202 protein-coding genes, 1 other RNA gene, 2 pseudogenes and 1 riboswitch are annotated in these 230,686 nt (G+C 66.1%); of the genes and pseudogenes, 83 read left to right on the forward strand and 122 right to left on the reverse strand.

Annotated features, from left to right (window positions below):
* Nucleotides 1-824: 824 nt before the first annotated feature.
* Complete coding sequence (locus tag AC3IRM_RS07740) at nt 825-1,178, forward strand: H-NS histone family protein (protein WP_489205616.1); 354 nt, start codon at nt 825-827, stop codon at nt 1,176-1,178.
* 262 nt (nt 1,179-1,440) lie between these two features.
* Here the strand turns inward: AC3IRM_RS07740 and AC3IRM_RS07745 are convergent, their stop codons facing one another.
* From AC3IRM_RS07745 to AC3IRM_RS07755, 3 genes are read right to left on the reverse strand one after another with little or no spacing between them, the layout of a single operon-like run.
* Nucleotides 1,441-1,716 carry a hypothetical protein gene (locus AC3IRM_RS07745; protein WP_489205617.1) on the reverse strand — a complete coding sequence of 92 codons (276 nt, stop codon included), beginning with the start codon at nt 1,714-1,716 and terminating at the stop codon, nt 1,441-1,443.
* 56 nt (nt 1,717-1,772) lie between these two features.
* Entirely contained in the window at nt 1,773-2,093 is a 321-nt protein-coding gene (locus AC3IRM_RS07750) for a hypothetical protein (protein WP_489205618.1), read from the reverse strand.
* Between the two features lie 36 nt (nt 2,094-2,129).
* Nucleotides 2,130-2,897: a hypothetical protein gene (locus AC3IRM_RS07755; RefSeq protein ID WP_489205619.1), complete on the reverse strand. Its 768-nt coding sequence runs from the start codon at nt 2,895-2,897 to the stop codon at nt 2,130-2,132.
* 3 nt (nt 2,898-2,900) lie between these two features.
* Between AC3IRM_RS07755 and AC3IRM_RS07760 the strand changes: the two genes are divergently transcribed.
* From AC3IRM_RS07760 to AC3IRM_RS07770, 3 genes are all read left to right on the forward strand, one after another.
* A complete protein-coding gene (locus AC3IRM_RS07760) occupies nt 2,901-3,347 on the forward strand; it encodes a helix-turn-helix domain-containing protein (protein WP_489205620.1) in 447 nt (148 codons plus the stop codon).
* A gap of 131 nt (nt 3,348-3,478) precedes the next feature.
* Nucleotides 3,479-4,597: a dsDNA nuclease domain-containing protein gene (locus AC3IRM_RS07765; protein WP_489205621.1), complete on the forward strand. Its 1,119-nt coding sequence runs from the start codon at nt 3,479-3,481 to the stop codon at nt 4,595-4,597.
* 38 nt (nt 4,598-4,635) lie between these two features.
* Complete coding sequence (locus tag AC3IRM_RS07770; protein ID WP_489205622.1) at nt 4,636-6,333, forward strand: hypothetical protein; 1,698 nt, start codon at nt 4,636-4,638, stop codon at nt 6,331-6,333.
* Here the strand turns inward: AC3IRM_RS07770 and AC3IRM_RS07775 are convergent.
* Together AC3IRM_RS07775 and AC3IRM_RS07780 are read right to left on the reverse strand one after the other, a co-directional pair.
* Nucleotides 6,330-7,721 carry a site-specific integrase gene (locus AC3IRM_RS07775; protein WP_489205623.1) on the reverse strand — a complete coding sequence of 464 codons (1,392 nt, stop codon included), beginning with the start codon at nt 7,719-7,721 and terminating at the stop codon, nt 6,330-6,332. The genes AC3IRM_RS07770 and AC3IRM_RS07775 overlap by 4 nt on opposite strands.
* A gap of 378 nt (nt 7,722-8,099) precedes the next feature.
* Nucleotides 8,100-9,155, reverse strand: coding sequence for a hypothetical protein (locus tag AC3IRM_RS07780; RefSeq protein ID WP_489205624.1), 1,056 nt, complete (start codon nt 9,153-9,155; stop codon nt 8,100-8,102).
* Nucleotides 9,156-9,272: 117 nt separating this feature from the next.
* Between AC3IRM_RS07780 and AC3IRM_RS07785 the strand changes: the two genes are divergently transcribed.
* Both AC3IRM_RS07785 and AC3IRM_RS07790 read left to right on the forward strand, forming a co-directional pair.
* Nucleotides 9,273-10,814 (forward strand): PIN domain-containing protein, encoded by a 1,542-nt coding sequence (locus AC3IRM_RS07785; protein WP_489205625.1) that lies wholly within the window; start codon nt 9,273-9,275, stop codon nt 10,812-10,814.
* Between the two features lie 218 nt (nt 10,815-11,032).
* Nucleotides 11,033-11,512, forward strand: coding sequence for a JAB domain-containing protein (locus AC3IRM_RS07790; protein WP_489205626.1), 480 nt, complete (start codon nt 11,033-11,035; stop codon nt 11,510-11,512).
* A gap of 103 nt (nt 11,513-11,615) precedes the next feature.
* On the opposite strand, the gene AC3IRM_RS07795 is transcribed toward AC3IRM_RS07790, so the two are convergent.
* From AC3IRM_RS07795 to AC3IRM_RS07810, 4 genes are all read right to left on the reverse strand, one after another.
* Nucleotides 11,616-13,259, reverse strand: a complete 1,644-nt coding sequence (locus tag AC3IRM_RS07795; RefSeq protein WP_489205627.1) for a protein kinase family protein — start codon at nt 13,257-13,259, stop codon at nt 11,616-11,618.
* A gap of 2 nt (nt 13,260-13,261) precedes the next feature.
* Nucleotides 13,262-13,996, reverse strand: a complete 735-nt coding sequence (locus tag AC3IRM_RS07800; RefSeq protein ID WP_489205628.1) for a hypothetical protein — start codon at nt 13,994-13,996, stop codon at nt 13,262-13,264.
* A 1-nt stretch (nt 13,997) separates the two neighbouring features.
* Nucleotides 13,998-14,831, reverse strand: a complete 834-nt coding sequence (locus AC3IRM_RS07805; protein WP_489205629.1) for a VWA domain-containing protein — start codon at nt 14,829-14,831, stop codon at nt 13,998-14,000.
* 342 nt (nt 14,832-15,173) lie between these two features.
* Entirely contained in the window at nt 15,174-15,497 is a 324-nt protein-coding gene (locus AC3IRM_RS07810; RefSeq protein WP_489205630.1) for a hypothetical protein, read from the reverse strand.
* A gap of 262 nt (nt 15,498-15,759) precedes the next feature.
* Here AC3IRM_RS07810 and AC3IRM_RS07815 point away from each other — a divergent pair, with 262 nt between their 5' ends.
* Entirely contained in the window at nt 15,760-17,325 is a 1,566-nt protein-coding gene (locus AC3IRM_RS07815; protein WP_489205631.1) for a MobA/MobL family protein, read from the forward strand.
* Nucleotides 17,326-18,174: 849 nt separating this feature from the next.
* Nucleotides 18,175-18,696, forward strand: a complete 522-nt coding sequence (locus AC3IRM_RS07820; RefSeq protein ID WP_489205632.1) for a hypothetical protein — start codon at nt 18,175-18,177, stop codon at nt 18,694-18,696.
* Nucleotides 18,697-18,734: 38 nt separating this feature from the next.
* Here AC3IRM_RS07820 and AC3IRM_RS07825 read toward each other — a convergent pair whose 3' ends face one another.
* Entirely contained in the window at nt 18,735-19,232 is a 498-nt protein-coding gene (locus tag AC3IRM_RS07825; protein ID WP_489205633.1) for a hypothetical protein, read from the reverse strand.
* A 74-nt stretch (nt 19,233-19,306) separates the two neighbouring features.
* The gene (gene mntP / locus AC3IRM_RS07830; protein WP_489205634.1) at nt 19,307-19,900 is read right to left on the reverse strand and encodes a manganese efflux pump MntP; all 594 of its coding nucleotides are present in this window, start codon (nt 19,898-19,900) and stop codon (nt 19,307-19,309) included.
* Nucleotides 19,901-19,917: 17 nt separating this feature from the next.
* Nucleotides 19,918-20,083: riboswitch (yybP-ykoY riboswitch) on the reverse strand.
* A 207-nt stretch (nt 20,084-20,290) separates the two neighbouring features.
* On the opposite strand from mntP, the gene ssrA reads away from it, so the two are divergent.
* From ssrA to AC3IRM_RS07865, 7 genes are all read left to right on the forward strand, one after another.
* Nucleotides 20,291-20,644: a transfer-messenger RNA gene (ssrA, locus tag AC3IRM_RS07835) on the forward strand.
* A 173-nt stretch (nt 20,645-20,817) separates the two neighbouring features.
* Nucleotides 20,818-22,044: a tyrosine-type recombinase/integrase gene (locus AC3IRM_RS07840; RefSeq protein WP_489205635.1), complete on the forward strand. Its 1,227-nt coding sequence runs from the start codon at nt 20,818-20,820 to the stop codon at nt 22,042-22,044.
* Entirely contained in the window at nt 22,041-22,508 is a 468-nt protein-coding gene (locus AC3IRM_RS07845; RefSeq protein ID WP_489205636.1) for a hypothetical protein, read from the forward strand. The genes AC3IRM_RS07840 and AC3IRM_RS07845 overlap by 4 nt, the downstream gene beginning before the upstream one ends.
* A gap of 92 nt (nt 22,509-22,600) precedes the next feature.
* On the forward strand, nt 22,601-22,801 hold the full coding sequence (locus AC3IRM_RS07850; protein WP_489205637.1) for a helix-turn-helix domain-containing protein: 201 nt from the start codon (nt 22,601-22,603) through the stop codon (nt 22,799-22,801).
* Nucleotides 22,802-23,012: 211 nt separating this feature from the next.
* The gene (locus AC3IRM_RS07855; protein ID WP_489205638.1) at nt 23,013-23,987 is read left to right on the forward strand and encodes an AAA family ATPase; all 975 of its coding nucleotides are present in this window, start codon (nt 23,013-23,015) and stop codon (nt 23,985-23,987) included.
* Nucleotides 23,988-25,331: 1,344 nt separating this feature from the next.
* On the forward strand, nt 25,332-25,994 hold the full coding sequence (locus AC3IRM_RS07860; RefSeq protein WP_489205639.1) for a hypothetical protein: 663 nt from the start codon (nt 25,332-25,334) through the stop codon (nt 25,992-25,994).
* A 13-nt stretch (nt 25,995-26,007) separates the two neighbouring features.
* Entirely contained in the window at nt 26,008-26,448 is a 441-nt protein-coding gene (locus AC3IRM_RS07865; protein ID WP_489205640.1) for a type II toxin-antitoxin system YafO family toxin, read from the forward strand.
* Between the two features lie 531 nt (nt 26,449-26,979).
* Here AC3IRM_RS07865 and AC3IRM_RS07870 read toward each other — a convergent pair.
* Nucleotides 26,980-27,498, reverse strand: a complete 519-nt coding sequence (locus AC3IRM_RS07870; protein WP_489205641.1) for a hypothetical protein — start codon at nt 27,496-27,498, stop codon at nt 26,980-26,982.
* Nucleotides 27,499-27,565: 67 nt separating this feature from the next.
* Nucleotides 27,566-27,910, reverse strand: coding sequence for a hypothetical protein (locus tag AC3IRM_RS07875; RefSeq protein ID WP_489205642.1), 345 nt, complete (start codon nt 27,908-27,910; stop codon nt 27,566-27,568).
* Between the two features lie 203 nt (nt 27,911-28,113).
* Here AC3IRM_RS07875 and AC3IRM_RS07880 point away from each other — a divergent pair, with 203 nt between their 5' ends.
* Nucleotides 28,114-28,719: a hypothetical protein gene (locus AC3IRM_RS07880; protein WP_489205643.1), complete on the forward strand. Its 606-nt coding sequence runs from the start codon at nt 28,114-28,116 to the stop codon at nt 28,717-28,719.
* A gap of 214 nt (nt 28,720-28,933) precedes the next feature.
* A complete protein-coding gene (locus AC3IRM_RS07885) occupies nt 28,934-31,093 on the forward strand; it encodes a CHASE domain-containing protein (protein ID WP_489205644.1) in 2,160 nt (719 codons plus the stop codon).
* Between the two features lie 30 nt (nt 31,094-31,123).
* On the opposite strand, the gene smpB is transcribed toward AC3IRM_RS07885, so the two are convergent.
* Nucleotides 31,124-31,624 (reverse strand): SsrA-binding protein SmpB, encoded by a 501-nt coding sequence (smpB, locus tag AC3IRM_RS07890; protein ID WP_232135454.1) that lies wholly within the window; start codon nt 31,622-31,624, stop codon nt 31,124-31,126.
* 38 nt (nt 31,625-31,662) lie between these two features.
* Between smpB and AC3IRM_RS07895 the strand changes: the two genes are divergently transcribed.
* A complete protein-coding gene (locus AC3IRM_RS07895; protein WP_489205645.1) occupies nt 31,663-32,097 on the forward strand; it encodes a type II toxin-antitoxin system RatA family toxin in 435 nt (144 codons plus the stop codon).
* Nucleotides 32,094-32,372, forward strand: a complete 279-nt coding sequence (locus AC3IRM_RS07900; protein ID WP_489205646.1) for an RnfH family protein — start codon at nt 32,094-32,096, stop codon at nt 32,370-32,372. The genes AC3IRM_RS07895 and AC3IRM_RS07900 overlap by 4 nt, the downstream gene beginning before the upstream one ends.
* 19 nt (nt 32,373-32,391) lie before the next feature.
* Here the strand turns inward: AC3IRM_RS07900 and AC3IRM_RS07905 are convergent, their stop codons facing one another.
* A complete protein-coding gene (locus AC3IRM_RS07905) occupies nt 32,392-32,778 on the reverse strand; it encodes an outer membrane protein assembly factor BamE (RefSeq protein WP_489205647.1) in 387 nt (128 codons plus the stop codon).
* 119 nt (nt 32,779-32,897) lie between these two features.
* Between AC3IRM_RS07905 and fur the strand changes: the two genes are divergently transcribed.
* Nucleotides 32,898-33,302: a ferric iron uptake transcriptional regulator gene (gene fur / locus AC3IRM_RS07910; protein ID WP_489205648.1), complete on the forward strand. Its 405-nt coding sequence runs from the start codon at nt 32,898-32,900 to the stop codon at nt 33,300-33,302.
* 127 nt (nt 33,303-33,429) lie between these two features.
* On the opposite strand, the gene recN is transcribed toward fur, so the two are convergent.
* Nucleotides 33,430-35,097, reverse strand: coding sequence for a DNA repair protein RecN (gene recN / locus AC3IRM_RS07915; protein ID WP_489205649.1), 1,668 nt, complete (start codon nt 35,095-35,097; stop codon nt 33,430-33,432).
* Nucleotides 35,098-35,243: 146 nt separating this feature from the next.
* On the opposite strand from recN, the gene hrcA reads away from it, so the two are divergent.
* The 4 genes from hrcA (at nt 35,244) to dnaJ (ending at nt 40,207) form a co-directional block, all read left to right on the forward strand.
* Nucleotides 35,244-36,284, forward strand: coding sequence for a heat-inducible transcriptional repressor HrcA (hrcA, locus tag AC3IRM_RS07920; RefSeq protein WP_489205650.1), 1,041 nt, complete (start codon nt 35,244-35,246; stop codon nt 36,282-36,284).
* Nucleotides 36,285-36,348: 64 nt separating this feature from the next.
* Complete coding sequence (grpE, locus tag AC3IRM_RS07925) at nt 36,349-36,879, forward strand: nucleotide exchange factor GrpE (RefSeq protein ID WP_489205651.1); 531 nt, start codon at nt 36,349-36,351, stop codon at nt 36,877-36,879.
* A gap of 135 nt (nt 36,880-37,014) precedes the next feature.
* Nucleotides 37,015-38,931 carry a molecular chaperone DnaK gene (gene dnaK, locus AC3IRM_RS07930; RefSeq protein WP_489205652.1) on the forward strand — a complete coding sequence of 639 codons (1,917 nt, stop codon included), beginning with the start codon at nt 37,015-37,017 and terminating at the stop codon, nt 38,929-38,931.
* A 139-nt stretch (nt 38,932-39,070) separates the two neighbouring features.
* Nucleotides 39,071-40,207, forward strand: a complete 1,137-nt coding sequence (gene dnaJ, locus AC3IRM_RS07935; RefSeq protein WP_489205653.1) for a molecular chaperone DnaJ — start codon at nt 39,071-39,073, stop codon at nt 40,205-40,207.
* Nucleotides 40,208-41,325: 1,118 nt separating this feature from the next.
* Here dnaJ and AC3IRM_RS07940 read toward each other — a convergent pair.
* On the reverse strand, nt 41,326-41,487 hold the full coding sequence (locus AC3IRM_RS07940) for a hypothetical protein (RefSeq protein ID WP_489205654.1): 162 nt from the start codon (nt 41,485-41,487) through the stop codon (nt 41,326-41,328).
* A gap of 204 nt (nt 41,488-41,691) precedes the next feature.
* Between AC3IRM_RS07940 and dapB the strand changes: the two genes are divergently transcribed.
* The 7 genes from dapB to AC3IRM_RS07975 all read left to right on the forward strand — a co-directional run bounded on the left by dapB (nt 41,692) and on the right by AC3IRM_RS07975 (nt 51,619).
* Nucleotides 41,692-42,417, forward strand: coding sequence for a 4-hydroxy-tetrahydrodipicolinate reductase (gene dapB, locus AC3IRM_RS07945; RefSeq protein WP_489205655.1), 726 nt, complete (start codon nt 41,692-41,694; stop codon nt 42,415-42,417).
* A gap of 150 nt (nt 42,418-42,567) precedes the next feature.
* A complete protein-coding gene (gene carA, locus AC3IRM_RS07950; RefSeq protein ID WP_489205656.1) occupies nt 42,568-43,707 on the forward strand; it encodes a glutamine-hydrolyzing carbamoyl-phosphate synthase small subunit in 1,140 nt (379 codons plus the stop codon).
* A gap of 1 nt (nt 43,708) precedes the next feature.
* Nucleotides 43,709-46,978, forward strand: coding sequence for a carbamoyl-phosphate synthase large subunit (gene carB / locus AC3IRM_RS07955; RefSeq protein WP_489205657.1), 3,270 nt, complete (start codon nt 43,709-43,711; stop codon nt 46,976-46,978).
* 25 nt (nt 46,979-47,003) lie between these two features.
* Nucleotides 47,004-47,468, forward strand: coding sequence for a transcription elongation factor GreA (gene greA / locus AC3IRM_RS07960; protein WP_310233895.1), 465 nt, complete (start codon nt 47,004-47,006; stop codon nt 47,466-47,468).
* Nucleotides 47,469-47,472: 4 nt separating this feature from the next.
* Complete coding sequence (locus tag AC3IRM_RS07965; protein WP_489205658.1) at nt 47,473-48,432, forward strand: phosphoglycerate mutase; 960 nt, start codon at nt 47,473-47,475, stop codon at nt 48,430-48,432.
* The gene (recJ, locus tag AC3IRM_RS07970) at nt 48,429-50,159 is read left to right on the forward strand and encodes a single-stranded-DNA-specific exonuclease RecJ (protein ID WP_489205659.1); all 1,731 of its coding nucleotides are present in this window, start codon (nt 48,429-48,431) and stop codon (nt 50,157-50,159) included. Before AC3IRM_RS07965 ends, recJ begins: the two co-directional genes overlap by 4 nt.
* Before the next feature lie 119 nt (nt 50,160-50,278).
* The gene (locus AC3IRM_RS07975; protein ID WP_489205660.1) at nt 50,279-51,619 is read left to right on the forward strand and encodes an ABC transporter substrate-binding protein; all 1,341 of its coding nucleotides are present in this window, start codon (nt 50,279-50,281) and stop codon (nt 51,617-51,619) included.
* Nucleotides 51,620-51,706: 87 nt separating this feature from the next.
* Here the strand turns inward: AC3IRM_RS07975 and AC3IRM_RS07980 are convergent, their stop codons facing one another.
* Nucleotides 51,707-53,650, reverse strand: a complete 1,944-nt coding sequence (locus AC3IRM_RS07980; RefSeq protein ID WP_489205661.1) for a tetratricopeptide repeat-containing diguanylate cyclase — start codon at nt 53,648-53,650, stop codon at nt 51,707-51,709.
* Between the two features lie 137 nt (nt 53,651-53,787).
* Here AC3IRM_RS07980 and prfB point away from each other — a divergent pair.
* From prfB to AC3IRM_RS08000, 4 genes are all read left to right on the forward strand, one after another.
* Nucleotides 53,788-54,916, forward strand: a protein-coding gene (gene prfB / locus AC3IRM_RS07985; RefSeq protein WP_489205662.1) for a peptide chain release factor 2 whose coding sequence is annotated in 2 segments (ribosomal slippage) — nt 53,788-53,862 and nt 53,864-54,916 — 1,128 coding nt in all. Because the reading frame shifts where the segments join, the coding sequence is not laid out codon by codon here.
* 96 nt (nt 54,917-55,012) lie between these two features.
* The gene (gene lysS, locus AC3IRM_RS07990) at nt 55,013-56,533 is read left to right on the forward strand and encodes a lysine--tRNA ligase (protein WP_489205663.1); all 1,521 of its coding nucleotides are present in this window, start codon (nt 55,013-55,015) and stop codon (nt 56,531-56,533) included.
* Nucleotides 56,534-56,696: 163 nt separating this feature from the next.
* Nucleotides 56,697-57,752, forward strand: coding sequence for an HD domain-containing phosphohydrolase (locus tag AC3IRM_RS07995; RefSeq protein WP_489205664.1), 1,056 nt, complete (start codon nt 56,697-56,699; stop codon nt 57,750-57,752).
* A 10-nt stretch (nt 57,753-57,762) separates the two neighbouring features.
* A complete protein-coding gene (locus AC3IRM_RS08000) occupies nt 57,763-59,922 on the forward strand; it encodes an ATP-binding protein (RefSeq protein WP_489205665.1) in 2,160 nt (719 codons plus the stop codon).
* A 21-nt stretch (nt 59,923-59,943) separates the two neighbouring features.
* On the opposite strand, the gene AC3IRM_RS08005 is transcribed toward AC3IRM_RS08000, so the two are convergent.
* Entirely contained in the window at nt 59,944-60,858 is a 915-nt protein-coding gene (locus AC3IRM_RS08005) for a crotonase/enoyl-CoA hydratase family protein (RefSeq protein ID WP_489205872.1), read from the reverse strand.
* A 168-nt stretch (nt 60,859-61,026) separates the two neighbouring features.
* Complete coding sequence (locus AC3IRM_RS08010) at nt 61,027-62,706, reverse strand: long-chain fatty acid--CoA ligase (protein WP_489205666.1); 1,680 nt, start codon at nt 62,704-62,706, stop codon at nt 61,027-61,029.
* 159 nt (nt 62,707-62,865) lie between these two features.
* On the opposite strand from AC3IRM_RS08010, the gene AC3IRM_RS08015 reads away from it, so the two are divergent.
* On the forward strand, nt 62,866-63,333 hold the full coding sequence (locus tag AC3IRM_RS08015; RefSeq protein WP_489205667.1) for a nuclear transport factor 2 family protein: 468 nt from the start codon (nt 62,866-62,868) through the stop codon (nt 63,331-63,333).
* Between the two features lie 30 nt (nt 63,334-63,363).
* Here AC3IRM_RS08015 and AC3IRM_RS08020 read toward each other — a convergent pair whose 3' ends face one another.
* Together AC3IRM_RS08020 and epmB are read right to left on the reverse strand one after the other, a co-directional pair.
* Entirely contained in the window at nt 63,364-65,445 is a 2,082-nt protein-coding gene (locus tag AC3IRM_RS08020; RefSeq protein ID WP_489205668.1) for a GGDEF/EAL domain-containing response regulator, read from the reverse strand.
* Between the two features lie 23 nt (nt 65,446-65,468).
* Nucleotides 65,469-66,512: an EF-P beta-lysylation protein EpmB gene (gene epmB / locus AC3IRM_RS08025; RefSeq protein WP_489205669.1), complete on the reverse strand. Its 1,044-nt coding sequence runs from the start codon at nt 66,510-66,512 to the stop codon at nt 65,469-65,471.
* 93 nt (nt 66,513-66,605) lie between these two features.
* On the opposite strand from epmB, the gene efp reads away from it, so the two are divergent.
* From efp to folE2, 7 genes are all read left to right on the forward strand, one after another.
* Nucleotides 66,606-67,172, forward strand: a complete 567-nt coding sequence (gene efp, locus AC3IRM_RS08030; protein WP_489205670.1) for an elongation factor P — start codon at nt 66,606-66,608, stop codon at nt 67,170-67,172.
* Nucleotides 67,173-67,355: 183 nt separating this feature from the next.
* Nucleotides 67,356-68,105, forward strand: coding sequence for a PA3715 family protein (locus AC3IRM_RS08035; protein WP_489205671.1), 750 nt, complete (start codon nt 67,356-67,358; stop codon nt 68,103-68,105).
* Between the two features lie 2 nt (nt 68,106-68,107).
* Entirely contained in the window at nt 68,108-69,451 is a 1,344-nt protein-coding gene (locus AC3IRM_RS08040) for a TRZ/ATZ family hydrolase (protein ID WP_489205672.1), read from the forward strand.
* A gap of 10 nt (nt 69,452-69,461) precedes the next feature.
* The gene (gene ubiG, locus AC3IRM_RS08045; RefSeq protein ID WP_489205673.1) at nt 69,462-70,172 is read left to right on the forward strand and encodes a bifunctional 2-polyprenyl-6-hydroxyphenol methylase/3-demethylubiquinol 3-O-methyltransferase UbiG; all 711 of its coding nucleotides are present in this window, start codon (nt 69,462-69,464) and stop codon (nt 70,170-70,172) included.
* Complete coding sequence (locus AC3IRM_RS08050) at nt 70,169-70,855, forward strand: phosphoglycolate phosphatase (RefSeq protein ID WP_489205674.1); 687 nt, start codon at nt 70,169-70,171, stop codon at nt 70,853-70,855. The genes ubiG and AC3IRM_RS08050 overlap by 4 nt, the downstream gene beginning before the upstream one ends.
* On the forward strand, nt 70,852-71,526 hold the full coding sequence (locus AC3IRM_RS08055) for a phytoene/squalene synthase family protein (RefSeq protein WP_489205675.1): 675 nt from the start codon (nt 70,852-70,854) through the stop codon (nt 71,524-71,526). The genes AC3IRM_RS08050 and AC3IRM_RS08055 overlap by 4 nt, the downstream gene beginning before the upstream one ends.
* A 138-nt stretch (nt 71,527-71,664) precedes the next feature.
* Complete coding sequence (gene folE2, locus AC3IRM_RS08060) at nt 71,665-72,579, forward strand: GTP cyclohydrolase FolE2 (protein WP_489205676.1); 915 nt, start codon at nt 71,665-71,667, stop codon at nt 72,577-72,579.
* A 40-nt stretch (nt 72,580-72,619) separates the two neighbouring features.
* Here the strand turns inward: folE2 and AC3IRM_RS08065 are convergent, their stop codons facing one another.
* From AC3IRM_RS08065 to yidD, 3 genes are all read right to left on the reverse strand, one after another.
* The gene (locus AC3IRM_RS08065) at nt 72,620-73,456 is read right to left on the reverse strand and encodes a M23 family metallopeptidase (RefSeq protein ID WP_489205677.1); all 837 of its coding nucleotides are present in this window, start codon (nt 73,454-73,456) and stop codon (nt 72,620-72,622) included.
* A gap of 77 nt (nt 73,457-73,533) precedes the next feature.
* Complete coding sequence (locus AC3IRM_RS08070) at nt 73,534-74,883, reverse strand: dihydroorotase (RefSeq protein WP_489205678.1); 1,350 nt, start codon at nt 74,881-74,883, stop codon at nt 73,534-73,536.
* Nucleotides 74,880-75,116, reverse strand: a complete 237-nt coding sequence (gene yidD / locus AC3IRM_RS08075) for a membrane protein insertion efficiency factor YidD (RefSeq protein ID WP_310233627.1) — start codon at nt 75,114-75,116, stop codon at nt 74,880-74,882. Before yidD ends, AC3IRM_RS08070 begins: the two co-directional genes overlap by 4 nt.
* Before the next feature lie 112 nt (nt 75,117-75,228).
* On the opposite strand from yidD, the gene dksA reads away from it, so the two are divergent.
* Complete coding sequence (gene dksA / locus AC3IRM_RS08080) at nt 75,229-76,260, forward strand: RNA polymerase-binding protein DksA (protein WP_489205679.1); 1,032 nt, start codon at nt 75,229-75,231, stop codon at nt 76,258-76,260.
* Nucleotides 76,261-76,336: 76 nt separating this feature from the next.
* Here dksA and AC3IRM_RS08085 read toward each other — a convergent pair whose 3' ends face one another.
* Together AC3IRM_RS08085 and AC3IRM_RS08090 are read right to left on the reverse strand one after the other, a co-directional pair.
* The gene (locus tag AC3IRM_RS08085) at nt 76,337-77,605 is read right to left on the reverse strand and encodes an MFS transporter (protein ID WP_489205680.1); all 1,269 of its coding nucleotides are present in this window, start codon (nt 77,603-77,605) and stop codon (nt 76,337-76,339) included.
* Complete coding sequence (locus AC3IRM_RS08090; protein WP_489205681.1) at nt 77,602-78,042, reverse strand: SufE family protein; 441 nt, start codon at nt 78,040-78,042, stop codon at nt 77,602-77,604. Before AC3IRM_RS08090 ends, AC3IRM_RS08085 begins: the two co-directional genes overlap by 4 nt.
* Before the next feature lie 198 nt (nt 78,043-78,240).
* Here AC3IRM_RS08090 and AC3IRM_RS08095 point away from each other — a divergent pair, with 198 nt between their 5' ends.
* From AC3IRM_RS08095 to AC3IRM_RS08105, 3 genes are all read left to right on the forward strand, one after another.
* Nucleotides 78,241-79,656, forward strand: a complete 1,416-nt coding sequence (locus AC3IRM_RS08095; protein WP_489205682.1) for a cryptochrome/photolyase family protein — start codon at nt 78,241-78,243, stop codon at nt 79,654-79,656.
* Nucleotides 79,657-79,851: 195 nt separating this feature from the next.
* Entirely contained in the window at nt 79,852-81,330 is a 1,479-nt protein-coding gene (locus tag AC3IRM_RS08100) for a WS/DGAT/MGAT family O-acyltransferase (protein ID WP_489205683.1), read from the forward strand.
* 148 nt (nt 81,331-81,478) lie between these two features.
* Complete coding sequence (locus AC3IRM_RS08105) at nt 81,479-82,156, forward strand: YiaD family glycine zipper/OmpA-like lipoprotein (protein WP_489205684.1); 678 nt, start codon at nt 81,479-81,481, stop codon at nt 82,154-82,156.
* A gap of 132 nt (nt 82,157-82,288) precedes the next feature.
* On the opposite strand, the gene AC3IRM_RS08110 is transcribed toward AC3IRM_RS08105, so the two are convergent.
* The 3 genes from AC3IRM_RS08110 to AC3IRM_RS08120 all read right to left on the reverse strand — a co-directional run bounded on the left by AC3IRM_RS08110 (nt 82,289) and on the right by AC3IRM_RS08120 (nt 86,630).
* Entirely contained in the window at nt 82,289-83,494 is a 1,206-nt protein-coding gene (locus tag AC3IRM_RS08110) for an acetyl-CoA C-acyltransferase (RefSeq protein WP_489205685.1), read from the reverse strand.
* Between the two features lie 91 nt (nt 83,495-83,585).
* Nucleotides 83,586-85,958, reverse strand: a complete 2,373-nt coding sequence (locus tag AC3IRM_RS08115; RefSeq protein ID WP_489205686.1) for a 3-hydroxyacyl-CoA dehydrogenase/enoyl-CoA hydratase family protein — start codon at nt 85,956-85,958, stop codon at nt 83,586-83,588.
* Between the two features lie 51 nt (nt 85,959-86,009).
* Nucleotides 86,010-86,630, reverse strand: coding sequence for a TetR/AcrR family transcriptional regulator (locus AC3IRM_RS08120; RefSeq protein WP_489205687.1), 621 nt, complete (start codon nt 86,628-86,630; stop codon nt 86,010-86,012).
* Between the two features lie 217 nt (nt 86,631-86,847).
* Between AC3IRM_RS08120 and ndk the strand changes: the two genes are divergently transcribed.
* From ndk to AC3IRM_RS08175, 11 genes are all read left to right on the forward strand, one after another.
* Entirely contained in the window at nt 86,848-87,273 is a 426-nt protein-coding gene (gene ndk / locus AC3IRM_RS08125) for a nucleoside-diphosphate kinase (protein WP_133392641.1), read from the forward strand.
* An 8-nt stretch (nt 87,274-87,281) separates the two neighbouring features.
* The gene (gene rlmN / locus AC3IRM_RS08130; RefSeq protein ID WP_489205873.1) at nt 87,282-88,457 is read left to right on the forward strand and encodes a dual-specificity RNA methyltransferase RlmN; all 1,176 of its coding nucleotides are present in this window, start codon (nt 87,282-87,284) and stop codon (nt 88,455-88,457) included.
* Entirely contained in the window at nt 88,444-89,256 is an 813-nt protein-coding gene (pilW, locus tag AC3IRM_RS08135; RefSeq protein WP_489205874.1) for a type IV pilus biogenesis/stability protein PilW, read from the forward strand. The genes rlmN and pilW overlap by 14 nt, the downstream gene beginning before the upstream one ends.
* Complete coding sequence (locus tag AC3IRM_RS08140; RefSeq protein ID WP_489205688.1) at nt 89,253-90,086, forward strand: helix-turn-helix domain-containing protein; 834 nt, start codon at nt 89,253-89,255, stop codon at nt 90,084-90,086. The genes pilW and AC3IRM_RS08140 overlap by 4 nt, the downstream gene beginning before the upstream one ends.
* Before the next feature lie 104 nt (nt 90,087-90,190).
* Entirely contained in the window at nt 90,191-90,823 is a 633-nt protein-coding gene (locus AC3IRM_RS08145) for a YfgM family protein (RefSeq protein WP_489205689.1), read from the forward strand.
* Entirely contained in the window at nt 90,823-92,043 is a 1,221-nt protein-coding gene (gene bamB / locus AC3IRM_RS08150) for an outer membrane protein assembly factor BamB (protein WP_489205690.1), read from the forward strand. The genes AC3IRM_RS08145 and bamB overlap by 1 nt, the downstream gene beginning before the upstream one ends.
* 111 nt (nt 92,044-92,154) lie before the next feature.
* Complete coding sequence (gene der, locus AC3IRM_RS08155) at nt 92,155-93,567, forward strand: ribosome biogenesis GTPase Der (RefSeq protein ID WP_489205691.1); 1,413 nt, start codon at nt 92,155-92,157, stop codon at nt 93,565-93,567.
* Entirely contained in the window at nt 93,564-94,151 is a 588-nt protein-coding gene (gene mobA, locus AC3IRM_RS08160; protein ID WP_489205692.1) for a molybdenum cofactor guanylyltransferase, read from the forward strand. The genes der and mobA overlap by 4 nt, the downstream gene beginning before the upstream one ends.
* Nucleotides 94,144-95,376, forward strand: coding sequence for a molybdopterin molybdotransferase MoeA (locus tag AC3IRM_RS08165; protein WP_489205693.1), 1,233 nt, complete (start codon nt 94,144-94,146; stop codon nt 95,374-95,376). Before mobA ends, AC3IRM_RS08165 begins: the two co-directional genes overlap by 8 nt.
* Nucleotides 95,377-95,637: 261 nt before the next feature.
* Entirely contained in the window at nt 95,638-96,768 is a 1,131-nt protein-coding gene (gene moeB, locus AC3IRM_RS08170) for a molybdopterin-synthase adenylyltransferase MoeB (RefSeq protein ID WP_489205694.1), read from the forward strand.
* Nucleotides 96,769-96,850: 82 nt separating this feature from the next.
* Entirely contained in the window at nt 96,851-97,888 is a 1,038-nt protein-coding gene (locus AC3IRM_RS08175) for a DUF2272 domain-containing protein (protein WP_489205695.1), read from the forward strand.
* 137 nt (nt 97,889-98,025) lie between these two features.
* Here AC3IRM_RS08175 and acnA read toward each other — a convergent pair whose 3' ends face one another.
* Nucleotides 98,026-100,791 carry an aconitate hydratase AcnA gene (gene acnA / locus AC3IRM_RS08180; RefSeq protein ID WP_489205696.1) on the reverse strand — a complete coding sequence of 922 codons (2,766 nt, stop codon included), beginning with the start codon at nt 100,789-100,791 and terminating at the stop codon, nt 98,026-98,028.
* 321 nt (nt 100,792-101,112) lie between these two features.
* Between acnA and AC3IRM_RS08185 the strand changes: the two genes are divergently transcribed.
* Genes AC3IRM_RS08185 through acnB form a run of 3 tightly spaced genes read left to right on the forward strand, consistent with a single transcriptional unit; the run spans nt 101,113 to nt 104,415 of the window.
* The gene (locus AC3IRM_RS08185) at nt 101,113-101,385 is read left to right on the forward strand and encodes an AbrB/MazE/SpoVT family DNA-binding domain-containing protein (protein ID WP_489205697.1); all 273 of its coding nucleotides are present in this window, start codon (nt 101,113-101,115) and stop codon (nt 101,383-101,385) included.
* Entirely contained in the window at nt 101,382-101,783 is a 402-nt protein-coding gene (locus AC3IRM_RS08190) for a type II toxin-antitoxin system VapC family toxin (protein WP_489205698.1), read from the forward strand. Before AC3IRM_RS08185 ends, AC3IRM_RS08190 begins: the two co-directional genes overlap by 4 nt.
* A 40-nt stretch (nt 101,784-101,823) precedes the next feature.
* Entirely contained in the window at nt 101,824-104,415 is a 2,592-nt protein-coding gene (gene acnB / locus AC3IRM_RS08195; RefSeq protein ID WP_489205699.1) for a bifunctional aconitate hydratase 2/2-methylisocitrate dehydratase, read from the forward strand.
* Between the two features lie 196 nt (nt 104,416-104,611).
* Here acnB and AC3IRM_RS08200 read toward each other — a convergent pair whose 3' ends face one another.
* The 66 genes and pseudogenes from AC3IRM_RS08200 to AC3IRM_RS08525 form a co-directional block, all read right to left on the reverse strand.
* Nucleotides 104,612-105,673, reverse strand: a complete 1,062-nt coding sequence (locus AC3IRM_RS08200; protein ID WP_489205700.1) for a protein-glutamate methylesterase/protein-glutamine glutaminase — start codon at nt 105,671-105,673, stop codon at nt 104,612-104,614.
* Complete coding sequence (gene cheD, locus AC3IRM_RS08205; protein WP_310233669.1) at nt 105,670-106,269, reverse strand: chemoreceptor glutamine deamidase CheD; 600 nt, start codon at nt 106,267-106,269, stop codon at nt 105,670-105,672. The genes AC3IRM_RS08200 and cheD overlap by 4 nt, the downstream gene beginning before the upstream one ends.
* Nucleotides 106,266-107,138: a CheR family methyltransferase gene (locus AC3IRM_RS08210; protein ID WP_489205701.1), complete on the reverse strand. Its 873-nt coding sequence runs from the start codon at nt 107,136-107,138 to the stop codon at nt 106,266-106,268. Before AC3IRM_RS08210 ends, cheD begins: the two co-directional genes overlap by 4 nt.
* Before the next feature lie 90 nt (nt 107,139-107,228).
* Entirely contained in the window at nt 107,229-109,478 is a 2,250-nt protein-coding gene (locus AC3IRM_RS08215; protein ID WP_489205702.1) for a methyl-accepting chemotaxis protein, read from the reverse strand.
* Between the two features lie 410 nt (nt 109,479-109,888).
* Nucleotides 109,889-112,012: a methyl-accepting chemotaxis protein gene (locus tag AC3IRM_RS08220; protein WP_489205703.1), complete on the reverse strand. Its 2,124-nt coding sequence runs from the start codon at nt 112,010-112,012 to the stop codon at nt 109,889-109,891.
* A 420-nt stretch (nt 112,013-112,432) separates the two neighbouring features.
* The gene (locus AC3IRM_RS08225; RefSeq protein WP_489205704.1) at nt 112,433-115,123 is read right to left on the reverse strand and encodes a methyl-accepting chemotaxis protein; all 2,691 of its coding nucleotides are present in this window, start codon (nt 115,121-115,123) and stop codon (nt 112,433-112,435) included.
* Nucleotides 115,124-115,278: 155 nt separating this feature from the next.
* The gene (locus tag AC3IRM_RS08230; RefSeq protein WP_489205875.1) at nt 115,279-117,651 is read right to left on the reverse strand and encodes a methyl-accepting chemotaxis protein; all 2,373 of its coding nucleotides are present in this window, start codon (nt 117,649-117,651) and stop codon (nt 115,279-115,281) included.
* A gap of 66 nt (nt 117,652-117,717) precedes the next feature.
* Nucleotides 117,718-118,101, reverse strand: coding sequence for a hypothetical protein (locus AC3IRM_RS08235; protein ID WP_489205705.1), 384 nt, complete (start codon nt 118,099-118,101; stop codon nt 117,718-117,720).
* A 101-nt stretch (nt 118,102-118,202) separates the two neighbouring features.
* The gene (locus AC3IRM_RS08240; RefSeq protein ID WP_489205706.1) at nt 118,203-118,682 is read right to left on the reverse strand and encodes a chemotaxis protein CheW; all 480 of its coding nucleotides are present in this window, start codon (nt 118,680-118,682) and stop codon (nt 118,203-118,205) included.
* Nucleotides 118,683-118,773: 91 nt separating this feature from the next.
* Nucleotides 118,774-119,547, reverse strand: coding sequence for a flagellar brake protein (locus AC3IRM_RS08245; protein WP_489205707.1), 774 nt, complete (start codon nt 119,545-119,547; stop codon nt 118,774-118,776).
* Nucleotides 119,548-119,629: 82 nt separating this feature from the next.
* A complete protein-coding gene (locus AC3IRM_RS08250) occupies nt 119,630-121,792 on the reverse strand; it encodes a methyl-accepting chemotaxis protein (protein WP_489205708.1) in 2,163 nt (720 codons plus the stop codon).
* Nucleotides 121,793-122,178: 386 nt separating this feature from the next.
* A pseudogene (locus AC3IRM_RS08255) lies at nt 122,179-123,351 on the reverse strand (chemotaxis protein CheA); the annotation flags it as partial.
* 122 nt (nt 123,352-123,473) lie between these two features.
* Nucleotides 123,474-124,170, reverse strand: a pseudogene (locus tag AC3IRM_RS08260) (Hpt domain-containing protein); the annotation flags it as partial.
* A gap of 44 nt (nt 124,171-124,214) precedes the next feature.
* Nucleotides 124,215-124,580, reverse strand: coding sequence for a response regulator (locus AC3IRM_RS08265; protein ID WP_489205709.1), 366 nt, complete (start codon nt 124,578-124,580; stop codon nt 124,215-124,217).
* Complete coding sequence (locus AC3IRM_RS08270) at nt 124,577-124,903, reverse strand: STAS domain-containing protein (protein WP_489205710.1); 327 nt, start codon at nt 124,901-124,903, stop codon at nt 124,577-124,579. Before AC3IRM_RS08270 ends, AC3IRM_RS08265 begins: the two co-directional genes overlap by 4 nt.
* Before the next feature lie 85 nt (nt 124,904-124,988).
* Entirely contained in the window at nt 124,989-125,768 is a 780-nt protein-coding gene (locus tag AC3IRM_RS08275; protein WP_489205711.1) for a chemotaxis protein CheW, read from the reverse strand.
* Nucleotides 125,765-126,544 (reverse strand): ParA family protein, encoded by a 780-nt coding sequence (locus tag AC3IRM_RS08280; protein ID WP_489205712.1) that lies wholly within the window; start codon nt 126,542-126,544, stop codon nt 125,765-125,767. The genes AC3IRM_RS08275 and AC3IRM_RS08280 overlap by 4 nt, the downstream gene beginning before the upstream one ends.
* Nucleotides 126,544-127,536, reverse strand: a complete 993-nt coding sequence (gene motD / locus AC3IRM_RS08285) for a flagellar motor protein MotD (protein ID WP_489205713.1) — start codon at nt 127,534-127,536, stop codon at nt 126,544-126,546. Before motD ends, AC3IRM_RS08280 begins: the two co-directional genes overlap by 1 nt.
* 9 nt (nt 127,537-127,545) lie before the next feature.
* Complete coding sequence (locus AC3IRM_RS08290) at nt 127,546-128,286, reverse strand: flagellar motor protein (RefSeq protein WP_489205714.1); 741 nt, start codon at nt 128,284-128,286, stop codon at nt 127,546-127,548.
* 66 nt (nt 128,287-128,352) lie between these two features.
* Entirely contained in the window at nt 128,353-130,326 is a 1,974-nt protein-coding gene (locus AC3IRM_RS08295; protein WP_489205715.1) for a chemotaxis protein CheA, read from the reverse strand.
* A gap of 3 nt (nt 130,327-130,329) precedes the next feature.
* A complete protein-coding gene (locus AC3IRM_RS08300) occupies nt 130,330-130,935 on the reverse strand; it encodes a protein phosphatase CheZ (RefSeq protein ID WP_489205716.1) in 606 nt (201 codons plus the stop codon).
* Nucleotides 130,932-131,324, reverse strand: coding sequence for a chemotaxis response regulator CheY (gene cheY / locus AC3IRM_RS08305; RefSeq protein WP_489205717.1), 393 nt, complete (start codon nt 131,322-131,324; stop codon nt 130,932-130,934). The genes AC3IRM_RS08300 and cheY overlap by 4 nt, the downstream gene beginning before the upstream one ends.
* Nucleotides 131,325-131,349: 25 nt before the next feature.
* Nucleotides 131,350-132,114: an RNA polymerase sigma factor FliA gene (locus AC3IRM_RS08310; protein WP_489205718.1), complete on the reverse strand. Its 765-nt coding sequence runs from the start codon at nt 132,112-132,114 to the stop codon at nt 131,350-131,352.
* A complete protein-coding gene (locus AC3IRM_RS08315; protein WP_310233701.1) occupies nt 132,111-132,968 on the reverse strand; it encodes a P-loop NTPase in 858 nt (285 codons plus the stop codon). Before AC3IRM_RS08315 ends, AC3IRM_RS08310 begins: the two co-directional genes overlap by 4 nt.
* Nucleotides 132,955-134,535 (reverse strand): flagellar biosynthesis GTPase FlhF, encoded by a 1,581-nt coding sequence (gene flhF, locus AC3IRM_RS08320; protein WP_489205719.1) that lies wholly within the window; start codon nt 134,533-134,535, stop codon nt 132,955-132,957. The genes AC3IRM_RS08315 and flhF overlap by 14 nt, the downstream gene beginning before the upstream one ends.
* Nucleotides 134,536-134,782: 247 nt before the next feature.
* Nucleotides 134,783-136,867, reverse strand: a complete 2,085-nt coding sequence (gene flhA, locus AC3IRM_RS08325) for a flagellar biosynthesis protein FlhA (RefSeq protein ID WP_489205720.1) — start codon at nt 136,865-136,867, stop codon at nt 134,783-134,785.
* Nucleotides 136,864-138,000 carry a flagellar biosynthesis protein FlhB gene (gene flhB, locus AC3IRM_RS08330; RefSeq protein WP_489205721.1) on the reverse strand — a complete coding sequence of 379 codons (1,137 nt, stop codon included), beginning with the start codon at nt 137,998-138,000 and terminating at the stop codon, nt 136,864-136,866. Before flhB ends, flhA begins: the two co-directional genes overlap by 4 nt.
* A gap of 116 nt (nt 138,001-138,116) precedes the next feature.
* Entirely contained in the window at nt 138,117-138,917 is an 801-nt protein-coding gene (gene fliR, locus AC3IRM_RS08335) for a flagellar biosynthetic protein FliR (RefSeq protein WP_489205722.1), read from the reverse strand.
* 28 nt (nt 138,918-138,945) lie between these two features.
* On the reverse strand, nt 138,946-139,215 hold the full coding sequence (locus tag AC3IRM_RS08340) for a flagellar biosynthetic protein FliQ (RefSeq protein ID WP_489205723.1): 270 nt from the start codon (nt 139,213-139,215) through the stop codon (nt 138,946-138,948).
* Nucleotides 139,216-139,225: 10 nt separating this feature from the next.
* Entirely contained in the window at nt 139,226-139,996 is a 771-nt protein-coding gene (gene fliP / locus AC3IRM_RS08345; RefSeq protein WP_310233712.1) for a flagellar type III secretion system pore protein FliP, read from the reverse strand.
* 1 nt (nt 139,997) lies between these two features.
* Nucleotides 139,998-140,390 (reverse strand): flagellar biosynthetic protein FliO, encoded by a 393-nt coding sequence (gene fliO / locus AC3IRM_RS08350; RefSeq protein ID WP_489205876.1) that lies wholly within the window; start codon nt 140,388-140,390, stop codon nt 139,998-140,000.
* Between the two features lie 233 nt (nt 140,391-140,623).
* A complete protein-coding gene (gene fliN / locus AC3IRM_RS08355) occupies nt 140,624-140,974 on the reverse strand; it encodes a flagellar motor switch protein FliN (protein ID WP_489205724.1) in 351 nt (116 codons plus the stop codon).
* Nucleotides 140,971-141,981 carry a flagellar motor switch protein FliM gene (gene fliM / locus AC3IRM_RS08360; RefSeq protein ID WP_489205725.1) on the reverse strand — a complete coding sequence of 337 codons (1,011 nt, stop codon included), beginning with the start codon at nt 141,979-141,981 and terminating at the stop codon, nt 140,971-140,973. The genes fliN and fliM overlap by 4 nt, the downstream gene beginning before the upstream one ends.
* 10 nt (nt 141,982-141,991) lie before the next feature.
* Entirely contained in the window at nt 141,992-142,474 is a 483-nt protein-coding gene (locus tag AC3IRM_RS08365) for a flagellar basal body-associated FliL family protein (RefSeq protein ID WP_489205726.1), read from the reverse strand.
* Between the two features lie 300 nt (nt 142,475-142,774).
* Complete coding sequence (locus AC3IRM_RS08370; RefSeq protein ID WP_489205727.1) at nt 142,775-143,860, reverse strand: flagellar hook-length control protein FliK; 1,086 nt, start codon at nt 143,858-143,860, stop codon at nt 142,775-142,777.
* Complete coding sequence (fliJ, locus tag AC3IRM_RS08375; protein WP_489205728.1) at nt 143,857-144,312, reverse strand: flagellar export protein FliJ; 456 nt, start codon at nt 144,310-144,312, stop codon at nt 143,857-143,859. Before fliJ ends, AC3IRM_RS08370 begins: the two co-directional genes overlap by 4 nt.
* Nucleotides 144,309-145,700, reverse strand: coding sequence for a FliI/YscN family ATPase (locus AC3IRM_RS08380; RefSeq protein ID WP_489205729.1), 1,392 nt, complete (start codon nt 145,698-145,700; stop codon nt 144,309-144,311). The genes fliJ and AC3IRM_RS08380 overlap by 4 nt, the downstream gene beginning before the upstream one ends.
* Nucleotides 145,697-146,311: a FliH/SctL family protein gene (locus tag AC3IRM_RS08385; RefSeq protein WP_489205730.1), complete on the reverse strand. Its 615-nt coding sequence runs from the start codon at nt 146,309-146,311 to the stop codon at nt 145,697-145,699. The genes AC3IRM_RS08380 and AC3IRM_RS08385 overlap by 4 nt, the downstream gene beginning before the upstream one ends.
* Complete coding sequence (gene fliG / locus AC3IRM_RS08390) at nt 146,308-147,297, reverse strand: flagellar motor switch protein FliG (protein WP_489205877.1); 990 nt, start codon at nt 147,295-147,297, stop codon at nt 146,308-146,310. The genes AC3IRM_RS08385 and fliG overlap by 4 nt, the downstream gene beginning before the upstream one ends.
* 10 nt (nt 147,298-147,307) lie before the next feature.
* On the reverse strand, nt 147,308-149,008 hold the full coding sequence (fliF, locus tag AC3IRM_RS08395) for a flagellar basal-body MS-ring/collar protein FliF (protein WP_489205731.1): 1,701 nt from the start codon (nt 149,006-149,008) through the stop codon (nt 147,308-147,310).
* A 29-nt stretch (nt 149,009-149,037) separates the two neighbouring features.
* Nucleotides 149,038-149,421, reverse strand: coding sequence for a flagellar hook-basal body complex protein FliE (gene fliE / locus AC3IRM_RS08400; RefSeq protein ID WP_489205732.1), 384 nt, complete (start codon nt 149,419-149,421; stop codon nt 149,038-149,040).
* A gap of 223 nt (nt 149,422-149,644) precedes the next feature.
* On the reverse strand, nt 149,645-151,105 hold the full coding sequence (locus AC3IRM_RS08405; RefSeq protein WP_489205733.1) for a sigma-54 dependent transcriptional regulator: 1,461 nt from the start codon (nt 151,103-151,105) through the stop codon (nt 149,645-149,647).
* The gene (locus AC3IRM_RS08410; RefSeq protein WP_489205734.1) at nt 151,102-151,497 is read right to left on the reverse strand and encodes a response regulator; all 396 of its coding nucleotides are present in this window, start codon (nt 151,495-151,497) and stop codon (nt 151,102-151,104) included. Before AC3IRM_RS08410 ends, AC3IRM_RS08405 begins: the two co-directional genes overlap by 4 nt.
* Before the next feature lie 10 nt (nt 151,498-151,507).
* Nucleotides 151,508-152,914 (reverse strand): RNA polymerase factor sigma-54, encoded by a 1,407-nt coding sequence (gene rpoN / locus AC3IRM_RS08415; protein ID WP_489205735.1) that lies wholly within the window; start codon nt 152,912-152,914, stop codon nt 151,508-151,510.
* A 175-nt stretch (nt 152,915-153,089) separates the two neighbouring features.
* Complete coding sequence (locus AC3IRM_RS08420) at nt 153,090-153,722, reverse strand: response regulator (RefSeq protein WP_489205878.1); 633 nt, start codon at nt 153,720-153,722, stop codon at nt 153,090-153,092.
* Between the two features lie 61 nt (nt 153,723-153,783).
* A complete protein-coding gene (locus tag AC3IRM_RS08425) occupies nt 153,784-154,356 on the reverse strand; it encodes a PilZ domain-containing protein (protein ID WP_489205736.1) in 573 nt (190 codons plus the stop codon).
* Nucleotides 154,353-154,646 (reverse strand): hypothetical protein, encoded by a 294-nt coding sequence (locus AC3IRM_RS08430; protein ID WP_489205737.1) that lies wholly within the window; start codon nt 154,644-154,646, stop codon nt 154,353-154,355. The genes AC3IRM_RS08425 and AC3IRM_RS08430 overlap by 4 nt, the downstream gene beginning before the upstream one ends.
* Entirely contained in the window at nt 154,643-155,062 is a 420-nt protein-coding gene (fliS, locus tag AC3IRM_RS08435; protein WP_489205738.1) for a flagellar export chaperone FliS, read from the reverse strand. Before fliS ends, AC3IRM_RS08430 begins: the two co-directional genes overlap by 4 nt.
* Nucleotides 155,063-155,135: 73 nt before the next feature.
* A complete protein-coding gene (gene fliD, locus AC3IRM_RS08440; RefSeq protein ID WP_489205739.1) occupies nt 155,136-156,467 on the reverse strand; it encodes a flagellar filament capping protein FliD in 1,332 nt (443 codons plus the stop codon).
* 150 nt (nt 156,468-156,617) lie between these two features.
* On the reverse strand, nt 156,618-160,223 hold the full coding sequence (locus tag AC3IRM_RS08445; RefSeq protein ID WP_489205740.1) for a glycosyltransferase: 3,606 nt from the start codon (nt 160,221-160,223) through the stop codon (nt 156,618-156,620).
* A 37-nt stretch (nt 160,224-160,260) separates the two neighbouring features.
* Nucleotides 160,261-161,025 (reverse strand): class I SAM-dependent methyltransferase, encoded by a 765-nt coding sequence (locus AC3IRM_RS08450; protein ID WP_489205741.1) that lies wholly within the window; start codon nt 161,023-161,025, stop codon nt 160,261-160,263.
* 14 nt (nt 161,026-161,039) lie between these two features.
* The gene (locus AC3IRM_RS08455) at nt 161,040-162,164 is read right to left on the reverse strand and encodes a hypothetical protein (RefSeq protein ID WP_489205742.1); all 1,125 of its coding nucleotides are present in this window, start codon (nt 162,162-162,164) and stop codon (nt 161,040-161,042) included.
* Between the two features lie 45 nt (nt 162,165-162,209).
* Nucleotides 162,210-163,472, reverse strand: a complete 1,263-nt coding sequence (locus tag AC3IRM_RS08460; RefSeq protein WP_489205743.1) for a DegT/DnrJ/EryC1/StrS family aminotransferase — start codon at nt 163,470-163,472, stop codon at nt 162,210-162,212.
* A 298-nt stretch (nt 163,473-163,770) separates the two neighbouring features.
* Entirely contained in the window at nt 163,771-164,604 is an 834-nt protein-coding gene (locus AC3IRM_RS08465; RefSeq protein WP_489205879.1) for a flagellin N-terminal helical domain-containing protein, read from the reverse strand.
* Between the two features lie 382 nt (nt 164,605-164,986).
* Nucleotides 164,987-166,186 carry a flagellar hook-associated protein FlgL gene (gene flgL / locus AC3IRM_RS08470; RefSeq protein WP_489205744.1) on the reverse strand — a complete coding sequence of 400 codons (1,200 nt, stop codon included), beginning with the start codon at nt 166,184-166,186 and terminating at the stop codon, nt 164,987-164,989.
* Complete coding sequence (gene flgK, locus AC3IRM_RS08475; protein WP_489205745.1) at nt 166,183-168,060, reverse strand: flagellar hook-associated protein FlgK; 1,878 nt, start codon at nt 168,058-168,060, stop codon at nt 166,183-166,185. The genes flgL and flgK overlap by 4 nt, the downstream gene beginning before the upstream one ends.
* Before the next feature lie 8 nt (nt 168,061-168,068).
* Entirely contained in the window at nt 168,069-169,259 is a 1,191-nt protein-coding gene (gene flgJ, locus AC3IRM_RS08480) for a flagellar assembly peptidoglycan hydrolase FlgJ (RefSeq protein ID WP_489205746.1), read from the reverse strand.
* A 1-nt stretch (nt 169,260) separates the two neighbouring features.
* Complete coding sequence (locus tag AC3IRM_RS08485; protein WP_489205880.1) at nt 169,261-170,355, reverse strand: flagellar basal body P-ring protein FlgI; 1,095 nt, start codon at nt 170,353-170,355, stop codon at nt 169,261-169,263.
* Nucleotides 170,356-170,402: 47 nt separating this feature from the next.
* Nucleotides 170,403-171,104: a flagellar basal body L-ring protein FlgH gene (gene flgH, locus AC3IRM_RS08490; RefSeq protein ID WP_489205747.1), complete on the reverse strand. Its 702-nt coding sequence runs from the start codon at nt 171,102-171,104 to the stop codon at nt 170,403-170,405.
* An 8-nt stretch (nt 171,105-171,112) separates the two neighbouring features.
* On the reverse strand, nt 171,113-171,898 hold the full coding sequence (gene flgG / locus AC3IRM_RS08495) for a flagellar basal-body rod protein FlgG (protein ID WP_310233761.1): 786 nt from the start codon (nt 171,896-171,898) through the stop codon (nt 171,113-171,115).
* Nucleotides 171,899-172,268: 370 nt separating this feature from the next.
* Entirely contained in the window at nt 172,269-173,018 is a 750-nt protein-coding gene (locus tag AC3IRM_RS08500; RefSeq protein WP_489205748.1) for a flagellar basal body rod protein FlgF, read from the reverse strand.
* Nucleotides 173,019-173,151: 133 nt separating this feature from the next.
* Complete coding sequence (flgE, locus tag AC3IRM_RS08505) at nt 173,152-174,375, reverse strand: flagellar hook protein FlgE (RefSeq protein ID WP_489205749.1); 1,224 nt, start codon at nt 174,373-174,375, stop codon at nt 173,152-173,154.
* Nucleotides 174,376-174,425: 50 nt separating this feature from the next.
* On the reverse strand, nt 174,426-175,094 hold the full coding sequence (locus AC3IRM_RS08510; protein ID WP_310233767.1) for a flagellar hook capping FlgD N-terminal domain-containing protein: 669 nt from the start codon (nt 175,092-175,094) through the stop codon (nt 174,426-174,428).
* 35 nt (nt 175,095-175,129) lie between these two features.
* Nucleotides 175,130-175,537 carry a flagellar basal body rod protein FlgC gene (gene flgC, locus AC3IRM_RS08515; RefSeq protein ID WP_489205750.1) on the reverse strand — a complete coding sequence of 136 codons (408 nt, stop codon included), beginning with the start codon at nt 175,535-175,537 and terminating at the stop codon, nt 175,130-175,132.
* A 3-nt stretch (nt 175,538-175,540) separates the two neighbouring features.
* Nucleotides 175,541-175,945 carry a flagellar basal body rod protein FlgB gene (gene flgB, locus AC3IRM_RS08520; protein WP_489205751.1) on the reverse strand — a complete coding sequence of 135 codons (405 nt, stop codon included), beginning with the start codon at nt 175,943-175,945 and terminating at the stop codon, nt 175,541-175,543.
* A gap of 349 nt (nt 175,946-176,294) precedes the next feature.
* Entirely contained in the window at nt 176,295-177,257 is a 963-nt protein-coding gene (locus AC3IRM_RS08525; RefSeq protein ID WP_489205881.1) for a chemotaxis protein, read from the reverse strand.
* 190 nt (nt 177,258-177,447) lie between these two features.
* Between AC3IRM_RS08525 and flgA the strand changes: the two genes are divergently transcribed.
* From flgA to AC3IRM_RS08545, 4 genes are all read left to right on the forward strand, one after another.
* On the forward strand, nt 177,448-178,077 hold the full coding sequence (gene flgA / locus AC3IRM_RS08530) for a flagellar basal body P-ring formation chaperone FlgA (protein ID WP_489205882.1): 630 nt from the start codon (nt 177,448-177,450) through the stop codon (nt 178,075-178,077).
* Nucleotides 178,078-178,170: 93 nt separating this feature from the next.
* A complete protein-coding gene (flgM, locus tag AC3IRM_RS08535) occupies nt 178,171-178,485 on the forward strand; it encodes a flagellar biosynthesis anti-sigma factor FlgM (RefSeq protein WP_489205752.1) in 315 nt (104 codons plus the stop codon).
* Complete coding sequence (locus AC3IRM_RS08540; protein WP_489205753.1) at nt 178,485-178,820, forward strand: flagellar protein FlgN; 336 nt, start codon at nt 178,485-178,487, stop codon at nt 178,818-178,820. The genes flgM and AC3IRM_RS08540 overlap by 1 nt, the downstream gene beginning before the upstream one ends.
* A gap of 73 nt (nt 178,821-178,893) precedes the next feature.
* Nucleotides 178,894-180,102, forward strand: coding sequence for an ATP-binding protein (locus tag AC3IRM_RS08545; RefSeq protein ID WP_489205883.1), 1,209 nt, complete (start codon nt 178,894-178,896; stop codon nt 180,100-180,102).
* On the opposite strand, the gene AC3IRM_RS08550 is transcribed toward AC3IRM_RS08545, so the two are convergent.
* Complete coding sequence (locus AC3IRM_RS08550) at nt 180,103-181,824, reverse strand: EAL domain-containing protein (protein ID WP_489205754.1); 1,722 nt, start codon at nt 181,822-181,824, stop codon at nt 180,103-180,105.
* A gap of 24 nt (nt 181,825-181,848) precedes the next feature.
* Nucleotides 181,849-183,165: a sensor histidine kinase gene (locus tag AC3IRM_RS08555; RefSeq protein ID WP_489205755.1), complete on the reverse strand. Its 1,317-nt coding sequence runs from the start codon at nt 183,163-183,165 to the stop codon at nt 181,849-181,851.
* A gap of 151 nt (nt 183,166-183,316) precedes the next feature.
* Between AC3IRM_RS08555 and AC3IRM_RS08560 the strand changes: the two genes are divergently transcribed.
* Nucleotides 183,317-186,076, forward strand: coding sequence for an EAL domain-containing protein (locus AC3IRM_RS08560; protein WP_489205756.1), 2,760 nt, complete (start codon nt 183,317-183,319; stop codon nt 186,074-186,076).
* An 860-nt stretch (nt 186,077-186,936) separates the two neighbouring features.
* Here AC3IRM_RS08560 and AC3IRM_RS08565 read toward each other — a convergent pair.
* From AC3IRM_RS08565 to AC3IRM_RS08590, 6 genes are all read right to left on the reverse strand, one after another.
* On the reverse strand, nt 186,937-187,119 hold the full coding sequence (locus AC3IRM_RS08565) for a hypothetical protein (RefSeq protein ID WP_489205757.1): 183 nt from the start codon (nt 187,117-187,119) through the stop codon (nt 186,937-186,939).
* 78 nt (nt 187,120-187,197) lie between these two features.
* Nucleotides 187,198-188,391, reverse strand: coding sequence for a methyl-accepting chemotaxis protein (locus tag AC3IRM_RS08570; RefSeq protein WP_489205884.1), 1,194 nt, complete (start codon nt 188,389-188,391; stop codon nt 187,198-187,200).
* Between the two features lie 536 nt (nt 188,392-188,927).
* Nucleotides 188,928-189,512 (reverse strand): high frequency lysogenization protein HflD, encoded by a 585-nt coding sequence (hflD, locus tag AC3IRM_RS08575; protein WP_489205758.1) that lies wholly within the window; start codon nt 189,510-189,512, stop codon nt 188,928-188,930.
* Entirely contained in the window at nt 189,512-190,633 is a 1,122-nt protein-coding gene (gene mnmA, locus AC3IRM_RS08580; protein ID WP_489205759.1) for a tRNA 2-thiouridine(34) synthase MnmA, read from the reverse strand. The genes hflD and mnmA overlap by 1 nt, the downstream gene beginning before the upstream one ends.
* Nucleotides 190,630-191,112 (reverse strand): NUDIX hydrolase, encoded by a 483-nt coding sequence (locus AC3IRM_RS08585; protein WP_489205760.1) that lies wholly within the window; start codon nt 191,110-191,112, stop codon nt 190,630-190,632. The genes mnmA and AC3IRM_RS08585 overlap by 4 nt, the downstream gene beginning before the upstream one ends.
* Nucleotides 191,112-191,633, reverse strand: coding sequence for a hypothetical protein (locus AC3IRM_RS08590; protein WP_489205761.1), 522 nt, complete (start codon nt 191,631-191,633; stop codon nt 191,112-191,114). Before AC3IRM_RS08590 ends, AC3IRM_RS08585 begins: the two co-directional genes overlap by 1 nt.
* A gap of 103 nt (nt 191,634-191,736) precedes the next feature.
* On the opposite strand from AC3IRM_RS08590, the gene clpS reads away from it, so the two are divergent.
* Complete coding sequence (clpS, locus tag AC3IRM_RS08595; protein ID WP_489205762.1) at nt 191,737-192,069, forward strand: ATP-dependent Clp protease adapter ClpS; 333 nt, start codon at nt 191,737-191,739, stop codon at nt 192,067-192,069.
* Nucleotides 192,070-192,149: 80 nt separating this feature from the next.
* A complete protein-coding gene (gene clpA, locus AC3IRM_RS08600) occupies nt 192,150-194,435 on the forward strand; it encodes an ATP-dependent Clp protease ATP-binding subunit ClpA (RefSeq protein WP_489205763.1) in 2,286 nt (761 codons plus the stop codon).
* A 150-nt stretch (nt 194,436-194,585) separates the two neighbouring features.
* Here clpA and AC3IRM_RS08605 read toward each other — a convergent pair whose 3' ends face one another.
* The 6 genes from AC3IRM_RS08605 to trxB form a co-directional block, all read right to left on the reverse strand.
* The gene (locus AC3IRM_RS08605; RefSeq protein ID WP_489205764.1) at nt 194,586-196,448 is read right to left on the reverse strand and encodes a DUF885 domain-containing protein; all 1,863 of its coding nucleotides are present in this window, start codon (nt 196,446-196,448) and stop codon (nt 194,586-194,588) included.
* 199 nt (nt 196,449-196,647) lie between these two features.
* Nucleotides 196,648-196,866, reverse strand: coding sequence for a translation initiation factor IF-1 (infA, locus tag AC3IRM_RS08610; RefSeq protein ID WP_055248081.1), 219 nt, complete (start codon nt 196,864-196,866; stop codon nt 196,648-196,650).
* Nucleotides 196,867-196,974: 108 nt separating this feature from the next.
* A complete protein-coding gene (gene aat / locus AC3IRM_RS08615; protein ID WP_489205765.1) occupies nt 196,975-197,718 on the reverse strand; it encodes a leucyl/phenylalanyl-tRNA--protein transferase in 744 nt (247 codons plus the stop codon).
* Nucleotides 197,715-198,839 carry a GNAT family N-acetyltransferase gene (locus tag AC3IRM_RS08620; RefSeq protein ID WP_489205766.1) on the reverse strand — a complete coding sequence of 375 codons (1,125 nt, stop codon included), beginning with the start codon at nt 198,837-198,839 and terminating at the stop codon, nt 197,715-197,717. The genes aat and AC3IRM_RS08620 overlap by 4 nt, the downstream gene beginning before the upstream one ends.
* Entirely contained in the window at nt 198,836-200,146 is a 1,311-nt protein-coding gene (locus AC3IRM_RS08625) for a DUF2254 domain-containing protein (protein WP_489205767.1), read from the reverse strand. Before AC3IRM_RS08625 ends, AC3IRM_RS08620 begins: the two co-directional genes overlap by 4 nt.
* Nucleotides 200,147-200,163: 17 nt before the next feature.
* The gene (gene trxB / locus AC3IRM_RS08630) at nt 200,164-201,129 is read right to left on the reverse strand and encodes a thioredoxin-disulfide reductase (RefSeq protein ID WP_489205768.1); all 966 of its coding nucleotides are present in this window, start codon (nt 201,127-201,129) and stop codon (nt 200,164-200,166) included.
* Nucleotides 201,130-201,283: 154 nt separating this feature from the next.
* Between trxB and AC3IRM_RS08635 the strand changes: the two genes are divergently transcribed.
* The 3 genes from AC3IRM_RS08635 (at nt 201,284) to lolA (ending at nt 205,561) form a co-directional block, all read left to right on the forward strand.
* The gene (locus tag AC3IRM_RS08635) at nt 201,284-202,351 is read left to right on the forward strand and encodes an alanine dehydrogenase (protein WP_489205769.1); all 1,068 of its coding nucleotides are present in this window, start codon (nt 201,284-201,286) and stop codon (nt 202,349-202,351) included.
* A gap of 46 nt (nt 202,352-202,397) precedes the next feature.
* Entirely contained in the window at nt 202,398-204,785 is a 2,388-nt protein-coding gene (locus tag AC3IRM_RS08640) for a DNA translocase FtsK (RefSeq protein ID WP_310233802.1), read from the forward strand.
* A 134-nt stretch (nt 204,786-204,919) separates the two neighbouring features.
* Entirely contained in the window at nt 204,920-205,561 is a 642-nt protein-coding gene (gene lolA, locus AC3IRM_RS08645; RefSeq protein ID WP_489205770.1) for an outer membrane lipoprotein periplasmic chaperone LolA, read from the forward strand.
* A gap of 111 nt (nt 205,562-205,672) precedes the next feature.
* Here the strand turns inward: lolA and AC3IRM_RS08650 are convergent, their stop codons facing one another.
* The gene (locus AC3IRM_RS08650) at nt 205,673-206,509 is read right to left on the reverse strand and encodes a calcium-binding protein (protein ID WP_489205771.1); all 837 of its coding nucleotides are present in this window, start codon (nt 206,507-206,509) and stop codon (nt 205,673-205,675) included.
* A gap of 127 nt (nt 206,510-206,636) precedes the next feature.
* Between AC3IRM_RS08650 and AC3IRM_RS08655 the strand changes: the two genes are divergently transcribed.
* Both AC3IRM_RS08655 and AC3IRM_RS08660 read left to right on the forward strand, forming a co-directional pair.
* Entirely contained in the window at nt 206,637-207,944 is a 1,308-nt protein-coding gene (locus AC3IRM_RS08655; protein ID WP_489205885.1) for a replication-associated recombination protein A, read from the forward strand.
* A 124-nt stretch (nt 207,945-208,068) separates the two neighbouring features.
* Nucleotides 208,069-208,467, forward strand: coding sequence for a hypothetical protein (locus tag AC3IRM_RS08660; protein ID WP_489205772.1), 399 nt, complete (start codon nt 208,069-208,071; stop codon nt 208,465-208,467).
* A gap of 12 nt (nt 208,468-208,479) precedes the next feature.
* Here AC3IRM_RS08660 and AC3IRM_RS08665 read toward each other — a convergent pair whose 3' ends face one another.
* Nucleotides 208,480-208,830 carry a hypothetical protein gene (locus tag AC3IRM_RS08665; RefSeq protein ID WP_489205773.1) on the reverse strand — a complete coding sequence of 117 codons (351 nt, stop codon included), beginning with the start codon at nt 208,828-208,830 and terminating at the stop codon, nt 208,480-208,482.
* Nucleotides 208,831-209,078: 248 nt separating this feature from the next.
* On the opposite strand from AC3IRM_RS08665, the gene lexA reads away from it, so the two are divergent.
* The 5 genes from lexA to AC3IRM_RS08690 all read left to right on the forward strand — a co-directional run bounded on the left by lexA (nt 209,079) and on the right by AC3IRM_RS08690 (nt 215,816).
* On the forward strand, nt 209,079-209,678 hold the full coding sequence (gene lexA / locus AC3IRM_RS08670; protein WP_489205774.1) for a transcriptional repressor LexA: 600 nt from the start codon (nt 209,079-209,081) through the stop codon (nt 209,676-209,678).
* A 1-nt stretch (nt 209,679) separates the two neighbouring features.
* Nucleotides 209,680-210,297 carry a translesion DNA synthesis-associated protein ImuA gene (imuA, locus tag AC3IRM_RS08675; RefSeq protein ID WP_489205775.1) on the forward strand — a complete coding sequence of 206 codons (618 nt, stop codon included), beginning with the start codon at nt 209,680-209,682 and terminating at the stop codon, nt 210,295-210,297.
* Nucleotides 210,298-210,308: 11 nt separating this feature from the next.
* Nucleotides 210,309-211,730, forward strand: coding sequence for a Y-family DNA polymerase (locus tag AC3IRM_RS08680; RefSeq protein WP_489205776.1), 1,422 nt, complete (start codon nt 210,309-210,311; stop codon nt 211,728-211,730).
* On the forward strand, nt 211,727-214,975 hold the full coding sequence (locus AC3IRM_RS08685; RefSeq protein WP_489205777.1) for an error-prone DNA polymerase: 3,249 nt from the start codon (nt 211,727-211,729) through the stop codon (nt 214,973-214,975). The genes AC3IRM_RS08680 and AC3IRM_RS08685 overlap by 4 nt, the downstream gene beginning before the upstream one ends.
* A 79-nt stretch (nt 214,976-215,054) precedes the next feature.
* On the forward strand, nt 215,055-215,816 hold the full coding sequence (locus AC3IRM_RS08690) for a class I SAM-dependent methyltransferase (RefSeq protein WP_489205778.1): 762 nt from the start codon (nt 215,055-215,057) through the stop codon (nt 215,814-215,816).
* Between the two features lie 111 nt (nt 215,817-215,927).
* Here the strand turns inward: AC3IRM_RS08690 and AC3IRM_RS08695 are convergent, their stop codons facing one another.
* Nucleotides 215,928-217,292, reverse strand: coding sequence for an MFS transporter (locus AC3IRM_RS08695; protein WP_489205779.1), 1,365 nt, complete (start codon nt 217,290-217,292; stop codon nt 215,928-215,930).
* A gap of 1,202 nt (nt 217,293-218,494) precedes the next feature.
* The gene (locus AC3IRM_RS08700) at nt 218,495-219,484 is read right to left on the reverse strand and encodes a DNA-binding protein (protein WP_489205780.1); all 990 of its coding nucleotides are present in this window, start codon (nt 219,482-219,484) and stop codon (nt 218,495-218,497) included.
* Nucleotides 219,485-219,588: 104 nt separating this feature from the next.
* On the opposite strand from AC3IRM_RS08700, the gene AC3IRM_RS08705 reads away from it, so the two are divergent.
* Nucleotides 219,589-220,674, forward strand: coding sequence for a site-specific integrase (locus tag AC3IRM_RS08705; protein WP_489205781.1), 1,086 nt, complete (start codon nt 219,589-219,591; stop codon nt 220,672-220,674).
* A 99-nt stretch (nt 220,675-220,773) separates the two neighbouring features.
* Here the strand turns inward: AC3IRM_RS08705 and AC3IRM_RS08710 are convergent, their stop codons facing one another.
* Genes AC3IRM_RS08710 through AC3IRM_RS08725 form a run of 4 tightly spaced genes read right to left on the reverse strand, consistent with a single transcriptional unit; the run spans nt 220,774 to nt 225,087 of the window.
* The gene (locus AC3IRM_RS08710; RefSeq protein ID WP_489205782.1) at nt 220,774-221,256 is read right to left on the reverse strand and encodes a Mov34/MPN/PAD-1 family protein; all 483 of its coding nucleotides are present in this window, start codon (nt 221,254-221,256) and stop codon (nt 220,774-220,776) included.
* Nucleotides 221,253-222,953 carry a ThiF family adenylyltransferase gene (locus tag AC3IRM_RS08715; RefSeq protein WP_489205783.1) on the reverse strand — a complete coding sequence of 567 codons (1,701 nt, stop codon included), beginning with the start codon at nt 222,951-222,953 and terminating at the stop codon, nt 221,253-221,255. Before AC3IRM_RS08715 ends, AC3IRM_RS08710 begins: the two co-directional genes overlap by 4 nt.
* Nucleotides 222,954-222,961: 8 nt before the next feature.
* Nucleotides 222,962-224,005 carry a cyclic GMP-AMP synthase DncV-like nucleotidyltransferase gene (locus AC3IRM_RS08720; RefSeq protein ID WP_489205784.1) on the reverse strand — a complete coding sequence of 348 codons (1,044 nt, stop codon included), beginning with the start codon at nt 224,003-224,005 and terminating at the stop codon, nt 222,962-222,964.
* A complete protein-coding gene (locus AC3IRM_RS08725; RefSeq protein WP_489205785.1) occupies nt 224,002-225,087 on the reverse strand; it encodes a patatin-like phospholipase family protein in 1,086 nt (361 codons plus the stop codon). The genes AC3IRM_RS08720 and AC3IRM_RS08725 overlap by 4 nt, the downstream gene beginning before the upstream one ends.
* A gap of 140 nt (nt 225,088-225,227) precedes the next feature.
* Between AC3IRM_RS08725 and AC3IRM_RS08730 the strand changes: the two genes are divergently transcribed.
* From AC3IRM_RS08730 to AC3IRM_RS08740, 3 genes are read left to right on the forward strand one after another with little or no spacing between them, the layout of a single operon-like run.
* A complete protein-coding gene (locus AC3IRM_RS08730) occupies nt 225,228-226,127 on the forward strand; it encodes a BrxR family helix-turn-helix transcriptional regulator (protein ID WP_489205786.1) in 900 nt (299 codons plus the stop codon).
* Nucleotides 226,124-226,636 (forward strand): hypothetical protein, encoded by a 513-nt coding sequence (locus AC3IRM_RS08735; protein ID WP_489205787.1) that lies wholly within the window; start codon nt 226,124-226,126, stop codon nt 226,634-226,636. The genes AC3IRM_RS08730 and AC3IRM_RS08735 overlap by 4 nt, the downstream gene beginning before the upstream one ends.
* The gene (locus tag AC3IRM_RS08740) at nt 226,633-226,953 is read left to right on the forward strand and encodes a hypothetical protein (RefSeq protein WP_489205788.1); all 321 of its coding nucleotides are present in this window, start codon (nt 226,633-226,635) and stop codon (nt 226,951-226,953) included. Before AC3IRM_RS08735 ends, AC3IRM_RS08740 begins: the two co-directional genes overlap by 4 nt.
* A 282-nt stretch (nt 226,954-227,235) precedes the next feature.
* Here the strand turns inward: AC3IRM_RS08740 and AC3IRM_RS08745 are convergent, their stop codons facing one another.
* From AC3IRM_RS08745 to AC3IRM_RS08755, 3 genes are all read right to left on the reverse strand, one after another.
* On the reverse strand, nt 227,236-228,090 hold the full coding sequence (locus AC3IRM_RS08745; RefSeq protein WP_489205789.1) for a hypothetical protein: 855 nt from the start codon (nt 228,088-228,090) through the stop codon (nt 227,236-227,238).
* A gap of 59 nt (nt 228,091-228,149) precedes the next feature.
* Nucleotides 228,150-228,425, reverse strand: coding sequence for a hypothetical protein (locus tag AC3IRM_RS08750; protein WP_489205790.1), 276 nt, complete (start codon nt 228,423-228,425; stop codon nt 228,150-228,152).
* A 521-nt stretch (nt 228,426-228,946) separates the two neighbouring features.
* Nucleotides 228,947-229,240 carry a hypothetical protein gene (locus AC3IRM_RS08755; RefSeq protein WP_489205791.1) on the reverse strand — a complete coding sequence of 98 codons (294 nt, stop codon included), beginning with the start codon at nt 229,238-229,240 and terminating at the stop codon, nt 228,947-228,949.
* 380 nt (nt 229,241-229,620) lie between these two features.
* Here AC3IRM_RS08755 and AC3IRM_RS08760 point away from each other — a divergent pair, with 380 nt between their 5' ends.
* On the forward strand, nt 229,621-230,619 hold the full coding sequence (locus tag AC3IRM_RS08760) for a hypothetical protein (RefSeq protein ID WP_489205792.1): 999 nt from the start codon (nt 229,621-229,623) through the stop codon (nt 230,617-230,619).
* Nucleotides 230,620-230,686: the final 67 nt, after the last annotated feature.

A 230,686-nucleotide genomic window follows, 5' to 3' on the forward strand; every position in this document is an offset into this window, starting at 1 on the left:
CTGGATCCATGTGCGTCAGCGCATATGTGTAAGAAGTCAGCCAAATTCTTTTGGTGATAGATCGCTGGTCGGGCGTGGATGGAGTTTTGGTGTCCATTGCTGCTAGCTACTGAGGTGTGACGTAACCTATCCCACGGCGGGCTTATGTCAAGAGAGGATGTTTTCGGCGTTAACTAGAGCCTCAGCAGATTGGAATCCAGCGCCAGTCCGGTGGGCGATCTGAGGTGAACAGCCAAACAGCACGGTTAGATTTTTTCTGTCTTGGCGCGGCAGTGCTCTGAAAGTGCACGGCGGAAGTTTCAGCCGTCGAGGCTCCCAGAAGATAAAAGCCACGTCTGCAGCGGAGTCAAAAATCCCGCGAGACCCTCACGGCAGCGGTCGCGAAGAGCCTTATCTGCCGCCTATCCGAACCGGGATCCCGGACCACAGCTTGCCCGATCTCATTGGTTGCAGCCCCGGTGCGCAAGCAACACGCTTTCTTAAGGAGGGCTGCAGTCCTCGGGCTCGTCCTTTTCCTACACCCGTTAATAGACGAGTCTGATTGCCAAGGAATGCGCGGCAGTGAAGTATGTGGTTATTGCAGCAACGCACGTCTTGCAAGCGCGGGATCCGATCGACCACGGCCTCCCCAAGGATCGTCCCCGATCGCCGCAAAGCGAGCTTCTCTCCTGTGCGGGCCCGGTTCCCCTTTTGCCGGGCTGCTGCTCTCTGATGAGATGTCGCCATATTTGGCCTCCTTGGGTGGAGGGGCAGTTGGTCCTGCCGTGTTAGACGTTAAGTATCGCGGGCGCTAAGCTGCGAAACCCACCACTTGGCGCTCAGATATGGCAGTTTTGCTTACGGACCTTTCCCCCTCGCAGCTCACCGAGCTCATTACGCAGGCTTCTAAGCGAAAGCAGTTCCTGAAGAAGCGTAAGCCGGTCGCAGTGGTGCGCAAGAAGCTTGAGGCGGCTGCAGCGACGCATGGCTACAGCATTGCAGAACTGTTCGGAGCGTCGGCTCCTGCTACTCCGTCTTCTAAGGCGCCCGCCAAGTCGCGTTCTGGCGCTAAGGTCGCACGGAAATACCGCAATCCTGATGCCCCCGATCAGACATGGTCAGGGCGGGGGCTCCAGCCTGTCTGGCTGAGAAACGCCTTAACTGAGCGTGGCGCAAAGCTTGAGGAATTTCTAATCTGAGCAGACCTTCTTCGGAAGGAGGGCTGCTCCTGCTCGGTGCGGACTCCTGCTCGAGCATGTTTACGCAGCTCTGATCTGCAACTGGAGCGTGCCAGCCCAAGCCATGACGCTTCGTGCTTTCAGCACGTGGATGGCAGCTTCAGGAGAACAAAGAAGCCCCGCAAGCGGGGCTTCTTGAGTGCGGCCGAGGTTCTACTTTCCGGAATCCCTCCGCCCTGAGCGGCCGTGTAGTGACGGGGTCGAGGAACCCTTAAGAGAGGACTCAGCCTCCAAGGCTTCCAAGAATGAGGAAGGCCAATGTGGGCAGCAACACCATGGCCCCCACCAAGCCCATCACGCCAGCTGCGGCGATGAGCATCATCTGGCCCCAACTGAAGCCGAGGTCGGCGCGCTGAGCGAGCCCAGCCTCCGCTGGGTAAAGCCTCTCGGCTCGGCGACGGAGATAGCGAGACAGGAGCGGGCCGACCACGAGACCGAAGGGACCCAGCATCAGCACGGACAGGCAGAAGCACAGGGTGAAGCGGGTGGTGGGGGTCATGACCCGCTTCGTGGAAGCGGGGTTTGCGGCATATGACATGAGATAGATTCCTTGGATTAGCGGTGGGCGATCCACTCGCCCGATGCCTTGCTGAAGCGCACGGCTCCACTGAGCGGCAGGCTTTGCTCTGTGCCGGAAATACGCAGGATTACTTGGCCCGACACATCGCACCGGTAACCATCGGAAGTCTGGTCCTCCCTGCAACCTGCGATGCCGAAGTCATCGAACCGTTGCACCACGCCCTTCTCTCCGAGCGCCGTTTCGACGTGACGCACCAAAGCCGCCTGGGCGTTTGACTCAGAAGGCGGGCCACCGCCGCAGGCGGACAGAGCGAGGGGCAAGGCAGCGGCAAGCAGAGCGGGGCGAAGCAGGGTCATGGGTCGTCCTTGGGCAGTGGAGGCAAGAGGGGGCGATCACCGGTCGCGGTTTCCGTTTCCGTCTCCGTCGAAGCCCGCGATCCACATGCGGGTATCCCGGAACGGGGTGAGGATGCCGCCAGGACCCGGATTGAGGTCTTCTGCGCGGAGGAAGCCGGAGACCCATGCGGTGCTCAGCGCGACCTTCCGGGCCTGCAGCGCCACATCAGCGCGGGATACGCGCACGTTGAACGGTTCGCGAGGTGGGGTCGGGCCGGTGGTCCGTTGGTCACCCGAGTTCGGCTTGTTCGGTCGGACCCGCAGGCCGACCATCAGATCGGTCGTGGCTTTGATCCGTGCGGCGTGGGAGAGCTCGGCCGTATCGCCGAGGTCATCCGTGATGGTCAAAGGCGCATCGGCGCACGCCTGGAACGTCTCTGTGGTCGACGCGGTGGCGTTCGTCCAAATGCGCGCCTCGACGGTCCAACACTGCAAGTTCGGGCCCCATTCCTTGAACGTCAGCGCGACTCGGGGCCATTCCAGTCGGCCCATCTGCGCTTGCTGGTGGTCTTCGGCCTTGAAAAGGCCGTTGATACGACCGGCACCGGTCAAAGGGTTGTAGAGCGCGATGCTGCCGGTGGCGCTCGAGGTGTTCCCTGCCGCGTTCGCCGGGAGACCGACCATCTGCTTGCCGGCGTCCTTAAGGCTGTTGCCCAGCTGACGGAGGAACCCGGGCTTCTGTTCCGCGTCCTGGGCGAAGGCGGACGAGGTGGCGAGTGCCAAGACCATGAGCGCGACCGGCGCTCCATGCGTTGCGTGCTTCATGCGATGCCCCTGTGGACCACCGGCGTGGTGGCGTTTACGATAATCGCAGATGCAGTGACAGAGTCCAACCGTCAGACTCCAAGGGAATTCAGCTTTGGTGCAATTTCAGCAATGCCTCAGCCCAAGACCCCTTCGACGGTCTATGGCAAACGCCTGCGCAGTGCTCGGCTGGCCAGCGGTTGGACGCAGGCGCAGTTGGCTGCGGGCATGGGCATGGTCGATTCGGTTTCGGGAGCCACGCGAGTGAGCCGCTACGAGACCGGGCAGCACGATCCAGATCCTGCAACAGCAGAAGCGTTGGCCAAGGCCCTTGGCTTGCCCGTGGCGTATTTTTATGCCACCTCAGACACGCTAGCTGAAGTCATCTTGGTCGTGTCTAGATTGCCAGCCCCCAGGCAAAAAGAGGCTTTGAAGCGTCTGCGCGAGATGGCTAATTTGGACAAGCCCTAAGCCGTAGATCCGCTTCAGCTTTAGCTTTCAAGGTGCTGCTTTGCTTCTGACAATTCTTGACAGAAGTAGTGAACCTACCTCTAATCCAAGCAGGGGGCCGGATGGAGACTTCTGGCGAATAGGGACTAGGGATGAGTTCGAACGCAATTGCAGACTTCATTTCCTCTGCGCCGTTGGCAGAAGAAGGCGGTGCGATTGCGTCCGATCGTTTTGACTATCAGAAGAACTGGGCTTTAGCTCGGCTTCTGAGTCTCCATCAAGGCCTCGGAAACTACGTGCTGCTCTGTGAGCTGCACGAGGACATTGCCGTCCTCGACTGTGCCGATGAACCCTCAAAAGCTGTCTTTTATCAGATTAAGACTAGCAAAGAAAAATCGTGGACCCTCAGGAAACTGATCACGAGGAAGAAGGGCAGCGAGGATTCCCTACTGCCATCCATCTTGGGTCGGTTGTGTGCCAAGGCTGCTCAGCTTAAAGGACAGCAAGTCAACTTTCAGTTCGTCACAAACCACGGAAGTGGTTACAGCTTTAAGTCGCCGCCGGCAGGTATTGTCAACGAAGAGGTTGGTTTGCGTCTTTTCGATGCCTTGAGCAACGACGAATGGGAGGGCGTCAGAGCGTGCTTGAAAGATGAGTTGGGAGAGGACTTCGGCGACATCTTGCAAGAGGGATTGTCTGTTGCTATCGCCCCCATCCCATTAAGCATGCACGACCAAGCCACTTTGGGACTTGTTACGGAATTTCTGGAGAAGAGCGGGGTAGGCGCCAACGTCGGACCCAAGATTTTCTATCGAACACTTTTTGACGAGTTGCGAAGGAGGACGGTTGCGAAGAGACCGTCTGGAACGATCTCCGATGTGTGCAGGTCGAAGGGGATTGACCGAGAAGGGTTCGATTTGATGCTAAACAGCGCCTGCTTGGTCGCCCCTTCTGCGGGCGCTTGGGGGCATGTTCTGGCAGAACTCCACAGAGACGGAGTATCGCTGGCCACACGGGCGAGGCTGCGATCAGCTTACCCAGACTACTTCTCACGAATGCAAAGTCCGTTGGACGCAGCCTTCCGGAAGGATTACCGCATCTTGGTCTCAGCCCTTGCGAACGTCACCCTTGAGAATCAAAACCTCTTGGGGCTCGCAGAAGAGGCGGTAGAAAAAGCTAGACAGGAGACAGGCTATGGCATTGCCGGTCTGTCGCTCGAACAGGAACTAATCATTACGATGATGGCCTTTTATGAAGCCAACACCAATTAATTTCCGAATGTTGGTTCGCAGTCTCAGGACCAGGACACATGAAAAGCTTAGTCTTTCAAAGGCTTCATCTCGTATCCCATCGGGAACGAAAAGCGAGGTCAGTCGAGTTTCACCGCAGCGTGACGGTGGTCAAAGGTCTAAATGATGTAGGCAAGTCCTCCTTGGCTAAATCAATTTATGGAACTCTGGGCGCTGCTGCTGCTGAAGTCCATCCCGACTGGAAAGCGGCAGGCGTGATCTCTGCTCTTGAGTTCACAGCGGACGGCGATCCTTACGTCATGCTAAAGGAAGGCAAGACATTTACCTTGATACGGGGGAGTGCGGTTGTAGGGTGCTTTACATCAATTACGGAAGGATTAGCGCCCGCGATTTACGAAATTTTGGGTGCAAAGCTGAGGCTGAAGAATCGCGAAGACAAAGTTATTGTGCCGCCTCCAGCATATTTGTTCATCCCGTTCTATGTGGATCAGGACGCTGGTTGGAGTCAGCCATGGACATCCTTCGATAGGCTGGATCAGTTTTCTCGATGGCGAGAAGATGTGATGAATTTTCATGTGGGAGTGACTGGGGCTGAGTATTTTGACGCATTAGAGTCACAGGCAGTTGCCACCGCGGCAAAAGTCGAGCCCGCGAAACAGCTGGAGGGTTTGAAATCTCTTCAGAAGCGGGCGAAGGAGACCATGATCGAGGACATCGACATGGAGATTGATCCTGATGTTTTTGCCGAAGAAATTTCACGTGTAGTAAAGCTTCTTGAATCGCTCGTGGCGGTTCGCGAAGAGGAGCGTGGAAAGTTGTCGGCGCTGACTGAAAAGCGTCTCCAGCTTGAGGCTCAGAGAGAGATTCTGGATCGAGTGCGTCGCGAACTACATGCGGATTACGTATTTGCGGTGAAGCATGCCGACAATGAGCTAGAGTGTCCAACCTGCGGTCAGCTCCACGAAAATTCATTCGCTCAACGATTTGCCTTAGCGCAGGACGAGGGTAGGGCAGATGAAGTATTGGTGGAAGTCATGGATGGCCTCGCCTTGGTTTCCGGACAGATAGCCATCACTCGTCAGCGCCTTAGGGATGCAAATGAGGACGAACTTAAATTCAATGATCTGCTGAATCGCCGCAAAGGTCAGGTGACGTTTGCGAGAATGTTAGAGCGAGCCGGGCAGAAGAATTTTGCTTCGCAGCTTGAGGCTCAAATGCATGATCTGGTTCGCGAGGTGTCAGAGCTAGACTATCGGATCAAGCAAACCACGGAAAGGCTGCGTAACGTGCGCTCTACCGATAGGAGAAAGGAGGCTATTGAGGTCTACTCCAAACTTCTAACTGAATTTTCCAAGAAGCTCAGCGTGTCGTTTCCTGACGCCTTCCTTCAATCCCTGAATTCGAAATTGCAAGAAACCGGTAGTGATCGCCCTCGGGCTATCCTGGCTTACCTATATGCAATTCTTCATCTTGTCTGGAATGCCCGGGACACGGTCAAGTGTCCGATCGTCTTAGACTCTCCGAAGCAGCAGGATCAGGATGACATTAATCACCTTAACCTGCTTCACTTCATTCGCGACAATCGCCCGCCAGGGTCACAGCTTATTCTATTTCTTGTGGATGATGCTGGTGTGGATTTCGGATGCAAACCTTTGGTCCTAGATAGAAAGTATTCACTCCTCTTAGAGGGCGAATACGAAGACACATCCGAGATTATTCGCAGGCTTCAGGATCTGCGAGAAATCTCTATGCATTAAGGGTAGAACTTGCTGGGGTCCTTGAGCTGCTGGTGGAACTGCCCCCGCTTGTAGACTGGTAGCTCCACCGCCGGCCGATACTGTTCCAGTGCCTTGATCTGCTTCTCACGCGCGAGCGCCGGCTTCTTGTGGAAGTAGGCCTCATGCAGGACTGGCACCTTCTTGCTGACCGAGTGGCCGGTCACCAGGGCGATGTCCTCTTCCTGCACTCCCAGGTGATGGAGCTCGGTGGCGAGGGTATGGCGGAAGGCGTGGAAGCCGACTCCCTTGGGCACGCCCAGGGTCTTGAGGTAACTGCCGAACTGGCTAACGGCCGCCTGGCTGTAGCGTGCATTGGTCTCTCCCGTCTTTTGGTTCACGCCGGCAGATAGGTGCGGAAAAAGCCGCGGGTGACCACAAGCCTTGATGTCGTCCAGGAAGTCGAGGAAGCCGGCATCCAGGAGAGGTTGGGCGATGGGCAGCGTGCGCACCGCGGACTTGCCTTTTAGGCTCTGGCGACTGCGCCCGCGCGTCTTGTGCGCCAAGTCCGGGTCCACCGTCTTCTGAATTCGGATACACCATTGGCCTCCCTCCTGGGCGATGTCAGCGACCTTCAGCTGGCACACCTCGTTGATACGGGCGCCGGTGTAGAGCCCGATCAGGGGCACCCACCATCGATGGGGATATTTGATGGCCCACGGAATGAAGGTCCCGGGCGCGAAGATGCGCTGCAGGTCAGCCTCGTCGAAGAGGCGCTCGGCCCTGTTTGGATCCATCACCAGGTCCTTCTTGGTGTCCGCGAAGGCTTCAACCGGGGAGCCGGGAATGGCCTTCTTCTTCACCAACTGGTTGAAGAAGGCCGACAGGAGGCTCCGGTGCTTGGCAAGGGTGCTTTCGGCAGGTGGCGCAACCTGCTGTTTATGTCCAAGGTCGATGACGACCTCGGGAGTCATCTGGCTGAACCCCGGGAACGTGGTGACGCCACTGGGTGCCCATCGCAGGACGTCCCAAAGCAAGTAGATGTGCTTGTAGTCGATGCGGTGGACGGGGATGTCGCCGCAGACAAAGCGGAGCCATCCCAAGGTGCGACCGCAATCGCAGATCGTGCCGGCGGCGAGCCCTCGGCGATCCATGTCCTTGAGGTAGTCGTCGATCTCGACGGACAACAGGCGGGCAGGGTGGGCGACGGGAAGCGGCTCGGGGTAGCGCGTGCCATCTTTCGCATTTCGAAGGCGCTTCGTCTTGTCGCATGCCGCGTTGAGGATCTCCTGGAAGTGGATGGCCGCTTCTCGGCCTGCCACCGATACCTCGTCGATGCTGATGCGGCCAATGCGGAGGCCTTTCATCTGCATCACGCCAAAGGGGTTGGCGATGTAGTTTTGGATCTCGTCTTCCGGGGTGTTTGCCATGTCTCTACTTCCATCGTTTCGATGGAAGCAAGTTCAATCAGCTTCGAAATTCGTCAACCCACGATCGGCATTTTTCTTCGCCGTTCGCTTTCACCTTAGGCATTGGAATTCGGCGGCAACGAACGGAATAGCCGGGCTCAATAATTCTCCGGTTTATCGGGTCCCGATCCAATCTAAATCAATAACTTAACGGCGAAGGGGATTGCGGCTTCCGGAGTCATTGGTATACTGTTTGATGATTCAAGCTAACAATTGCAATGAAAATTAGTTAGTAAATATCTGCACGGAAGATAAACGAGGTGAAACGAGGGGGCGCAACTTCCACCTGCTGCCTCGCGAAAACTCACTGAGCTGGATCATTCCCGACGATTTTCGTGCTCAGTCTAAGCCGAGCTGCTTTCTAAGGCGGACGATGGCCATATCTGCTTCACCATTAGGCATGGTCTCGGCGGTGAATGGCACGTCGACATAGTAGCCTTCGCCGTCGCCAAGGGGGACGAAATTGATTCCGGCGGCTGAGTAGGCCTTGATCATCAGCGCCTTCAGCTGCTCGAATACTCCGATGCCCTTTCCTGCATCACGTTCATTCCAAACGGTTCGCAGCGCCTCTCTAAGCTCGGACATCAGCGCTACGAGGTGGGAATTAGCGTAGACGGGGCACAGGTCCTCAAGAAGGTCCGGCGCGTCGATAGCGTCCAAGTGTCCTAAGAGGTAGCCGGCCATCTTAAAGGGCATGGCGATGGGCTCACCAGCGTTAATCAGAAGGCGGTTGACATCTCCGTGAGTTCGATATTGCTTGATCTGCTCTTGGGCGCGGGCCAACGAGTAGCCCGCTGCCCTATCGAACTCTGCCGCGTAGCGAAGCTTCAATGCTTGACGGTCGCCAATTGTCCCTGTCATCCGGCAGGCGGCGTATTCCTCCCAGGCCGTCAAGATGGTCTGCAAGAGCGTTACGTCTACCCATTCGCCCTCTGGCCTGGTCAGCATCAAGCCAGGCATGGCTTCGTCCCTCCACTTCAGTTCTGCCACATGTCCGAACTCGTGGGCGATGATATGCAGGGCGTCCAAGTGATACTCGTTGGTTGGATCCACGAGCGCACCGATGACGTTTGCGTTGTAGACCACGTGCGACATGACCTTGCCATCCCGCAGCACGTTCATTGCCTTCGCCACCGCGACCACGTCGCCGTTGTTCGTGTATTGCGTTGCAATCGTCGACTCGTAACCCAGGTCAACAGACGCTAGGGCAGCGTCGAAGTCATATCCGACGGTGACGCCGGCAAGGCGTTCGAGGTCAAGGAAGCGGCCGCACTCGACTATCGCGACTGACATCTCGTCACTGAAGTTCTGGATGAACTCCCGGTCGTCCGGGAAGTTCATGAGGGCCAAACTCAAGTTCATCGGAACGGTCGAAACGGGCAGTTGATCGGTCATGATGCTCGGATGCTGGAAGGTCGGCTTATGGGCGTAGGGCGCGGTCTGTCAGCGGTTCTCGGTGTGCTTTGGAATCTACCGCCTTACGATTAACCGACCAATGGAAGGAAAGATCAAGTGTCCAGAAATATTTATCTTGTTCCTGACACCAATGTGCTGATGCAATGCCGTCAGCTCAACGAACTTCCTTGGAAGGATGAGTTTCCAGGCATTGATTCAATCACGTTGGTTCTGATCGCTCCGGTGCTTCGTGAAGTCGACAGGCACAAAGGGGGGCAAGGCCGCCTAGCGAAGCGCGCCCGCATCATCAACCGTCTGATTGGCCGACTTCTTGAGACGCCAGTAGTTGACCTGTCCGAAGGACGAGTCCCGTCAGTGACTATGGTTTCGGGCGACGAGTTCCGGCCGGACGCTGGCCTTAACGGCGAACTCGATTACACGCAAGCTGACGATGCGATCGTCGGAACAGTGTCAGCGCTGAAGCAGGCTGTGGATTTCGCTGACCAGCAAGTGAAGCTTCTGTCCAATGACAATGGTGTTCTACTGAGTGCGCGCCGGGTAGGTGTGGCGTTCCATCGTGTTCCGCCCGACTGGCTGCTGCCGGCTGAGGCTGATGAAGACCGGAAGAAGTTAAAAGCGCTCGAGGGTGAGATCGAGCAGCTCAAGAAAAGCGAACCCGCATGCGTCATTGAGGCTGAAGCCACGCCTTGGCGCTTTCACTGTGAGAGCTTTGAACCCTTAAGCGATTCAGAGTCCGATGCGCTTCTGGAATTGCTTAAGCGACGCTGCCCTATGGAAACTGACTTTGGACCCCGCGAAATTTCTACTCGCAGTGCTGTCCCAGGAATGATGGGCCTAGCGGCATACGTCGGGCATGAGGAGTTTGTTCCCGCGTCGGAAAACGAGATCCTGTCGTATCAGGAGGAAGCGTATTCGCAATGGCTGTCGACCTGTGAGAAATATTTCAAAGAGCTTCATCAAAAGCTTGAGCGTCGCCAGCCTGCGCCGAGAATCATCTTGAGATTGCGCAACGACGGAGCGCGCCCAGCGGAGGATGTGCGCGTTACGTTTTCGATGCGCGGCGGCGGTTTGCTGATCAAGCTTCCCAAGGAGGAAGAGGAGCCCGTGCCACTGGAGTTAGAGGGTGGAGTCAAGGTGACGGTTGACATTCGCAGCCCAGATTTGGAGTTGCCGCGCCCTCCGGCTGCCCCGAAGGGTTTTTGGAAGAAGGTTAAAGCCTTTAGTTCATTGGACCACTTCGCATCTTTAGCTGGAAGTATCCAGAGGCACGAGCCTCTCTTCTCTCCCCATCTGAATAAGCTGCCTATGATGCCGGCAGCCCGGGAGATCGATTCGTTCTATTGGCGAGTCGGCGAGCGACCAGATTACCCTCGGCCTTCCACTGAGTTGACGTGCCAGCAGTGGCGGCATCGCTCATCACCTGAATCCTTTGAGTTCGAGGTCGTGTGGTTCGGTAGCAACCAACCAAGGAAAGGAGCGCTCCATGTAGAGATCCATGCGGCGAATCTGACCAGCCCGGTGGTTGCTGTGCTTCCAATGGAGGTTGCGGTTGAGGCGGGCGACACTTTGATGGAAGCAAAGGCATTGCTCGAAGGCTTGAGCAAACCCAGCGGCCTCACTCGTCCGCTTCGAAGGTAGACACCTAGCGCGTTCACTTAGGTCGCCCCACCATCGCTGGGCCTCTTGAAGGGAATCCTGGCTTCGCTGCCCCGAACGCAAGGGCAAGCCTCCTCCACTGCGCTGCGTTGCGGCCCTTCGCTGCGCGCCTGTCGGTGCTCGCTCTCGGGTGCGATCGGGCCCGACGCTTCGCCGGCCGGTTCCCACGAGGCGCACAACGCGCCGGTGGAGAAGAACCGATGAAGCGCACCCGCGACCTGAAGGTGCAATACCAGCTCCAGATGGACGAAGAAGGCATCTTGCTTGCCGCCGCGAGCATCTTGGAGCAGCGCCTCCGGCGCCAAGGCGCCATCGCAGACCCCCGCCAAGCCGGCGACTACCTCGTCGCCCAATGCGCCCATCTGCCACACGAAGTCTTCGGTGCCGTCTTTCTCGACACGCGCCACCACATCTTGGCGACAGAGCACCTGTTCTTCGGAACCATCGACGGCGCGGAAGTCCATCCGCGGGTCGTCGCCAAGCGAGCGCTCGAGCTCAACGCGGCGGCCGTGGTCTTCTTCCACAACCACCCCTCGGGCAATCCTGAGCCGTCCTCGGCAGACCGGGCCATCACTGCCCAGCTGAAGCAGGCCCTGAGCCTCTTCGACATCCGAGTCCTTGACCACCTGGTCATCGGTGGCAACGGTCATGTGTCGCTGGCGGCAAGGGGGTGGGTCTAGGTCCTTCCTTGTTCCCAAGCGCAAGAGCTGCCGCTGGTGATCCAGCGGCAGGCACTGCAACGCCGGCAAGTGGACTCCGCAGCGCTCCGAAGTCTTGTTCCCGTCAGCCGGCGCATGCTCGGAGAACAAGAAGTCCGACCACCACCGCGAACACCCAGGTGCCCCATCCTGGCTGCGACTTTGGTGGGGTGCTCTTGTGAGTCGGCGTGGGGGCGGCGGGCGGCCGAGAAGGTGTCTGCTGGGGCCCGTTCGGAGCTTGGGATCGCATCTGATTAAGAAGCTGCTGGTTTGAGCTGCTCTGTTTTGTAGGGGCTGAGCCGGGTGGCGGCGCGGGGCTGGGGCGAGTCGAAGCGCCTCCCATGCCCTGAAGAATGTCCGCGTTGCGGCTATGGGGCGCGCCGACTGTAGGCGTGCCCGGACCTCGCATGCGGAAGCGCGCGTCGCTCTCTGTCAGTTGCTGGATCTGCCCAGGCGTGCTGATGGTGATGGAAAGATGGGTGTAGCTCGTTGAGCGCACGGTGTTGCTGTAGGGGGGGTCGACAAGTCCGGTTGCCGAAATCCACCGGCCGACCCAAGACTCATCAGGGACGTGTGGTTTTAGGGCGTCCATGCCATCCACCCAGATCGCCAGCTTGACGGCCTTTCCGCGCCAGTCCGAAAAGTTCACGAAGATGTAGGGCTTCCGATTCTGAGCCCAGCCCTTCTTCACAGACTCAATCCGCCCGATGAGTTCGATTCGACTACCTACCTGAGCAAGCACCTGAGCGTAATTAGTCGCATGGCATACCGTGTAAGGCCCTTGATAGCCTGGGATCTGCGTCGTTTTTGGTTTGAAAACGATCGGGCCAGCACTGACGCCTTTTCCTTGAAGAAATTCTGCGAGGGTTGGAACTGCGGCGAAGCTGTCGGAGGCAACCTTTGCGAGGTTCTCAACGTGGGCTTTGAGTCCCGGAAGCTTGATGGCCTCCTGAAACACCCCCGAGGTTCCGGGGTCCATGAAGTCGTTGCGACGAAAAACGACCGCGCTTGGTTCCGAGCGCGACGACTTCCAAATGGTAGGGGAGGCGATCAGTGCTTGCAGAGCGACATCGAGTGTCAGGAATGAGAAGCGATCCAAGTGAGCATCAAAGACGTCGGCGGAGCGTTGCGGGTGCTGAAAATTGACCTGCCCAATTTCGGTCGCTCTAGACCCCGCCAAGGAACTCACGAACATTCCGTCGTAGTCGATGAGCTGGACAGCGCTGCCGTCGCTGTTCACCATGACGTTTTCCGGCTGGATGTCTCCGTGAGAGATGCCGTTTGATTCGAGAAAAGCTGCGAGCCTTTCGAGCGACTGACGCAGCCGCTGCAGTGCTTGCCTGTTCTGATGCTCGCGTTCTAGGAACTCCGCAAGCGTCTTGCCCTGGGCCCATTCCATCTTGACGATGGGGTAGGTGCCGCCATCGACGCGGATTCCGTTCGGGATGAACTCGAAGGGGAGGAAATAGGGACTTGCCAGCTGTTTGAGACGCGCCGAGATGGCTTGATAGCGCCGCTCAAGCTCGCTGGACTTCTTGTGGAAGCATCGAAGTGCGTATTTCTTGGCACCTACGTCGACCGTGTAGGTCAACGCGAAGCCACCGCACAGGGCCAGCGGGAGGCCCATGCCGTTGACCTTCACTTGGCCAGCCTTAAGCCCCGGATCCTGCAGGGTGAGCTGGGAAGACTGGAGCGCAATGTTGTATTGCTCAAGCGACGGATACGACATGGCTAGGAAGATTTGGTAAGTGAAGCGATGACGAGCGTGGAGTCGTCGCGTCGGAGGCGTCCAGCCGTCCGCTCGGCTTCCACGAGGTCGTGAAGTTCCTGCGGCTCGCGGATAGCCAAGAGTCGTTCAAGGGCGGATGAGTCGCCTTGCTCTTCATGCCCCAATAGCCAGGCTCCTAGGGCATCGGTCATGCAAAGCAGCGTCCGATATCCGTCAGCCTCATAGCCCCATTCCGTGCTTGGCCATTCAGGCGCTTCATCAGAGCCGCCGCCGTTCAGGGCCAGTCGAGTCGCTAGCAAGGTGGGCTTCTCTTCGAACTCCTCTGCACGGGTGTAGGGGAACGAGCTCAGAAGCTGGTCACCATCGCTCCATACCGCCAAGGAATCCCCAGCCGCAGTGATGCTTACTGCAAGGCGCTCTGGGAGATCCTGAGCGATCACTACAGTCGCAAAACTGCCGCGCTCGTAAGCCGCAGCCTTCGACCATGAAAGCGTGGTGGGGTCATGACATCCCTCGTATGCCTGCGCACAGGAACTCAAGACCTCGTGCGAAAGATCTTGGTCAACGAGCTGGTCAACCAGCAGCTGAGCCCACGTGCGCGCGTCGAACGACTCAGACGCGCCGTCCGAGAGCACCACGCGGCCCGATTCGAGGGCCACGCGGTAAACGTCTTCGTTTTCGTCAGGCGATTCGGCGTGCTTGGCGACCGTTCCTTCAAAGAGGACTCGGAGTGCCATGTCAACGAAGCTGAGCTGCTCGGGTGCCGATGTCGAAGAAATCGACAATCTCGCCGATCTCGCCGTTGAAGACGAAGCCACGCGATTCCATGGTGGCCTTGATGCCCTTTTCCTCGGCTACCTTCTGGAGGTGAGGGGGGAGGGCGCTGGACATGCGGTAGAGCAGCTTGGCGTAGCTGTCGCTCAGTCCGGCGTCGGAAACCGGGAACTTCACCGGGTCGCCGCCGCTCGTGCTGACGTGAAGGTTGAAGAGCAGCACATTGCCGTCGTTCGTGCTGATCTGCTGGAGCTGCTGAGCAAGGGCTTCAGGGTCGCCATCGGTCGACTCACCGTCGGTCACGTGCAGAACCGTTGGCGGGTAGCTGTCTGGATGCGCATCACACCAAGCCACGAGTTGCTCGGCCGCACTGGTGATGGCGTTGCACATCGGTGTTCCGCCCGAAGCTTTGGGTTCGAACCAAACGGGGAACTTGATGGACTGATCCACCAGGCCGCCCGCGCCATCGTCGACACGCTTGGTGCGATCCTCGACGCGGAGCGGATTGGCTTCGATCTGCGAGATCGGATGAAGAACGTTCGACGAGAGCGCGCCTGCCAAGCCGTTCTCCGCCGTTGAGCCCGAGTAGCCCAACACCCCCACCTCGAAGTAGTCGCGAGTGCCTTCCGATTTGGTGCAACGAGTGATAAGGGTCGCGAGCGTTCGGTTCAGAACGTCGGCCACGAATTGGGCTTTCGACTTGCCGTTCTGCATCGTGTCCTGCATGGACCCAGACTGGTCCACCAGAAAGAGGAACGCGGTCGGACTGGTTCGGCTGATCTCGGCGCTGTAGCTCATGTGACCCCCTGTGGTCGAAAGCAATCAGCAAATCATAGAGCAACAGCGCTGACCCGCGCGGCCGTCGTAGTTCAAGATTTTCTTGCGAATCTTCGTTTGAGCTGTCGGCCGCCACCGGGAGGCTCGCGTCACCATCGTTGCGAAGGAACAGGCCTACAGAGGGTTCGGATATCTCCTACAGACGCTCCGGCGTTACCTGATCTTTTCGGCCTCAAGGGGAGCTTAGTCTGAGCTCGTCGTCCGGCCAATTCACCCAACGCGGTCGGGGGAAGAGGGCCAGAATCCTCACTAAAGCGCCGACGTCCAATGCCCCGCTCTCGGGGCATTGTTGTGCTGGGTTGGTCAGTGCACCCGAGAAGAGGCAGCGCTGGTGTGGGCTAGGAAAGCCTCACCGAGCTGGCGAGCGCTGTCGCGGGCATCAGGATGGGTTCTTTCGTCCAGGAAACGAAGTAGCGCCCCGGCCAGCTCTGCATCGTCGAGGTTGTGGCAGTCCACAGCGAAGACGATCTCGGCGATTCGTTTGCGGCGCCGAGCATCTTCCCGGCGCTGCTTCTGCTTGGCTTTGATGGCCTGTCTCTGGCTCACCAACAGTCCCCTTGCCTGAAGTTGGGCAAGCCGTTCCGTAGCTCGTGCGATGCGCTCGCGGTAGTGATCTTCTGCTGCCATGGCAGGCTCCTCGATGTGGTGATTCCCTCATTCAAGCAAAGAAGCCGTCCCCGTCAAGACGAGTGGTTGCCTGAATTTCTTCGTCTGCTGGAAACGTAGAATCCTGAAACACAGGAGCTTTCAAGCACGAGCAAGAGCGCACTTAGGCATTACTACGTAATGCGTGCGCAAGGGGCTGGCGCCCCTTGAACCCCAAGCGCTGCGCGCTTGCGCAAATCAAAAGCCGAGGCATAAAGGACAGAGCACACACACGAGCTCTTCCATGGCGATCTACCACGCACGCGTCAAAACCTTTAGCCGAGCGAAGGGCCACTCGTCCCTCGCAGCTGCAGCCTATCGGGCTGGACTTCTCCTCCTCGACGAGATCACCGGCACTCGTCACGACTACCGGCGGCGGGGTGGTGTCGTCGAGACACGCTGCGTCGTGCCGGACGACGCGCCCAGTTGGGCGCTGACCCCGGCTGAGCTTTGGCCGGCAGCGGAACGTGCCGAGCGTCGAAAGGACGCTACTGTCGCGCGCGAGTTCGAAGTGGCCTTGCCTCACGAACTCACCGATGAGCAACGCTCGGACCTGGCCGCAGAGATCACTCGGACGTTGGTCGAGCGTTACCGCTTCGCCGCGCAGGTATCGATTCACTCGCCTGACGCAAAGGACGGCCTCAACTGGCACGCTCACATCCTGGCGACGACGAGGCGCGTTGCGACGGACGGGTTTGCAGACAAGACCCGCGAGCTCGACGGAGGGCCAGCGGGACGAGCCGAGATCGAGTGGGTTCGGGAGATGGTGGCCCGCGTGACAAATGCGCACCTCGCTGCTGCCAAGGTGGATGCGACCGTGGACCACCGCAGCTTGGATGCCCAAGCGCAGGCCGCCTTGGACCGCGGCGACTTCGGCGCCGCACTCGCGCTGACGCGCCAGCCCACTAAGCACATTGGCAAGGATGCGAATGCGCTGTATCGCCGGGGCATGGACTCTGACCGAGCCGATTTCACCGCCGACATCGAACGGGCGAACGCGGAGCAATTCGAAGCGCTGCTGCAGGAAGCCGTTGCCCAGGGACGAGCCATGCCGTCATCTAAGGGACATGGCGAGGCACAAGCCAAGCATGATCGAGAGCAGAGGCTGCTTAAGGGCGTGGTTGACCTGTCCCAGGACCACGGGGGAGGGCAGCTGCGTGGAGTGCGTGGCCTGCGGCTCACAGGCATTGGTTCCTACGCGCTGCCGCCTCGCAGCGAGGGCCCCGATGCCCAAACGCTGTTCGGAGAGGCGAGGCGGCTTTGGCTGGACGAGGCACTGGCTGGCGTGGTGGACCGCCTTAGGGCCACTCGGCAATTGTTGGAAGACCACGCATCGCGCCTGGCGAACCATGCCGCAGCCAAGGGGCTGCGCGCCGACCTCCGAGAACTGGTGAAGCGCTTGAAGGCTGTTCGGCGATGGGCGGTCGAATGGCGCCGTCGCTTGGGCGTGGAAAGCCGCGCACTGGCAAACCTTGGGCGCGCAGAGCGGGCGCTAGAAGAGTTCTCCGAGCACCACCCCACGCCCGGAGAGTGGTCATCCAAGGAGTGGGCGACGCGCCGTGGGCGACGGTTCGCCGCTCTGGAGCAACGTCAGGACACTTTGAAGCGTGCAAGGGAGGCGATATCGCCCGAAGCGGAAGCCGAGTGCCATGGTCGATTGGAGACGGCCATCGTCGATGTCGAGGCTTGGAGTCAGGATCTCGTGGAACGTTACCCGGTGACCGAAGACAAAATGGCGCCCGCTTTCGGTCCCATCAAACGGCTCGAGGTCAAAACGCCGTCGCCGTCCAAGGCGCCTCGGCTCCACTGAAAAGGCGCCCAACTGGGCGCCTTCGTTGTTGCGTCGAGCAGAGCGCGCTCAGTGCAACGTTGGGCTCCGTGGCGGTGAGCGCGGCTGGTCTTGGGCTGGCGAGGACGACGTGCGTCGGTTCGCGCGCCACTCTTCCAGAGGCGGTGGATCGCGAACCACCAGCTGACTCTTCGTCCTGACTGCCGGAGACGCAGCCCCGGGAGGCGAGTGATCAAGCTGAGGCGGTTGAGCGGCGCGATGCCGAAGCAGTTCGCCGGCAAGCTGCCATGCAAGCTCTATGTCCGCGGAGCGCTCTGAGGGCGGGAGGCGTCGGGCGTTCTCGATGTGGCCGGCCAAGATGCGGCTGGCGATTTGAAGCTGTGGGTCGTGCGGCATGGGGATCCAAAAAAGTGAAGACCCGCTCAGCGAAACACGTCACGCCACTTTGGCAAGCGCTCAAAACGGTCCCAATTCACACTTATGAAAATTAGTCAATCACACTGAGCGGTCGGGCATCAACTGCGCATGACTGCATGCCAACCGGATGTGCAGGGCGTCGGCCACAGGCCTCGTGCCCCGTTATGATCCCAGGACACAAAACAGGACACATCCTGATTTGAGTTCTGCAATGAGATCAGTGGCTTAGGTCGGAGTTGATCCGATCCCACTCTCTCCGCCAGTTCGGATCGTCGATTTCAGCCCCGCCGTGTCGCCTGGCATCTGTGAAGTGCAGCGCGTGTCTCACCGATTGAGCCCTGCACAGGTGGTAAAAGACATCGCCGGTCCTGTGTCGACTGCGCTCACTTCGCGCCGCAATGGAACCAAGACGATCGCCAGCACAGGCGGCGGGCAATGAGTTGCGCGAAACAGATGCGCACCTTGCTTGTCCTCATGCTCGCAGCGTGTTTCAGCATGGCCTGCAGCGATATGCGTCATGGGCATGCGGGTGCCCGGTCCACCGGTGATGCACCGGCAGAAGACGCGCAGTCTCGAGCAGTCATCGAGTCACCCGCGCCTGTGCTCGAATCGGCTTCCGAGCCAGCGCCGGCGCCGGTATCGCCGCTCGTGCAGACTCCGGTGGTGCGCCGCACGCGCGGCGAACGGATCGATCCGCATGCGTCAGCGGAGTCCGGGACGCCCAGCGCTGAGGTTCTGCGCGCGCGTGCCCTTGTGCTCGATCATCTGGGCGATCCCGCAACCGCGCGGTTCCGCTATGAGCGCGAATTGCAGGGCGGGGAAATCATCTGCATGGAAATCAAGTGGAAAGATGGATCCGCTGGTGAGATCGGCTTCACCCAGGCGGTGGTGATTTCACGGCCTGGAGTCGCACCTGTCGTCTGGTTCGTTGACGTGCGTCAACACGTCGCGCGCGCAGCATGCGAGATGGCATAGCCAGTCAACATGATGTCAGCGCGTATGGAACGGGCACTTCAACTCAGCGCTGCAGGGTCGTCGTAGGGCAGGTGGGTAGCGCCCGCGTCGCGCAGGGCCGCCTCGGCAGATGCCAGCGCGTCTCCCTCGCCATCGATGACGAGCAGTACGCGTCCGGACTCGATCTCGCTCTCGAACTTCTGCCTGATCGGGTCGGGAAGCGATGCGCCGACCAGTGACGAGGCCCATGTTCCGACGGCCGCGCCCCCGAGTGTCGTGAGCGCGACACCGGCCAGCGTGAGTCCCAGGGGCGGCACCGCAACTGCAACGAGTCCGGCCAACAGCCCCGTGGCGCCACCGATGCCGGCGCCGCGCACCGCGGCGTGCTTGAAGTCGGTCGGCGCTTCCTTCTGGTGTTCGGGCACCTTGTCGAGTTCGATGTCACCGCGTGCGACGAGCGAAATATCGTCCTCTGCGATACCCGCCTCACGTACGACACGCACGGCCGTCTCGGCGGCGGGCAGGGACGGCGTGCTGTAGACGCGACGGACTTTCATGGGCTGCTCGATGCTGAACGGGTGCAACGAGCATCCATCGGCGCTCGTCAGGCGCCCGTGAACCTTCGGTGCAGTCAGCCGAGTCCGATGCCGCCGGCCTTGCCGGACAGGTGTTCGTACAGGATCACGCTGCCGATCGTGATCAGGATCAGGCCGCCGATGATTTCCGCGCGCTTGCCCACGATGGCGCCGAGGGCGCGTCCGAGCATGATGCCGGTCGTCACCATGACCAGTGTGCACAGCCCGATGACGGTGGCGACCAGCAGGATATTGACGTCGAGAAACGCCAGCCCGACGCCCACTGCCATCGCATCGATGCTGGTCGCGAAGCCGGTCGCGGCGAGGCTCCAGAATCCGTGCGGGCGCAAGCTGGTGTCGTCGTTCCCGGGCGGATCTTTCCGGAAGCCGGCCACCATCATCCGGGCGCCGAGCACGCCCAGCAGGACGAATGCGATCCAGTGGTCCCAGGCGGTGACGTAGGCAGCGGCGGCGAGGCCGAGCGCCCAGCCGATGACCGGCGTCACACCTTCGATCACGCCGAAAATCGCGCCCGCACGCAACGCTTCCGCAAACCGCGGGCGCTGCATCGCCGCGCCCTTTCCGATGGCGGCGGCGAAGGCATCGGTGGACATGGCGAAGCCGATCAGAACGATCGAGAGCAGAGACATACGACATACCGCTTCGGGTCGGGCATGGACCATGCACAGCACGCAGGCGCGCCCAACCACCGTTGCGCCGGCATACCGCTGGTCTCGCCAACCTGGACTGGTTGCCTGCACCACGATCGCAACGGATCGAGTGTGTTGATGCAGGCGCTTCCGCGACACGGAAGCCGGCTACTCCCCAAGGGGACGCGCATGCTATCAGCGCGTTCCGGACAACGCACACGTATAGCCGATGACATGATCGAGGTGCGTGTCGGCAAACTTTCCATGCATCCAACGCATGAGAGCCGTCGCGACATGGCTTGTGAATGCAAGGCGCGCATCCGATCCGGATTGCTTGAGATACGCGGCGGCGGCCCTATACTGCGAGGGTCAGAGCGACTTCTGACTCCCGGGGGTGCCCAGGCTTCGACGGGGGTTGCGAAATTGCCTGGTGCATGCCGAGGGGGCGACTTTCCTCGTTAATCCAGTAGCAAACTTTTAGTTGCCAACGACGACAACTACGCTCTCGCCGCTTAAGGCGTAAGCCCCGAACCTACTTGTGCCCGTGCTCGTAGATGTAGGGTCATTATCACGGAACCGGCTGTGATGGCTGCCTGTCAGTCACGGCTTAACCAAAGCAGGCTGGTCCTGGGGTGCGCTTCGCACACCGTGCTGCCACAGGGCGAGATCCAACGGTGAGCTAAGCATGTAGTACCGGGGATGGAGTGCCTTCGGACGCGGGTTCGATTCCCGCCACCTCCACCATTTAATAGTCCGCAGTTGACCGCAGACGTTCGATAAGGGCTTGATTTTAGGGGGAAACCCCGAAAATCAGGCCCTTTTTCGTTCGCCAGCGTTCGCAGGTGGTTGTTGCAATCCGGGAGCGAGTGGGGGCAGATTCGGGGGCATAGGCCGCGACGGCTGACTGGATGCCCCCAATGCCCCTCACCGATACCGCCCTCCGAAAAGCCAAGCCGGCCCAGAAGGTGCAGCGCCTTTTCGACGGCGGCGGCCTGTATCTGGAGGTCACCCCGGCTGGCGGGAGGCTCTGGCGCCAGAAATACCGTTTCGGGGGCAAGGAGAAGCGGCTCGCCCACGGCACCTATCCCGAGGTCAGCCTCGCTGATGCCCGGGAGCGCCGCGACAGCGCGCGCAAGCTGCTGGCTGCCGGTGTCGATCCGGGTGAGCATAAGAAGGCTATGCGCGCCGCCAGCGAGGAGCGAGACGCCAATAGCTTCGAGGTCGTGGCGCGGGAGTGGTTCGCCCGGCAGCGGTCAGCATGGGTGCCGTCACACGCGGACAAGATCATCGCTCGATTGGAGGCCGACCTGTTTCCATGGATCGGGAAACGGCCGGTCGCCGAGCTCACCGCCAAGGAGCTCCTGAGCACGCTCAACCGTATCGTGGATCGTGGGGCAGTCGAGACTGCTCACAGGGCGCTGCAGAACTGCGGGCAGGTGTTCCGGTACGCCATCGTCACGGATCGCGCGGAGCGCAATCCTGCAGGCGACCTGCGTGGCGCCCTGCCACCCGTCAAGCCGACGCACCGCGCGGCGATCACTCAGCCCAAGGAGATCGGGGCGCTGCTGCGGGCGATTGACGGTTACGTCGGGTCCAACGTTACTCGCGCGGCCCTGCAGTTCGCGCCGCTGGTGTTCGTGCGTCCCGGCGAGCTTCGCCATGCCGAGTGGTCGGAGATAGACCTCGAGGCGGCGGAATGGAACATCCCGGCCGAGAAGATGAAGATGCGCGAGCCGCACTTGGTCCCGTTGGCCCGCCAGGCAGTCGAGATCCTGACGGAGCTGCACCCTCTCACCAAGCACAATCAGTACGTGTTCCCAGGCGGAACCTCGCCGCGCCGCCCCATGAGCAACAACGCCATCCTGGCCGCCTTGAGGCGTATGGGATTTGCGAAGGAGGAGATGAGCGGACACGGTTTCCGCGCGATGGCGAGGACGATCCTCGACGAAACGCTTCATTTCCGGCCCGACTATATTGAGCATCAACTTGCGCACGCAGTCCGTGATCCGAACGGCCGCGCCTATAACCGAACTGCTCACCTCACCGAGCGTCGGAAGATGATGCAGGCTTGGGCCGACTACTTAGACGCGCTGAGATCGGAAGTAGGCCCTGTCATCGCATTGCCCAGTGCATCCGGCTCATGAGCGATCGTCGATACATCGACGATCCCTCTCCGCTACGCGATTTCATAGCCAATGAAGGGCTGAAATCAATGGTCGATAGTGCGCGAAAGGGAGATACGGATGCCGCACAGGAGATCTGTAGAACGCTGGCCGAGGATCTGCGCTCAGACAACTTGACCGAATTTCAGGCAGAACTATTGGCATCGATTCTCGATGAAATCGCCAAGGGGAGAGATGCCCGTGAGGCGACGATGACGGCCTCTCCGTCGCACCGCCCTCCACGAATTCTCCGCGACAGGGAGATTTTTATACAAGTCAATTCTTGGCTCATGAACTGCGACGTCGAAGGTCGTGCAGTGGTGATGGGCGATGCCTACGCCAGCGTGGGTCGAACGTTCACAGATCGAGACGGTAAAGCACTCAGTGCAAAGACGGTAAAAAACATCTATTTGCGCGAGCTGCAGCTCTTCCGCTGCGAATTCTGAAGCCTGAAAAGCCCCCTCTGTTTTCGGGCTTTGGCAATCGTCCATCTTCCATCCGTCGGACGCAATCGCGTCCGTCCGAACGAGGACAGACAATGCCGAGCAACAACGACCACAGTGCGCCCCTTGCCCACAAGATTCCCGATGCATGCCGTCGAATCGGCATTGGACGCACCGCCCTCTACGAGCTGATAAAAGCAGGCGAGATACGCGCCATCAAGATCGGAAGCCGGACACTGATTCCGGAAGCTGAACTACAGAGGGTGATCGCGTTCCGTCTTCAGAACGTGGCATGAGCGCCGTAGAAGACGCTGTGCTGTACCACCGCAGCGAGGACCATTTGATCAGCACGCCTTTTTTGTCGAGCGATCTGAGTGGGCCTGAAGCGGTGACGTTCTGTAATCGAGCGGTGCGCCGGAACTCTGAGCTGAGGATCTATCGCGTACGCGCTCGCGCTTGCCTGTCGGAGCAGAGCTCTATGTGCCAGAGCTTCTGGGTGCGCTAAGGGTGAACGTCCTCGCGCGCCAACCATTGCAGGTCGTGCCGGCAGGTGATGCGCAGTGTCGCAGCGGCGTCACCTTCACCCGAGCAGATCAGATCGAGCCCAAACCGGTCGACTGGTTGATCGAGAACTGGATCGCCCGGGACTCGCTCGTCGGCATCGTGGGTCAGCCTGGAACCTGCAAGTCATTCCTCGCATTGGACCTCGCCTGCCGAGTGGCCACAGGAACTCCGTGGCACGGCTGCAGCGTCAGGCGCGGGCAAGTCTTCCTCCTCGCGGGAGAAGGCATCGGCGGCCTGCGAAAGCGGATTCGCGCGTGGGAAATCTTTAACCGCATCAAGATTGCTGGCGCGCCGCTCTACATCGCCAGCAGCCTCCCAGGGCTCACGGACCCCAGCAACGTAATAGCGGTAGCGGATGCGATCACCGAGGAAGCGGACAAAGCTTTCTTTGCCGACGGGGCCATCGATCCCGCGTTGATCGTAGTGGATACGCTTGCGCGCGCGATGCACGGAGCAAACGAGAACGACTCAGGGGACATGGGCCGATTCATTGCTGCGATGGACCTGCTGCGCAGCAGGTGGGGTGCGACAGTGATAGCGATCCACCACAGCGGGCACGGCGAGGGTTCTCAAGAGCGCGCACGAGGGAGTAGCGCGTTTCGCGCTGCGCTCGACAGCGAGTTCGTTATGAAGTCGGGACGTGACGGCATCACTGTCCGAACGACCAAGGCGAAGGATTGGGAACCCCCGGACCCGCTTACCCTCAAGAAGGTCACGGTCCCACTTGTGACAACCGTGGGACACGTTGTGGGTCAACCCGAAACCAGTCTGGTGCTAGCTGATGGGACAGTCGGTGGGACAGACAAAGAGCGGCGCGGGGAGGTGTCTAAGCTGCATCACGAAGGCCTAAGTCTCCGCAAGATTGCCGATCAGACAGGGATTCCTCGATCTACCGTCGCGCGGTGGATCAGTGGATAGATTCTCCAGCGTGTCTCAGGTGTCCCGCACTGTCCCGTCCCGCTTTGTGTGAGTGGGTGTCCCACGATCCCCCCCCTCTATAAGAGGGGGGATCGGAACACTCGCGCGAACCAACGCAGCGGCCGAGGTCAGCTTCTTGGTCATGACCAAGAGACGACAGGCCAGACAGGCTCAAGTCGAGTAAGGCACGGCTCGCATCCCGGGCGACCGACTCGCTGCTCGATGATTGGCCAGAACCACATTTCTGCTGGCCCACTGGAGTTGCTGGATGAGCAGACGCTGGGGTTGCGTAGACGCGATCCGGATCTCAGGGGCTCAGTCGCGTCGGCTCCTTGGTCATGACCAAGGAAATACCAGAGCAATTTGCTATTGCAGGATACGGGTCTGCCGTCGTTGTGTAGACACTATCTGCGTCGCATGGACAGAGTTCGCGTCGAACCCTTGGTCATGACCAAAGAAATCTGCGAGCGATTGCTATTGCAGGATAGGCGCCTGGCGTCGTTGTGTAGTGCACTACGGCCCCGAAGCAGCTCCAACCCTCTCCCAAGCCCTGTCCCTGACCGACCATATGCGCCGAGGTCAGGGGGAGCCTTGGTCATGACCAAGGAATTCTGAAAGCAAAGCACTAGTGCAGGATAGGCAGTTGCCGTCGTTGTGTTTACACAACGGTCCTGCGAAGGCCCGACGAGTGCCAGTGGCAGGGGGATGCTTCACGGATTCTGGGAGTCGGGTTGCTGGCACGCCGCCTACCCGATTTCCGCGATTCCACAATTGGCGGGACGACCCGACCGGTGGGATTACGTCGGCGCTCAGGTGCGCACGCGAGAGGAGCAGGCTCCGCAGACGGATGGAACGGTGCTGCGCCGGCCGGTGCTCGATATCGTCACCGACGACCTCGCCAACAACGGGCGATCCATGTCAGCGATCAAGAGTCGCCAGAATTCCGAGAGAGGGTTTTACCCGCTAGGCTAGAAGCCCAGTCTCACTGGTCGCATAGATTTCAGAGACTGGAAGTGGCGGTTTCGCGCAAACTGCTCGCTGCTTGGTCGCGTCATGTTGTGGGGGAGGTCGCGAGCATGGCCGATTCCATTATCACAACATGTTGCGAAACCTCACCGGTTTTCGGTTGCCAAACACTAGATGTAGTGGTCTGAGTTCGATAGGCGCTTGCGGCGACACAATGCGATGTAGTTGTGTTGACGAAATTTCATGCTTGACGGAATCGTTAGGCATAGAATTTCGCTACCGAAAAGTTGGCCACGTGATGCAGGTACAAGTTCGGATCCGATGTCAAGTCGGTTTCAGAAGCCCTAGATGCTTCGGGTATTGTCAGGAGACGCCGGCGTGAACGCTGTCGCAAACTTCCACAAGGACGGGGTAGATGTTGTGAGCGCGCTTCAAGGAATGGTCCTTGGTTTCGCGAACGCTCTTCGATCCCCTCACTCAATCGAAGACCACCCGATCACGCGCGGGACTGCTAAGGATCTGCAGCCGCGAGTGACTGCTGTGCTTGGATTTCTTGATCGGCAAATCGAGATGTTTGACGCTCTCTCCGATGTGGGCGACAACTTGGCGAAGACGCTAAGGGCTTGTGAGCACGCGCCCGGCAGGTTCATCGACCCGAGCCTGATGGTGACCGACGTGTCGCATCGCGCCGCTGCAGCTTTGCGGCAGGAGATTGACCGCATCGCAACTGCAAGGACTAGTGCGTTCGGTGACAGGAGACTCGGGACATTCGACCGTGACCGCTTGGTTGGCAGCTTTTACGATTGTCGTAAATCCGCTGAAAGAGCGGTAGCTGTAGTTGAGAGCGTGGTTGCCGCGATCCAGTTCCATGATGAAGCTTGCATGGATGAGGACGAGCGTGGGATCTCGAGCTTGGAAGAAATGGCCCATTTCCTACATGGAGAAGAGGGGCGCGATCTTGCGCTTTCTTTGAAGCGTGCGGAGGGCCACGAGTTGTTCTCTTTTGCAGGCGCAAAGAGAGAACTATTGTCTCGCTCGTAGTAGGCGGCCAAGGATGGCGATCTTTGTTTCTGACATCTTTGCTGATTCTGCAAAAGCGTGTTCGGTGAACTTGGCCCAGTTGGTCAAAATGTTCGACTGGTGGAAAGCCGATCCGGATAGGATCAATCAAAGCATGTGGTTCGGTCGGGATACGGCCTATGACGAGCCACAGTTGCAAGGTCGGGGTCGGTTGTTACGCCACTGTCACCTTCTTCCTATGTTCGATGAGGAAGCACGTGAGCGGTGGCTTCGCGTCTTCAAAATGAAGGGCGAAAAGACCAGTGATAAGGCGCTGGTGTACGCGGAGCATGAGGGTAACTATATTCTGCTTTGCATTTTTGACGAGCCAGGCGCTCACGAGAGGGCCAGAAAGGAGACAAGAACAATGGCGGCTCTTTATCGCCGCGCCATCTCCTTCTGCGATGGCGATCTCGCGCTATGTGAAGCAGCATAGAAAAAGCCCCGCGATGCGGGGCTTTTTTGTGGGCAACGTTTGAAGCGATCTACTCAAACCTCCGGGTTCGATCGATTGCAGCTCAAGCACTTCCGATGGTCAGAGAGCTGCCGACCGAAGAACACCTTCCCATCTCGTTTGAAGCCTGTTGGACCGTCGCACCACTGGCATCGGTGCCCTTTGCCGGACATCCAACGGAGCAGTCTCCAAGATCCCAGCAGATCCAGGCGAGGCCGATGGTTGCCACGATTTGGGCAGCGAACCCGAACGGCTCGGCCATTTGCGCCGTGTAGGGTAAGGCTTGAAGCCGCGTTGCAGCGGTAAGGATCACCGCTAACCACCATCGTGATCGCGCCAGGCGCGTACAGCCGAACCATCGTCATTCCCAGGCGCACTGATCTTCTCACCTAAGAGTCGACATGGTGGAGCAAGCCGGTCTCACACTTCGAGACAGCAAGTTGGAATCCTTAAGTGCGCGGGCTTGCCAGATGGTGCAAGCGAGCGAAGGACCGCATGATTTACTCGGAGCCTCTACGGAGCAGGTCGCTCGCCTGTCCGAAGCCAGATTTCGCATGCTTTGAGTCGATTACCAATGGTATTAAGGCGCGCGACAGATGCAGCAATGAAGTTCGCGTCGTGAGTCGGGTTGTTGCAGATCGCTTCCCATATAACACCTGCATGGATGAGCTCGCCGATTGCAGAGTTGATCTCTTGACCAACGTCACCGAGCAGATGGAGGTTAGGCCGGAATTGATCAAACTCAGGGGGACGCAGAAAGAGATCAGGTGGACGAACGGAGATGTTGTTTGCCTGAAAACGTTTTGCGAGCGAAATGCATCGGAGAGCCATTGTGTCGAGCGGTTGCTGAAGTGCTACACGCATTACTGCAATCTGTGCATCTCGATCGCGGCGGGCGTCTTGAATTTGATGCCTGCGCTGCAGGTATGGAACCAAAACTGCGGCCGCGACAGCCATCAAGCCAGCGAAGAACTGCGCCCAAGCTGCCCAGTCTGTCGGCGCAGCCATTTCGGTCAGGATTTTGACAGTCATGTCATTGGACCCCTTCAGGGAGCCAGATCATGAAGCGCGGCCGCCCCACCGGCAATCCCAAGATGGGCTAGCTCGACAACCTTGCCATCGCCCAGCCGGCCGCCAGCTCAAAGGCGGCCTGTGTGTCGACCACTTTAGCGAACGCGTCGGCGCTGCTGACCTCGAACGTGCCGTCATCGAGCAGCCGAACGGTGGCCAATGCAGGCGCTGAGTCAGCGCGGATCTTGTACGCTTCCCACAGCTTCCGATCGAAGTAGTCGCCGCGCAGCGGGTTCCGCCAGCCGCGATCCTTGACGATCGAGTGCCCCAGGAAAGGCATCTCTGCGAGGCCGGCTGGAGGGATCACGCTCGGCTCCTGAGAGCGACGCAGCGCGGCTTTGGTGGCTGATCGGGAAGGCATGCCGGCGATCATCCGGAAGCGGGTCGCAGAGACCGAGACGAGACAGCAGCGTGCGCTGGCCCGAGGGCCGGCGATAGCGGTGCATCCTTGGGGTGGTACAGCCCGCGGCGCACGCACGTGCTGTACGACGATTTTGCTTAGAGTCTGGACCCAGCACACCAGTGCGTTCCCGACCTCGTGGTCAGGAAAATCCGCGGCAGCGAGGAGAGTGGTGCATGGAGGAAATTGCATTCGACCAAAATTCGGGCGTGATGCACCCAGCGCACGATCTGCTTTCGGAAGGCCTAATAGCTCGTCAGGACTCCATCATCGAGCTAGCTAAGCGTGTTCGAGAGGAGGAGCGTCGAATGTTGAAACCGCACGACGATTGGATGGGTGTTCCGTGCCCATATCCGTTCATCTATGGCGCCTTCAGCTGGTACGCAGGCAGCTTGATCGCTTATTTGCGCCTCGTTTGCCTCGTGGAGGAGCTGCGGCAGGTGCCGGACGCGATCGATCGAGTGACGAAGGATCGTGAGCGGATCAAGCGGGCAGGCAACAGATACCTAGAGGAGGTTTGCCCGACCATCAAGCTGTGGAGGGATAAGGTAGGGGCTCATGCTGCGCTCTCCGATCCTCGGGAGGACGACAACTTGGCCGTCCTCTACGGTTCGGTGTCCTACCCGGTGAGAGCGAAGGAAGGGAGGTTCTTCGTTGGCGATCATACGATCACAGTGCGGCGGCACGGGATCGTGCGTGCGACTCACGAGTCTGACCGTTGGTCCATTACTGAATCCTTTGAAGCTCTTGCTCCTCGGTTCTGGCCAAATGTAGCGCTCTAGGCGAGTTTGGGGGCACTTTTGGGGGCATGGTCACTTCTCGAGCCGCGTAAATCCGCGCAAATCAGGCGCTTCCGCGTCCGTTTCGAGTGTCGCCACCCACCATTTGTAGAAGACCGGGCCTTGCGGCCCGGTTTTTTTTGGTCGATTCCGGCGCCCTCGTTATGCTGTCGTGATGGCCGCGTCCTCGCCGCACCCACCAGCCCCGTCCAATCCAGTGCAATCCGTCTGGCGGCTGCGCCGCAGCCACGTGCTGGCCGGTCTCGTCCTGCTGGGATCACTGCTGATGGTCGCCCTGTATGCGCGCGGCGCGAGCGAGCGCGAACGCCGTCTTGCGGAGGCGAGCTTCGTGGCCGATGCCGATCAACTTGCCGAAGCCGTGCGCCAGCGTCTGCTGCAGTACGAGCTCAGTCTTCGCGGCGGCGTCGCCTTGCACAGCGCTGCCGTGGAGACGCCCACCGCCAGGCAATGGCGTGGCTATGTGGAAGGGCTCGATATCCGCCGCCAGCTGCCCGGCATGATGGGTATCGGCTACGTCGCCTATCTCGATCCGCAGTCCCTGGCGGAGCTGCAGTTGCGTCAGCGGGCGGCCGGCGAAGGATTGTTTACGCTGACGCCGCGCGGCGTGCGCCCCCATTACGGCGCGATCCTCTATTTCGAACCCGAGATCGACTCCAGCCGGCTGGCCATCGGCTACGACCAGTACAGCGATCCCGCGCGTCGTGCAGCCATGGACGCGGCACGCGACAGCGGCGAAGTCAGGTTGAGCGCGCCCGTGCGCCTTCGGCAGTTCGGCAGCGAGGGGCAAGCCGGCGTGCTGCTGTTTGCAGCGGTCTATCGCACCGCACGTCTGCCGGTGTCGCGGTCGGGGCGCGAGAACGCCCTGGTCGGCTGGGTCTATGCCCCGTTCCGCACTGCGGAGTTCGTCGACCGTTCGATGATTCCGGTCGACCACGCGCTGGCGTTCCGGATCGTCGATGTCAGTGGTGGAGTGGAAACGCCGCTGCTCGCATCCGATAGCTGGATCGAGGGCGACGGTGCAGATACGCAGGTGCTCCATACCGTGACCCAGCAGCTCTATGGACGCAGCTGGCGCTACGACTTCCAGCACGTCGGTCCGCTGGCGTCGGCAGGAATGCGCGAGCTGCAGGCCACGCTCATCACCGGTGTCGTGGCCTCGCTGTTGCTTTTCGCCATGGTGATGACGCTGGCGCAAACCCAGTCGCGTGCAGAAACGCTTGCGCATCGGCTGAGTGACTCCTACCGCCGGAGCGAGCAGCGCTTCCGCAACGCGATGCAGTACTCGGCGATCGGCATGGTGCTGCTCGATCGCAACGGCGCCATTCTCGAGAGCAATCCCGCGATGGCCGAGATCGCCGGTGTGAGTCAGGCGACGTTGAGCGGCACGCTGCTCAGCGGCTACTTCGCGGACGGCAACGACAACGCGTCGCGCACGCGGGAGATGGAGGCACTGCGCGAAGGGGTGCACCGCAGTACACGCCGTCTGCGACGTCACGATGGCGACATCCGCGAAGTGCATCTGGCTTCGACCCTGATGCCGGGCGACAACGGCAGCGACGTCGCGCGACTGGTGCAGGTGGACGACGTGACCGAGCGCCTGCGCGCAGAGGCCCAGGTGCATGCGCTCAACCGCACACTCGAGTCACGCGTCGAGCAGCGCACGCGCGAGCTCACCCAGGCCAATCAGGAACTCGAGTCATTCGCCTACATCGTCTCCCACGATCTGCGTGCGCCGCTTCGCAGCATCGACGGATTCGGCCGCATCCTCGCCGAGCGCTATGGTGCGGTCATCGATGCGCAGGGTCAGGACTACCTGGCGCGCGTGCGCAACGCGGCGGCGCGGATGGACGAGTTGATCGACGCGCTGTTGAAAATGTCCCGGATCAGCCGCGGCGAGTTCAAGCGCGTGCCGCTCGACCTCAGCCGCATGGCGGGCGAGGTGCTGTCCGAATTGCGGCAGACCGAACCCGGGCGCGAGGTCGCGGTACGCATCGCACCAGGCCTGCAGGCGGAAGGTGATCCTGCGCTGGTGCGCAATCTGATCGAAAATCTGCTCGGAAACGCCTGGAAGTTCACCGCCAATACGGCGCGCGCGACGATCGAATTCGGGGTCGAGCCGGGCAGCGTGTTCTACGTCGCAGACAACGGGGCAGGGTTCAATACCGACTATGCGGGCAAGCTGTTCCGTCCGTTCCAGAGACTCCACCGCGACGACGAGTTCAAGGGGCACGGCGTGGGTCTTGCGTCGGTGCGGCGCATCGTCGAACGCCACGGCGGTACGATCGCTGCCACAGGACGTCCCGACGGCGGTGCGACGTTCCGGTTCACGCTGGCCTCGTCCGCGCAACGCCTCTGAACGCGCCGCCCCGTCGCGTCCGGAACGCGATCAGGCGTTCTTGTTGTGGGCGCGCATCGCACGCTGCTTGTCGCGGGCCCAGTCGCGATCCCGCGCAACGTCGCGCTTGTCGTGACTCTGCTTGCCCTTCGCCAGCACGACCTCGGCTTTCACCTTGTTGCCCTTCCAGTACAGCGAGGTGGGCACCACGGTGTAGCCGTCGCGCTGTACCCGGCCGATCAGCGTATCGATCTCGCGTCGGTGCAACAGCAGCTTGCGCGTGCGATGGGGGTCGGCGATCACGTGCGACGACGCCTGGCTGAGCGGCGTGATCTGCGCACCGATCAGGAACAGTTCGTTGTTGAGGACCATCGCATAGCTTTCGCCGATGATCGCGCGGCCCGCGCGGATCGCCTTCAGCTCCCAGCCCTGCAGCGCGAGGCCTGCTTCGAAGCGATCTTCGAAGTAGTACTCGTGGCGCGCGCGCTTGTTCAGCGCGATGGTGCCCGTGCTGTTTGCTTTATCCTTGTCCTTGCCGCTTTTCTTGCTCATCCGTCCATTGTCCCTGAAGCAGGTCCCCCAGGCGAGTCATGCCCAAGATCGAACGTAGTGCCCTCGTCGGGCAGCCCGCCGAGCGCATGTACGCGCTGGTCAACGATGTCGCCGCCTATCCCCGCCGCTTCGCCTGGTGCGATGCCGCGGAGATACAGGAGGCGACCGAATCACGCATGGTCGCGCGTCTGGATCTCGGTCTCGGTGCCCTGCGGACGTGGTTCACGACCGAAAACACCCTGTCACCACCCGATACCATTGACATGCAGTTGCGCGACGGTCCATTCAAGTCGCTGCACGGCCGCTGGACGTTCCGCACACTCGGCGATGGTGCCTGCAAGGTCACGCTGCTGTTGGAATTCGAACCCAAGAGCCGCCTGATGCTGCCGGCGCTCACGATCGGTTTCAAAGGACTGGCCGATCGCATGGTCGACGATTTCGTACGGGTCGCCGAACACGAGCCGGTTGCATGAAAACGGTGCGCGTGGTGCGGGCCCGGCCCGGGCGCCACGACGACTGGACGCTGCAGCTGGATGACCCAGCGACTGTCGCCGACGCGGTCGAAACCATGCGAGGGACCGCGCCGTCCGCGCTCGAGGCGGTCGCTGGATATGCGGTATTCGGTGTGCGGGTGCAGCCCGCAACATTGTTGCGCGACGGCGATCGGCTGGAACTGCTGGAAGCGCTGAAGATCGACCCGAAGGATGCGCGCCGCCGCCGCGCGGCTGCGAGCCGCGGCGGAAGCTGAGCCGGCAATCAGCGCACGATCAACGGCGCCGGTTGCCCTTCTCGCGCGGCAGGTTGCCGAACTTGCGCATCTCTGCAGCCAGCTCCTGGTCGCGCTTGGGGAAGTACTCGCCTTCCCAGCGTGCGAGCTGGTCGTTCTCGAAGAACACGGTGAAGTTCTTCACTTCGGTGCGGCCGCGACGGTCCACACGCTGCGACGCGGTGTAGTCCCAGCGCTGGTGGTGGAAGGGGTCGGCGATCGACGGCGTGCCAAGCAGCGCCTCGACCTGCGCCTTGCCCATGCCGACCTGCAACTGCTCGACCGAGGAACCATCGATCAGGTTGCCCTGGTAGATCGGCTGCTTGTACAGCAGGCCGCAACCGCTGGTGGCGAGGGCGAGAACCGGAACGAGAAGGAGCTTGTGCATGTCGTGGGTGACGGCCTGGAATGACCGCCCGATGATACACTGCGCGCCACGCCGCAACCGCGATCCAGGCAGCTGGCGTTCAACCCCCAGTGGCATGCCTGCCTGTATTCGGAGACACCATGGAATCGCTCGACCTGCGCAAGGCCGGACTGAAAGTCACCCATCCGCGGATGCGGATCCTGCAGTTGCTCGAGCAGCGCACGCCGCGCCAGCACCTGACGGCCGAGGACATCTACCGCCAGTTGCTCGAGCAGGGCGATGAGATCGGCCTGGCCACGGTGTACCGCGTTTTGACCCAGTTTGAGGCCGCCGGTCTCGTACTCAAGCACAACTTCGAGGGCGGGCACGCCGTTTATGAGCTCGATCGCGGCGGCCATCACGACCACATGGTCGACGTGGATACCGGCAAGATCATCGAGTTCGAAAGCGATGAGATCGAAGCCCTGCAGCGGCAGATCGCAGAACAGTACGGCTACATCCTCGAAGAACATTCGCTGGTGCTGTACGTCCGCAAGAAGCGCTGACGCGCCGCGAATCGGATCACGCGCCGCGCACGGTGCTTGGTGACAGACGGACGCGCGCATCGGCGCGTCCTGTATCCGGATTCCAGATCGACTGCAGGCGCAGAAGGCCGTCTAGCGGCCCATTCCCTCAGACCATGCCCTGCAGCAGTTTGCGGGCGGCAGCGCGCGCCTCCTTGCTGACGTCGACACCGCCGAGCATGCGCGCGAGTTCCTCGGTGCGCTCGCCGGTATCGAGCAGGCTGACCTGGCTCTCGGTCGCACCGTCGGCGCTGGACTTGTGCACGCGGTAATGCGTGTGGCCCTTCGAGGCCACCTGCGGCAGATGGGTCACGCACAGCACCTGCCTGCTTTCGCCCAGTGCGCGCAGCTTGCGGCCGACGATATCGGCGACCGCGCCGCCGATGCCGGAATCCACTTCGTCGAACACCATCGTCGGCACCGCGTCGTGGCCAAGCGCAGCGACTTCGATCGCCAGCGAGATGCGGGACAGCTCGCCGCCCGAGGCCACCTTGCGGAGCGCACGCGGCGGTTGCCCGGCGTTGGCCGACACCATGAATTCCACGCGCTCCGCGCCCTGTGGATCGGGCCGCGAGGTCTCGACCGGTTCGATCGCCACCTCGAACACGCCGCCGCCCATGCCGAGCTCGTGGATCAGCGCGGTGGTCGCCTTCGACAGCGCCTTGGCCGCCTTGCGGCGTGCCGCGCCGAGACGATCGGCGGCGGTGCGCCAGCGGCCCATCGCGGCTTCGATCTCGCCGTCGAGCTGCTTGAGGCGTTCCCCGGCGCCGTCGAGCTGGTCGAGCTCGCCTGCGAGGCGCGTCTGCACATCGACGAGTTCTTCCGGCGTCACGCGATGCTTGCGCGCGAGTTCGTGGAGCCGGCCGAGGCGCTGTTCCAGTGTTTCGAGTTGTTCGGGATCAATATCCAGATCGTCGCGGACCTGCCCAAGCAGCAGTGTGGCTTCGTCGAGCTGGATCGCGGCGGCGTCGAGCATCGCGTCCACCTCGCCCAGCCGCGGCTCATGCGCGCGCATCCGCGCCAGCTCGTGGCGCAGCGTCTGCAGCGCCTGCGGCAGTCCGAGATCGTCGTCGCCGCGCATACGCTCGAGCGCGGTGTCGCAGGTCTGGATCAGGCCGGCGGCGTTCGCGTGCCGGCGATGGCTCGCGAACAGATCGGCCACCGCGTCGGCGGCGAGCGCTTCGCCATCGAGCTCGTCGAGCTGGTGGCGCAGCCAGTCGCGGCGCTCGGCGACGTCGCCGATGCCGACCAGCGCGTCGCGTTCCTCGTGCAGTGCGCGCCAGGCCTGCGCGGTCGCGCGGACTTCGGCCAGCAGCGCGCCGTTGCCGGCCTGCGCATCGAGCAGCGCGAGCTGGCTGCCGCGGGCGAGTAGGGCCTGGTGCTCGTGCTGTCCGTGGATCTCGACCAGATGCCCGGCCAGTTCACCGAGCTGGGTGATCGTCGCCGGCCGGCCGTTGATCCAGGCGCGCGAGCCGCCATCGGCGCGCAAGGTGCGTCGCAGCTGGCAGGTGTCACCGTCGTCGAGTTCGTGTTCGCGCAGCCAGCGCAGTCCTGGCGCGGCATCGTCGAGGGCGAATTCGGCATGCAGTTCGGCGCGCTCTGCACCATGTCGCACGATACCGCTGTCGGCGCGCTGGCCCGACAGGAAGCCCAGCGCATCGACCAGCAGCGACTTGCCGGCGCCGGTTTCACCGGAAATGACGGTCAGGCCGGCGCCGAACTCCAGATCCGACTGGCTGGCGACGGCGAAATTGCGGATGGCGAGATGGGTCAGCATGGGTGCGGATTGTGCCTTGGCGCGCTGCGGGCGAGTAGATCGTCGTGTGGATCGGCGTGCGTGGATGCGCTGGATAACGTGCGTCCGTCTCACGGTTAGAGACACCGGCGCTTGCATCGCAGGTAGGCGCACCGTATACCGCCCGCATGTCATCCGATCCCCGCCATCCGCTCGATCCGCGCGCCAGGCACCTGCTGCGCACGTTGATCGCGAGGCATATCCAGGATGGGGGGCCGGTCGGATCGCAGACCCTGGCCCGGCATGCGGGCCTCGATGTCAGTGCCGCGACGATCCGCAACATCCTCTCCGACCTGGAGGAAGCCGGCCTGCTGGCCTCGCCGCACACCTCGGCCGGCCGCGTGCCGACGGCGCAGGGCTACCGCGTGTTCGTCGACTCGCTGCTGCAGGTCAAGCCGTTGCGCGCACAGGAAATGGAGCGGCTGCGCGGCGAGCTGGGCGGCGGCGGTCAGCAGTCGTTGCTGGGCAGCGCGTCGGAACTGATGTCGGCGATGACGCATTTCGTCGGCGTGGTGTCGGTGCCGCGGCGTGAACAGCTGGCGTTCCGGCATATCGACTTCGTGCCGCTGGACGGACAGCGGGTCATGGCGATCATCGTCTTCGCCGACCATGAAGTGCAGAACCGCATCATCCAGACACGGCGCAGCTTCGAGACCTCCGAACTGGAGCGCGTGGCCAACTATCTCAACCAGCAGTTCGCCGGTCGCCCGCTGGGCGACATCCGCGCGGCACTGGTCGAGGAACTGCGCCACGCCCGCGACGAGATGGAAGCCTTGCTCTCGCATACGATGGAACTCGCCGAGCAGGCGCTGGTGCCGGGCGACGACGACATGTTGCTGGCAGGGCAGAACCGTCTGATCGGTGTGCAGGACCTGTCGGATCTCGACCGACTGCGCGAACTTTTCGATGCGTTTTCCCGCAAGCGCGAGATCCTGCAGCTGCTCGAACGCACCATCCGGGCCCCGGGCGTGCGCATCTTTATCGGCGAGGAAACCGGGCTGGCGCCGCTGGAAGGCATGTCCCTGGTGACCGCGCCCTACGGCGCCGGTGGCCGCACGCTCGGGGTGCTGGGCGTGATCGGGCCGACGCGCATGGCCTACGAGCGGGTCATCCCGGTGGTGCAGGCGACGGCGAGCGTGCTGGGCGCAGCGCTCCATCCCGAGCCTTGAATCGCGGGGACGCGGCCCCATAGCTGGTGCCGTCGGCGGCCAGACGCCCGCCCCGGAACCGGACATGACCCAGCCCCAACACGATGCCCAGACCCCGAATCTCCCTGAAGACGAGGCCGCCGAGGTTTCGGTCGAGCAGCAGCTCGCCGAGCAGGTGGAACTTCTGAGCGCCGAGCTCGAGCAGCTTCGCGCGCAGGTCCTGCTGGAGCGCGCCGATCTCGAGAACCAGCGCAAGCGCCTGGCCCGCGAGGTCGAAAGCGCGCGCCGCTTCGCCAACGAGCGCCTGCTGTCCGCGCTGGTGCCGGTGTTCGATGCGCTGGAAGCGGGCCTCGCCAACGCGACCGACGCCGATCCGCTGCGCAGCGGCGTCGAACTGACCCTGCGCGAGCTGACCAAGGCGACCGAGTCGGCCGGTCTGACCACGCTGGCGCCGGCGCCGGGCGACCCCTTCAACCCCGAGCAGCACCAGGCGATGAGCATCGTCGAGGTGCCGGGCGTGCCGCCGGGCGCAGTGGCCCAGGTGTTCCAGAAGGGCTATCTGCTCAACGAGCGCCTGCTGCGCCCGGCCATGGTCGTCGTCGCCAAGGCTGACTGAACGCCACGGGCTCCGGCCCGATCGCGAATTCCGATACGTCACACCGCTTGAACGCTGTGTTGCGTGTCCCCAGATCACGGTCATCGACGGCACCGGCCGTCACCCAGACACAAATCTCTTAGAGGAAGCACCGCAATGGCAAAGATCATCGGCATCGACCTCGGCACGACGAACTCGTGCGTGGCGATCATGGACGGCGGCAAGGCCAAGGTCATCGAGAACAGCGAGGGCGATCGCACGACGCCGTCGGTCGTCGCCTACACCAAGGACGGCGAGGTGCTGGTCGGCGCGTCGGCCAAGCGCCAGGCTGTGACCAATCCGCACAACACCTTCTTCGCGGTGAAGCGCCTGATCGGCCGCAAGTTCACCGACGGCGAAGTCCAGAAGGACATCGGCCTGGTGCCGTACAAGATCCTCGAGCACGACAACGGCGACGCCTGGGTGTCCACCAGTGACGGCAAGCGCCTGTCCGCGCAGGAAGTCTCCGCGCGCATCCTCGAGAAGATGAAGAAGACCGCCGAGGATTACCTGGGCGAGAAGGTGACCGAAGCCGTGATCACGGTGCCGGCCTACTTCAATGACAGCCAGCGCCAGGCGACCAAGGACGCCGGCCGCATCGCCGGTCTCGACGTGAAGCGCATCATCAACGAGCCGACCGCGGCCGCGCTGGCCTACGGCCTCGACAAGTCCGGCGGCGACCGCAAGATCGCCGTGTACGACCTCGGCGGCGGTACGTTCGACGTGTCGATCATCGAGATCGCGGAAGTCGACGGCGAGAAGCAGTTCGAAGTGCTGGCCACCAACGGCGACACCTTCCTCGGCGGCGAAGACTTCGACGCCCGCGTCATCGATTACCTCGTCGACGAGTTCAACAAGGACCAGGGCATCGACCTGCGCAAGGATCCGCTGGCGCTGCAGCGCCTGAAGGATGCGGCCGAGCGCGCCAAGATCGAGCTGTCCAGCTCGCAGCAGACCGAGGTCAACCTGCCGTACGTGACTGCCGATGCCTCGGGTCCGAAGCACCTCAACATCAAGCTGACCCGCGCCAAGCTCGAGTCGCTGGTCGAGGAACTGGTGCGCAAGACGATCGAGCCGTGCCGCACCGCGCTCAACGACGCCGGCCTGCGCGCATCCGACATCAACGAGGTGATCCTCGTCGGTGGCCAGACCCGCATGCCCAAGGTGCAGGCGGCGGTCGCCGAGTTCTTCGGCAAGGAACCGCGCAAGGACGTGAACCCCGACGAGGCCGTGGCGATCGGCGCGGCGGTGCAGGGCGGCGTGCTGGCCGGTGACGTCAAGGACGTGCTGCTGCTCGACGTGACCCCGCTGAGCCTCGGCATCGAGACGCTGGGCGGCGTGTTTACCAAGATCATCGAGAAGAACACCACGATCCCGACCAAGGCCTCGCAGACGTTCTCCACCGCCGACGACAACCAGTCGGCCGTGACCGTGCACGTGCTGCAGGGCGAGCGCGAACAGGCCCGCTTCAACAAGTCGCTGGCCCGCTTCGACCTGACCGGCATCGACGCCGCGCCGCGCGGCATGCCGCAGGTCGAGGTGTCGTTCGACATCGACGCCAACGGCATCCTGCACGTGTCGGCCAAGGACAAGAAGACCAACAAGGAACAGAAGGTCGAGATCAAGGCCGGCTCGGGCCTGTCGGACGACGAGATCGCCCGGATGGTCGCCGACGCCGAAGCGCATCGCGAAGACGACAAGAAGTTCCAGGAGCTCGTCGGCGCGCGCAACCAGGCCGATGCGCTGGTGCACGCCACGCGCACCGCGATCAAGGACAACGGCGACAAGGTGCCGGGCGACGTGATCGGCAATGCGGAGTCGGCGATCGCCGAAGTCGAGACCGCGATGAAGGGCGACGACAAGGCGCAGATCGAAGCCAAGTCCAAGCACCTCGAGGAAGTCGCCCAGCAGCTGTTCGCAGCCGCCGGCGCGGCGGGCCAGGGCGACGCAGGTGCGGCTTCGGGCGATGCGCCGAAGTCCGACGACGTCGTCGATGCCGAGTTCACCGAGGTCAAGGACGACGAGAAGAAGTAAGTCGGTACCGCCGCGGCCCTGCCGCGGCGTTTCGGCCGGAACCCCGGCATCGCGTGCGCCTTCTGCGTCGCGGGGTCGGGCGACCGGTTTCCGTTTTTAACGAGACCGTCGCCACGACGGTCCCTGCGACCGGTTTTCCATGAGCAAACGCGATTACTACGAAGTGCTGGGCGTCACCCGCAGCGCGACCGAGGACGAACTGAAGAAGGCCTATCGCCGTTGCGCGATGAAGCACCACCCTGACCGCAACCCCGGCGACGCGAGTGCCGAGGCTGCGTTCAAGGAGTGCAAGGAGGCCTACGAGGTCCTGTCGGACGGCGGCAAGCGGCGCATGTACGACCAGCACGGGCATGCCGCGTTCGAACACGGCATGGGCGGCGGCAACGCCGGGCCGGGCTTCGGCGGTGGCGCCGACATGGGCGACATCTTCGGCGACATCTTCGGCAACATCTTCGGAGGTGGCGGTGGTCGCGGCGGTCCGCGTCGTGGCGCCGACATCGGCTACGTCATGGAGCTCGATCTCGAAGAGGCGGTCGGCGGCGTGGAGAAACGCGTCGAACTGCCGACGCTCGCTGGTTGCGATGATTGCGACGGCAGTGGTTCGGAAGACGGCAAGCGCGAAACCTGTTCGACCTGCGCCGGCCGCGGCCAGGTGCGCATGCAGCGCGGCATTTTCACGATGCAGCAGGCGTGCCCGCATTGCGGTGGCCAGGGCCAGATCATCGCCAACCCCTGCAAGACCTGCCACGGTGCGGGTCGCGTCGAGGAAGAGAAGGTGCTGTCGGTGAAGGTGCCTGCGGGCGTCGACACGGGTGACCGCATCCGTCTCGCCGGCGAAGGCGAGGCCGGTCCGTCCGGTTCGCCGCCGGGCGACCTGTATGTCGAAGTCCGGGTACGTCCGCATGCGATCTTCCAGCGTGACGGCGACGACCTGCATTGCGAAGTGCCGGTGCGGATCTCGCAGGCCGCGCTGGGCGACATCGTGCGCGTGCCCACGCTCGGCGGCGAAGCGGAGATCCGCGTGCCGGCCGAGACGCAGACCGGCAAGGTGTTCCGTCTGCGCGACAAGGGCGTCAAGTCGGTGCGCAGCCGCAGCCCGGGCGACCTGTACTGCAAGGTCGTCGTCGAGACGCCGGTCAATCTGACGAAGGAGCAGCGCGAGCTGCTGGCCCAGTTCGAGACCACCTTCACCGGTGAGAACGCGCACCGGCACTCGCCCAAGTCCAGCACGTTCATCGACGGCGTGAAGGGCTTCTGGGACCGCATGACCTCCTGAATCTCCGCGACCGTTCGACCGACACGCCCGGCCCAGTGCCGGGCGTCGTCGTGTGTGGGGTTGAATCCCGCTTGTAGAGGGTGGAGGCAGCGTTCGCGCGATGCCGCGCATCCGCCCCGGTGATCCACAGAAGGTGTGGATCAACTGTCCACAAAGCTGTGGATAAGCAGGTTAAGTGCGCGTTTGCACTGGGCCGATGCGCGCTGGTCATTGAGTCGCCACTGTGACGTCGGGCACGCGGGACCGGCCGGATGTCCGTTCTGCACGATGCCCGCCGTGGCGGGCTTTGTGCCGCATTGCTGCGGAAAAACGCTTGACGTCCGCCCTGGATGCGCCTAGCCGGCGCGCTGTCCACATGGGGTGTGGATGGACTGTGGGTCAAGGTGTGGATAAGCGTGTGGAACGGCGCCGTATAGGGGCGCGAAAATCGTGGTGATTTTCTGGTCAGGCGCGGGCCGAGGGGCCGTTTGCGTGCTTGACCTGCGCACGTGTCGGTGCAGTGGCGTGTCTCCTGGATGCTGGCGATCGCGTCGTCGATCCGGGTACTCCGCGAATGGGTGGCGCTGGCACTTCGAGCCGAATGACATCGGAGGCGGTCGGGAATCACTGCCGGGTGCAGGCCCTTCGAGGCGATTGACCCGCGCGCATCCGAGGCACCGCGACGCGGTTTTCCACAGCGCATGTGGATCGCCTGACGACGGAGTTGTGGACGAGCACCGCGCGCCGCGCTGCGATGGCCCTCGAAGCGAAAGGGGATTGTGTCGCCCCCTCCCCGCAGATGCGCGGAGTCGATGCCTGATCCGCGCACGCGTCACCGCATCGCGATGCCCGGGACCGGCATGCAGTCAGCACTCGAGCGGTCGCGGAGTGCAGTCGGGCTTGACCGACCCGCGACGACCGGCTAGCCCGCCGGTCATCCACAGCGCTTGTGGATCATTCGATGACAAGTCTGTGGGTAAGCGACGCGATGCGGCCTGCGAAGCGGCGCGCAAAACGCTGGTCATCTTTTGATCAGCGCGCCGAAGTCGCCTCGGTATGCCGCTTGACCCGCGCAGCGCGATCCGTATCCGCTGGGGCGCGCGCCAGGATCCGGGTCGACAGTGGTGCGGATGGAACACTCAGTCGCGTACGCGCCCGCCGTCGACGATGGGGGTCTGTCCGGTGACCACGCGCGGCCTGGGCCAGGCGAAGCCCAGCACCGCGTCCGCGTCTGCGAAGTCGGGCGGTGTGGTCACGCTGCGCAGTGGCGTGTTCGCGGCGATGTCGTCGAACACGGCCACCGGCGGCGCCAGCGTCGACGTTACGCAGCAGACCGTCGGAGCGCGCCTTGAGGGCGATGGCGTCCGCGCCGGAATCCTGCACGCGCCTCCTTTCCGTCGACGGACGCGCCGCTAGAATGCGGGCATGAACATCCTTCGCCCGCTTTGCGCCTCTTCCGTCGCCCCCCATTCCGCGTGTCGCATCCGTTCGATGGCGCTGCAGCCATGAGTGCTCGGCCGCGGATCCTCGTGCATGGCGCGTCCGGTCGAATGGGCCAGGCGCTGTTGCGGCTGGCGGCGGGGCGCGAGGATGTTCACATCGTTGCGGCGGTCTCGGGGCGTGCACCGAAGCAGCGAGTGATCGACGGCGTGCCGTACTTCGGTGCGTCGGAGCTCGGCGGTGCGCCCACCTTCGATGTCGCCATCGATTTCAGCCTGCCGGGCGGTTTCGATCCGCTGCTCGCGCTGTGCATCAAGCGCGGCGCGGGGCTGGTGTCGGGTACGACCGGCCTCGACGACATGCAGCGCGGCGCACTCGAGGCAGCCTCGGCGACGATTCCGGTGCTCTGGGCGTCGAACTTCAGTCTCGGCGTCGCAGTGCTGCAGGATCTCGTTGCACGCGCGGCGGCGGTGCTGCCGGGCTGGGACTGCGACATCGTCGAATCGCACCACACACGCAAGCTCGATGCGCCATCCGGCACCGCGCTGACGCTGGGCGAAGCCGCGGCCGGGCAGGGTGCGACACCGCATTACGCATCGATCCGCGCCGGCGACATCGTCGGCGAGCATCTGGTGCAGTTCACCAGCCATGGCGAGCGCATCGAACTGGTGCATCGGGCGACGAACCGCGACATCTTCGCCAGCGGCGCGCTGCACGTGGCGGCGCGCCTGGCCGGCCGATCGCCGCGTCGATACGCCATCGCAGACCTGTTGGGCGCTGCTGTCGCCTGATCCGAGCGGTGCATCGATGAACGCACCCGTCACATCGCTGGCGCGGGGCGGGGTGCATCGGTACAATTCCCGCTCGCCTGAACCCCAAACCTCCGGACCGGTTTCCACCGCTCTGGCGGTTTCCTGCAACCTGACGTAGGCGAAGACCTCGTGACAGATTCCGCAATCCTCGTCCTTGAAGACGGCACCGTATTCGAGGGCGTTTCCGTGGGCGCCCCCGGGCTTTCCGTCGGCGAAGTGGTGTTCAACACCGCGATGACCGGCTACCAGGAAGTGCTGAGCGATCCCTCGTACGCGCGCCAGCTGGTGACGCTGACCTATCCGCATATCGGCAACACCGGATGCACCGACCAGGACGACGAAGCGTCGAAGATCTGGTCCGCTGGCCTGATCGTGCGCAACGTGCCACGCCGCCCGAGCAGCTGGCGCAGCCAGGTGTCGCTGCCCGAATGGCTGCGCGCGCGCGGCATCGTCGCGATTTCCGAGATCGACACCCGCAAGCTGACGCGTCTGCTGCGCGACCGCGGGTCGATGAACGGTGCGGTGATGGCGGGCGAGGTGGATGTCGAACAGGCATTGGAGGCCGCGCGCAAGTTCCCGGGCCTCAAGGGCATGGATCTGGCGAAGGTGGTCAGTACGACCGAGCGCTATGGCTGGACCGATGGTCAGCTCGATCTCGACAGCAATGCCTTCGTTACCGCGCCTGCCAGGTTCAAGGTCGTGGCCTACGACTACGGCGTGAAGACCAACATCCTGCGCATGCTGGCCGAGCGCGGTTGCGAGTTGACGGTGGTGCCGGCGCAGACGCCTGTCGCCGATGTGCTCGCGCTCGAGCCCGACGGCGTATTCCTGTCCAACGGCCCCGGCGATCCGGAACCCTGCGATTACGCGATCGAGGCGATCCGGGTGTTGATCGAGAAGCAGATGCCGACCTTCGGCATCTGCCTCGGCCACCAGCTGCTGGCGCTCGCCGCCGGCGCGAAGACGCTGAAGATGCCGCACGGCCACCACGGTGCGAACCATCCGGTGCAGGACCTGGATTCGGGCAAGGTGCTGATCACCTCGCAGAATCACGGCTTCGCCGTCGACGAGGCCTCGCTGCCGGCCAACGTGCGCGTGACGCATCGTTCGCTGTTCGATGGCACCAACCAGGGTATCGAGCTCACCGACGCGCCTGCCTTCAGCTTCCAGGGCCACCCGGAAGCCTCGCCCGGTCCCCACGATGTCGCGCCGCTGTTCGATCGGTTCGTCGCGTCCATGCAGCACAACAAGAACGCCGGGAGCCGCTGACATGCCGAAGCGCACTGATATCCAGACCATCCTCATCATCGGCGCCGGCCCGATCGTCATCGGCCAGGCCTGCGAGTTCGACTACTCCGGCGCGCAGGCATGCAAGGCGCTGCGTGACGAGGGCTATCGCGTGGTGCTGGTCAACAGCAATCCCGCGACGATCATGACCGACCCGGACATGGCCGACGCGGTCTACATCGAGCCGATCAACTGGCAGACGGTCGAGAAGATCATCGCTAAGGAAAAGCCCGACGCGCTGCTGCCGACGATGGGCGGCCAGACCGCGCTCAACTGCGCGCTCGATCTCGCCGATCACGGCGTGCTCGAGAAGTACAACGTCGAGCTGATCGGCGCCAAGCGCGAAGCGATCCGCATGGCCGAAGACCGCGAACTGTTCCGCGTGGCGATGGGCGAGATCGATCTCGAATGCCCGCGCGCCGAAGTGGCGCACACGCTCGAGGAAGCGATCGACATCCAGACGCGCGTCGGCTATCCGACGATCATCCGCCCGAGCTTTACCCTCGGCGGTTCGGGCGGCGGCATCGCCTACAACCGCGAAGAGCTGGTCGACATCGTGACCCGCGGTCTCGAGCTGTCGCCGACGACCGAAGTGCTGGTCGAGGAATCGGTGCTGGGCTGGAAGGAATTCGAGATGGAAGTGGTCCGCGACACCGCGGATAACTGCATCATCGTCTGCTCGATCGAGAACCTCGATCCGATGGGTGTACATACCGGTGACTCGATCACCGTCGCGCCGGCGCAGACGCTGACCGACAAGGAATACCAGCGCCTGCGCAATGCATCGGTCGCGGTGCTGCGCAAGATCGGCGTCGACACCGGCGGCTCGAACGTGCAGTTCGGCATCAATCCGAAGGACGGCCGCGTGGTCGTCATCGAGATGAATCCGCGCGTGTCGCGCTCCTCCGCGCTGGCATCGAAGGCGACCGGTTTCCCGATCGCCAAGGTCGCGGCCAAGCTCGCGGTCGGCTACACGCTCGACGAACTCAAGAACGAGATCACCGGCGGCAAGACGCCGGCTTCTTTCGAGCCGGCGATCGACTACGTGGTCACCAAGATTCCGCGCTTCGCATTCGAGAAGTTCCCGCAGGCCGATGCGCGCCTGACCACGCAGATGAAGTCGGTCGGCGAGGTCATGGCGATGGGTCGCACGTTCCAGGAATCGATGCAGAAGGCGCTGCGCGGCCTGGAAACCGGCAAGGTCGGCTTCGACCCCACCGGTCTGGACCTGACCGACGAAGACGATATGGCGACCCTGCGCCGCGAAGTGCGTGAGCCGGGCCCCGAACGTCTGTTCTATCTGGCCGATGCGTTCCGCGCCGGCCTCTCGGTCGAGGACGTCTACGCGCTGTCGTATGTCGATCACTGGTTCCTCGACCAGATCGAAGAACTGATCACGACCGAGGCGGAAGTCGCCGCTGCCGGCATCGATGCGCTCGACAAGGCCCGCGTGCGTGCGCTCAAGCGCATGGGCTTCTCGGATGCGCGTTTGTCGCAGCTGCTGGGCACCGACGAGCAGGCGATCCGTGCACTGCGCCGTGCATTCGGTGTGCGTCCGGTCTACAAGCGTGTGGACTCCTGCGCGGCCGAATTCTCGACCGACACCGCGTACCTGTACTCGACCTACGAGGACGAGTGCGAGGCGCAGCCGACGGGCCGCGACAAGATCATGATCCTCGGCGGCGGTCCCAACCGCATCGGCCAGGGCATCGAGTTCGATTACTGCTGCGTGCACGCCGCGCTCGCGCTGCGCGACGACGGCTACGAGACCATCATGGTCAACTGCAACCCGGAAACCGTGTCCACCGATTACGACACCTCCGACCGTCTGTACTTCGAGCCGCTGACGCTCGAGGACGTGCTGGAGATCGTCGAGGTCGAAAAGCCCAAGGGCGTGATTGTGCAGTACGGCGGCCAGACCCCACTCAAGCTCGCACGTGCGCTCGAAGCCAACGGCGTGCCGATCATCGGCACCTCGCCGGACTCGATCGATCTGGCCGAAGACCGCGAGCGCTTCCAGAAGCTGGTCGACGAGCTGGGCCTCAAGCAGCCGCCGAACCGCACTGCGCGCAACCCTGAGGAAGCGCTGGTGCTGGCGCGCGAGATCGGCTATCCGCTGGTCGTGCGTCCGAGCTACGTGCTCGGCGGCCGTGCGATGGAAGTGGTGCATGCCGACAACGACCTCGCGCGCTACATGCGCGACGCGGTCAAGGTGTCGAACGATTCGCCGGTGCTGCTCGACCGCTTCCTCGACAACGCGGTCGAGGTCGACATCGACGTGATCGCCGACAAGGACGGCAACGTGCTGATCGGCGGCGTCATGGAACACATCGAGGAAGCCGGCGTGCATTCGGGCGATTCGTCCTGCTCGCTGCCGCCGTATTCGCTGTCGGCGGATGTGCAGGCACGCCTGCGTGAGCAGGTCGTCGCATTGGCGCGCAAGCTCAAAGTGATCGGCCTGATGAACACCCAGTTCGCGGTGCAGACCGACGACGACGGCGTGGATACGATCTTCCTGCTGGAAGTGAACCCGCGTGCCTCGCGCACGGTGCCATTCGTGTCCAAGGCGATCGGCATTCCGTTGGCCAAGATCGCGGCGCGCTGCATGGCCGGCAAGACGCTGGCCGAGCAGGGCGCGACCAGCGAAATCGTGCCCGAGTACTACTCGGTCAAGGAAGCGATCTTCCCGTTCGCCAAGTTCCAGGGCGTCGATCCGATCCTCGGGCCGGAGATGCGCTCCACCGGTGAGGTCATGGGTGTCGGCGAGAGTTTCGGCGCAGCATTCGCGCGTGCGCAGGAGGCGGCGAGCATCAAGACGCCGCCGACCAGCGGCAAGGTGTTCGTGTCCGTGCGCGATCCCGACAAGAAGCGCGTGCTGCCCGTCGCCCGCGACATCATCGCGCGCGGCTACACCATCGTCGCCACCGCCGGCACGTCCAAATGGCTGCGCGAGCACGACATCGCGTGCGAACAGATCAACAAGGTCGTCGAAGGCCGACCGCATGTCGTCGATCTGATCAAGAACGGCGAGATCGCGTACATCGTCAACACGACCGAGGGCAAGCAGGCGATCGCCGACTCGTTCTCGATCCGTCGCGAAGCCCTGCAGCACCGGGTGACGTACTCGACCACCGTTGCCGGTGCCAAGGCCCTGCTGCATTCTCTGGAATTCCGCGGCACCGGCCCGGTCTGGGCATTGCAGGAACTGCACGCGCGGCTCAAGGGCAGCGCGGCAGCCACCACCACACACTGACGGAGGCACGCCCATGCGCGCACCCATGACCATGCGCGGCGCCCAGCGCCTGCGCGAAGAGCTCGAAGAACTGAAGTCGGTCAAGCGTCCGGCGGTGATCGAGGCGATCTCCGAAGCGCGTGCACACGGCGATCTCAAGGAGAACGCCGAGTACCACGCCGCGCGCGAGCAGCAGAGCTTCATCGAAGGCCGTATCAAGCAGCTCGAAGGTGAGCTGTCGCATGCCGACCTGATCGACGTCGCCAAGCTCAATGCCGGCGACAAGGTGGTGTTCGGCGCGACGGTCGTCATCGCCGATACCGAGACCGACGAAGAGAAGCGCTACCAGATCGTTGGCGACCTCGAAGCGGACATCAAGAAAGGTCTGATCGCGATCTCATCGCCCGTGGCCCGCGCGATGATCGGCAAGCACGAGGGCGACAGCGTCAGCATCGACGCGCCCGGCGGCTCGCGCGAGTACGACATCATCAGCGTCGAGTACCTCGGCTGAGCCGATGACCTCGGCCACCTTCCTGTTGCCCGCGGCCGCACGCTTCGGTGCGCAGCGCTGGCAACAAGACGTATCCCGCGCGCTCGGGCGCGCGGATGTGGCGTTACTGGCATCCGGTCGTCGCGCGCAGCTGGCCCGGCAGATCGAATTGCCGGGCGGCACCTGGCCGCTCGCGGCCCTGTCGCGCCAGCTCGACGTGGGCGATGCCGACACGCCGGACAGCGCCTGGCTGCGCGCCGATCCGGCGTGGCTGCGGCCCGACATCAACGGCGTGCGCCTGATGGCGCATGGCGACACGCTCGGCCTGACCCGCGAAGACTGCGATGCGTTGCTGCCGGCGCTGCAGCCGGTGTTCGGCGATGCCGGCTTCGCGCTCGACGCGCCCGATCCGGCGCGCTGGTATCTGCGCGTGCCGCGCGCGAGTCCCGTGCCCGAGTTCCTGGACCCGTCCGAGGCTCTGGGCACCGATCTCGCCGATCACGACGACGACAGCGCGGCGGCGCGTCGCTGGCGTGCGCTGGCGACCGAGGCGCAGATCATCCTGCACAACCATCCCTGGAACGCACGCCGCGTCGCGGCCGGCAGGACGCCGGTCAATGCGCTGTGGTTCTGGGGTGGCGGCCCGCTGCCCGATGCGCGCGTGCACACGCGTAGCGCGTATGCGCAGGTCCACACCGACGATCCCACCCTGCGTGCATTGGCCGCGAGCGCGACGAAGGCTGCGCCGTTGCCGCAGGCCTTCTCTGCGTCGGGCGACGCGATGCTGTTCGATCTGGTCGGCGAGCGTGACCTGCGCCGGTTGCAGACCGATTGGCTGCAGCCCGCGCTCGCCGCATTGGCCCGCGGCCAATTGCGCACGCTGCGCATCGATGACGAGGACGGGAACGTGCTGACGCTGCGTCGCTGGCATCGCCTGCGTGTCTGGCGTCGCCCGCGCATTGCATCGCCGGTGGCGACACCATGAGCGCGCAGGCGCCGACGATCCGCCGACGCGAGGCCACGGTCGGCGAGGGCTGGCCGGCGACCGTGCCATCCCTGCTGCGGCGGATCTACGCCGCGCGTGGCGCGCATGACCTCGACGCTGCGCAGCCGAAACTCGCCGGCCTGCTGCCGCCCGACGCGCTGTCGAACATCGATGCCGCGACAGCCTTGCTCGCCGATGCCATCGCCAGCGGCGAACGCATTCTCGTGGTCGGCGATTTCGACTGCGACGGCGCGACGGCCTGCGCAGTCGCCGTGCGCGGGCTGCGCATGCTCGGTGCGCGCGACATCGTGCATGCGGTGCCCAACCGCATCACGCACGGCTACGGCCTGTCACCGGCGCTGGTCGAATCGCTCGCGCCGCTGGCGCCGTCGCTGCTGGTGACCGTCGATCACGGGATCGCCTGCCATGCCGGCATCCGGGCGGCGAAAGCGCTGGGTTGGCGCGTGCTGGTGACCGATCACCATCTGCCGGGCACCGAGCTGCCGCCGGCCGATGCGATCGTCAATCCGAACCTGCCGGGCGACACGTTTCCGAGCAAGATGCTGGCCGGCGTCGGGGTGATTTTCTACGTGCTGATGGCGCTGCGCGCGCGGCTGCGCGGGCAGGGCGATACACGCGCCGCGGATGCGGATCTGGGCAGCCTGCTCGATCTCGTCGCGGTCGGCACCGTCGCCGATCTGGTGCCGCTCGACGCGAACAACCGTGCGCTCGTCTCCGCGGGTCTGCGACGCCTGCGCGCGCGTCGCGGCTGCGCCGGGCTCAACGCGCTGATCGAGATCGCCGGCCGCGATGCCGCGCGCCTGACCGCGGCGGACATCGGGTTCGCGATCGGCCCGCGGATCAATGCGGCCGGCCGGCTCGAAGACATGGCGATCGGCATCGAATGCCTGCTCAGCGACGACGGCGCGCATGCGCGCGATCTCGCCGACACGCTGCACCAGATCAATGCCGAACGTCGCGCCGTGCAGCAGTCGATGCTCGACGACGCGGAGAACGCCGTCGCCGGTCAGCCGCCGGTCGATCCGGCCAGCGCCGGCGTGTGCCTGTTCGACGCGCAGTGGCATCCGGGCGTCGTCGGGCTGGTCGCATCGAAGATGAAAGATGCGTTGCATCGTCCGGTGATCGCGTTCGCGCCCGCCGAACCCGAAAGCGAGCAGCTGCGCGGCTCGGCGCGTTCGATCCCCGGCCTGCACATCCGCGACGTGCTCGCCGCGGTCGACGTGTCGTACCCCGGCTTGATCGAGCGCTTCGGCGGGCATGCGATGGCGGCGGGACTCACGTTGCAGCGCGATCGCCTCGATGCGTTCACCGAAGCCTTCCGCGCGGCGGTCGAACGGATGCTCGATCCCGCGCTGCTGCGCGCGGAGATCCTGACCGACGGCGCCTTGCGCGGCGAGGAATTCGACATCGTGCATGCCGCGCATCTGCGCGATGCGGGGCCGTGGGGGCAGGGCTTTCCCGAGCCGCAGTTCGATGGCGAGTTCGCGGTCGTCGACTGGCGCGTGGTCGGCACCCGGCACCTGAAGCTGACGCTGCGCGTTGACGGACATCCGAAGCCGCTGTCGGCCATCCATTTCGGCGGCTGGCGCGACATTGCGCCGGCCGCGCGCGAACGCATCGTCTATCGCCTGGCACCGGACGATTACCGCGGCGGGGATGCGGTGCAGCTGGTCGTCGAACATCGCGAGCCGCTGGGCGGCATCTGACGCCAAGCCGTCCCGCGTGCGGAAACGTGAATGCGGGTGCAGAATGGGCCGCCGCGCACGCGGCATGCTTGCGGCCGTTGCCCCCGCACCGCCGCCCACTTCTGTACAGGGAGACGTTCTTGAAGACTGTCCATACGCTGGCCCTCGCCGTGGCGCTGGCCCTGGCACCGACGCTCGTCGCATATGCCGCGCCGGATGATGCCGCCGAATCCGTGACCCTGGGCGCCGAGCGCCGGGGCGAGATCACCAGCCGCTCCAGCCTCAACCACCAGGACGGCTCGCGCAGCCAGCTCTATCGCATCGACCTGCGCGAAGGCCAGGTAGCCTCGTTCAAGCTCGAAGGTCCACTGCGCGGCAGGCTCACCGCATTCCATGGCGGTGATCTGGTCGCCGCCTCGAACCCGAACACCGAATCCGCCTCGCTGGTCGTCCGCGCCAAGCGCGCCGGCAGTTACACGATCGCCGTCAGCGGCGCCGACGCCAGTGCGTATGGTCCGTTCACGCTGCAGGCCACGGCGATCGAGGCCTACAACGGCGAGACCTTGCGCGTGGGTGCGGCGATCAGCGACTGGACCGATGCAAAGCGCCAGTTGCCGCTGCAGATCGACGAAGCCGGTTTCTACACGATCGACATGATGTCCGACGATTTCGACCCGGTGCTCAAGCTCGACGGTCCTGGCGTTGCGCTGAGCAACGACGACGGCGGCGACGGCAGCAACGCGCGCATCAGCGCACGACTCGCGCCGGGCACCTACACGCTGACGGCCGAAGGCTATGGCAGCGATCGCATCAACGGCATGTACCAGCTCCGCGTCGCCGCGCGTCCGCTGCCTGAAGGCGGCTTGCGGGAAGGTGGCGCACTGGACGTCGGCAGCACGGTGACCGGCCTGTACGAAGGCACCGCGCATGCGTACACGTTCTCGCTGCCGGCGCGCCGCGTCGTCCGCATCGACATGCGCAGTGACGAGGTCGATTCGTTGATGCACCTGGCCGGCAACGGCGTGGAAAAGACCGACGACGACGGCGGCGGCGGCCTTAACTCTCGTATCTCGATGCTGCTGGAACCGGGCGACTACACGCTGCGTGCCGACGCTGCATCCGCGGGCGCCGGGCTGTACACGCTGGCCTTCGCCGCGTCGGAAGCGCCGGACAATGTCGGCGGCGGCACGCTGGCAACAGGCCGTCCGATCGAGGCCACGTTGCTGCCTGGCATGACCGACCGCTGGACGTTCAACGTCCGCAGCGCCGGTGAGTACGCGATCGCGATGCATTCCGACGATGTCGACAGCTATCTGCGCCTGAGCCGCGACGGCCAGGAAGTGGCGACCGATGACGATGGCGGCGGCGCATTGAATGCACGCATCGCCCAGCGGCTCGAGTCGGGCAGCTATGTCGTCGAAGCTTCGTCGGTCGACGGCGACACCGGCGGCAATTACCGCATCTCGCTCGAGCGTCGCTGAGTCCGGCGACCGGTTCCGCGCAGGGCAGGGCGGGTCTGTCTGCAGCTCGAGCGGACCGCACGATGCATCGACGGGTAACGGCCGTGATTACGCCGCGGTGGGCTCCGCGTCCACCTCGGCTTCTCCGGCGCCCCAGTGAATCTGCGCCCGGCTGCTGCACGCAGTCGCGGCGCCCGACGCCATCGCGGTTTCCGGGTCGCGCAAGATGTCTGCGATCGTCGTGTCCGTGACGGCATCGCCTCCCCACAGACCGGTCCATGCTGCTCGTCCACCGCGCTTGGACGCGTAGAGCGCGCGGTCGGCCAGGTCGACTGCATCCTGCCAGCCACCGCGGCTGGCCCCAACGCCCGGAAGAAACGGCCAGCAGGCGAATCCGAGCGAGATCGACAACGGCACTGCGCCCACCTCGTCGATCTCGAAAGGTGCGTTGCCGATCGAGTTCCTGAGGCGCTTGGCGATCTCGGTGGCGGCCCGCAATTCGATGCCAGGGCAGGCGACTACAAACTCTTCTCCACCCCAGCGCGCCACCAGATCGCCTGGGCGGCAGCATTCGGCCAGCCGCGCGGCGATCTGCACCAGGATGGCGTCACCGGTCGCATGCCCATAGCGGTCGTTGCACTGCTTGAAGTGGTCGACATCGATCAGGAACACCGCGTTGCGCAGCGCAGGCCGCGCCGGCAGCGGGGTGGCGCCCAGGCGACGCATCGCGGCACCGCGGTTTTCAAGTCCGGTGAGTCCATCGGTCGAGCCGAGGTGATGCAGGCGCCGATTGACCCGACGCTGGTACCACCAGAACGCGAGCATCAGCACCGCCAGCACCATGGCGCAGATCAAGGCCGCATTGCGCAGCCAACGTGTGTGCATCAGGTTCAAGGCTTCGACCTGCCGCGCCTCGCGCAAGGCGACGATTTCGCGCTCGCGCACCTGGTCCAGCAGTTTCGCCTGCAGCCCGGCCAGGCTGTCGAGGTTCTGCGAGCGCAGGTTGCGCACCTCCGACCGCAGCAGGGTGTCCTGCACGTCCAGCGCTTCTTCGAACCTGCGCGCCGCGCGCAAGGCCGCGATCTTCGCCCGGACCGCATCGCTGTATTCCCGGCTCAGCCGTGTCGTGCCGACCAGCGCCATCGCATGTTCTGCATGCGCGCGCGCCACATCAGGCGCGCCGTCATCGAGCGCGAGGCGGGACATGCGCAAGCGGGTGATGGCGGCGCCCGACCGGTCACCGGACGCGGCCTGGAGGTCGACGATACGCTGCAGCTCGGCCATGGCGGACGCGGTTCCGCCCCCTGCGAGCCGGGCCTGCACGGCGACGCGCTCGGCGCGCGCCCGGCGCACGGTGTAATCGTCGTCATCTCCCAACTGCGCAGCGGCGTCGAAGTGGACCAGGGCGTCGCGGTCCCGGCCGGCACGCAGGTGGTTCATGCCGCGGTTCAAGTGCAGCAGGAGCGTCTGCTTTTCGGGGAGATCTGAGCCGGCGATGATCTCGTCGGCCTGCTCGAAGAATTGCTCGGCGGCGTCGTAGGATTCGAGTTCTTCGCTGTAGATGCTGCCGACGTTGATCAGCATCACGGTCTGGGCGATGGCGGATTCGTCGAGTTGCGCCGCCTCGTACGCGCGGACGTAGAGATCCAGCGCGCGCGGGATCAAGCCGATGCTATGCAGGGTCGATCCGGCATTGGACAGCGCGCGTAGCAGGAACTCGGGCGGCATGGGATGCGCCAGCAGCAGTGATTCGACGCGATCGACCGACGCGGTCGCGCGATCGCTGTCACCGAGCAACGCCGCGGCGCGGCCGAGGCAACTCTGCAGCTTGATCTCCTCGTCGTGCGCCATCGGTCCGCGCGCGAGGACCGCATCGGCAAGTTGCAGCGCGGCCGCCGGATCGCGCTGTCGCAGCTCGAAGCAGCGGTCGATGTCGGCAGCGGCCGACACCGTGGTCGGCGGCGTCAACGCCGAAACCGGTGCGACCCAGGCCAGCGTCGCGGCCGCCAGCGCGGCGGCCAGGCAGAACATCCCTCTTGCGCGTGTGTTCATGTGGTCGCGTGGTCCTGCCAGGGCCCCCGATGGCAAGCAGCGAGTCTAACCAGATTCGCCATTCAGCAGACCCGGTGCGGCGCGCGGCATGGCCGGGGACTTGTTAGAATCCCCGGTTTTCCGCGGTTCCCAATCCCATGCTTGAACTCAATCCTGTTCGCCAGCGCATCGTCGACCTCCGGGGTCGGCTGGATGCGCTCAGGGGGTTTCTTTGACTACGACGCCCGTCGCGAGCGTCTGGAAGAAGTCGAGCGCGAGCTCGAAGACCCGAACATCTGGAACGATCCCGAACGCGCGCAGGCGCTGGGACGCGAGCGGTCGACGCTCGACAAGACCGTCAATGGCATCCGCAGTCTGACCGAAGGCCTGGAAGGCGCGAACGAACTGCTGGAACTGGCCGAGTCCGAACAGGACGCGGATACCGCGCAGGCAGTCGTCGACGACGTCGAAGGCTTCGCCGTCGAGGTGGACAAGCTGGAATTCCAGCGCATGTTCTCGGGTGAGTTCGATTCGGCGAACTGCTTCGTCGACATCCAGGCCGGCGCGGGCGGTACCGAAGCCCAGGACTGGGCAGAAATGATGTTGCGCATGTATCTGCGGTGGGCGGAGAACCGCGGCTGGAAGACCGAACTGATGGAAGTGTCCGGCGGCGAAGTCGCGGGCATCAAGTCGGCGACGGTGCGCGTGGAGGGCGAGTTCGCCTACGGCTGGCTGAAGACCGAGATCGGCGTGCACCGGCTGGTGCGCAAGTCGCCGTTCGATTCCGACAACCGCCGGCATACCAGCTTCACTTCGGTGTTCGTGTCGCCGGAAGTCGACGACAACATCGAGATCGACATCAATCCGGCCGACCTGCGCACCGACGTGTACCGCTCGTCCGGCGCCGGTGGTCAGCACGTCAACAAGACCGAGTCTGCGGTGCGCATCACGCACATCCCGACCAATACCGTGGTCGCCTGCCAGAACGGCCGCAGCCAGCACCAGAACCGCGACACCGCGATGAAGATGCTGGCCGCCAAGCTCTACGAGCTGGAAGTGCAGAAGCGCAATGTCGAAAAGGACGCGCTGGAAGCGACCAAATCCGACATCGGCTGGGGCAGCCAGATCCGCAACTATGTGCTCGACCAGAGCCGCATCAAGGATCTGCGCACGGGTGTCGAGCGCAGCGATACGCAGAAGGTGCTCGACGGCGATCTCGACGAGTTCGTCGAGGCCAGCCTGAAATCGGGGCTTGCGGCGGGCTCCAAACGTACCGACGCCGTCTGATCGACCCCTCTCGCCGACGCGCCGCGTCGGCACGTCGCGCGACCGGCACGCCGGTTGCGTGTGACTCCTCTTCGCACACACACGAACCGCACCCCCATGACCGACGCCCCCGCACCGCAGACGCCCGCCGACGAGAACGCCCTGATCGCCGAGCGTCGCGCCAAACTGACCGCGCTGCGCGGGCAGGGCGTCGCGTTTCCGAACGACTTCCGTCGCCGCGACGAGGCCGGCGCGCTGCAGGCCTCGCACGGAGATGCCGAGCGCTGGACCGGTGAGGCGCTGGAGGCCGAAGGTGTGCAGGTCGCGGTCGCCGGCCGTCTGATGGCCAAGCGGATCATGGGCAAGGCCGCGTTCGCGACGGTCCAGGACGTCAGTGGTCGCATCCAGCTGTTCCTGCAGTCGGCGACGCTCGGCGAGCGCTACGACGCGTTCAAGGGCTGGGATGTCGGCGACATCGTCGCCGCCGAAGGCACGCTGATGCGGACGAAGACCGGCGAGCTGTCGGTCAAGGCGTCTTCATTGCGCCTTCTGACGAAGTCGCTGCGCCCGCTGCCGGACAAGTGGCACGGCCTGAGCGATGTGGAGCAGCGCTACCGCCAACGCTACGTCGATCTGATCGTCTCGCCCGACGCGCGCGCGGTGTTCGTCAAGCGCTCGCGCATCATTGGCGCGATCCGCCAGTGGCTCGACACCCGCGACTTCCTCGAAGTCGAGACGCCGATGATGCATTACATCGCCGGCGGCGCGGCGGCCAAGCCGTTCACCACGCACCACAACGCGCTGGACCTCGACCTGTTCCTGCGCGTCGCGCCAGAGCTTTATCTCAAGCGCCTGGTCGTCGGCGGTTTCGAGCGCGTGTACGAGATCAACCGCAACTTCCGCAACGAGGGCGTGTCGACCCGGCACAACCCCGAATTCACGATGCTCGAGCTCTACGAGGCCTACGTGGCCTATGAAGAGGTCATGAATCTGACCGAGACCCTGATTCGCGATGTCGCGGTGCAGGCGGTCGGCACCACCGCACTGGAATGGGACGGCAACGCGATCGATGTCGGCCCGGCGTTCCGGCGCTGGAAGCTCGAAGAAGCGGTGCGCGAACTCAACCCCGAGATCAGCGTCGCCGACTGCCGTGACCGCGAGGCGCTGGCCGCGCACTGCGCGCGTCTGGGCGTGCACGTGAAGGCCGGCTACGGCTGGGGCAAGCTGCTGCTGGAAATCTTCGAGAAGACGGTCGAGACCGGCCTGATCCAGCCGACCTTCATCACCCATTACCCGGTCGAGGTCTCGCCGCTGGCGCGCGAATCCGACAGCGAGGCAGGCATCACCGACCGCTTCGAACTGTTCATCGGCGGCAAGGAGATCGCCAACGGCTTCTCCGAGCTCAACGATCCCGAAGACCAGGCGGCGCGATTCCGCGCCCAGGTCGACGCGCGCGATGGCGGCGACGACGAGGCGATGCACTACGACGCCGATTACATCCGCGCGCTCGAGGTCGGCCTGCCGCCGACGGGCGGGTTGGGCATCGGCATCGACCGCCTGGTCATGCTGCTGACCGGTTCCTCGTCGATCCGTGACGTGCTGCTGTTCCCTTACATGCGCCCACAGGTCGACGCCTGAGGGCAGTTGCTGCCGTCCGGTGGCATTCGCTGTGGCCGTTGTCACCATCAGGCGCAGTCCGGCTGGCGTGTAGGGGTTTCCCGAATGCTGGCGCGGGACTTGCTTCGGATGGAGGTCGCCCGCGATGATGCGGATCCGGGAAGCCTAAAGGGAGGCCAGCCGCATGAACATCGTCATCGTCGACGATCAGACGTCCGCAAGGACGATGCTGCGCCACATCCTCGAGGACATCAGTCCCGAGCTCGAGGTCTTCGACTTCGGCGATCCCGAGAACGCGCTGCGCTGGTGCGACGATCACCGCCCCGACCTGCTGCTGCTCGACTACCGCATGCCGGTCGTCGACGGTCTCGAGTTCGCGCGCCGCTTCCGTCGGCCGCTGATGCACCGTGACGTGCCGATCGTGCTGGTCACCGTGGTCGGCGACGAGCCGATCCGCCAGGCCGCGCTGGAAGCGGGCGTCATCGATTTCCTGGTCAAGCCGGTGCGCCCGCGCGAGCTGCGCGCGCGTTGCCGCAACCTGTTGCAGTTGCGCCAGCAGTCGGAGTCGGTCAAGCAGCGGGCGTTGTCGCTGGAGCAGCGCCTGCTCAAGAGCATGCACGAGGTCGAGGAGCGCGAACGCGAGACCCTGACCCGGCTGGCGCGCGCGATCGCATATCGCGACGCCAGCACCAGCGCCAATCTGGAGCGTGTGGCTGCTGTGGCCGGCATGGTCGCCGAGGCGATGGGCCTGTTCGAAGACGAAGTGCGGATGATTGAACTGGCCGCGCCGCTGCACGACATCGGCAAGATCGCGATTCCCGACGCCATCCTGATGAAGCCGGGCCCGCTGACGGCCGAGGAAACTGCCGAGATGCGCCGGCATCCGCAGATCGGCTACGAATTGCTGAGCAACAGCCAGAACCGTTTCATCCAGCTCAGCGCGCTGATCGCGCTGCGCCACCAGGAGCGCTACGACGGCAGCGGGTATCCGGACGGTCTGGCCGGCGAACAGATTCCGCTCGAGGCACGCATTGTCGCGATCGCAGATGTGTTCGACGCGCTGATGTCCAAGCGTCCGTACAAGCGCGCTTGGTCCATCGAGGAGGCGCTGGCCTACATCGGCGAGAACAGCGGGCGCCATTTCGATCCGCGCTGCGTCGAGGCGATGCTGTCGAACGTGCCGCGCCTGCAGCACATCTGCGCCCAGTTCGGCGGACGGCCCGTCGGGCCGTTGCAGTAAGTCGCCTGCGATGAACGCCGCCTTCGGCTGGCTGCGCGCGCGTCTGTCCGACCGGAACGACAGCGAGCACGGGCAGGCCACCGTGCGATTGGTGATGCTGGTCGTCATCTATGCCTACCTCCAGTTGTTCGTCGCCGGCAAGCCCGAAGTCGCACGCGAGCTGTGGCTGTCGGAGGCGTATCTCGCCATCGAGTATGCGGTCGCGCTGGGCATCTTCGTCTGGCTGCTGTGGCGCCCGGGCGTATCGCACCCGCGGCGTGTGCTGGGCATGGTGGCCGATTACAGCCTGATGGGTGTGGGCCTGTTCCTGCTCGGGGACCTGCTGGCCTGGCTGTACGTGGTGATCATGTGGGTCACGGTGGGCAACGGCCTGCGCTTCGGTCCACGTTATCTCTATGCCGCAATCGGGTTCGCCGTGGTGACATTCGGCACCGCGGTCGCTCTCACCCCGTACTGGCAGCAGAACCTGTCGCTCGCGATCGGCCTGCTGGTCGGCCTCGTCGCGGTGCCGCTGTATCTGAGCTCGCTGCTGCGCGCCCTCACAGAAGCGACGCGCGCGGCGAAAGCGGCCAGCGAAGCGAAGAGCCGGTTCCTGGCCAACATGAGCCATGAATTCCGCACGCCGCTCAACGGCATCATCGGCATGTCCGACCTGCTGGTGACAACGCCTCTGACCGCCGAGCAGCGCGACAGCGCACACGTCATCCAGACCTCGGCGAAGGCGCTTCAGGTGCTGGTCGACGATGTGCTCGACATCTTCAAGATCGAGGCCGGCAAATTCCGCAGCACCCATGCCGATTTCTCTCTGCCCGAGCTGGTACGCGGCATCCAGGTGATGCTGATGCCGAGCGCGCTGGCCAAGGGGCTGCAGTTCGAGGCCAGCGTGGCGAGCGGGGTGCCGACCCTGCTGCACGGCGACAGCAACCAGTTGCGCCAGGTGCTGGTGAACCTGCTCTCGAACGCGATCAAATTCACCGATCAGGGCAAGGTCACGCTGGCGATCGAGACGGTCGCCAGCGAACAGTCGCCGTCCCGGGTGCAGTTGCGTTTCTCGGTGCGCGACACCGGCATCGGCATGCCGCCCGAAGCGCTGACCAGTATCTTCGATGCGTTCGAGCAGGTCGAAACCGGCCTCGGCAGGCGCTTCGGTGGCACCGGCCTCGGCACGACGATCGCCAAGGGCCTGACCGAACAGATGGGCGGTCAGATCCAGGTCGAGAGCCGGCTGGGCGAAGGCTCGCATTTCTGGATCGAGATCCCGCTGGGCGTGGTCGAACGCGACGACGCGGCGCCTGCATCGGCCAGCAATGTCATTCCGTTCGACGACCCGTTCGTGCGTCACCGCGCGCGTGTCGAGCCGATGCGCATCCTGGTCGCCGACGACCAGCCGGCGAACCGTATGGTGCTCAGACGCCTGCTCGAGAAGGCGGGGCATCGGCCGCACATCGTCAACGACGGCGATGATGTGCTGTTGGCCCTCGAGACCCAGAGCTTCGATGCGGTGATCACCGATCTGCACATGCCGGGCGCGGACGGTCTGGACATCATTCGGCAGACGCGTTTCATGGAGGCCGGGAGCGGTCGCCGTACACCGTTCATCGTGCTGACCGCCGATGCGACCGCCGAGGCGCGGGAAGCCTGTATCCGCGCGGGCGCGATCGCCTACCTCACCAAGCCGATCGTCATCGAGCGGATGCTCGAGAAGCTTGCCGAGATCGCGCTGGGTGGCGCGGCCGTCGCGTCAGCCCACGCCTTGCCGGTTGCGCCGACGCGCGATGCGCGTATGTCCGACACCAGCGTCATTTCGCAGGACATTCTCGACGAACTGCGCGAGATGGGGTTGGGTGAACCGTTCGTCCAGCGGTTTCTGGGCGAATGCACGCGCGATGCCCGCAAGTGCCTGGTCGATTTCGAAGAGTCCGCCCGGGTCGGCAACTGGGATGCCGCACGCGATGCCTGCCACGCGCTCAAGGGCGCGGCCGGCAACATGGGCGCGGTCCGGTTGGCCGACAGCGCATCGACCGGAATGGGCATGCGTTCCGATCAGCTGCAAAGGGAGTGGAGCGGTCTGCTGCTGACCCTGGGCCAGCAGCTCGAGGAGGCACTCGTCGCATTACGCGACCGCGGCGATCTGCCACGGGCCGGCATGCCCGGGTCCGAGAAAGGCTGACCCGGGCTTTGCGTCTGGCGATCAGCCGACGTCGGCGGCCTTGTCGTCGTCCACCGCATCCGGCCTGCGCAGTTGCGCGCGGACCAGACGCTCCATCGTGCGCAACTGGCGATCGCCCAGCTGCAACGCGGTGTCGACCCAGATCCGGGTGATGCGCATCAGCTCTTCGTGCGTCACTGGGTGTGCACCCTCACGGACCTCGTGCAGGGCCAGGCGCGCGGCGGCGATCCGGCGGTTCTGACGGATCACCTCGTGCACCGCGCGCGTGCCTTCGCCCTTGGGGACGAGCACGTCGACGATCCCCATCTTGTGGAGTTCGTCGCTGCTGTACATCACACCGTTGAGCATCATCTCCTCGGCGACCTTCGGACTGACCTTCTGCGCGAGCAGAGAGTACGCGCCCATGCCCGGGAAGAGGCCGAACAGGACTTCGGGAAACCCCATCTGCACACCGCTCTCGGCGACGATGGTCTGACAGGCCAGCGCGAGCTCGAAACCGCCTCCGAGCGCGTCGCCTTCGACCAGCGCCACCGTATGCGCATTGCGGTGCAGGCGCGTGTGCAGCAGATGGATGTTGTCCACGCACTCGGTCGCATAGCGCAGCAGGCCGTCCCGGTTGCGGTCGCGGATCAACGATGCGAAGAGCTTGAGATCACCGCCGAGGTTGAACACGTGGCTGTCCGCGCCGAGCACGATGTGCGACACGTGTGCCGGTTCGGCCTCGGCGCGGCTGGCGATGCGATCGATCGTCTGCTGCGCGAAGAGGCGCAGTTCGCGCAGCAGGGCGGGAGAAAAGCAGGCCCGATAGGTGGGATCGGAGAACGCCTGCTGCGTATGCATGAAGCACCAGTGCGAGTCATTGGACGCGTCATGTTCGATACGGATGATGGAGAGTGCGGCGGTTGCGTCACCGTGCAGCAGCTCGACGTTGGTCATTGAAAATCCCCTGAAACGGACTTCCCACCGGTCGGGCGCCCGGTAGGCGGTCCCGATAAAATTTTTCGCCCGATGCGGGCTTCTATGCGCGCATCGGGCGAAAAGGGCAAGGATTTCAATGGTCTGAAAGCTGAATGCCAAATCCGTCACCTGGATTTGGGAACCTCGTCACACTTTTGGCAATTCGTCACGCAGCTCGCGGCGCAGGATCTTGCCGACATTTGTCTTCGGCAGTTCCGTACGGAACTCCACGATGCGCGGATGCTTGTAGCCGGTCAGGTTTTCCCGCGCGTGCGCCTTGACCTGCTCGGCCGTCAGCGACGGATCCTTGCGCACGATCACGACCTTGACCGCCTCTCCGGACTTGTCGTCGGGCACGCCGATCGCGGCGACTTCGAGCACGCCCGGCATCATCGCGATGACGTCCTCGACTTCGTTCGGATACACGTTGAAGCCGGAGACCAGGATCATGTCCTTCTTGCGGTCGACGATATAGAAGAATCCCTTCTCGTCCATCTTCGCCATGTCGCCGGTATGCAGCCAGCCGTCGGCGTCGATCGCCTCGGCGGTGTCTTCGGCGCGCTGCCAGTAGCCCTTCATCACCTGCGGGCCGCGGATGCACAGCTCGCCGACTTCGCCGACCGGCAACTGTGCGCCGTCCTCACCCTTGACGCAGGCTTCCGTCGATGGGACAGGCAGCCCGATCGCGCCGTTGTACTCGGCCAGGTCCATCGGATTGATGCAGGCGGCAGGCGAGGTTTCGGTCAGGCCATACGCCTCGACCAGTGTGACGCCGGTGGTCTGCTTCCAGCGCTCGGCGACCGAGCGCTGCACGGCCATGCCGCCACCGAGGGTGAGCCGCAGCGGGCTGAAATCGATGTCGGCAAACCCCGGCGTGTTGAGCAGACCGTTGAACAGCGTGTTGACGCCGGTGATCGCGGTGAACGGCTCGCGCTTGAGCTCCTTGACGAAGCCGGGCATGTCGCGCGGGTTCGTGATCAGGATGTTCTTCGCACCCAGACGCATGAAGACCAGCCCGTTCGCCGTCAACGCGAAGATGTGATACAGCGGCAGCGCCGTGATGATCGTTTCCTGGCCTTCGCGCGCCAGCGGTCCGATCCAGGCCGAGGCCTGCTGCATGTTGGCGACGAGGTTGCGGTGGGTGAGCATGGCGCCCTTGGCCACGCCCGTCGTGCCGCCGGTGTACTGCAGGAACGCAATGTCCTCGTGCGTGATCGACACTTTGGGCAGCTCGTGCTTCGCACCGGCTGCGATCGCGTCGCGGAACCGGACGGCGCCGCGGATCGCGTAGTCCGGCACCATCTTCTTGACGTGCTTGAGCACGAAATTGACGATCGCGCCCTTGGGGAAACCGAGCAGATCGCCGAGTCCCGTGGTGATGACCTGCTTGACCTGGGTGTCGGCCAGCACGTCCTGGACGGTCTTGCCGAAGTTGTCCATCACCAGTACCGCAGCGGCGCCGGAGTCGACGAGCTGATGGCGCAGCTCGCGCGGCGTGTACATCGGGTTGGTGTTCACCACCGTCAGGCCCGCGCGCAGGATGCCGAACGTCGCGATCGGGTACTGCAGGCAGTTGGGCATCATGATCGCGACGCGATCGCCCTTCTTGAGCTTGAGTTCGCCGAGCAGGTAAGCCGCGAAGTCGCGGCTGCGCGCGTCGAGTTCGCCGTAGGTGATCGTCTGTCCCATGTTCGAGAACGCGGGCCTGTCGCGAAACTTCGCGATGGCTTCGTCCAGAACCGCCGGCACCGAGCTGTACTGCCCGGGATCGATTTCCGCAGGCACGCCTGCAGGGTAGTTCGCCAGCCACGGACGTTGATCGGTCATGCAATCCTCTCCCTGATTGAAGGCCGTCACTCGAACTGGTGACCGTACCTGTGCAATTCGCTCGATTGGAGCATAGGCTCTAGGGGGAGGCAAGGCGCGATGCGGCGTAGATCGCGCGGGTTGCGCGCTTTTCTTCGGGGCTGACGGGAGAGTGGAACGATGCGGGAAACAGGCGACCACGCACGACGCATCTGCGGTGCTGTCGCGATCTTGCTGACGTGCGTGCTGGCCATTGCGGCCTGTCGCCGCCCGGGTCCGGAAGACGCGATCCGCGCACAGGTCGCAGCCTTGCAGGCTGCCATCGAGCAACGCAGTGCGTCGGATGTGGCGGACTTGCTCGACGAGGATTTCATCGGCCCCCAGAACATGGATCGTCGCGCAGCACGGCAGATGGCAGCGGTGTTGATGCTGCGGCATCAGCGCATCGGCGTGCACATGGGGCCGGTCGAGGTCGCGTTGCAGGGGGGCGATCGCGCGACGGTGCGCACGCGCGCGGCGTTGACCGGGGGGGAGGGCAGTGCGCTGCTGCCCGACAGTGCGCAGGCGTGGCGGATCGAAAGCGGCTGGCGGTTGCGCGACGGGGTATGGCGGATCACCAGTCTGGACTGGACGCCGGTTCTGGATTGAAACGCGGCGCTGTGCGCCGCCGCGTATCCGTCACTCGAAGTCGTAATGCATGCCGGGACTGGCCGCCGCCAGGAAGTTGCCCTGCACGTAGTCGATATCGGCGCCGAACAGGATCGACATGCTGGCCGCATCCTGCACGAATTCGGCGATCGTGCGGATGCCGACTTCGCGCGCGCGGCGTGCAATTTCGCCGATCCGCGCCTGGTTCTCGGTATTGCCGGGCAGATCGTCGGTGAAGCTGCGGTCGAGCTTGAGCAGGTGCGGTTGCAGATGGCTGAGGAGCTGGAACGAATCGAGACCGACGCCGAACTGCTCGAGCGCGAAGCGCCCGTCGAAGCGTGCCAGGCGCGCAGCGAATGCCTGGGTCGCCTTGAGGTGCGTGAACACCTTGGCTTCCGGGAGCTGCAGTACGAGGTACTCGCCGGGCACCTGATGCTCGGCCAGTTGCTCTCCGACGAAATCCGCGAACGCATCCCCGTCGAGAGACGCCTGGCTGACCTTGACCAGTAGCGTCGTCGGATGACCCGCGCGCAGGCGCTGACCGATCGCGGCGATCGCGCGGGCAGCGACGTGGCGGTCGATCTCGCCGAGCATGCCGTTGTCTTCGGCGATTTGCAGGAACGTTCCGGGCGCGATGAGCTCGCCGTCGCCGCCGTCAAGTCGCAGCAGCACGTCGTAGACCGCGGCATTGTCGCCTTGCAGGTTGATCACAGGCTGGTAATGCAGCGCGAAGCCATCGTTGTCGAGCGCGTTGCGCAGGCGGGCGATCCAGGCCTGGATGCGCTCTTCCTCGACACGGTCCACCGCGCTCGGGTCGAACACCTCGCAGCGGTTGCCGCCGGTGCCGGATGCAGAGGCGAGGGCCGTCGTCGCACGGGCGAGCACCTGCGCGACATTGGCGATCTTCTCGCCGACCTGCACACCGCCGATGCTGACGGTGATGACGCTCGAACGCTCGCCCACGTCGAACACGTGATCTGCGAATCCTGCACGGATGCGTTCGGCCGTCGCGGCAGTGGCGTGGTAATCGTGGCCGCGCAGCAGGATCGCGAGCGTATGTCCGGCGTAACGAGCGACGGTGGCGTCGCCGTCGACCAGCGTCTGCAGGCGCCCGGCAACGGCGGCCAACAGATCGTCGGCATGATCCAGGCCGATATCGGCCAGCAGTTGCTGGTGATGGTCGGGCTCAAGCATCAGGAAACCGTACTGGCCGTCCGATTGCGCTGCCTCGTCGACGGCATCCTCGATCGCGCGCAGGAAGGTCGGGCGGTTCAGCAGGCCGGTGACCTGGTCGCGGTGGCGCAGTTCCTCGAGCTCGAGCACGAGGTCGGCATCGAGCTCCTCGCGGCGACGGAACACCACCTGCAGGCAGGGCTCGCCCTCGTACTGTGCGGTGGTGAACTCCATCGAGGCCGGAAACGCATTGCCGCCGATATCGCGCGCTTCGATTTCGTGGCGCGGCGGTGGCGGCTCGCCCTTGCTCAGGGATTTCAGCAGCGCCTTGAACGATTCCACGTGCTGGGGCGCGACCATGTCCAGCAGCGAGATGCCTTCGATGTCCTCGAAGCTGTCATAGCCGAACATTTCCAGATAGGCCGCATTCGCGCGGATGTGCATGCCTTCGTGGATGTAGGCGATCGGGTCGCGCGACGAGTCGATCAGCGCATCGCACCGGCGCTCGGTTTCGCGCACGCGGGCTTCCAGACGACGCAGGCCGCGACGGGCGTCGCGATCGGCCCAGGCCTCGCGCACGCAGGCGAGCAGCTGCTGGGGCGCATGGCGCAAGGCGACGGCGCGGGCACCGGACTGGATCGCATCGATGTAGTCCGTCTCGATCAGCGTGTCGACCAGTGCGATGACCGGCAGATCGCGGCCGCTGTCGGCGACACGCTGCATGACCTGTGCGAACGGGAGCAGGGTCGAGTTGCGCGCAGTGATCACGACGTCGGGAGACTGGCTGCCGATCATGCGGCCCAGCTCGTCGTCGGATTCCGGCCGCAGCGGGCGGACCGCGATGCCGGCATTGCGCAAGCCACTGGCAAGGGCCTCGGCATCCTCGACGCGGTCGTCAATGATCAGAAGGCGCAGGGCAGTGTCGGCTCGTGTCGACATTCGGGTCTCCAGGGCAGACCGCGTTATGCCACGGAGGGGGTGATCCGTCCATCGCCGTGACCGGTCATGGCACGCTTGGACGCGTCACCTGCGACCTCGCGCACAAGACGCGGGACGAGATAGCCCGACTGGCGGGCGACGAGCGCCGCGTGCAGGGTGAGCGCGGTGGCGTCGTCGACCTCGAAATGCGCCGCTCCCGCCACACGATCGAGCTGGTGCAGGTAGTAGGGCAGCACGCCGGCAGCGAATCCACGCTCGGCGAGTGCGGCCAGCGTATCGACAGTGTCGTTGACGCCCCGCAGTAATACCGCCTGGTTCAACAGCACCGCACCGGTCTCTCGCAGGGCGCGCATCGCCGCATCGACATCGGCATCGAACTCGTTGGCATGGTTGGCGTGCACCACGATCGCGATCGGCCATGGCAACGAAGCCAGCCAGTCGCGCAGTTCGGCATCCACCCGCTCGGGCAGCACGATCGGCAGGCGGGTGTGGATGCGCAGGCGGCGCACGTGCGGGATAGCGCGCAGGGCGTCGGTGAGTTCGGCGAGCTTGGCCGTGGCCAGCGACAGCGGATCGCCGCCCGACAGCAGCACCTCTTCGATGCTCGGGTCGGCCCGGAGCGCCGCGATCGCCTCGCGCCAGCCGTCCGCGGCCGCGGTTTCCTCGGCATAGGGAAAATGCCGGCGGAAGCAGTAACGGCAATGCACGGCGCAGCTGCCGGTCGTCACCAGCAATGCACGGCCCTCGTACTTGTGGATCACGCCGTGGCCTGCCTTGGCGGCGCCGTCGCCAACCGCGTCCAGGCCGAAGCCGGGCACGGGCCGCATCTCAGCGTCGAGCGGCAGCACCTGGCGCAGCAGCGGGTCGCGCGGATCGCCGTGGCGCATGCGGGCGACGAAGCTGCGCGGCACCCGCAGCGGGAACTGCGCGGCCGCGGCGTCTGACACACCCAGCGCGGCCCCGCGCAGTCCGACCAGGTCGAGCAGTTCGCGTGGGTCGCGGACGGCCTCGCGCCAGGCCTGCTGCCAGCGGCGCGGCTGCATCGTGAGGGGGGCTGCGGGTATCATGTGGGATTGAATCCGTAGAGCCGTCCGCGCGAGTCGCGGCCGGGAAACCCCATATTGTAGACGCCGGCGCAACCGGCCCAGCAGGAGTGAACGATGGCCAGTTATGGCTTGAACGACGTCAAGAACGGATTGAAGATCCTGGTCAACAACGAACCCTGCGTCATCACCGAGACGGAATACGTCAAGCCGGGCAAGGGCCAGGCGTTCACCCGCATCAAGTACCGTTTCATCAAGTCGGGCCGCGTCGTCGAACTGACGATGAAGGCCACCGACTCGCTGGAAGCGGCCGATGTCGTCGATACCGACATGCAGTACCTCTACAGCGACGGCGAGTCCTGGCACTTCATGGACCCCGAGTCCTTCGAGCAGTTCCAGGCCGACAAGGCCGGCATGGGCGGCGCTGAGAAGTGGCTCAAGGGCGAGGAGCAGTGCGTCGTCACGCTGTGGAACGGCACGCCGATCCAGGTGGTGCCGCCGAATTTCGTCGAACTGCAGATCACCGAGACCGATCCGGGCGTGCGCGGCGACACCTCCGGCGGCGGCGGCAAGCCGGCGACGCTGGAAACCGGTGCCGTGGTCCGCGTGCCGCTGTTCGTCGGCCAGGACGAAGTCATCAAGGTCGACACCCGTTCGGGCGAGTACGTCAGCCGGGTGAAGTGATTGATCCGCAGCGAAATCGCGAGGCGATTCGCGTCGCGGGTCCATCATCCCCGCGGTCTTCAGCAGACCTATGTCTGTTCAGGCGGGGACCCAGTGCCTATGCGCGTGATTGACGTCACCGCGAAACGATTGTGCCGGCTGCTCGCAGGCGTATTGCTGCTCGGGGCAGCAGGCGCGTCGGGCATGGCGTCCGCCAAAGACGCCTGTCCGCTGCAGACTCTGTATGCATTGACGCAGGCGTCGCTGCTGCCGACGGGCGACGACGTGCCACTGGTGGCCGAAGCCTGCAAGGTCTGGCCGTACGACGAGTCGCTCGCACTCGCGGCGGTGGCCTATCCATTGCCGGAATCCGACGATGACGGGCGCGTGCTGCGTCTGGTCATTGCAGTGCTCGGTGCGCAGGAGGCCAACATCCTCGCCGTGCACGAGACCGACCTCACCGAGGATGCGGCGTTCGCGTTGCTCAATGACGGACTCAAGCTCGACACCGCGCGCTACGACCTCGCGAAAGGCGTACGCGCGTTCGGTGTCGTGGTCCGCAGTTCCGCACCCGGACCGCGTTGTCCGGACGGCCGCTTCAATGACGAACTCACGCTGTACGTGCGCGAAGGTGACGCACTCCGGCCGGTGTTCAATTCGTACACCGACTTCTGGGCTCGGGTGGTTGGCGAGCCCTGTAGCTGGGATCGTAACCAGCGTCTGGTGACCGAGGAAGCGGCATTCACCATCGGCGTGGAGCGGAGCGCGCACAACGGGTTCGCCGATCTACGCGTGACCGCCAACGTAGCGCGTATCGAAAGTGCCGCGACCAGCGATGCGGAGCAGACTGTGCGCCGTCGCGACAGCCGGGTTGTGCGTTACGACGGCACGCGCTACGACACGAGCGCCCTGGAAAACGGGTTCTTCTGGACCCAGGCCCCCGAGGACAACTGAACATGCATGACCCGATCCCGCAATCCATCGACCTGCTGATCGAGGCCGCGCACGTGGTGCCGGTCGAACCGCATGCGGTGGTACTCGACGATCACGCGGTCGCGGTGCATCGCGGCGTCATCGTGGCGGTATTGCCGATTGCCGAAGCGCGGCAGCGTTTCGCCCCGACGGAAACGGTTTCGCGTCCGCAGTCGGCGCTGCTGCCCGGTCTGGTCAACGCACACACCCATAACCCGATGACGCTGCTGCGCGGCATTGCCGACGACCTGCCGCTCAAGGTCTGGCTGCAGGAACACATCTGGCCGATCGAAGGCGCGGTGATCGGTCCGGAGTTCGTCGCCGACGGCGTGACCCTGGCGCTGGCCGAAATGATTCGCGGCGGCACCACCTGCGTCAACGAGAACTACTTCTTTCCCGACGTGCAGGCCGCGGTCTACAAGCGGCACGGCTTCCGGGCGCGCGTCGGCTTGCCGGTCATCGATTTTCCGACCGCCTGGGCATCCAGTGACGACGAATACTTCGAGCGCGCCGGCGAGGTCCACGACCAGTGGCGCGACGATCCGCTGATCGCGATGGCGTTCGCGCCGCATGCGCCGTACACGGTCAACGACGCGAACTTCGAGCGCGTGCGCATGCTCGCCGACCAGCTGGATCTGCCGGTGCACCTGCATCTGCACGAGACCGCGCAGGAAGTGCAGCAGTCGATCGACGAACACGGCCAGCGGCCGATCGCACGCCTCGATCGGCTCGGTCTGGTCAACGACCGTCTGATCGCCGTGCACATGACCCAGCTGACCGAGAGCGAGATCCACCTGTGCGCCGAACGCGGCGTCAGCGTGGTGCATTGCCCCGAATCCAATCTCAAGCTGGCGTCGGGCTTCTGCCCGGCGTGCGCGCTGGAGCGCGCCGGGGTCAATATCGCGATCGGCACCGACGGCGTGGCCAGCAACAACGATCTCGACATGTTCGGCGAGACCCGCACCGCGGCGATCCTGGCCAAGGCGGTCGCGAACGATGCTGCCGGCTTCGATGCGTTCACGGCATTGCGCGCGGCGACGCTCGGCGGCGCGAAGGCGGTGGGCTTCGGTGATCGCATCGGCTCGATCGAGCCGGGCAAGCAGGCCGATCTGATCTGCGTCGACCTGTCGCCGATCGAAACCCAGCCGCTGCATCACGTGGTCTCGCAGCTGGTCTACGCGACCGGTCGCCACCAGGTCGGCGATGTGTGGATCGCCGGCCAGCCCAAGCTGCAGTCGCGCACCCTGATCGGTTTCGATCTCGACGCCATCACCGCGAACGCGCGTCAATGGCGTGCGCGCATCGCCACCCTGCGCAACGGCGCATGAGGACACCGCAATGACCGCAGCACGCGACAACTTCCACCAGGCCGAACTCGACAAGTTCGGCGCGCTCGCCAACCGCTGGTGGGATGCCGACGGCCCGCAGAAGGCGCTGCATGCGCTCAACCCGGTGCGACTGGACTATGTGCGCGAGCGCGCCCGGCTCGACGATGCGCGCATTCTCGATGTCGGCTGCGGTGGCGGCCTGCTGAGCGAGGCCATGGCGCAGCGCAGTGCGCGCGTCACCGCGATCGATCTGGCCGAGGATCTGGTCAAGGTCGCGAAGCTCCACGGGCTGGAAAGCGGCGTGCAGGTCGATTACCGCGTGCAGTCGGTCGAGGCGCTCGCCGTCGAACAGCCGGGCAGCTTCGATGCGGTGACCTGCATGGAAATGCTCGAGCATGTACCAGACCCGGCCGCGATCCTGAAAGCCTGCGCCACCCTGCTCAAGCCCGGCGGCTCGCTGTTCGTGTCCACGCTCAACCGCACGCCCGCCGCGTTCGCGCTGGCGATCGTCGGCGCGGAGTACGTCGCGCGCCTGCTGCCGCGCGGCACGCACCAGTACGCGGCTTTCATCAAACCGTCGGAACTCGGCGGCTGGCTGCGCGATGCGGGCCTTGAACTGCAGGACGTCACCGGTCTGATGTACGAGCCGTGGCGCAACGGCGCGCGATTGATTCCGCGCACCGATGTGAACTACCTGGCCTGGGCGCGGAAACCGCAGTGAGCGATTCGAGTCCCGCCGGCCGGTTCCCCGCCGGCGCATTGTTCGATCTCGACGGCACGCTGCTCGACAGCGCGCCCGACATGCTCGCGACCGTCAACCGGATGCTGGCCAGCCGCGGTCGTCCGCCACTGGCGCTGACCGAGATCCGTCCCGTGGTCTCGCGCGGCGCACGTGCGATGGCGTCGGTTGCGTTTCCCGAGCTCGACGCCGACGGCGTGACCGCGCTGGTGCCGGAGTTCCTCTCCGTTTACGACGAGGAGCTCGGTCGCCACAGCGTGCTGTTCGACGGTGTGGAGGCGATGCTGGCCGCGCTCGAAGCAGCCGGCACGCCATGGGGCATCGTCACCAACAAGCCGGAATACCTGGCGGCGCAGATCCTGCCGCAGCTCGGCTGGCAGGACCGCTGCGCGGTGTTGATCGGTGGCGACACACTGGCCGAGCGCAAGCCGCATCCGTTGCCGCTGCTGCACGCAGCGGATGCGATCGGCATCGCGCCGGCGGACTGCGTCTATGTCGGTGACGATGCGCGCGATATCGCGGCGGCGCGCTCGGCGGGCATGCCGTCGGTGGTCGCCTTGTGGGGCTATCGGCTCGACGACGATGATCCGGTCGCCTGGGAGGGCGACGTGATGCTGGACGCGGTGCAGGCACTGGTCGAGCCCGCCGGCTGGCCGCAGCGATGAGCGCGGCGATGCAGTCGGGCGACGAGGATTTCGTCGGCAAGTGGCAGGCGCGTTGGCCGGAATGGCGCATCGGCATGGCCTTCGTTGCGGCGGATCAACGCGATCGCGCAGCGCCGTGGTTTTCGCTGCTCGACGAACTGTGTGATGCGGCCTGGGCCGGCACCGACGCGACGCCGGGTCTGGCGAAACTCGCGTGGTGGCAGGACGAACTGCAGGGCTGGGCCAAGGGCGCACGCCGGCATCCGCTGGGCGCGCAACTCCAACGCGTGGATGCACCGTGGCAGACGCTCGCTCTGGCGCTGCGCCTGTTGCCCGCGACCCGCGAACATCCCGCCGACGCCACGCGCAATCTCGTCCAGCTGCAGGACCTCGCGCTCGCGATCGCGGCCTGCGAATCGCGCCTGTTCGGCGATGGCGGGCGGGACAGCGGCGATGGCCGTATCGACGCCGCGCCGCTGCTGGCGATGCAGGCGTTCGTGCGCGCCGATCAGGCACTCGCTTCGCATCTGCTGGCCGACTGGCGCGTCCAGGGCGACGGCACCCGGCCGCGCCGGATCGAAAACGCGATCCTCGGTGCGCGCCTGCGCGTGCTCGCGCGTGATGGCGAGAGCCGCCCCGTGCCCGGTCCACGCGTGCTGTGGTCGAGCTGGCGGGCCGCGCGTCAGCGCTGAACATCGCCTGCGCGAACGGGCGCGGAAACGCAGCGTTGCGGGGGTCGATACGGACGAGCCGGTAGACTGGACCCCCAAGACGGGCGCCGCACACCGGCGCCCGTTGCGTCATTCCCGCCCAACGCCACGAGTCCCGTCTTGAGCACCGAATCCTCCCCCGACCGCCTTCCCGACGTCGCCGGCGACCAGGCCCAGGCCGCGCGCCTGCTGGACTGGGTGGGCATGGGCAACATCGCATTGCCGCTGCGCATCGAGGATGCCGACGGCGGCGCGGTGACGGTGCCGGCGTCTGCCGACATCGGCGTGAACCTGGTCGATCCCGACGCGCGCGGCATCCATATGTCCCGCTTGTACCTGCATCTGCAGGACGCGCTGTCGAGCCAGGTCCTCGACCGCGAGACGCTCGCCCGCGTGCTGCGCGACTGCATCGAGTCGCAGCGCGGTCTCGCCGATCGCGTGCAGCTCACCCTGCGCTACGGGCAACTGCTGCGTCGCCCCGCACTCGCCAGCGCGCACAGTGGCTGGAAGACCTATCCGGTCGAGATCGATGCCGTGCTCGGCCGCGATGGCCTGGCGCTGACGCTTTCGTTGTCGGTCGAGTATTCGAGTACCTGTCCGGCCTCGGCCGCGCTGTCGCGCCAGCTCAATGCCGCGCGCTTCGCCGGTGATTTCACGCCGGAGACGAGCGGCTACGACGCCGTGCGCGACTGGCTGGAATCGCCGCGGGGTCTGGCCGCAACCCCGCACGCTCAGCGCAGCCGCGCCGACGTGCGCCTGACCCTGAGCGCGGACGTCGATACCTTCCCGATCCTGGCGATCGTCGACGCGCTGGAACACGCGCTCGGCACGCCGGTGCAGACCGCGGTCAAGCGCGAGGACGAACAGGCCTTCGCCAGCCTCAATGCCGAGAACCTGATGTTCTGCGAAGACGCCGCCCGTCGCGTCGCTGCCGCGCTGTCGGCGGATCCCCGCGTGTCGCGGTTCGAGGCCAGGGTCTCGCACTTCGAAAGCCTGCACGCGCATGACGCGGTGGCGCGGGTGAGCGGGCCGTAAACTCTGTCGTCGCGTCACCGTGATGATGCGGCGCGAAGGTCTACGGCCTCTCAAGCACCAGCTGCGGGTCCACCCGCACATCCAGCCAGTTCATGCCCCAGTGCAGATGCGGCCCGGTCGCACGCCCGGTCGCGCCGACGGCGCCGATGACCTGGCCCTGTTCGACGCGGTCGCCCACCTTCGCGTCGATGCGCGACAGGTGCAGGAAGTTCGAACTCACGCCGTGTCCGTGATCGAGCAGCAGCGTGCCGCCGGTCAGATAGAGATCGGGACCGGCGAAGGTGACGATGCCAGCGGCCGGCGCCTTGACCGGTGTGCCTGTCGGCGCGGCGATGTCCATGCCCGAATGCGGCGAGCCCGGCTGGCCGTTGTACGAACGCGCGCGACCGAAGCGTCCGCTGATGCGGCCTTCGACCGGACGGATGAAGCCGTTGCCGAAATCGACACGGTCGTCGTCGCGTACGCGCGCCTCGGTGACCTGGGCCTGCTCGCGGCGGATGCGTTCTGCGATCGCCGCCGGCGGATTGACCGTGGCCGGCGGCACGCCGTTGACACGCTCGACCGGCCAGTCGCGTGGCGTGATCGCGATCGATGCCGACTGCTGGCTACCGTCGGGGTGCGTGATATCGAGCTGCACGGGTCCGGTCTCGTCCCGCCCGACGCCGAGCACGACGGTGCCGTAGCCGCTGACGCGCAGCGCGCGGTCGCGATACTGGACACGGCTGCCGGCCGGCACCTTGCCGATCACCAGGCTGCCCTGTTGCACCTGCGCCGGGAAACGCACATCGCCCGCGTCCTGCGCCGCCAGCGGCGCGACGGATACGAGCAATGCAACGATCAGGAGACACGCGAGCGGCAAACGGCGGAGCAGGGGCATGCGGTGGTCCGGGCAGGGAGGAAATGCGTTGGGCACGCTACGCACCCGGCGATGAAGACAGGGTGTCCCGTCGACACTCACCGCGCGAACGCAAGTCGCTGACCGGCCGCTTCGCCGACCAGCTGCGTGCCGTTCCAGGCGAGATGCCCGTTGACCCAGGTCGAGGCGATGCGCGACCGGAAGGTCGTGCCCTCGAACGGCGACCAGCCGCACTTCGACAACACCTGCTCGCGCGTCACGGTGAACGGCGTGTCTTCCACCATCACCAGATCGGCGAAGTAGCCCTCGCGCAGGAAGCCGCGCTCGGCGACGTCGAACAGTTGCGCCGGCGCATGTGCGAACTTCTGCACCACGTGGGTGATGTCGAAGTGGCCTTCGTGCACGCATTCGAGCGCGGCGCTGAGCGCGAACTGCACCAGCGGCAGGCCGCTCGGCGCACGCGTGTACGGATTCTCCTTCTCGCTCAGCAGATGCGGCGCATGATCGGTCGCGAGCACGTCGATGACATCGTCGGCCAGCGCGCGCAGCAGCGCTTCGCGGTCGGACGCGTCCTTGATCGCCGGATTGCACTTGATCTTGTGGCCCAGGCGCGCGTAGTCGGCGCGGTCGAAGCGCAGGAAGTGGATGCAGGTCTCGGCGGTGATCCGCTTGCGCAGCCTGCCGGTGGCATCGACCAGCGGGCCGCGCTCGAACAGCGCCAGTTCGTCGGCCGTCGAAATGTGCAGCACATGCAGACGGGTGTCGTGGCGGCGCGCCAGCGACAGCGCCAGCTGCGTCGACTTCATGCAGGCCTCGCGCGAGCGGATGTCGGGGTGACATTCGGCCGGAATATCGTCGCCGTACTTCGCCACGTATTCGCGCTGGATCGCGTCGATCGTCGGCGTGTCCTCGCAATGCGTGATGATCGGCACCGGGGTCTCACGGAAGATGCCGTCGAGCGTCTCTGGATCGTCGACGAGCATGTTGCCGGTCGATGCGCCCATGAAGACCTTGACGCCCGGCGTGGTCAGCGGGTCGATGCGACGCACGTGGTCGAGGTTGTCGTTGCTGGCGCCCATATAGAAGCCGTAGTTCGCGCGGGCGCGACCGGCGGCGCGGTCGTACTTGTCCTGCAGCACGTCGGCGCTGAGCGTGGGCGGGCTGGTGTTGGGCATGTCCATGAAACTGGTCAGGCCGCCGGCAACGGCCGCGGCCGACTCGGTCGCCATGTCGGCCTTGTGTTCCATGCCCGGCTCACGGAAATGCACCTGGTCGTCGATCATGCCGGGCAGCAGCCAGCGGCCGGCGGCATCGACGATGGTGTCGCCATCGCGGGCGGCGAGGTCGCCGCCGATCGCGGCGATGCGGCCGTCGGCAATGCGCAGATCGCCGTCGAAGATGCGGCCTTCGTTGACGAGGCGTGCGTTGCGGATCAGGGTCGAGGTCATGGCTTGGAGTCCAGGTTCGGCATCGGCACGGGGTCGTTTCCGCCCGGATGCAGGGGATGGCAGCGCGACAGGCGGCGCAGGGCGAGCCAGCCACCGCGCAGTACACCGAAGCGGGCGATGGCCACCATCGCGTACGACGAGCAGCTGGGATGGAAGCGGCAGCGCGGGCCGAGCAGGGGGCTGATGAAGCGCTTGTAGCCCCGCAGCAGGAAGATGAGCAGGCGCGCGATCACGGCAGGTCGGCGGGGGCGATGAACACGGTGGTCGGGACGGTTGCCGCTGCAGGGGCATGCAGGGTATAACACGCCGCTTCCCCGCCCAAGGGAATGACAAGGATCGCAGCACGTGGCAGTCAAGAAACCCGCAAAGAAGGCCGTCAAGAAGGCCGTAAAGCCCGCCGCGAAGGCAGCCGTCGGGAAGAAGGCTGCCCCCGTCACCAAGCCACCCGCCAAGAAGGCACCGGCCCCGAAGAAGGCCGTCGCCAAGGCCGCGCCCGCCAGGCCGGCTGCGAAGAAGGCGCCGGTCAAGGCACCCGCGAAGAAATCAGCGCCGCCCAAGCCTGCCGCCAAGGCGGCGCCGGCGAAGTCGGCTGCCAAGAGCGTGCCTGCGAAGGGCGCGCCTGTGAAGAAAATGGCGAAGGCAGCCCCGGCGAAAGCCGCGGCCGTCCAGCCTGTGACGAAGCCGAAGGCCGCTGCTCCCGCAGCGGTGAGCAAGCCCGTCGCGAAGAAGGCGGCACCGGCCACGTCGATCGCCGACACGGCCGTTGTCGCCCCGAAGACGGAGGCCCCGAAGAAGGCCCCCGCTCCGGTGAAAGCCGCCGCGCCGAAGCCGGTGCCGGCATCCACTCCCACGAAGCGTCCACGTCCGGTCGGCAAAGTCGCCGTCGCGGGCGTTGCGCGCCAGCAAGAGCCGGCGCCAAGAACAAAGGTGAAGGTCGTGCAGTACAAGACCGATGCAGAAACAGGTCGTCCCATCCTTCCGCAGGGCTACAAGCCCAGCGCCGACGAGGAGTACATGAGTGCGTTGCAGCTCGAGTACTTCCGTCAGCGTCTGCAGAACTGGCGTGCGGACCTGGTCGAAGAATCCAAGCAGACGATCGAGAATCTCAAGGACGAAGTCCGTGACGTCGGCGATGAAGCCGAACGCGCGACCCGTGAAACCGAGAACTCGCTGGAACTGCGCACCCGTGACCGCTACCGCAAGCTGATCGGCAAGATCGACAGCACGCTCAAGCGCGTCGACGAGGGTGAGTACGGCTACAGCGTCGATTCGGGCGAAGAGATCGGTCTCGACCGTCTCGAAGCGCGTCTGACCGCTGAGCGTACGATCGACGAGCAGGAACGCTGGGAACATATGCAGAAGCAGATGGGCGATTGACCGTCGTCATTCCGGTGTTGGAAGAAGCCCGCGCAAGCGGGCTTTTTCGTATTCGCACCTGTGCGGAAACAGCGGCTCACTGCAGCTCGCGCAGATCGAGACGGCGCAGCCGCGGTGCCTTCAGCGCAGTCGACGCGACCACGCCCATCGTCACGAAACCGCCGATCACGACCGCCGGTACCAGGCCGAGCAGGCGCGCCATCGAGCCCATGTAGAACGCGCCGATCTCGTTCGACGAGCCGACGAACAGGCCATTGATCGACGACACCCGGCCGCGCATGTGGTCGGGCGTCGACAGCTGCATGATCGTCGAGCGCATCACCACCGACACCCCGTCGCACATGCCCGACAGCAACAGGAAGAACGCCGACAGCCAGAACGCCGTCGACAGGCCGAAGCCGACCATGCACAGGCCGAAGCCGGCAACCGCGACCAGCAGGAAGCGGCCCGCGTTGCGCTGGATCGGATTGCGCGCAAGCCAGATGCCCATCGCCACCGAGCCCAGCGCCGGTGCGCTGCGCAGGATGCCGAGGCCTTCGGGGCCGTAGTCGAGGATGTCGTGGATGAAGGCCGGCGCCAGCGAGATCGCACCGCCGAACAGCACCGCGAACATGTCCAGCGCCAGCGCGGCGAGCAGGATCTGGTGGCCGAACACGAAGCGCGCGCCCTCGGCGATGCTGGCGAAGACGGGTTCGCGCTGCAACTGCTGCGCAGGCTCGGTGACGTCCATGCGCCCCAGGAACACGATCACCACGAGTGCGAGGATCGACGCCAGCAGGAAGACGCCGGGAATGCCGAGTGGCTTGATCAGCAGGCCGCCGATTGCAGGGCCGAGCACCAGCGCGCTCTGGAACACGATGCTGCCCAGGCTCGCGCCGCGCACGAACTGGTCCCGCGGCAGCACGCGGGCGAATAGCGCGTTGTACACCGGTCCGAGAAACGCGCGGACCATGCCGGTCAGCATGATCGGCAGATACAGCAGCCAGACACTGCCGGCGATCAGTCCCGAGGTCAGCAGCGCCAGCAGCAGCGGCGTGATCGCTAGGCCCGCGGCGGCGGCCATGCCGAGCTTGCGCCGCGGCAGATGATCGACCAGATAGCCCGCGAACGGCGCGACGCAGAAGTACGGCAGCACTTCGGCCAGGCCGATCAGGCCAAGCATCCACGGATCGCCGGTCTCGGCGTAGATGTGCCAGCCGGCTGTGACCGCGACGATCTGATAGGACAGGATCGTGAAGATGCGGTAGCCCAGCAGGGCGCGGAAGTTGCGGTTGCGCAACGGCGCTGCGCGGCTGGAATCGCCGGAGCCCGGTTCGTCGGGCTCCGGCGGCGGCGCGGTGCTCACGCCAGCGCGCGCTGCGCGCGGTCGCGGATGAAGGCGAGCAGGGCAGCCAGGCCGTTGTTGCGGGTCGGTGACAGATGTTTCGCCAGGCCGATGTCGCCGATGTAGTCCGCATCGGTGTCGACGATCTCACGGGCGCTGCGGCCGCCATACACGCGCAGGGCCAGGTAGATCAGGCCCGAGACGATCGCCGAGTCGCTGGCGGCAGCAAAGTCGAGACGGTCGGCGTCGCCGGAAGCGACGATCCAGACCATCGACTGGCAGCCATGCAGGCGGTGCTCTTCGGTCTTCAGCGCATCGGGAAACTCGGGGAGCTTGCGGCCCAGATCGATCAGATACTGGTAGCGCTCGGACCAGTCGCCGAAGAAGGCGAACTCTTCGGCGATCGCGCGCTGGGCGTCGGCGGGACTGGGGTCGACGGGGAACGGGGTCGGGGTCACTTGGGCTGGACTCTTTTCGGGCGCGGGCACGCACTTGCGGGCGATATTGTGACCGATCCCGTCCGCGCACTGTCCCGGACAGTGGCTGGTGATCGATAGAATGCGCGCTACTCGATGTGGAGATCCCTGGGTTCTCAGGATCCTCACGCGTATTCAGAGAATGTCCGCCGCACGATTCGGCGCGAGGGGAGAAGCGCTTTGGCGAACGCGATCGTCTGGTTCCGCAACGACCTGCGACTCGATGACAACCCGGCCCTGCGCGCCGCACTCGATGCAGGCCTCGCGCCGGTGTGTGTCTACATCCACGCGCCCGACGAAGAAGGCGAGTGGGCGCCGGGCGCTGCATCGAATGCGTGGCGGCACCGCTCTCTGGCTGCGCTCGACGCCGAGCTGCGCAAGCGCGGCAGCCAGCTGCGCCTGTTCCATGGCCCCAGCCACGCGACGCTCGAAACTCTGGTCGACACCTGCAACGCCGAAGCCGTGTTCTGGAACCGGCGTTACGATCCGGCGATCGAGGCACGCGACACAGGCGTCAAACGCGATCTGCGCGCGTCGGGCGTGCGCGCCGAAAGCCACAATGGCGCGCTGATGCTCGAGCCCTGGTCGCTGCAGACCGGGCAGGGCGGGCCGTACAAGGTGTTCACGCCGTTCTGGCGCAAGGCATTGACCGAGCTGCATCTGCCAGACACCTGGAGCGCACCGCGCAGCCTGCCGGCCGTCGACGACGGCCCGTCGGGTGTCGCGCTCGAGGACCTGCACCTGACACCCGCGCTGGATTGGGACGCCGGTTTCTGGACGTTCTGGGCACCCGGCGAGGCCGGTGCCCATGAGGCGCTGGAGGTCTTCGTCGACGGTGCGTTGCGCGGCTATCGCACCGGACGCGATCGTCCCGATCAGGCCGGCACCTCGCGTCTGTCGCCGCATCTGCATTTCGGCGAGATCGCGCCCTGGCGCGTGGTCGCCGCGCTCGAGGCGGAACGCACCGCGGCCACGGCGCCCGACATCGATGCCTACGTGCGCGAGCTGGGCTGGCGCGAGTTCGCCCATCACCTGCTGCACCATTTTCCGAAGACGCCGGAGCAGAACTTCAATCCGCGCTTCGAGCGGTTTCCATGGGCGCGCGTGCAGCCGGCCGCGCTCGAAGCCTGGAAGCGCGGGCGCACCGGCGTACCGATCGTCGACGCCGGGCTGCGCGAGCTCTGGCACGTCGGCTGGATGCACAACCGCGTGCGCATGATCGTCGGCAGCTGGCTGTGCAAGCACATGCGTATCCATTGGCGAGAAGGCGCGCACTGGTTCTGGGACACGCTGGTGGACGCCGATCTGGCCAACAACACGCTGGGCTGGCAATGGATCGGCGGCACCGGCGCGGACGCGTCGCCATATTTCCGTGTGTTCAATCCGGTCACGCAGGCGCAGAAGTTCGATCCCGACGGCAGCTACATCGCGCGCTGGGTGCCCGAACTCGCCGGCCTGCCCGTGCCGCTGCGCTTCAGTCCGTGGACGGATCCCGATCTGCTGAAATCCGTCGCGCCGGACTATCCGTCGACACCGATCGTCGATCTCGCAGCGGGTCGCGAGGCGGCGCTGGCGGCATACCAGGCGTCGCGTTGAGACCACAGCTGGGTCTGCCGGCCGGTCGGTCGCGTGCGGCGCGCGGCGTTTTTCGGCATGGCCCGTGGGATGCACGGCCAGCGCGCCGCCATGCGTGCCGGCCAGAGGTGCATTGAACCCTGAGACGTCAGGGCGCGCGTTGACCCTGCCGCAGCCGCATGATCCACTCGGTCGGCTGACTTCTTGGGAGGGGAGATGGCCGAAACCGCCGCACCACCACGCCGCAGGCGCCTGCGCCGCCAGCCGATGACACGGGTCGACACCGCATGGCTGCGCATGGAGCGGCCGACCAATCCGATGATGATCACCGCCGTGCTGGTATTCACCGAGCGGATGTCGGTGGATGCCCTGCGCGCGCTGGTCGACGCGCGTTTCCTCGCCTACGCGCGGTTCCGCCAGAAAGCCGTCGACGCCGCGACGGGCGCGACCTGGATCGAGGACGCGCACTTCGATCTCGACTGGCATGTGCGACGCGCCGCCCTGCCGGGGCGCGCGACGGGGAGCAGCGCGGCTGAAGAGAAACGCGCACTCGAAGCCTTCACTGGTGAACTCGCCTCGACGCCGCTCGATACCGGCAAGCCGCGCTGGCAGTTCCATCTGGTCGAGGACTACGCCGGCGGCTCGGCGCTGGTCGCGCGCATCCATCACTGCTATGCCGATGGCATTGCGCTGGTGCAGGTGCTGCTGTCGCTGACCGACACCGAACGCCATCCACAGCCGGCCCAGACCCTGCCGCAGTCTTGGCTCAAGGCCGACGGCGCCGGGGTGGAGCGACGCGTCGGCGCGGTCGCCCGTTACCGCAAGCTCGGCGGACAGGTGCTCGACCGCGGCATGGCGATGTACCGCGATCCGACACTGGCCAGCATGCTGGCGCGCGAAGGCGGGGAAATCGCCCGCGAACTGCTGTATGCGCTGTCGCTGTCCGACGATCCGCCCTCGCTGCTGCGGGGCGAGCTGGGCGTCAGCAAGCGCGTCGCCTGGGCAGAGCCGATATGCCTGGACGAGGTCAAGGCGGTCGGACGTGCGTTCGACTGCACCGTCAACGACGTGCTGATGGCGGCGGCTGCAGGTGCGCTGCGCGGCTACATGCGCGCGCGCGGTGCAGACCCTGACGGCTTGACCTTGCGCGCCACGGTGCCGGTCAACCTGCGCCCGCTCGAACATGCGAAGAAGCTGGGCAATCATTTCGGTCTCGTGTTCCTCGACCTGCCGGTCGGCGAGGCGAACCCCGCGCGGCGTCTCGAACGCGTCGCCGCATGCATGCGCGAGCTCAAGGATTCGCGGCAGGCGATCGTCGCGTTCGGTTTGCTGGCCGCGCTGGGCATGGCGCCGCAATCGGCGCAGGGCATCGCGCTCGATCTCTTCAGTCGCAAGGCATCGGCGGTGGCCACCAACGTGCCCGGCCCGCAGCAGCCGCTGTATCTCGCCGGATGCGCACTGCGCGAGATGATGTTCTGGGTGCCGCAGACCGGCTCGATCGGCATCGGTCTGTCGATCATGAGCTACGACAATCGCGTGCACTTCGGCCTGGTGGCCGATGCACGTCTGGTACCGGATCCCGATGCCGCGATCGCCCACTTCCGCCGAGAGTTCGACGCGCTGCTGTACCTGGCGATGATGGCCGACTGGTCACGCGCGCTCGATGCCCAGGCCGCCGAGGCGATGCTCGACTGAAGTCGCGCTGCATGGCCATCCGGGCTGAACGATGTCCGTCCGGGCATGCACGCCGTCACTCCGCATGCATTCTGAACACGCTACTTTCGGCTCCGCTTTCAACGCTCCGGGCATCTTCGCCCGTACCGGACACCAGGAGACCGACACCATGCGCCGACTCACCACCGCAGGCCTCACCACTGCGCTCGCCAGCACCCTGCTGCTGTCCAGCTGCGCCACCTACACAGGCCAGACCAGTGCACCGGACGATCCGAACCGCACCCGCAACAATGCATTGATCGGCGCGGGCATCGGCGCGGTCGCGGGCCTGCTCAGCGGCGGTGACGCCACCGAGCGTCGTCAGCGCGCGATGGTCGGCGCAGGCGTTGGCGGTCTCGCCGGTGGCGCCGTCGGCGTCTATCAGGATCGTCAGGAAGCCGAGCTGCGTCGCCAGACCCAGGGCACGGGCATCGTGGTGGACCGCGATGGCGATGTGATCAAGCTCAACCTGCCTGACGGCGTGACCTTTGACTTCGGCAAGGCCGATCTGAAGTCGCAGTTCTACCCGGCGCTCAACAACGTCGCGCGCACGCTGGCCGAATACGACCAGACGATCGTCGAGATCTCGGGCCACACCGACAGCGTCGGCACCGATGCGGTCAACCAGCGTCTGTCCCAGCAGCGTGCTGACTCGGTGGGTAACTACCTGATCGGCCAGGGCCTGTTGCGCCAGCGTTTCGAGATTGTCGGCTTCGGCAAGACGCGCCCGGTGGCGGACAACAGCACCGAGCAGGGTCGCGCGCTGAACCGTCGTGTCGAGATCCGCGTGATTCCGCTGCAGTCTTAATCCGCTGCAGGTTGCACGCAAAAGCCCCGGCAATGCCGGGGCTTTTTTGTGTGCGGTGGTTCTGTAGGAGCGCGCTTGCGCGCGAGAAGCTGACACCTGAATCCCCCGCGCGCTCCTACGCGGACGACGCCCTCAGAGCGCCTCGATCACACCCGCGGCGCCCATGCCCGTGCCGATGCACATCGTCACCAGGCCGTAGCGCTTCTTGCGACGGCGCATGCCGTGGACAATCGTCGCGGTGCGGATCGCACCGGTCGCGCCCAGCGGATGGCCCAGCGCGATCGCGCCGCCCAGCGGATTGACCTTGGACGGGTCGAGGCCGCTGTCGCGGATCACCGCCAGCGCCTGCGCGGCGAAGGCTTCGTTGAGCTCGATCCAGTCGATGTCGTCGAGGGTGAGGCCGGCCTGCGCCAGCGCCTTGGGAATCGCCGCGATCGGACCGATGCCCATCACTTCCGGGCGCACGCCGGCGACGGCGAAGCTGACGAAACGCGCCAGCGGCTTCAGACCATAGTCCTGCACCGCGCGGCCGGAGGCGAGCAGGATGCCGGCGGCGCCGTCGCTCATCTGCGAGCTGTTGCCCGCCGTCACCGAACCGCCGAACTGTCCGTTGCGGAACACCGGGCGCAGCTTGCTCAGACCTTCGATCGACGAGTCCTGGCGCGGCCCCTCATCGGTGTCGACCAGCAGCTTGCGCAGACGCACCGCATTGCCGACGAGGTCGGGCTGGTGCGAGACGATCTCGTAGGGGCTGATCTCGTCCTTGAACTCGCCGGCCTGGATTGCGGCGATCGCCTTCTGGTGCGAGGCGAGGGCGAACGCGTCCTGGTCCTCGCGCGAGACCTTCCATTCCTCGGCGACCTTCTCGGCGGTGATGCCCATGCCGTAGGCGATCGCGACGTGGTCGTCCTTGAACACGCTCGGGCTCAGCGCGACCTTGTTGCCCATCATCGGCACCATCGACATGGACTCGGTGCCGCCGGCGAGCATCAGGTCGGCGTTGCCGAGGCGGATCTCGTTGGCGGCCAGCGCCAGCGCCTGCAGGCCGGACGAGCAGAAGCGGTTGACCGTCTGCGCAGCGACGGTGTCGGGCAGGCCGGCCAGCAGCACGCCGATGCGCGCCACGTTCATGCCTTGCTCGCCTTCCGGCATCGCGCAGCCGATCACGGCGTCATCGATGCGGTTGACGTCGATGCCCGGCGCCTGCGCGACAACGGCCTTGAGCACGTGCGCGAGCATGTCGTCGGGACGGGTGTTGCGGAACACGCCCTTCGGCGCCTTGCCCACGGGGGTGCGGGTGGCGGCGACGATGTAGGCGTCCTGGATCTGCTTGCTCATGGAATGTTCTCGTAATTGAGTGAGGGGGTGAGGGCGTCAGCCGGGTTGCCTCGACTGACGCTTCGCGCGCACTGCGCGCCTGACGTCCTCACTAGTTCCGAAGCGGCTTGCCGGTCTTGAGCATGTGGCCGATGCGTGCCTGGGTCTTCTCCTGCTGGGCGAGCTCGACGAAGTGCTTGCGCTCCAGACGGATCAGCCAGTCCTCGTCGACGACCGCGTTGCGGTCCACGTCACCGCCGCACAGCACGGTGGCGATGCGCTCGGCGATCTCGTAGTCGTACTCGCTGACGAAACGGCCCTCGAGCATGTTGACCAGCAGCATCTTGAACGTGGCGATGCCGACATCACCGGCGACGCGGATCGCGCGCGCCGGCAGCGGCGGGCGATAGCCGGCTTCGGCCAGCGCCGATGCCTGTTGACGCGCGACGTGCAGCAGTTCGAATGCGTTGAAGGTCACGATGTCGTCGGCGCGCAGCAGGCCGAGTTCCTTGGCGTTGACCGCCGAGTTCGACACCTTGGCCATCGCGATCGTTTCGAAGGTCTTCTTCAACTCGGCGAACACATCGCCATTCGGACCCGCGGCTTCCGAGGCCCGCACGGCCAGCTCCTTCAGGCCGCCACCGGCCGGCAGCAGGCCGACGCCGGCCTCGACCAGGCCGATGTAGCTTTCGAGATGCGCCACGGTGCGCGCGCTGTGCATCTGGAACTCGCAGCCACCGCCTAAGGCGAGACCGCGCACGGCCGCTACCACCGGCACCAGCGAGTACTTGATGCGCTGGCTGGTCTTCTGGAAGTTCTCGACCATCGCCTCGAACGCGTCGACCTTGCCGGCCTGCAGCAGGCCGAGCGCGCCGGCGAGATCCGCGCCGGCCGAGAACGGCTCCTTCGGCTGCCAGATCACCACGCCCTTGAACTTCTGCTCACTGATGCCGATCGCCTCCTGGATGCCGTCGAGCACATGGTCGGAAGCCGTGTGCATCTTGGTCTTGAAGCTGATCACGCCGATGTCGTCGCCGTCCGTCCACAGGCGGACGCCGTCGTTTTCGTACACCGTCTCGCCCTGCTCGAAGCGCTCGCCCAGCAGCGGATCGGGGAAGCGCTGGCGGCGATACACCGGCAGGGCCGAGCGCGGCAGCTTGGCGTTCTTCGCCGGGCTGTAGCTGCCCTCGGCGGCATGCACGCCCTCGCGGCCGTCGAACACCCAGTCGGGGAGGGGCGCGCTGCTCATGGTCTTTCCGGCGACGATGTCCTCGGCGATCCAGTCGGCGACCTGCTTCCAGCCGGCGGCTTGCCACAACTCGAACGGGCCCTGCTGCCAGCCGTAGCCCCAGCGGATCGCCAGGTCGACGTCGCGCGCGGTTTCGGCGATGTCTTCCAGATGAACCGCGCTGTAGTGGAACAGGTCGCGCAGGATCGCCCAGACGAACTGCGCCTGCGGGTGCTCACTGGCGCGGAGCTGGGCCATGCGCTCGGCCGGGTCCTTGGTCTTGAGGATCGCGACGACCTCGTCGGCGGCCTTGCGGTCGGAGGCGCGGTAGTCCTGCTTCTCGACATCGAGGACCAGGATGTCCTTGCCGGCCTTGCGGAAGATGCCGGCGCCGGTCTTCTGGCCCAGCGCGCCCTTGTCGATCAGCGCGGTCAGCCACTTGGGCGAGGCGAAGTACGCGTGCCACGGGTCTTCGGGCAGGGTGTCGGCCATCGTCTTGATGACGTGCGACATCGTGTCCAGGCCCACCACGTCCGAGGTGCGATAGGTCGCCGATTTCGGACGGCCGAGCAGGGGCCCGGTCAGTGCGTCGACCTCGTCGAAGCCGAGATTCGATTCCTGCGTGTGGTGGATCGTCGACAGGATCGAGAACACGCCGATCCGGTTGCCGATGAAGTTCGGGGTGTCCTTGGCATAGACCACACCCTTGCCGAGCTGGGTGGTCAGGAAGGCTTCGAGTCCTTCGAGCACCGACGTGTCGGTGGTCTTCGCCGGGATCAGCTCGGCCAGATGCATGTAGCGCGGCGGGTTGAAGAAATGCACGCCGCAGAACCGATGGCGCAGTTCTTCGGGAAGAACGTCGGCCAAGGCATTGATTCCAAGGCCCGAGGTGTTGCTGGCCAGCACCGCGTGCGCCGGCACGTGCGGGGCGATCTTGCGGTAGAGATCCTGCTTCCAGTCCATCTTCTCGGCGATCGCCTCGATGATCAGGTCGCAGCTCTCGAGTTCGGCCAGGCCGGTTTCGTAGTTCGCCGGGACGATGGACTCGGCCAGCGACTTGGACGCCAGTGGCGCAGGGCTCAGCTTGGCCAGGTTTGCAAGCGCCTTGCGCACCACACCGTCCTTGTCGCCCTCCTTGGCCGGCAGGTCGAACAGTACCGTGTCGATCCCGGCGTTGGTCAGGTGCGCGGCGATCTGCGCGCCCATGACACCCGCACCCAGAACCGCGGCGCGACGTACAAGCAGTTTCTCAGACATTTGCTCCATCCCTTTGTTTCGAAAGAACCCCGGCGTGGGCCGGGCTGGTGGTCAGGCGCGGAACCCGGCCGCGGCGAAGCGGATCAGCTCGCCCGCGATCCGGGTGCGGTGCGCATGTTCGGTGGTGCCCGGGGGGCGTTTGATCAGACCGAAATCGGCCATGGCGTAGGTCAGGGCCCCGGCGAGGAAATCGAGACGGCCATAGAGCTCGGCCTTGCCGAGGCCGGGCAGGCAGGCGGCCAAGGCACTGGCGAATTCACGTGGCACATGCCCGTACTGTTCGGACAGGAACTTGCGCAGGGCGTCGTTCTTTTCCACGTAGGCCCGGGCAATGACCCGGACGAAGGCGCCGCTGCCGGCGCGGCCGCTGGCCATGTCGAGCGCGGGCTCGACGAAGGCGGCGATGATCGGCTCGATCTCGCCCGGCTGCTCGGCCAGGGCGCGCGTGAGCTGGGCGAGACGCTGTGCGCTCATCTGGTCCATCCGTCGGCGGAATACCTCGTTGACAAGGTTTTCCTTGCTGCCGAAGTGGTAGTTGACCGCCGCGATGTTGACGTCGGCCCGGCTGGTCACCTGCCGCAGCGAGGTGCCCGCGAATCCGTGGGTTGCGAACAGTTCTTCGGCGGCGCCGAGGATCTTGTCCTTGGTGGAGAACTGGGCGGTACTGGCCATGGCGACGGGTGGCTCGATCAAACGCTTGTTTGGATTCTGGGGGCCAAGCGGCTGACGCGTCAATGACCGGCGGCCGGTCCGGGGCCGACGCAGTTGCAGCAGATACGTTAGAATCGACGCAGCCATGTTGGCTAAACCCGCGTTTCGGCGCGGGTTTTTCCATGTAGACTCGGCCGTTCCGGAGTGGACGGCCCCATTTCAGACCGGAGAACACCAGATGGCGCTCGAGCGCACTCTTTCCATCGTCAAGCCCGATGCTGTAGCCAAGAACGTCATCGGCGAGATCTATTCCCGCTTCGAAAAGGCGGGACTTAAGATCGTGGCCGCCAAGTACAAGCAGTTGACCCGTGAGGAAGCCGAAGGCTTCTACGCCGTGCACAAGGAGCGTCCGTTCTTCGGCGCGCTGGTCGAGTTCATGACCTCCGGCCCGGTGATGATCCAGGCCCTGGAAGGCGAGAACGCCGTAGCCGCGCACCGCGACCTGCTCGGCGCCACCAACCCGAAGGACGCCGCGCCGGGCACGATCCGCGCCGACTTCGCCGACTCCATCGACGCCAACGCCGCCCACGGCTCGGATTCGGTCGAGAATGCGCAGACCGAAATCGCGTACTTCTTCAAGAACGACGAAGTCGTTTCGCGCTGAGTGATGCCATCGTGACCGAGGTCGCCATCGACGCCACCGTCGCCAAGCAGAACCTGCTCGACCTCGACCGCGAGGGTATGGAGCGCTTTTTCGCCGAGACCCTCGGCGAAAAGCGCTTCCGTGCCCACCAGATCATGAAGTGGATCCACCATCGCTACGTCACCGATTTCAACGACATGACCGACCTGGGCAAGGTGCTGCGCGCCAAGCTCGAGGCGCATGCCGAGGTGCGCGTGCCGCAGGTGCAGTTCGAGAAGCCCTCCACCGACGGCACCCACAAGTGGCTGCTGGCGATGGATGGCAAGAACGCGATCGAGACCGTCTACATTCCCGACAAGAACCGCGGCACGCTGTGCGTGTCCTCGCAGGTGGGCTGCGCGCTCAACTGCCAGTTCTGTTCCACCGCGACCCAGGGCTTCAACCGCAATTTGTCGACCGCCGAGATCATCGGCCAGGTCTGGGTGGCGGCCAAGCACCTCGGAAATGTGCCGCACAAGCAGCGCCGCCTGACCAATGTCGTGATGATGGGCATGGGCGAGCCGCTGATGAATTTCGACAACGTCGTCCGCGCGATGAGCATCATGCGCGACGACCTCGGCTACGGCCTGGCGAACAAGCGCGTGACCCTGTCGACCGCCGGCATGGTGCCGATGATCGACAAGCTGGCCGAAGTCAGCGACGTGTCGCTGGCGGTCTCGCTGCACGCCGCCAACGACGCGCTGCGCACCGAGCTGGTGCCGCTCAACAAGAAGTACCCCATCGCCGAGCTGATGGACGCCTGCGTGCGTTACGCCCAGCGCAAGCGCGGCGAGTCGATCACCTTCGAATACACGCTGATGAAGGACGTCAACGACCAGCCGCAGCATGCACGCGAGCTGGCCCGGCTGATGCGCGAATTCGACAACCGCCTGCAGATGAAGGACGCGGCGAAGGTCAATCTGATCCCGTTCAACCCGTTCCCGGGCACCCGCTACGCGCGTCCGGACGATGCGACGATCCGCCGGTTCCAGAAGCTGCTCAACGAATCGGGCCGTATCGCGCCGGTGCGCCGCACCCGCGGTGACGACATCGACGCGGCCTGCGGCCAGCTCAAGGGCCAGGTCGCCGATCGCACGCGTCGCCAGGCCGACCATCTCAAGCGTCTCGAAGCGCAAGGCGGTCCGGGTGTCGATGCGGCTGCCTGAGGCTGCCGTTCTCGTTGTCCTCCTGCTGGCAGTGGCCGGCTGTTCACGCCTCGATTTCGTCAAGCCCAGCGGCAAGAGCAATTTCCGCCCCGACGTGCGGACTTACGAGACGCGCGGCAATGCGCAGTTCCGCCGGGGCGAGGAGGCGCGCAACCAGCTGGCGCTCGCCTCGCGCGCGTTCGAAGCCGGCGACTTCGACGCCGCGGCGAGTGCAGCGCGTGGGGCCCTGAAGGGCGAGGGCACGGCTGCCGATGCCAATACGCTGCTCGCGGTGATCGAAGATCGTCGGGGTCGCAGCACCCAGGCCGGCGCTCATTACAAGGCCGCAGCAGAGCGCGCGCCGGACCAGGGCGCCTACCTCAACAACTACGGTACCTGGCTGTGCCGCAACGGTCGGGCACCCGATGCGCTGGCCTATTTCGACGCTGCGGTGCGCGATCCAGCTTATGGCGACCCCTCCGGCGCGTTGGCGAACGCGGGCGCGTGCGCGATGACGGCAGGCGATACGGCACGTGTCGAACGCGACCTCCGGGCGTCGCTGGACCTCGATCCCGAGAACCTGGTCGCGCTCGATACGATGTCGCGCTACCTCCTGGGCGAGCGTCGTTACTTCGATGCGCGTGCTTTTTCGCAACGACGGCTTGCCGCGGCCCCTGCAACTGCGGCAGCATTGCAACTCGCGGTGCAGATCGAAACCGCGCTCGGCGACACAGGGGCCGCCGACCGATACCAGCGACGCTTGCGGGCGGAATTTCCGTCTGCACCGAACCTACAGCCAAGGGAAACCAGTCCGCCATGAGTTCTTCGAGCCAGACCATGCCAGCGTCTTCGCCTGGGGTCGGAGAACATCTGCGCGCCGCGCGCCTGGAGGCCGGACTGACGATTGTCGATGTGGCCGCGCGTCTACGCATGCAGTTGCGGGTTGTCGAGGCGCTTGAAGCCGAGGACTGGGACCGTCTTGGCGCACCCGTGTTCATCCGTGGCCAGCTGCGCAGCTACCTGCGCCTGCTGAAGCTGCCGGAATCGCTGGCCGACGGCGTCTCCGACGCGAACGCCCGTCAGCCCGACCTCACCCCGCGGACTTATACGCCGCCAATGCAGCGCATGCTCGACAAGGCAATGGGCCGAGCCGTGTATGTGGTGATCACTGCACTGATCGCCGTGCCGGTCTGGGTGGCGACGCGCTCGCACGTCGACAACAGCCGTCCGGTGGAGACCGCCTCACTGGGTCTGGACGGCAGTGTCCGGATTGCCGATGAAGAAGTGCGTCCCGCGCGGCCGACGCCAGTGACTGCCTCGCTCGGTGCATTACCCAAGCGCGCGCCTGCCGTGCAATCGGCGTCGGAATCCGCGGCGCAGGAGCGTGGCGAACTTGTCATGCGTTTCAGCGGCGACAGCTGGATCGAGGTCATCGGTGTCGATGGCGCACAGGTCGAGCAGGCGCTCGTGCAGGCTGGGCAGGAGCGTCGCTTCGGCCCGGGCACCGTCAGCCGCGTCAAGCTCGGCAATGCCACCGCAGTCGAAGTGTTCAGTGGCGGGGACGTTCAGGATCTGTCCCGGTTCCAGCGGGCCAACGTGGCACGCTTTACGGTATCCTCCGACGGCGCACTGGCGCCGGCCGTCGAGTAATTCCGGGCGACCGCGCCGGGTTCCGGACCACCGCATCGATGCGGGGTCCCGCGATCCTTCTTTCATCCGTTTGACCCGCCTTCGACGGCGGGCGTAGAGACCATATGGCGATTGACGAGTTGCTGGACGAACGCGAGCAAGGGGAGCGGGTCAAAGCCTGGCTTCGCGACAACGCTCTGGGACTGGTGGGTGGCCTGGTGGTCGGTGCCGCGCTCATCGGTGGCTGGCAGTACTGGAAGAACCGCACACACTCGCAGGCGGTCGAGCAGCACTCGGCTTACCAGACTGCACTGCTGGACATCCGCTCGGGCGAGTTCGACAAGGCCTCGCAGGCTGTGGCCGGCCTGCCGGACACCGCGTACAGCGAACTGGCTGCGTTGCAGCTGGCCAAGGCGCAGGTCGACAAGGGTGATCGCGATGCCGCGATCGCGACACTCGAAGCCGTCAAGGGTGCCGAGCCTGGCATTGCGGCGGTGGTACAGCAGCGTCTCGCGCGCCTGCTGACCGATGCCGGTCGCGGCGAAGATGCAGTCAAGCTGCTCGCCGATGCCGACGATGCGGTGTCGCTGGAAGCCCGCGGCGACGCGCATTTCGCACTCAAGCAGAACGAACAGGCCCGCGCGGACTACGCGCAGGCTTTGCGCCAGCTCGACAGCGCCGCGCAGCAGCGCGGCCTGCTCGAACTCAAGCTTTCCGAAGTCGGCGGTACGCCGGACGAACCCGAGGTTGAATCCTGATGACCGACCAGACCGCGCGCGCCGCGTCTTCCCTTGCGCCGGCCCGCTTCACGCGGATCGCGGCGATCGCGCTGTGCGTGATGACCGTCACCGGCTGCAGCACCGTGCGTGGCTGGTTCGGCAATAGCGAGAAAGCCCAGGCAAAGGCGCTCACCGAGCCTGCGCCGCTGACCGATATCAACGAGACGCTGAGCGTGTCGCGCCTCTGGTCGGCCAACGCAGGCAAGGGTGAAGGCCGCCTCGGCGTACGCCAGTCGCCGGCCGTGGCCGACGGCCGGGTCTACGTCGCCGCGATCAAGGGCGGTGTGCGCGCATTTGATCTGCAGACGGGTGCTTCGGTCTGGCGCTACGACTCCGACCTGCGATTGAGCGGCGGCCCCAGCGTCGGTGAGGGTCTGGTCGTGGCCGGCAGTCTCGATGGCGAAGTGGTTGCGCTCGACGCCGCCACGGGCGCGGAGCGCTGGACGGCCAAGGTCTCCAATGAAGTCATCGCCGCGCCCGCGATCGGGCAGGGCGTCGTGCTGGTGCGGTCCAACGACGGTCGCGTGACCGCGTTCGACGTCGCCAGTGGCGAGCGCCGCTGGTTCTGGGTGCGCGAGCTGCCGTCGCTGACCGTGCGCGGCAACGACGCGCCGGTGCTCGGCCCGGGCTTCGTGTTCGTCGGCAACGACGACGGCACCATTGCCGCGCTGTCGCTGTCCGACGGTCGCACGTTGTGGGAACAGGCGGTGGCCCAACCCGACGGCCGGACCGAACTCGAGCGCATGTCCGACGTGGACGGCACCCCGGTGCTCGACGACGCCGTGCTGTTCGCCAGCAGCTACCGTCAGCGCACGATGGCGCTGGAAGGCCCGAGCGGCCGTCCGTTGTGGGTCAGCGAGCACGGCGGAGCCAACCGTCCGGGCCTGTCGCCGCAGCGTGTGGTGGTGACCGATGTCAACGGTACGGTCTGGGCGCTCGACAAGTTCAGCGGCACCGCTGCGTGGCAGCAGCCGGCGCTCGCGCGTCGCAGCCTGACCGGCGCGGCGATCCAGGGCGACTATGCCGTGGTCGGCGACTTCGACGGCTATCTTCACTGGATGCGTCTCGACGACGGCGAATTCGTCGCGCGTCAGCGCGCCGGCCGTGACCCGATCCGCGGTGCACTGGTGGTCGCCGACGGCGTGCTGGTGGTGCAGAACGTCGACGGCGACGTGACCGCCTGGCGCCTGGCCCAGTAATTCCGCCGCAGGTGCGACAATGACGGCCCCGGGCGGACATCCTGCCCGGGGCCGTGTGTTTCCGGGCCTGCCCGCGGGACACACAAGACCCATTCGAACGGAATCCGCCGCATGCTTCCCCTCGTCGCCCTCGTGGGCCGCCCCAACGTCGGCAAGTCGACGCTGTTCAACGCGCTGACCCGCACCCGCGACGCGCTCGTCCACGACGAGCCGGGGGTCACCCGTGACCGCCATTACGGCGTGTGCCGGCTCAACCCAGACGTGCCGTTCGCGCTGGTCGACACCGGCGGCATCGCGGGCGAGAACATCCATCTCGAACACGAAGGTCTGGCCGGCCCGACTGCGAAGCAGTCGCGCGCCGCCGCCGCCGAAGCCGATCTCGTCCTGTTCGTCGTCGATGGTCGCGAAGGCGCGTCTGCGCTCGACGACGAGATTCTGCGCTGGCTGCGCAAGATCGACAAACCCACCTTCCTGGTCATCAACAAGACCGACGGGCTGGACGCGCGCGCGGCCGAAGCCGATTTCTCGCGCTACGGCTTCTCCGACACGCATGCGATCTCCTCGGCGCACCGTCACGGCATCGACGAGCTGGTCGACGAGATCCTCGAGAAGCTGCCGGAAGTGGGCCAGTCCGAGCAACTCGACAGCGACCCCGAACGCGTCCGCGTGACCTTCGTCGGCCGCCCGAACGTGGGCAAGTCGACGCTGGTCAACCGCATTCTCGGCGAGGAGCGCATGATCGCCTCCGAAGTCGCCGGTACCACGCGCGACTCGATCGAAGTCGATCTCGAGCGCGACGGGCGCAAGTACCGGCTGGTCGACACCGCCGGCATCCGCCGCAAGTCGAAGGTGGACGAGGCGGTCGAGACGTTCTCCATCATCAAGACGCTGCAGGCGATCGAGCATTCCCAGGTCTCGGTAGTGATGATCGACGCCAGCGAAGGCGTGACCGACCAGGACGCCAGCGTGCTCGGTGCGGTCCTCGATTCGGGCCGCGCGCTCGTCGTCGCGGTCAACAAGTGGGACGGCCTCACCGACTACCAGCGCGATCAGACCGAAGCGCTGCTGTCGCGCAAGCTGGCGTTCGTGCCGTGGGCGGAAACGGTGCGCATCAGCGCCAAGCACGGTTCTGGCCTGCGCGAGCTGTTCCAGGCGATCCATCGCGCGCATGCGTCGGCCAACTACAAGTTCGGCACCTCGGAGGTCACCAAGGCGCTCGAGATCGCCTACGAGACCAATCCACCGCCGGTCGTGCGCGGCCACGCGCCCAAGCTGCGTTACGCGCATCCGGGTGGCGAGAATCCGCCGACGATCATCGTCCACGGCAACCGCCTGCGGACGCTGCCCGACAGCTACAAGCGCTATCTGGAAAACTTCTTCCGCAAGCGCTTCAAGCTGGTGGGCACGCCGGTGCGCTTCCTGTTCCGCGAGGGCGACAACCCCTACAAGGACAAGAAGAACGTGCTCAACGATCGCCAGCTGGCGAAGAAGAAGCGGCTGATCCGGCACGTCAAGCGCAAGTGATCCCGCCGCCGTCCCGCGACACGCTGACCATCGGCCTGCTGGCTGGCGGCCGTGCGACGCGGCTCGGTGGCCTCGACAAGGCCTGGCTGCTGCGCGATGGCGTGCCGCAGGTCGAACGGCTCCGCGACCGATTCGCGGCGCTTGGGTCGCGCGTGCTGGTCAGCGCCAATCGCGAGCTGCCGCGTTACGCCGCCGCACACATCGACGCGATTCCCGATCGTCATCCGGATGCCGGTCCCCTGTCGGGTCTCGACGCGCTCGCGGCTGCGACCACGACGCCGTGGCTGTTCACGCTGCCGGTGGACGCGCTGCATGTCGATGCATCGGTGCTGGCGCGACTGATCGATGGTGCCGGCGATACCGGCGTGAGCGCCGAGGACGACGATGGTCTGCAGCCGCTGGTCGCCCTTTGGGCGGTGGCGGCATTGCGCGTGGCCGCCGCCGACGCGCTGACCGGCGACGACTTCTCGGTGCGCGGCCTGCAGCGCGCACTCGGCATGCGGACGTTGCGCTTCGCGCAGGTCCGTTTCGGCAATCTCAACACGCCCGACGATCTGGTCCGGGCCGGAGTCACCCATGACTGAGCCCACATTTCCGTTCCGCGTGCCGTTCGCGCAGGCTTGCGCGATCGTCGATGCCGTCGCCGCCGAGCGTCGCCTGCAGCCGCAGACCGTCTCGCTGTCGCGCGCGCATGGCCATGTGCTGGCGCGCGATGTCGTCGCGACGCTGCCGCAGCCGCCGTTCGACAACTCGGCGATGGACGGCTTCGCGCTGCGTCATGCCGATCTCGCGAGCGACGGGGTGCCGGCGCGGTTGCGTCTGACCGGCGAGCAGTTCGCCGGTCCCGATACCGCGCTGGCGGTGGAAGCGGGCAGTTGCGTGCGCATCACGACCGGCGCGCCGTTGCCTGCCGGCGCCGACACGGTGGTGATGAAGGAGAACGCCGCGCTCGATGGCGACGATGTCATCGTGCAGACCGCACCGAGGCTGGGCCAGCACGTGCGCCGCGCCGGCGAGGATTCGAAGGTCGGTGATCTGTTGCTCCGCGCGGGCGATACGCTGACGCCCGCGCGCATCGGCCTCGCGGCTTCGCAGGGTCTGGCACAACTGGACGTGGTGCGCCGGCCGACGGTCGCGGTGTTCGCCACCGGCGACGAGCTGGTCGAGCCCGGCATGTCGCTCGGTCCGGGCCAGATCTACAACTCCAACCGCGACCAGCTGATGGGCCTGCTGCGCGCCGAAGGCCTCGAGCCGGTCGCGTTCCCGACCCTGCCCGATGACGCGGCGCAGGTCACCTCGGCGCTGCGCCACGCCGGCGAAGCCTTCGATCTGGTGCTGACCTGCGGCGGCGTGTCGGCCGGCGAGAAGGACCTGCTGCCGGAACTGCTGCAGCGCCGCGGCCGCGTGCGGCTCTGGAAGGTCATGATGAAGCCGGGCATGCCGCTGCTGCTGGCCGAAGGTGACACCCTCGGTCCGGCGCTGTTCCTGTGCCTGCCGGGCAATCCAGTGTCTGTGCTCGCGACCTGGCTCGCGCTCGGGCGTCGTCTCGTCGACGGGCTGCAGGGCAGGGCGCCGCGTGCGTTGCGCCGTGCGCGTCTGGCCTCGGACTGGACCAAGACGCACGAGCGCCTGGAGCTGCTGCGCGGTCGATGGTGGATCGATGCCGATGGCATTTCGTGGGTCGAGCCGAATCCGGCGGACGGTTCGCACCGCATGCAGGCAGCCGCGGATTCGGACGCGCTGATCGTGCTCGATGCGGGCCCGCGCCACTACGCGAGCGGCACGCCGGTGGATGTGTTGCCGTACTGAGTGCGGGGCCTGCGGACATGCAGTCCGCCCACATCTTCAACACCGTCATTCCCGCGAAGGCGGGAATCTAGGGACTTTGGTCTGCGGCCGATCAATGCGCTCAAATTGATGCATCGCCGAGATCCTCATCGTTCCGCTTGCTTCTAATGGCGTAACGTCCATGGATTCCCGCCTTCGCGGGAATGACGGTCTCGGAGTCGCGACTGACTGACGCAACGCCTGCGCGCAGCGCACCGCCCGCGTCCGCGCGATAATCGCGCCATGGCCATCCAGCAACTCACGCCGGCGCAGGCCCGGCAACGCCAGCAGCAGGGCGCGCGCCTGATCGATGTGCGCGACGCGCACGAGCGGCTCACCGGCATGGCCGAAGGCGCGGCCGGCATCGATCGCGCCGTGCTCGAGGCCGCGCCGCTGGCCCATGCGCCGGACCTGCAGGCGCCGTTGCTGCTGATCTGCCAGAGCGGTCGCCGGTCCCTGCAGACCGCCGAAACGCTGGCCGCGCTCGGCTACACCGACATCGCGTCGATCGCCGGCGGCACCAGCGCCTGGCAGGCGGACGGACTGCCGACGGTGCTGCCGGACGGCGATGTCGATCTCGACTTCCACGAGCGCTATTCGCGTCACCTCAAACTGCCGGAGATCGGTCTGGCCGGCCAGCAGCGACTCGCCGATGCGACGGTGCTGGTCATCGGCGCAGGTGGCCTCGGCTCGCCGGCTGCGTACTATCTCGCCGCGGCCGGTGTCGGCACGCTGCGCATCGCTGACGATGATGTCGTCGACCGCAGCAATCTGCAGCGGCAGATCCTGCACGCCGAAGACCGCATCGGCCAGCCCAAGGTCCAGTCGGCGGCGACGACCCTGGGCGCGCTCAACCCGCGCACGCGCATCGAAGCTGTCGCCGAGCGCGTGACCAGCGGCAACGTCGATCGTCTGCTCGATGGCGTCGATCTGGTGCTCGACGGCGCCGACAACTTCCCGGTGCGCTATCTGCTCAACGACGCCTGCGTGCTGCACGGCGTGCCGCTGGTCTACGGCGCGGTGCATCGCTTCGACGGGCAGGTCAGCGTCTTCGACGCCGGCCGCCGACGCGGCGAATGCCCCTGTTATCGCTGCCTGTTTCCCGAGCCGCCGCCGGCGGAAGCTGCGCCGAACTGTTCGGAAGTCGGCGTGCTTGGTGTGCTGCCGGGCGTGATCGGCCTGCTGCAGGCGACCGAAGCGCTGAAGCTGTTGCTGGGTATCGGCGTGCCGTTGGCCGGGCGTCTGTTGCAGTTCGACGCGCTGCGCATGCAGTTCCGCGAAACGCGACTGGCGCCCGATCCCGATTGTCCGGTCTGCGCTCCGGGCCGCGCGTTCCCCGGCTACATCGACTACGCGGCGTTCTGCGCGGGCTGAGCGCGCGAGCGGACCCGCTCTTCACGTGCGGCTGGGGCACGATGGCGGCGACCGCGTGTCCCGCGCGGAATGGACGCCCCTGATGCGATCGACGCGCCACCTGTTGCTGCTCGCCTGCCTGCTGCTGTCCACGCCGCTGACCGCGCTGGCTGCCGATCCCTGTCCTTTGTTGCGCGCGCAGGTCGCATCCCCCGATCCGGCGACCCGGCTCGCCGCCGCCGCGTGCGAAGAACATCTGCTGTGGCATCGGCCTTTCATCGACGTCGAGGGCCGCTACGCCGGCTCGACCGTGCGCGAGGCCGAGACCGCGCTGCTGACCAATGGCGAGCAGGCCTGGCGGCGCGTCGCCGGCTACTGGCGCGGCGCGGACCAGCTGTCGCAACTCCAGCATCGTCCGGGCGCCTACGACTGCATGTTCGCGCCGACGAGCCAGCAGCCGTCGCCGGCCTGCCGCAGTTTTCTGGTGGATGTGCCGTGGTCGGCGGCGTTCGTGTCCTGGATCGCGCGACGCGCGACGCTGCCGGGTTTCAACGGATCGCCGAGTCATGTCGACTACGTGCGCAATGCCTATCGCAGCCCGGAGACCAACGCCTATCGCGTCGCCGATCCGATGACGTCGCGCCCGGCGCGCGGCGACATGCTGTGCTACGTGCGCGCGACGAATCGCGTATTCGGCTTCGCCGGTCTCGCCACCTTGCTCAGCAGCGAAGACGGCGGGCTCGGCATGCACTGCGACATCGTCGTCGGCGTGGAAGGCGGACAGGCGCAACTGGTCGGCGGCAATGTGCTCGACGGCGTGACGATGCGGCTGATGCCGCTGACCGCCGGCGGACAGTTCGCCGCACTGGCGCAGCGCGGCTTGGATGACACACCGTGCAGCCCGGATGCACCGCAGGCCTGCAATGCGAACCGGCAGGACTGGGCGGTGATGCTGCAGTTGCGGCCGGCCAACGAGCTGGCTGCGCTGTCGCCGTCGCCCGGACTGTATGTGGCGCCAGCGCCGATGCCGGTCGGGCCGGACGTGCTGCAGCCGGGTCAGTCGACGCCGCGGCCGCAGACCGCACCGTGCTGTGTGGAGTGCAGTGTGGGCGATGGCTTGCCTCGGTGTCCGGGGGTGTGAGGCTTCCGCTTCCAGATGAAGCCCTGTAGGAGCGCCGCGCTCGCACACAAAGGGGCTTTCCCGGCGACGTTTTTCGCGCGCAAGCGTCCTCCAACAAAAAAAGAAAGGCCCGCATCTGCGGGCCTTTCCTATTCCGATCAGGCTGACTTCTTCGCCGCCAACTGCCTCAAAACGTAATGCAGCAGACCACCATGACGGAAGTACTCCACTTCCTTCGGCGTCAGCAGCAGCACATCGACCTCGAAGCGGATTTCGGTCCCATCCGTGCGCGTGGCGACGATCTGCGCGGTCTTCGACTTGCCGTTCTCGAGACCGGTCAGCTCGACCGTCTCGGAGCCGTCCAGACCAAGGCTCTGCGCGTTCTCGCCGTTGCGGAAGCTGCAGGGCAGCACGCCCATGCCGACGAGGTTGGAGCGGTGGATGCGCTCGAAGCTTTCGGCGATCACAGCCTTGATGCCGAGCAGGTTGGTGCCCTTGGCCGCCCAGTCGCGCGACGAACCGGTGCCGTATTCCTTGCCGGCGAACACCACCAGCGGCACGCCGGCGGCCTTGTACTTCTGCGCGGCGTCATAGATCGACAGCTTCTCCGGTTCTCCGTCGCCGAAGTACAGCGTATTGCCGCCTTCCTCGCCGCCGAAGAACAGGTTCTTGATGCGGATGTTGGCGAAGGTGCCGCGCACCATGACGTCGTCGTTGCCGCGGCGCGAGCCGTAGCTGTTGAAGTCGGTCGGCTGCACGCCGCGGTCCTGCAGGAAGCGGCCCGCGGGTGAGTCGCCCTTGATGTTGCCGGCCGGCGAGATGTGGTCGGTCGTGATCGAGTCGCCGAACAGGCCCATGATCCGCGCGCCGTGGATGTCGTCGATGCTGCCGACGTCCATCGTCATGCCGTCGAAGTAGGGCGGATTCTTGATGTAGGTCGAGGCCTCGTCCCATGCGTAGAGATCGCCGTCGGGCGATTCGATCGTGTTCCAGCGCGTGTCGCCCTTGAACACGTCGGCGTAGTTCTTGGCGAACATTTCCGGCCCGATCGTCTTGGCGATGAAGTCGCCGATCTCCTGGTTGCTCGGCCAGATGTCGCGCAGATAGACCGGGTTGCCGTCCGCATCCTTGCCCAGTGGATCGTGGGTCAGGTCGATATCCACCGTGCCGGCGATCGCGTAGGCGACGACCAGCGGTGGCGAGGCGAGATAGTTCATCTTCACTTCGCCGTGGATCCGGCCCTCGAAGTTGCGGTTGCCCGAAAGCACCGCCGAGACCGCCAGATCGTTCTCGGCGATGCCCTTCGACACCGCGTCCGGCAGCGGGCCGGAGTTGCCGATGCAGGTCGTGCAGCCGTAGCCGACGACGTAGAAGCCGAGCTTCTCGAGGTCGTCGAGCACGCCGGCCTTCTCGAGGTAATCGGTGACCACCAGCGAGCCCGGTCCGAGCGAGGTCTTGACCCACGGCGCGGCCTTGAGGCCCTTGGCCGCCGCGTTGCGCGCGAGCAGGCCGGCGCCGAGCATCACCGCCGGGTTGGAGGTGTTGGTACACGACGTGATCGCGGCGATGACCACCGAACCGTCGGTCAGTTCGTGCTCGCCATCATCGAGCGTGATGCGCGACACCGGACGCGCGGCGAGGCGCTCGGCCTGCGGCTGGCCGCCGCCTTCCTTCTCGAAGCGGTCGACCTGCGGGTCTTCGCTGCTGGCCTTGCTGCGCTTGGCGATCAGTGGGCCGACGTTGTCGCGGAAGTTCTGCTGCACGTTTTCCAGCAGCACGCGATCCTGAGGACGCTTCGGGCCGGCCAGCGACGGACGCACGTCGCCCATGTCGAGTTCCAGCACGCTGCTGTACTCGGCTTCGGGCGCGCCGGGTTCGTGCCACAGCTGCTGCGCCTTCGCGTACGCCTCGACCAGCGCGATCTGCTCTTCGCTACGGCCCGACAGGCGCAGGTAATTCAGCGATTCCTGGTCGATCGGGAAGATGCCGCAGGTCGCGCCGTACTCGGGCGCCATGTTGCCGATCGTCGCGCGGTCGGCCAGCGGCAGGTGCTGCAGGCCCTCGCCGAAGAACTCGACGAACTTGCCGACCACGCCGTGTTTGCGCAGCGTCTCGGTGACCGTGAGCACAAGGTCGGTCGCGGTCGCGCCTTCCGGCATACGGCCCTTGAGCTTGAAGCCGACGACCTGCGGAATCAGCATCGAAGAGGGCTGGCCCAGCATCGCGGCCTCGGCCTCGATACCGCCCACGCCCCAGCCGAGCACGCCGATGCCGTTGATCATCGTGGTGTGCGAGTCGGTGCCGAACACCGTGTCCGGGTACGCCCAGGTCGAGCCGTCCTCACGCTCGGCGGTCATCACCACGCGGGCGAGATGCTCGAGATTCACCTGGTGGACGATGCCGGTGTTGGGCGGCACCACCTTGAAGTTGTCGAAGGCCTTCTGGCCCCAGCGCAGGAAGCCGTAGCGTTCCTTGTTGCGCTGGAATTCGATCTTGCCGTTGAGATCCAGCGCATCCGGGCGGCCGAACACGTCGACCTGCACCGAATGGTCGATCACCAGTTCCGACGGGATCAGCGGATTGATCTGTTCCGGACGACCGCCCAAGCGGACCACCGCGTCGCGCATCGCGGCGAGATCGACGACGCAGGGCACGCCGGTGAAATCCTGCAGCACCACGCGCGCGGGCATGAAGGCGATCTCGATGTCCGGTTCGGCCTTCGGATCCCACTTCGCCACGGCCTCGATGTGGTGCGCGGCGACGGTTTCGCCGTCCTCGTGGCGCAACAGGTTCTCGAGCAGGATCTTCATCGAGTAGGGCAGGCGGGCGATGTCGAACTGCTTGCCCAGCGCCGGGAGGCTGGCGTACTTCAGGCGGCGCCCGCCGACTTCGAGTTCGGCGTGGGTGGAGAAGGAATCGGTCATGCGAGGAGGCTCCTGTCGCGGGGTGCTGGCGGTGAGCGACGTGGCTCACAGCGTGCGGGGACGGGGTCGACACTGCAGGTGCCTGACGCCGTGTGGCAACGGGCAGCCTGCATGTCGATCGTTGCAGTGTAGGCCGATCGACGTGGCGGATTTGTGGTCGTGCAGGGCCGGGTCGCGCTGCGGGAACGCTACGGCCTCCGATGCCGCCGGGCAGCCGCGCGCACTCCAAACCGCGCTGTCGCGGCGTCCGGAACTCCCGTGCGGACTTGGGTATGCGCAGTCAGGTATGTATAATCTGCGCATACCGAATCGGAGCCCGCCATGGAAGCGACCGTCGCCGAACGCGGCCAGATCACCCTGCCCAAGGCCGTGCGCGATGCGCTGGGCCTGAGCAAGGGCACGATCCTCAAGGTCGAGCTGGAAGGCAGCCGCATCGTGTTGCGCAAGAGCGTCGACGACGCCGTCTCGCGGGCCCGTGGTCGTTTCAGGCTGGAAGGCTTCGACGACACCGACGCGGCCATGCGCGCGGTGCGTGGCCAGCCGGCTGCGGATGTCGAGACTGACGTCGCGGCGGATGGAGACGCTGACCGGTGATCGCCGTCGACGCGCCCGTGCTGATCGACCTGCTGGCCGATGGCCCGCAGGCCGATGCCGCCGAGGCCTGCCTGCGCCAGTACCTGAGCGTGGGCCCGGTCGTCGTCTGCGATGTGGCATTGGCCGAGATCTGTGGCGCGCTGCACGACGGCGCAGAGACGATGGCGGTGCTCGAGGACATGGGCGTGCGCTTTTCGGCGATCGAAGCCAAGTCGGCATTGCGCGCCGGCGAGATGCAGCGCCGGTCCTGGCAGCGCGGCGACATCGCCGGCCGGCCGTCGCGCGATTTCCTGGTCGGGGCACATGCGCTGCTGCAGTGCAACGGCCTGATCACGCGGGACGACGCGTTCTTCCGCACGTATTTCAAGGGTCTCAAGCTGATCGTACCGTCGGCCTGAGACCGGTTATCCCGGTACCGCACGAATCTGGAGTTGTCGCATGTTGGAAGCTTATCGCCACCACGTTGCCGAGCGCGCCGCGCTGGGAATCCCGCCGCTGCCGCTCGATGCGCAGCAGACCGCCGAGGTCATCGAGCTGCTGAAGAACCCGCCGGCCGGTGAAGAGGCCTTCCTGCTCGACCTGCTGACCCATCGCGTGCCGGCGGGTGTCGACGACGCCGCCAAGGTCAAGGCCTCGTACCTCGCCGCGATCGCGTTCGGTACCGAGTCGAACGCGCTGATCACCCGCGCGCGCGCCACCGAGCTGCTGGGCACGATGCTCGGCGGCTACAACGTGCAGCCGCTGGTCGATCTGCTCGACGACGCGGACGTCGGCGCGATTGCCGCCGAAGCCCTCAAGCACACCCTGCTGGTGTTCGACGCGTTCCACGACGTCGAGGAGAAGTCCAAGGCCGGCAACGCCCACGCCAAGGCCGTGATCCAGAGCTGGGCCGACGCCGAGTGGTTCACCAGCAAGCCGGAAGTGCCGGCGTCGATGACGCTGACGGTGTTCAAGGTGCCGGGTGAGACCAACACCGACGACCTGTCGCCGGCGCCGGACGCGACCACGCGTCCCGACATTCCGATGCATGCGCTGGCGATGCTGAAGAACAAGCGTGACGGTGCAGCGTTCGAACCCGAAGAAGACGGCAAGCGCGGTCCGATCCAGGCCATCCGCGATCTCAAGGACAAGGGCCACCTGGTCGCCTACGTCGGTGACGTGGTCGGCACGGGTTCGAGCCGCAAGTCGGCCACCAACAGCGTGCTGTGGTGGACCGGCGAGGACATTCCGTTCATTCCGAACAAGCGCTTCGGTGGCGTGTGCCTGGGTTCGAAGATCGCGCCGATCTTCTACAACACGATGGAAGACGCCGGCGCGCTGCCGATCGAACTCGACGTGTCGCAGATGGAGCAGGGCGATGTGATCGAACTGCGTCCCTACGACGGCAAGGCGCTGAAGGACGGCACTGTGATCGCCGAATTCCAGGTCAAGTCCGAAGTGCTGTTCGACGAAGTGCGCGCCGGTGGCCGCATTCCGCTGATCGTCGGTCGCGGCCTGACCGCCAAGGCGCGCGAGTCGCTGGGCCTGCCGACGCTGGAACTGTTCCGCCTGCCGCAGCAGCCGGTCAATACCGGCAAGGGCTTCTCGCTGGCGCAGAAGATGGTCGGCCGTGCGATCGGTCTGCCGGAAGGCCAGGGCGTGCGTCCGGGTACCTACTGCGAGCCGAAGATGACGTCCGTGGGTTCTCAGGACACGACCGGCCCGATGACCCGCGACGAACTCAAGGACCTCGCGTGCCTGGGGTTCAGCGCCGATCTCGTGATGCAGTCGTTCTGCCACACCGCGGCGTATCCCAAGCCGGTCGACGTCAAGACGCATCACACGCTGCCGGAATTCATCTCCACGCGCGGCGGCATCTCGCTGCGTCCCGGCGACGGCATCATCCACAGCTGGCTCAACCGCATGCTGCTGCCCGACACCGTCGGCACCGGCGGCGACTCGCACACGCGCTTCCCGATCGGCATTTCGTTCCCGGCGGGCTCGGGTCTGGTCGCGTTCGCGGCGGCGACTGGCGTCATGCCGCTCGACATGCCCGAATCGGTGCTGGTCCGCTTCAAGGGCAAGATGCAGCCCGGCGTGACCCTGCGCGATCTGGTCAACGCGATTCCGCTGTACGCGATCAAGGCCGGTCTGCTGACCGTCGCCAAGCAGGGCAAAAAGAACATCTTCTCCGGTCGCATTCTCGAGATCGAAGGCCTGCCGGATCTGAAGGTCGAGCAGGCGTTCGAACTGTCCGATGCCTCGGCCGAGCGCTCCGCGGCCGGTTGTACGGTGCACCTCGACAAGGCGCCGATCATCGAATACATCACGTCGAACATCGTGATGCTGAAGTGGATGATCAGCGAAGGCTACGCGGACGCCCGTTCGATCCAGCGCCGCATCGAGAAGATGGAAGCCTGGCTCGCCGATCCACAGCTGCTCAAGGGCGACGCCGATGCCGAGTACGCCGCGGTCATCGAGATCGACCTGGCCGACGTGCACGAGCCGATCGTCGCGTGCCCGAACGACCCGGATGACGTCAAGACGCTGTCGGACGTCTCCGGCGCGGTCATCGACGAGGTCTTCATCGGGTCGTGCATGACCAACATCGGCCACTTCCGCGCCGCGTCCAAGTTGCTCGAAGGCAAGCGCGACATTCCGACCAAGCTGTGGGTCGCGCCGCCGACCAAGATGGACGCCGCCGAGCTGACCAAGGAAGGCCATTACGGCACCTTCGGCGCGGCCGGCGCGCGCATGGAAATGCCGGGCTGCTCGCTGTGCATGGGCAACCAGGCGCAGGTGCGCGAGGGCGCGACGGTGTTCTCGACCTCGACGCGCAACTTCCCGAACCGTCTGGGCCGCAACTCGAACGTGTATCTGGGGTCGGCGGAACTCGCCGCGATCTGCTCGCGTCTGGGCCGGATTCCGACCAAGGCCGAGTACATGGCCGACGTCGGCGTGCTCGATGCGTCGGCGAATGAGATCTACCGCTACATGAACTTCGATCAGATTCCGGAGTACGTGGACGCGGGTGAGAAGACCGCCGCCTGACGGCAGCGGTTCGCGGAGATGAAAAACCCGGCCTGGTGCCGGGTTTTTTTTAGCGCTGGCGGAAGGCGCGTTCTGGGCCTTGGTACCGACGTTTAAGCCGGGGCGGAAGGATCACTCCAGCGCCGTGGTCGCTCGGTCGTTCCTGACGGAGGCGCGAACAGGTTGCACCTGCGCGCATCCCCGAAGCCCCGGCACGTTATTCGCGGGCGAGCGCCAGCAGGCGGGCTGCGATGGCGTCGAGTGGCAGGATCTCCTGGGCCGCGCCCAGGCGCGCCGCGGCGCCCGGCATACCCCAGACAACGCTGCTGGCTTCGTCCTGCACCAGCGTGGCAGCGCCGGCCTGACGCAGTTCCAGCAGACCCCGCGCACCGTCGTCACCCATGCCGGTCAGGATCGCGGCAACTGCGTTGCTACCCGCGTTCTGCGCGACCGAGCGGAACAGCACGTCGACCGCAGGCCGATGACGGTTCACCGGCGGGCCCGGGTCCAGCTTGCAGCGCCAGCGGGCGCCATCCCGGACGACCCGCAGATGGTGGTCGCCGGGTGGCAGGTAGGCGTGACCGGGCAGGATCATCTCGTCGTCGCGCGCTTCGCGGACCAGCATCGCCGAGTGCTTGTTCAGCCGCTCGGTGAACGGACGGCTGAAACTCGCGGGAATGTGCTGGGTCAGTACGATCGCCGGTGCATCGGCGGGCATCTGTTCCAGCACGACGCGGATCGCTTCAGTGCCGCCGGCGGATGCGCCGATCGCGATTAACCTGTCGGTGGTGCGGTAGCGCGTGGCCACCGGAGCCACGATGCGTGGGGCCTCGGCGCGTACGGTCTGGGATGCCGCCGCGCTTGCGGCCGGGCGCACGCGCGCACGCGCCGCGGCCTTGACCTTGGTGGTGATCTCTTCGGCGTACTCGGTCAGGCCGTTGGCGAGGTCGAGCTTGGGTTTGGTGACGAAATCCACAGCGCCCAGCGCCAGCGCCTGCAGGGTGATGTCTGCACCGCGCTCGGTCAGCGAGGACACCATCACGACGGGCATCGGCCGCAGGCGCATCAGGTGTTCGAGGAACGCCAGCCCATCCATGCGCGGCATTTCGACGTCCAGCGTCAGCACGTCGGGATTGAGTCGCTTGATCTTCTCGCGTGCGAGCAACGGGTCGGCGGCGCTGCCGACGACCTCGATGTCCGGATCCTGGCTCAGGATCTCGGTGAGCAGCTGGCGGACGACGGCGGAATCGTCGACCACAAGGACCCGGCAACGGCTCATTCGAACAACTCCACGCCACCACTGACCGGGGTCTTCGACAGGCGCGCGCGCACGGCGGTTTCGGCGGCGACCACCTCGGCCTCGTGGGCATGCGGCAGCTTGTTGACCATCACCTTGCCGGTGTCGGGGAAGAACCAGACCTTGCGCGGATGGATACCGCGCAGGTCCTCGGCCACCACGGGAATCTGTTCGGCCTGGAGATAGGCGAGCACGAACTCGGCATTGCGCGTGCCGACCGGATTCGAGGTGAAGCCCTTGAGCACGTTCGCGCCGCCGAACACCTTGGCCTCCAGCCGGCGGCGGCTGGCGCCGCGCTTGAGCAGTTCGTTGATCAGCAGCTCCATGGCGTAGCTGCCATAGCGTGCAGGGGCACCGTCACCGACGTTGCCGTCGGGTAGCATGAAGTGGTTCATGCCGCCGAGCTGCAGCAGCGGATCACGGACGCAAGCGGCGATGCAGGAGCCCAGTACGGTCACCAGCGCGGTGCCGTCGTCGACCACGAGGTATTGCGTGGGCAGCAGCTTGGCCGCCGGCACCTTGAATTGCGGGTCCCGGTATCGCAGCACATCGTCCGCGTGCAGCGCAGCCCGACTCATGCCGCCTCCGTTCCGAAGTTACGGCGGTACAGGGTGCGGCCGCAGGGCCGGATCAGGTCGGACGCGTGCAGGTAGTTTTCCGAGTGACCGGTGTACAGCAGGCTGTCGGCATCCATGTGGGTCACCAGGCGCGACAGGATGCCGCGCTGGGTGGGCTTGTCGAAATAGATCATCACGTTGCGGCAGAACACCGCCGCGAACGGGCCTTTGATGTCGTAACGCGGCGCCAGCAGGTTGAGCGGGCGGTAATCGATGAGCGCCTGCAGGGCAGGATGCACCCGGCAATGCCCTTCGTTGGGACCGGTGCCGCGCTGGAAGAACCGGCGACGCCGTTCGGCGTCCAGACCGGCGACGCGCTCGATCGGATAGACGCCGCGCTGCGCGGTCGCCAGGACCTGGGTGTCGATGTCGGTGGCCAGGATGCGCACCGGCGGCGTCATCGTGCCGAAGGCCTCGCAGGCGGTGATGGCGATGGAGTAGGGCTCCTCGCCCGTGGAGGCTGCGCACGACCACAGTGCCAGCGGTGTGCGCGGCGATGCGCCGGACGCGGTCAGTTGTGCGTGGAGATGTTCGAAATGATGCGGCTCACGGAAGAACGCCGTGAGGTTGGTGGTCAGCGCGTTGGTGAATGCCTGCCACTCCTCGCCGTCGACGCTGCGCTCGAGCTGGTCGAGATAGGTGCCGAACTCGGTCAGGCCGAGCGCGCGCAGGCGCCGCGACAGACGGCCGTAGACCATGTCGCGTTTGCTGTCGACCAGGGCGATGCCGGCGCGGTCGTGGATCAGCTGGCAGACACGGCGGAAATCACGCTCCGAAAACACGAAATCGCGATTGCCGACAGGCGAGTGGGGCAGAAGATTGGCAGCCATGTCACCTGGGTCTCGAACGAAGGATCAGCAGGGTTATCGACCCGGACGGCCGGATATTGACCGTCCGGGTGCGCGTTGACGCGTTAGGGTTCAGAACTCGGCCCAGTCGGCTTCGGCCACGGCCAGTGCCGGCTTCGCTGTGATGGCGCGCGCCGGTGCCTGCCGTGCCGGCACTGCTGCGGTAGCCGGCGGCTTCGCCGAAGCCGCGGCTTGGCGCGGCGGCGACGCCCGCATCGGGTCCCGGCTGGCGTCGATGCGGAACACCGAGACGGTCTGGGTCAGTGCCGAAGCCTGCTCTTCCATCGAGCGCGCTGCAGCCGAGGCTTCCTCCACCAGCGCCGCGTTCTGCTGGGTGGTTTCGTCCATCTGGGTGATGGTCTGGTTGACCTGCTCGATGCCCGACGCCTGTTCCTGCGAAGCCGCGGCGATCTCCGACATGATGTCGGTGACGCGCTGCACCGAGGACACGATCTCGCCCATGGTCTTGCCGGCCTGGCCGGCCAGCGCCGCACCGTCGGAGACCTTGCTGGTCGAATCGTCGATCAGGCCCTTGATCTCCTTGGCCGCTGCGGCGCTGCGCTGGGCCAGCGTGCGCACTTCGGAGGCGACGACCGCGAAGCCGCGCCCCTGTTCACCGGCGCGCGCCGCTTCCACCGCCGCATTGAGCGCGAGGATGTTGGTCTGGAACGCAATGCCGTCGATGACCGAAATGATGTCGCCGATCTTGCGCGATGATTTCTCGATGTCGGCCATCGTGGTGACCACCTGGCTGACGACCTCGCCACCCTGCGAGGCGACCGAGGCTGCGCCGATGGCGAGCTGGTTGGCCTGGCGGGCGTGGTCGGCGTTCTGGCGCACGGTGGAGGTGAGTTCCTCCATCGAGGCTGCGGTCTCTTCGAGATTCGCGGCCTGCTGCTCGGTGCGCTGCGACAGGTCGTTGTTGCCGGAGGCGATCTCCGAAGATGCGGTGCCGATCGCACCTGCCGCGCCCTGGATCTGCGCGACGATCTCCCGTAGCTGTGCAACGGTGGTGTTCGCGTCATCGCGCATCTTGGCGAACACGCCCAGGAAGTCGCCGTCCATGCGCGCGGTCAGGTCACCCTTGGCGATGGCCTGCAGCACGTCGGAGACCTTGTCGAGGTTGGTGTCGGTGGTCGCCATCAGCTGATTCAGGCCCTCGACCATTGCGCGGAAGTCGTACTGGTACTGCGCCACGTCGCCGCGCTGGGAGAAGTCACCGCGCGCCGCGGCACCGGCCAGATGCTTGATCTCGGCATTGATCGACGACAGGTTGCGCTTCACCGTGTCCATCGACTGGGTGATGACGGCCTTCTCGCCGGGCAGGGCTTCCATGTCCTGGGACAGATCGCCGATGGCATAGCGCGACACCATGTCCACGATGCGCAGCTTCAGCTCGATATGCGAGGCCACGACGGCATTGGTGCCGTTGACCATGCGCCCGTAGTCGCCGGGGAATGCAGCCTCGTCCATGCGATAGCTGATCTGGCCTTCGTCGTGGCGGCGGGCCATCTCGGCCTGCGCCGCGAGCAGACTGCGCAACTGGGCCTGCATGCCGCGCATCGCTGTCAGCAGGCGTCCACTCTCGTCCTTTGCGCTGGTGTCCACGTCGTTGTCGAGATGCCCGCTCGCGATCGCTTCGGCCGTGCGTGTGGCCCGGCCCAGCGGCAGTGTGAGGCTGCGCGTGATGGCGAAGGCCAGCAGCACGCCGATGATCACGACCAGGGCGCCCACCACCAGCAGCATCGAGCGGCCGCGGCTCATCGACTGGGTGGCCTGTGCGTACGACTCTTCGGTCTGCTGGGACTGCAGGGTCACGTTTTCCTGTATCGCGCGCTGCCAGGCGTGCATGGCAGGGCGCGCACTTTCCGTGAGCAGTACCTGCGCTTCGTCGTTCCGGTTGTCTGTCGCAAGTGCGACGACCTGGTCGTTGAGGGATCTTGCCGTCTCACGATGGGCATCGATTGTCTCGCGAAGCTTGCGCGCCGTCGCGTTGGCTGGAAACTTCTCCAGCGCCTCGCGCGCGGCCTGGTAGCGCTGGCGACCGTCCCGGATCGTCGACAGCGCCTGTTCGTTGAGCTCTTCGCTGCTCACGATGACGAACGAGCTGAGCGCGATGAAGATGTCCGAGTTCGCATCGAGCATCGCGTTGCTCAGGCGCGTCTTCTCGACATTGACCTGGACGATGGAGTCCAGCTCGGCGCGCGCGCTCGACATCGCGATGAGACCAGCGGCGACCAGCGCCGCGGACAGCACGATCAGAATTCCAAATGCCGCTCCCAAACGGCGACCTATGTTGTAGCGCTGCAGAAATGCATTCATGACGGAGTCCGAGTGGAATGAGCGGTACGAAGCGACCAGACGAGCACGGCATGCTCGATGCGCTGGCACACCACAAATAACGGCACATTCACACTCGAGTTGAGCGGCTCCCGTCACGTCGACGACGCGCAGTGTCGAAACTGGAACGGACGACGTGAAATCCGGGAGGCGGCGTGCGCGATCAGCCGGCTTCCGCCGTTATGCCATCAGATGCGCGCAGCCGGTGGCGCGGCGGCGTGGGCCCGGTTCCCCACACAGCGCGACGGCCCGGCGCTCGCCATGCGCGCGGGGCGCCGTTCGGAAGCCTGGCGCCCTCTGCGTTCTGCTTCAGCGCACACGTGCCTGGCTGGCGCTGTGGGCGCCCGCGACCCACGCGTGCCGCGCCGGGCACGCGATCGACATCAATCTGTCTACACCAGGGCCGGGGTGGCCGGTGCCCGTGCAAGACGGAACACCGAGACGGTCTGGGTCAGTGCCGCGGCCTGCTCCTCCATCGAGCGCGCCGCAGCCGAGGCTTCTTCCACCAGCGCCGCGTTCTGCTGGGTGGTCTCGTCCATCTGGGTGATGGTCTGGTTGACCTGCTCGATCCCTGACGCCTGTTCCTGCGAGGCTGCGGCGATCTCGGACATGATGTCGGTGACGCGCTGCACCGAGGACACGATCTCGCCCATGGTCTTGCCGGCCTGGCCGGCCAGCGCCGCACCGTCGGAGACCTTGCTGGTCGAATCGTCGATCAGGCCCTTGATCTCCTTGGCCGCTGCAGCGCTGCGCTGGGCCAGCGTGCGCACTTCAGAGGCGACGACCGCGAAGCCGCGGCCCTGCTCGCCGGCGCGCGCCGCTTCCACCGCCGCATTGAGCGCGAGGATGTTGGTCTGGAACGCAATGCCGTCGATGACCGAAATGATGTCGCCGATCTTGCGCGATGACTGCTCGATGTCGGCCATCGTGGTGACGACCTGGCTCACTACTTCGCCGCCCTGGGATGCAACAGAAGCCGCGCCGATCGCGAGCTGGTTGGCCTGGCGGGCGTGGTCGGCGTTCCGACGCACGGTGGAGGTGAGTTCCTCCATCGAGGCTGCGGTCTCTTCGAGGTTCGCGGCCTGTCGCTCGGTGCGCTGCGACAGATCGTTGTTGCCGAACGCGATTTCCGAAGACGCGGCGCCGATGGCACCCGATGCCTGCTGGATTCGCGACACGATGCCGGTCAGCTGGGCGACGGTGGCATTGGCGTCGTCGCGCATCATCGCGAACACGCCCTGGAAGTCACCGTCCATGCGTGCGGTGAGGTCGCCGCGCGCGATGGCCTGCAGGACGGTCGATACAGCGGCCAGGTTGCCATCGGCTGTCTGCATCAGCCGGTTCAAGCCGTCGACCATGTGGCGGAACTCATACTGGAATCGCGCTGCCTCGCCGCGCTCGCTGAAGTTGCCGCGCGCAGCCGCGTCGACGAGACGGCGGATTTCGCCATTGATCGCAACGAGATTGTTCTTCACCGCGTCCATGGTTTCGGTGATCACGGCCTTCTCGCCGGGCAGGCGCTCCATGTCCCACGACAGGTCGCCCACCGCGTATCGACCGGCCAGTTCGATCACGCGCATCTTCACCTCGATGTGCGCGGCGACGAGATCGTTGGTGCCTGCGACCATCACGCCGTAGTCGCCGGGCAGGGACGCCGCGTCCATGCGGTAGCTGATCGTGCCGGCTGCGTGCTCACGGGCCATGTCGCGTTGCGCGGCGATCACCGCACGCAGCTGCGCCTGCATTCGCGCCATTGCCGCGAGCACCTGACCTACTTCGTCCTTGCGAACGGTGCCGCTGGCACCGTCGAGATCGCCACGGCTGACCCGTTCAGCCACGTCCCGCATGCGCCGCAGTGGCACCGTGATGCTGCGGGTCAGCACGAACGCGATCACGCCGGCGGCTACCATCGCGAGCAAGGTCAGCGTGAGCAGGAAAATCGCGAAGCCGTCGGTGGCATGGACCACGGTCGCGGCCTCCTGCTGGTTCTTGCCTTCCTGCAGATCGATGAACGCATTGATGCGGGTCAGCCAGGTGACGTAGGCAGGCGCGGCCTCGCGCATCAACACCTGTTGGGCCGCTTCCGCGTCGCCGGCCTCGCGCAGTGCGCGGACCCGCGCGGTGAGAGGCAATGCTTCCGCCTCGATCGCCTGGATGCTGGTGAGGATCTGCGCTTCACGCGGATCCGTGGACTGGCCCACGAGGGTGTCCAGCGGCGCGGAGGACTCGGCGTAGAACGCCGCCAGCGCGTCGATCCGCGCTTCCGCCGCGCCGATGGCCTCGGGACCTTCGGCCAGTACGACATCGCGCAGGGCGATCGCGCGATCGTGGACGCTACCGCGGAAGTTGATCGCATGCCGTTGCTTGACACTGTTGATGTCGTTGATCGTGTGCAGACTGTCGCTGATGCGGTGGACGCGCTGGATGCTCATCGCGCTCAGCACGAGCATCATCAGGATGAGTAAGGAGAATCCGGCAGCGAGGCGCTGTCCGATTCGATAATTGCCGATGTGCATGATGGTCTCGTCGTTGGACCCGGTTGTGCCGCGCTATCCAGGACCGTCGGGCGCTCCGGTCGGATTGGTGTAACGGCGCCGAAATCCGATTCTGAGCACTCAAAAATGCAACGCATCATTTGATCGGCTTGCTGCATCCAAACGTCGTCGAGATGCGTAGCAAGAACGCGGTGCATGCTTTGCGCCTGCGCCGTGATCTGGAGCCGCTGCCGATGCCCACGCTGTGCGGCGTGATACAGCGACAGGCTGGCGCGAGCCTCTGTTTCGAACGTGCGGGGAGCGGCGGAGATCCGCGGCCTCGGATGATGGCGGACGGGGAAGGCTGCCCCTCGGGCAGCGTGCGTCTGGCTACGCCGCGTCTGCGTGCTGCAGACGCGTGCCATCGACGGGATGATTCCGCGTCGATGGCGATCCGGATGCTCAGGCGTTCATGAGGTCCTGCGTCGTCTCGCGTCTGCGCGCAGGCGCAAGCGTTTCGCTGTCGCTCTGGAGCCGGAACACGGAGACGGTCTGCGACAGTGCCGCGGCCTGCTCTTCCATCGAGCGCGCTGCGGCGGAAGCTTCTTCCACCAGCGCGGCGTTCTGCTGGGTGGTCTCGTCCATCTGGGTGATGGTCTGGTTGACCTGCTCGATGCCCGACGCCTGTTCCTGCGAAGCCGCGGCGATCTCCGACATGATGTCGGTGACGCGCTGCACCGAAGAGACGATCTCGCCCATGGTCTTGCCGGCCTGGCCGGCCAGCGCCGCACCATCGGCAACCCTGCTGGTCGAATCGTCGATCAGGCCCTTGATCTCCTTGGCCGCTGCGGCGCTGCGCTGGGCCAGCGTGCGGACTTCGGACGCCACGACCGCGAAGCCGCGACCCTGTTCGCCGGCGCGCGCCGCTTCGACCGCGGCATTGAGCGCGAGGATGTTGGTCTGGAAGGCAATGCCGTCGATGACCGAAATGATGTCCCCGATCTTGCGCGAGGACTTTTCGATGTCGGCCATCGTGGTGACCACCTGGCTCACCACTTCGCCGCCCTGGGATGCAACAGAAGCCGCGCCGATCGCGAGCTGGTTGGCCTGGCGGGCGTGGTCGGCGTTCTGGCGCACCGTGGAGGTCAGTTCCTCCATCGAGGCCGCAGTCTCTTCAAGATTTGCGGCCTGCTGCTCGGTGCGTTGCGACAGGTCGTTGTTGCCGGCTGCAATTTCGGAGGATGCGGTGCCGATCGCGCCCGAGGCGTCCTGGATCTGCGCGACGATGCCGGCCAGCTGGCGCATGGTGGCGTTGGCATCATCACGCATCTGCGCGAACACACCCTGGAAGTCGCCGTCCATTCGGGCAGTGAGGTCGCCGCCGGCCAGGGCCGTCAGCACGCTCGACACCTGGTCGAGACTGGTGGCATTGGCGTCGAGCAGGCCATTGAGCTGCTGCGCAAGCTGCAGCAGGAAACCCTGCTTGTCGTCGGTACGGACGCGGCCCGACATGTCGCCGGCCGCCGCTGCGGCGACGATCCGCGAGACCTCGGCTTCGACCCGGACTTCGGCGGTGCGGTCCGCCCATTCAACAACGAAGCCTTCCTGACGACCGTCGGCGGCGAGCACCGGATTGATGATCAGCTGCATCGTGCGGCCGCCGACGCGGATCTGCGCGCGGTGGGTATCGCGCAACTTCGCCAGCATCGCCGCCTGATGCTCGGGCGCGCGGTGGAAGCCGTCGATGTTGCTGCCCACCAGCGCGGCAGCGTCGAACGCAGGCAGATCGCGGCGCAGATCTTCCTGCGCCTCGGCGAGCATCAGCTGCAGCGGACGGTTGACGTAGACGATGTCGCGCGCGGTGTCGGCGATCATCACGTGGGTGGTCACGCTGTCGAGCGCGGTGCGGATACGCAGGTTCTCGCGGGCGACCACCAGGTCGGCCTCGGCGCGCTGGCGCAGGCCGTCCTGCATCCGTGCCAGTGCCTGCAGCAGTTTTGCGGTCTCGTCGTGCCCGACGGTGGTGATCGTGGTGTCCAGATCGCCGGCGGCGACACGGTCAGCGATCGCGATCGCCCGGGCCAGCGGTCGCGAGACCAGCCGGCGGCTGGCGACCACGATGGCCGTCACGAGGACGAAGAGCGCGAACAGCGACACGCCCGCGACTTTCCAGCGCATCGCGCCCAGCACAGCTTCGGCATGCTGACGCGGCTTGACCGCCACCAGGACCCAGTTCCAGGGCTCGAATGCGACCGCATGCAGGTCGGCGCTCGCCGGCGATGCCGAACCATCCGGAGACAGCGACATCCGCAGATCACCATTGATCGCTGGATCGGCGAGCATGGCCGTCAGGGTGGCCTGCTCGCCGGCGTCGGCCAGGACGAGGGGATCACCATCGATTCCCGCGGGATGGGACACCAGCACCGGCGCATCACCGCTGCGGTCGACCACGACGATGTAGCCGTCGCCGCCGATGCGGGTCTCGCGCAGACGCGTCGTCAATGCGGCCAGGCCTTCGGTGTAGTCCAGGCCAATGAACAGACTGCCGACCAGAGCGCCCTCGGCATCGAGCAGCGGACGGTAGTGGGTCATGTAGTCGCGACCGAACAGGCGCGCACGGCCGGTATACGACTCGCCCGCAAACAGGCGTGCGTAGGCCGGATGCGCAGCATCGAGCGCGGTGCCGATCACGCGGTTGCCGGCGTCGTTGGTCAGCGAGGTGGTCACCCGGACCAGCGCATCGGCATCGCGCGCAAAGATGGTCGCCACGGCGCCGGTGTTTTCGGTGAAGCGGTCGACACTGGCGAAATCGAGATTGGCGACCTGATCGCCGAGCATCAGCGTCGGCGTCTCGCGCTCGCCTACGACGACGGTGCTGGCGGCGTCGAGCGCCGGGCTGCCCGCGGGCAGCAAGGCGGCGAATGCGCTGCCCAGACGCTGGGTGTTGTCGACCAGGGTGCGCTCGTAGAGCGCGACGCTTTCGCCGATGGTATCCGCAGCATCGGCAAGCGAGACCCGGGCCTGCTCTTCGTATACGGCAGCGGAATCGCGATAGACGATGATGGCCAGCAGCAGCAGGCAGAGTCCCGCAGCAAAGCCCGCGGCAAGCGAGAGTCGGGTGCCGATCGTGGCGTGTTGCAGGGCGCGTTGCATTCGGATCACTCCAAGCTGTGACTTTTGTTCACGGTGGTTATCGACACGTGAAAGCTTCGCTTGAGTCGCCGCCGACGGACGGTCGCCAGAAACGACGCCGCCCCGATCGATGACCGGGGCGGCGTGGTGGAGCGGGTGGGTTCGATTGGCGAACGTCAGAACTCGGCCCAGTTGGTTTCGCTCACGCTCGGGGCCTGCTTCATGGGGGCGGAACGTGCCGCCGGGGCGGGCTTGCGACGTGCGGCCGGTGCCGCCGGTGCGGCGGCGCGTGCGACCGTCTGCACGGACATTGCAGCTTGGACGGCGACCTGCGTCGGATCGAGGCGGAAAATCGAGATCGTCTGTGCCAGGCCTGCGGCCTGCTCTTCCATCGAGCGTGCCGCGGCCGAGGCTTCTTCCACCAGCGCTGCGTTCTGCTGGGTGGTCTCGTCCATCTGGGTGATGGTCTGGTTGACCTGCTCGATGCCCGATGCCTGTTCCTGCGAAGCCGCGGCGATCTCCGACATGATGTCGGTGACGCGCTGCACCGAGGACACGATCTCGCCCATGGTCTTGCCGGCCTGGCCGGCCAGCGCCGCGCCATCGGACACCCTGCTGGTCGAATCGTCGATCAGGCCCTTGATCTCCTTGGCGGCCGCCGCGCTGCGCTGGGCCAGCGTGCGTACTTCGGAGGCGACAACCGCGAAGCCGCGGCCCTGCTCACCGGCGCGCGCCGCTTCGACCGCCGCATTGAGCGCGAGGATGTTGGTCTGGAAGGCAATGCCGTCGATGACCGAAATGATGTCGCCGATCTTGCGCGAGGACTTTTCGATGTCGGCCATCGTGGTGACCACTTGTCCCACCACATCGCCACCCTGCGAAGCCACCGAGGCTGCGCCGATGGCCAGCTGATTGGCTTGACGGGCGTGATCGGCGTTCTGGCGCACGGTGGAGGTGAGTTCCTCCATCGAGGCTGCGGTCTCTTCGAGGTTCGCGGCCTGCTGCTCGGTGCGCTGCGACAGGTCGTTGTTGCCGGAGGCGATCTCCGAGGACGCGGTGCCGATGGCGCCCGAGGCCTGCTGGATTCGCGACACGATGCCGGTCAGCTGGGCGACGGTGGCATTGGCGTCGTCGCGCATCTTGGCGAACACACCATGGAAGTCGCCGTCCATGCGTACCGTGAGGTCACCGCTGGCCAGCGCGGTCAGCACGTTCGACACCTGGTCGAGGCTTGCGGCGTTGGCGTCGAGCAGGCTGTTGAGCTGGCTGGCGAGCTGGAGATAGAAGCCTGTCTTGCCGTCCAGACCGATGCGGTGGGTCAGATCCCCTGCTGCGGCCGCGTCGATCACCCTTGCCAGCTCCACTTCCACGTGGACCTGCGGCGTGCGATCGCGCCATTCGATGACGTAGCCGAGCAGATTGCCGGCAGCGTCGTCGACGCGGGCCATGGTCTGGCCGAAATGCGCGCCGCCCATCGTGAGTGCGTCCTGGTGCACGCCTTCCAGCTGGGACAGAACCTCCGCGGTCCGCTCGGGGTTGGGTTGGTAGGTATCGATGGAACTGCCCAGCAATGCGTCGATGTCGAACTCGGGGAGGGTGTTCCGGACATCGGTGTCGTACTGGCGCAGCAGGTCGCTGACGGCGGCGTTGGCATAGATGATCGTGCGCGACGGGTCGGCGATCATCACGCTGGTACCGGAGCTGTCGAGCGCGGTGCGGATGCGCAGGTTCTCGCTGGCGATCGCCTGGTCACGCTCGATGCGCTCGCGCAGATCGCGCTGCATGCGCTGCATCGACTTGAGAAGATCGCCGATCTCGTCTGCGCGGCTGGTGTCGATGTGGCTGTCGAGCTTGCCACTGGCCACGTCCTGCGCCACGTCTGCCGCCTTGCGAACCGAGCCGGTCAGGTTGCGCGCCATCAGCCAGGCGACGAGCACGCCGCCACCGATGCCTGCCAGCAGAAGAATCGCAAGCATCAGCGTCGAGGCGGAATACGCGCCCTCGGCCTGCGCATTCGATTCAGCGGCAATGCGGTTGGCCTCGTCAGCCAGTGCGGCCAGCGCGGCGCTGGTCGCGTTGTGCAGGTCGCTGGTTTCGCCGATGAACGTGTCGGTGGCGTCGTCGGGCAGGTCGAGATCCAGCATCTCGTTGACCGCGGCGTAGGAGGCACGCGCCTTGTCCCAGGCGGCGACGAGTTCCTCGAGTCTGCTCTTTTCTTCGGGGGTGTGGGCGAACTGGCTGTAGTTCTCGAAATTCGTCGCAAGCTGCGCGTCGATGGCCCTCGCCCGCTCACGCGCCTGCTGCTTGGATGCTTCGCTGGCGCGCACAAGACCCCGGTAGGAGGCCGTGCGGAACTCGCCGAGCAGGGCGCGCGTCTCGCCGACCAGCGTCACGCTGGGCAGCACGTCGGTCGCGAGTTCCGACGTGACACGGTCCATCGAACGCAGCCCCATGTAGGCGCCGATGCCCTGGATGAGCATGATGATCAGGACGACGCCGAAAGCCAGCATCAGCTTGGGCGCGAGCTTGAGATTCGAGAACCACTGCATGGGGCAACTTCCCGTTGACAGAATGGAAGACGGCCCGGTCACGCATCGCGGGACCGGGCCGGAACATCACTTGATCGTGGCGAGCTTCACGTCGCTGGGCGAGCGGACCGCGATCTCGGCGCGGTTGGCGTCGCGGGAGATCGTGCCGATCACGCAGACGTCGCGGCCTTCGAGCTCTTCCGGCGTCGGACGGAACTTGTCGCGCTGGTCCTGCGGGATACGCGCAGAGAACGTGTGGCGCGGGAATGAGCCGCCCATGTGCAGGAACGTCGGCGAGCCTTCCGAGTTTTCTGCATAGCGGGTCTTTTCGACCTTGCCGCAGACCATGCCGCTTTGACCGACGAAGCGGGTGGCCTGGTCGGGACGGATGGCGTCCTGGGCAACAGCGGCGGACGCGAGGCCGCTCAGCAGCAGCGCGGCCAGAAGGCGGGTCGGGGTCTTGAGGGGCATTACGATCTACTCCAGTCGGGGATATCGGGCCATGGTTCTGCAGCCCGTTGCCCCACTAGCGGCGACGGGGCGGGAAACTTGAGGGTGTCTTCAGACGAATTTCACGCTGCGACATCGAGCGCGGCGGTGTCGACGAAGTCAGCGCTGTCGAGCAGGGTCTCGATGTCGAGCAGGATCAACATGCGCTCGTCGAGGGTGCCGATGCCGGCAATGAACTTGGTGTCGACCGCGGCGCCGAATTCCGGCGTCGCGCGGACCTGGTCTTCGGCCAGCGGCACGACATCGGACACGCCGTCGACAACGATGCCGACCACCCGGTCCTCGACGTTGAGCACGATCATCACGGTGAAGCTGTCGTAGCGCGCTTCGGCCAGGCGCAGCTTCAGCCGCAGGTCGATCACCGGCACGATGGTGCCGCGCAGATTGATGACGCCCTTGATGTAGTCGGGCGCGTCGGGCAGGCGGGTCACCGCGTCATAGCCGCGGATCTCCTGGACCTTGAGGATGTCGACACCGTAGTGCTCGGCGCCAAGCGTGAAGGTCAGGTATTCGCCAGCGGCGCTGGGGGTGGAACTGGTCATGCGGTGCGCTCCTGCTGCGTGGGCCGCGGAAGTGCGGCGTGTGGTGACCTGCAGGAGATCGGCCGGCGCGGGCTCAACTTTAGGCCGCGGGTCAACCGCCGTGTCGCTGGCGCGCATTGCGCAGGCGCTCGATCTGGAAGATGTACTGCAGCACACGCTGTTCGTAGGCGGCTGGCAGATCGATGAAGCGGCATCCGGCGCGCCAGAAGAGCGCGCCGCGAAGATCGAAACGTTCGACGTGGCTCACTTCGAGCGCCACCTGCAGCAGCGAATTTTCACCAAGACGCAGCTGGCAGGGGCCGATGCGCGAGCGGACAGCGAAGCGGGCTGCGTCACTGTCGGGCACGGCGACCGCGAGACCGCCACCGCTGATGTCGAGCACGCGCAGGCCCGGCGCGGCGGGATCCGGTGCGGCGTCGCCGTCTCCGATGTGCAGGGTGACGGGCGCGGTCGGGGCGATTTGCAGGCGATACAGTTCGCGGCGCTGCAGACGCAACAGGAAGTCGGGCCATGGCACGAGAAACGCGGCGTAGCCCTGGTAGTCCATCGGGGTCGGCGACGGCAGTCGGAACCGGATCGGCACCAGATCGAGCTGGGTCCTGCAGACCAGCCGGCTGGCGTTCGCCATGCGCCGGTTCATAGCCTCGTGCCGGTTGCCGTCCAGGATCAGCGTGCCGTCGTCGTGGACGGCCAGCAGCGCCGTCGGGCAGGTCAGTCCCCCGGGGACCAGATGCGCGGTGATGATCGACCGTGCCTCGACAAGCGTGCGCAGCACGCTGGCGATCTCGAGCGGGTGCCGCAGCGCGAAGGGGGAGCCTTCGTCGTCGTCGAGCAGGAACGCGGGGTCTTCAGCAACGAGCATCATCCGGGGCCGGGAAAGGTCCAGTCATTACGTTAGCGGCCGCGCATCCCGGGAGTTGAGGTGCGCGGCCGCATCGTCGAGGGCGTCAGCCCGGCTCGAACTGCGGCTGCGGTTCCGACGCCCGGTGCATCGTGCGCTGCAGCAGTGCCGTCGTCGCGTCGATCTGGAACACTGCGACGGTCTGTGTGAGGTCCGCGGCCTGTTCCTCCATCGAGCGCGCCGCAGCCGAGGCTTCTTCCACCAGCGCGGCGTTCTGCTGGGTGGTCTCGTCCATCTGGGTGATGGTCTGGTTGACCTGCTCGATGCCCGACGCCTGTTCCTGCGAAGCCGCGGCGATCTCCGACATGATGTCGGTGACGCGCTGCACCGACGACACGATCTCGCCCATGGTCTTGCCGGCCTGGCCGGCCAGCGCGGCGCCATCGGCAACCCTGCTGGTCGAATCGTCGATCAGGCCCTTGATCTCCTTGGCCGCTGCGGCGCTGCGCTGGGCCAGCGTGCGCACTTCGGACGCCACGACTGCGAAGCCGCGCCCCTGTTCGCCGGCGCGCGCCGCTTCCACCGCCGCATTGAGCGCGAGGATGTTGGTCTGGAAGGCGATGCCGTCGATGACCGAGATGATGTCGCCGATCTTGCGCGAGGATTTTTCGATATCGGCCATCGTGGTGACCACCTGGCTCACCACTTCGCCGCCCTGGGATGCAACAGAAGCCGCGCCGATCGCGAGCTGGTTGGCCTGACGGGCGTGGTCGGCGTTCTGACGCACGGTGGAGGTGAGCTCCTCCATCGAGGCTGCGGTTTCTTCGAGGTTCGCGGCCTGCTGCTCGGTGCGCTGCGACAGGTCGTTGTTGCCGGAGGCGATCTCCGAGGACGCGGTGCCGATGGCGCCCGAGGCCTGCTGGATTCGCGACACGATGCCGGTCAGCTGGGCGACGGTGGCATTGGCGTCGTCGCGCATCGTCGCGAACACGCCCTGGAACTCGCCGTCCATGCGCACGGTCAGATCGCCACGCGCGATCGCCTGCAGCAGCGTCGAAAGCTGGGCGAGGTTGCCGTCGGTCGTCGCCATCAGACGGTTCAGGCCTTCGACCATGATCCGGAAGTCGTGCTGGAACGCTGCCTCGTCGCCGCGTACAGCGAAATTCCCGCCGGCGGCAGCGTTCACCAGGTGACGGATCTCGGTATTCATGGCGAGTAGGTTCGCCTTGGTGGTGACCATGGCTTCGGTCAGATTGGCCTGTTCGCCCGGCAATGCGTCCATGTCGACGGACAGGTCGCCGATGGCGTACCGCTGCATGATCTCGGCCATGCGCATCTCGACGGCGATATGCGCGCCGACCAGCGCGTTCGTTTCGCGCACCATGCGCCCGTATTCGCCGGGGAACCCGCTGTCGTCCATGCGGTAGCTGATCTGGCCGGCCTCGTGCTTGGCCGCCATGTCGCTCTGTGCGGAGATCACCGAACGCAGTTGGGACTGCATGATCTGCATGGCACCCAGCAACTGTCCCACCTCGTCGCGACGGGTGGTATCGATGACGCCACCGAGCTTGCCGGCTGACACATCGTTGGCGACGCGTACGGCCTCGCGTACTGGCGTGACGATCGCGCGTGCGATGAACCAGCCCATCAGCCCGGCGAGCATGCCGAGCGCGACCATGCCGCCAACGATGGCACGCTTGCCGGCTGCGTATCGCGTGTCCGCTGCTGCGATATCGGCCTGCACCCTTGTCGTGGTCTCATCGCCCAGCGTCTTGAGCGCGGCGAACAGCTCGCGACGAAGCGGACGCGACTTGTCGTCTGAGACCGCCTGCGCGGCAACCGGGTCACCGGCAGCCAGCGCAGCCGTGATCTCGGCATGCGCGCCGAAGTAGGCGTCGAGACGCTCGGAGACCTGCGCGTAGAGCGTCTCCTCCGTGTCCGACAGCGGCAGCGCCTCGTAAAGCGTTCTCTGGGCCTGCACGATGTCCATCGACTCGGCCATGCGCCGGTCGTAGTCGGCGACCGCATCCGGTTCGTCGAGTCGTGTCAGCTGCGCCATTTCGAAGGTGCGGAATTCTCCAAGCTGGCCGCGGACCTCGCCCATGTACTGCAGTGCCGGGACGTTGTGCGTACTCACGCCCTGGAGCTGACGATTGAGCTGGCCGAGTTGCAGCAACGCGAACAGACCCAGCGCGACAGTCATCAGCGAGGTCAGGGTGAAGGCAACAGCCAGCTTGCGGCCAATGGCGAGGTTCTGGAACCATTTCATGGAAAGATCTTCCCGGAAACTGGATGGCGGAGTTCGATCGACAGTCGACCAAGCGTGCGCGGACGCTGGGTGCTGCCGGCGCGGTGGGCGCTTTCGATCGCCCGGTTATTCGATAGCGGCGCGCCGGCGGGATTCTTGACGGACGATGCGTCGGCAGCGGCAATCGCTCGCCTGCGTGCAACATCGCAGGGCGCCCGCGGGTCGGTGTCACGATCTGCGACGCGCGGCGGGTGCGGACGTGGTTTGCGTGGAGACGCAACTGGTGGACGATCGATAGATCCGGCAACGTCCTTGCGCACACGACCGACTCGGACCGGGCAGGTCTGCGCGCGAAGATAAGGCTGTGGACTGCTGCCTGCTTCGCCCGGACGCTGAAGCGGTGGTGATCAGGCCGCCTGCGGCACCCGCAGCGAGCGCACCAGGCCGCCGATGTCGACGATCAGGGCGACGCGGCCGTCACCGAGGATGGTGGCGCCGGAGATGCCATCGACGCGGCGATAGTTGTTCTCGAGGTTCTTGACCACGACCTGCTGCTGGCCGATCAGATCGTCGACCTGCAGCGCCAGCTTCTGGCCGTCGCCTTCGACCACGACCACGATGGCATCGTCTCGGCGCGCCTGACCGTAGCGGTAGTACTCGTTGAGCGAGACCAGCGGCAGGTATTCGCCGCGCACGCGCAATACGCGGCCTTCGCCAGCCACGCTGCGCATGTCGTCGGGCTCGGGCTGCAAGGCCTCGATGACGTGCGACAGCGGCAGGATGAGGGTTTGATCACCGACGGCGACCGTCATGCCGTCGAGGATCGCCAGCGTCAACGGCAGGCGGATGACCACGCGGGTCCCGCGTCCCAGCGCGCTTTCCAGCTGCACTTCGCCGCCCAGGGCCTGGATGTTGCGGCGGACCACGTCCATGCCCACGCCGCGGCCCGACAGGTCGGTCACTGCATCGGCGGTGGAGAAACCGGGCTGGAAGATCAGGTCCCAGACCTGGCTGTCGGTGGGCTTTTCGGGCACCACCAGACCGCGCTCGGCGGCCTTGGCCAGAATGCGCTCACGATCCAGACCGCGGCCGTCGTCGGCGACTTCGATGACGATATGGCCGCCCTGATGGGACGCGGCGAGGGTGATCGTGCCGGTCTGCTCCTTGCCGGCGGCGAGGCGGGCGTCGGGCAGCTCCAGACCATGGTCGATCGAGTTGCGCACCAGATGCACGAGCGGATCGGCGATCTTCTCGATCAGGCCCTTGTCGAGCTCGGTGCCTTCGCCCAGGGTCTTCAGGCGGACCTGCTTGCCCAGGCGGGCCGAGAGATCGCGCACCAGGCGCGGGAAACGACGGAACACCGCTTCCACCGGCAGCATGCGCACGCCGATGACGGCTTCCTGCAGATCGCGGGTATTGCGCTCCAGCAGGTCCAGGCCTTCGAACAGTCGCTCGGCCAGGGCCGGGTCGAGGTTGGCGCTGACCTGCTTGAGCATGGCCTGGGTGATGACCAGTTCGCCGACCAGATTGATCAGGCCGTCGATCTTGTCGGTGCTGACGCGGATCGAACTCTCGGCCGGATCCTGGCCACCGCTCTTGCCGTCCGCGGCGACCGCCACCGGGCCGGTGGACGGCTCGAGCGCGGCGGGCATCACCAGATCGGATGTGTCGGGGTCTGCCGACGCTTCGGCGAGGATCGCCTGCACGTCGAGCTCGCAATCGTCTTCGACCCAGGAGAAGGCGTCGTCCACCGCGCTGCGTGGCACCGTGCCGATCAGGCCCAGGTCCCAGGCCAGATAGGCCTCCAGCGGATCCATCTGCTCGAACCCGGGCAGACGCTCGGTACGGCAGGCGACGTCCAGGGTGCCCAGGCGGTCGAGCTCGCGGATGATGCGCAGCGGATCGTTGCCGCTCATGAACAGCGAAGCTGCAGGGGTGAAGCCGATGCGCCAGCCCGCGGGCTCGGCCTCCGGCACCTCGGCCTTCACCGCTGCGAGCACGGGCGCCTCGGTCCCGGCAAGGACGGCATTGAGGCGCGCCTGCACGGCCTGCGAGGCTTGCGGGTCGGCCGGGTGGCCGGTCTCGGCTTCGCCCAGCAGGGCGCGCAGCACGTCGACCGAAGCCAGCATCGCGTCGATCGCGGCGCCGGTGACTGCGCGCTTGCCCGCGCGCAGTTCGTCGAGCAGCGTTTCCAGCACATGGGTCAGCGCCGCCACGGCGTCGAAGCCGAACGTGGCGGCGCCGCCCTTGATCGAATGGGCCGCGCGGAAGATCGAGTTGATTAAATCCGAATCCCGGTTGCCCTGTTCGAGCTGCAGCAGGCCGGCCTCCATGGCTTCGAGTCCCTCGCGGCTTTCCTCGAAGAAGGTGGCGTGAAAGCGCTGCATGTCCATGCTCATGGGAACTCGGCCTGCGATCGGTGTGGGGGGAGGGCGGCCGGGCGTCAGCCCAGTACCTTCTGGACGGTGGCGACGAGCTGCTCGGGGTTGAACGGCTTGACCAGCCAGCCGGTCGCGCCTGCCGCCTTGCCCTCGGCCTTCTTGTCTGCGGCCGACTCGGTGGTCAGCATCAGCATCGGCGTGAACTTGTAGTCGGGAATGCCGCGCAGGGCGCGGATGAGCGAGATCCCGTCCATGTTCGGCATGTTGACGTCGGTGACCACCGCATTGAAGCGCTGGCCCTGTGCACGCCCGAGGGCGATCTGGCCGTCCTCGGCCTCGTCGACGGTGAAACCGGCCGAGGTCAGGGCGAAGGCCACCATCTGGCGCATCGAGGCCGAATCGTCCACTACCAGAATGCGTGCGCTCATGCGGCGTTCTCCACTGTGCTTGCGTCTGTTGCGTTAGAGGGATCTGGGCTGCTGTCGCCGAGTCCGAGTGCCGGACCCAGGCCGAGCAGCCGGGCGGCATCGAGCATCGGCTCGCTGCTGCCCTGGAGACGGGTCGGATGGCCGGTGCCCGCGCGGCTTGCAAAGAACGCGCACAGCACCTGCATGCCGGCGGTATGCACCCGCCGCACATCGGCAGCGTCGAGAACGACGGCGTCCGCACGGTCGAGGTAGGGCGCAAGCCGTTCCTTCAGGCCGGTGCTGGCCTCGATCCCGAGGTCATCGCCTAGGTGCACGGTGTCCATCACATCTCCGACAGATTCAAAGGGGGTGGTCAGGAATAGCGGCGCATTGACGAAGATCTTTAGCCGTGCCGTCGATCGCGGTCGATCAGTCGGGCGAGAACAGCGGGATCGCCATGAGCTTGGCCGAGTCCAGCAGCAGGGTCACCATGCCGCCCAGGCGGGCGATGCCGCGGATGCGGTGGTCGCCCACCGGCGCGAGCCGCGAGGTGTGCGTGCCTTCGATCTGTGCATCGCCGATCAGCACCACGTCCTCCACGGCCGAGACCCGCAGGCCGAGCACGTCGCCGTTGTCGTCGAGCACGATGATGCGGGTGAGTACTGTTTCCTCCACCGGTGCTGCCCCGAGCTGAATGCCCAGGTCGACCACCGGCACCACTTGCCCGCGCAGGTTCATGACGCCGACCACGCACGGCGCAGCGCCTCGCAGCGACAGCAATGGCGCGGGCAGCACGACCTCCCGGATTTTCAGCAGTTCGATTGCATAGGCCTGCGGGCCACAGCGCAGGCGCAGCCATCGCGCCAGGCGGTCGGCGCTTCTGCGTTGCTGGGTCGGCGCGTGTGCCGTCTCGTCCACGTCGTCGCGCGCGCCCGGCAACGGTGCGATGGAAACCTTTCCACCCGGCGTGGCGCCCGGCGGAATGACGGCGCGCGGCGTTGCCGGTGTCACGGGGCGACGCAGCGCCGCAGGCGCAGGCACCTGGGCAGGGGCCGGCGCGGGCGCGGGCAGGGCGGCTCGACGCGGGGGTGGGGCAGCCACGGGTGCCGGCCTGGCAGCAGGCGCGGTCGGCTGCGCTGGCGGCGCGGCGGCGTCTGGCGCGGCCAGCAGCATGCCCAGATAGTCATCGACCACCCCAGTGGCGCTCATGCGGCCTGCTCCACCGCCTGCTCTTCCGCGAGCAGCCAATCCAGGGCCCGCGTATAGGCCGACATCGCGCGGCCGGGCATGTCGCCGCTGAACACTTGGCACGCCAGCACGTCCGCGTTGCTGAGCTGCGTATCGACCGGTACGGCCTCGCTCCAGATGCGGCCGCGATACTCGTCCTGCAACTGCGCGAGCGTGTCTCGACCGATACGGGTGCGGCGGTCGTACATCGTCGGAATGATCGAGGCCGGCAGCGGTCGCTGACGCGAGCGCTCGACCATCTCGCCGGTCCGGACCATGCCGGCCAGGCCGTAGAGCGCGAGCGGCTCGCACTGGGTCGGCACGATCAGGCGATCGGCCGCGGCCAGTGCGTTGACCATCAGCAGGCCCAGCGTCGGCGGGCAGTCGAGCAGGATCGCGTCATGCCCGCCAGCGTGGCGGGTGATCGCCTGCGACAGCGCCAGGCCAAGGCCCGGCTGGGTGGCACTGCGCCGCTCCAGTGTGGCCAGCGCGGTCTGCGCGCAGACGAAGTCCAGGCCTTCGGTCGGCGAAGCCCGCATCAACGACGCCAACGCCGGTGGTGGTGCACCGAACAGGTCGACGACACCCGGCGGAGGCGGATCGCTCGGGACGCCGAAAGCGCGCGTCAGCGACGCGTGCGGGTCGAGATCGACCAGCAGCACACGCAGCCCGCGCGCCACCATGGCGCGTCCGAGGGCGAGCGAGGTCGTGGTCTTGCCCACGCCTCCCTTCTGGTTGGCAATCGCCCAGACACGCATCAGCTGTCTCCTTGCGGTGGGGGGGAAGAAATGGGAGGAGGCGCCGTCGCAGATGCGGTGACGGCAGGCTGCGGCACCGGTGCCGCCGGATAGGCGGGCGCCGGCGCTGGCGACGCTGGCGCCGGGGCAGACGCGGCGCGCGGTGCGATCGCGGTGTCCTGCGTGGCGAGCACCATCAGCACCACACGCCGGTTTGCGTTGCGGCCGGCATCGGACGTGTTGTCGGCCTTGGGGCGAAACTCGCCGTAGCCCACCATCACCAGGCGTTCGGGTGCGAACCGCTCGCTGACGAACAGATGGACGACGCTGGCCGCGCGCGCCGCCGACAACTCCCAGTTCGACGGGAACTGGGAGGTCGCGATCGGACGATCGTCGGTATACCCCTCGATGCGGATCGGGTTGGGCAGGTCGCGCAGCACCACGGCAAGCCGCCCCAGCAGTTCGCGGGCGCGGAATTCGAGGGTGGCCGATCCGCTCGCGAAGAGCAGGTCGCTGTTGATCTCGACCTCGAGCCACAGGTCGGACCGGCGCACGGTGATCAGGCGCGCCTTGACCATCTCCGACAGCGTGTCTTCGAGCTGCAGTGCCAGGCCCGCGAGCTGGTTGCGGGACGCGGCGATCGATGCGGCGTCGGCGCCGCTGTCGCCGATCCGGTCTGCGCGCAGCTTGGATTCCAGGATCGGCCGCAACGGCGAGTCGAGCACCGGCTGCGAAGAGGGCCCCTGCCGGGCGCCACGTGGTACCGGCGTCGGCTTGCCGATCGACGCTTCCATCTTCTGGTTGTCGCCGATCTGGATCGGATCGAGCGTGCTCGGCGGTGCGTTGAACGCACTCGCCAGCGACGCGGCGACGGCGCGGTACTTGCCCTCGTTGACGGAGGAGATCGCGTACATCACCACGAAGAACGCGAGCAGCAGTGTCACCAGGTCGCCATAGGGAATGGCCCAGGCTTCGTGGTTGACGTGGTCCTCGTGGGGCTTCCTGCGTGCCATGTCTGCGGATCAGTGCAGGAAGCCGGCGAGCCGAGCCTCGATGTTGCGCGGGTTCTCACCCTGCGCGATCGCGATCAGCCCTTCGATGGCCAGCTCGCGCTCGCCGCTGCGTCGACCGATCACGCTCTTGAGCTTGGCCGCCATCGGCAGGAAGAACATGTTGGCCGAGGCGATGCCGTAGATCGTGGCGGTGAATGCGGCGGCGATGCCGTGGCCGAGCTTGCTCGGATCGGCCAGGTTCTTCATCACCGCGATCAGCCCGAGCACCGCGCCGACGATGCCCAGCGTGGGCGCATAGATGCCCATGCCTTCGAACACCTTGGCCGCAGCGAGGTCGTGGTGTTCCTCGCCCTGCAGTTCGATCTCCAGCATGTGCCGGATGGCCTCGGGCTCGACGCCGTCGACCAGCATCTGCAGGCCCTTCCTGAGGAATGGATCGGTCTGCGCTGCGACATGACTTTCCAGCCCCAGCAGGCCCTGTTTGCGCGAGACATTGCTCCACTCGATGAGCTGCGCGATCAGCGCCGCACGATCGGACACCGGCGGCTTGACCACCCAGCCGGCAATCTTGAAGGCGTGTTTCAGGGTGCTGCCCGGCGTATGCAGCATGATCGCCGCGACCGTGCCGACCATGACGATCAGGAAGGCGGCGGGCGACCAGAGCGCGCTCAGGCCCGCGCCCTTGAGCACACTGCCGCCCATGATCGCGATCAGGGCAAGCACGAGTCCGGCGACGCTGAAGAGGTCCATGGGGTAGGTATCGGCGGAGACTGGAAGGACTTGAATGAGAGAGCGCTGGCAAGCAGCGCCCGGCGATCAGCGCAGACGCAGCGCGTCGACGTCGAGAATCAGTGCCAGGCGCCCGTCACCGATCAGCGTGGCGCCGGCATAACCGGGCAGTCCGCGCAACGCTCTGGGCAGCGGCTTGATCACCACTTCCTCGCGGCCGCGCACTTCATCGACGACCAGGCCGAACCGGCTGTCGCCGCGCTGCAGGACCACGATGGTCAGCAGGGTCGTGTCCTGCGCCGGTGTCCCCAGCCAGTGGCGCAGGTCGAGCAGCGAGAGTGTGTGCGAGCGGCGGTCGAGCGCGGCGCGTCCGTCGAACCAGTTCACCGTGCGCGACGGCGCGTGCAGGACTTCCTGCACGCGTGCCAGCGGCAGCGCGTAGGCATCGCCCGCCGCATGCACGAGCAGGGTCGGCAGAATCGCGAGGGTCAACGGCACGCGCAGGGAGAACCGGCTGCCGCGGCCGAGCTCGGACGTGACCTGGATCTGGCCGCCGAGCTCGCGGATGCGCGACTGCACGACGTCCATGCCCACGCCGCGGCCGGAGATGTCGCTGACCTCGTCGCGCGTGGAGAAGCCGGCCATGAAGATCAGGTTGAGACACTCTTCGGCACTGAGCCTGGCAGCCGACTCGGCGTCGATCAGACCTTTGTCGCGCGCCTTCGAACGCAGGCGTTCGGGATCGATGCCGGCGCCATCGTCCTGTATCTCGATGCCGACGTAATCGCCCTGCTGCTGCGCGCTCAGGCGTACGCGGCCAGCGCGCGGCTTGCCGGTGGCTTCGCGCAGCGCAGGCATCTCGATGCCATGGTCGATGGCGTTGCGCACCAGATGGATCAGCGGGTCGGCCAGCGCCTCGACGAGGTTCCGGTCGAGCTCGGTTTCCGCGCCCACCAGATCCAGGTCCACTTCCTTGTCGAGCGCGCGCGCGACATCGCGGGCGAGCTTGGGGAATCGTGAGAACACCTTGCCCACCGGCTGCATGCGCGTGCGCATGACCGCGCTCTGCAGGCGCGCGGTGGCGTTGTCGAGCGTGGTCACCGCGCGGTCGAGATCCTCGTCGCGCAGGCGCGCACGCAGGGTCTTGAGCCGGTTGCGCGCGAGCACGAGCTCGCCGACCAGATCGACGATGACATCGAGGCGCTTGGTGTCGACGCGGACGGTCTGTTCGCGTTCGGTCGCGGGCGCTGCGCTTGTGGCCTGGGACGCAGCCTGCGGCGGCGGTGCGCGGCGCGGCGGTGGCGCAATGGCGGCCGGTGCGGCCGTTGCGGGTGCCGCGCCCGACGTGTGAGCGGCGCCCGGCGGTGCATCGCCATGCAACTGGTCGAGCAATGCTTCGAATTCGTCGTCGCCGATCATGTCACCGGCGGTGGACGCAGGCGCGGGCGACGCAGGCGCCGCAGCGCCCGGCGCCGCGCCACCGTGGAGCTGGTCGAGCAGGGCTTCGAATTCGTCGTCGCCGATCATCCCCGCGTCAGGTGCGGGCGCGGTCTGCAGGCCGGGGGCACTGTCGCCGTGCAACTGGTCGAGCAGCGATTCGAACTCGTCGTCGGTGATCATCGCCTCGCCGCCGGCCGCTGGCGCAGCCGGGGACTGCACTGCAAAGCGCACGGGTACGCCGACGGGAATGTCGTACGGCGCGAAGCCGGCGATCAGCGCGTCGGGCGCGCTCGGCACGGTGTCCTGGTGTTCGATCGCGTCGACCATCGCCTGCAACCAGTCCAGCGACTGCTGCGCGGCGTCGAAGTGACGCGGTAGCAGGGCGGCCTGGCCGGCGCGCACCATGCCCAGGGTTTCCTCGGCGGCATGGCACAGCTGCACGAGTGGTGTGGCACCGAGAAAGCCGGCACCGCCCTTGAGCGTGTGGAATGCGCGGAACACCGCGTTGAGACGCTCGCGGTCGCCGGGTGTCTGCTCGAGGCCGACAAGTTGCCCGCCGAGGTCGTCCAGCAGTTCGCGTGCCTCAAGCACGAAGTCGGCGACGATCTCGGGCGCCTGCATGGCTCAGAGCCCCAGGTTCGAAAGCAGATCGTCGGCATCGCTCTGGCCGACGGTGTTGCGGTCCAGCCCCGTGACGGCCGGGCCGTTGCCGCGTGCATCATCCACCTTCGGCGGCAGGCCGAGTGCACCGAAGCCCTCGTGCACGCCGCGCACGATCCCCGCCACGCGACGGATGATCTGCCCACCCAGGTCCTGGTGGCTCTGCGCCAGTGCCATCTCGCGCAGGTTCTCCCGCAGCGATTCGATCGTGTCGGTCTGGATGTCGTCGAGCGGCCCCTCCTTCAGGCGCCCCACCAGCGCACGGCTGTCGTCGATGAGATCGAGCGTGCGATGGGTGGCCTGTTCGGTCATTTCGACGACGTGGTCGAGCCTGGCGCAGGCGTCGTCGAGCCCGTCGCTTCCTTCGCCGGGTGGCGGGGGCAGGGTGTCGAGTGCCTGCGACAGCTCGCGCGCCAGACGGCCGAGGCCGGTGACCAGTGTGCGCGCGCGGGCGTTCGCCAGCGCATCGACTTGCTTGCGCCAACCGTCTTCGTCGCCGCGCTCCAGCGCCTCGAGCGCATCGTTGAGCATGCCGGCCAGCCGGGTGCGCTCGATGTCGGGCGTGCTCATGCGGCGGTGCCGAGACGTTCGAAGATCTTGCCGAGCTTCTCTTCGAGGGTCTGCGCAGTGAACGGCTTGATGATGTAGCCGTTCACGCCGTTCTGCGCGGCCTCGATGATCTGCTCGCGCTTGGCCTCGGCCGTGACCATCAGCACCGGCAGCGTGCGGAACTTGGCGTCGGCGCGGATCTCGCGCAGCAGCTCGATGCCGGTCATGCCGGGCATGTTCCAGTCGGTGACCACCAGTTCCACCGCGTCCTGACGCAGCACGGCGAGTGCGCTGTTGCCGTCTTCCGCCTCGACCGTGTTGTTGAAGCCGAGATCGGACAGCAGGTTCTTGACGATCCGGCGCATCGTCGAGAAATCGTCGACGACGAGGATGCGGATGTTCTTGTTCAAAACGGACTCCAGTGTGAGCGTGACATCAGTCGTCGGCACCGTATCCGGTGTCGGCGAGTTCGAAGGCGGTGAGACGGCCGCGCAGGCGCACCACGGCCTGGCCGTGGATCTGGCAGACGCGCGACTCGCTGACGCCGAGCACGGCGCCGATTTCCTTCAGGTTGAGTTCCTGTTCGTAGTACAGCGACAGCACCAGCTGCTCGCGCTCGGGCAGGTGGCCGATCGCGGCCATCAGCTCGCGGCCGAACTCGCCGCGCACCAGGTTTTCCTGGGGCGTGGGACCGCCGCCACGGTTCACCGGTTCGACCTCGCCGTGGTCCTCGATGTGCGAATCCAGGCTCAGGACCTGGCCGCGGGCGGCGTCTTCGAGCAGACGCTGGTAATCCTCCAGCGGCATTTCCAGTTTCGCGGCAACCTCATGCGCGCTCGCGGCGCGCCCGGTGGTCTGCTCGATCGAACGGATCGCCGAGGCCGCGTCGCGGGCGCGACGGTGCACCGAACGCGGTACCCAGTCGCCGCGGCGGATCTCGTCGATCATCGAGCCGCGGATGCGGATCGAGGCATAGGTCTCGAACGAGGCGCCCTGGTCGGCGTCGTAGCTGCGCGAGGCCTCGAGCAGGCCGATCATGCCGGCCTGGATCAGATCGTCGATTTCGACGCTGGCCGGTAGCCGCGCGGCAAGGTGGTGGGCGATCCGGCGCACGAGTTCGGCGTGCTGCACGAGGGGATCGACATCGGGGGTGACGGCGCGTTGCACCGACTCGTACTGCTGGCGTGCGGCGAGGCTCATGCGGCTGCTCCCTGGCGCAACATGCGTTCGACGAAGAATTCCACGTGGCCGCGCGGCGCGGTCGGCGCCTGCCAGCGCGATACGCGCTGCGCGATCTCGATCAGGGCGCGCGCCGACGGACTGCCCGGATAGGCAGTGACCACCGCCTGCTGTCGCTGCACGGCCATGCGCAGCCAGTCGCACTGCGGCACCGCACCGAGGTAGTTCAGCGACACATCGCCGATGAAACGCTCGCACACGCGCGAAAGTTTCTCGTGCAGGTTGCGGCCTTCCTGCGGGCTGCGGACCATGTTGGCGATCACCTGTACCCGGTCGACGCCGCGCTCGCGCGCCAGCACCTTGATCAGCGCGTAGGCGTCGGTGATCGAGGCGGGCTCGTCACAGACCACGACAATCGCGTCCTGCGCGGCCTGGCAGAAGGTCAACACCGAATCGGTGATGCCGGCAGCAGTGTCGACGACCAGCAGGTCGAGGTCGCGCTGCAGGTCGTTGAACACGTTGACCAGCCCCGCGTGTTCGGCGGGACGCAGCTCGGCCATATGGCGACGCCCGGACGCGGCGGGGACCACGAGCACGCCTGCGGGCCCTTCGAGAATGATGTCGTCGAGCTCGCAGCGTCCGGCCACGAGATCGGCCAGCGTGTGCTTGGGCGACAGGCCCAGCAGCACGTCGACGTTGGCCAGGCCCAGGTCGGCATCGAGCAGCAGTGTGCGTTGGCCCATGCCCGACAGCGCGACCGCGAGATTGGCCGACACGTTGGTCTTGCCCACGCCGCCCTTGCCGCCGGTGACGGCCAGGGTGCGGACGGGCTGGAAGGGAGCGGAGGACATCGGCAGCAGCTCAGGCGACGGCATGGGTGTGTTCCGGGACAATCGGCTTATCGGCATCGCGGCGCAGATCTTCAAGGCGAAGCACCAGATGGGCGGCATTGGCCCGGTGCAGGTCTTCGGGCACGCGCTGCCCATCGGTCACCCAGGTGAGCGGCAACTGGTGGTCGACGGCGACCGACAGGGCGCTGCCGAGGCGGCCGGTTTCGTCCAGCTTGGTCAGCACCACGCCCTGCGGGCGCACGCTGTCGAAGCGGCGGACGACTTCGTCGAGATCGGCGAAATGCATGTTGGCGGGCAACACCAGCAGGGTGCGCACGTTGCGGGCGGCGCGCAGCCAGTTCAGCTGGCCGGCCAGCGCACGGTCACGCTGGCTCAGCCCCGCGGTGTCGACCAGCACCAGCTTGTAGTCCTCCAGCTTCTGCAACAGCTGCACCAGGCTGGTCTCGCTGTCGGCTTCATGCACGGCGATGCCGAGCTGGCGGCCGTAGCTGTGCAACTGTTCGCGGCCGCCGATGCGCGAGGTGTCCGTGGTCACCAGCGCGATGTCGCGCGCCTGGTGCTGGGCCGCATACAGTGCCGCCAGCTTGGCGATGGTCGTGGTCTTGCCGGCACCGGTGGGACCGACGAGGGCGATCACGCCTGCTTCGCGCAGCGGGTCGATCGGGCAGACCGGCAGACGCTTGGACAGCAGTGCGAGCATCAGGCCGCGCACCCGTGAGTCGGGCGTGTCTGCGGGAATCTGCAGCACGGTGTCGCGGGTGATGCCGGCATCGAAGCCGTAGTCTTCCATCAGCTCCATGGCCTGGGCGCGGGCAGGTGAGCCGCGCAGGCGCTCGTCGGTGAGACGGGCCATCTCGCGCTCGATCATCATGCGCATCTGCGCCAGTTCGTCGCGCATCTGCGCCAGTTCCCTGTCGCTCGAAGGCACCGGCAGGGTCGGCACTGCCGACAGGACGGCCGGCTCGGGCGCGATCCGCGACGGAAAACCGTCGTCCTCGGCAAGGTGTGTCGCGGGGGGAACGAAGACGGGGCGGGGGGTCGCCGCGACCGCAGTGGCTGCCGGCAGTGTCGGCGCCGCCGGCGTGTCGTCGCGATGGCCGGCGGCCAGAAGCTCGGCGAAGGTGGGGCCGTCGAGATCGAAGCGCGCAGGCTCGGCCGGCGGCACAAACGCGGCCGGCACCGGCGGCTGGGCCGCAGCAGAGACCGGCGACACGGCTGCCGGCGCTGCCGGGCGAGCGCTCGCCTCGGGCCGTGCCGTGGGCTGGGCGGAAAGCGGCGCCGCGGCCGGCGCTTTCGGGGCTGCGAGGTCGCGGAGCCAGCGCTCGGACGGCGTCAGCGCGGCGTCGGCGTCGCGTGCCGTGCGGCTGTCGCGCAGCATGGTCGCGAGTGGCGGCGCGGCGGGCGGCGTTTCGCGCGGCGCGTCCTCGAGGGCACGCTGCACGTACCCTTCGTCGTAATTGCTGGCCGCGACGATCTCCACGCCCTCGTCGGTGCGGCGGTTGGACAGGATCACAGCGTCCGGTCCATGCGCCTGGCGCACCATCTGCAGGGCGCTACGCATGTCGGCGGCAACGAAGCGGCGGATTTTCATGTCGGGAGCCCGTGATTCGTACTGCGTGAGTGGTTCGAGACGCTGTGGATCGAATGTGACTGCGGTGCGCGTGGCGGCTCGTCGCAGGGCGTGAAGCGCGCCAGCGGAAGCGCCGTGCGGCGTGCGGCCGGATCCGTGAGTGCGAGCGCTGGCAATCGACGCAGCGGCCATCGCACGCTCTGCCGGCCTGCCCGCGGTGCGTCATCCGTTTGCGTCGCGTCGTCCATCACGTTCGACCCATGCCTGTTCAATTGATCGTTCCAAGGAGCTTCAAGCGCTTGTCTTCCGGCACTTCGTTGTAGGACAGCACCGACAGGTTGGGGACGCTGTGCCGGACCAGGCGCGCGAGAGCGGCGCGGACCTGTCCGGGCACCAGCACCACCGCCGGCTCGTTCTTGGCTTCCTGCTGTCCGGCACATGTGGCCAGACTCTGTTGCAGTCGTTCCGCCAAGCCCGGTTCCAACGCAGCGCCGGCACCCTGCGCAGAATCCTGCAAGACGCGTTCCAGATTCGGCGCCAGCGTGTAGACCGGCAGTTCCTCGGACGGGCCGGCGATTTCCTGCACGATGAAGCGGCCCAGCGCGGTCCGCACCACCGCGGTCAGCTGGCCCGGATCCTGGGTATGTGCGGCGTGTTCGACCAGGGCTTCGGCAATGCGGCGGAGCTGGCGCACGGGAATGCGCTCGATCAACAGGTTCTGCAGCACGCGTACGACGACTGCCAGCGGCAGCGCCTTGGGTGTGAGGTCTTCAGCCAGCTTGGGCGCACTGCGGGCGAGGGTGGCCAGCAGTTGCTGCACTTCCTCATGGCCCAACAGCTCGGGGGCCTGCTCACGCACCAGGTGCGAGAGATGGGTCGCGACGACGGTCGCCGGATCGACCACGGTGTAGCCCGCGGCTTCGGCATTCGCACGTTGCGGCGGCAGGATCCACAACGCGTCGAGACCGAAGGCCGGGTCCTTGCCGGGAATGCCGTCGATCGGATGCAGCGCGCCGCCGGAATCGAGCGCCATCAGCCGGTCGGGGTGGACTTCTGCCGTGGCCACCGGCACGCCGTGGACCAGCAGTCGATACGCGGTGGGCGCGAGTTCGAGGTTGTCACGGATGTGCACCGGCGGAATCAGGAAGCCGACGTCCTGGGTGAGCTTGCGGCGCACGGCCTTGATCCGGGCCATCAGCTCGCCGCCCTGGGCCTTGTCGACCAGCGGAATCAGCCGGTAGCCGACTTCCAGGCCCAGCGGATCCACCGGCCGCAGGTCATCCCAGCCGAGGTCGGCATTGGCGACCTGTTCCGGTGACGGGAGCGCGACGAGGTCGGGATCGACGTCGCCGCGTTCGCCATCCAGCGCACGTTTGCGCATCACCCAGGCCCCGTAGCCGACCACCGCCGCCAGGCTCAGGAAGGCGAGGTTGGGCATGCCCGGCACCAGGCCGACCACCAGCAGGATGATCGCCGCGATCATCAGCGCCTTGTACTGGCCGAACACCTGGCCGCTCATCGCGCCGCCCATGTCCTGCTTGCGCGAGGCGCGGGTGACCAGCAGTGCGACCGACGACGACACCAGCAGCGCAGGAATCTGCGACACCAGGCCATCGCCGATCGACAGCAGGGTGTAGATGCCGGCGGCTTCGCCGACCGGCAGGCCGTGCTGCAACACACCGATCGCCAGGCCACCGAAGATGGTGACGAACATGATCAGGAGGCCGGCGATCGCGTCGCCACGGATGAACTTGTTGGCGCCGTCCATCGCACCGTAGAAGTCCGCTTCCTGGCGGACTTCTTCGCGTCGCGCCTTGGCCTCGTCGCGATTGAGCAGGCCTGCGTTGAGATCGGCGTCGATCGCCATCTGCTTGCCGGGCATGGCATCGAGGATGAAGCGCGCGGTGACTTCGGACACGCGCCCCGCACCCTTGGTGATCACCACGAAGTTGATGATGGTCAGGATGGCGAACGCGACGATGCCGACGGCGAAGTTGCCGCCGACGACGAATTCGCCGAAGGATTCGATGACCTTGCCCGCCGCGCCCGGGCCGTCCTGGCCGTTGAGCAGGATCACCCGGGTGGACGCCACGTTCAGCGCCAGGCGCAGCATCGTGGTGATCAGCAGCACGATCGGGAAGATGCTGAAATCCAGCGGTCGCTGGACGTAGATCACCGCCAGCAGCACCACCAGCGACATCGCGATGTTGAAGCTGAACAGCATGTCCAGAATCAGAGGCGGCAGCGGCACCACCATCATCGCCAGCAGCGCAATCACCAGCAGTGGTGCACCCAGGCCGCCGCGCAGCATGTCAAAAGCGCGGCGCGGGCCGGACGCGATCACCGCGCTCATGCGCCTGCGCCGCGGGTATCAGCGTCGACGACGCCCAGATCGGCGAGCTGCGGTTGCGGCGTGCCCGCCCGCCAGTCGCGCAGCTGATAGACGTAGGAGAGCACCTGGGCAACAGCGGCGTAGAGTTTCACGGGGATTTCCTGACCGATCTCCGCTTCCCGATACAAGACGCGTGCCAGTGGCGGCGCCTCGACCAGCGCGACCCGGTGCCGCTTGCCGACTTCGCGGATGCGCAGCGCCATTTCGTCGATGCCTTTCGCCACGACACGGGGCGCGCCCATCGCACCGCCGTCATACTTCAGTGCCACCGCGTAGTGGGTGGGATTGACGACGATCACGTCGGCGGTGGGGATGTCTTCCATCATTCGCCGCTGCGACATCTCGTGCTGCAGCTGGCGGATACGCCCCTTGACCTCCGGCCGGCCCTCGCTTTCCTTCATTTCCTCGCGCAGTTCCTGGCGCGTCATCATCAGCTTTCGGCGCCAGTTCCACTTCTGGTAGGGCGCGTCGGCCAGGGCCAGCAGCAGCAGCGCGGCGGCGGTGGCCATCAACAGCCACAGGGCGAACTTCAGCCCGCCTGCCGCGGCCTGTTCCAGCGGCTGGTGCAGCATCGCCCGCAGCCGCGGCATGGCCGGCCACAGGAACAATGCGGCGGCGCCGCCGACCAGCAGCACGCGGAGTATCGACTTCAGCAATTCGGCGAGGCCTTCCGGCCCGTAGATGCGCTTGAGCCCGGCCAGCGGGTCGAGCTTCTTGAGATCCGGCACCAGACCTTTGGTGGCGAAATTGAATCCACCCATGGCCGCGGGCGCCACGAAGCAGGCGATCAGCGTGGCGATGATCAGCGGGGCGAGAATCGACAGCAGGCCCAGCAGCAGTTCGCCGAAGTGGCCGAACAGGTCCTGCGGTGCCTCCAGAAGGGCAAGGTCGGGCGTCATGGCGCTGCGCATCCAGTCCTTGGCCCGCGCGGTTACCCCACCGCCCATCGCCAGCAGCGACGCCACCCCTGCGCCAAAGACGGCGACTGTGCCCAGTTCCTTCGATCGCGGCACGTTGCCCTTTTCACGGGCCTCCCGCAGCCGTTTCTCGCTGGGGAGTTCGGTCTTTTCCTGACCGTTTTCGTTCTCGGCCATGAGCCTGCATGCGCGGGGAGTCGACGTTCCCGTTGCAAGCGCCGTGCCCGCGGGCGCGACAGTCCGCTACAGACGCGCTGATGCCCGTCGCGCGGCTTGGTGCAGTTGCGGTCGGCTCAGGGGCCGCCCAGCGGTACCCGCCCGGCTGCCTCGAAGGCGCTGTCGAACAGGCGTTGCACCGGAGGGCCGAGTTCGCCAGCCAGCATCGCAATCAGGAACAGGCCGACCAGGACAGAAATCGGCAGGCCGAGCTGGATCGGATTGAGCGCGGGCGCCGCGCGCGCGAGCACGCCGAAGGCGAGATTGACCGCCAGCAGCGCCACCATGACCGGCAGGGCCAGGGTCACGCCGCCGCGCAGCACCAGGGCGAAGAACTCCGGCGCGATACGCAGCGTGGCCTGCACGTCGGGCAGCGCGGTGCCGATGGGCAGCGTCTCGTAGCTGTGCACCAGCAGCGCCACCACCGCCAGATGGCCATTGGCGGCGAAGAACAGCAGGCCGAAGGCCAGATAGAACCACTGGGCAACGACGCCGGACTGCACGCCGCGCATCGGGTCGCTCATGGTCGCGAACGACAGGCCCGAGCCCTGCGAGATCAGTTCACCCGCCAGGGCGCCCGCCTCGAACACCAGGCGCAGCATGAACCCCATTGCGGCGCCGACCGCCAGTTCGCGCGCGACCGACAGCACGGTCGCGGCATCGAAGCCGGTCCAGGGCGGCGGCGCCGGCAGCAGCGGCGCCAGCGCCAGGCTCAGCACCAGGGCGGCGATGACCCGAATGCGCGCGGGCAGGGCGCGGGTGCCGATCAGCGGCATCGCCATCAGCAGCGCACCGACCCGCAGGGCGGTCCACAGCAGGGTGCCGATCATGCCGAAGGCCTGCTGGCCATCGATCGCCATCTGGGTCGCGGAATCCATTAGCGTGTGTGCCTGCGCATCGGCGATATCAGCCGATCAGATGGGGGATGCTGCGAAACAGCGTGATGGTGTAGTCGACCAGGTAACCGAGCAGCAGCGCGCCCAGCGCGAACAGCGCCGCCGTCAAGGCCGCGGCCTTGGCGACGAATGCGATGGTGGGCTCGTTGATCTGCGTGGCTGCCTGCACGACGCCGACCACCACACCGACCACCAGCACCACGGCGAGCAGCGGTCCGCCGACCCACAGGGCGACCTCGAGCCCGCGCCGCAACTCGGTGAGTGCGAGTTCGGGAGACATGCGCGCGCCTTCAGTTGAAACTGGCGGCGAGGGTGCCGACCGTCAGCACCCAACCGTCGACCAGCACGAACAGCAGGATCTTGAACGGTGCGGAAACCAGCATCGGCGAGAGCATCATCATGCCCATCGACATCAGCACGCTGGCCACCACCAGGTCGATGATGATGAAGGGGATGAAGATCAGGAAACCGATCTCGAACGCGGTCTTGAGCTCGCTGGTGACGAAGGACGCCACCAGGACCTGGAACGGCACGTCGTCGGGACCTGCGTAGGTGCTGTGCCCGGCCAGGCCGGCGAAGGTCATCAGGTCGGTCTCGCGGACCTGGGCCAGCATGAAGCCGCGCAGCGGCGCGGTGCCGAGGTCCCAGGCGGTGCGGAAGTCGATCTGCCCGTTGAGATAGGGGCCGAAGCCGCTGTTCCAGGCCGCCTCCCACACCGGCGTCATCACCAGTGCGGTCAAAAACAGCGCCAGGCCGACCAGCACCTGGTTCGACGGCGTCTGCCCGGTGCCAAGCGCCTGCCGCAGCAGGGCGAACACGACGATGATCCGGGTGAACGCCGTCAGCACCAGCAGCATCGACGGGATCAGCGTGATCGCCGTCATCAGCAGCAGCGTCTGCAGCGGCAGGCTGACCGGCGCATTGCCGATCTGGCCGACGGTCACATCCGGCAGCGCGGGCAACTGCGGCGCGCCTGTCGCCGCCGCGGCCCACAGCGGCAGCAGCAGGCCGAGGACGAGGGCAACCAGCGCGATCCAGCGTGGACGGGTGCGGCGTGGCATGTCAGGTGTCCTTGCGCAGGCGCTGCGCGAGCAGTTGCTTGAAGTCGGGCAGGTTCTTGAGCGTGGGCATCTGCGCGGGCGCGGCCTCGGGGAGTGGCTGTGGCAGCACATGCAATGTGCGTACCCCGCCGGCGCCGATGCCCAGCAGCAACTGTTCGCCACCGACCTGCACCACCGCCGCGCGCTCCTTGGCGCCCAGCGGAATGCTCGCGACGATGCGCAGGCCGTCGGCCTGTCGGAAACCGCCGCCGGGCAAACGCTTGAGCAACCAGGCCAGCCCGACGATCAGTCCAAGCACCAGCACCAGTGCAAGGAACGCGCTGCCGATCCCGGGACCCTGCGGCGCGTGCGCACCGATGACGATCGGTTTGGCGGGCGGGGCGATGCTGGCAATCGTCGTGTCGACCGGACGCGCGGGCGCCGTGGTCGACGCGACCACCGGCGAGAAATCGACCTGACCGTCGGTCTCGGCGACGGTCGCAGCGTCTTCGCCTGTTGCCAGGGTTGCCGTGCCGGTGTCGGCTTCGATGCTGGACGGGGCGGTATTGGTCTCCGGCTCAAGACCGATCTCAGTGGCGATCGACGGCTTGGCGGCGTCCGTCGCGGCCGTTTCGACACGCGTCGGAGTCACCGCAGTCTCCGGATCCGCTCGCTGGGGCTGACGACATCGGTCAGACGCACACCGAAGCGGTCGTTGATGACGACGACCTCGCCATGCGCGATCAGAGTGCCGTTGACGTAGACGTCCAGTGGTTCACCGGCGCCGCGTTCGAGTTCGATGACCGAACCCCGGTTGAGCTGCAGCAGGCTGCGGATCGGCATGCGTGTGCGTCCGACTTCCAGTGACAGCGCCACCGGAACATCGAGGATCACGTCGAGGTTGAGGTCGGCGCCATCGAGCGGGCCGTCGGCATGCAGGTCGTCGAACTTGGCGGGCGCGGCCGCTTCCTGCGGGAAGGTGTGGTCCTGATTGCTCATGCGGGCAGATCCTGGGGTTCGGTTCGGCGCGCGGGCGTGGTGCCCGGCGGATGTGTCTCGGTGATCTTCACGACGTTGTAGCCACCGGCGGTGCCGAAGCGACCGGTGAACACCGGAATGCCTTCGATGCAGATCGGCACTTCGGCCGGCAGGTCGATCGGCAGGATGTCGCCGACTTTCAGGCGCGTGAGCTGACGCAGCTCGATGTTGCGTTTGGCCAGCACGCTCGAGACGGTGACCTCGGAGCTCATCAGCTGTTGTCGCATCGAGATGTTCCAGCTCTCGTCGCGGTCGACACGATCGCTCTGGATGCCGGCATCGAGCAGTTCGCGGATGGGCTCGAGCATCGAGTACGGCAGGGTGATGTGGATTTCGCCGCCACCGCCTTCCAGCTCGACGTGGAAGCGGCTGACCACGACGTACTCGCGCGGGGTGACGATATTGGCGAAGTGCGGGTTGATCTCGGAGTTGATGTACTCGCATTCCACATCCAGCACCGGCGCCCAGGCCTCGGCCATGTCGGCGAAGGTCTGCTTGAGCATCAGCTGGATCACCCGCATCTCGGTGGCCGTGAACTCGCGCCCTTCGATGCGCGTGGGATAGCGCCCATCGCCGCCGAAGAAATTGTCGACCACGGCGAACACCAGCTTGGGTTCGAAGACCACGAGCCCGGTGCCACGCAGCGGCTTGAACTTGATCAGGTTGAGGTTGGTGGGAACGTAGAGCTGGTGCAGGTAGTCACCGAATTTCACCAGGTCGATGCCGCGCACCGAAACGTCCGCCGAACGCCGGATCAGGTTGAACAGGCCAATGCGCCACAGGCGCACGAAGCGCTCGTTGACCATCTCCAGCGTCGGCATGCGACCGCGGATGATGCGGTCCTGGCTGGCGAAATCGTAGGTGCGGGCGACGCCCGGGTCGGGCGTCGGCTCGGTGTCCACGACGCCGGCGTCGACGCCGTGCAACAGCGCATCGATCTCGTCCTGTGAGAGCAGGTCGTTGCTCATCAGGTGGCGCTCACTGGGTCACGAAGCTGGTGAACAGCAGCGCTTCGGCGGCCGGCTTGCCGGTCTCCTCGGTCATCAGCGCCTGCACTTCCTTCAAGGCCTGCGCCTGCAGCGCTTCCTTGCCCGCGCGCGTGGACACGCCGTCGTAGGTCTGCTGCGCGAAGAGCATCAGCAGGCGCGCGCGCAACGCCGGCTCGTGCGCCTGCAGTTCGGCGCCCGCCAGGGGATCGCGGGTGACCAGCTGGACTTCCACCTGCAGATACCGCGGGCCAGAAGGCGTCTCGTCCAGATTGACGACGAAGGCCGGCGACATCGGCAGGTACTGGGCTGGCGCGGGCAGCGCCGCCTGCGCTGCTTCAGGCGCCGCCGCCTTGTGCTTGAGCAGGTACCAGCCGCCACCACCCGCACCGGCGAGCACGATCAGGCCGATGATGATCAGGAGCAGGCGGTTTTTCGAGGACGGCGCGGGGCGGGTGGGGCTGACGGCGGTCAAGGTGCTGTACCGGTTGGGAATCCACCGGAAGGGATGCAATCTCCATGCCGAAACCGCGCCGGTTTTCCGTCAGGCCTCACTGCAACGGGCGCCGACGCATCTCGGCCACGGCGGCCCCGTACGGCGTAGCGGTCAGAGCGGGAGGGCAGGACGGAATTCCGTCACCGCGGCGCGGGCGCGGTCTGCTGCGTGGCACCCGCTGCGACGGGCGGCAGCGCGCGCGGACGCGAACCGCGCGGGCGTGGATCGCCGACTCGTACGGTCAGCGCTCCACTCGCCATGCGCATGCGACGCACCCGATCAGGCGTAGGCGTCGAGCAGACCGAGTGTGCGCGAATGCGGCGCCGTCGCAGGTGCGCCGCTGCCCGCCTCGTCGTCGCTGGCGTTGCGGTCGCCGGCGCGCGGCGCCGGGTCTCCGGAGTGGCCTGTGCCGGTCTGGCCGCTGCCGACGTGGGTGTGGGCCAGCTGGAGGCCGTGTTCACCCAGCAGGTCGCGCAAGCGCGGCATGCCGTGTTCCAGAGCCTGGCGCGTTTCGGAATTGGCGCTGACGAAATCGGCGCGGATGCGATCGCCGTCCATGTGCAGACGCACCTCGACCGGCCCGAGTTCGTTCGGCGTGACCCGGATGCGGGCCTCGCTGATCTTGCGGTCGGCCATCCATTCGAGCTGGGCGCCGAACCGTGCTTCGAAATCTTCCGCGCCCACCTGGGGCGTGGGCAGTGGCGCTGCCAGCAGCGGCGGAGGTTCGCGCAGGGGGGCCGGCGCCGGCAGCACGAAGGCGACGGGCGCGGGCTCACCGCCTTCGATGGTCAAGGCCTGTTCCGCCGCCAGTGCGGGCATCGGCGCCGGCAGCGGCACGTCGTCCTGCACCGGCAGTGTCGCCGTGGGCAACGCAGCGACAGCGACAGCGGCGTTGGCGGTGGCAGGTGCGGCCTGGCCTGGCGGTGTCGCGCGCACCGCAAGGCCAAGCGCGTCCGGCAACAGGGCTGGCGCCGCTGTATCGATATCAGGCTCGGACATCGGCATCGCAGCGTCGTCCGCGAACCCCAGAAGACCTGCCAACCCGGCCGGCGGCCACCCCGGCACAGGCGGCTGCGCGTCGATCGCGGCAGGTGCCGCCGGTGCGGCCGATTCGATCTCGGGCGCTACGGTGTCGCGCTTCGGCGTGACCGGCTCCGGGCGGATGTCGGTCGACGTCGCCGATTCGTCCTGGGCCGGGCTCGCAGTCCGCTGTCCACCGGCGCCACTGTCCGCTGCCTGGCGCCGTTGCAGCGCCTTGGCGAACGCATTGGATTCGCCATCAGCTGCGCCGTTGGCGGGCGCGCCGCTCCTGCTCGTTGCGGGCGCTGGCGAAGGCGTCGGCGGCGCTGCGGTCAACGGCGTCATGCATCTGCTCCATCAGCGGCGGCGAGCTGGGCCAGGCGCACCCGTCGCGCGCCGAGGTCATCGAGCTCCCGTTGCGAGCGGCGTTCGTCGACCTGGCGTTCCTGCGCGCGGTAGCTCGCGGCCAGTTGCTCGAGCACCTGCTTGTCGCGACTGGCGAGCAGCAGACGGCCACGCTCGACCTCGACTGTCTGCCGACTGTTGTCGACCGCGCGCGATTGCTGTTCGACGGCCGACTGCAGGCGATCGAGGAAGGCGCGGCGGTTGGCCAGCTGTGCGGGATTGGTGGCGGCCATCTGGCTGTGCCCGTATTCGTCGGCATACCGGCGCAGTTCGTCCAGCTGGGCCTCGTGCTGGGCCAGCGTGCTCTGCCGCTCTGCCAGCACGCGCGCCGCCGCGTCTTCGGTTTCTTGGGCGCGGTTGAGCAGCGGATCGATGCGGCGGGACTGTTTCATGCGGCGGGTTCCTCTGGATGCAGCAGGCGCTCGAGCGCCTCGCGGCTGTGATGCAGATCGGCGGCATGGGCGATGTCCTGGCCCAGAAACTCGACGATCTCGGGCCAGCGCGCCAGCGCTTCGTCGACCGCCGGATCGGCGCCGCGCTGATAGGCACCGATGGCGATCAGGTCGCGGTTGGCCGAGTAGGCCGAAATCAGCCGCTTGAGCGAGCGGATCCGCTGGCGCCAGGTCTCGTCGGCGATCTCGGTGACCACGCGGCTGACCGAGGATTCGACGTCGATCGCGGGATAGAGGCCGGCGTCGGCGATCCGGCGCGACAGCAGGATGTGGCCGTCGAGGATCGCGCGCGCGGCGTCGGCGATCGGATCCTGCGGATCGTCGCCTTCGGTCAACACGGTGTAGAAGGCGGTGATCGAGCCGCGACCAGCGGCACCATTGCCGGCGCGTTCCACCAGCGCCGGCAGCTTGGCGAACACGCTCGGCGGATAGCCGCGGGTGGTCGGCGGCTCGCCGACCGACAGGCCGATCTCGCGCTGGGCCTGGGCGAAGCGGGTCAGCGAATCCATCAGCAGCAGCACGTTGAGACCCTGGTCGCGGAACCATTCGGCGATGGCCGTGGCGCGATAGGCGCCGTGCAGGCGTGCCAGTGGCGGACGGTCTGCCGGCGCGGCGACGACGACCGCGCGGCGCAGGCCCTCTTCGCCGAGCGTGCTCTCGACGAAGTCGCGCACCTCGCGGCCGCGCTCGCCGATCAGGCCGACGACGATGACGTCGGCCGCGGTGAAGCGGGTCATCATGCCGAGCAGTGTGGACTTGCCGACGCCGGAGCCGGCGAACAGGCCCACACGCTGGCCGCGGCCGATCGGCAACAGCGCATTGATCGCGCGTACGCCCACGTCCAGCGGCTGGATGATGGGTTCACGCGCCAACGGATTGATCGAGACGCCGGCCATGCCGACGCTGCCTTCCGCGCGGATGGGGCCCTTGCCGTCGAGCGGTGCGCCATCGGAATCGATCACGCGGCCCAGCAGGCCTTCACCGACCTCGACGCCGCCGCGGCGCAGCACCGGTACCACGCGCGCATTCGGCAGCAGGCCGTGGGTTTCGGCGCTGGGCATCAACGAGGTGCGGTCGCCGGCGAAGCCGACGACCTCGGCTTCGACCCAGCCCCCATCGACCTCCACCTTGCAGGTCGCGCCCATGGGCGCTTCGCAGCCCACAGCCTCCAGCGTGAGGCCCACGGCGCGGCGCAGGATGCCTTCGCGCACCAGGCCACGACCGGCCGCTGGATCCGGGCCGGTCGCATCCAGCCGGGTGGCCAGGCGCAGATTGCGCGCGGTCAGCCAGTCGGCCGGATCCGCAAAGGGCAGGGCGACCGGGCTCATGTGCGCGTCCCGGCGCGGCGCATCACGGTCTCGAGCACGCCGCGCAGGCGGGCATCAAGGCTGCCGTCGATGCGTACCGTTTCCGCATGGACGCGCAGATCGCCACGCGCCAGCGCCGGATCGGCGACCAGCCGCGTCGCTGGGTTCAGCGACAACAGCGGGGTCAGCGCGGCGATGTCGTCGGGATGCAGTCGCACCTCGACCTCGCGCGCCATGCCGCCGGCGGCATCGACGGCCTCGGCGACCAGCCCGGCCAGCAGTTCGGGGTCCGCGTGGTACGCGCCGCCCACCAGACCGCCCGCAATACGTACGGCGAGGTCGCCGAGCGCGGCGACCACTTCGTTCTCCAGCCTGACCAGCGGGCGCGAGAAGTTATCGAGGATGCCTTCGATCTGGGCGGTCAGACGACGCATTTCGCCCTGCGCCTGGGCCAGCCCTTCGGCGTGGCCCTGGGCCATGCCCTCGTTGAAGCCTTCGTGCTGGGCGTCGTCGCGGATCTGCTGGATCTCTTCGAGCGACGGCGGATGCGGCATCTCCACCGGCTCTTCTTCGCAGACGACCGGCAACGGCTCTTCCAGCGATGGCGCATACCAGCGCACGGCACTGTTCATACGAGCGCCTCGGTGGCGCCGCCACCGAGCGAGATCGTGCCCTCATCGGCCATGCGCCGGACCAGGGTGAGGATTTCCTTCTGCGCGCTTTCGACATCCGACAGACGCACCGGCCCACGGGCTTCCATGTCCTCGAGCAGGATCTCGGCGGCACGCTGCGACATGTTGCGGGTGATCTTGTCGCGCACTTTGGGGTCGGCGCCGCGCAGGGCGATACCGAGACGCTCGCCGGAGACTTCCCGCAGGACCGACTGGAGTTCGCGGTCGTCGAGTTCGATGAGATCGTCGAACACGAACATCAGGTCCTGGATACGTTGCCCCAGGACATCGTCGACCTTGCGGATCGCGGCGAGCAGTCCCTGGTCGGGGCCGGTATCCATGAAATTGAGGATGTTCGCCGCCACCTTGACGCCGCCCACCGCCGACGACTTGAGGTTCTGGTTGCCGGCGAACTGGCGCTCCATGATCTCGTTGAGCTCGTTGAGGGCATTGGGCGGAATGCCGTCGAGCGTGGCGATGCGCAGCAGCACGTCGGCGCGGGTACGCTCGGGCAGCAGCTTCAGCGCATCTGCGGCCTGATCAGCATCGAGGTGCGAGAGTACGATCGCGATGATCTGCGGATGCTCGTGACGCACGAGATCGGCGATCGCCCGCGGGTCCATCCACTTGAGCGTGTCGAGGCCGGTGGTGTTGCGACCGAGCAGGATGCGATCGATGACGCCGCCGGCCTTGTCGGCGCCCAGGGCCTGGACCAGCACCGCGCGGATGTAGTCGTCGGCGCCGACGCCGAGCGAGGTCTGGCGGTCGAGCGCGCCGGAGAAATCCTCCATCACGTGCGCAACCTGTTCCCGGCTGACCGCGCCCATGGTCGCCATCGCCAGGCCGAGCTTCTGCACTTCCTTGGCGTCCATGTGCTTGAGCACCTCGGCCGCGTCCACCTCACCGAGAGAGAGGAGCAGAACCGCTGCGCGCTGTACGCCGGTCAGGGCGTTGATGTCATGCGGCCGCTTCATCGTCCAACCATCCCTTGACCACTTGCGCCACGCGCTTGGAATCCGTCTTCACCGCCTCGCGCGCAGTGCGCAGACGGTCCTCGTAGGCGTCCGACGGCAATGCGATCGGCGCACGTGCATCGGCCAGCGCATCGATCCGCGCCGTGTCCTCGGCCAGCGCCGGCAGCGGCTCGTCGCCGTCAAGCAGGGTGACTTCGGCCGTCGCCGGCGTCTTGGGTGCAGGCAGCTTGGACGGGCCGGTGATCTGGCGCACGGCAGGGCGGACCACGCCGAACAGCAGGGCCAGGATCAAAAGCGCACCCAGCGCCAGTCGCGCGATGTCGCGCAGCATCGGCTGCTGCCACCACGGCGGACCTTCGAACCCTTCCGATGGCTCCCGTACGAACGGTGCGTTCATCACCGAGACCGTGTCCCCGCGCGCTTCGTCGAAACCGACGGCCTGGCGCACGAGTGCTTCGACGCGCTGCAGTTCCGCGGCGGTCAGCGGTTGCGTGGTGGAGGTGCCATCGGCGCCGGTGCGCGGTACATGGTCGACCAGCACGGCCGCGCTGACCCGACGGATGCGTCCGGGCGGCTGACGGGTGTGGCTGAGGGTGCGGTCGAGTTCGAAGTTGCGGGTGGAACTGCGCGAGGAATCGCCGGCGGCGTCGCCACCCGTGGCAGCAGCCACCTGGGCGTCCAGCGGTGCGGGGTTGATCGTGTTGTCCGGCAGGTTCGGGGTGGCGCCGGGGACGCCCTGGGCCACCGCATCGCGGCTGGAGGACTCGCTCAGCTGCTCGCTGCGCAGCTTCGGCGGATCGGCGTTGTACAGCTCCCGCGCTTCCTCACTGACCGAAAAATCCATGTCGACGGTGACTTCGGCGTTGACGCGGCCGGCGCCTGTCATCGGCTCGAGCAATTCTCGGATGCGCTGGTTGAACGAGGTTTCCTGGCGACGCGCCTGCTCGAACTGGAGTGCGCTGAGCGCGGCTGCCGGGTCCTGACCGTCGTTGCTGAGCATGCGCCCGTTCTGGTCGACGACCGTGACCCGGTCGGGCGACAGATCGGGGATGCTGGACGCGACCAGATGCACGATCGCGTCGACCTGGCCACGCTCGAGCGTGGCGCCACCGCGCAGCTCCAGCACGACCGATGCGCTGGCTGCTTCGCGCTGACGGGTGAAGGCCGAGGGCTTGGGAATCGCCAGATGCACGCGGGCATCGCGCACTGGCCGCAGCGCGGCGATGGTGCGCACCAGCTCGGTTTCGAGTGCGTGCTGATAGCGCGCGTTCTCGACGAACTGGCTGACGCCGAAGCCCGGATCACGCTCCATCAGCTCGAAGCCGATGCGGCCGGACTCGCCCAGGCCGGACCCGGCCAGCTTCAGGCGCGCGTCGTGGAGATTGGCCTCCGGCACGGAGATCGCGCCGGAGGCCTGGTCCATCTTGAACGGGATCTGCGCGGCACGCAGCAGGTCGGTGGCTTCCGCGGTGGCCTTCGCGTCGAGCCCGGCGTACAGCGGCACGTAGCCCGGCTTCTGCGCCCAGAAGAACACGATCAGCCCGACCGCGATGGCCGCGGCCAGCAGCATCATCTTCGCCAGCCGTCCGGCGATCTGCATTTTCTCCAGACGATCGAGCACATCGACCGCCTTGCGACTGGCCGCATCGGTGTTGAGGGCTTCTTTGGACAGCGTGATCGCCATGGTGTTCGCTTATTCCTGTCCGGGCCGCATCACAGCGGCATGTTCATGACGTCCTGGTACGCCTGTACCAGTCGATTGCGCACTTCCACGGTGGCGCGGAAGGCCACCTGCGATTGCTGCGAGGCGACCATCACCTTGGCGAGGTCCGCGCCGGGCTCGCCCAGCTCGAATGCCCGCACCAGTTGTCCCGACCGTTGCTGCGCGCCGTTCACCCCTTCCAGCGCGTTGCGCAGCGTGGCGCCGAAGGTCGGCGCCGCTGCGCCGGTCGCCCCGATCCCCTGCATCCCGCCAACGCCGCCCTGCACGGCGATCGCGTCGCTGCGCGCAACGTCGCCGGCCATCGGCCGCGACTGGGTCACCTGGCCCTGGTAGCTGCGGATCTGCGACAGGATCGAATTGACGGAGTGGCTCATGGGATGGCCGGGGCAGGAAACCTGTCAGCGGTGATGCAAGACGTGTGCCGGAACGCGTGCCTGGGGGTGTCGGGATTCCGGCGCGCCGTGCACCGCGGCGATCGCATGCGCGCCGCCTGGAGCGGTGCTGTCGGCCGGTCAGGCAGGCATCCACGCTGCATCCCAGAGCGCCCGGTGTCCGCGGCCACGGCGCGGATCACCCGGACAGGTCCACGGCCGTTGCTCAGGCCGCGAGATCGCGCTCGATGCCGTACTTGCGCAGCTTCTCGGCTAGCGTGGTGCGACGCAGACCCAGCAACTGGGCCGCATGGGCGACCACGCCCTCACTGCGCTCCAGTGCCTCGCGGATCAGGCCCAGCTCGATCCGCGCCATGTGGTCGCGCAGGTCCATGCCGTCTTCCGGCAACTGGGCGCCATCCTCGATGCCTGCAAGGGCCTCCGCCGGCGCAGCCGCAGGAGGCGCGGCGACGGTCTTCAGGACCGACGGGGCAGGCGACGCTTCGATCACAGGCGCCACGTCGGGATAGAGATGCTCGCGATAGCGCTGCGGCAGGTCGTGCACGCGCACCAGACCGCCCGGATTGAGCACTGCGAGACGCTCGACCAGGTTGCACAGTTCCCGCACGTTGCCCGGCCAGGCATAGCCCGCCAGCGCGTCGAGGGTATCGGCCGCGAACCGGATCTCGCCGCGTCCGTTGCGGGCCAGTTGCGTGGCCACCGTGCGCACCAGCTCGGGCAGATCTTCTCGGCGTTCGCGCAGCGCCGGCATTTCGATCGGGAAGACGTTGAGGCGGTAGAACAGGTCCTCGCGGAACTGGCCGTCACCGATGCGGGCTTCGAGATTGCGATGTGTGGCCGCGATCACGCGCACGTCGCACTTGATGCTCTGGTTACCGCCCACCCGCTCGAAACAGCGCTCCTGCAGCACACGCAACAGCTTGACCTGCATCGGCAGGCTCATGTCACCGATCTCGTCGAGCAGCAAGGTGCCGCCCTCGGCCATCTCGAAGCGGCCCTTGCGCGCTGAAAGCGCGCCGGTGAAGGCGCCCTTCTCGTGGCCGAAGAGCTCACTTTCCAGCAGCTCGGCCGGTATTGCCCCGCAGTTGATCGCGACGAACGGGCCGTTGCGTCGGGACGACCGCTGGTGGATCGCCCGTGCGGCGACCTCCTTGCCCGAGCCGGATTCGCCGAGCACGAGGACGGTCGTGTCGAACGGTGCGACTTGGTCGATCATCCGCCGCAGCGCCTGCACCGAGCCACTGGTGCCGGTGGGGCCGCCGCCGTCGTCGGTCTTGGCCTTCTCCTCCGCGTCGAGACGCTTCAGGCTGGCCATGCGGAGCAGATTCTCCAGCTGCGCGTGGCGCAGCGGCGATTCCAGTGCCCACACCCCGGCCTCGTGCAGGCCGTGCGTCGCGGCGAATGCGGCGGGCTCTTCGTCGAGCAGCAGTACCGGCGGTGGGACTGCGTCCTGCCCGAGCCAGCCGAAGAAGGTCTGCGCGGCGGATGCATCGTCGATCGCGCCGACGAGTACGGCGATCCAGTCGTTGGGCCGGTTGCGTGCTGCCGACACTTCACCGGGCTCCGACACCCAGCGCGGACGCAGGTCCATGAACTCGAGCAGGGTGCACAGACGCTCGGCGCGGTCGTCGTTGCTGTCGATCACGAGGATGCGGGCTTCACTCACGACACGTCTCCATCACGCGACGTGTCCGCGTGCAGCGATTCGAGGATGTGCATGACGTCCTGGATGTAGGACAGCTTGCTGACGAAGTTGTCGGCGCCGGCGCGCATCGCGTGTTCGCGATGTTCGGCGTCGTCGAAGTGGCTGGCGATGACGATGTACGGCGGCGCGTCCTGCGCCTTGATCAGACGCGCGGCCTGCAGGCCGCCCATCTCCGGCATCGCCAGGTCCATCAGCACAACATCGGGACGCAGCGCCTCGGACTGGGCGATTGCCTCGAGACCGTTGCTGGCGGTACCGACCACTTCGAGCCAGTCCACCTTGCGGAAGTGGCGCTGCGCGGCGTTGATGAAGCCTTCGTGGTCGTCGACCAGAAGGACGTGGATGGTCTGCATTCCGATGTCCTCAGCCCGCACGGGCGAGCAGGGTGGGGCGGGCGCCGCGACGGCGCGCACGGGCCGGGGCGATGTCGAGCTGTTCGCGGTACTTGGCGACGGTGCGGCGCGCGATATGCACGCCGTGACGGGCGAGCAGGGTCGCGATCGCATCGTCGGCCAGCGGGCGCTGCGCCGGTTCGGCCTCGATCAGCCTGCGCACCATCGCCTTCACCGCGGCGCCGGAAACCGTCGCGCCGTCGAGGCGCACGGCGAAGAACCGCTTCATCTCGATCGTGCCGCGCGGGGTCTGCAGGAACTTGCCGCTGGTGATGCGCGACACCGTGGATTCGTGCATGCCGATCGCATCCGCCACGTCCTTGAGGGTCAGCGGCGCAATCTCTTCTTCACCGCGCTCCAGGAACGCAGCCTGGCGCTCCACGATCACCCGTGCCGTCCGCAGCAGGGTGTCGTAGCGCATCGACAGGCCACGCGTGAACCAGCGTGCTTCCTGCAGCATTTCGCGCATCGGGCCGCTGGCTTCGCCATCGGCGATTGCGCGCTCGTAGCCGGCGTTGATCGACACTCGCGGCGTGGCGGCGGGATTGAGGGCCACGCGCCAGCCGGCGTCGGCATGCCACACCACCACGTCGGGGATGACCGCGGTGTTCTCGACCGGCGCACCTGCTTCCGCAGGGCGAGGGTCGAGCGAGAGAACCAGCCGAACCGCCTCGTGGATGTCCGCTTCGTCGCGCTGCAACTGACGGGCGACGGCCGCGATGTCGTGGGTGCCGAGCAGATCCAGGGCTTCGTCGATCACGCGCCGCGCCAGGCGGCGACCGGCCACGCGGCCGGGCAGGGCGTCGAGCTGGGCAAGCAGACACTCGCGCAGGTCGCGCGCGGCCACACCGGCCGGATCACCGGCAAGCAGGACCCGACGCACGCTTTCCACTTTGGCGGCCGTGCGGCCGAAGCGGATCACTGCGTCGTCGAGCAGCCTGGCGTGCGGCGCAGCGAGGTAGCCGGCATCGTCGCAGTGCTCGAGCCAGAAGGCGGCGATCGGCAGGTCGTCGGTGTCGAGCGTCGTCGCCAGGCGCTGCAGGATGCGCAGATGCGGATCGCTCGATTCGGCCGCAGCAATCCGGTCCAGTCCGTCCTCGTCCTCGCCGCTCCAGCTGCCGCCGCGCACGTCCCACATCGACGACTCGGGCAACTCGTCGAATGCCGCAACTTCGGTGCTGCCATCGACACGTTCCGGCACTGGACTTGCATCGGTCTCTTCGTCGAGTTCGAGCATCGGGTTCTGCTCCAGCACGCGACGGATTTCCAGCTCCAGTTGCAGACCGTCGAGCTGGAGCAGCCGGATCGACTGCAGCAACTGCGGCGTCATCTGCAGGCCTTGGCCAAGCTGCATCGAGGTGGTGGCGCTGGCTTTCATGGCGTGTCCGGATTCCGTCGTGGCGCGCCCTGCGCCAGTGAAGGAATCGTGAAGCCATGGTGACGGATCCGCTATCAGGGTGTTTCCCATGCCCGCCGGGGTGCGCCCCACGTCTGTAGGGGTTTCCCTGACAGCGGGGCGGATATGGCGGTGGCGGCTTTTTGTCGGGACCGCGTCAGGGATCGCTACGGGACTGACGCGCGGCCAACAGCACCAGCTCGTTCGCGCGGCGGCAGCCGAGCACTTCCATCATGCGGGCACGATGGGTTTCCACCGTCTTGACGCTGATCTCGAGTTTGACGCCGATCTCCTTGCTGCTCAGGCCGCGCCCGATCAGGTCGAGGATCTGCCGTTGACGGTTCGACAACGCATCCACCCCTGAGGTCTTGGGCCGGCCGAACAACGGCGCCATCATCCGCGAGGACAGGCGGGGGCTGAGGAAGACCTCGCCGGCCAGCGCGGTGCGCAACGCGAGTTCGAGCTCGAGCGGGGCAGCGTCCTTGACCACGAACCCGGCAGCGCCACGCTCCAGCGCACTGCGCACATGCGGAGCATCGTCGTGCATCGACATGATCAGCACCCGCGCGGTGGGCAGTTCCGCATGGATCGCAGTCATCGCCTCGATGCCGCTTCGGCCCGGCAGTGACAGATCCATGAGGACGACATCGGGTCGGTGGATCAACGCCATGTCCAGCGCCTCTTCGGCGCGGCTGGCTTCGGCGCAGACATCGACCCCGCCAAACCCCTGCAACAGACGGGCCAGCCCTGCCCGCACAAGGGTGTGGTCGTCGACGATCAATACTCGCAACAGCAGCTCTCCCTGCAGCCGGGCGTGCCCGGTACGGCAAGGATACGACAGACGCCGATCCTCAGCGCCGACGCTGCTCGGCGACGGCGCGGCGATGCAGCCGGAACAGGTGACGGTCGAGCGCTTCGACCAGATCCGGGCGCAGATCGACGAAGGCCAGCCAGAGGCGGATTCCACCGGGGATCTCCCGCCGGGAGATCACGCGGGCGGGCAGTTCGAGGTGGTCGGGGAGCCATGCCGCGGGTTGCAGGCGAATCAGGGCTGCAGTCTGGGGCGCCAAGTCCGTCGCGGATTCCAGGTCAACCCGCAATCCCGCGGCCGACCATCGAAGCGGCCGCTCGGACAGGCCGTCGGCGCGCATCGCCAGACGCCCGACCAGGGCGAGGATCAGATCGAGTTTCGCATCCATCCGCTGGGCCAGCAGTGGCAGGTCTCCATGCTCGTCGGAGCCTTCCTCCTTGCGCAGGTCCTCGATCTGCGCAAGACCGTGCAACAGGGTGACCGCCTGGGCCTGGCGGCCGCGGGACGACGTGGGCTCGACTGCAACCGGAAGATCGATATCGCAGCTCAGCGACTCACCGAACAGCTGCGCGTCGGCGGCGTCGACCTGTGGCGGGTCGACGTCGGGGCTCACAGCCCGTCTCCGGCGTAGGCGCGCGACGCGCTCTCGGTGCGACGGGCCAGACGCAATGCCTCGCCGATGACCTGTTGACGCGCATGCATGCGCAGCAGCAGGGCGTTCTGCAACTGCAGCAGGCCGCGCAGCGCCTCGACGGGCGCCTGTGGGCCGATCTCGGCGATGTAGAGGTGCAACTGTTCGTGATACGCGGCCATCTGCTCGCTCGCATCATGGATATCGCCATCGAGGGCGGTTCCGAGCGCGCCGAGACGCGCGTGGAGCTCCGCCAAATCGGGCGTGGTCACGCCGCCGCCCCGGCGGTCATCGGCGCCGCGGCGGGCTGGATTGCGTGCCATGCAGCCTCGATCTCGACCAGCAGCGCCAGCGATTCCTGTAGGGCGCCGACGTCGTTGTGCAGGTTGGCCTCGGTCAGGCGGCGGACCAGGTAGTCGTAAAGCGAGGCCAGATTGCCGGCGATCTGGCCTCCGGCCTCGTGGTCGAGTGAGCCGTTGAGATGGCTGACAATCGCGCAGGCCTCGCCGATCGCCTTGCCCTTGCGCGGCTGGTCGCCGTTGGCGATACAGGCCTCGGCCAGCCGGATCCGCTCGCAGGCGCCTGCGAGCAGTAAAGCGATCAGCTTGTGCGGATCGGCCTCGGTCACGCTCGTGGCAACTGCCATTCGGCGGTACTGGTCGGCGTTCTGGCGGCTGGATCCGTACATGAAGTGTTCCTGGAATGACGAGGCCGGGCTGCCGGCACTAGGATATCGGCGGCGCGGGTCCCGTACTTGAGGCTCAGTTCTTGCTGTTGGACGACAGCAGGCTGTTGAGCGAGCTGCTGCTGCTCTGCATCTGGACGACCATCATCTCCATCGCGGTGAACTGCGCGGTGTACAGGCTGGATAAGCGCGTCATGCGCACGTCGAGCGCGTCAAGCTGCTTTTCCAGGTCAGAGACCTGCTTGTTCAGACCCTCGGTCCGCTTGACCAGACTGCCGCTGATGGAATCGAGATTGTCCTTGAGCAGCGTCGACAGGTTCGCGGTGTAGCCGCCCTCGGCGCCGAAGACCGATTTGGCAGCGACCGGATCGGCGGCGATGGCGACTGCGAAGTCGCTCGCGCTAAAGCTCAGCAGGCCGTCTTTGCCTGCGGTGACGCCGAGTGCCTTGAGGCTTCCAGACTGCTCGCCGATCTGGCCGCGAAGTTGCTGTTGCAGCGTACGGACTAGAGAGTCGCCGTTTAGCGCGGCCGCCGACTTGGTCGTGGCGTTGTAGCTGCTGCTGGACTTGAGCGTGCTGACGACACTGTTGTACGCGGTGACGAAGGCGGCGACGTTCGCGCTGAGCGCCTCGTTGTCCTGGGCGATGCGCAGGGTCTGTGTGCCTTCTGTGACGCGCGTCAGTTCAAGCGTGGTGCCCGGCACGAGGTCGGTAACGCTGTTGCTGGACGAGCGGCGCTCGAGGCCGTCGACGAAGACGACTGCATCGGTCGCCGCGACGGTTTCGGTCAATCCGCCGCCAGGTCCGTTGGTCAATGCCTGCAGGCCGCCATCTCCGCCTTCTGCGGTGATGGTCAAGGTATTGGCAAGACCGGTTTCGGCCGCGGTGAAGACCAGTTGCTGGCCTTGGCTGGACGTCACAACCGTGGCACCCACACCCTTGCCGGCCGCCGCCCGGTTCACGGCGTTGGCGATGTCGGCCAGCGTCGCGCCTTCGCCGATCTCGACCTCCAGGCTCTGATCCTCGCCCCAGGCGAAGCGCAGTGTGCCGCTGCCGGGCGCGGCGTCCTGCGCAAGGCCGGCTGACGCAAGCTTCTGCGCGCCGGCGAGCGAATCGATGCGCACGCTATAGCTCCCGGGCACGGCGCCCGTGGCTGCCGTCGCGGTAAAACCGGCGTCCGCGACGGTCGTCGCTTTGAAAGCCGGCTTGTCGGCGCTGGTCGAAAGCCGGTTCAATGCGGTCTGCAGATTGGCCATCGCGTTCCTGACCTGGCCGACCGCCGACAGTTTGGCGTTGACGGCGGTCCCGACGGTCGTAATGCGCTTTTCCGTGGGCGCTCGAGAGGCGCTGACCAGACTGGACACGAGACTGGGGATGTCGATCCCGGATCCGGTCGCGGAAATAGCCATGTCGTTCTCCTGTTATCTGGACGCGCCTTCCTGCAGCACCCGTTGTCTCGGGTGCACATCGGGTATCGGCCCGCTTTGGTTGGACTTGAGACGCAGTTCACCGCTGCAAGAAACATTCCGCTGCGGGGGACGGAAACCCGGTTGATCGACTCAATCGGGTAGCCATTGCGACAGCCAGAAGGCGGCGTGTGACTCGTCGAGCATCCAGTCGCGACGGACAGCCTCGCGCAACGCGTCTCCCGCACGGCCGGCGGCATCCAGATCGCGCGTGTGCATGCGGATCGCCTCGACCCAGTCACGGAAGCGTGGCTTGACGCGCGTCACCGGCAGGTCGCCGCGGTACGGCGCGACATCGCTGCAGACCACCGGATACCCGCACGCGCCGTACTCGAGCAGGCGCAGGTTGCTCTTGCAGCGGTTGAACAGATTGTCCTCGAGGGGCGCTAGCGCGAGGTCGAGATTCAGACCGGCTAGTCGGGCGGGGTAGTCGTCGATCGCGACACCCGAATGGAACTCGTGGACATACGGTCTCAGCTTGTCAGGGCACATGCCCAGGAACACCCACTCGACCTCGTCGGCCAGTTCGCGCACCACGTCGGCGATCAGCTCCAGGTCGCCGCGATGCCCGGCGCCGCCGCCCCAACCGACGCGGGGACGTCGTCCCTGGCGTCGAAGCGCCGACAGCGATCCCCACCACGGCAGCGGCAGACGGTTCTCGACGACACGGATGTCGGGATGCAGGCCGTCCAGTGCCTCGGCCAGCGGCACTGTCGAAACCACGAACCGGTCGACCAGCTTCAATGCATCGCGCATCGTCTTGAGCACGTCGCTCGGCAGCTGGCCCTTGTGTGCGCTCTTGATCGGCACATTGGGCAGGTAGTCGTCCAGCTCGGCGACCTTGAAGGCGCGACTGAACCGGAACATGCGTTTCTGCGGGTCCAGCTGTCTCTTGAGCATCTGCCGCTGCAGCAAGATGACGTCGGGCGCCAATCGTTCCAGTTCGACCGGCGAGCAATAGCGATCGCCGATCCGCGCATCGGCCACCCCGAGGGCATTCATCGCCAGCGCAGGCTGGATGACCCGGTAATGCCCGCAGCCGAAGCGATCGGCCGGTAGCACGAGCGCCACGGGCAGCGGGCGCCATGACAGTGGGTTCCAGTTGAACGTGGTGTCGGTCTCGACCTGGAATGCCTGGCCGTTCAGCGTGAGGTTGCGGTTGTACGCGGGATCGTGCGCGACGACCGGCAGCCAGCGATCGTAGAAGGCGTCCTGCTCGGCGAGGAAGCGCTTGGCCTTGGCCTCGAACGCACTCGTATCGACGCGCGCCTGACTGACGCTGCCCTCGTGCAGCAGCACCGCGTGTGGGGTCCATACGACCAGATGCCCGGCCGACCGCGCCTTCAGGCATAGGTCCACGTCGTTGTAGGACACCTTGAAGGCGTCCTCTTCAAGCCCGCCGACCTCGTCATACAGGGACTTGCGGATCATCAGGCACGCGCCGGTCACCGCGCTGTAGTTCTGGTCGACCTGCAGGCGGTACATGTAGCCCGGCGCATCGAAAGCGTCGCCGATGAAGGGATGCTCGGCGGGCCCACGCAGGCCGAGCACCACGCCAGCATGCTGGATGCGGCTATCTGGGTAGAGCAGCTTCGCACCGACGATGCCGACTTCGGGTCGCTGCGCATGATTGAGCAGCGCGTCGAGCCAGTCCTCGCGCAGGATCGCGGTGTCGTTGTTCAGCAGCACCAGATACTCGCCACGCGCACGGCCCGCGGCGAGATTGTTCATGGCCGAATAGTTGAACGGATGCGGATATCGGATGACCTGCAACTGCTGGCTCGCCATCGCTTCGATGCCGTCCAGCCAGGCGCAGGCGTCGGCGTCGGTACTGCCGTTGTCGACGATCAGCACTTCGTAGTTCTGGTAGGCGGTTTTCTCTAGCAACGTCTCGACGCAGCGACGCAGCATGCCGAGCTGGTTCTTGGTCGGGATGATGATGGAGACGCCAGGCGTCGCCTGGTGCCCGTAGCGGATGCGGTAGCAACCGGGACGGGACGCCTCGATCGACGCCTGTTCGTATCCGCGGTTGCGCAGATGGCGCTGCAGCACGTCCAGTTCCGACTGGCGGGTGCGGATCTCCTGCGGCGGGAGGATCAACAATGGTTCGTGCACGTGTCCCAGACCGTCGACGCCACCCGCATCGATCAGGCGCAACAGCAGGTCGAACTCGGGTGCGTCGGCGAAGTCGGGGTCGAAGCCACCGGCGTCGAGGAAGACATCGCGTCGGAACAGCCAGTGCCGCGACATGCCCGACGGCATCGACAACAGCAGGTCGAGGTTGAAGTCCGGGCGCAGCAGCGCGGAGAGTTCGCCGTCGTCGTTCCGCATCATCTCGTCCGCGTACACGGCGCGGATGTTCTCGGCGCCGAGCAGTTCATGGGTGAGGATCAGCAATCCCGACCGGGTGAAAGTTTCGCCCGCGTCGACCGCCAACAGCCAATCGAACGCGTGCGTGGCGCACGTACGGTTGATACTCATCAGGGCGTGCTCGCCGTGGGCGGTGGACACATGCTGGAGCTGTGGCAGTGCGGCGTCGTTTGGTGACGCCTCGCCGCCTACGACGAAAATCCACTGCGGTCCATGATGAGGCTGTAGCGCCTTCAGGCTCTCAAGCGTGGCGTCCAGCGCGGATGCGTCGGACCCGGCCCGGATCATCACGGCGATCGACGGAGCCTCGGCGATCCCCTGCCTGCGTGCGAGCAATGCGGACTGCGTCGCGGTCGGCACGCGCGGGGCAAGCCAATGGCGCAGGGGGTCGACGGGCTCAAGGCCAAGGACCATCCGTTTGATGCGGCGGCCGAGATCCATCGCCTCGAATGCATCGGGCGTCCCCAGCGGCGCAACCCGGACGAGATGGTTGTCCGTCGCGCGGTGCCAGCCCGCCTCTCTGATGGTGCGCTTGAAGTAGGCGTACCACTCGTTGCCGATGTCGGGATTGAGCAGGCTGGCGTGACTGGTCTGCTCGCGCGAGACGCGGAAGCTCGACAGCGGTTCCACCAGATAGGCCAGATGTCCCTCGCGCAGCAGGTTGACGTGCATCGCCAGATCGCCGAGCCAGCTGACCTTGCGTCCGCCGAGGGAGAACTGCCGGCCGGCCAGCGCAAGCACCTGCGCGCGCCGGACCATCACCGAACTGGGCTCGCCGATGAAGTTGAGAGTCCAGTCGGCGAGCAGGGACACCAGTTCCCGACCGTCGATGCGGACATCGGTGGCAAACGGCGAGCGCGTCGCGCCGATGTCCGGCAGGAGGTTGCCCTGCTCGTCGATCCTGTTGCGGCGCGAGGTCGCAATCGCCACGTCCGGATGACGGTCGAGCACGTCCGCCAGCTTGCCCAGGCAGCCGGGCAGCAGGACGTCGTCGTCATAGAGAAACTTGATGTAGTCCGCCCTGGCACGGCGGATGCACTCACCGACGTTGCCTTCCTCACCCAACGGAGCGGGATTCCGGAAGTAGCGCACCGCCGGCCCGTCTTCGCGACCGATGTAGGAGGCGACGATGCCGGCGACCTCGCTGCCGGGACTGTCGTCGCAGACGATGATTTCGAAGTCTTCGAAGTCCTGGGCCAGTACGCTCTGTAGCGCAGCATCCAGGTAGTTCGGCTTGTACGCGGGGATGGCCACGGTGACGCGCACGGCATCGCCGGCGACTGCCGCCGGCGGCGTTGTTGTTCTGATGGATTCCAGCTGCAGGGTCACGTCGGCTCCCGGGGCTCGATTGCGTTGAAGGAACGACTCACGCCAGGACGAAGATTGGACGGTTGAGGAACTCGCCCAGCTCGTCCTTGCGATGGCGGTTGGCATCGCACAGGTCGTGATAGACGATCTCCCCGTCGCTGTCGCGCTCGGCCACGCCGACGTGGCGGACCTGCCAGGTGTCGCGTACGCCCGATTCCACGAACGCCACCATCTCGTCGATGGTGCCGTGCTCGAACAGACCTGCGTGGCGATCGCCCTTCCAGTTGAAACCCAGCTGGAACACCAGGGTGTCGCAGTGCTCGCGCATGCGCTCGAGGCTGCGGACGATCTCGCGTCGCGCGCCGTCCACAGACAGCGCAGCGTCGCCATAGTCGTCGCCCACGTGGTGCAGCACGTTGAGCAGCAGGGCGACGTCATAACGTCCTTGCTCGCGCTCGAAGTCGAAGTAGCGCGCATGCACGTCCATGCGCGCCTCGAGCGAGAGCGCACGACGTGCGGCATGCAGGAAGGCGGCGTGATCGGCGCTGCCTTCGTAGGCCGTCGCGTGACAGGCCCCGGCGCGCAGCATCTCCATCAGGAAGAAGCCGCCGTTGCTGCCGATGTCGAGGATGCTACGGCCGTCCACCTCGATCCGCTCAAGCATGTAGCGAAGGCGCGCGGCTTCGTACCTGCGCAGAGAAGGCGGGGCACTGTCGGCCAGGAGAGGCGCGAGCAGGGCCGGGATTTCTTGGTAGCAGGCGTGCTTGCTGCCCAGACGGGTGCGTTGGAATGCGTCGCGCAGGGCAAACATCGGGTCGGACATGGCGGAATCCGTGGTCATGGGTTGACGGGTCGCAGATGGCGAGCGAGTCGCGATCTGAGCGCGCCGACGATCTCGCTGAGAAACAGAGGGAGGCTGTCGCGCCTGAAGTAGACGTCGCGCGCGAGCAGTGCAGCGCGCTCGTGGAACGGGAGTTCGCGCGCCGCCGGATAGATGCGGGGCCTGCGCCCCCGCGCCCAGTCGGCCAGCAGACCGCCCAGCCACAGGTAGCGTCCGCCGGCGATGCCACCCGACTGCGGGCGTCCGTAGCCGGTGAATGCTTCGGGCAGGAAACCTGCCTGGTCGGCCAGGCTCCAGGGCCCCCAGAAGCGCGGATTGACCTCGATGAGGTACTGATGGCCGTCCAGCGCCATCGTCTCGATCATCGCGTAGCCGTGGTAGCCCAGCGTCTGGAACAGGGCTGTCAGTCGTTCACGGGTGGTGACGTCCGGGCAGTCGCATAGTTCGGCGGCGATGATCGATTTGCCGTTGTCCTGCTGCAGCAGGTTGCGCTGGTAGGCGAACGTGGCAGTGCCATCGCGGGCGAAGTGCGCGAGATAGTAGTAGCTCGCGCCGTCGAGGTAGCGCTGGAAGAAGTACTGCGTGACATCGGCGCGCGCGAGAAACGTGTCCAGCGCGGCGGCATCGTGAATCAGCTCAGGGTAGAGCTTGCGACCGTCCGCGGCGAACTCGCAGCGCGGCTTCGCCACCAGCGGCAGTGCTTCGCGGGTAGCTGCTGCAAGCGGCGGCGGAAGCAGCAGACCGAAGCTCGCGGCCTGTTCCAGCAGACTGGCCTTGTCGGAGACCGTCGCGTAGATCGCTTCAGTGACGAGGGGCACCGACAGCCCGGCCCGCTCGAAGCACTCCCTGTGGCGCAGGACCAGCCTGTTGATCGATTCGGCGGTCGGCAAGAACGCCAATGATTGTCCCGGATGGCAGGCGACCAGGGCGCGCACGCAGACGAGCATGTCGTCCAGGTCCAAGGCGTCCACAGACCGCACGGCTCCGATCCAGCTGCGGTAGGCCGTTTGCCGCAGCGGATCATTGCCAGGTCGTGCGACCACGGAGCAGGGAACGTCTCGTTTGGCGAACGAGCGACAGATCGCCAGCACCGCGCGCTCGTTGGCGCCGGAGAAGATCACGTAGCGGGTGGCGGGGTGCGTGTCCAGGACGGATCTCTCCGGATCTCACGCCGGTCCAGCGGCGCGCGCGACGATCGAAATGATCCGGTCCTGTGCGTCTGGCGCCAAGTCCGGGTACAGCGGCAGGCAGATCACCTGGTCGGCGATCGCGTTTGCATGCGGCAACCGTGCGGGCTCCGATGACGGCAGGCCGCGGTACATCGGAAAGCTGCTGATCAACGGATAGAAGTAGCGGCGCGCATGGATTCCCTCGTCCTTCAACGCCAAGTACAGCGCGTCGCGCGAGAGCGGATGGGCGGGGCGCACCAGAATCGGATAGTAGGCGTGGTTGTGGCGGAAGGCCTCGCTTCGCACCGGCGTGATGCCTGGCAAGCCTTCAAGCGCGACGTCGTAGCGCTCGGCGATCCGATGGCGCTGCGCCAGCGCCGCGTCGATGTGCTCGAGCTGGAGCAGGCCGAACGCGGCATTGATCTCGCTCATCTTGCCGTTGATGCCCGGCGCGACCACCGTGGTTTCATCGACGAAGCCGAAGTTCTTCAGGTGGTCGATGCGGCGCTTGGTGCGTGCGTCCGGGCTGACGATGGCGCCGCCCTCGAAGGTGTTAAAGACCTTGGTGGCGTGCAGGCTCAACACCGACAGATCGCCGTGGCGCAGGATGCTGCCGCCGATATCCTGCACACCGAAAGCGTGGGCGGCGTCATAGACCACCTTCAACCCATAGTTGTCCGCGATGGTCTGGATGGCGTCCACCGCGCAGGGATTTCCGTAGCAGTGCACCGGCAGGATCGCCGTGGTCTGAGGCGTGATCGCAGCTTCGATCCGTGCCGGATCCAGATTCAGCGTTCCCGGGTCGATGTCCACGAACACCGGCTTGATGCCGTTCCACAGCAGCGCGTGCGAGGTGGCCACGAAACTGTAAGGCGTCGTGATGACCTCGCCGGTGATGCGCAACGCCTGCAGTGCCGTCAGCAGTGCCAGGGTGCCGTTGGCGAACAGCGAGATGTGCTCGACGCCCAGATACTGGGCCAGCCGCACCTCCAGTTCCCGATGGCACGGCCCGTTGTTGGTCAGGATCTGCCGGTCCCAGATGCCCTGCAGGTAGGGGATGAACTCCTCCAGCGGCGGCAGGTGGGGGCGGGTGACGTAGATCTGCTCCGGCGCAGGTACTGCCGCGGTGTTCGCGCCCGCGGCTCCCAGCCTGATCGGCAGGGGCCCGGCCAGCGCGGTCAGGAGCTCGCCATCGACGGCATCGCCATGCGTGGCGGATGCACAACGCACTTGGGCAGATGAGGGTTCGTCGACAGACATCGCAGGCTCCAAGGAGGGCCAGCGCTCGCCGCGGCCGCCGGATGTCCCTGCCACTGCAAGAGACGTGCCGGGCGTGTGGCGGAAATCTGCCGCGTGTGCCAGGCACCGCTGCCGCACCGGGGTCCGGCGCGACGCAGCGATCGGCGGCGGCGCCGATGGAGTGGCGGGCTCGACTGCGAGCCGTGGTCCGCGCCGGAGGAAGGGCGCCCGGCGAGACGGTCGGGCCTGCAGCCCCCAGACAACAAGAACCCGCCTCCGTTGCCGGAGGCGGGTTCGGGTTTCGCACTGCGCGGCAGAATTACTGCAGCAGGCTGAGCACGCTCTGCGGAGCCGACTTGGCCTGCGCCAGCATCGCGGTACCGGCCTGCTGGAGGATCTGCGTCCGGGTCAGTTCGACCGTCTCCTTAGCATAGTCGGTGTCCTGGATGCGGCTGCGGGAAGCCGAGAGGTTCTCCGAGCTGGTCTGCAGGTTGGAGACCGCCGAGCTGAAGCGGTTCTGGATCGCACCGAGATCGGCGCGGGCTTCGTTGACCGACTTCAAAGCGTTGTCGAGGGTCGTCAGCTGGGTGGCACCGGAGCCTGCGGCCATGCTCGAGATGGAGAACCCGCTGGCGGTCACGCCGCTCAGTGCGCTCTTGATGTCGGTCAGGGTGATGTCGATCTTGTCGTTCTCGGTGGCGTTGGCGCCGACCTGGATCGAGATCGTGGTGCCGCTGCTCAGCAGTTCGGTGCCGTTGAACTTCGTGTTGTCGACGACTCGCAGGATTTCGGACTGGAGCTGGGTCACTTCCTTCTGCAGCGCGGCCTTGTCGTCGCTGCTGTTGGTGCCGTTGGCGGCCTGCACGGTCAGTTCGCGGATGCGCTGCAGGTTGTTGCCGATTTCGCCCAGCGCGCCTTCAGCGGTCTGTGCCAGCGAGATGCCGTCGTTGGCGTTGCGCGCCGCCTGGTCCATACCGCGAACCTGGGCGGTCATACGCTGCGAGATGGCGAGGCCGGCAGCGTCGTCCTTGGCGCTGTTGATGCGCAGACCCGACGACAGGCGCTGGATCGTGGTCGACAGCGATGCGCTGTTGGTCGACAGGTTGCGCTGGGCGTTCAGGGCGATGGTGTTGGTGTTGATGACGGACATGATGCAGGTCTCCTGGTTTGGGGAATCCGGCACGGGAACAGGGCCTGGCCGGTGGCTTCCGCAGGGGGTCGGCGTTGTGGGCCCTGTCCTCTGCTGTAACCAATAACGGCGTCTCGTCGTCAAGCTTTAATGCTGTTTTTCCGGCGATCCGCAGCCCGCTTCCGGACCGTTTCCATTAACGGCGCGCGGGGTCGGAGATTGAGCGCGCAGCGCGTTAGGCGTTCGCAGTGGAGGCGGGCGGCGGTTCCACGGGGTGGATAGGGGAGCGGTGGGCACGCTACCCCGGGTTACTAGAAGTGGTGAGGATCCGCTGTCGCAGACAACCAAGCGGGCAAATGAGCCCGTGGTACGCAAAGGATTGCCGACGCCTCAGCCAGTACCTGGTTCAACGCATCAGGTCGAACAGCGACAGCCGCTGCATCTGCGTGAAGCTCAGCTGGGCCGCCTCGAGCGCGATCTTCTCCAGATTGAAACGGCCGATGGCGTCGACGTAGTCGAGATCGCGTATGCCTGAAAGCGTGGTCTGGAGTGTCACGTCCAGCGCGCCACGGAGTTCCTCGGCCTGATCCAGCGCAGCGAGCTGCGCGCCACCGCTGGCGCGCGTGTCGATGAAGTGGTTCTCGGCCATGGTGATGTCGCGCAGCGCACTGCCAAGCGCGTTCTGCTGCGCGGCGCGTTCGGCAGTGGTTGTAGGGGTCGAGGTCAGCGCCTGCAGCAATCCATCAAGCGTTGCGAAGACGTCACGCGTTTCGGAAGGCCCGATCTGGAAGGTATCGCCGGCGGCGGGACTGCCGGTGATCGTCAATTGCAGGCCGGCGAAGGCAATGGCCTCGCCCGCCTTGTATGTCCCCGTGCCAACTGCGCCACCGCCGGCATCACGGACGGTGTAGTCGCAACCGGCGCCGAACTCGACCTGGTAGCGTCCGCCATTCCATGCAGCCGCGTCAGTGAGCGTAAAACCACCGATCTGACCGGTGCCGTTGTTGGCGACTGTCGCGGCAGCATCAAGCCGTCCATTGCCGGTGCGCACGCGCAGGAATATTTCGCTGCCGGGCTTCGCATCGGATGCGAACATCTGGGGCGCGATCTCCACCTGCCGCTGCGTCTGGTCCCCGCCATATGCCACGCCGCCGCCGCTGGGCGCGAAGGGCGGATCGCCGTCCTGGGCGCCGCCGAACAGGAATCGCCCCATGCCGTCGGCGGTGTTGCTGAGATCGAGCAGGCCGTCCCGCAGGCTTCGAATTTCGGTCGCAATCGTTTTGCGATCACTGTCTGACATCGTGCCGGTGCTGGCCTGGATGGTCAGCACATTGATGCGGCCCAGGATGTCGCCCGCCTGGGAGAGCACGCTCTCCTGCATGCTGAGGCGATGACGGACCACATCACTGTTCTTTCCGAAGCGCTCGAGTTCGGCCACCGCGCGGTCCAGTCCGACGGCGGTACCCGCGCCGACCGGATCGTCCTTGCCGGTGTTGAGCTTCATGGCGGTGGCGAGCTGCTGCTGCAGCTTCGCCAGTGAGGCCTGCCTGGATTGCATGCTCGTCAGCGACTGCTGGTAACGCATACCGGTGGAGATGCGGGTCATCGGCGGACGGCTCCGAGCAGGGACTGGAACAGATTGTCGGCGGTCGAGATGAGCTGCGCGGCGGCTTGATAAGCCTGCTGCAGCCGGAGCATGTTGGCCGCTTCCTCATCGAGATTGACGCCGGAGACGCTTTCGCGCGCCGCATAGGCCTGCTCGTGCAGCGACGCCTGCGCTTCGGCGGCATAGCCGGCTTGACGTGCGGCCGAGCCCACCGCCGTGGTCAGGCCGGAGATTGCACCGTTGAGCGTCAGCGAACCGCCGTTGAGTGCGGCGCCGCTCTCGATCCCTGCCAGCAGCGCCGCATTGCCGTTGTTGCTTGAGCCCGGCGCCGTCGGCGCCATGATGAAGCTGTCGCCGGCCGCCGGAATGCCGTCGAGCGCGAAAGACCAGCCATTGGCGCTGATGGTGTCGCCCGGCGCGAAGTCGAACGGACCGTCACCGTCGAGCATGTATTGGTTGGCGTCGAGAAATTCGATGGTCGAAGGCGTGCGCAGCGTGGGATCGGCTGCATCGACGACACGCACCGCCTTGGGCAGGGCGCTGCCGAGATTCCCCAATGCGGCCTGCACCTGCACCGGCGCAGCGGCGGCAATCCGGGCCGGATCGCTGATTGCCACCGTCAGGCCACGTGCTGTCTGCGCGGTGGGTTGCAACAGGAAACGGTCGCCTTCCTGGGCGGCGCCCTCGAGTGCCAGCGCGATGCCTCCGACACGCAGCGGATCGCCGGCCGTGCCGGTCCCGGTCACCGCGGCCGCAACGCCGGTCATCGCGTCCGTGGCCGACCACGCGCCTGCCTGGAACTGCAGCACGAGGTTGCGCCCGCTGACCGCACCGAGATCGTCGATGCTGGCCGACAAGCGCGCCGTCCCCGTGTTCCCGTTATGCCCGCTGACCGCAGGCGCCGGAATGTTGAAGAATGCGCCGCCCATCTCGCCGTACTGGTCAACGCCGGAGGCGTGGCCGGCGTTGAAGGTCGTGCCCAGTGCAAGCGCGATCCGGCCCAGTTCGGACTGGGTCTGGTCCAGCACCTGGCTGCGGAATTCGAGCATGCCCCCGATCGCGCCGCCCATGACGCGCTCGTCGAGCCGGATCGTCTGTCCCTGGGTCAGCAGCGCAAGCTGTTGGCGCTCGGGGCGGTAGGGGTCAGCCACCATTGTGAGCTTCGATGCGTGCACGCCGACCACGAGCGCCTGACCGCCCGAGGAGAACACGTTCATGGCGCCGCCATCCTGCTGCACGGCGGTGCCGCCGGTCAGCGCGACGAGGTCACGGATCATCTGGTCGCGGCGGTCGAGCAGGTCTGGCGAGGCGGTTTGCGCCTTGCCGATGCTGCCATTGAGGTTGGCGATTTCGCTGGCGAGCCGGTTGACCTCTCCAGCACTGGCGGCAAGTCCGCTGTCCACTTCGGACGACAACCGGTCGAACTGGACCTGCAGCTGCTGGAAGCGCCCGGTCAACGCGTTCGCCTGACCCAGCATGTCCTGCCGTTCGGCTGGGGCCGACGCATTGGACGACAGCGCGCTGACGGAATCGAAGAAGCTCGACCAGATGCCGGAGATGCCGGTCGCCTTGTCGGACATCAGCGTGTCCACCCGGGTCGACAGCGAGGCCAGACGCTCCAACCGTGCCAGCTCGCCACCACTGTCGATCAGCCGCGCATTGGCAAGATCGTCAGCCACGCGGCGCACGTCGACGATCTGGGTGCCGCGTCCCACATAACCCGACCCGATGAACTGCGGCGAGCGTGCTTCGAAATCGACCTGCTGACGGCTGTAGCCGGGCGTGTTGATGTTCGCGACGTTGTGGCTGACCGTCGACAGCGCCCGCTGGAATGCGAGCAGCGCGCTGGTGCCGGTGGAGAGGATGTTGGCCATGGACGGACTCAGCGACGAAGGAGGGCTTGCGCCGCGCGTTCGGCGGCCTCGGCGACGGTATTGATGGCATTGACCGCTGCGGGCGCGGCCAGCGGTTGCGCCGCGCCGGTGCCGGCACGCGCGAACTGCGAGATCGAGGCCAGCGCCCGGTCCATCGTCGGCCCGTTGGCGATCGCGCTGAGCTTGTCGGCATAGCGTGGGTCGGTGGCGTAGCCGGCCTGCTGCAGGGCGCTGGCGAAGCGACGTACGTCGCCGCCCGATTCAAGCGCCTGGCGGTAACGCGGGTTCTGCTTCAGCAGACGCACGTAATCGGCAAAGCTCTCGGACGGCGAGGCATAGGCCCGGAAGTCGGCGCGTTCGGTATGGCGCACGCCGTTGGTGTATTCGTGGGTATTGACGGTGGCGCGGTCACCTTTCCAGCCGGTGGCCTTGATGCCGAACAGGTTGTTCGCAGTGCTGCCGTCGCTGCGCGAGATGGTGCGTCGGCCCCAGCCGGTTTCGAGTGCAGCCTGGGCCACCAGCGCCTTGGCATCCACGCCGAGTTCGCGTGCCGCGGCCTGTGCATGCGACCAGATCGATGCGACGAAGCGTTCCGGCGAGCGCGGCGCGAAGGTGTCGGCCGCGGCGCGCGCAGCCTGTTCCAGGGCCGCCGGTGCCTGCGACGCGGCAGCGACTGCAGTGCGCGCGACGCCGGTGGCGGCATCGGCTAGCGGACGCGCGCGGGCCATCAGGTTTTCGATGAAGCCGTCCATCGGCGAACGCGCCTCGGATGCCTCCGAGGACGCCTGCGCCGTGGCACGACCCGCAATCAGGTCGAGCGTCTGCGCACCCAGCGCCTCGGGCAGCGAGCTCATGCCGGCGCCACGCGTTTCGATGATTCCTGACAGCGGCGCTGCAGGGGGTGCGAGGCGGGGGTCGAGTGCAGGCCCCGAGGCGTCGCCGCCGAGCTGGCGGGCGATGACCTTGGCCAGGCCAAGGCCTTCGCCGTCGGTCATCGATTTGGCCAGCCGCTGGTCGTACAGGTCTCGGTAGAGCTGGTTCTCACCCGGGAATAGTGCGTCGCCGAAGCTGGCGTCGCGCATGCTCTTGATCAGCATCTGCGCGAACACGCCTTCGAACTCGCGCGCGGCCTTGTCGATGCGCGCGGCATCGGGTCGCTGGACGGGATCGAGCTCGATGGGAGCGGCGGCGATGCGCATGTCAGATGACCTCGAGCTCCGCGCGCAGCGCACCGGCCTGCTTGAGCGCTTCGAGAATCGCGATCAGATCGCCCGGCGCAGCGCCCACGGCGTTGACCGCGCGCACGATCTCGTCCAGCGACGAGCCACCGGCGAACTTGAACATCCGGCTGCCGCCCTCATCGACCGAAATTTCCGAGCGCGGGGTCACCACGCTGTTGCCGCGCCCGAAGGCGTCCGGCTGGCTGACGTCGAGATTCTCGGTGATGGTCACGCTCAGCGAGCCGTGCGCGATCGCCGCCGGCATCACCCGCACCTGCGCGCCCATGACCACGGTGCCGGTGCGCGAATTGACGATCACCTTGGCTGGCGCGGTGCCGGGCGAGATCTGGACGTTCTCCACCTGGGCGAGAAACCCGATGCGTGCGCCCGGGTCGTACGGTGCGCGCACTGCAACGGTCACGCCGTCGACCGCCCGCGCCGTGCCCGGACCGAACCGCGCATCGAGCGCGCTGACCATGCTGGAGATCGTGCTGAAGTCGGCGCGGTTGAGATTGAGCGTGAGCTCGTCGCTGTCGCCGAAGCCGCCGGCGACCTCGCGTTCGACCATCGCGCCGTTGGGAATCCTGCCGACGCTGGGCACGTTGACCGACACCCGCGAGCCGTCGCGGCCCTGGGCGCCGAAGCCGCCGACCACCAGACTGCCCTGGGCGACGGCGTACACCTGCCCGTCGGCGCCCTTGAGCGGGGCCATCAGCAGGGTGCCGCCGCGCAGCGAGACCGCATTGGCGATCGACGAGACCGTGATGTCGATGGTCTGCCCGGGTTTGGCGAACGGCGGCAGCTCGGCGTGGATCGCCACGGCTGCCACGTTCTTGAGCTGCGGGTTGACGTTGGCCGGCACGGTGACGCCCAGTTCGTTGAGCATGTTGCGCAGGCTCTGCACGGTGAAGGGCGACTGGCTGGTGCGATCACCGCTGCCGTCCAGACCGACCACCAGGCCGTAACCGACAAGCGCGTTGCCGCGTACGCCGCCGACGGAGGCAAGATCCTTGATGCGCTCCTGCGCGTGGACGGGCGTCGCCAGTGTGGCGAAAGCCAGCAGCGCGAGCGGCATCAGGCGGAGCAGGGAAGTACGCGGCATGGTGGTGGTCCGGTGGAAACTCAGTAGGGATACAGGCGCGAATGGAAGAACCGGCCGAGCCAGCCCATCGCGTTGGTTTGCGCGATCGCGCCGCGACCGCCGTAGACGATGCGCGCATCGCCCACGCGGCTGGACGCGACGGTGTTGTCGGGGCCGATGTCGGCCGGGCGCACGATGCCCTGCACCTGGACCAGTTCGTTGCCCTGGTTGAGGCGGATCTGCTTGCTGCCTTCCACCACCAGGTTGCCGTTGGGCAGACGCTGGACCACGGTGACCGTGACGTTGCCCTGCAGGCGGTTGCTCTGCGCGCTGCGGCCACTGGCATCGAAATCGCGGCTGCCGCTGGCCGAGGCGCTGAGCACGTCGCGGCCACCGATCGTGACCGGCGCGCCGAACACGCTGGGCACGCCGATGTCGAGGCTGCTTTCCTTGCCCATCTGGGTGCTGGCATTGGTCTGCGCGGTGGTGTTCTCGACCAGTTGGATCGTCAGCAGATCGCCGACATCGCGTGCGCGGCGGTCGGCGAACAGCGACATGCCACTGCTGCCGCCGCCGGCCTGGTAGATGGCGCCGGGTGAGGGCTGCGCGGGCAGGGCGACGACTGGCTGGATCGGCGCCATGGCTGGATACGGGCGCACATCGCCGGCGGCGACGCAGCCCACGAGCAGGGCGGGGACCGCCGCGAGGGCAGCAACACGGACAGAGTGGAAGATGCGGGTCATTGCAGTGCTCAGACGTTGTTGTTGAGGTAGCCGAGCATCGAATCGGTCGTCGAAATCGCCTTGGCGTTCATTTCGTAGGCGCGCTGGGTCTCGATCATGCTGACCAGCTCTTCGACCACGTTGACGTTGCTGCCTTCCAGCGCGCCCTGCTCGAGCATGCCGAGCCCGTTGAGCCCGGGCGTGCCGTTCTGCGCGGGGCCGGAGGCGGTGGTTTCGAGATACAGGTTCTCGCCACGCGCCTGCAGGCCGGCCGGATTGATGAAGTCGGTGACGGTCAAGGCGCCGATCTCCAGCCCCTGCGCCTCGCCGGCGATCTGCACGCTGACCGTGCCGTCCTTGCCGATGGTGACCGCCTGCGCACCCTCGGGCACCTGGATGCCGGGCTGCACCGGAAAGCCGCTGCTGGTCACCAGTTCGCCCTGGGCGTTGATCTGGAAGCTGCCGTCGCGGGTATAGGCCGGCGTGCCGTCGGGCATCAGCACTTCGAAGAAACCGCGACCATTGACCATGACGTCGAGCGCCCGTCCGGTCTGCTGCGGATTGCCCTGCTGGAAATCCTTGGACGTCGAGACCACACGCACGCCGGTGCCGAGCTGCAGGCCGGTCGGCAGTTGGGTCTGCGCCGAACTGGCGCCGCCGGGCTGACGCACCTGCTGGTACAGCAGGTCCTCGAAATTGGCGCGGTCGCGTTTGAAGCCGGTGGTATTGGTGTTGGCGAGATTGTTGGAGACCACCGACATGCGCGTCTGCTGCGCATCCAGTCCGGTCTTCGCTACCCACAGCGCCTGGTTCATCGGTCGTTCCTCGGTGCGGACGCGAGTGCGCCTTCGTGGATACAGATGCAATCGGCGTGCCAGAAGTCGTCTGGCTGTGTGTCGGTGGGGCGGCCAGGCTGTCAGGGCCGAAGGATCGTCGCCCCGGCCCGGGCACAAGCTGACGCGTGATGGACCGCGACGCGCGTCCTGGCCTTGGGCCGGGTCGGGCGGGTGCGCAGGTCCAAGCCGCGTGTCGTCCCAAGCGCAATGGGCGTTCGCCCCGTTGCGGGGCATTGGAATAGAGGCATGGACGCCAGACGAGCATCGTGCCGACGGCGCGGCGGCTACGGACGTCGATCCGCCGACGACGCCGCGAACGGGGCAGGCGCAACCGGCGAACCGGAGGTGATCAGCCGCCCAGGCGCAGCAGGCTGTTGGCCGACTGGGCGTTCTCGTCTCCGCGGCTGATCAGCTTGACCTGCATCTCGAACTGGCGCTGCAGCTGGATCATCTGAACCAGCGCGCCGGCCGCGTCGACGTTACTGGCTTCCAGCGTGCCGGTGGTCATGACCTCGCCGGGGGCCTGGGCGAAAGGCTGTTGCGGATCCGTATTGCGCATCAGGCCATCGAGCCCGCGCGTGAGCCGATCGGGCGCGGCCTCGACGGTCCGCAGGCGGCCAATGACTGCCATCGTCTGGGGGCCTTCACCCTGCGGGATGATCGAAACCGTGCCGTCGTGGCCGATGTCGAGCGCCTGGTGCGGGGGCAGGGCGAACGGTTGGCCGTTCTCGTCGACCAGTGGATGGCCGCCGCCGGTCACGAGCTGACCGTTGGGCGTCAGCGACAGATTTCCGGCGCGGGTATAGGCCTCGCCGCCATCCGGGGACTGCACCGCCAGCCAGCGGTCCGGGCGCATCGACACATCCAGCGGGTTGCCGGTCACGCGCTGCGCGCCAATGCGGCTGTTGAAGCCCTGGTCGACGTGGACCGCATCGATGCGCGAGGCATGCAGACCACCGGGGACCCGATAGGCCTCGGTGTTCGCCAGTGCGGCCTTGAACCCGGCGGTGTCGGCGTTGGCGAGGTTGTGCGACACCGTGCCCTGCGCCTGCAGCGTGGCGCGGGCGCCGGTCATCGCGACGTAGAGGGCTTTGTCCATGGGGGGCGTGATTCGTAAGGGGTGATTGGTGATTCGAAAGAAGCGGGGCAACGGCGAGCGGATGCATGACGGGATGCGGCAACCGTGCGGTCGCCGCGCTCCCAATCACGAATCACGAATCACCAAGAACGGCTCATCGGATGTTGATGACCGTCTGCGTGACCTGGTCCTGGGTCGAGATCATCTGCGCGTTGGCCTGGAAGTTGCGCTGCGCGACGATCATGTTGACCAACTGCTCGGTCAGGTCGACCGTCGACGATTCCAGCGCGCCGGCCTGGATCTGGCCGAAATCCGAACTGTCGGGTGCACCGGTGCGACCGGCGCCGGAGCTGTAGGTTTCGGCCCACACATTGTTGCCTTGCGGCTGCAGGCCCTGCGGATTGACGAACGTGGTCAACGCGATCTGGCCCAGCGCGGTATCGGCGCCGTTGGAGTAGCGCGCGAACACCACGCCTTCTGCCGAGATGCTGATCTCGTTGAGTTTGCCGGCCGCGTAGCCGTCCTGGCGGGTGTCGCGCAGCTGGAAGCGCTCGCCGTACTGGGTGGAGCCGGCGAGGTCCAGGTCGAGCTGGAGCACGCCCGCGCCATTGGCCGGGGTGAACGGATCGAGCGTGATGCGGCCATCGGTAGGCGCGAGCAGGGCGCCGCTGTCGGAGAACTGCAGGGTGGTGGGCGCGCCGACGCTGGCGCCGTCGACGTAGTTGTGCACCTGCCACTCGTTCGGATTGGCGGTCTTGACCAGGTACGAGGTCTGCACGTGGCCGACGCCCAGCGAATCGAACACGGTGATGCCACCGGTCGAGGCGTTGTAGCTGTTGGGCTCGGTCGGGTCGAAAGTCGCCATCGTCGGCGGCTGCGCATTTCCGGGGAGGGTGAACATCAGGTTGACCCGGCTGCTGGGACGCGGCGGGCTGTCGGTGGTCAGCAACTGCAGATCCCCGACCCGACCGACGTCGAAGCCGTCGGCATTGGTGCGCGGCGGATAGACCTGCAGGCGGGCGCCCTCCGGGGTGCCGACGAAGCCCTGGGCGTCGGTCTGGAAGTTGCCGGCGCGGCTGTACACGGTGGCGCCGTTCTTGTTGAGCGTGAAGAAGCCTTCGCCATCGACGGCCATGTCCAGGCTGCGCCCGGTGGGATCGATGTTGCCCTGCGAGAACTGCTGGGCGACGTTGCTGAGCTTGACGCCCGAACCGATGGCGTTGCGCGCCAGGCCGTACGAACTGTTGGAGAACAGATCTGCGAACTCCGCACGCGACTCTTTGAAGCCCGTCGTGTTCACGTTCGCGATGTTGTTGGCGGTGACGTTGAGATTGGCGTTGGCCGCGTTGATGCCGGACAGCGAGGTATTGAAGCTCATGGCGGACTCCGTGAGGTCGTGCGCGGGGAAACGGAAGAGGACGGGGCCGGTCAGCCGACCCGCAGAACGTGGGCGAGCGGTGCGGTGCCGAGACCCTCGAGATCGAGGTAGAGACCATCGGAGCCCACCGACACGCTTTCAACCTTGCCGCGCACGTAGGTGCCGAGGTTGCTGGTCGCGCCGGTTTCGGTGACGTGTTTGGCGGTGATGCCGTAGGGGCCGGGGGGTAGTTTTTCCCCGGCCGCGTTGGTGCCGTCCCAGGCGAACGCCACTTCACCGGCCGCCTTCGCGGGCACCGTGAACTGCCGGACCGGCAAGCCGTTGGCGTCGGTGACCTCGAAGGTCACCATGCCGGAGGAGGGCGCAGCGACGATGCCGCTGGCCTCGCCGTCGGCGGGCAGCGCGAGCTTGGACGACGGCAGCAGAACCTCGCGTCCGACCATCGTGGCGCCGCGCAGCAACTGGTCCGTTGCCATCGAGCCGGCGAAGCCGTTGACGGTTTCATTGAGGCCCTGGATGCCCTGGACGGTGGAGAACTGCGCCAGCTGACCGAGAAACGCGCTGTTCTCCATCGGCTTGAGCGGGTCCTGGTGCTTGAGCTGCTCGGTCATCAGCCGCAGGAAATCGGCCTGGCCGAGTGATTCGGCTTTCTTGTCGGCGGCTTTCGGCGCGCCGGCAATGCCGAGGCTGCTGTAGATGTCGTTGGCGATGGTGCTCATCGGCGGATACTCGGATGCAGGCGGAGGCGGCGGGCTCAACGGCCCATGCTGAGGGTGGCCACCGCCAGTTCCTTGGCGGTGTTGAGCATCTCGACGCCGGCCTGGTAGCTGCGCGAGGCGGAGATCATGTTGACCATCTGCGAGACCGGGTCGACATCGGGCGCGTAGACGTAGCCCTGCGCATCGGCCAGCGGATGGCCGGGTTCGTATCGCTGGATCGGCGGTGTGTCGCGCTCGACGATGCCGGCCACCTGTACGTTGGTGAGCGCGGGATCGCTGGCGTGGGCGGTGGCCCGGAAGACGGGTTCCAGCGGGCGGTACACCTGGTCGGGTGAACCGGCGACGGAGTCGGCGTTGGCCAGGTTGCTCGCCAGCGTGCTCAGACGGATGGACTGGGCCTGCAGCGCGGAGCCGGCGACGTCGAAAATCGGCAGATTGCTCATGACTTACTGTCCCGTGATGGCGGTCAGGAGAGTGCGGACCCGCGACTCGAGGAAGCTCAGGGACGCGCGGTACTCGAGCGCGGCGCGGCCGTAGGCGGCCCGTTCGGCGTCGGGATCGACGGTGTTGCCGTCCAGGCTGGCCTGGGTGGCGACGCGGGAGACTTCGAAGGGTTGCAGCGTGTCGAAGCCTGTCAGCGGTATCTGGTTGCCCTGCTCGCGTGGCGTCGCGGCGCCGGCCTCGCGCACACGGGCGGCGTTGGCCAGTGCGGCATTGAAGTCGAGGTCACGGGCCTGGTAACCGGGGGTGTCCGCATTCGCCAGATTGCTGGCGATCAGCTTCATGCGCTGCTCGCGCAACGGCAGTGCGTCGGCCTGCAGCCCGAGATAGGACGAGATCGGATTGGACATCGGCGCCTCCGGCAAACCTGTGCCGGGGAACTCTGCAAGCGGCGTGCCAGAGCCCGGGTGGCGCGGCTCGCGGGGCTGAAGCGGCTCTGGCTCGTCTGTGTGCAAGCCGGATGCCGGCGATCTGACGCGGCGCCGGGGGGCGGGCTCTCGGGCGCGGTATCAGGCCGAAGAGACCGGATCCGCCCACGTTCGCGCGGGGGAAATCGGGGCAACGCTGTGTGGCGGCCTGATCAGGTCATGCTGCGGTGCTTCACAGCGGCCTGGACTGGACTGGCCGCATGGCGCGGGTGGCGCCCGTTGCGGAACAGCAGCGGCGATTTCCGGTCCTGTGTGTGCCCCGGCGACCTGCTCAGGCGTTGGCCACCAACCGCCCGCCGGCGGCTTCTGCCACCTCGTTCAGGCGCTTGAGCACCTCGTCGGCTAGATCATGGGGACTGTACTTGGCGACGAAGGCATCGGCGCCCACGCTCTGCACCATCGAGGTGTTGAACACGCCCGACAGCGAGGTATGCAGCAGTACGAACAGATCGGCCAGACCGGGATGACGACGGATTTCCGTCGTCAGGGTGTAACCGTCCATCGCCGGCATCTCGATATCCGACACCACCATGGCGTAGCGCTGCGAAGGCGGCTCGCCGGCCGCATGCAACTGCAGCAGGTGATCGAGCGCCTGGCGCCCGTCCGACAGCAGGGTCACGCCGACGCCCAGCTGATCGAGCACGCTGCGGATCTGCTGGCGGGCCACACGCGAGTCGTCGACCACCAGTACCTGCATCGGCGGTGCACCTTCGGGCAGGGCGTATTCGGATGAGAGGTCGGCGTCCATGCGCGCCTGGGAGATGTCCGCCAGCACGCTTTCCACGTCGATCACTTGGATCAACTCACCCTGATAGCGGGTGACCGCCGTCAGATAACCGCCGTCGGCGCCGAGATCGGGCGGCGGCAGGATGTCTTCCACCGCGATGTTGACGATGCGTTCGACCTCGCTGACCAGGAAGCCCTGTACCGACCGGTTGAACTCGGTGACCACCAGATAGCCGGGCAAGTCGTCGCTGCCACGCTCTGGGTGGCCGATGGCCAGTCCGAGGTCGAGCACCGGCACACTGCGCCCGCGCACGTCGGCCACGCCGGCGAACTGCGCCGGCAGTCCCGGTACCTGGAAGAGTTTGGGCCGGCGCAGAACCTCCTGCACCTTGAATACGTTGACGCCAAAAACCTGGCGTCCGCCCAGACGGAACAGGAGCAGCGCCAGCCGGTTGTGACCGGCGAGGCGGGTGCGTTGGTCGATGCGGTCGAGCAGATCGTGCGACATGGTCCCGGTATCGGCATCCGGTGCAATCACTTGAGCACTTGGCGGTACGGCTGTGCCGATCACGCGTCCGCTTCCATGTGGCGTCGGCGGCACGGGACTTGCATCGCAGACGGCATCCTGCTGCCGGATCCTTCCCATGCTCTTGTCGCTGCGCACTCATCTGCATTGGCACCTCGTCAAGCGCGCCGTCATGGGTGCCTTGTTCGCGGTCGTTGCCACCACCGCGTCCGCCAATGGTTTCCATCCCGTGGAGTCCATTCGCGCAGCCGCACTGTCGACGACCGAGGCCGGCGAAGAGGCCGATGTCAGCCTGGACCCTGCGCTGCGCATGCCGCGCTGCGCGCAGGATCTGCAGGCGCGTCGCTCCGGCGCGGCCACGGTGGAGGTTGCGTGTCCGGATGGCTGGCGGCTGTTCGTGCCCTTGCGCGTACGCCGCCACCAGACAGTTCTGGTGCTGTCGCGCGGCGTGGCTGCAGGCGAGGCGATCACGGCCGATACATTCACTGCGCAACAACGCGATGCCACCCGGATCGCGGGTGCTGCGATTGGTGATCCGGCCGAGGCCATCGGCCGCAGTGCGCGGCGGACCCTGGTGGCCGGCACGGTCCTGACCGCCGGTGACCTGGTGACGCCGCGCCTCGTCCGCAGAGGCGATACGATTGCGCTGGTGTCGAACCGGGGCGGGATCGAGGTCCGCATGGCGGGTCGCGCGCTTGCTGACGCAGGCGTCCGCGAGCGTGTCAGCGTCGAGAACCTGAGTTCGCGCCGGGTGGTGCAGGGCACAGTGAACGCGGCCGGCGACGTGCAGGTCGGTCTGTGAACCGCAATCGATGAAGATCTTCCTCAAGCTTTCCGGGACCTGGCCGATACCTGTCATGTCCCCCAACAAGACCCGCGTGTCAGGAGCTCCGACATGAGCAACAGGATCGAAGGAACTGCCGCCCCCGTCAGCAACCGTGCTGTCGGTGCGGTGGGCACCGGCGCGGTGAGCCGCGCTGGCGAATCGCGCGACAAGCCGGTCGAGGCTGCAACACCGGCCGACAGCCTGCGCCTGACGGGCGAAGCCACGGGGCTGCAGGCCCTGCAGCGTGACCTCGCAACCAAACCCGCGTTCGACGAAGAGCGCGTGCAGGCCCTTCGCGAGTCGATCGCGTCAGGCAGCTACAAGGTCGACGCCGAGGCCATCGCCTCGCGCATGCTCGATCTGGACGCCCGGCTGGCCGGCTGATGTCCGACCCGCAGGCCAGTCTGGAGCGCCTGGCGCTCGCGCTCTCCGACGAGCGTGATGCCCTGATCGGTCACGACGTGGAGGCGCTGATGCGCTCCACGCGCGACAAGATCGTCGCACTGCGTGAGCTCGAGGCCTTTCCCAGCGGCGAACTGTCCGGTCCGCTGGCCGAACTGGCCGAGCTCAACCGCGCCAACGGCGCGCTGTTGGCCCGGCGTCGGCGCGAGGTCAACTGGGCCCTGCGTCATCTCGGCCGCGTGGAAAGCGCGCCCGCCTACGACTCGAGTGGTCGCAGCGAATCCACGCGCCGGCCACGCGAGCTGGCCGTCGCCTGAGCGCGCTCGGCGGACACGCCCGGCGGTGCCGGGCTTTAGACTCAGGGTTCCATGTCTCCGGATCCTGCCCGCCGTGCAACTGCTCTCACCGCTGTCCGCGCCCTTGGCCGACAAGGTTTTGACCCGCCTCGAAGAAGGCGTGCTCCTGCACGAGGCCGACGGCAGGCTGATCTACGCCAATCCCGCCGCCGATGCCTTGATTCGCCTGCATCCGGTCTGGATGGAGATGCGCGGGCAGCTCGATCGGATGGTTCCTGCGCAGGCAATCGCGGACGCGCGCGCGCGCCCCGATTGGCACGGCATCGTCCCGTTCCTGCCCGGCCGTATGCTGGACGCGCGCCTGTACTGGCTTGGCCCCGATGCCGGCCGATTCCTGCTGCTGCTCAAGGATGGCGTGCGCGTGCGTAGCGACGACGAGCAGGCGCTGCAGTTGCGCCACGAGGAACTCAATGTCCGCTTCAACGCCGCCCAGGAGCAACTGCTGCAATCGGAGAAACTCGCTTCGATCGGCCAGCTCGCCGCCGGCGTCGCGCACGAGATCAACAATCCGATCGGCTATGTCCACTCCAATCTGGGCAGCCTGCAGGAATACGTCGGCAACCTGTTCGCACTGATCGATGTCTATGAACGCGCGATGCGCGCGCACGATCCGCACGCGATGCGCTCGGAGATCGACGACACGCGCGAGCGTCTCGACGTGGACTTCATCAGCCGCGATCTGCCGCAGCTGCTGACCGAGTCACGGCAGGGCATCGAACGGGTGACCGCGATCGTCCGCGATCTCCGCGATTTCTCGCGCTCCGACCGCGAGCACGCCTGGCGACTGGCCGATCTCCATGCGGGGCTGGATTCGACGATCAACATCGTCTGGAACGAACTGCGCTACAAGGCCACGTTGGAGAAGGACTACGGCACGTTGCCGATGGTCGAATGCCTGCAATCGGAGTTGAACCAGGTCTTCATGAACCTGCTGATGAATGCCGGCCAGGCGATCGACGGCGAAGGCGTGATCAGCGTGCGCACGGGGCATGAGGCCGGCCAGGTGTGGGTAGAGATCGGCGACACCGGCAGCGGCATCGCACCCGAGATGCTGCAGCGGATCTTCGACCCGTTCTTCACCACCAAGCCGGTCGGCAAGGGCACGGGGCTGGGCTTGTCGATTTCCTACGGCATCGTCGCCAAGCATCACGGTCGGATCGACGTCGAGAGCACGCCGCAGACGGGGAGCCGGTTCCGTGTGGTCCTGCCGGTGCGCCAGCCGCAGACGGACGCGGCGCCCTGATCAGGGTGAGGTTTCGCGCCCCCGCTGGCTGTCGTAGGTGCGGAACGCCTGGCGGATATGCTCGCGCAGCTTGTTGTCGTCCCAGGGCTTGGTCAAAAACCGGTAGATCGCGCCGCGGTTGATCGCATCGGTGACGGTGGCCAGGTCCGTATAGCCCGACAGCACCAGGCGGATCGTGTCGGGGTAGAGCATCTTCACCCGGCCGAGGAACTCGGTACCATCCATCTCCGACATGCGCTGATCCGACAGGATCACCTGCACGTCGTTGGTCGCCAGCAGGCCGAACGCGTCACGGACGTTGCCGGCGGCGAGGATGCGATAGCCATCGCGACGGAACAGGCGCACCAGCGAGCGCAACACGTTCTGCTCATCGTCGACCAGCAGCAGCGTGCGGTCGGACTGGGTGGCGGTGAACAGTTCCGGTCGCAGGTAGCGCCTTCGCAGGGCTTGGCCGGCGAGCTCGGCGCTGGCCGGTTCGCCGAACAGATACCCCTGGAAGTAATCACAGTCGGCGCGGCGCAGGAAGCCCAGCTGGGCTTCGGTCTCCACACCATTCGCGATCACCTTCATGCCCAGCTGGTGGCCCATCGCGATCAGGGCGCGGACAATCGCGGTCTCGCGACTGCCGGCCGGCGCGGCGCTGATGAAGCTGCGATCGATCTTGAGGATGTCGGCCGGATAGCGCACCAGCGCCCCGAGACTGGCATCGCCGGTGCCGAAGTTGTCGAGCGTGACGCAGATGCCCTCGTGGCGCAGCGCCGACACCGTGCGGTAGACCACATCGGTGCTGTTGTGGGTGAGCACGCGCTCATTGAGCTCCAGCACGATGGACGACATCGGCAAGCCGGCCTGCTGCATCCGTCCGAGCAGCCGGTCCACGAAATCCGCCTGCAGCAGCTGCTGCGTGGTCACATTGATGCCGACGAAGAAATCGTCGAAGCCCTGTTCGCGCCAGGTACGGACCTGGGCGACGACGCGATCGAGCATCCAGTCGCCGATCTGCAGGATCACGCCGATGCGCTCGGCGGTGGGCAGGAAGCGCTCGGGCAGCAACAGGCCCAGTACGGGCGACTGCCACCGCACCAGGGCCTCCATCCCGATCACACGCCCGTCCCGCGCACTGATCTTGGGCTGGTAACGCAGGCGGAACTCGCCGTTGAGCAGGGCATCGACGATCTGACGGGCGATCGCACTTTCGCTGTGGGCCCGGTCCTGGACGTCGGTGGCGTGCAGTTGGACAGGTTCGTCCGCCGCATGCGACGCGCGCCGCACGGCGGTTTCCGCCAGGTGCAGCAACTCGCTGGGATCGTCGCCGTGCTGCGGACACAGGCTCACCCCGATCTTGGCTTCGAGGAACAGCGTGTAGGGCAGCACTTCGAGCGGGCGCTCGATCTCGGCGATCAGTGTCTCGGCAACGGCCTGGGCAGCCTGGGCATCGCCACCTTCGTGCAGCGGCACTGCCGCCAGGAATTCGTCGCTGCCGTGGCGCCAGACACGGCCCTGTCCCTGGAGCCGCTCGTTCAGGCGCAATCCGACCGCTTCCAACGCGGCGTCGCCCACCTCCATCCCCATGTTCTGGTTGACCGACGCGAAATGGTCGATGTCGATATGCAACAGCACCAGCGGCACGCCGTTGCCGGCGGCCTCCCTGACCATGTCCACGAGCTCGGGATTGGCGGCGCCCAGACGGGGCAGCGAAGGCGGCGGATCAGGAAGGGGCATGTGCATCGACAGAGTCTATCGACTTCACCCCGCATGACCGTGGCAAGGCGGCTCCGGTGCGTACGGCAGCCAGGCCTCGATGCGCGTCCCGGTGCCTGGTGTAGATGTCACGTCGAGGCGGCCTCCCGCGCCTTGTGCGCGCTCGCGCATGATCACCAGGCCCAGGCCACGCGCGGCTTCCGGGGCGAAGCCGCCGCCATCATCGTGCACGCACAGACGCAGTCCATCGCCGTCATCGCGCAGCCGCAGGGTCACGCGCTGCGCGCGTGCATGCCGCATGACATTGGTCAGCGCCTCCTGGGCGATGCGGAAGCAGGCCTGCTCGACTTCCGCGTCGGGTCGGCGGGGCAGGGCGTCGATCTCCAGGTCCGCGGTGATGCCGGCGTTGCGCAGCAGACGTTCGGCATGCCAGCGCAGTGCCGCTTCCAGCCCCAGGGCGTCGAGCTGGGGTGGCCGCAACAGGATCGAAATATCACGCAGCCGTTCCAGCGTCGCATCGGCCAGCACCAGGACGTCCTCGAGATCGTCGCGGCGGCGCTGCGGATCCGCCTCGTCGAGGGCCGAGCTGGCAGCCATCTTCATCGCAGTCACGGACTGCCCGATGTCGTCGTGCAGCTCGCGCGAGATCGCGCGGCGTTCGTCCTCCTGCAGGGTGAACACGCGCGCGGCGAGCGCCTGCAGCTCGCGATTGCCGGCCGCAAGCTCGTCACGCATGCGCTCGGCTTCTGTCAGGTCACGCACGATCAGCAGGGTGCAGGGGCGATCATCGTGTCGCGTCTGTGCTGCGGTCAGCGCGCCGTGGAAACCGGACCCGTCGCGGCGGCACATGCGGGGCGAGGGAGGTGGGCCGTCGGATGCCGCGCCCGGTGCCCGCAGCCACGCTCCGAATGCGACGCGCGCATCGGCGCTGACCAGATCCGTCGCCGGCAGACCCACCAGCGCATCCGGCGCGTGACCGAACATCAACTCGCAGGCCGGATTGGCGTAGGCGATCCGATCATCGACCACCAGCAGCACCCCATCGGGCAGCAGGCGCATCAGTTCACGCAGCTCGCGCGCGCGCGCAGCGGGTGCGTCGCACCGATCGACGGACGCAGAGCGCTTCGCTGTCGAGCGCATCCACCAGAAGAGCGCACTGGCGCCCAGCAATGCGACGGCGAAGATCGCGCCCCATGCCCAAGACGCATCCGCCGGAATAGGGCGGCCCCAGGCCAAAGCCGCGATCACCAGCGACACCAGCAGGAGCACCAGCGGCGCCTGCCAACGCATTGCGGAACGCCATCTGTCAGACGTGGTGCGGTTGCGACGAGACACCTCGACGTTGGGCTGTCCGGTCGACATACCGGCGGCTCTCCTTCCATGCGAGTGGAGCCAGTCTACCCCGCGTGCTCCGGCGCGGCTCAACTTCAGGGCGCAGGGGCCGCTAACACGAGGGATACCTGCGTCGGTTCCGGTGGCGGGGGCGTTCAGATCACGGAGCAGACACAGCGCGATGGAATCCGGCCTCATCTCCAGCCTTATCGACCATCCGGTCTCGGATGGCGTGCTGCTGCTCGATCGGGGCGGCCGCTGTCTGGTGGCCAATCCGGCCGCACGACGGCGCGGCCTCGATCGCCTGGTCGAACGCCATGCCGCTTCACTCGCAGGTCTCTACGCGCGCCTGCTCGACGGCGAGCGCGAACTGCCCTGCGAGCTGCCGGACACCGGCATGCCACTGCGCGGGCTGCTGCGCACGGTGAAAATCGATGGCGGCGCGCCCATCGCGTTCTCGCTGAGCATCCGGCTGTCGGAAGATCTGGATGACTGGCTCGAGGCAGCCGAGTCCGGCGGGCACGCCCTGTGGGTCTGGGACCTGCGCCACGATCAGATGCGCGGATCCGGCGCCTGGATCGACTGGCTGGGCACACCGGGCCGTGATGCGCCCCTGCCGTTCCAGGCGATCGAACAGCGTATCCATCCCGATGACCGCGCCGCGATGCGCGCCGCCCTCCACAGCTATCTCGAAGGCGAGGCGACGCAATACCTGTGCGAATACCGCTGCGCGCGTGCCGACGGCGCATGGCGCTGGGTCCGCGACAGCGGGCGCGTGACCGCGCGCGATGCCCAGGGTCGCCCGTCGAAAGTCGCCGGCACCCTGACCTGCATCGACAACCAGAAACAGCTCGAACAGTCCCTGCGCGAACAGCGCGGTCTCGTCGAGGACACCCAGCGCCTGGCGGGTATGGCCAGCTGGTGCTGGGATCTGGGCACCGGACAGGTCTGGTGCGCCGCTGCCCTGCGCGAGCGCCTGGGGCTGGCCGATGGCGTCGATATCCGCGGATGGCTGAGGCGTTGCGGGCGTGGAGACAATGGTCCGGTCGTGCGCCGCGCCTGGCGCGAGTTGCGCGACCGCGGTGCGCAGCGCCACTTCGACCTTGTCGCAGAGGGCATCGATGGCCCGGTCCACCTGCAGGTGTGGGCCTCTTTGCAGGAATACGCCGACGGAGGCCCCGGACGCATCGTGGCCCAGGTGCAGGACGTGAGCAGGCAGCGTCGCCTCGACGCGGAAATCCATCGCAGCAGCGCATTGCTGCGCCGCGTGGCCGAGCTCGGGCGCATCGGTGGCTGCGAGATCGACGCCGATACTCGTACGCTGCACTGGACGGGCGAGTGCGCCGGCCTGCACGGGCGCGAAGGCGAATCGCTGGCTTTGCAGGATCTGCTGCGCCACTACACCACCGAATCGCGTGAAGCACTGGAAGCCGCGATGAGCCGGGTGGCCGCCGGCGCACCGCCCGAGACACTGGAGCTGTGCTTCTACCGCCCCGATGGCGAGCAGATCTGGACCCAGGCCGTCGTCGACTTTTCCCACGACGGCGGATTGCCGCCGCGCTACCTGGTGCTGTTCCGCGACATCTCGGGCGAACGCGCCGCCAGCGAACGTATCGAACGCCTGGCCCACTTCGACGCGCTGACCGGCCTGCCGAACCGTGGCCGGCTACGCCAGGACGTGGACGCCGCGCTGACCGCCAGCGGCACCCTCTACCAGGCGCTGCTGCTGCTCGACATTTCCGGATTCGGCGGCATCAACGAAGCCCATGGCCATGCCGCCGGCGACATCGTCCTCAAGGCCGTCGCCGCCCGGCTGCACATGCTGGTGGACGCGGGCGACCTGTTCGGTCGTGTGGGCGCGGACGAGTTCGTCGTGCTGCTGCAGCAGGGTACGGGCCGGGATGACGTCGCTGCTACCGCGCAGCGGATCGTCACCGGGCTGTCCGATCCGGTGCCCGCCGCAGGGGAGGTCCTGCGCTTCGGAGTCAGCGCCGGTATCGCGGTGCGCCCGCCGGGCGTCGGTTTCGATGAACTGCTGCGCGCCGCGGGCGTGGCCCTGCACGGCGCACGCCAGCGAGGCCGCAACCACATCGAGTTCTACAGTCCCGATGCCTGGCGCCGGGCGCGCCGGCGGTTGGACATCGAGCACGCCCTGCGCGGCGCGCTGGAACATGAGGAATTCTCGCTGGCCTACCAGCCGCTGATCGATCTGTCGCGACATTCCGTCTGCGGCATCGAAGCCCTGCTGCGCTGGCACCACCCCGAGCTGGGCGCCTGTTCGCCGGACGAATTCATCGAGATTGCCGAGGCCACTGGCGACATCGTCGGTATCGGCGAGTGGGTGGTGCGCGAGGCCTGCCGCCAGGCGGCCGCCTGGGATGCGGCCGGGCTCGAATTCGGACGCATGTCGGTCAATGTCTCGGCGGTGCAACTGCGCGATCCTGGCTTCGCCCAGCGCGTGCTGGAGGCCTGCGTTGACACTGGTTGGCCGGCGACGCGACTGGAGCTGGAAATCACCGAGTCGGCGCTGCTGCTGGACACCGACGCGTTGTGGGCCTGCTTCGATGTGCTGCAGGGCGCCGGCATCGGCCTGTCAATCGACGACTTCGGCACCGGTTTTTCCAGCCTGAGCTATCTCAGCCGGTTTCCGGTGGGGCGTCTGAAGATCGACCGCAGCTTCATCTCCGAACTGGCGAGCGCGGGTGGTAGCGGCCGCGCGGTCGCTGTGACCCGCGCGATCATCCAGCTCGGCAAGGCGCTGCGCATGCAGGTATTGGCCGAAGGCGTGGAATCCAGCGCGGACGAGCAGCTCCTGCGCGAGTACGGCTGCGATGAAGTCCAGGGCTATCTCTATTCCCGCCCGTTGCCGCCGCGCGAGATGGTGCGCTGGTTGCAGGTCCAGGCCCAGGGTCTGGCCGAGCATCGCCTGGCGCTGGCCTGATCCACGTGTCGCCGCCGAAGATGGCGGTCCGCGGATTGAACGGCATCGTACCCGCATACCTCGCGTTGCGCCGACAGGGCACCCGCGACACCCGTCATATCCCTGGGCTTCGCCTGCTGCCAGCACAGTGACAGCGACGCGGGTGCGATCAGGGTGGCGCGGAGACATCGCGCGGAAGTTGCGTAGATCCCGTACCAGAGCGGGCGCCAGCTTCGGTAGCCCGCGCTGAAGACGTGACTTCATCACCCACCGTTCCCGGTCACATGTGCGGCCGCACCGGTTCGCAGCTTGCCGAATACGGCGCATGCACCCGCGGGACATCGTCCGTCTGAAGTGGGTGTCGCCATCTCGCGTGCGACCTGCGGAGACGCCTGTCTGCCACGCACCTGCCCGTATCGAGCATCCGGCAGTGGGCGCCGCTGTCGCCTCGCGTCCGCCCGTTCCCAATGCGACTGCACGCTCTCAGAGCGGCGGAGCATCGGGAAGCGCATCTGCGCGTCGGAACGCGCGCTTCGAGGCGCCCGTCGCGGTGGCTTTTTCTCCGTCGCCGAGGCTTTGTCCAATGTGCCCGCTGCAACGCAGGGCAGCGCAGAGAGGCGTCGGCAACGCGCGCCTGACGCTGCCTCAACGGTTCGCGTCACGGGCACAGCGCCCGGGGACAGGCGTTGCTGGTCAGGCGATTCCATGGCTGGGATGCGGAAAGCGCAGGCAGGCGGCTGATCTGCCCCACCATCATTGATCGATCGCGCGTTGCGTCGCGCCGGCGCTTGCGGTGGACCCCCGAATGAAGGGCCGTCACTAGCTGGCGGAGTGCCCCCGTCCAACTGCGCGTGCACCCACCTGCAAAGTGCACGACGGGATCAGAAGCCTGCTGCCAGATCCCACGCGATGACGGATTCGACCGCGTCGAGAGGGGCGGCGTGTCCGTTCGCGGTCGGCGAGGCGGCCGCCGTCAGCAGGGTCGTCAGCTCCTGGCACGCCGCGGCTTCGAGACGGGCGAGCAGGTCGCCTCCGATGCGGCGGACCGGCGACGGATCAGACACCACCAACGCAGAGGCCCCGGCCGGGGCCGGGGCATGCGGGGTGTCGCAACTGGAGCCTCGGTCCAAGGGGGCGGCCGGTCAGAAGAGTTCGACGGTGCCTGCGCCCATTGAATCCTGGGTCACGGGCTTGTGGGGCGGACGCTCCCAGGTGTTGCGCAGCTCGCGCAGCCGCTGGCCGATCCGCTGCAGTGCTCGCATCAGCTCTTCGTTGAACACGCCACCGTTGCGGCGCAGCAGGTCCTGCAGGTCGATCGCCTCGCGATTGATCGCGTTCAAGCGTTCGAGATGTGTGTGCACGCCGCCCAGTGCCTGGGTCGCGATGTCCTCGAACTGCAGGGCGCGCACCGCATCGGTCACGCTGGCATCGATCGCCTTGCCGCATTCGGAGATCTCACGCATGCCATCGCCCATGGTGCGGTTGATCGAGGCCACCTGTTCCAGCATGCCGGCCGCTTCGGAACGGGCCTCGCGCGAGCGGTCCAGATCGCGGGACGCCATGCCCGAGACGGTGTCACGCACCTTGGCGATGGATTCCTTCGAGGAATGCGCCAGCTTCCGGATCTGCTCGTTGAACGCCGTCGAGCGCTCCGACAGGTTGCGCACCTCGTCGGCCACCACTGCGAACCCGCGTCCGGCTTCACCCGCACGGGCGGCCTCGATCGCGGCGTTGAGGGCCAGCAGGTTGGTCTGGTCGGCGATCGACTTCACGTCCTCGAGCAGGGCGAAGATGCCGTCCAGGTGTCCGGCCATTTCGTCAATGTGGGTGACGGTGACGCCACTCTGGCCACTGACCTGTTCCAGCGCTTCCACCAGTTGCTCCATCCGCTGGCTGGCGTGCTGGGCGAAGCGGGCGACGTCCGCGCCGCCCATGCCGTCCTGGTCGCCGGTGCGGTCGAGCAGGCGGCTCATCGCCTGGGCCTGCTGACGGGACTTGCGGTTCATCGCGTCGAAGCTGCTACCCAGGCCGCTGACCGCTTGGCGGATCAGTTCGCGGGCGCGCTCGACCTCGACACGCGAGCCTTCGATCTCGGTGCCGACGAACTGGCGCAGTTCGCTCAACAACTCGTCCTGTTCCTTCATCGCGCGAGCGTGCTCGGGACCGGGGCGACCTTCACGCCGGACCAGCAGGAAGGCAGTGACCAACCAGCTTGCGCTCAGGGTAATCAGGATCGCCCAGCGCGCCGGAGCGGGCCAGTCGAGAACAAACGCCACCGGCAGCAGCAGGGTCAGCGCTAGCGGCGCGGCGAGGCGGATCAGAATGCGTGCGTACATGGGCGCTCTCAGGGGGTTACTCACGTTTCCGGTATCGGCATCCCGGTCCGCGGCTTTAGCCCGTCGCGCGCGTTCATCTGCTGGGTGCACGGCTGGACTCGCGCGCATGGGCCCGTGCTGGATTCTCTTCGATCCGGGGCGCTGGCTGCGCGGCGAAAAGCACACGGGGATTTGCGAACGCGCCTTGCTGCACATCACGTCGAAGATCGACGCGCGTGAGGGCGGGTGCCGGATGGCGCACAGGCGTCCGCACGCACCTGTGGAGATTCTGTACAGGCGATCTGCCGGCCGCTCCATCCGTCAGGACGGCAAGTCGTGCAAGGCAGCGCACAGCCGCTCGAAACCCTGTCCGTGCCAGAAAATGCTGGGGTCAGCAGCAACCGATTCTGGACGTGGAATCCAGCAGCGTGGGTGTGGCGGCCCTGAACCTGCGATTCCTGTGCGCCGCCGCTGTGTTCCGTCCCGGCAGCCCACGTCAATCGCGCGAGCGCCGCATCCGGTCGGAGTCGGCTGCGGATCGCGCAACCGGAAACCCCTCAGATCGCCTTGAGCATCTGCTGCCGCCGCAGCAGGAAATCCCACAGGCTGCCGCCCATCTGCCGCCACAACACCGCCGAACGCAGCGAGGCCAGCAGCACCGCGCGGATCTCGGCGACCACGTTCGCCTGGCCGAGGTAGTGCGGATTGCCCTGGACCATCACCTTCGGACGCAGGTGGCTGACGGTGTCGGCGTAGAGCGCGCCGAGTGCTGCGATCACTTCTGGGTGGGTATGCCCCAGTTCTTCGGCCTTGGGCTTGATTTCGAGGATGCCGTGGTGGACCTCGCCGCTGACGGCGCTGTCCTGGATGAAACGGCGTTCCAGCTGCACGACCGCGAGGCCGAGCTTGGGCAGCAACGGGTCGCTGCCCTGGTTGCCGAAGTAATCGCGCAGCAGCATCAAGCCGGGCACCACCGCATCGCGGCCGCCGTAGACGTCGGCCGGTGACGTCGCGTCGATGCGGAACACGCTGTCGAGCGCGGTCGACAGCACCGCGGCGTCGGCCTGGCCGGTTTCGGCGATGCGGCGCACCTGCTTGAGCGCCTGCGCCATGCCGGCGAGGGCGAGGACACGCTGCTCCATCATGCCGCCACCCCGCGCGCGCGCAGTTCCAGCGGCGCGTCGGTGCGCGCGATGACCGCGCCGCCGAGGCAGACATCGCCGCCGTAGAGCACCACGGACTGTCCGGGCGTGACCGCACGCTGGGGGCGGTCGAACCGCACGTCGAGCTGGCCGGTGTTCGCGTCGATGGTCACTTCGCAGGATTCCTCGTGTTGCCGGTAACGGGTCTGGGCGGTGCAGCGGAAGCGCTGCGCCGGCGGGGCGCCGGCGATCCAGTGTGCGGGTTCGCTCGTCAGATGCGACGACAGCAGGTACGGCGTGTCGGCGCCCTGGGCGACGAAGAGCACATTGTCGCCCACATCCTTGCCGACCACATACCAGGGCGCCGCATCGAAGCCGCGAACGCCCCCGATCTGCAGGCCTTCGCGCTGACCGAGGGTGAAATAGAAGACACCGGGATGCGTGCCGACCCGGTGCCCGTCGGGCGTGCGCATCTCGCCCTGGCGCGCGGGCAGGTACTGGCCCAGGAACGTGCGGAAGTCGCGTTCGCCGATGAAGCAGATGCCGGTCGAATCCTTCTTCTCCGCGGTCGGCAGGCCGGCGGCGCGGGCGAGGGCGCGGACATCCGTTTTGGGCAGTTCGCCGAGCGGGAACAGGGTTGCAGCGAGTTGCGCCTGCCCGAGCTGGTGCAGAAAGTAGCTCTGGTCCTTGTTGCGGTCGCACGCGCGCAGCAGGCGCCAGCGGCCATCTTCGAAGTCGACGCGCGCGTAATGCCCGGTCGCGATCTTTGCCGCGCCAAGATCGCGCGCCGCATCGAGGAAATGCTTGAACTTGATCTCGCGGTTGCACAGTACATCGGGATTCGGCGTGCGGCCGGCGGCGTATTCGGCGATGAAGTGCTCGAACACGCCGGCCCAGTACTCGCCGGAAAAATCGCGGAAATGGATCGGCAGGCCCAGCCGGCCGGAGACGGCCACCGCGTCGCGGCGATCATCCTCGGCCCGGCAATCGCCGCTGCCGTCCTCGGCCCAGTTCTGCATGAACAGTCCGGCCAGCGGCGTGCCCGCATCGCGCAGCAGCAGGGCGGCGACCGAGGAATCCACGCCGCCGGACATGCCGACGATGACCTCCGGCGTGCTCACGGGATCTGGCGCACGGCCGACAACGGGAAGCGCTGGCCGGCGAGGCAATCGGCGACGACCTGCCAGACCAGCGGGCTGCGATGCCGCGTTGCCTCGGCCTGCAGCTGCGCCGGGGTGAACCACGTGGCCTTCTCGATGCCGTCGTCGAGCGTGCGCGCCGGGTCGTGCGCCAGCGGGCGGGCGGCGAACGCGAAGCGCAGGAAGTGCCGGCCATCGGCCTCGCCGGCACGCGGCGCCGACTTCCACAGATAACTGCCGATGAAGCCGGTCAGTTCGACCGTCCAGCCCGACTCCTCGAGCGTCTCGCGGACCGCTGCATGCAGCAGGGACTCGTCGGGCTCCAGGTGGCCGGCCGGCTGGTTGATCACCAGGCGTCCTTCGATGCGCTCTTCGATGCAGAGCACGCGACCGCCGTCCATGACGACGGTCGCGACGGTGACGTCCGGCTGCCAGAAACGCGGATCGGCGGATATCGCCATCACATCGCATCCTCGCCGGTCAGCTGCAACTCCATGTCGTCGGCGAGCTCGGCTGCGACTTCGAGCGCCTGCTCCAGCCGGGCACCGTCGGCGTCGTCGTGCAGCTTGATCACGTAGAACAGTGTGTCTCCGGCAATCTCCCAACTGCCCAGCACATTGCGTTGGCTGTCGCGCAGCAGCATGTCGGCCTGCGCTGCGCTGAAGCCGCCCTGGGGAACCGGGGCGGCCGGCGAGAACACCTCGCGGACCGCGCTGTCGCCGAGCACATGCGCACTGCCGGCCACGAATGCGAGCTGCGAGCGGTTTTCCTGCTGCCAGGCAAAGACGACCCGGTAATCGCCGTCCTCGTCGCGCTCGTAGCGCACACCCTGCGCGTCGAGCCGCTGCGCGAGCGTGTCCTCTGCGCCAGCCACAAGATCGGCGACGGGGGCCTGCTGGTCCACCAGCACGTCCTCGGCCATCGCGAACGGCGACAGCGCAAGCACGCAGACGAGTGGCAACAGGCGTGAGGCCGGGGACAAGCGGCGGCAAGGATGCATCGAGGCACCGGGTCGGGGGAATGCGGGCCATTCTGACGACCGGTGTCCGGGGCGTCCATCCGCGGCGCGGCGGTATAATCGGCCGATGAGTCGCAGACACGAACACGAATACCACCAGGATCGCGACCATGGCACCGCCGTGGCGCCCGGACGCCCGGAAGTCGCGCCGCCGCCGCTGTACTCGGTGCTTCTGCTCAATGACGACTACACGCCGATGGACTTCGTGGTGGAGATCCTGGTGCGGTTCTTCTCACTGGATCTCGAGCGCGCGACCCAGGTGATGCTCCACGTGCACACGCGTGGCCGGGGCGTGTGCGGCATCTACAGCCGTGAGGTCGCGGAGTCGAAGGTCGCACAGGTGAACGAATACGCACGGCTCAATCTGCACCCCTTGCTCTGTACGATGGAAAAGGCCTAAGTAGGGTCCAACGGGGGCAGGGTTTGTTTGCCGGAATCGGGCCCCATCTAGGGTGTCAGTGAAGCCGGAGCGTCCGCCCCATGTTCAGCAAAGATCTCGAGTTCACGATCGGCCAGTGCTACAAGCGCGCCCGCGAGGCCCGCGACGAGTACATGACGGTCGAACACCTGCTGTTGTCGCTGCTCGAGAACCCCTCTGCCGAGGCGGTGCTCAAGGCCACCGGCGCGGACTTCGAGCGCCTGCGAGGCGATCTCGAACAGGCCATCCTGACCTCGGTCACCAAACTGGCCGAAGACGACACGCGCGACACTCAGCCCACGCTTGGATTCCAGCGGGTTCTGCAGCGTGCGGTCTATCACGTGCAGTCGTCGGGCAAGAAGGAAGTCACCGGCGCGAACGTGCTGGTCGCGATCTTCGGCGAGAAGGATTCACACGCCGTCTATTACCTCAACCAGCAGGACGTCACCCGTCTGGATGTGGTCAATTACCTGTCGCACGGCATCGCCAAGACCGGCGGTGAGGAGCCGGACGGTGCCGCTGATGATCCGACGCAGGCCCGGGCCGAGGGCGCGGAGGGCGAAGGCAAGGGCGATGCGCTGGCCGAGTTCGCCAGCGATCTCAACCAGGCAGCTCGGGAGGGCCGCATCGACCCGCTGGTCGGCCGCGCCGAAGAAGTGGAACGCACGATCCAGGTGCTGTGCCGCCGCCGCAAGAACAATCCGCTCTACGTCGGCGAAGCCGGCGTCGGCAAGACCGCGATCGCCGAAGGGCTGGCCAAGCGCATCGTCGATGGCGAGGTCCCCGAGGTACTGGCCGATGCGACGATCTTCTCGCTCGATCTCGGTGCGCTGGTCGCCGGCACCAAGTACCGCGGCGATTTCGAGAAGCGCCTCAAGGCCGTGCTGGCCGCGATCAAGAAGCATCCGGGCGCGATCCTGTTCATCGACGAGATCCACACGATCATCGGCGCCGGTTCGGCATCGGGCGGCACGATGGACGCGTCCAACCTGATCAAGCCGGCGCTGTCGTCGGGCGAACTGCGCTGCATCGGCTCGACCACGTTTCAGGAGTACCGCGGCATCTTCGAAAAGGACCGCGCGCTGGCGCGTCGCTTCCAGAAGATCGACATCGTGGAGCCGACGGTCAGTGAGACCTACCAGATCCTGCAGGGCCTCAAGCCCCGCTACGAGGCCCACCACGACGTCACCTACGCCGACGAGGCGCTGCAGGCCGCGGTGGATCTGTCGGTCAAGCACATCGCCGATCGCCTGCTGCCCGACAAGGCCATCGACGTCATCGACGAAGCCGGCGCGCGTCAGCGCCTGCTGCCCGAAGGCGTGCGAAAGGCGCTGATCGACGTCGAGGAAGTCGAAACCATCGTCGCCAAGATGGCGCGCATTCCGGCCAAGCAGGTCAGCGCGACCGACAAGGACGTGCTCGAGCATCTCGAGCGCAACCTCAAGATGGTGATCTTCGGGCAGGACCCGGCGATCGAAATGCTGACCTCGGCGATCAAGCTCGCACGCTCCGGCCTCGGCAGCCCCGACAAGCCGATCGGCAACTTCCTGTTCGCCGGTCCCACCGGTGTCGGCAAGACCGAGGTCACGCGCCAGCTGGCGCTCCAGCTCGGTATCGAACTGGTGCGCTTCGACATGTCCGAGTACATGGAATCGCATTCGGTGAGCCGCCTGATCGGTGCGCCCCCGGGTTACGTCGGTTTCGACCAGGGCGGTCTGCTGACCGAGAAGATCGTCAAGACGCCGCACTGCGTGCTGCTGCTCGACGAGGTGGAAAAGGCGCACCCGGACATCTTCAACATCCTGTTGCAGGTCATGGACCGCGGCGTGCTGACCGACACCAATGGTCGCGAAGCCAATTTCCGCAACGTGATCCTGGTGATGACGACGAACGCCGGCGCCACCCAGGCGTCGCGTCGTTCGATCGGTTTCATGCGGCAGGACCACAGCAGCGATGCGATGGAAGTCATCCGCAAGAGCTTCACGCCGGAATTCCGCAACCGTCTCGACGCGGTGGTGCAGTTCCAGTCGCTGGGCTTCGAGCACATCCTGCGCGTGGTCGACAAGTTCATGATCGAACTGGAGGCGCAGCTGCACGAGAAGAACGTGTCGCTGTCGGCGACGCCGGCCGCGCGCGACTGGCTGGCGCAACATGGTTTCGATCCGCAGATGGGTGCGCGTCCGATGTCGCGCGTCATCCAGGACAAGGTCAAGCGTCGCCTGGCCGACGAGCTGCTGTTCGGCAAGCTGGCAAACGGCGGACGTGTTTCGATCGACGTGCAGGACGGCGAGCTCACCGTCGAGACCTGGGCGGAGCCGGAGCGACTGCTCACCGCCACGGTCGACTGACTGGCGCGGCGAACTGTGTGACGAAGAAGGCGCCCGAGGGCGCCTTCTTTTTTTGCCTCTGTAGAAGCGGCCTCGGCCACGATGGCCTTGCGGGACGGCTCCATCGCGCGCAAGCGCGCTCCTGTGTCGGGTGCTTTCTGGACGCGTCGATCAGCGCGCTGACGCCTCCACCCAAGCATCCACACGACGCTCGAGCAGATCGAGCGGCAACGCGCCGCCGCCGAGCACCGCGTCGTGGAAACCGCGCACGTCGAAGCGGTCGCCGAGCCGTGCTTCGGCTTTACCGCGCAATTCTTGGATGCGGATCATGCCGATCTTGTAGGCCGTCGCCTGGCCGGGCCAGGACAGGTAGCGCTGCACTTCCGAGCGGATCGTCGCTTCGGGGAACCCGCTGTTGTCGTTGAAGTAATCGACCGCCTGCTGCTCGGTCCAGCCCTTGGCATGCATGCCGGTATCGACGACCAGACGGATCGCGCGCCACAGTTCGGAACTCAGCTGGCCGTAGCGCGAGTACGGGTCGGCGTAGGTGCCCGGAATCTCCTTGGCCTGCCACTCCGAATACAGGCCCCAGCCTTCCGAGTACGCGGTGGTCTGGTACTGGGTGCGGAATTGCGGCAGGCCGGTCAGTTCCTGCGCGATCGCGATCTGCATGTGATGGCCGGGCAGGCCCTCGTGATACGCGATGACTTCGAGCTCCGGCTTCGGCATGGAGTTCATGTCGGACAGATGCGCGTAGTAGATGCCGGGCCGGGTGCCGTCGGGACTGCTCGGGAAATAGTGTTGCGCGGCGCCGGGTTCTTCGCGGAACGATTCGACGCGGCGCACGACCAGATCGGCCTTCGGCAGCAGGCCGTAGAACTGCGGCAGTTGCTGTTTGATGTTGTCGAGCAGACGCGTGGATTCGTCGAGATACGCCTGACGCCCTGCATCGGTGTTCGGGAACTTGAACTGCGGGTCGGTCGCGATGAAGCGGAAGAAGGCCTGCAGATCGCCGTCGAAGCCGACCTCGGTCTTGATCGTCTCCAGATCCCTGTGGATGCGGGCGACATCCTGCAGACCGATGTCGTGCACCTGCTCAGGCGTCAGCCCGGTGCTGGTGTTGTGGCGCAGCTGCGAGGCGTAATACGCCTTGCCGTTGGACTGCGTGGTGCCGACGCCGGCGGGATTCTCCAGCGCGTTGCCGATGTCGCCCTCGTGCCACGCGATCACGCGCCGGTAGGCCGGGCCGACGGATTCCAGCAGCGCCGTGCGGGCCTGGGTCTCGAGCGCGTCGGCTTGCGTGGCGTCGATCGTGCCGGCCTCGCGCAGCGCGTCGGCCTTCTTGACCAGGTCGGCCCACAGCGCGGTGTCGTCGCCCTCGGCGAACGGTGCACCGGTGATCACGTTTCGCGACTGGGTAATGACGCCTGTGTAGGCGAACTTCGGCGCGCGGATGCCGGCGTCGGCGCTGGCCTGCGTGTGTTCGAGCAGGGTGTCGAACATCGTTGGCAACGCACGCAGACGGGCGACATAGGCGAGATAATCGGCCTCGCTGTCGACCTTGTGGAAGTTGATCAGCAGCGTCGGCAGCATCGCTTGCGGCCCCATCATCTGGGTGAAGGCGTAGCCGTTGCGGCGGTACTCGAACTGCTCGGCTGCCTCGCGCGCCTGCTGCGCCCAGAGTTCATAGGACAGCTTGCCCTCGAGATCGAGCGCGTCGGCATCGAAGCTGCGCTCCATTTCGGCGACGCTCGCGCGCTGCCAGGCAAGCTGCCGTTCCATCGCAACGTCGGAGACATCGTCGAGCTGGTCGTAGAGCTCCTTGCGGCCGAGGAAGGTCAGCCCGATCGGACTGAATCGCAGCGAGGTTTCGTACTGCTGGTCGAGCCAGGCATTGAGGCGCGCAGTCTCGGCGGCCGGCGGCGCCTGGGTCATCGCCGTGGGCGCGGGGGCAGCAGGCGCCGGCTGCGCGTGGGCGGCCAAGGCGAACGCGAGCGCAAGGGCGAGCGCGGTGATGGCGGGCAGTCTGGGCATCGGAAGCATCCGGTCGGTCGTGGGGACCGAGCCTACGCGATCGATTCGCCTACGGCAGACGCGGGATCGTGAGATACCCCGACGGGCGCCGGAAATCACGGGCAGCGCAGCGACCCGGCGTCGCGGTATGGACGCGCCCAAACGCAAGAAGGCAGCCTGCGCTGCCTTCCAATTGCAATCGTCGCAATGTCTGCGCCGATTACTTCATGCGGTAGGTGATGCGGCCCTTGGTCAGATCGTAGGGCGTCATTTCCACCTTGACCCGGTCACCGGTCAGGATGCGGATGTAGTTCTTGCGCATCCGTCCGGAGATGTGCGCAATGATTTCGTGGCCGTTCTCGAGCTTCACCCGGAACATGGTGTTCGGGAGGGTCTCGGAGACCGCGCCTTCGAACTCGATGACGTCGTCTTTCGCCATGCGTCTGGAATATCCATCGTTAGGGATGCGGCGCGCGGAGGTGGCGCCAGCAAAGCGGGGCATTGTCGCACGCGGCTGCGGGCGATGCAAAACGGTGATCCGTGGGATTCAGTCTGGCGCGCCTAGCGCGACAGCCCGGATTTCATCGAACGCGCCCGTCCACGATCCACTGACCGGGGCCGGCGCTTGCGCCAGCGCTTCGACCGATTCGATGAACCGTTCGCGCGGCCAGCTCGCGGCGCCCATCGATGCCAGATGCGGATTGCCGACCTGCGCATCGAGCAGCGGCATGTCCCAGAGACGCATCTGCCGGGCGAGTCCGAACAGGGCCGCCTTCGACGCGCCGGTGCGCGCGCTGAACATGCTCTCGCCGTAGAACATCCGGCCGATCGACACGCCGTAGATGCCGCCCACGAGCGCATCACCATCGAACACTTCGACGCTGTGGGCGAAGCCCGCGCCGTGCAGTGCGGTGTAGGCATCGCGCATGGCGTCCGTGATCCAGGTGCCATCCTGTCCGGGTCGCGGCGCCTGTGCGCAGGCGGTGACGACGTCGGCGAATGCGGTGTCGGCGCGCAGCGTCCAGCCGCTGCCGCGCAAGGCACGTGCAAAGCGCCGGTTGGGGTGCAGGGTCGCGGTTTCGAAGACGGTGCGCGGATCCGGCGACCACCACAGGATCGGCTGGCCTTCGGAGAACCACGGAAACACGCCATGACGGTAGGCGTTGCACAGTCGCGGCACCGACAGATCGCCACCGAACGCGAGCAGGCCGTCCGGACGGCGCAGCGCGCTGTCGACCGGTGGAAATGGCGCGTCGGGTTCGACGCCGAGGCGCGGCAGATGCAGGCTCACGGGGGCGCGGGTTTGAACGGGCTGCTTGCAGCGAGTGTCGCGGCGTAACCGCGGATCGACTGCGCCTCTTGCGTGCACCATTCGCGCAGCGCGCGGCGGAATTCGGGATCGGCGATCCAGTGACGACTATGCACCAGTGTCGGCAGGAAACCGCGCGCGAGTTTGTGTTCGCCCTGCGCGCCGGGTTCGAAGTGGCGCAGGCCCTCGCGCAGGCAATAGGCGATGCCCTGGTAGTAGCAGGTCTCGAAATGCAGGCCGGGTAGGGTGGCGATGGCGCCCCAGTAGCGGCCGTAGAGCGTGTCGTCGCCGCGCAGGCACAGGGCGCCGGCGACCGGCACGTCGCCCAGGTCGGCCAGCACCAGGACCAGCTGGCGCGGCATCGTCGCGGCGAGATGCCGCAGAAAATCCAGCGTCAGCGCGGGCGAGTTGCCGTATTCGGCGAAGGTCTGCAGGTAGAAGCGGTACATCGTCGCGAGGTCGTCGTCGCTGGCCTCGTCGCCGTGCAGCACGCGGAATGTCACCCCGGCACGCGCGACCTTGGCGCGCTCCTGGCGGATGTTCTTGCGGTGCTTGTGGTCCATCGCGCCGAGGTAATCGTCGAACGTCGACCAGTCGCCCGGATTGCGCCAGTGGTACTGCACGTCGATGCGCGGCAGCCAGTCCGCGTCGAATGCATCCGCCTCGCACTCGGTGTGGAAATTGACGTGGGCCGACGACCAGCCCGCATCGCCGGTCGCCCGTTCGAGCGCAATGCGCAGTGCGGTCCGCGCGCTCGCGTCACGCGCCAGCAGTCGCGGGCCGGTCACCGGGGAGTAGGGCGAGGCGACCAGCAGCTTCGGGAAATAGTCGTGGCCGTACTGCGCGTAGGCACGCGCCCAGGCATGGTCGAATACGAACTCGCCGTGCGAATTGGTCTTGCGGTAGGCCGGCGCTGCGGCGATCAACGTCGCGCCGTCCCACAGCGTCAGATGGTGCGGCGTCCAGCCCCATTCGGCGCGCAGGCAGCCGTGCGACTCGAGGCCCGAGAGAAACGCGTGGCTGACGAACGGATTGCCGTCGTGCAGCGCATCCCAGGCGGCGGCAGGCACGTCCGACACACGCGACAGCACGCGCGCCGTCATCCGCCGCGACCGTCCACGCTGTGGCCTGCTTCGATCACGGTGCGTCGGAGCAACGTGCGATCGGGCTCGAACGCCAGTGCCGCCATCGCACGGGCCATCGCGAGGCCGGCATGCCGGCTCGCGGCCTCCGCGAATGCCGGATCGCCGGACGCGGCAATTGCGGCCAGGCCTTTCTGCAGTCGGATGCCGATCTCGACCACGGCCGCGCCGTCGCGTGCGATCGGCGGAAAGACGTCGCCGAACACGTCGTCGATTGTCACCGCAGGCACGAATACCCGCGCGTAACGGATCTCGGCGGATGGGCGATCGCTGCCGGCCCGCGCCCATTCGCACAGCAGCCGCGTCGCGGTGCCGATGATGTCGATCGCGGTCCCGGCATCGTTGATCCCTGGCGACAGGGCCCGGCTGCCGATCTCGGTCAGCACGACGAAGCCGAAGCGCGGGTCCTGTTCGAAGCTGCGCTCGTCGCTGATGGTGAACGCGCTGCGCAGGCGCCCGGCCACGGCATCGGTGGCTGGAAGCCCGCGCGTCGCGAGGAGCGCGCGACCCGGCGTGGCGAACACGCCGGGCAGCGCGGCCACGTGGATCTCGCCCGCGTGTTCCGACGCGATCTCGGCCAGCAGCGCGACATCGATGTGTTCGATGTAGCCGATCTCGTACGTCTCGAGCCGCACCGCGTCGTCGGGCAGGCCCGGCGACGGTGCTGCGCCGAGATGCGGGTCGGCCAGATACTGCCGCACCGCGCGCCGGGTCACGTCCTCGACCAGGTTGATCGTTGCGCCGAGCCGGCCGAAGCTCGACAGCTGTTCGATCCAGCGCAGCAGGGTCAGGGTGATCAGCACGATCACCAGCACGGTCGCCGCGAACAGCACCACGCGTCCGCTGTCGCCGTAGATGCCGGTGCTCAGCGCGATCAGGCCCACCACCGAAAACAGGAATGCACCGATGAAGGTCGCCAACGCGCCCTGCGCGGAACTGTCGGCGATGAGCAGCCGGGCCGCCCGGGGCGTGGCATTGGTGGACGCCGAGCTGTAGGCCGAGACCATCGTCGACAGCGAGAAGGTCGTCACCGCCAGCATCGACGCGGCGAGAATGCCGAGCAGATTGCCGACCGAATCGGCACCGATGCGTCCGGCCAGCGATTCGGGAATCCAGGTCTTGAGCAGTGCGCCGACCAGCGCGGTCACGATCGCCAGGCCGCAGTAGATCGTCGCGCGCACCCACATGCGCCGGAATTCCCGGCGCAGGATCAATCGCAGTTGCGCCAGGGTCATGCGCGGCGCCCCGTGCGCGGGGCCGGAACGCATGCGCCCGGCATCGGAACTCAGCCCTGCTGGTCGAGGAAGCGTTCGGCGTCGAGCGCGGCCATGCAGCCGAAGCCGGCGGACGTGATCGCCTGGCGGTAATGCTGGTCGGTCACGTCGCCGGCAGCGAACACGCCCGGCACATTGGTCGAGGTCGCATTGCCGTCGATGCCCGAGCGGATCTCGAGGTAGCCGTTGTTCATCGCCAGCTGGCCTTCGAACAGCGTGGTGTTCGGCGTGTGGCCGATCGCGACGAAGAAACCGTGCACCGCGATCTCGCGGGTGCTGTCGTCCTGCACCGACTTCAGCCGCAGGCCGGTCACGCCGGCATCGTTGCCGAGCACCTCGTCGACGGTGTGATGCCACACCGGGACGATCTTGCCGGCCTGGATCTTCGCGTTGAGCTTGTCCTGCATGATCTTCTCGGCGCGCAGCGTGTCGCGGCGATGGACCAGATAGACGGTCCTGGCGATGTTCGACAGGTACAGCGCTTCCTCGACCGCGGTATTGCCGCCGCCGACCACGGCCACGTCCTGGTCCTTGTAGAAGAACCCGTCGCAGGTCGCGCAGGCAGACACGCCGCGGCCCTTGAAGGCCTCTTCCGACGGCAGGCCCAGGTACTTGGCGGTCGCGCCGGTGGCGATGATGATCGCGTCGGCGGTGTACGCGCCGCTGTCGCCCTTGAGGCGGAACGGGCGCTGCGACAGATCCGCGGTGTGGATGTGGTCGAAGATGGTCTCGGTGTCGAACCGTTCGGCATGCGCCTGCATGCGCGCCATCAGGTCCGGACCCATCAGCCCGTGCGCGTCGCCCGGCCAGTTGTCGACCTCGGTGGTGGTCATCAGCTGGCCGCCCATCTGCATGCCGGTGATGACCACCGGCTTGAGGTTGGCGCGGGCGGCGTAGACGGCGGCGGTCCAGCCGGCGGGGCCCGATCCGAGGATCAGCAGACGGAGGTGGCGGGGGCTGGTATTCGGAGCGCTCATGTATACTCGCGGACTTCGGCACTGCGGCCTGACGTGGTCCATAGCTTGGCGGTGCGCCCCCCGCAAAACAAGGTTCGGCAACGTCAGCCGGCCGGAACAATCCATCCGCGACACGCCGCCGAAAGCGGCGTTTTTTTGTGCAGGAGTCGGCGACATGCGTATCGGTATCCCGAGTGAAACCAAAACCCTCGAAGGCCGCGTGGCCCTGGTGCCGGAAGCGGCAGGCGATCTGGTCAACCGTGGCCACGAAGTGTGGGTGCAGCAGGGCGCTGGCCTGAAGTCGGGCTTCAGCGACGAGGCCTACACCCGTCTGGGCGTGAAGATCGCGCCGGATGCGGCCGCGCTGTACGAGAAGGGCGAACTGATCGTCAAGGTCAAGGAGCCGATCGAAGGCGACCTTGCGCTGCTGCGCAAGGACCACCTGTTGTTCTGCTACCTGCACCTGGCGCCGCTGCCCGAGCTGACCAAGCGTCTGCTCGACATCGGCCTGACCGGCGTCGCGTTCGAAACCGTCGAGCTCGACAACGGCGAGCTGCCGCTGCTGGCGCCGATGTCGGTGATCGCCGGCAAGATCGCCGTGCAGGTCGGGACGCATTACCTGCATCAGCCGCTCGGCGGCAAGGGCAAGCTGCTCGGCGGCCTGCCGTCGACCGAGCGCGGCAAGGTCGTGGTGTTCGGCGCCGGCGTGGCCGGTGGCGCGTCGGCGGCGCTGGCCGCGGCGGGCGGTGCGAACGTGGTGGTGTTCGAAAAGCGCCAGGACCGCATGGAACAGATGATGCGCCTGGGCAACAACGTCACCGCGCTGTATCCCTACGACGACGTCGTCGCCCGCGAGGTCGCTTCGGCCGACCTGGTGATCGGCGCGGTGCTGGTGACCGGCGCGGTCGCGCCGCACGTGGTCACCCGCGACATGATCAAGTCGATGGAGGACGGCAGCGTGCTCGTCGATATCTCGATCGACCAGGGCGGCTGCTTCGAGACCTCGCGCGGCACGACCTGGAAAGAGCCGGTGTACGTGGAAGAGGGCGTGACCCACTTCTGTGTGACCAACATGCCGGGCGCCGTGCCGCAGACCTCGTCGCAGGCCATCTGCGCGGCGATCCTGCCGTGGGTCAACAAGCTGGCTTCCGGCCAGTGGCGCGACAACCAGGCGCTGGTGCGCGGCATCAACGTCGAAGGCGGCAAGCTCGTGCATCCTGCGCTGCAGGGCATGAAACTTTGACGTAAGATCAAAGGCCTGTACCGACTTCTTCAGGTAAAGACGCACGGTGGCACGACCGCTTTCAGACCGCACCAAGCGCACGCGCAGCGCAGCCAAGGACGCCGCACCCGCGGCGTCCGCCAAGGCTGCGCCCAATCCGCGCCGCCAGCGGCTGGTCCGCGACATCGCGCTGATCCTGATCGCGCCGCTGCTGCTGTATCTGCTGGCGTGCCTGGTCACGCATTCGCACACCGATCCGAGCTGGTCGTCGCAGACCGGTGTGCTGCCGGCCGATATCCACAATATCGGTGGGCCTGTCGGCGCATGGATTTCCGACGTGCTGCTGCAGCTGTTCGGGTTCATGGCCTATCCGCTGCCGTTGATCCTCGGCGCGATCGCGTGGATCGCGCTGTTCGGCATGGATCGCGACGGTGACGGCCGGGCCGATTTCGGGCCGGCGCTGCGCCTCGCCGGCATCGTCGGCTTCCTGATCACGGGCGCAGGGCTGCTCGCGCTGCGGTTCCCGGAACTGGTGAACTACCCGGGCGGTGGCGGCGGCATCCTGGGCCGGCTGGTGGGCAATACGCTCAAGGCGGGCTTCGGCGCGTTCGGCGGCAATCTGCTGCTGCTCGCGCTGTTCCTGGTGTCGGTGACGCTGGCGACGGGCCTGTCGTGGTTCGCGTTGATGGACCGCATCGGTGGCTGGGTCATGCAGCTGCCGGTGCTGTTCCGCCGCAGCAGCAAGCAGGCCACCGACTGGAAAGAAGCCCGCGTGCACCGCGAGGAGCGGACCGAGGCGCGCAAGGTCGACACCGAACTGCGGGCCAAGCGCGCGCCGGTGAAGATCGAAGCGCCGGTCGTGCCGCCGGCGGTCGAGAAGAGCGAACGCGCCAAGCGCGAACAGCAGATTCCGATGTTCCACGGCGTCAACGCCAACGGGTCCGACCTGCCGCCGCTGTCGCTGCTGGACGATCCCAAGCCGCAGCCGCAGGGCTACGACGAGGACACGCTGGAAACCCTGTCGCGGCAGATCGAGTTCAAGCTCAAGGACTTCCGCATCGACGTGGTGGTCAAGGAGGCCCAGCCAGGGCCGGTGATCACGCGCTTCGAGATGGAACCCGCGCCGGGCGTCAAGGTCAGCCAGATCAGTTCGCTGGACAAGGACATCGCGCGCGGCCTGTCGGTCAAGGCCGTGCGCGTGGTCGATGTGATTCCGGGCAAGTCGGTGATCGGCCTGGAAATTCCCAATGTGCGCCGGGAGATGATCTATCTCTCCGAGCTGCTGCGCTCCAAGGAATACGACAAGTCGCCGAGTCCGCTCACGCTGGCGCTGGGCAAGGGCATCAGCGGCCAGTCAGTGGTCGCGGATCTCGCGCGCATGCCGCATCTGCTGGTCGCGGGTACCACCGGCTCGGGCAAGTCGGTCGCGGTCAACTCGATGGTGTTGAGCCTGCTGTTCAAGGCCAGCCCTAAAGAACTGCGCATGCTGATGATCGACCCGAAGATGCTGGAGCTCAGCGTCTACGAGGGCATCCCGCATCTGCTGGCGCCGGTGGTCACCGACATGAAGGAGGCCGCCAACGGCCTGCGCTGGTGCGTGGCGGAAATGGAACGCCGCTACAAGCTGATGAGCGCGGTCGGCGTGCGCAACCTCGCCGGCTTCAACAAGAAGGTCAAGGATGCGGAGGACGCCGGGCAACCGATGTCGGACCCGCTGTTCCGGCCGAATCCCGAATCGAGCGACGTCGCCGAACTGCTCGAGCCGCTGCCCTACATCGTCATCTTCATCGACGAATTCGCCGACATGATGATGATCGTCGGCAAGAAGGTCGAAGAACTCATCGCGCGTCTGGCGCAGAAGGCGCGTGCGGCCGGTATCCATCTGATCCTCGCCACGCAGCGGCCGTCGGTGGATGTCATCACCGGTCTGATCAAGGCCAACATCCCGACCCGCATCGCGTTCCAGGTCAGCTCCAAGATCGACTCGCGCACCATCCTCGACCAATCCGGTGCGGAGACGCTGCTGGGTAACGGCGACATGCTGTATCTGCCGCCGGGCACGGCGATGCCCGAGCGCGTGCACGGCGCGTTCGTGTCCGACGAGGAAGTGCATCGCGTCGTCGAACATCTCAAGCAGAGCGGCCGGGCTGACTACATCACCGGCGTGCTCGACGAGGTGCAGACGATGGGCGACGGCACCGTCGTCGGCGCGACCGGCCTGCCGGAATCGAGCAGCAGCGGCGGCGGAGACGAAAGCGATCCGCTGTACGACGAAGCGGTCAAGATCGTCACCGAAACCCGCCGCGCGTCGATCTCGGGTGTGCAGCGCCGGCTGAAGATCGGCTACAACCGCGCCGCGCGTCTGGTCGAGGCGATGGAAGCGGCGGGCGTGGTGACGCCGCCCGAGCACAATGGCGACCGCAGCGTGCTCGCGCCGCCGCCTCCGCCGCGCTGATCCAACGGCAGGCGCGGCCCCGCGATGAATCGCCGATGCACGGCATCGGCACGAAGCTGCGCCGTCATCGCCGCATTCAGCCGGGAATTCGCACACTCCGGTCCAACGTCACACCGCCTCCAGAGGTTCCGTACATGCGCTCGATGATCCGTCATTCCCGCTGGTTCGCCGCCGCTGCCGTGCTGATGGTGGCTGGCCTCGCGCAGGCCGCCGATGCGCGCCCGCAACTCGAGCAGTTCACGAGTGGCCTCAAGGGCCTCGAGGCCCAGTTCACCCAGCAGGTCGCCGACGGCAACGGCCGGGTCAAGGAGAGCTCGAGCGGCACGCTGGCGCTGTCGGCGCCGCGTCTGTTCCGCTGGGAATACGTGAAGCCGTACCCGCAGCTGATCGTCGCCGATGGCCGCACGGTTTGGGTCTATGACCCCGACCTGGAGCAGGTCACGCGCCGTTCGCAGGGCAGCGAGGAACAGGACAGCCCGCTGGCCGCGCTGATCGACCCGTCGAAGCTCGACCGCGACTTCAGCGTCGCCGAAGCCGGCAGTGCAGGTGGACTGAACTGGCTCGAGCTGCGCCCCAAGCGCGCCGAGAACGCGGCGTTCGAACGCGCGCGTCTGGGCTTCGGCAGCGATGGCAGCCTGTCGCGCATGGAGATCCACGACACCCTGGGCCAGCGTACGACCATCGGTTTCAGCGGCTGGAAGCGCAATCCCGCGTTCGCCGCCGACACGTTCCGCTACACGCCGCCGGCGGGTGTGGATGTGGTGGGCGAGGAATAAGTCTTTCGCGTCCCGCGCTGCGGGATTCGCGGTGCATCGCATTACACGGCCGCCTTCGGGCGGCCGTTTGCGTTTCCGGCCTCGTGCGTCGCAATACGATCGTGCGAGCGCCTAGCGATGCATTTCGCCAACCTGCCGGATCGGCGTGAACGCCGGCAGCACCAGCCGGTAGTGGTAAGGCGCATCGGCGGGCTGACGGCCCGCAGTGCGTGGCCGGCTGACGTCCACCGTGCCGCATGCGTCGATGTCCTGGCAGGCCCAGAACTGTCCGCGCTCGGCGGTGATGTCGATCGACACCGGGGCCAGATCGTGGAGATGGGCCGTCATCGGCATCGTGCCCGCGAATGGACTCGCGGGATCGGTCGGGCGTTGGCGCATCGCGTGGAGATTGCCGACGACCACGACGATGCGGCCCGCGGGGAAGCCGTCGTACGCGCGCCTGAGCACATCGGCCATCACCGCTTCGCAGTTTCCGCGTTCATGGCAATCTCTGCTGCGCGGATCGAACGGCAGGATCGCGACATCGTGTCCGGCATTGCGCAGCCCTCCGATGCGCTGGACCAGCGACAGCACGTCTTCGCTGCGTCGGCCATCGCTCTGTTCGGGCGACAACGCCCACCATGGCCGTTGCCGCAGGGCGTCGATCAGCGCGTCGGTGCCGCCACCGGTGACGGCTTCGCGCAGCGCCGAATGCTCCCGCGTGGGAATTTCCAGTGCGAGCAGTACGGGCGCCGTCTCGCTCCAGTGCTCCACCAGATCGCCTGCCAGCAGCGGAATCTCGCGCGTGCCGTGCATTTCGCCCAAAACCACGAGTCGATGCGCGCCGCTTTCGCGAACGAGCGTGTTTACCGCATCGCTGCGCCAGTCGGCTGCGGCCGTGGTCGAAGCGGCGAGCAGCAGAAGACCGCTGGCAAGCCGGGTCAGTCGGTGTCTTGCGGTTGTGATCACGTCCGTATGTCGCAATATCCTCATCCCGGCACTACGTTGCAGCCCAGGCCGACAGGTTAATCGCTTGCCCCGTTCCCACCCAACCCGCGCCGATGGCGGCGACCTGTTGCAGGTCGATCGCAGCGCCATGCGTCCGCTGGCCGAACGTATGCGCCCGGCGACGCTCGACGAAATGGTCGGGCAACGCCGGTTGCTGACCGAAGGCACCGCGCTGCGCACGGCGGTCGAGGCCGGCAAGATCCATTCGATGGTGCTGTGGGGGCCGCCGGGCTGCGGCAAGACCACGCTGGCGCTGCTGCTCGCGCATTACGCGGACGCGGAGTTCAAGGCGATCTCGGCAGTGCTCTCCGGCCTGCCGGACGTGCGTCAGGTGCTGGCCGAAGCCGCGCACCGCTTCGATGGCGGGCGCCGCACGGTGCTGTTCGTCGATGAAGTGCACCGCTTCAACAAGACCCAGCAGGATGCGTTTCTGCCGCACATCGAGCGCGGCACGATCGTCTTCGTCGGCGCGACCACCGAAAACCCGTCGTTCGAACTCAACTCCGCGCTGCTGTCACGTTGCCGCGTGCACGTAATGGAATCGGTGTCGCCCGACGACATCCTCGAATCGCTGCACCGTGCGCTGGCCGATGCCGAGCGCGGACTCGGTGATCGCGGGCTGCGGATCGCCGAGGATCTGCTGCGGCTGATCGCCGTGGCCGCCGACGGCGATGTGCGCCGCGCACTGACGCTGCTGGAGATCGCCGCCGAACTGGCAGGCGAGGGCGGCGAAGTCACCGGCAGCACGATCGAACAGGTGCTGGCCGACCGCACGCGTCGCTTCGACAAGGGCGGCGAGCAGTTCTACGACCAGATCTCGGCGCTGCACAAATGTGTACGCAGCTCCAATCCCGATGCCGCGCTGTACTGGCTGACGCGCATGCTCGATGGCGGCTGCGACCCCGGTTACCTCGCCCGGCGCATGACGCGCATGGCGGTGGAAGACGTCGGTCTGGCCGATCCGCGCGCCTTGCAGATGTCGATCGATGCCTGGGACACGTATGAGCGTCTCGGCAGTCCCGAGGGCGAACTCGCGCTCGCGCAGCTGGTGATCTATCTGGCCAGCACCGCGAAATCCAATGCCGGCTACATGGCCTTCAACCAGGCCAAGCGCGACGTGCGCGAGTACGGCACGCAGGATGTGCCGATGCATTTCCGCAATGCGCCGACCAAGCTGATGAAGGAACTCGGCTACGGCACCGGCTACCAGTACGACCACGACGCCGAAGGCGGCATCGCGCTCGACCAGACCGCATTTCCGGATGCGATGGGCGAGCGGGTCTACTACCAGCCGGTCGCGCGCGGCATGGAGATCAAGCTCAAGGACAAGCTCGACGCCTTGCGCGCCGCGCGTGCCGAAGCGATCCGCAAATCCCGTGAGGCTGGCGGGGACTGATCATCTGCGGATTTCCTGACGATTCCTGCGGGCTGCGACCGAAGGCGCGCGGGCGTTCGCACGATGGTGCAAGCCAGGGCACGCGCGCAGGGTCGTAGGCGGTTCTTCCACGGAGGGAATGCCGATGCGGATCTGTGCGGTTTTGCTGCTGTTCGTCGCGTGGCCGGTCGCCGCGCAGTCGGTGCACAAATGCGCCGACGGGCGCGGCAGCTACAGCTATCAGTCGCAACCCTGCGCCGATGGCGAAGCGCTGCGGACGTGGATGGCCGAGGTGCAGGACGCGCCTGCAACGACGGCAACGCAGCGCCCGGCGACACCGCCGACGCGACGTCGTGCGGCCGCATCGACGCGGCAGACACCCGTACGTGCGACAAGTCCCCGACGCGACGACCGGCACGCGCGATGTCTGGCCGCACGCGCCAGTCGCGAGAACGCCCTGCGCAAGCTCGGCACCCAGCGCCGTTATGACGATCTGCGCCGGCTCAACGAACGCGTGTCGGCGGTGTGCAATCACCGCGGCTGAGGCGCCAGGTGATCAGGGATTGCAGGGACGGTTGGTGCCTTCCCAACCGTTCGGCAGGCGACGGATGACCTGACCGCCGGCGCAGCGCTCGCCGGCCTGGAGCGGCGTCGAACGATACGCCACGAGCTTTTGCGCAGCGGGCGCGACGACCGCCGGCTTCGGATATTCGTAGATCACGCGCTCGGGCGAGGGCAGGTGGCCGAACTGACGGGAGAACCCCGTCGCATCGTCGGCGTTGCGACTGGCGTGCAGCCAGGCGGCATTGGATGCGACCAGCAGGGCCAGCAACACGATCGCCATCACTTGCCAGGTCGAACGCCGCCAGCGGGCGGGGAACAGGAACACGTTGCGTTGCCGATCCACGAGGCGCTCCAGAGTCCGGGCAGACTGGATTGGATGCTAGGCGCTGGAAGATGGGCGGGCTACTGGGGACAACCCTGTAAACGTTTTTCTGTGCATCCGCTGGTGGTGCGCGCGTCGCTTGGCAAAGGGCGCGTGCATGAACCGGTCAGCCGCATCACCGCCACCACTGCGAGGGCGGCAGTGAGGCGTGGAAGACCGATCTTGGAACCGATGGCATATCGTGTTTCGAAGGTGTACAAATGTACACCATGAGCGATCTGTCCCCCCAGCGTGCTGCCGTCCTCGACTTCCTGCGCGAGCGCATCGCCGCCGGTGCGCCGCCGAGCCTGGCCGAGATTGCCGCGGCCTTCGGTTTCGCCTCACGCAATGCCGCGCAGAAGCATGTGCAGGCGCTGGTGTCGGCCGGACTCGTGGAATTGCAGGCCGGTCAGAAGCGTGGGCTTCGTCTGCCGGGGCAGGGCGAGCGCATGGCCGCGCTTCCGGTGCTCGGGCGCGTGGCCGCAGGCGTGCCGATCGGTCCGGACACCGGCAGCGACCGCGTGCTGTGGCTGGACCGCAGCCTGTTCTCGCTGCGCCCGGATTACCTGCTGCGGGTCGAGGGCGATTCGATGATCGACGACGGCATTCTCGAAGGCGATCTCGTCGGTGTGCACCGCAGCCGCGATGCGCGCGACGGCCAGATCGTCGTCGCGCGTCTGGACGATGCCATCACCATCAAGCGGCTCGAACACCGCGAAGGTGGCGTGCGCCTGCTGCCGCGCAATCCCGCGCACGCGCCGATCGTGGTCGCTGCCGATGCTGATTTCGCGATCGAAGGCCTGTACTGCGGCCTGGTGCGGCAGGGCTGAGATGGCACCTGCACTCCAGTCGCTGGATGCCTTGCTCGCCGCGCGCACGGTGTGGTCGGCCGGACGCGGCACGCGCTGCGCCGACATCGGCCAGCCGACCGGACATGCCGCGCTCGATGCCGCATTGCCGGGCGGTGGCTGGCCGCCGCGCGCATTGACCGAACTGCTGCTGCCGGCCGATGGCGTCGGCGAAATCTCGTTGTTGTTTCCGGCGCTGTCGCGCATCACCGCCGCCGGCGGTCGCGTGGTGCTGGTCGCGCCGCCGTGCATTCCGTACGCACCGGCGTGGCAGGCAGCAGGCGTTCGCCTGGACGCGCTGGATGTCGTCGAGGCATCGCCCAGCGATGCACTGTGGGCGTTCGAGCAATGCCTGCGCAGCGGCGCCTGCGCCGCGGTGCTGGGCTGGCCGGACACCGGTGATGCGCGGTTGATACGGCGCCTCCAGGTCGCCGCAGACAGCGGCGATTGCCACGCTTTTGCGCTGCGCGACCGGCGTCACGCGGCGAATGCCTCACCGGCGGCATTGCGGCTGGAGTATCTGCCCGAGGTGCATGCCTGGCAGGTGCGCAAATGCCGGGGCGGGCAGGTGCCGTCGCAACCGCTGCGATTGGCGAGCTGAATGATCCTGCGATGCTCTGGGCCTGTCTTCTCCTGCCGCAACTGGCACTCGACGCCGTTCTCCGCCGTCTGCCCGATCCCGACGCACCATTCGCGCTGGTCGAAGGACCCGCGCAGCTGCGCAAGTTGCACAGCGTCAACGACGCGGCCGGTGCGCACGGACTGAAGGCCGGCATGCGCCTGTCGGCCGCGCATGCGCTGCTGGCCGACGTGCGCACGCAACCGCACGATCCGCTGGCGGAATCGACCGCGCACCGCTTCCTTGCCGCCTGGGCGTATCGCCACAGTTCGCTGGTGAGCCAGCAGTGGTCGCGCGCGATCGTGCTGGAAGTGCAGGCGAGCTTCCGACTGTTCGGGCCGTGGTCGCAGTTCGAACGCACGCTGCGCGAAGAACTCTCGGCATTGGGCTTCGCGCATCGCATCGCGCTCGCGCCGTCGCCGACCGCCGCGCGCGTGCTGGTCGGTCTGCGCGACGGCTTCGCGGTGACCGGGCCGGCGGAACTGTCGGCGCTGCTGGACCGCACGCCGGTGCGCCGCGCCGCATTGCCGGGCGATGCCGGCGAACGTCTGTACCGCATGGGTGTGCGCACGCTCGGTGCCTTGCGCGAACTGCCGGGCGCGGGCGTGCAGCGCCGGTTCGGCGCGGATGTACTGGCGCATGTGCGCCGGCTGTATGGCGAAGGCGATGATCCGGTCGCCTGCTACACGCCGCCGGACCGTTTCGACATGCGCGTCGAGCTGGGTTACGAAGTGGAAGCGCATCCGCCGCTGCTGTTTCCGTTGCGGCGGCTGATCAACGACCTGTGCACGTATCTCTCTGCCCGCGACGGTGGCGTGCAGCGTTTCGTGATCGGGCTGGAACACGAAGCAGGCAGTACCGATGTCGAAGTCGGCCTGCTCGCGCCCGAGCGCACGTCGACGATGCTGTTCGAACTCGCGCGCAACCGGCTCGAACGCACCGAAATCGCCAGGCCGGTCGTCGCGATGCGCCTGCTCGCACGCGAACTGCCGCCGTTCGTGCCGGCCGCGCGCGATCTGTTCGATACGCGCCCGCAACAGGCGCTCGACTGGCCGCATTTGCGGGAGCGCCTGCGCGCGCGGCTTGGCGACGATGCGGTCTATCGGGTGACACCGGCCGGCGATCCACGTCCGGAGCGCGCATGGGCACGCCGCATTGGCGATAGCGGTGGCGCGATTGCGGATGCGCCTGCGCGCCCGCCGCGTCCGGCCTGGCTGCTGCCGCAACCGGTACCGTTGCACGATGCTGGCCTGCGCATCGTGTCCGGGCCGGAGCGTCTGGAAAGCGGCTGGTGGGACGATGCCGATGCGCGTCGCGATTACTACGTGGTCGAAACCCGTGAGGGCCAGCGCGGCTGGGCCTTCGTGCCGCCGGGACGCTTCGACGGCTGGATGCTGCACGGCTGGTTCGCATGAGCTGGGACGATGCGATCGATGGCGTCGACCGCGACACGCCGGGCAGCCATGTGCCACGTGCGCTGCGCGTCGCCGGACGCCTGCGCGCAGCTGCGAATGACGATGTCGCCCACGACACCAGTGAGGATCTGCCGGCGTATGCAGAACTGCATTGCCTGTCGGATTTCTCGTTTCTGCGCGGCGCGTCCAGCGCGGAGCAGTTGTTCGCGCGCGCCGTGCACTGCGGCTACAGCGCGCTCGCGATCACCGATGAATGTTCGCTCGCCGGCATCGTGCGCGGGCTGGAGGCGTCGGAGGAAACCGGGCTCAAGCTGATCGTCGGCAGCGAATTCCGGTTGATCGACGACACGCGTTTCGTGCTGCTGGTCGAAACCCGTGCGGGCTACACGCAGCTGTGTGCGCTGATCACCCGCGGCCGCCGCGCCGGCACCAAGGGCCAGTACCGGCTGTCGCGCGCGGATGTCGAAGCCGAGTTTCGTGGGAAAACCCCCGGGGTTTTCGCCGTGTGGCTGCCGGGTGCGACGCCCGAAGCGGGGCAGGGCGCCTGGTTGCGCGCCGTGTTTCCCGAACGGACGCATCTCGCCGTGGAACTGCACCGCGAACGCGACGATGCCGGCCGCCTCAGCGATCTGCTGGCGCTGTCGCGCACGCTCGGAGTTCCCGCTCTGGCCAGCGGCGACGTGCACATGGCGACGCGGCGCGAGCGCATCCTGCAGGACACGCTGACCGCGATCCGACACACCACGCCGATCGCCGACTGCGGCGAACACCTGTTCCGCAACGGCGAACGGCATCTGCGTTCGCGGCGCGCGCTCGGCAACATCTACGGCGCCGATCTGATGCTGGCCGCCGTGAATCTGGCGGCGCGTTGCACATTCGGCATGCGCGAACTGCATTACGACTATCCGGTCGAACTGGTGCCGCAGGGCCATACGCCGACGACGTGGCTGCGTCATCTGACCGAAGAAGGCATCCGCGTGCGCTGGCCCGGTGGCCCGCAGCCGAAAGTGCGGGAGCTGATCGAGTTCGAACTCACGCTGATCGCGAAGCTCGAGTACGAGGCGTTCTTCCTGACCGTGGCCGACATCGTCCGCTTCGCCAGAGGCGAGGGCATCCTGTGCCAGGGCCGCGGCTCGTCGGCGAATTCCGCGGTCTGCTACGCGCTGGGCATCACCGCAGTGAATCCAGACGACACCCGTCTGCTGATGGCGCGCTTCCTGTCGGAGAACCGCAACGAGCCGCCCGATATCGACGTCGACTTCGAACACGAACGCCGCGAAGAAGTCATCCAGTACGTCTACGCCAAATACGGCCGCGAGCGCGCCGCGCTGGCGGCGACGGTCATCGCCTATCGCGGCAAGAGCGCTGTGCGGGATGTCGCCAAGGCCTTCGGTCTGCCGCCGGACCAGATCGCATTGCTGGCCAACTGCTACGGCTGGGGCAATGGCGAGACGCCGATGGAACAGCGCATCAGCGAGGCCGGGTTCGATCTCGACAATCCGCTGATCGGCAAGATTCTCGTGATCACCGAGATGTTGCGCGACCACCCGCGGCATCTGTCACAGCACGTCGGCGGTTTCGTGATCTCCAACGAACCGCTGTCGCATCTGGTGCCGGTGGAAAACGCGGCGATGGACAACCGCACGATCATCCAGTGGGACAAGGACGATCTGGAAACCATGCAGCTGCTGAAGGTCGATTGCCTCGCATTGGGCATGCTGACCTGCATCCGCAAGGCGCTCAATCTGGTGCGCGGCCAGCGCGGACGCGATTTCGAGATCGCGACCCTGCCGCGCGAGGATGCGCAGACCTACGAGATGATCCAGATCGCCGACACCGTCGGCGTGTTCCAGATCGAATCCCGCGCGCAGATGGCGATGCTGCCGCGCCTCAAGCCCAAGGCGTTCTACGACCTCGTGGTCGAAGTCGCGATCGTGCGGCCCGGTCCGATCCAGGGCGACATGGTGCATCCGTATCTGCGGCGCCGGCAGGGGCACGAGCAGGTGACGTATCCGTCCGAAGGCGTGCGCGAGATCCTCGGCCCGACGCTCGGCGTGCCGCTGTTCCAGGAACAGGTGATGGAACTGGTGATCCACGCCGGCTACGACGCCGATGAGGCGGACGGCCTGCGGCGTTCGATGGCGGCCTGGCGTCGCGGCGGCGACATGGAGCCGCATCGGCTGCGTATCCGCGGGCTGATGGAAGCCAAGGGTTACGCGTCGGCGTTCATCGACCAGATCTTCGAGCAGATCAAGGGTTTCGGTTCCTACGGCTTCCCGCAGAGTCACGCCGCGTCATTCGCGAAGCTGGTCTACGCCAGTTGCTGGCTCAAGCGGCATGAGCCAGCGGCGTTCGCCTGCGCTCTGCTCAACGCGCAGCCGATGGGTTTCTATTCGCCGAGCCAGATCGTGCAGGACGCCCGTCGTGGCAGTCCGCATCGTGCACCCGTGGAGGTGTTGCCGGTCGACGTGATGGTCAGCGATCGCGACTGCACTCTGGTCGGCGGACGTCCTTGGCGCAGCGACGCCGATCCGGGCACGCAGCCCGATATCCGGCTGGGCCTGCGTCTGGTCGCGGGATTGTCGAAAGACATTGCCGAGGCCATCGTCGCTGCCCGCGCACGGCGTCCGTTTTCCAGCGTCCAGGATCTGTGCCTGCGCGCCGGTCTCGACGAAAAGGCGCGCAGCGTGCTCGCCGAATCCGGTGCGCTGGCGTCACTGGCGGGCCATCGCAATGCAGCGCGCTGGGCGGTCTCGGGCATCGAACGGCAACGGCCGCTGTTGCCCGGCAGTCCCGACGAAGACGTGGTCGAACTGCCGGTGCCGCGGGCGGGAGAGGAGATCCTGTCGGACTACCGCAGCACCGGCCTGACGCTCGGCCAGCATCCGATGGCCTTGCTGCGCGCGCAGATGGCCGGGCGCCGGATCATCGGCCTGCGCGATCTGCGGCAGCGCCGGCACGGCAGCGGCGTGCATGTCGCGGGCCTGGTGACACAACGGCAACGCCCCGCGACCGCCAAGGGCACGATCTTCGTCACGCTGGAAGACGAGACGGGAATGATCAACGTGATCGTCTGGCCGCACCTCGCATTGCGGCGTCGCCGCGCGTTGCTGGAATCACGCCTGCTCGCGGTACGCGGCCGCTGGGAACGCGTCGACGGCGTGGCGCACCTGATCGCCGGTGATCTCGAGGATCTCAGCGGCATGCTCGGTGGCATGCAGCTGCCGTCGCGGGATTTCCACTGAGACCGCATCCGCGATTGGTTCTGTGATTGTTATGTTGTAACTTTCTCGGCCGTCTTTCGCGCCAGCTATCAGGATCTCGATGTCGCTGTATCACCGGATCGCCGAACTCCAGGGCGATCGTCCCTGGGGCGCCATGCTCGACGCCGGGACCGGCCGCAATTCAATGCGCTGGCTGCTGTCACTGCCCACCGAACGCTGGACCGCGGTCACCGGCTCGGCGTCGATGGCGCGCCGGACGGACACCGAAATCGGTACGTGCAGGCGCCAAGCCGACCGTCTGGTCGTCGGCAACTGGCTCGATCCCGCGTTGCTCGCGGGCGAGCGCTACGACACCGTGCTTGCCGACTATCTGCTCGGCGCGATCGAAGGTTTCGCGCCGTACTGGCAGGACCAGCTGTTCGCGCGCCTGCGCGATCTGGTCGCGGCGGACGGCCGGCTGTACGTGGTCGGCCTCGCGCCCTATGTGCCGCAGCTTCCCGATACGCTCGATGCAGCCGGCAGTCTGGTCACGCGCATCGGTCGCTTGCGCGACGCCTGTCTGCTGTTGGCCGGCGATCGGCCATATCGCGAATTTCCAGTGGACTGGACGCTGCGCCAGATCGAGCGCGCGGGCTTCCGCGTCCTGCATGCCGAGCAGGTGCCGATCCGCTTCGGCACGCGTTTCGTCGATGGCCAGCTCGACATGTGCATACGCGTGCTCGAACGCGTGGCGGATCGCCAGCTCGCTGCCGCGCTGCATGCACACGTCGATATGCTGCGGATGGAAGCGCATCTGCGCATCGCCGAGAACGGCGGTCTGCGCACCGGTCACGATTACGTGATCGCGGCAGAGCCTCTCTGACGTCCGCTGGTTCGGCCCGCGTTTCAACAGAGGACGGAGGCTATCCGCAACTTTTTGATGACGCCGGAACGCCTGCTGCCCGATGCGACAGCTGACCCATCCGCCGGCAGCTCAGGCAGCACGGCGGGTGGTTCGTGGAAGCAGGGCGGTCGCCAGTCCCAGCAGCGGCAGGAACGCCGTGACCTGATAGACCCAGACGATGCCGCGCGCGTCGGCCAGCTGGCCCAGCGCGGCCGCGCCGATCCCGCCGATACCGAACATCAGGCCGAACATCACGCCCGAAACCATGCCCACGCGGCCGGGGACCGCTTCCTGCGCGTAGACCACCAGCGCCGCGAATGCTGACGACATCACCAGGCCGATGATCACCGCAAGGATCGCAGTCATCACCAGACCGACGTGGGGCAGGGCGAGCGCGAACGGCGCGACGCCGAGGAAGGAGATCCAGATCACCGCCTTGCGGCCGATGCGATCGCCGATCGGGCCCCCGGTGAATGTGCCGAGCGCGATCGCGCCCAGGAACAGGAACAGAACCACCTGGCTCTGCTGCACGCTCACGCCGAAGCGCTGGATCAGATAGAAGGTGAAGTAGTTGGTGAACGACGCGATGTAGACGAACTTCGCGAACATCAGGACCGACACCACGGTCATCGCCTGCACGATCTTGCCGCGGGACAGGCCCGTGCCGCGGGTGACCGCCAGACGGCTCAGGCGCGCCTGTCCATGCTGCACCGTCCATTTCGTCAACCGCAGCAGCACAAACACGGCGAGCGCGGCGACCAGCAGAAACCACGCGATGGCCGACTGGCCGTGCGGAATCACGATCGCTGCGGCCAGCAACGGCCCGATCGCCGAGCCCGTATTGCCACCGACCTGGAACGTCGATTGCGCGGTGCCGAAACGCCCACCCGAACCCATCCGCGCCACCCGCGAGGCTTCCGGATGGAACGTCGCCGACCCCACGCCGACAACCGCCGCGGCAATGAGCAGCATCGTGTAGCTGTGCGCCATCGCCAGCACACCAATGCCCACAAACGTCACCGCCATGCCGGCCGGCAAAAGCCAGGGCAGGGGGCGCTTGTCGGTATAGAGCCCGATCCACGGCTGCAGCAGCGACGCGGTGATCTGGTAGACCAGCGCGATCACGCCGATCTGTCCGAAGCTCAGGTCGAAGTCGGCCTTGAGCATCGGGAAGATCGCCGGCAGCATCGCCTGGATCAGATCGTTAAGCAGATGCGCGAACGCAGCCGCGCCGACGACGCGCAGCGCGAAACCCTGGGGTGGGGCGGCGCAATCAGCCGTGGCGACGGTCGTGACTTCGGTACGTGAGTGGGGGTGTTGGACGGGCTTGGACATCAGCTGGATTGCGTGCGGGCGCCGTGGCCTCGGCTGGGACGGAGGCGCGGAGCATGGGGGCTGCAGATTAGAACCTCGTGATGTCCACGTCCGGCGCGATCGCGATACGGTCTGTCGCATTCGAAGCGCCGCGACATGCCGCCGCCAGCAGCGCCGCTGCACTGGACGGGATGGCAAACGGAGCAGGGCGTGCTGGCTCTGGATGCGCACGCAAACGGCGCACTGCTGACCTCGGACGACTTCTGGACCGCTTCCCCCAAGTGGGGTTCGAAGGTCGTCACCGGTGCGATGCGGGCACGATTTCTTCTGGTGGCGCGCTTCGGGCTGTCGAGGCGCAGCACGTCGGGAATTACGTCGATACCAGTAGGAATTCCATAACGTAACAACACATATTGCGTTATGGCGTCTCGTGCCTGGTCGGACCGCGCTTGTCCTTCTCGCATCCTGATGCAGTTGCGGACTACGCGAGCAACGTCGTCCGCCAGGTGCCCGGCGTCCACGCCCTTGCACCGGATGGCGCACCTGCTGCTGGCCGAACGCGTGGCAACAGATGGACATGTCCTCGTGCGCGGCGCAGGCGGTGGAATGGAACTGGCCGCATTCGCGGACGCCAGTCCCGAATGGCGATTCACCAGCGTGGACCCGTGCGCGGAAATGCTGGCGCTCGCGGTTCTGACACTCGATCGAGTCAGCGCCGGACGTCGAGTTCGACGGTGCGAGCTGTCTGTTGACATTGCACTTCCTGGACCGCGAACAACGCCTGCGCATATTGTGCGAACCGAGACGGCGTCTGAAACCGGGCGCACCGCTTGTGATCGCGCATCACAGCGTGCCCGACAATCCCGCCGGGAAGCGGCTCTGGTTCCGACGCTGAGTGGCGTTCGTATCCGCCTGCAGCGTTTCCGACGCGGATACCGAAGTGCGCGCCGATCTGATGGCCAGCCGTTTGGAGGTCGCAATGCTCGAGGCAGCAGGCTTCGAGCGGCCAGGCCTGTTCTATGCGGCGCTCACGTTCCGGGGCTGGATCACGTACGCGGGGTAGGTTCCACCCAGTCCAACGCGACGCCTCCACGACTTCGCATAATGTACATTATGTAATTAACGGAATCTGCCAGCTGTGCCGCGTTTGTCGGTGATACCCAAACTCTGTCGTCTGCCCCTTAACCATGACATGCGCTTTAACCCTGTCGTCTCCCGACAACGACAACTAAGCCAATCAGAGACTTAGAGACTTCTCGCGGCAAGATCCCAAGGCCGTTGCGCGAGGTCGCTTTTCCTTAACCGTGTCGTGTTCCGATACCGTGTCACATCCCAACAGTAGATCAATCGGGCGCTTTCGCGCGCTTGCGGCGTTCATTGGAACGGTCCGCCGGCTTTTGGGGCTCGCCTTTCTTCAAAGCGGTGGCTTTGCCTCTACTGCGCGACTTCCGCGCGACCGGACCAGCAGAACTGCGGATTGCCGCCTCCAGCGCCGCCGGTAGATCCCGCAACGAGCTCAGTTGCCCCTCAAGCGCGTCTGCACGAGCACGCTGCGCCAAGGCATCGCGAGATGCCTCCAGTGCTTTCGATTTGGCCAGATCCATCAGTTCCCGCAGCGACTTTTCGGTAGCGGCTGACTGGCGAGATGCCGCCACCAGCCGACCTTGAACCTCCTTGGTCTCCTGGCGAGCGCGGTCAATCTCGCCGAGGGCTCTGTCCTCGACTGCGCGGACATGCGAGCCCAAGGATTCACGTTCTGCCTGAGCAGCGTCTTGCAACGATCGGATGCGTGCCTCCAAAGCCTGTCGGCCAATTTCGCCATCCGCCGCTTGAGCTAGCGCCACCTCACGCTGGCGGCCGACCTCCTCGAGTTGGGCTTCAAGCCGTCGAGCCAACCGTTGAAGTTCGGCGGTTTGAGCAGCAGCCAGCTGCGCTTCGTGGTTCGCGCTAGACATCTGTTCCCGCAAGGCAGCGGCCTCGGCGAGGAAGGTCTCACGATCTTGTTCGACTGCCCGGATCTCGGTTTCCAGGGCTAAACGCCTGGTTGCCAGCGCGTCATCAGCATTGCTGCGCGCGTGGTTCAGGGCCAGCGCCCACCACTCAACCGCCAAGCGTGAAACGGCCTCGGGGACGTCTGGAATGGCGCGGCTGCGGTCATCAGCTTCCAGCCGGCCGCCGAGCCTTTTCCACCAGGTCTCCAACCATCGCGTGACAGTGTTCGGCGAACCGGTGCCCAAGTGCGCACGAATGCGCTCAACCGTAGGTCGTTCTCCAGCGGCAACGATCTCGTCGGCAGCCACGTGAACGTCGGATTCGCTAATGCCTCGAACCATGGAAGTGCCTCCTACGCGGCCGCCCTACTCTGTTGATTCCGTACTGGCGATAAGTGATGATTATCGTGGGTACGCTCACAAATTCATATCGTACATTACATAGTATGAAAGAAAGTTCCGGTATTCCTGCCCTAGCTCGTGCTTCCAGCACCTTGGTGCTGCCCAAGCAACTGGCCCAGCAAGCTGCTGATGCAGTGCGCGAACTGTTGGCCGAAGCCGCGGCCGAGAACACTACGCGCAGCTACACCACGGCCCTGCGGTACTGGGCTGGGTGGCATACAGCACGCTATGGCGTCGAGCTGAGCCTGCCGGTGCCCGAGGCCGTCGTCCTGCAGTTCGTGGTCGACCACGTCGCGCGGCGCTCGACCGAGAACGATCTGACCTGGGAGTTGCCGCCCGTCGTGGATCAGGCGCTGGTCGCCTCCGGCCTGAAGGCAAAGCTAGGCCATTGGACGCTGACCACCGTGCGCCACCGGGTCGCTGTCCTTTCAACGGCACACCGGCTTAAGCAGCTGCCCAATCCCTGCGAGCAGCCTGCGGTCCGTTTGGTCTTGAGCAGCGCCCGGCGTGCAGCAGTCAAACGTGGCGAACGCCCACGCAAGAAGACTGCGATCACGCTGACCGAGCTCGAGGCCATGCTGGCCAGTTGTGATGACAGCTTGGAAGGCATCCGGGACCGCGCCCTACTCTGCTTTGCCTTTTCTAGTGGCGGTCGCCGGCGTAGTGAGGTGGCCGCTGCGGACATCCGCGACCTGCGACGGATCGGCGACAAGGGCTACATCTACCGCCTCGAGCACAGCAAGACGCAACAGGAAGGAGTCACGGCGACTTCGACGCCAGACAAGCCGGTGCTGGACCGCGCGGCGGTGGCGCTTGAGGAATGGATCACCGAGGCTGGCATCCAGGAAGGAGCGATTTTCCGTCGTCTGTGGAAGCAGCGCGTGGGCCCTGCCCTATCCCCTGCCGCTGTCGGCGAGATCGTGCAACGGCGGGCGCGCATGGCGGGCTTGGAGGGGGATTTCGGCGGACATAGCCTGCGGTCGGGATTCGTGACCGAGGCTAGCCGCCAGGGCGTATCTCTGCCGGCAATCATGCAGCTCACCGAACATCGGTCGGTGTCGAGTGTCTTGGGGTACTTTCAGACTGGTGGTGCGTCGGCGAACCCCGCTGCTCGATTGCTCGAAGACTGAAGGCCATCGCGTATGGTCCTCGTGTGGAGCGGTTGATGAGAATCGAACCAGTCAACTCTTTTCGCATCGGCCTCCCTTGAATTAAGTGCGATGGGGCTCTCATGACCTCTCGGATCGCACCCTCCAAGGCAAAAGACCTTCGGCATTGCCAGAGTAGAGTGCAAGCCCCTCGGGACCTACTGCCCGCCCTTGGATCAGCATGATGGAGTTGCTTATGCGCAGCTCAGAGGCTGCGCGAAGCCGACGCATCGCATCAAGATCCGCGAAGGACGCTCCTGGACTATCTTCGGGGTGGGTATGCCATTCGCCGAAGTAGATCAGCCCCTGCGCGGCAAAATGATTGATCGCCTGCTGCGCCGCCCGCGGATTTGAGCGATAGCTGCAGCGCGATCGTTGATCCCCCCGGTAAGGCCCCGAGGCGCTCGCAATAATGACCTCATCCCCGGTCATCGTTCCGAAGAGCTGGCCGCCCGCTTCCCTGGCCCACCACGACAGCTGCTTATGCCGAGCGATATAGGCGAGCACGCCGCCTGTCAGGACGATCCGCTGCGCAGACGCCGCACTTGTGGCGACAAGCGTCACAGCGAACCAGCCTCGTCGCGCTCGATCTCGCGATACGCCCCGTCAAACGCGGACGAGAGCGTTGCGCCTCGGCTGATGGCCTGATCACGATGACCCAGCCACGACCTCATCACCGATCCCTGCGTCCTCTCCAGCAGCACGTCGAGCGCAAGCCGTTGCGCGACGCCGATTGTCCCCATCATCTCGGCCGCATCATAGGCTTGGTAAGCCGTCCCGCATCCGGCCTCCTGAGCGTGCGCCCCGGGCGGCCAGTTCGAGGTCAGGCGCAGTCGAAACGCCCCCTCTTCGTCCAGCGCGCTAACAAGGCGCACCGACCCAGCTACTAGCACCGCGTGGCCTGCGCTCGCGAACTCCTCGATCCATGTCCAGAGAAGGGGCGGCGGCGAGGGGAGCGATGACCGCCAGCGGTCGAGCGCAAGCTCTCCGTCCAGATCGATGCCGGCGGCAATGACCAGATCACACTCTGCGAGCGCCTGCGCATGCTCGAATTTAGCCGTCTCGATTGCGCCATGCCATGGGTCAAAGCTCACCGCGTGGGGGAAATCTCGATCAAGACGCGTTGCGAGCGCAGCAGACTTCGCAAGACCAACTGCCTCAATTCCCAGCAGATGGCGTCCTACATTGCTTGGCGCCAGCGTGTCCTTGTCGAACAGAAGAAGTGATCCGACGCCCGCCTGCGCGAGCGCGCGAGCGAGGTAGCTGCCCAGCGCGCCGCACCCCACGATCGCCACCTTCTTTCCGCGAAGCGTCTGGGCGTCAGGATTGCGACCACGCCCATGCACCCAGGCGTAATCCGCGCGATACACGCTCCTTCGAACCGCCTTCCGCCCCCCAAAACTTGCTGCGACGAGCGAAGCGGGCATGGGCTTTGACGCGCGAAAGCCCTTCTTCGAATCCGCCAGCGTCAGTCCCTCGATTTCGACGCAGGCATAGACCGCCTGACCATCGATTTCGCATCCCAAGAGCACGGGGAGCACCTGCCCGGCTCGCACCTTCGCCTCGAAAGAATGCGTCGGATCGAGTGCGAAGACCTCCGCGCCCGTCTTCGGGTAGTCATCCGGCAGCAGGGGCGCATTGAGCCAGATCAGACGCGTCGACTGCACCTGGGCTGGCTTGGCGCCCGCCCGGCGCTGCCACTCCCCAAGTGAGTCTTCATCTTCAGCGAAGATCTTTTGCCCGCGCTCTGCGCTGACATACACGATGTCCCTCGATCGCCCGGGAGCGCTCAGAAGCGACAAGTAAGGCAACTTGCTCGCCTGCCCCCACCGCGTCCAATACGACAAGAATTCACGCCGATGCTCTCCATCCCGCACATCCGCGGTCATGCGAAGCACCGTGAGCGCGTTTTCAAGCGCGGTCAAAGCGCGCTCTGATGCAGGAATCGAGAAGAACAAACGCGGCAGACAGAAATTACCGCGGAATTCGATATGGGGCCAAGCCGGCGCGCCGATAGCAATTGCTTGGGGCGCTATCACAATCGGGTCGCTGAGGGGAAAGGCGGCCGTGATCCCGACCACCAGGTGATCCACATTAGGGTGCAGGTGCAACTCGCCTGGAAGATCGATCCGCCACGCACTGATGAGCTGAAAGCCGGCAAGCGCCGCCGCCTCATTCTCGCGGACGCGGCGCCATCGATCAGGCCTAGCGCCGGCCAGGCCTGCTTCGATCCCCGAAACTTCGGGCGCTGAGAAGTCCACAGCCAGGCTCAGCCGAAGCGGCCGTTGCCGTCATTGCGCGTATCCGTCTTCCTGGCCGTCTGGACAAACACTGCCTTGGTCGCGTCGTCCTTGGCCGTGGGGTCCGGCTGCTTCTGGAAAAAGTCGCGCTCGAACACTTTGTCCCACGCATCGCGCGCCTCCGAGCGCGTGCATCCATCTTCAAGAATAGCGAGCCTCTCGAGCGCCCACACGAGCTTGTCTTTGAAGAAAACGACCTTTTTGTTGCCTGCTTCCGCGAGCTTCGCCTGGTTCACCGGATGCGCCACCTCGGTCGAGATGTTCAGCTGCGCCTTTATGGCTTTCCACGTGCGCAGCAGCGCTTCGTCATCACGGCCCGGGGCGGCAACGAAGTGATCGTGGACCAGCTTGGTGATCACGATCCCGCTCGACGTCTTCTCCTTCCACTCTGGGCGACTTCGCGCGAACGCCTTGGTGAGCCGCACCACGCGGCGCATCTGATCGCCTTCGTCCTCCGAAGCGCTGTTGCGCGCAGACACTGCCGCCTTGAACCACTTCGTGGTCGCGCGCGCATCCGATGCGTCCCAAGAGCCGCTACCCGCCAGCTCGAAGATTTCGCGCGTTCCGCCCCACCCATCGTCTTCCTTGCGGATGCGGTAGACGGGCATGTCGATGTGGTAGCCCTCGTTGTAGACCTGGCGCACGCACTTGGGAAACACCTTGGCCGGGCTCGCGAAGCGCTGATCGCGCGAGAGCGCCGCGCAGACGCGGTTCTTGGCCTGCTCGGGCGTGAGCGGGTCGCCTTGGCCGTCGACGAGATCCCCTTCCGCGAAGTAGATCCCGTCGTCGATGTCGTAATCGCACGCCGGGTCCTCCACCATCGTATGCATGGCATACGAGCCCTGCGTGCAAGTCATCTTCGGCTGGGGATGACCCTCCCCCTCCAGCCCTATCTCGAGGCGCCTCCGGCCGGTGTTCCGGCGCTCACGCATTTCCCTGCGCTCGGAGCCGCTAAGCGTGACTTCGTCGGCATGGAACTTCGACATCTCCTGACTGCAATCGAACACACTCATGCTGCACCTCCTGTCTGTTGGACGAAACCGTCGGTCAAGGCCGCGCGAAAGTGCGCCATTTCTCTATTCGGCGTCGCCAACTGAGCCCAGGCGTAGTCGACGTCGGAAATTGCTTGGCGGCGCAGTGCGTTGAGCACCTTGGGCCTCGCGTCGTCCATGTTCTGGATGAACTTGAGAAGCTTTTCGGACGGGCACTGCGCCGGCATGCGAAACGCCCGGCTGCCGTCGCCGCGCACTTCAAGAATTTTCTTGCAGAGGTAGTCGTAGCCGACTGCTTGCGCGTTGAGACTCGTTGAAATCGCGCGCAGGCCACCCCGCCAACCGATCGCGCCGCGATAGCGCTTCCAGTCGCTGAGCTCTTCCCCGCCCTGCGCAGGGAGCGCACCCAGCATGAATAGATGGATCGGCCGCGCTTCATTGCGATCGCTGAGAATCTCAACTGCCTCGATCGCGCCGAGCGCGCCGGGGTTGTTAGCCCAAAGGCCGCCATCGGCGTAGACAACTTCCGTGTTGCCGCCCGGCTCAGTGAGCTTCGCAAGCGCGCGAAGCACAGGCGCCGCCGTCGTCGCCATGCAGGCATCGACCAGAGTGCGCGCATCATCTCGGCCGTTGAGGCGAGCAAGGTGGCGCGTCTTGAAGACAACAGCAGCGTGCCGCGCCATGTCGATCGAGGTCAGCGCCAGACTAATGCCACGCCCATCCTGGATGCGGTGAAAGGTCTTCTCACCGAACGTCTTTTCTAGCGCGGCGCGCAGCGCCGCCTCGCCCGAGCGATTGCCCAGTCCGAGGAACGGGACGACCCAGCCCAGCCACGGCACCCGCCGCAGCTGCTGCATCGGGAAAATCTCTTTGCCATGCACTTCGTAGAGATCGTCGACCGCTGACAACGGTTCGCCCGCCGCTAGCGCGGAGGCCACGATGCCACCGGTGCTTGTCCCAACGATGAGATCAAAGCAGCGCCCAACGTCAAGCTCAGGCGCCTCGTCCCCGCACACCCGGCCTGCAAATGCACGCAGGTAGGCGGCCTGATAGACCCCGCGCATCCCGCCGCCATCCAGGCACAACACTCGAAACGGCTTCATACGCTCTCCGATGAACTTGCGAGTGACGAGGCCCGATGAGCCCACCATCCAGTAAAGAAATCATACGTAGTGTTTATTTATGTCGTCAAGTATCTAGACGCGATGATAGAGTGGCACCTGCCTGCCAAGTGGAGAGCGCTGTGGACACCCCTGAGACCCCGAAAGTGCGCTGGGGACAGACGCGTCGATTGAATTTCATCGATGTGCGCCTCCAATACGATGGCCGCATCAACCGCAGTGATCTGATGACGTTTTTCGACATTTCCGCGCCTCAGGCCAGCGCGGATTTGGGCATCTACCAAGACGTGGCCGCCCGCAACCTGGTCTACGACACTCGCCAACGGATCTATCTGGCGACCGAAGCGTTCACCCCCATCTCCGGGCGCAGTGAGGCCTCGCGATATCTCGACGAGCTGCAGCGCTTGGCGCGCCGCATCGTCGAGAAGGACGAGAGCTTCGTGGGTTATCAGCCCCCCACTGGGGTTGTTGCGAGTCCCGCGCGTGCGATCGAGGCGACGGAAGTAGCGACACTGGTGCGCGCCATCCGCGACCAAACTGCGCTACGTGTGCGCTATCAATCCATGGACGCGCCAAAGCCCCAAGAATGGGTGCTCACGCCGCATGCCTTTGGTTTCGACGGCCTGAGATGGCACGCACGGGCGTGGTGTCATACCCGTCAGATCTTCCGCGACTTCGCCGTGGGCCGCCTTGAAGTGCTGAGCGAGGATTCCGAAGCACCCGCGGTCGATCCCGCGATGGATGCGGGCTGGAATACCGAAGTGACGGTCGTGCTCATACCCCATCCAAAGCTCACCATCTCCCAGCGCCGTGTTGTTGTGCGTGACTACGGCATGATCAAAGACCGTTGCGAGCTCGCGTGCCGCAAGGCAATGCTCTTTTACACACTGCGTCATCTAAATCTCGACTCTCTGACCGTGTCGAAGGCTCCCGCACAGCAGCATGTGATCGTCGAGAACAAAGAGCAGGTTCAACGGTGGATGGATGAGGATCGACTTGGCCTGCCGGGGCCGGGTGCGTGATCGAGACCGAAGCGACGTCCGCCTCTCACATGCGCAGTGCTGGGGCAGGAAATGATCTGGAAGGGGCGGGAAGCTCCTCACCTGGGCCAGACACAGGATCACCTGTCGCAATGCGCGGGCCACCTGCGCCGTCCAAGACGTGGGCCACTAGGATCATCGATCACCTGACGCCTGCTGTGCTCTTTGGCACGCCGCTACTCTACGTCTTCGGCCGGATCTACAACGAAGGCTATTGGACGACGATTGGCTTCCCGGAGTCGGTGATGGCGCGTCAAGCCGAGGACTACATCTACTTCGGCTTCGTGGCGCTCGTGAGCGGCTTGACGAACTTCACGTCTCGCATGGACAGCATGTTCGTATGGCTCGCCCCGCTCATGTCTATCTGTCTCCTGACCGCAGTCGCGCTCGCGATCTGGGCACTGGGAAAGCTGCGAAAGCGCATGAGGCCGTTGGTCTTCTCCCTGTTTGGGCAGCTCCGCGAGTTCTTTTCCAACGGCGCGATGGCTTGACTGCGATCGGGAAAGCCAGCTCGATCGTCGAAGCGGCCACCGGCGTGGTGCTGATCTTTCTACTGGGATTTCTAGTCATCCTTCTTCCCGTCGTCGTCGCATTCTCGATCGGGAAGGCGCGGGCTGAACAGGTTCACAAAGCATTCGCTGAGGGCACTGGCTCGCGCGCCGTGGTGAAAATCAAGTCTCGCGGCAATGCGACAGGACACATCGTCGACTGCACCGAGCAGCATTGCGTCGTGTTTGTCTCGCAGGGCTACCTACTCATTCCGCGCGACGACATCGAATGGATACCACTCTCACGCTTCACTCGATAATTCATCAAGCCCTCACCTCATCGCCTCGGAAACCTCCACGCTCGCCGAAGCCGCTAATCGCTAGGTTGGACTAAGCTTCTTCGCGTGGTTTTGCTGACTTCAATGAACTGCTAGCGCGCATTTTCGGGGACCTTTAAAAAATTTGTCGACGACAATCGAATGATGTGCCGCTGGAGCCATGTAGCTGTAGCAGCCCGGGAAGATATCGGATGAAATCGGGCCAGCGGCAAACAGAGCTTTCGCGCGTTCGGCAGATGATCTGATGATCGGATGCTGCCATGGTCATGCCATGAAAACCTTCTTCTCTTCCTTGTAGACGGAGATCCCGCCGTCCTCTGAAATCTTGATACCGAGGCCGAGATGACTCCCTTTCCTTGCGGCAGCAGTTCGACCACCACCTTCGCTACCCGCTGATACACTCAAAATTGCGCCGGCAGCAACGATATTTCCCCTGTAGTCCAGAACCATTGCACCATCTAGGGCAAGTAGTTCTTGGCGCAATCGCCTATCTAAGTTTTGAAATTTCTTGCTGCCTATGGCGCGGATTGTTCTTGCTTTTATCGAAGGCCCATCCCCTGAAATAAGATCAGGCTCGGATACAATATTACTAACATCGCTTAGTGATCCTGACCGCACTACAATAATGCAACCTCCGCTCCGTGCAAATGATATATCCAGGCAGCTCTGATAGATTGCTTCACGAAGCGCTCTATTTTGAGGTGGCTGCATTTGTCGGAGATACATTTCGTGAGCGTAATACTGCCACTCGCCACGCCTTTTCGCAAACATCAATTTTTTGTTTTTGAATATTAGCTGCTCTCCAAGGCGATTCAATATCAGCGCTATTCGCTCACCTTTAGCCCAGTCGGCTATGGCGCTCAATCGATACGGAACATAGTCAAGACCTAGCGCGCTCGCAGCCAGCTGACCAGATCCTGATATGTCGCAATCCGGAGTCACAACTAAAAGAGTGTCAAAGCTGTTGCTTATGACGGCTGAGAAATCTTCTTGAAATATCTCCAAAAGGCTGATCCCTTGACTTATAGCGTTTGGATCAATTCCTATTGAGGAGGTAATCGCCCCTCCTTCATAAGTGCGGGCAGACCATGCATCAAACTGACGCAATATCTGACTCACTGCTGAAACGCCACCCAAATGACGTGAAATTGCCCGCGCGGGCAAAAATGTGAAGAGCTCTATTCTGTAGTCCGGCCCAGCAGCGCCATGTATTGCAACGAGCTCTTCAACAAATCCTTCGTGAGCGCCAACTCCTCTGGCGTGAACCCGGGCTTGCGATACAGGACGAGTCTTTCGGTACCTTCGTGATCGGCCTTGATGGCTGTCCTGTTGGGGTCAAGCGAAGCAACCCGCGGGCTGGCTGACTTGCAAGGAGAAGTATTCGGCAAAACTTGGGCAGACAAAAGGGGCGCCAGATACGTGCCCAATGCTTCTCGAAGTTCGTCAATGGTCACTTCGTTCTCCGCAAGAAATAATGTTAATTAGGGTCTCGCCGTACGACCGACGACTGAGCGATTACGCTGGGCTGAACGTGCCGAACTTGTGCGACGCAAGCAACTCTCGAGGCGTTTACCAACCCCAAGCCTCGGAGCCATCGCTTGCTTCGACCTATGAATAGCTAGCTCGCAGTGCGTCTGAATTCCTGCCCACCCGAGCCGCGACTGAAGTGCGGTCCAACATCACACTTAAAACGATTCTCGGCTTGCTAAACCCGGAACGCCTTTGAATCAACGCTCCCTTTGTCTGGAGCAGCACGACGGTCGAGGGCCGCCTTGCGTCGAAAGCCCCCCTCGCTACCCCCGATAAATCTTACTAATCCCTGCCCCGCTGAGGTCCGCTTTCGGTCAGAAGCAGACATCGACGACTAAGATCTCAACGAAGGCAACACTTCTCCTTTTTTTGGGAGGGTGTTCGTTCTTCTCGAACCCTTTTCAAAGTCGACCCCTAGCTAGTTCCGAACAGAGATCCTAGATTCTCAGAACATGTCCGTGCCCCGGCGCGCAACATAGAAGCTGTACTGGTGACCAGCGTCCCGCAGCTTGGGACCCGCGTCCACATAGTTAAGTGGATCAATGACTTGATCGGGCCAGTCAGCTCCGGTCACACTGTCGGTGCGGCCTTCGCCGGCCGGTGACAAACCGTCCGGCGCGGCACGTCGAACCAAGCCATCGACACCGCCACGCGTCGTTGCGCAGCCCTGCTGGATCGCGACTATCAGATCTCGCCCTTGCCCAGCAGGAACGCCAATTTTTTTCGGACCCTCCAGCATCGCCTCGCCATACGCCTCCTACAGATTCTTGAGCTGCCGCTCGTACTGTGGCGCACATCTGCCGGTTTGGCACGCAGCGCGCTCTTCCTCCCGCGCTTGCCGCCATCGATCCGGCTCTCGATCTATGATGGCAGCAAGTTGAACTGGCGACTCGACTCCGACACAGTGGTTTGCCCTGGATGATCTCCAGCACTAGCGCCGACTTGCGGCGTGCTGTCTCACGCTTGGTCTCTTCTTCCATTACCGCGCTCATCGGTGTCTCCTTGAAAAGCTCACACCTGAGCAGGAGATCATTGGGTTACTACCGAGGCCGCCTTCGAATCGGATACGCTTTGCGATATCGCATTTCGGTGCAGGAACGTGACAGATTGATGGATCATATGACGAAGTTCGCAGTTATGGCGTCTACAGGCGCCTTTCTTATGGCTGGAATTCTTTCAGATGCTCGAGCCCAAGAGATGCCCAAGCAATTGAACCATTATCTTTCAATAGCGAGCGCAGGTTCGTTTTACAAGGTTCGTGTCAACGACGTGGCTGCGGTCCAAGACTTCGAGTCCCTAGATCGATCCGTGTCTATTCCCATCAACACGCTTCTCAGGGAAGGTGAGAACGAAATCAGCGTCACCATGGTGTCGGTTCTTGGCCCACCTATTCAATACAACGTCGCCAACCCAGAATTTTACTTCGAGGCTGACTTGGAGGCGTTAGAGCTGAGCAGCAGAGCGCGTGAAAACGTGACGTTGTTGAACCTCAGCATCGACACCGAAAACGCTTTAATCCAGCCTGATGTCAAGCGAGTCGGAAGCCAGATCCACGTCCGAGATTCGGCGCCGATGGCAACCGCCGATAGCGTGTTAGACGAAACGCAGTTGTCGAGCGGCTGGGGGGACGGTAGCTGGACCGCTAGGCGGATGACGAGGAAGTTCCAAGTGGATGGCTCGTTTCCAGCTTTTCCGTGGGCCCGCGCGCCTGTCATTCCTGACAACTCGCAGCTGAGGCAACAGCTACTTGAGGCATACCGAAGCCTGCACGCAACCCTGGCGTCTGCTGACAGAGATCGGGTTCTGTCCGCGTACAAGTTCGCGTGGGCGCATGTTGCGAGCACAATGCACTACGCGACGGTGGACGAGTTCATCCAGAAGGCTGGAGTGTTTGAAGATCTGGCGCCTGCCGACGAGAACGGCTATGTCTTGCAGCCCCTTGATCTAGTTCGCGGAGCCGACTTCGAGATCGAGAGAATGGCGGGAGGTCGCTTGATCCGAATTTCCCCCGATCCAATCGTGTGGACGAAAGAGGGCTTCGAACTCGTGAAGAGCACGAATGTTGCGTTTTTCCTCGACGAATCAGGCGTGCTGCAGATTGGGGTGGTGCTGCTTTAGGTAGCGCGTTGCACCGAACGATCTGGGTTCACCGCAAAACCTTGGCGAGCCAATATTTCTGAGCGGT

This window comes from Luteimonas sp. KH_071 (assembly GCF_057838005.1).

Excerpts from the sequence above, each read along its gene's own strand:
- AC3IRM_RS07740 (WP_489205616.1), top strand. The coding sequence starts at position 825 with ATGGCAGTTTTGCTTACGGACCTTTCCCCCTCGCAGCTCACCGAGCTC.
- AC3IRM_RS07745 (WP_489205617.1), bottom strand. The coding sequence starts at position 1,716 with ATGACCCCCACCACCCGCTTCACCCTGTGCTTCTGCCTGTCCGTGCTG.
- AC3IRM_RS07750 (WP_489205618.1), bottom strand. The coding sequence starts at position 2,093 with ATGACCCTGCTTCGCCCCGCTCTGCTTGCCGCTGCCTTGCCCCTCGCT.
- AC3IRM_RS07755 (WP_489205619.1), bottom strand. The coding sequence starts at position 2,897 with ATGAAGCACGCAACGCATGGAGCGCCGGTCGCGCTCATGGTCTTGGCA.
- AC3IRM_RS07760 (WP_489205620.1), top strand. The coding sequence starts at position 2,901 with ATGCCCCTGTGGACCACCGGCGTGGTGGCGTTTACGATAATCGCAGAT.
- AC3IRM_RS07765 (WP_489205621.1), top strand. The coding sequence starts at position 3,479 with ATGAGTTCGAACGCAATTGCAGACTTCATTTCCTCTGCGCCGTTGGCA.
- AC3IRM_RS07770 (WP_489205622.1), top strand. The coding sequence starts at position 4,636 with ATGAAAAGCTTAGTCTTTCAAAGGCTTCATCTCGTATCCCATCGGGAA.
- AC3IRM_RS07775 (WP_489205623.1), bottom strand. The coding sequence starts at position 7,721 with ATGGCAAACACCCCGGAAGACGAGATCCAAAACTACATCGCCAACCCC.
- AC3IRM_RS07780 (WP_489205624.1), bottom strand. The coding sequence starts at position 9,155 with ATGACCGATCAACTGCCCGTTTCGACCGTTCCGATGAACTTGAGTTTG.
- AC3IRM_RS07790 (WP_489205626.1), top strand. The coding sequence starts at position 11,033 with ATGAAGCGCACCCGCGACCTGAAGGTGCAATACCAGCTCCAGATGGAC.
- AC3IRM_RS07795 (WP_489205627.1), bottom strand. The coding sequence starts at position 13,259 with ATGTCGTATCCGTCGCTTGAGCAATACAACATTGCGCTCCAGTCTTCC.
- AC3IRM_RS07800 (WP_489205628.1), bottom strand. The coding sequence starts at position 13,996 with ATGGCACTCCGAGTCCTCTTTGAAGGAACGGTCGCCAAGCACGCCGAA.
- AC3IRM_RS07805 (WP_489205629.1), bottom strand. The coding sequence starts at position 14,831 with ATGAGCTACAGCGCCGAGATCAGCCGAACCAGTCCGACCGCGTTCCTC.
- AC3IRM_RS07810 (WP_489205630.1), bottom strand. The coding sequence starts at position 15,497 with ATGGCAGCAGAAGATCACTACCGCGAGCGCATCGCACGAGCTACGGAA.
- AC3IRM_RS07815 (WP_489205631.1), top strand. The coding sequence starts at position 15,760 with ATGGCGATCTACCACGCACGCGTCAAAACCTTTAGCCGAGCGAAGGGC.
- AC3IRM_RS07820 (WP_489205632.1), top strand. The coding sequence starts at position 18,175 with ATGCGCACCTTGCTTGTCCTCATGCTCGCAGCGTGTTTCAGCATGGCC.
- AC3IRM_RS07825 (WP_489205633.1), bottom strand. The coding sequence starts at position 19,232 with ATGAAAGTCCGTCGCGTCTACAGCACGCCGTCCCTGCCCGCCGCCGAG.
- mntP (WP_489205634.1), bottom strand. The coding sequence starts at position 19,900 with ATGTCTCTGCTCTCGATCGTTCTGATCGGCTTCGCCATGTCCACCGAT.
- AC3IRM_RS07840 (WP_489205635.1), top strand. The coding sequence starts at position 20,818 with ATGCCCCTCACCGATACCGCCCTCCGAAAAGCCAAGCCGGCCCAGAAG.
- AC3IRM_RS07845 (WP_489205636.1), top strand. The coding sequence starts at position 22,041 with ATGAGCGATCGTCGATACATCGACGATCCCTCTCCGCTACGCGATTTC.
- AC3IRM_RS07850 (WP_489205637.1), top strand. The coding sequence starts at position 22,601 with ATGCCGAGCAACAACGACCACAGTGCGCCCCTTGCCCACAAGATTCCC.
- AC3IRM_RS07865 (WP_489205640.1), top strand. The coding sequence starts at position 26,008 with ATGGCGATCTTTGTTTCTGACATCTTTGCTGATTCTGCAAAAGCGTGT.
- AC3IRM_RS07870 (WP_489205641.1), bottom strand. The coding sequence starts at position 27,498 with ATGACTGTCAAAATCCTGACCGAAATGGCTGCGCCGACAGACTGGGCA.
- AC3IRM_RS07875 (WP_489205642.1), bottom strand. The coding sequence starts at position 27,910 with ATGATCGCCGGCATGCCTTCCCGATCAGCCACCAAAGCCGCGCTGCGT.
- AC3IRM_RS07880 (WP_489205643.1), top strand. The coding sequence starts at position 28,114 with ATGGAGGAAATTGCATTCGACCAAAATTCGGGCGTGATGCACCCAGCG.
- smpB (WP_232135454.1), bottom strand. The coding sequence starts at position 31,624 with ATGAGCAAGAAAAGCGGCAAGGACAAGGATAAAGCAAACAGCACGGGC.
- AC3IRM_RS07895 (WP_489205645.1), top strand. The coding sequence starts at position 31,663 with ATGCCCAAGATCGAACGTAGTGCCCTCGTCGGGCAGCCCGCCGAGCGC.
- AC3IRM_RS07900 (WP_489205646.1), top strand. The coding sequence starts at position 32,094 with ATGAAAACGGTGCGCGTGGTGCGGGCCCGGCCCGGGCGCCACGACGAC.
- AC3IRM_RS07905 (WP_489205647.1), bottom strand. The coding sequence starts at position 32,778 with ATGCACAAGCTCCTTCTCGTTCCGGTTCTCGCCCTCGCCACCAGCGGT.
- fur (WP_489205648.1), top strand. The coding sequence starts at position 32,898 with ATGGAATCGCTCGACCTGCGCAAGGCCGGACTGAAAGTCACCCATCCG.
- recN (WP_489205649.1), bottom strand. The coding sequence starts at position 35,097 with ATGCTGACCCATCTCGCCATCCGCAATTTCGCCGTCGCCAGCCAGTCG.
- hrcA (WP_489205650.1), top strand. The coding sequence starts at position 35,244 with ATGTCATCCGATCCCCGCCATCCGCTCGATCCGCGCGCCAGGCACCTG.
- grpE (WP_489205651.1), top strand. The coding sequence starts at position 36,349 with ATGACCCAGCCCCAACACGATGCCCAGACCCCGAATCTCCCTGAAGAC.
- dnaK (WP_489205652.1), top strand. The coding sequence starts at position 37,015 with ATGGCAAAGATCATCGGCATCGACCTCGGCACGACGAACTCGTGCGTG.
- dnaJ (WP_489205653.1), top strand. The coding sequence starts at position 39,071 with ATGAGCAAACGCGATTACTACGAAGTGCTGGGCGTCACCCGCAGCGCG.
- dapB (WP_489205655.1), top strand. The coding sequence starts at position 41,692 with ATGAGTGCTCGGCCGCGGATCCTCGTGCATGGCGCGTCCGGTCGAATG.
- carB (WP_489205657.1), top strand. The coding sequence starts at position 43,709 with ATGCCGAAGCGCACTGATATCCAGACCATCCTCATCATCGGCGCCGGC.
- greA (WP_310233895.1), top strand. The coding sequence starts at position 47,004 with ATGACCATGCGCGGCGCCCAGCGCCTGCGCGAAGAGCTCGAAGAACTG.
- AC3IRM_RS07965 (WP_489205658.1), top strand. The coding sequence starts at position 47,473 with ATGACCTCGGCCACCTTCCTGTTGCCCGCGGCCGCACGCTTCGGTGCG.
- recJ (WP_489205659.1), top strand. The coding sequence starts at position 48,429 with ATGAGCGCGCAGGCGCCGACGATCCGCCGACGCGAGGCCACGGTCGGC.
- AC3IRM_RS07980 (WP_489205661.1), bottom strand. The coding sequence starts at position 53,650 with ATGAACACACGCGCAAGAGGGATGTTCTGCCTGGCCGCCGCGCTGGCG.
- lysS (WP_489205663.1), top strand. The coding sequence starts at position 55,013 with ATGACCGACGCCCCCGCACCGCAGACGCCCGCCGACGAGAACGCCCTG.
- AC3IRM_RS07995 (WP_489205664.1), top strand. The coding sequence starts at position 56,697 with ATGAACATCGTCATCGTCGACGATCAGACGTCCGCAAGGACGATGCTG.
- AC3IRM_RS08000 (WP_489205665.1), top strand. The coding sequence starts at position 57,763 with ATGAACGCCGCCTTCGGCTGGCTGCGCGCGCGTCTGTCCGACCGGAAC.
- AC3IRM_RS08005 (WP_489205872.1), bottom strand. The coding sequence starts at position 60,858 with ATGACCAACGTCGAGCTGCTGCACGGTGACGCAACCGCCGCACTCTCC.
- AC3IRM_RS08010 (WP_489205666.1), bottom strand. The coding sequence starts at position 62,706 with ATGACCGATCAACGTCCGTGGCTGGCGAACTACCCTGCAGGCGTGCCT.
- AC3IRM_RS08015 (WP_489205667.1), top strand. The coding sequence starts at position 62,866 with ATGCGGGAAACAGGCGACCACGCACGACGCATCTGCGGTGCTGTCGCG.
- AC3IRM_RS08020 (WP_489205668.1), bottom strand. The coding sequence starts at position 65,445 with ATGTCGACACGAGCCGACACTGCCCTGCGCCTTCTGATCATTGACGAC.
- epmB (WP_489205669.1), bottom strand. The coding sequence starts at position 66,512 with ATGATACCCGCAGCCCCCCTCACGATGCAGCCGCGCCGCTGGCAGCAG.
- efp (WP_489205670.1), top strand. The coding sequence starts at position 66,606 with ATGGCCAGTTATGGCTTGAACGACGTCAAGAACGGATTGAAGATCCTG.
- AC3IRM_RS08035 (WP_489205671.1), top strand. The coding sequence starts at position 67,356 with ATGGCGTCCGCCAAAGACGCCTGTCCGCTGCAGACTCTGTATGCATTG.
- AC3IRM_RS08040 (WP_489205672.1), top strand. The coding sequence starts at position 68,108 with ATGCATGACCCGATCCCGCAATCCATCGACCTGCTGATCGAGGCCGCG.
- ubiG (WP_489205673.1), top strand. The coding sequence starts at position 69,462 with ATGACCGCAGCACGCGACAACTTCCACCAGGCCGAACTCGACAAGTTC.
- AC3IRM_RS08055 (WP_489205675.1), top strand. The coding sequence starts at position 70,852 with ATGAGCGCGGCGATGCAGTCGGGCGACGAGGATTTCGTCGGCAAGTGG.
- AC3IRM_RS08065 (WP_489205677.1), bottom strand. The coding sequence starts at position 73,456 with ATGCCCCTGCTCCGCCGTTTGCCGCTCGCGTGTCTCCTGATCGTTGCA.
- AC3IRM_RS08070 (WP_489205678.1), bottom strand. The coding sequence starts at position 74,883 with ATGACCTCGACCCTGATCCGCAACGCACGCCTCGTCAACGAAGGCCGC.
- AC3IRM_RS08100 (WP_489205683.1), top strand. The coding sequence starts at position 79,852 with ATGGCCGAAACCGCCGCACCACCACGCCGCAGGCGCCTGCGCCGCCAG.
- AC3IRM_RS08105 (WP_489205684.1), top strand. The coding sequence starts at position 81,479 with ATGCGCCGACTCACCACCGCAGGCCTCACCACTGCGCTCGCCAGCACC.
- AC3IRM_RS08110 (WP_489205685.1), bottom strand. The coding sequence starts at position 83,494 with ATGAGCAAGCAGATCCAGGACGCCTACATCGTCGCCGCCACCCGCACC.
- AC3IRM_RS08115 (WP_489205686.1), bottom strand. The coding sequence starts at position 85,958 with ATGTCTGAGAAACTGCTTGTACGTCGCGCCGCGGTTCTGGGTGCGGGT.
- AC3IRM_RS08120 (WP_489205687.1), bottom strand. The coding sequence starts at position 86,630 with ATGGCCAGTACCGCCCAGTTCTCCACCAAGGACAAGATCCTCGGCGCC.
- ndk (WP_133392641.1), top strand. The coding sequence starts at position 86,848 with ATGGCGCTCGAGCGCACTCTTTCCATCGTCAAGCCCGATGCTGTAGCC.
- pilW (WP_489205874.1), top strand. The coding sequence starts at position 88,444 with ATGCGGCTGCCTGAGGCTGCCGTTCTCGTTGTCCTCCTGCTGGCAGTG.
- AC3IRM_RS08140 (WP_489205688.1), top strand. The coding sequence starts at position 89,253 with ATGAGTTCTTCGAGCCAGACCATGCCAGCGTCTTCGCCTGGGGTCGGA.
- AC3IRM_RS08145 (WP_489205689.1), top strand. The coding sequence starts at position 90,191 with ATGGCGATTGACGAGTTGCTGGACGAACGCGAGCAAGGGGAGCGGGTC.
- bamB (WP_489205690.1), top strand. The coding sequence starts at position 90,823 with ATGACCGACCAGACCGCGCGCGCCGCGTCTTCCCTTGCGCCGGCCCGC.
- der (WP_489205691.1), top strand. The coding sequence starts at position 92,155 with ATGCTTCCCCTCGTCGCCCTCGTGGGCCGCCCCAACGTCGGCAAGTCG.
- AC3IRM_RS08165 (WP_489205693.1), top strand. The coding sequence starts at position 94,144 with ATGACTGAGCCCACATTTCCGTTCCGCGTGCCGTTCGCGCAGGCTTGC.
- moeB (WP_489205694.1), top strand. The coding sequence starts at position 95,638 with ATGGCCATCCAGCAACTCACGCCGGCGCAGGCCCGGCAACGCCAGCAG.
- AC3IRM_RS08175 (WP_489205695.1), top strand. The coding sequence starts at position 96,851 with ATGCGATCGACGCGCCACCTGTTGCTGCTCGCCTGCCTGCTGCTGTCC.
- acnA (WP_489205696.1), bottom strand. The coding sequence starts at position 100,791 with ATGACCGATTCCTTCTCCACCCACGCCGAACTCGAAGTCGGCGGGCGC.
- AC3IRM_RS08185 (WP_489205697.1), top strand. The coding sequence starts at position 101,113 with ATGGAAGCGACCGTCGCCGAACGCGGCCAGATCACCCTGCCCAAGGCC.
- acnB (WP_489205699.1), top strand. The coding sequence starts at position 101,824 with ATGTTGGAAGCTTATCGCCACCACGTTGCCGAGCGCGCCGCGCTGGGA.
- AC3IRM_RS08200 (WP_489205700.1), bottom strand. The coding sequence starts at position 105,673 with ATGAGCCGTTGCCGGGTCCTTGTGGTCGACGATTCCGCCGTCGTCCGC.
- cheD (WP_310233669.1), bottom strand. The coding sequence starts at position 106,269 with ATGAGTCGGGCTGCGCTGCACGCGGACGATGTGCTGCGATACCGGGAC.
- AC3IRM_RS08210 (WP_489205701.1), bottom strand. The coding sequence starts at position 107,138 with ATGGCTGCCAATCTTCTGCCCCACTCGCCTGTCGGCAATCGCGATTTC.
- AC3IRM_RS08215 (WP_489205702.1), bottom strand. The coding sequence starts at position 109,478 with ATGAATGCATTTCTGCAGCGCTACAACATAGGTCGCCGTTTGGGAGCG.
- AC3IRM_RS08220 (WP_489205703.1), bottom strand. The coding sequence starts at position 112,012 with ATGCACATCGGCAATTATCGAATCGGACAGCGCCTCGCTGCCGGATTC.
- AC3IRM_RS08225 (WP_489205704.1), bottom strand. The coding sequence starts at position 115,123 with ATGCAACGCGCCCTGCAACACGCCACGATCGGCACCCGACTCTCGCTT.
- AC3IRM_RS08230 (WP_489205875.1), bottom strand. The coding sequence starts at position 117,651 with ATGCAGTGGTTCTCGAATCTCAAGCTCGCGCCCAAGCTGATGCTGGCT.
- AC3IRM_RS08235 (WP_489205705.1), bottom strand. The coding sequence starts at position 118,101 with ATGCCCCTCAAGACCCCGACCCGCCTTCTGGCCGCGCTGCTGCTGAGC.
- AC3IRM_RS08240 (WP_489205706.1), bottom strand. The coding sequence starts at position 118,682 with ATGACCAGTTCCACCCCCAGCGCCGCTGGCGAATACCTGACCTTCACG.
- AC3IRM_RS08245 (WP_489205707.1), bottom strand. The coding sequence starts at position 119,547 with ATGATGCTCGTTGCTGAAGACCCCGCGTTCCTGCTCGACGACGACGAA.
- AC3IRM_RS08250 (WP_489205708.1), bottom strand. The coding sequence starts at position 121,792 with ATGAAATGGTTCCAGAACCTCGCCATTGGCCGCAAGCTGGCTGTTGCC.
- AC3IRM_RS08265 (WP_489205709.1), bottom strand. The coding sequence starts at position 124,580 with ATGAGCGCACGCATTCTGGTAGTGGACGATTCGGCCTCGATGCGCCAG.
- AC3IRM_RS08270 (WP_489205710.1), bottom strand. The coding sequence starts at position 124,903 with ATGGACACCGTGCACCTAGGCGATGACCTCGGGATCGAGGCCAGCACC.
- AC3IRM_RS08275 (WP_489205711.1), bottom strand. The coding sequence starts at position 125,768 with ATGAGCGCCACTGGGGTGGTCGATGACTATCTGGGCATGCTGCTGGCC.
- AC3IRM_RS08280 (WP_489205712.1), bottom strand. The coding sequence starts at position 126,544 with ATGCGTGTCTGGGCGATTGCCAACCAGAAGGGAGGCGTGGGCAAGACC.
- motD (WP_489205713.1), bottom strand. The coding sequence starts at position 127,536 with ATGGCACGCAGGAAGCCCCACGAGGACCACGTCAACCACGAAGCCTGG.
- AC3IRM_RS08290 (WP_489205714.1), bottom strand. The coding sequence starts at position 128,286 with ATGGACCTCTTCAGCGTCGCCGGACTCGTGCTTGCCCTGATCGCGATC.
- AC3IRM_RS08295 (WP_489205715.1), bottom strand. The coding sequence starts at position 130,326 with ATGCAGGCGCCCGAGATCGTCGCCGACTTCGTGCTTGAGGCACGCGAA.
- AC3IRM_RS08300 (WP_489205716.1), bottom strand. The coding sequence starts at position 130,935 with ATGAGCACGCCCGACATCGAGCGCACCCGGCTGGCCGGCATGCTCAAC.
- AC3IRM_RS08310 (WP_489205718.1), bottom strand. The coding sequence starts at position 132,114 with ATGAGCCTCGCCGCACGCCAGCAGTACGAGTCGGTGCAACGCGCCGTC.
- AC3IRM_RS08315 (WP_310233701.1), bottom strand. The coding sequence starts at position 132,968 with ATGCCGTCGCCTGAGCTGCTGCCGATGTCCTCCGCTCCCTTCCAGCCC.
- flhF (WP_489205719.1), bottom strand. The coding sequence starts at position 134,535 with ATGAAAATCCGCCGCTTCGTTGCCGCCGACATGCGTAGCGCCCTGCAG.
- flhA (WP_489205720.1), bottom strand. The coding sequence starts at position 136,867 with ATGAGCGCGGTGATCGCGTCCGGCCCGCGCCGCGCTTTTGACATGCTG.
- flhB (WP_489205721.1), bottom strand. The coding sequence starts at position 138,000 with ATGGCCGAGAACGAAAACGGTCAGGAAAAGACCGAACTCCCCAGCGAG.
- fliR (WP_489205722.1), bottom strand. The coding sequence starts at position 138,917 with ATGGATTCCGCGACCCAGATGGCGATCGATGGCCAGCAGGCCTTCGGC.
- AC3IRM_RS08340 (WP_489205723.1), bottom strand. The coding sequence starts at position 139,215 with ATGTCTCCCGAACTCGCACTCACCGAGTTGCGGCGCGGGCTCGAGGTC.
- fliP (WP_310233712.1), bottom strand. The coding sequence starts at position 139,996 with ATGCCACGCCGCACCCGTCCACGCTGGATCGCGCTGGTTGCCCTCGTC.
- fliN (WP_489205724.1), bottom strand. The coding sequence starts at position 140,974 with ATGAGCAATCAGGACCACACCTTCCCGCAGGAAGCGGCCGCGCCCGCC.
- fliM (WP_489205725.1), bottom strand. The coding sequence starts at position 141,981 with ATGAGCAACGACCTGCTCTCACAGGACGAGATCGATGCGCTGTTGCAC.
- AC3IRM_RS08370 (WP_489205727.1), bottom strand. The coding sequence starts at position 143,860 with ATGACGCCGTTGACCGCAGCGCCGCCGACGCCTTCGCCAGCGCCCGCA.
- fliJ (WP_489205728.1), bottom strand. The coding sequence starts at position 144,312 with ATGAAACAGTCCCGCCGCATCGATCCGCTGCTCAACCGCGCCCAAGAA.
- AC3IRM_RS08380 (WP_489205729.1), bottom strand. The coding sequence starts at position 145,700 with ATGAGCCCGGTCGCCCTGCCCTTTGCGGATCCGGCCGACTGGCTGACC.
- AC3IRM_RS08385 (WP_489205730.1), bottom strand. The coding sequence starts at position 146,311 with ATGAACAGTGCCGTGCGCTGGTATGCGCCATCGCTGGAAGAGCCGTTG.
- fliF (WP_489205731.1), bottom strand. The coding sequence starts at position 149,008 with ATGGCGATCACGCTGTCCAAAGAAGCCCTCAACACCGATGCGGCCAGT.
- fliE (WP_489205732.1), bottom strand. The coding sequence starts at position 149,421 with ATGAGCCACTCCGTCAATTCGATCCTGTCGCAGATCCGCAGCTACCAG.
- AC3IRM_RS08410 (WP_489205734.1), bottom strand. The coding sequence starts at position 151,497 with ATGCAGACCATCCACGTCCTTCTGGTCGACGACCACGAAGGCTTCATC.
- rpoN (WP_489205735.1), bottom strand. The coding sequence starts at position 152,914 with ATGAAAGCCAGCGCCACCACCTCGATGCAGCTTGGCCAAGGCCTGCAG.
- fliS (WP_489205738.1), bottom strand. The coding sequence starts at position 155,062 with ATGTACGGATCCAGCCGCCAGAACGCCGACCAGTACCGCCGAATGGCA.
- fliD (WP_489205739.1), bottom strand. The coding sequence starts at position 156,467 with ATGGCTATTTCCGCGACCGGATCCGGGATCGACATCCCCAGTCTCGTG.
- AC3IRM_RS08450 (WP_489205741.1), bottom strand. The coding sequence starts at position 161,025 with ATGTCCGACCCGATGTTTGCCCTGCGCGACGCATTCCAACGCACCCGT.
- AC3IRM_RS08460 (WP_489205743.1), bottom strand. The coding sequence starts at position 163,472 with ATGTCTGTCGACGAACCCTCATCTGCCCAAGTGCGTTGTGCATCCGCC.
- flgL (WP_489205744.1), bottom strand. The coding sequence starts at position 166,186 with ATGACCCGCATCTCCACCGGTATGCGTTACCAGCAGTCGCTGACGAGC.
- flgK (WP_489205745.1), bottom strand. The coding sequence starts at position 168,060 with ATGGCCAACATCCTCTCCACCGGCACCAGCGCGCTGCTCGCATTCCAG.
- flgJ (WP_489205746.1), bottom strand. The coding sequence starts at position 169,259 with ATGCGCATCGCCGCCGCTCCCATCGAGCTCGATCCCGTCCAGCGACCC.
- AC3IRM_RS08485 (WP_489205880.1), bottom strand. The coding sequence starts at position 170,355 with ATGCCGCTCGCGCTGCTGGCTTTCGCCACACTGGCGACGCCCGTCCAC.
- flgH (WP_489205747.1), bottom strand. The coding sequence starts at position 171,104 with ATGACCCGCATCTTCCACTCTGTCCGTGTTGCTGCCCTCGCGGCGGTC.
- flgG (WP_310233761.1), bottom strand. The coding sequence starts at position 171,898 with ATGAACCAGGCGCTGTGGGTAGCGAAGACCGGACTGGATGCGCAGCAG.
- AC3IRM_RS08500 (WP_489205748.1), bottom strand. The coding sequence starts at position 173,018 with ATGGACAAAGCCCTCTACGTCGCGATGACCGGCGCCCGCGCCACGCTG.
- flgE (WP_489205749.1), bottom strand. The coding sequence starts at position 174,375 with ATGAGCTTCAATACCTCGCTGTCCGGCATCAACGCGGCCAACGCCAAT.
- AC3IRM_RS08510 (WP_310233767.1), bottom strand. The coding sequence starts at position 175,094 with ATGAGCACCATCGCCAACGACATCTACAGCAGCCTCGGCATTGCCGGC.
- flgC (WP_489205750.1), bottom strand. The coding sequence starts at position 175,537 with ATGAGCAATCTGCCGATTTTCGACGTCGCCGGCTCCGCGCTGCAGGCC.
- flgB (WP_489205751.1), bottom strand. The coding sequence starts at position 175,945 with ATGTCCAATCCGATCTCGTCCTATCTCGGGCTGCAGGCCGACGCACTG.
- AC3IRM_RS08525 (WP_489205881.1), bottom strand. The coding sequence starts at position 177,257 with ATGTCGCACGATCTGCTCGACCGCATCGACCAACGCACCCGCCTCGCC.
- flgA (WP_489205882.1), top strand. The coding sequence starts at position 177,448 with ATGGGTGCCTTGTTCGCGGTCGTTGCCACCACCGCGTCCGCCAATGGT.
- flgM (WP_489205752.1), top strand. The coding sequence starts at position 178,171 with ATGAGCAACAGGATCGAAGGAACTGCCGCCCCCGTCAGCAACCGTGCT.
- AC3IRM_RS08540 (WP_489205753.1), top strand. The coding sequence starts at position 178,485 with ATGTCCGACCCGCAGGCCAGTCTGGAGCGCCTGGCGCTCGCGCTCTCC.
- AC3IRM_RS08550 (WP_489205754.1), bottom strand. The coding sequence starts at position 181,824 with ATGCCCCTTCCTGATCCGCCGCCTTCGCTGCCCCGTCTGGGCGCCGCC.
- AC3IRM_RS08555 (WP_489205755.1), bottom strand. The coding sequence starts at position 183,165 with ATGTCGACCGGACAGCCCAACGTCGAGGTGTCTCGTCGCAACCGCACC.
- AC3IRM_RS08560 (WP_489205756.1), top strand. The coding sequence starts at position 183,317 with ATGGAATCCGGCCTCATCTCCAGCCTTATCGACCATCCGGTCTCGGAT.
- AC3IRM_RS08570 (WP_489205884.1), bottom strand. The coding sequence starts at position 188,391 with ATGTACGCACGCATTCTGATCCGCCTCGCCGCGCCGCTAGCGCTGACC.
- hflD (WP_489205758.1), bottom strand. The coding sequence starts at position 189,512 with ATGGAGCAGCGTGTCCTCGCCCTCGCCGGCATGGCGCAGGCGCTCAAG.
- AC3IRM_RS08585 (WP_489205760.1), bottom strand. The coding sequence starts at position 191,112 with ATGGCGATATCCGCCGATCCGCGTTTCTGGCAGCCGGACGTCACCGTC.
- clpS (WP_489205762.1), top strand. The coding sequence starts at position 191,737 with ATGAGTCGCAGACACGAACACGAATACCACCAGGATCGCGACCATGGC.
- clpA (WP_489205763.1), top strand. The coding sequence starts at position 192,150 with ATGTTCAGCAAAGATCTCGAGTTCACGATCGGCCAGTGCTACAAGCGC.
- AC3IRM_RS08605 (WP_489205764.1), bottom strand. The coding sequence starts at position 196,448 with ATGCCCAGACTGCCCGCCATCACCGCGCTCGCCCTTGCGCTCGCGTTC.
- infA (WP_055248081.1), bottom strand. The coding sequence starts at position 196,866 with ATGGCGAAAGACGACGTCATCGAGTTCGAAGGCGCGGTCTCCGAGACC.
- AC3IRM_RS08620 (WP_489205766.1), bottom strand. The coding sequence starts at position 198,839 with ATGACGGCGCGCGTGCTGTCGCGTGTGTCGGACGTGCCTGCCGCCGCC.
- AC3IRM_RS08625 (WP_489205767.1), bottom strand. The coding sequence starts at position 200,146 with ATGCGTTCCGGCCCCGCGCACGGGGCGCCGCGCATGACCCTGGCGCAA.
- trxB (WP_489205768.1), bottom strand. The coding sequence starts at position 201,129 with ATGAGCGCTCCGAATACCAGCCCCCGCCACCTCCGTCTGCTGATCCTC.
- AC3IRM_RS08635 (WP_489205769.1), top strand. The coding sequence starts at position 201,284 with ATGCGTATCGGTATCCCGAGTGAAACCAAAACCCTCGAAGGCCGCGTG.
- lolA (WP_489205770.1), top strand. The coding sequence starts at position 204,920 with ATGCGCTCGATGATCCGTCATTCCCGCTGGTTCGCCGCCGCTGCCGTG.
- AC3IRM_RS08655 (WP_489205885.1), top strand. The coding sequence starts at position 206,637 with ATGCGTCCGCTGGCCGAACGTATGCGCCCGGCGACGCTCGACGAAATG.
- AC3IRM_RS08660 (WP_489205772.1), top strand. The coding sequence starts at position 208,069 with ATGCGGATCTGTGCGGTTTTGCTGCTGTTCGTCGCGTGGCCGGTCGCC.
- lexA (WP_489205774.1), top strand. The coding sequence starts at position 209,079 with ATGAGCGATCTGTCCCCCCAGCGTGCTGCCGTCCTCGACTTCCTGCGC.
- imuA (WP_489205775.1), top strand. The coding sequence starts at position 209,680 with ATGGCACCTGCACTCCAGTCGCTGGATGCCTTGCTCGCCGCGCGCACG.
- AC3IRM_RS08680 (WP_489205776.1), top strand. The coding sequence starts at position 210,309 with ATGCTCTGGGCCTGTCTTCTCCTGCCGCAACTGGCACTCGACGCCGTT.
- AC3IRM_RS08685 (WP_489205777.1), top strand. The coding sequence starts at position 211,727 with ATGAGCTGGGACGATGCGATCGATGGCGTCGACCGCGACACGCCGGGC.
- AC3IRM_RS08690 (WP_489205778.1), top strand. The coding sequence starts at position 215,055 with ATGTCGCTGTATCACCGGATCGCCGAACTCCAGGGCGATCGTCCCTGG.
- AC3IRM_RS08695 (WP_489205779.1), bottom strand. The coding sequence starts at position 217,292 with ATGCGACAGACCGTATCGCGATCGCGCCGGACGTGGACATCACGAGGT.
- AC3IRM_RS08700 (WP_489205780.1), bottom strand. The coding sequence starts at position 219,484 with ATGGTTCGAGGCATTAGCGAATCCGACGTTCACGTGGCTGCCGACGAG.
- AC3IRM_RS08705 (WP_489205781.1), top strand. The coding sequence starts at position 219,589 with ATGAAAGAAAGTTCCGGTATTCCTGCCCTAGCTCGTGCTTCCAGCACC.
- AC3IRM_RS08720 (WP_489205784.1), bottom strand. The coding sequence starts at position 224,005 with ATGAGTGTGTTCGATTGCAGTCAGGAGATGTCGAAGTTCCATGCCGAC.
- AC3IRM_RS08725 (WP_489205785.1), bottom strand. The coding sequence starts at position 225,087 with ATGAAGCCGTTTCGAGTGTTGTGCCTGGATGGCGGCGGGATGCGCGGG.
- AC3IRM_RS08755 (WP_489205791.1), bottom strand. The coding sequence starts at position 229,240 with ATGCTGGAGGGTCCGAAAAAAATTGGCGTTCCTGCTGGGCAAGGGCGA.
- AC3IRM_RS08760 (WP_489205792.1), top strand. The coding sequence starts at position 229,621 with ATGACGAAGTTCGCAGTTATGGCGTCTACAGGCGCCTTTCTTATGGCT.